Below are 229415 nucleotides of genomic sequence, written 5' to 3' on the forward strand. Positions count from 1 at the left end.
GACATGGCCGTGTGCCGGATGGTGCTGGTGGCGATCCTGGACGTGCGAGCCGGCGCCGCAGTCCACGAAGTCTCGGTGTAACCGCCCGCCTGCCCGGCCGACTCCGGTAGCCCAGCGGCCGACCCGAACACCTCACGGCACGCGCGTGGCACGAGGGTGCTCACCCAGCACCGCGATTCCCGTGCGCCTGGACCACCCACCGCTGGGACATTCGGCCAGCACACCGCCGGTGACGCCACCTATCTGCGTGACCCTTCGGCCTGTCTCGGCGCGGTCGCCTTGCGCGCGGTAGCCGATGGCTATGGTCTGCAGGGTATGACTGACAAGGATGATGCATCGGCGGTTTCCCGGCTGACCATCGAGCATCGGATGGCCGGTGAGGTCGCGGTCGTGGTGGTGAGCGGAGACGTCGACCACGCGACCTCCACCCAGTTGATGGAGGCGGTGCGCACGGGCTTGGATCGCACCCGCGGCGGGTTCTGCGTCCTGGATCTGACCGATGTGCGATTCCTGGACGGTCACGGCCTCAGCGCTTTACTCAAAGTCACCCGGGCTGCCGAAAACCGCCGACAACCACTCCGTATCGCCGTAGACAGCAACCGGCCGGTGATTCGTCCGATAGAGATTACCGGGCTGGAGGAGTTCCTTGCGCTCTACCACAGCGTCGAGGAGGCGTTACACGCCTGAACCACAGCATCTCCGGCCATCGGCCGGGTCACGGAAGGGGACCGAGGCGCCGACGAAGACGGGTCGTTAAGGGTGTCGTTTTGGGTTCTTAAAGTCCATCCTGACATTTGTGTGCGAGAAAGGATTCGGTGATGCGAGTCGGTTATATCCGGGTCGGTACGGTCGATCAGAACGCCGTCCGCCAGCTCGACGGCATCGAGGTCGAACGCACCTTCACCGACAAGGCCTCCGGCAAGGACACCGCCCGGCCGCAGCTCGATGAGCTGATCGCCTACGTGCGTGACGGCGATACCGTGCTCGTGCACTCGATGGACCGGCTCGCCCGCAACCTCGATGACCTGCGCCGGCTGGTGCGGATCCTGACCGGCAAGGGGGTGCGGGTGGAGTTCGTCAAGGAGAACCTGACCTTCACCGGGGAGGACTCGCCGATGGCGACGCTGCTGCTATCGGTGATGGGCGCCTTCGCCGAGTTCGAACGCGCCCTGATCCTCGAGCGTCAGCGCGAAGGTATCGCCGCCGCCAAGACCCGCGGTGTCTACACCGGCCGCAAACCCGCACTCACCGACGAGCAGGCCGGTCGGCTGCGCGAGCGCGCCGCGGCGGGTGAGCGGAAGTCGGTGCTGGCCAAGGAGTTCGGTATCAGCCGGGAAACCGTCTACAGCTACCTGCGAGCCGAGACCGCCACAGGCTGAGCCGGGCTCGGGGTGTAACCAAGCTGGACAACAGCCCGGCGGCGCCTTTGCCGCCGGGGCTGTCGCACGTCCGGACGTTACTCGCCTACGGCCAGGCCGTTCACCAAATGTCACGAATAGGTCACGGCGCGTCGTCGATGCGAATGTTCTGTTCTCTCGTACGCTCCGGGACTGGCTTGCGTTGCTCTATCTGCATCCCGGCAACGAGATGTTCGAGGTCATGTGGAGCGACATGCGCGGCCAGGGTGCGGGCAGCGGCGTTCAGGCGGATGCGGGCATCCGCATCGGCAACCACGCCGTCCGGTCCGATACTGCTCTGGAGCACGGTGATGCGGCCGCAGGCCGCCTCGACCAGCCTGGCACCGGCGTAGCCGAGCACGGTACGCAGTGTGGCCACGGCGGCCTCACCGCGGCCCTCGTAGGCTACGTTCACGTAGGCGACCGGCTTGTCGCTGAGATCGGCATTGCCGATCGTCCATTCGAGCAGGTTCTTCAGGCTGCCGGGGATCATGCCCGCGTATTCAGGGGTGCAGAACAGCACCGCGTCGACCTCGGCGAGCTGCCGGTGCAGGGCCTCGACTACGGGCGGCTCGGGCTCGTCACCGGGCATGAAAGCGGGTAGGTCGAGCAGGCCCTGGTACCGGACGGCCTCGAAGTCGGACCCGGCGTCGGCGGCGATCGAGCGCAGCGCGGCGGTGTTCGTCGAGCCCTCGCGAGTGCTGCCCGAAATCAACAGGATGCGGGGAATAGTCACAGCTGCGCCAACAGGGCTGAGCCCGGGAGTATTTCGAAGGCACTCCCGCAGACGCACCAACTCGTCCGCGAACACCTGCGCCGCGCCGACCAACCTCATCGGCAGCCAAGCCAGGCACCCACCGCACCGGCTCGGAGCCTGAACCGATCACGACGCCCTCACTGCTGGTCCAGCCACATATGTTGCTTTTCGCGCGATTACCTGGACCCCGTTAGCGCCAGTTTTCCCGGCCCGTGGAAGAAGGGAGCGAAAGTCCAAGGCGCAGCGCGAGTCCAAGGCGCAGCGCGCCGCCCAGCAACCCGGCCTCGAGCTGCACAGTCTGCCGGCGGGAGCCCTCCTGCCCGCCGGGCGCCGGCCTGACCTGTCCGCCCCGGGCCCGGCGCCCGCATCGGACGGGATGGCTCGCGGGTCAGGCCGCGGGGACGGCCTGCAGCCGGTAGGCGTCCCCGTGGGCGACGACCCGGCCGGCGGTGGGCGGGGCGAAGTGGGTGCCCAGCAGGAGGGTGTCCGTGCCGGCGAGGGAGGCGAGCAGCGCGCGGCGGGTGGCCTCGAACAACGTCGTCGGCTGCCGTGGTCATTACTCACGGATTTCCGGGAGTTCCAGCATGGCGGTGAGCAGCGGATCCCAGGTGCTCCCCGGAAGTTCGTGGCCGATGCCGTGCAGCGGGAGCAAGGTGGCGCCGGGGACCTCCCGTACCAAGGCCTCTCCGTTGGCGTACGGAAAGAACGGATCATCGGTTCCGTGAGCCACGAGGGTCGGTGCGGTGAGCTCGCGCAGCCGCTCCCGCCAGCGGTCGCCCGCATCGGCATACCCGAGGTTGAGGATGCTGGATGCCATGTCGGTCGTGCGGTCGACCGTCCGAGTCGCCCGCCGCCTTGCCTCCTGTTCATCGAATCCGTTTGTACCCGAAAGCATTCGGGCCTGTTCGATTCCGTAGTCGATCACCGCAGCTCGGTCGGACCAGTCCGGGCGGGGTACTGTGCGGATGAAATTCGTGACCCGGTCCGAGTGTTCGGGCAGATCCGGGTCCGGCGGGCCGGGAGGCGTGGGGCGGGTGTTGATCAGGGTCAGGGCCGATACCCGGTCGCGGTGGTCGAGGGCGGCGAGTTGGCAGATCCATCCGGCTACCGAGAAACCCACCAGGTGGGCTCGTGGAAGTTCGAAGGCATCGAGCAGTCCGATGAGGTCCGAAACCAGGTCGCGCAGGTTGTAACCGGGGGAGCCGGTCGGGTAGGTCGTCGATCGGCCGGTGTCGCGGATGTCGTAGCGCAGGACGAACCGGCCCGCGCCGGCGAGCCGGTCGCAGAACTCGTCCTCCCAGAACAGTCTCGACGTGCTCGGCAGCACCATCGGCGGTTGCTGCCGATCACCGAAGGTGGTTACGCACAGCTCGACCTCACCTACGGTGACCATGTGCTCGGGTGAACGTTCGACATCAAGCGGCATGGGGACTCCTTTGCGGTTGCCTCTCTCGAGGAGACTCCCTCCGCCGCCGAAACTCATCGGTGGGTGTCGCCGCCGCGGTGTTAAGCGATCGGCAATGCGACGACAAGACGCGGCACCAACATTGGGGATATGGACAGGATCGTCGGCGGCCCCGCCGGGCCTCCCGCGCCGAGCGGCTCGTCGGATTCACTCTCCGCCTGGATCGCCGAAGGCCGGCCCACCGACGCGACCCCGTACGGCTTCGCGACCAGCTAGTATTCCCGCGCTGCACGTGCGGAGGAGGGGGCCGACGTCACCCGGCGTCGGCCCGCGCCGGATCTACTTGGGCAGGATGTGCTCCAGGATGGAGCTCCCGGCATTCGCCAGATCGAGTACTCCAACGGCCGCCTTGAAGCCGAGTTCGATACAGGCAGTGACGAGTTCGATGATGCTGGTGGCAATTCCCATGACTTACTCCAGTTTTCGTGATGACTGATCCACGCCGGCGACCCGGTGCGGTCGAGCGATTCTCACGGTAGGAACGCGGCGCCCCGCCCGGCCATGGGCTCTCGCGGTAGGTACCGCAAACACCCCTGCTCACAGCACAATTCCTGTTTTCCTGACCTGCGCGGCGAGCGGACCGGCGGCCGACCGAATACCCAGGCCACAGGGACGAGATTTCCGGACCGGAAAAGTGCGGCGGCGCTGCGATCGGCGGTTTCGCGGCCGGGTGCGGGCCGCCGGTAGTGCTGGATGGGTGTCTGCGCCTACCGTCCACGAGGCGGTCATGAGGTACCCAGCGGAGGAATCGGTATGGACAAGCCCGTGTCGAAGTCGGGACTGGTTCGAGCGTCGAAGCTGACGGCGCTCGGCGGGGGTTATGTCGTTCGCAGGCAGCGCACGAAGCTATCGATGCTCGGCCGATCCGAGCAGGTCCGGGAACGCCTCGCCGACGAGTCCGTCTGGCAGCTGGCCGAGCAGATGGTTCAGGTGCTGGGCGAGATGAAGGGCCTGGCAATGAAATTGGGCCAGCTGCTGTCGCTGTTCGACCTGGATCTGGTTCCGCCGCGCCATCGCGAGACGTTTCAGCGTCGGCTCGCGGTGCTGTTCGACAGCGCTCCCCCGGTGCCGTTCGATGGGATGCGTCAGGTGATCGAGGAAGATTTCGGAGCGTCGCTGGAGACGCTTTTCGCCGAGTTCGACCCGCAGCCGATCGCCGCCGCCTCGATCGGCCAGGTGTACCGGGCTAGGCTCGAGGACGGCGTCGAGGTCGCGGTGAAGGTGCAGTATCCGGGGATCGACGCGTCGGTACGCGCGGATCTGCGGAACCTGGCGCCACTGCGACCGCTGCTGCGGCCGTTGTTGCCGGCCTTCACGGTTTCGGTGTTCGACGAAATGCGCGACAACTTCGAAAACGAAATCGACTATACGATCGAGGCCCGCAGCCAGCAGCGCGTGGCCAGCAGATATGCGGGTCATCCCTTTATCGCTGTGCCCCAGGTATTTCCGGAACACAGCAGCCGCCGTGTCCTGGTCAGCGAGTACATGCCGGGAATCGGATTCGACGCCATGCGGGCCCTGCCGGCCGCCGAACGCAACCGGATCGGCGAGATCATCTACCGGTTCTATGTGGGCACGCAGTTCGAATTCAACGAGTTCTGCGGCGACCCGCATCCCGGTAATGTGCTGCTGGGCCCGGACGGCCGGGTGGTGTTCGTCGATTTCGGGCTCTACAAGCACATGAGCGCCGAGCACGTCGCGCTGGAGGCCGCGTGTCTGCGCGCCATTGCCGAGGATCGGCCAGAGGACCTGTATCGGCTCATGGTGGAACGCGGTGTCATCGGCGACCGATCCGGCGTGACCGTCTCCGAATGTTTCGATTTCGCCTTGGCCGCCACGGAATGGAGCATGGTCGACGGGGACGTGCCGATCACACCGGACCTGGCCTGCGGCGGCTTCCTCACCGTGGTCGACCCGCGGCGGAATCAATTCTCGGGGATGCGGCACCAGAGTCTTCCGCCGGAGCACCTGATCTCCCGCCGCGCCGACTTCTGGACCTGCGCCACACTCGGACACCTGCGGGCGACGGCGAACTGGTACCGGATCGCGTGTGAATGGCTGTACGGCGACCCACCGGTCACCGAACTCGGCCTGCGGCACCGGGATTGGAAGGCGCAGCTGAATGGTTAGGCCGCGCGGGCGTCACCGGCGGCTGGTCGGCGCCGGTAGATCTCGCCAGACGCGGCGCTTGCGCCACCGGATCTGTATCTCACGAATGAGGCGCAGCCCATCGAGGTAGGAGATGATGGCGTCGTGCGGATTGCTCGCCTCCTCCCAGGTATTCGTGATCCGCTCGAGCAATTCCGCGCGCCGGGGATGCTTGTCGATCTCACGGAATATCGCCAATCCCCGTTGAGCCCAATTCGCCATCTCGGAGTAGTTTCCGGTCTGGTATTGCAGCAGGCCCAGTCCGATGAAGGCATACGCCTCGCCGACGCGGTCGCCGACCTCGTGGAACATCGCCGGCGCCCGTTCCACCATGGCGACCGCGCCGGAATGGTCACCGTCGGCGTACCGCAGCAGGCCCAGTCCGACGAATGTGTAAGCGTGACAGACGCGATCGCCGATGGCATCGAAGATGCCCAATGCCCTTTCCGCCGGATCGATCGCTCCGGATGAATTCCCCTGCGCATAGTGCAGCAGGGCGACGCCGCCCAGGGCGAAGGCCTGCCCGAATCGATCGCCGATGTCCCGGTAGATCCGCTCGGCCCGCAGCAGCAGTTCGATCGCTCCGTTGCCGTCGCCGATGGCAAAGCGCAGCCTCCCCTGACTGATCAGGACGTACGCCTGGCCCACCTTGTCATCGATATCGCCGAATAGCGTCGATGCCTGCGCCAGCAGGTCGGCCGCGCCCGAATCTTCTCCTGTCGCAATGCGCAACCGGCCGAGGCCGACCAGAACATACGCCAGGCCGACCTTGTCGCCGATTTGCTCGAACAGCGCGCGGGCCTCGAGCATCGGGTCCTTGGCGGCGGTGTAGTCGCCGTTCGCATACGCCACCAGGCCCAGCCCGATGAGCGTATACGCCTGGCCGACGCGGTCGCCGATATCACGGAATATCAGCATCGCGGCTTCCATGCGTTCGACCGTTCCCGAATAATCGCCGCTGATGTATTGGGACAGGCTGAGATCGTTCACGGCGTAGGCCTCGCCCACCCGGTCGCCGATGTCCCGGAATATCGCCAGCGCACGGTTCATATCGTCGCCCGCGGACTGCCATTCCGCGGTGGTGAAGTGCAGCCTGGCGAGACTGTCCAGCGCGTACGCCTCGCCCACCCGGTCGCCGACCGTCCGAAATATCTGCAGCGCCTCCCACGCGTGATCGGCGGCGACCGCGTATTCGGCGGTCGCGAACCGCACCGATGCCAGCGCGTTCAGCGCGTGCGCCTCGGCGAATCGGTCGCCGGCGGCTCGGTAGATCGCGAGTGCCTGCTCGACCGAGGCCGCCGACAGCGAATAGTCGCCGGTCGCATACTGAATCACCCCGAGCCGGTCGAGCGCGGCCGCCTCTCCGACGCTGTCGCCGATGTCCCTGAATGTTTGCAGAGCGCGGCTGACCCATTGTGCCGCAACGGGATAGTCGCCGGTAGCGTATCCGGCCATGCCCTGCCCGATGAGGGCATAGGCCCCGGCCGAGCCGTCGCCGTCTCTCTCGTAGATCGCGGCCGCCCGCTGCATCAGCTCCGCCGTGCGAGGGTAGTCGCCCGTGGCGTATGCGAGGGTGCCGAGCATGCCGAGGGCCCGCGCGTGGTCTGCCGGGTGGCCGATCTCCTGATAGATCGCCGACGCCTCCAGCATCGGACCGACAGCGCCCGGATAATCGCCTGTGGCATACCGCATTACGCTCAGGTTGTACTGGGCGTCCGCCTCGCCTCGCCGGTCTCCGTCGAAGTTGGCGAGGGCGGCCGCGCGGCGATGCAGCTCGATGGCCACCGGCCAGGGACCGTCGAGGCGCAGCAGACCGGCCACGACGCCGGTCAGGCCGATCGTCTCCCACCGTCGTTCTCGATCGGCGGCGGCATATTCGAGCGAGTCCAGCAGGTTGTCGCGCTCGGCCCGCAGCCAGGCCAGCGCCTGCGCCCGGCTCGCCGGACGCGGTGTGGCGGGGAACGCACCGTTGATCGGCGGCCGCCGCGAACGAGTTTCGACCGCCAGACATCGATCGGCGATTTCGCCGGCGTGCCAGTAGTAGGTCAGGACACGATCCACGGCGGCCCGCCGATCGAACGCCGGGTCGTGTTCGGCCAGCTCGCTCGCGTAGACGCGCAGCAGATCGTGCATCCGATAGCGGCCCTCGAGCTGTTCCCGGAGAAGATGATCGGTGAACAGCGCCTCCAGCTCGCGACGGGCGTCGGCCACCTCGATGCCGTCCAGCGCTGCGGCGGCGAACTTGTCGACGGTGCGTCCCGGGTGAATGCCGAGGCGCCGGAACAGATGCTGCCGATCGGGCGGCATCACGTCGTAGGACATCGTGAACGCGGCGCGTACGGCTCGCTCATCGGCCTCGAATTCGCCGAGGCGATCCTGAGCGGTGGCCAGGTCGCGGGCGACGGTGGTGACGGTCCATGCCGAGTGATAGCGCATGCGGCCCGCGATGAGCACGATCGCCAGGGGCAGGCATCCGCACAGCCGGACGATCTCGGCCACCGCCGGATGCTCGCGGTCGGCCCGATCGAGACGCGCTCGGGTGCAGAACAATTCGGCCGCCAGGTCCGGCTGCAGAGCATCGAGGACCAGCGGCTCGTGATCGTCGAGCGCGACGAGCTGTCGCCGGCTGGTGATCAGGGTCAGGCAGTCCGGTCCGGTCGGCAGCAGCGGTTCGACCTGTGCCCGGTCCCCGGCGTCGTCGAGCACCAGCAGGATGCGCCGCCCCGCCACTCGATCCCGCCACCGGCTGCGACGGCTCTCGAGGGTGTCGGGAATCTCGCGCGAATCCATCCCCAGATCGGTGAGCAGCCCGGCCAGCACATCGGCAGGCGACGCCGCGGTGCGGCCGGGCGCATGGGCCTGCAGGTCCACGAACAATCGACCGTCGGGAAACCGGTCCTCGAGCCGGTGCGCCACACTGGTGACGAACGCGGTCTTGCCCACGCCCGGCATGCCGCTGATCGACAGCACCCCACCGCGTTCGGCGATGCTCACGATCCGCTCCAGCTCCTCGCCCCGGCCGATCAGTGGGATGTCGCGCGGCAGGGTGTCGGTGACCGGACGCGACACCGACGCGGTCACGGCGGGCTTGTCGCGGGCCTCCTGCCACAGCTTCTGCCATGCGCCCATCGTCAGCGCCGCGACCGGTTCGGCCGACTTCCGTTGCCGCGCCAGATATCTCAGCGTCACCAGAATCGGCTCGAGCGATGCGAACTTCGCGGGAACGTGCTTTCCCGCGCGCCACGACTGGACCCGCTGGATGGTCGGGACCTTCCAGGTCGGCCCTAGCCGCTCCCGCGTCTGCCGGGTGACCCGTTCCAGGGTTGGGTCCCCCGCGGCCCGGAACAGTTCTGATAGGCGCACTGCGAAAAGCTCATTCGACTGAACGGCGTTGTCGTCGGTGTCACCATCGTCTACTGAGGTCACCTACCCAGGGTAGTCTTCCCGGCTGGTCACATTGGGGCTTCACATGATCCGGGACGTCAAATGCCTTGTCGGCGTGCCTGGTTCGCCGTCTGCGGCTGGAATCGTTCCGTCCGGGCTCACCGTCGGGCGGGGCTGTCCGGTGCACCGTGGTCGAGGTCATCGCAGGCGGACGATGTCGATGGCGCCGTTCAGCCGGGTCAGTGCCAGTAGTCGGCTGTCGATGGAGAATGCCATGTCTCCCTCGTATGCGCAGAGGCCCGCGCACTGGGGGTTCTTGGCAGCGATGAACTGGCGGGAGCCCAATTCCCACAGCAGTGCGATGCCGTCGAAGGTAACGCCGGCGATGACGCGGCCGTCCGGGCTTATTGCCGCCGTGTACACGGCGGAGAACGGCAGCGTCGGTGGCCCGGTCAGTTTGGTGGCCGGATGGTGTCCGACGGTGTCCGCGAGCATGATGCTGTTGTCGTCGACGGCGACAGCGAGCGTGCGGTCATCGAGGCCGAAGGCGGCCGCGTGGACGTCGTCGACCGGGTAGTCGAGGGTCGCCTCCAGTTTTCCGTTCGGCACCTGCCAGATCTCCACGACCGGTTGCCGATCCTTCTTGTAGGCGATTGCCAGGCGCCGCCCGTCGTGACTGAGGTCGAAGGCATCGACGCTGAAGTCGAAGGTCGTCTGGGTGACCACGCTTCCGGTCCGAACGTCCCACGTGGCGAAGGCATCCTGTGCTCCGTTCGGGGCGGATACGGCTCCGATTCCCGTCAGCTGCTGAGAGTCGAGGTTGAAATGGAGACTACGCGGATCCATCGTCGCAGCCAGGCCGTTCGGGAGGCCGGTGGGGAAGGAGTTGACCAGCTTTCGTGTTCGGTAGTCCCAGATGTCCACGGAATTATCAGAATCGGACCAGCGGCCGCTGACCGCGAGAGTGCGGCCGTCCGGGCTGAACGCCGCCCGCTGGTAGCCGAGGTCGTCCCTGCATTCGCCAGCGTACTCGTGGCAGTCGTGCCGCCCGTCGGGACAACTGTTCTTGCCGCTCGGGCAGGCGTCGAGGGTGGCGATCAGTTCGTGGTTGCGCAGATCCCACAGTTCGACGGTGTCGGCCACCAGCAGGACCAGGGTGTGACCGTCCGGGCCGAACAGGATGTGGGAAATGTGACCGTGGGCGTCCTGAAACATCCAGTCGAGGTGCCCGGTCCGCACGCTCCACAGTTCCACGGTTCTGGCGGTGACGGGCGCCGGTGTCGGGCCGGCCGGGAGGGCGTCGGTGGCGGTGACCAGGGCGACCAGGGATCGACCGTCGGGGCTGAAAGCCACGTCGGAGACGCTGGTGTTCGGGTCGGCGCTCACCGGCTTCAGTTGAACCACACTCTGTTTCGGTGCGAGGTGCACGTCCGCCGTGAGCGCCGTCAGCGCCAGGACGATCACGGCGACAGTCAGTGCCGCCTGCGCGGAGCGGATCATCGCGGCGGGTTCCCGAGGAAGGCTTGGCGGAGCCCCTGTACCGAGTCCGGGTTCATCACCCCGACGCCGGAGTAGGCCGCCCGGTAATCGGGTGAGAGGGCGGTCAGTCGAAATGGTTGTGTGCCATCGCGAATCGTCATATCGGTGCTCTTGCCGTTCTGCACGACACGCAGTACGAATTCCCATTCATAGGAGCCGAGGGCCTGTGGCGGTGTCGGATTCTGCTGACTCACCATGGCGTTCACGTCGATCACGGCCTGCTCGCCGCGGTTGAGCGTCAGATTGTGTACCGCGAAATAGGGTTTCGCTCCCGGCAAGCATCCCGACGCGGTGGGATCCGGCGTTAGGAAGGTGGGTGCGAGATCGGCCAGGTACACGCAGCCGTTCGTGTTTGTGTTCTCGCTGCCCGATGTCGAGATGAGCATCCCGGCAATGGGTTTCGACCGGGAAAGCACGCGCGCTCGGAGGTCGGTGATCAGGGCGGGCTGGCTGCGCCGGCCCTGGAGGATCAGCTTCACGGTGAATCGACCGACCGCCACCGCCTCCGGATGCTGCGCGGCGAGATCCTGCTGGGGGATCGCATTTCCCGCCAGCGTTCCCGGGAGCGCGAAATAGCCCGCTGTCGTCAGCGGTTTGTCGTATTGCACGACCACATCGAGCGGAGGGCCCGAGCTGATCGTGTCGGTGATGGTGGGGCCGTATGCGTTGATCAACAACGTGATCAGACCGCCGATCACGCCGGTGGCTACCAGGCCTACGAGAGCCTTACCTGGTTTGGTCAGCGACGCGAACGGGTGTTTCCAGCCGGTTGGAGGGTCCGAAGGGCTCGCCGAGGACGTGGCTTCCACCGGAGCTCCGGGGGTTGCCAGTGGCGTGCCTTCCGCTGGTGAAGCTGCCGCCGACGGACTTTGCGGCGGCGGGAGATTCGGCGCAGTGGAGCTGGGCGGAGTTGGGCCCACCGATGGTTGAGGCGTTGTAGGGCCTGCTGGAGTAGCGGCCTCCGAGAGTGGTGGAGTAGCTGGTGATGAGCCGGCCGGTGAAGGCGGACTTGCCTGGGGCTTGCGTACGCGGCCGGCTACTTGGACTACGCGCCGCCTGGGCTCGCGGCTTCGGGCCACCGAAACACCACCCCCTGAACAGGTTTCGGGCTGAGAATATCAACTTGTAGGATCAACGGGTCGGGAATCGGGGGCGATGATCAAGAAGTCGGGGCCGGCATGATCAACCATCACTCAAAACGAGCTACACCCAAACGGGACTGCCCCGAGAAGGTCGGTCAGCGTAGCAGCGGTAGTGAGCCGACGAGCTTGTTGATCTGTTTGCGCGGGCCGTACAGGCCGACGCCGACACTGGCCAGGTCTGCGGTCGGGGTGGACGCCATCTTGTCGATGTATTCCTCGTAGGTTTTGCAGGCCTGGGCCAGGGAACTGAAACCGACGAAGAATAGTTCGTCCCGAGCGGCCGCGGTCTGCACGATGGTACCGACCTGGTGGTGCGGTGCCACCAGGATCGGCAGCGGGGTGTAGATGACGCCGGGATGGATTACACCGTCAGCGTCTTTCACATCTGCGCCGACGATTCCCTCGATGCGGTGGCCCATCGTCAGTGCGAGCACGCTGGCGGCGTTGACCGCGAGTCCCGTGGGCAGCTCGTCGCTGACCACGATCGCGCACTTGAACTCTGGCCGGCTTGTCATACGTGGTCCTTTTCCGTGTTCGATATGTCTGCGTATTGGTGGTCGTTTCGCTGGTACAGGCCGGCCGCCACGCCGGCGATGACGATCGCGCCGCCGATGATCTGTTGCGCGCCAACCGATTCCCCGGTCAGCAACGCCGCCCATACCAGGCCTGCCACTGGGACGATGTTGAGTAGGTTGACCGCTACGCTGGACGGCAGCCGGCGTAATCCGTAGTTGTAGAGCCCGAACGCGGCCACCGAGCAGGGTCCGGCGAGGAAGAGCACACGGCCGAGGTCGGTCGGCGACGGCCACGCCCAGCGGTCCGTCTCGAACAGCGACATCGCCAGGAATCCGAGTGCCCCGGCCAGAGTCTGGTAGTACGTCACCACCATCGGCGAGGCGCCCGAGGTGTCGCGCTGTGCCACCAGGTTGTATCCGGTCCAGATGAGCCCACCCAGAATCAGCAGCGCATCGCCCCACAACCGGTTCCCGAGGTCGCGGTCTGCCCCGCCGCGCACGACCAGCCAGACCCCCGCGACGGCAATCAACATGCCCGTCAGCCGGATCAACGACAACGTGGCCCGCCGCAGGATCACCTCCAGGGCCAGGGTGATGATCGGGTAGGAGGCGACGATCAGCGTCGCATCCGAGGCCGTCGCCAGGTCGACGCCGAGGTTTTCCGCCGCGAAGTATGCCGCGATGCCCAGTAGCCCGGCCGCGCCGATGACCAACCGCTGCCGCACTGTCGGCGGCCGTCGGTCGCGCCTGGCATGGACCACCACGGCGAGGATGAGGGCGGCGGCGCAGAACCGGAGTGCACCGATCGTCAGCGGCGGGATCTGCGTCAACGTCACTTTGGTGACCGCGTACGACGTGCTCCAAATCAGCGCCGCCACCACCACGGCCACGACCGCCGAGGTGCGCCCGCGCGCGGGTCTCATGGGGCCGATTGCGACGAGCTCGTCGTTACAAAGGGTCATCGCGCCAAATTAACAGCGGTCACGAATGTTTCCGACAATAGCCGTGATAAATTCGGATCTCTATCGAATATCGCGAACTATGCACGGAGAAGGGGCGCTGACGTTAGTGCTGGACGAACTTGACACGGCATTGCTGGCACTCCTGCAGGAGGACTCCCGGCTGACGAACAAGGACCTGGCCGCCCGCCTGCACGTGGCACAGTCCACCTGCCTGGAACGCATCCGCAGGTTGACCAAGCGCGGCATCCTGCGCGGCCAGCACGCCGATGTGGACCTGCGGAAGATCGGCCGCGGCACCCAGGCGATCGTGGCGGTGCAGCTGCGCCCGCCCGACCGCACGGTGATCGAGTCGTTCCGGGCGTTCGTGGCGAACCTGCCCGAAGTGCTGGCCTACTTCGTCATGTCCGGCGGCGACGACTTCCTGCTACACGTCGCGGTAGCCGACAACGATCAGCTCAGCGCCTTCATTCTGGACCGCCTCACCCAACGGAGGGAGATCGTGCACGTGCGAACCTCGGTGATCTTCAGCCATGTCCGCAGATCCGTGGTCCTGCCCCTATCAGGAAGTGACACCTAGTCGGCCCGAGTAAGCTCTTCTGCCGCCGCGCGGGCGATCCGGGCGGGTCCGTGGCGCGCTGTCAATCGACACCCGGGATATAGACCCGAGTTCTCGAGTGTCGCGTCTTTCCGGCGGCTAGACGGTTCCAAGCCCTGTACTGCTGGCCGGCTGCCTTGTCAGAGCACCGATTTCACTTCAGTCAGGCTGTGATCCCCACAGAAGAGCCGGAGCCGAGATTTGTGGCCCTAGCCGCCAGGGAGCGCACCGGTAGCCGCTATCGCCCCGCTCGACAAGCCGGGATACGCGACGCTGTCCCTAGGCGTAACGTCGAGTCTGTGAGCAGTGGCGCCGTGCCGGCGGCAGGCGTGAAGGGCTCGGACCTGTGGGCCCGGGCTTTCGCGGCGCTTTATGACCCGCTGCTGTGGATGGGCGAGAAGGCGGGTATGGGCGCTCGTCGGCGAAATTTGCTCAGCCGTGCGAGGGGGCGGACTGTCGAGCTCGGCAGCGGTACCGGCCTCAACCTGGGGTACTACCCGGATGGCCTCGACGAGCTGATCTTGACCGAACCGGAGGCCGCGATGAGGACACGGTTGACGCGGAGGATGCGTCGCAGTCGACATCGCGCACGCGTGCTTGACGCATCGGCGGAACAATTGCCGTTCGCGGATGAAACCGTGAATACGGTCGTCTCAACGCTCGTGTTGTGCACTGTCGATGACCCTGATCCGGTGTTGCGGGAGATCGGGCGCGTGTTGCGCCCTGGTGGCCAGCTGCTGTTTCTCGAGCACGTACGTTCCGAGTCGCCGCGACTTTCCCTTTGGCAAGACCGCCTCGCCGGCCCGTGGCGCCGGTTCGCGGAGGGCTGCCATTGCAACCGCGCCACCCTCGAACGTATCCGGGCGTCGGGGCTGAAGCTCGACGACGTGCAAGAAATGTCCTGGCGGGGAATGCCCCCGATTGTTCGACCGCTGATCACGGGTGTGGCCACCAAGCCATCTCCGACTTCCACATAGCACGCACCCTCGCCGGTGATTCGGGCGTCGGATGCGTCATAACCCAGGTAGCGGGCGCGTTCGACGTGTGGCCGCCCTCAGGGGCTCATTTGCCACATCCCGCGCTGACCGAGCCGACAGCGCGGGGCATCGGACGATCAACTGGCCGTGCCGATCCGAGGCCGGCGGACCGTCCACTACTGCCGAAGAGCGAGTGTTCCAACGTGGCTGCCGCTCCAGCGAGAACGGAGTCTGCGCTGATATCGGCTGGGGTAGGTGTCAGAGGTGCAGGCCGTCGAGGGTGAGGGCTATGCCGCGGCGGAAACGGTCGTCCATGTTGGGGGCGGTGAGGTGCGCGGCGACCAGGCGGAGGGCGGGGAAGTCTGCTTCGGGTAGCTCCTCGAGTCTGGTGCGGGCCTGGTCGAGGACTTGGGCGGCGGTCGAGCCCGTTGCTTCGGCGGCGTTCATCGGGCGCAGTTCCTGAAGGACGAAGCCGGTGACGTAGCTGTTGAGCAGGAAGGCGGTTTCCGCTGCCGCGGGCGGGGTGAGGCCGGCGGTCAGGAGGGCGGCGACCAGGGTTTCCAAGGCGCGCAGGGTGTTCGGGCCCTGGACCCAGCGGCCGGCCATGATGGTGGCGGCGTCGCGGTGGGTGAGCAGCAGGTCACGGTAGGACGTCAGGGCCTGTTCGACGCGGTGCCGCCACGGCAGGGCGGGGTCCGGCCAGACTGCGTCGGCGAGCAGGTCGTCGGCGAGCAGGTCGATGAGTTCGTCCTTGTTGCCGACATGCCAGTACAGGGAGGACACGTCCACACCGAGGCGCGAGGCGACTCGGCGCATGCTCAGGCGGTCGACGCCCTCCTCGCGGACGATCTCGCGGGCCGCAGTCACCACGGCGGGGCGGGTCAGTCCCGAGCCGGTCCGGGGGCGCCCGCGTCGAGCACTGGTCACAACGCCTCCTCTGGGGTTACTCTTCGAGAGTACTAAACCAACACTGTTGGATTATGGAGTGATCATGTTCGATACCCGATTCGGTTTGCTCATCCCGCAACGCGGTGCGGAGTTCGGCGTCGGCACGCTGGGCGAACTGCTGGAGCTGGGACCGCTCGCCGAGCAGAGTCCCCTGCTGAGTTCGGTGTGGGTGGGGGACAGCCTCACCGCGCAGCCCAGGGCCGATTCGCTGACTCTGCTGGGTGCATTGAGCGCTCTGACCAGCCGCGTGCGGCTCGGGACGGCCTGTATGGCCAGCTTCCCGGTGCGAGATCCCGCGGTGCTCGCGTATCAGTGGGCAAGCCTGGACCGGGTGTCCGGCGGCCGGATGGTGCTCGGAGCCTGTACCGGGCTGGTGGGTGACGGGGTCAGCGCGGCGGAGGGCGAACACTGGGGTGTGCCCGATCGGGAACGGGGGCCGAGGCTGGCCGAGAACATCCGGTTGTGCCGGGAACTGTGGAGTGGCAAGGAGATCGACTTCGAGGGTCGATTCCGCAGTTATCGCGGGCTGGCCGTGCATCCGGTTCCGATACAGGATCCGTGCCCGGTGTTCATTGCCGCGAACCCCTGGAATCCGGCGTTCGCCGAGCGGGCCTTGCGGCGGGTGGCGACGCTGGCCGACGGGTGGATGACCGCTGCCAGTTGGCCCGGGTTGTTCGAAACCCTGTGGGCCGGCTTGTCCGCGCAACTCGCCGAGGTCGGTCGTGATCCCGCGCAGTTCCCGGTCACCGTGCTCTACAACATCAATGTCGGTGCCGGACGTAAGGAGTCGCTGGCGGAGACCGCACGCTTCATCCGGGCCCACGAGAACGGGGAAGACGTGCCCGCGCCGATGGTCGAGGCGTGGACGGCCGCCGGTCCACCCGCGGCCTGTGCGGCCGCGCTGCGCACCCTGATCGAGCAGGGCGCGACCCATGTGATCCTTCGCATTACGGCCTGGGATCAGCGCGCACAGCTGGATCGGGTGGTCAACGAGGTGCTCCCGCTCGTCTGAGGGGGTGCGGGGCTCATAGTGGCGATGCTGTACCGCTGTGATCGAATGAATGCTCGAGAGGGATCGCGAAAGTCGAGATTCAGGGGTGGCGGGTGCGGAGGTATTCGTCGTGTTCGGCGTCTTCGCGGAAGTATTGGGCTGTGATTTTGGTCAGTCGGTTTACTTCTGCGGCAAGGGCTTTGGGGTCTATGGGTTTGGCGATGATGGGGTTGGTGGTCTTGACGTAGTAGCGGCCGTCTTCGTAGTCCATCCACCAGAAGGAGCGGCCTGGGGAGCGGCGGGCGTCCAGGGCCGGGCCGGGGAAGATCATGATTTCGCCGTAGGCCAGGCGGGGGCGGGCGAAGACCTCGTCCAATTGGGCGGTGAGGGAGGGGGAGTGGCGGATGGGGTTGCGGCGGTCGGCTTCCAGGGCGTCGCGACGGATTTCCAGGGGGGCGCGCCTGCCCGGTTTGCGCTTCGGGAGGGATTCCACCGTGTAGTCACCCAATTGGGCTGCGCTGCAATATTTTATGACTACCTCGCCGCCGCAGTCGGGAGCGGGGCCGGGCAGCTGGACCATGACGGCGGCGGCGTTGCCCAGCACCGCGCCGTGGAAGCGATAGACCTGGGACATGCCGGGGCCGCCGAAGCCCTTGGCCTCGACGCGGACCTCGGGGTTCACCAGGATGTGCAGGGCGCGTTCGAGTTCCGGCTCGTATTTCTGGAGTACCGAGTCGACGGCGGCCTCGCGGGCGCGCTTGAGGGTGTCGAAATCCTCGATGTCGGTGCGGTATTGCAGGGGATACGGGAGCCGGTCGCGATCGTATGCGGCCCAGAGGATTTCGAATTCCAGGCCGGTGAATCTAATACTTGGGGGCATCGTAGTCTCCGCCGATCACCGGGGGCACCATCTTGGGCTGATCGCCCAGGCCGGTGAGCTCGTCGCCGTGCTCCTTGGTGACCAGATAGTCGGGGGTGCCGGACTTTTCGGCGTCCTCGCCCTTCCCCTTGGCCGCGCCCGGGTTCATACCCGTCATGCCGGTGGTGCCCGCGCGGGCCGCGGCCGTTGTGGCGGTGGTGGATGCGGCGGCGGGCTGGACGGTGCCGGTGGTGCCGGGCACGCTGCGGCCCGGGGCGTTGGTGGTCGGGGCACCCTGGGTGCCGGAGTTGGTCGAGCCGCCGAGGTTCGAGCCCGGTGTGTAGCCCGAGAAGTTCGGGTTGGAGGTCGTTCCCGGGCCGGTCGGGATGGAGACACTGGTGGCCGTGGAGGGGGTCGCCGATTGTGTTGTCGGACTGTAGCTTTGCGACTTCACGCCCGCGGTCGAGGTGGAATCGGCGGGATTCGAGGAGGTCGCCGACGGACCGGTGGCGGACTCGCCGGGGCCGGTCGCGCCCGGACTCTTGCTCGAGTCGGGGCCCGTCGCGCCGCTGCCGGCGGGGCCGGTCGCGCCGCCGGCGCTCGGGCCGGACGCGCCGGTGTTGGTCGGGCCGGTGCCGCCTGCGGGCGTGACGGGCTTGGAGTTCGGGCCCGAGGGGCCGACCGGGCCGTTCGGGCCCGAGATGATCTGCGGGGCCGTCGGCAGGTAGGGGACGCCGGTATCGGTCTGGCTGGCCACCGGGCCGTAGACGGTGGTGAGGATGCGGCGGGCTTCCTGGGTGGCTTCCTGCTTGTTGTGGTCGTCGACCTTCATGACGCCGTCGGTGGGCAGGGTCTTGCTGGACGGGGTGGGGGTCGTGACGCCGGGCATCAGGGACTGGGTTTCCTCGAGGCCGGTCTTCATCTCCGAAAGCTTCAGGGAGACAACGGTTGCCGCGTGGGCGAGGTGGGAGGATTTGTCGGTGTAGTTGTTCACCGCTTGGACCGCGGCGGTGGCGGCTTGGCCGCGCCAGCCGGAGTGGCCGTTGTCGCCGTTGATTGTCTTGGCGAACTGCTGCTGGAATTGGGAGAAGGTGCCGGTGAGGGATGCGCCGATGTTCGCCCAGGCCGTGACCGCTTGGTCAACCTGCTTCGGATTCATCGCATTGACGGACTGCTGCATGGTCGCGAGGTCCATGTGGTCGTAGCTGTCCGGGGTAGTGATCGCCGGAATTTGGACATCGCCGGAGAACTCGGTGCCGTAATTACCTTGGCCCTCGGTCTTGTAGATCCAATCTCGGTCTTTGTTCCACTGCTCTTGGGCAGCAATGACTTTGCGCTTGTAGTCGTCGTAGCTCATTGCGGGGTCACCGCCTCGATCTGGCGGCGCTGCTCCTCGTCGAGAGCGACATAATTCGCAATTGCCTTCGCTACGACCTGCTTGGCGGTATTGACGCTGTCGATATGCTGCTTGATCACGGTGTTCAACGAGCGATCGTCCCCGTTTGCGATTGCGGAGAACTTCTTCTCGAGGGTCTTGCCTGAGTTGAAATTCCCGAAACCTGTTATACGATCAAGGAACAACGATGACGTGAGGACTTTGTTCAACTCATCGATGTGATCATCACACACCTTGTCCAGGCCCTTGCCTGTTTCCGGATCGAGGTACAGTTCGCCTGAATTAGCCTTGTCCAGCAGGGTCTTCCACTGGCTGGGATCGACGCCGTCCATAATCCCCTCCCTACGTCCCCGGGAGATACTGGGCCAGACCATCCGCAAGGCGGTGAACTGTGGCGCAAGGCTCTCCAAGGCCCGGCTTTCCGTATTGGTTGACCACTTCGAAGTCGACAGTGCCGCCTGTCACTTGCAGGCTGATTGAGCAATCAATATCAGCCTGACCCACGGCGTGATACTGAAGACCTTGGTGGCTTCCGACGGTTATCGGGGTAAATCCTTCGTAGTCCGTTCGCTGCTTGTATTCGCTCAATGTGTGACTAGAGGTGAACATCTCGAAGGTGTAGGTCTTGTCGTTGGCCTGCCATCCACAGGTTTTCCAACCATCGAACGTCGTTCCGGCGATCTGGTCGGTCTTTGAGGTCGTATTAAGACCCAGACCGGAAGCAGCCGAATCTGGAATAGTGCAGGGGTCCCATTGCTTCACTGCGGAATCAGACGCGGTGGTTGTAGCCGCAGCTGCGCTGCTGCTTGCCGTCGTGGTCTGCGCGGCCGATGTCGGCGATCCAGTGTTGGTTTTTCCACATCCAGCCAGCGTCAGCCCTGCGGCGGCGGTCAGCGCGACCACGCTGAGTGTCTTCGACCTCTGGGTCATCCGTCGCCCTCCACTGTCACCCGATGTGGGGGCTGGTTGGCGTCCCCCCGCTTCCCGGAACCCTACCGGGCACTCGGGCGGGGGTTCAACTGATCGGTTATCGCGGGCCGCATCTTCAACGAGGTCACGGGGCATAAACGGCGTGAGGACCGGACGCAATGTGTCCGGTCCTCACGCACGTTCGATCAAGCGTGATCGAGTCCGCCGTCCCGCACGTCAGCGGTGAAGGCATCCCACTCCGCAGGCGTGAAGACCAGTGCCGGACCGGTCGGATTCTTCGAGTCGCGGACGCCGACGTGATCTTCGTTCAGGAAGGCAACCTCCACGCAAGCCGAGGTCTCCCTGCTTTTGCTGGACTTGAACCATTGAGCGCCGATGAGGTTGATGCTCATTGGGCACACTCCCTTGCTATTTCCAGGATCAGCTCTCTGGATTGGATTGGGTTCAACGCTACACGCCGGATCTGTTCTCCCGCTTGCCGATACTGCTCTACCTCGGACTCTCGCTCGAGGTAGAGGCTGCCCGCGAAGCCCTCGACGTAGACGACCGATGGTTCCTGCAGCTTGGTCGCAGGCAGAGGTGGGAAATCCAGCAACACGAACTTGCCGACGAGGGACCCTAAATGGTTGGACGCCTTGTACGGCACGACTTGGATCGTGATGTTCGGATACTCGCTGAGCGCAGCGAGTCTCAGCAACTGCTCCTCCATGACCGCGACGCTGCCTACCTGGCAGCGCAACGCCGCTTCGAAGATCAGGACAACGATGGTGACCCGGGGGTCCCGCAGTCGACGCTGTCGCCTCGAGGCCAACTGCACAAGTCGCTCGACCTCATCGTGTGTCTTTGTCGGATGCTCGGTCCACGCCAGCGCCCGCCGGTAGTCGGAGGTCTGGAACAGTCCCGGTATCAGGAGTGTCGACCAGAAAGTGATATTGCTGGCCGAATCCTCAAGCGAGATATAGTGATTGAAGTCCATCGGAATCTCGTCGGCGTAGGCTCGCCACCATCTTCCTCCGGACTTGTGTGCCTCCCGCACCTCAGCGCCCAACGCCAGCAACACCTTTCGCTCGGCATCGCTTACCCGATACGCATCGCACAGCGCGTTGATATGCAAACTCGACGTCCGCGTCGCCTGCCCGTCCTCCAACCTCCCGATGGACTGCGGGGACAGCTCAACCGCTCTCCCCGCCGCTGATTGGCTCATCTCCGCGGCTTCCCTCAGCTGGCGCAACCGCCGGCCGAGTGACCGCCGCGCGAGCGTAGATCCTGCCATTCCCTTTGCCTCCCTAACGAATCTGCACGCCGTACTGGAACGGCCCGCGCCGGTAGGCCCCATACCGGATGGTGCTGATCGGGGGAGCGGTATGCCGGAAGGCGTTGCGGCGGAGCGGGCTCTGCCGGATAACGCGATCTCGGAAATAGCGCATGACCGATATACCCCTGCCGGAAAGGAATCTACGGGCGAGAGCCCCGGTGGTGATCGAGCGATTACAACCGACATCGTAGGTCGATGTGTGCCGATTCGCCATCGCCTGGCGTAGAAAAGATTTCGTTCATCGACCAGCCAATCGGAAAGGGGGCCACCATGTACGGCCTGCAGCCCGCGGATCACAACGTTGTGACCGTTATGACGATCCCCGTAGCGCATCGAATCATGCAAGAACATATCGATTGTCCAATTACCGTGTGCGCGCTGAAAAGACAGGCCAAGCGCGCCTTGATCGGGGCCGGGATGCTACGGCCGGCCACCGCGGCGCATGCCGGATCCTGAAGGAGAGGGACACTCCTTGCGGTGGAACCCCGTCTACCACGACATCCCAGGAAACCCGCTATCACCTGCGCAGATGCATAGAGAGCTGAACCGTGAGCGGCACGCGGACTGCACGCTGAGCGACTGCGACATGATCCGCTTCTGCTGGATGATGCTCATCGAACTGGGGCATCCGAATCCGTCGGCCCCTCCGGAGCAATGCCCCCTCTGCGCGTCCGCCTGAGGCCTTCGCGCGGGGGGAAGTTCACTGCGGAGACATTCCAATTCGGCATTCGCACCCATAAATCTCGACATCCGCACCCAGTAATTTCGACATGCTCTCGGCCGGAATTCGCCGGACCGATGTCTGCGGACCGGTAAAAGCGCGCCGGAGGGCTCGAGATTCGGAATGTCGGACGGTACAAGACATTCCGGCCGAGATATTCAGCCTCGGAATATTCCACACCGAATCGATGCCGCGCGAAATCCGCTCCGCGCCCGATCCATCCACCCCGAATCCACCCACGACACGAGAACCCATGGCACCCAGATGTCCCACCTCGAAGATCGCCCCACCATGCTAGGCGAACCCCTGCCCACCAAATCCGAACTGCTGCATGCCTGCCGCGGCCTCGACTACGATCGGCATCCGATCCTGCGCGCGGCGCACGCTCTCACCGAGCTCCACGAAAGACGCCTGGGCTCAACCTGTCCTGAGACGGCCGAGCTGGATATCGAACGCGCCGAACACATCGCCGACATCGACCGCTGCGTCACCTCGTCCCTCCCGCCGGCGCACGGCTCGGCCCACGTGCACACCGAAACCCTGGGTGCCGTCGTCGACCGCGTCGCGCGGTTCACCGCCACCGCCTACGCCGCTCTGGCCAGCCCGGTCGACTGGCGCCTCGGCGACGCCTGGGAGCGCCTGGCCGAGCTGGCCATCGGCTACGAGGACCTCATCGCCGAGCTCCACATCGGCCGCCGCCGCCTGCCGGGCGGGCCGTAACCCGTGCTGAGCGAGCCGCCGTTTCGCCCCGCACCCTGCTGAAACGGGTGCGAGCATCTGCCAGGAGTGAATATGAGCGTGACCACGATCGATCTGGACGACGAGCTGCACGGCCGGGCGACGTTGCGGGAGTGCGACTTCCAGGAGGCCGAAGGCTGGGACTACGAGACGTGGCAGCGGCTGCGGGCGGAGGAGAAGGGGACTCCAGCGAGGCGATCCGGTACCTGGTCGATTCGTCCGCGTTGTGGCTGCGCGATCCCGGCGCCGCGCGAGGCTAGGTGCCGCCGACCAATCAGGCGATGGATCGGACTCGATCGGCCGCGACGGTCTCCTTCGGCAGACCGAGGACATCCGGGTCGAGAACGTTCAGAAGTTGCTGGTCGGACCGGGAATTGATCCAGCTCGTGGTGATGTCGTAACCGGTGTCGAACTGTTCTTCGGATGTCCGTGTGGGCGCCTTGAGCGCGGCGCCGTAGGGCTCGTGGGCGAAAATGGTTGACTCGCACAGGGTCTCGTCGCGGAATGGACGCGGGCGGTGGGCGATTGCGGGCAGTGATGGATGCAGCAGTGGGAAGATCAATCCGCCTCGGCTGTCGTACGGTTGCGGCCCGTACAGGTCCAGGATCAGGGCGGGGTGTGGGGCGAAGATGTCGTGCGGCACTCGGTATTGGCAACCGCCGTCGAAGATGTCCTCGAGTCCCGGGGCCGCGGGCAGGGCTCCGGGTATCCGGGTGGCGGCGACCAGAGCATCGGCGACGGGCAGGTCGGACAGGCCGAGCTTCGGGAGGTCGCGGGGCAGCAGCAGGGTGCCGTGTTCGGCCGAGTAAACGGGGATGAGCAATGATGACGCGGCTCGGTGTGGCTGCTGTTCGGAGGATTCTGGATCGAGGGCGAAGTCTGCGAAGGTGCGGTCACCGACGACAGCGTGGGCAAGTTCTCGAATCCGTGGCTGCGGGTACAGTGCGTGTCGGGTCAGCATGGCGCGAAAGCTCCTCGCGCCCAGGACATCCTGTTCGGGATATGCGACCGCGATCTGCCGGGCCTTGTCCCGGGGCATTCCCAGCGCGATCGCCGCGGCCGCGATCGCGCCACCGCTGACACCCACGGCGACCGGTTGCACCGCGGGCGCAGATTGCGGACTGTTCTGGTCTCGCCGGGCTGTGATCGCGTCCACCGCGCCGCTCGCCATCCCGACCATCAGCGTGAGGCTGCGGCCCGCCACTCCGGCGAGAATCCGAACCACGGGCCGCTCTGTCGTCAAGGGCTGTCCTTTCAACTGGTGTCCCTCAGCGCCGTCCGGCGATCGAGGCGATCCACCGCCGAATCCACCGGCGCACACCGTGATCGGCTCGGCGCTTCGGTGATTCGGCCGCGGCCAGGGCGGTGCGAAGCCCGCGTCGTGCGCCGATGGCCGGGGCGGTCGCCGCCCGGAGGGATCGATCGGCCGAGGTGGGCGAGACGCCGGAGAACTTGCGTTCCGAGCGGGTTTCGGCGGCGTCGTCGGAGGTGCGGCGCAGCAATCGATCCGGCAGCGCGAGTTTCCACGCGGTGCGGTGCGCCAGCCAGAACTGCGTGAGCAGCGGGCCGGTCGTGTACGGCAGGTCGTATTTGTCGCACAGGGCGCGCACGCGCTCGGAGATCTCGGGGTAGCGGTTGCTGGGCAGGTCGGGGAACAGGTGGTGTTCGATCTGATAGCAGAGGTTGCCGGTCATGAACGCCAGCGTCGGGCCGGCGGTGAAGTTCGCGGAGCCCAGCAGTTGCCGCAGATACCACTCCCCGCGGGTCTCCTCGTCCAGTTGCTCGACGGTGAATTTTTCCGCGCCGTCGGGGAAGTGCCCGCACATGATCACCAGGTAGGACCACAGGTTCCGCAGCAACAGCGCGGTGGCGTTCGCCGCGAGCGTGTGCCGGAACCCGCGCCGCCCGCTCAGCACCGGGAACAGCACGAAGTCCTTGCCGACCTGGCGGGCCATCTTTCGCGCGAACTCGATATTCGGTTTCGACCCCACCCGGCCGCGGGGAATGCCCAGGTGCCGTCGCTCGAGCCCCACGTCGTGGACGGCGATGGCCAGCTCGAACGACGCGGCGATGAGCAGATTCGTGATCGGCTGTAGCAGGTGGACCGGACGCCACGGCTCGTCGCGGGTCATCCGCAGGACGGCGAAGCCCAGGTCCTCGTCCATCTCGTAGACGTTGGTGTAGGTGTGGTGAACATGGTTGTGTGCGCGCTTCCAATGCGCGGACGGGCCAAGGAAATCCCATTCCCAACTGGTGGAATGGATTTCGGGATCGTTCATCCAATCCCATTGGCCGTGACTGATGTTGTGGCCCAGCTCCATCATCTCGATGATCTTCGCGACCGCCAGCAGCACGGTCCCGGCCCTGCGCGGCGCCCGATATCGGCTGGCGCACAACAGTCCACGCGCGGTCACCTCGAGACCACGGTGAACTCTGATCACGCGCCGGATATAGTCCGCGTCCGACTGTCCGAGCGATTGCTCTATGTCCGTGCGGATCTGGTCCAGTTCGCGGCCGAGCTCATCGATGTCGGCCTCGGTGAGATGGGCGTATGCCTGGATATCGGTGATGGCCACCTACATTCCTGCCCAACCCGCGGGTTCACCTGCGAGACACCACATTGCGGTTGCCGTGCTCACCGAATTTCTCTCCTGTTGGCCGTCACCCACGAACCGTCGTGGTTCAGCACGGGTGCGAACGAATGAACCGCACGAACGTAGCCTCATATGCACGATTCGCCACCAGAGAGAAGGCATCGACGCGCGATCGCGGGGTGCCCTCCTGTGCCTCGACCGCGCTCAGCTGCGGCGCGGCTATGGGGTTGGCTTTTCGACTCGAATTCGGCTATCGCGCCGAGGATTTGGAGAACATGCGGCACACGGCGGTGGAGGTGTCAATGCCCTTCCGCCAGTGAGTCGGCCGAGTACTGCGTGGCTGTCCAAGGCGGTGTGCCGGGTGTGGGGGTGAGTGTCACCGTGATTTCGGTTTTGCCAGCGGTCTGCGAGCCGGGCAGTGGGTAGGAGTCCTCCAGCCACCGGTGGACATTGTTGCTGCGGGCCTGCATCCAGGTGCCGATGGGTTTGCCGTCGACGGATACTTGGGCGGACTGGTTGCCGGCGATTTGGTCGGAGATGCGGCGCATCAGCACGCCATTGTTGTCGGGCGATATATGCAGCCGGAACGTGATCCGGCCGCCTCCCACTTCGACCGTGCCGGGTACCGCGACCGCGTCCTCGGTTCCCTCGTATTGGCTGACCAGGTGGTATCGGCTGCCGTCCGGGTTGGCGTAGGCGTGTTGGTTACGACTGGCCGGGTCGGCGAGATCCAGGCTGTCGCTATGGGTCATCGCGGTATCGGGCTGGGCGTACATCAAAGTGGTAGAGCTGTAGTCGGCATCGATGAGGTCCCGTTTGCCGTGTTCCATCCCGAATCGTATTCCTGATCGGTAATCCATGGCGTCGGCCAGCATCACCCTGTAGGTGGATAGACAGTAGTCCGGACAGCCGGGGCCTGGCCCGCGGTGGTTTGGCATACCGGTGAACGGTGCGCTGTAGTTCGTCCCGCCGATCGGGAAATGATCGGGTTCGGCTTTGATGTCGGGTGACCACTCGATATGCGCCAGGAAGTACCAGCCGCCTTCATAGAAGTCCTCGGTTCCGGTGCCGTACAGCTGCGGCGAGCGCAGGCCGTCCACGTAGACGCGGTCGGCACCCTCGAGGAAGGTCGGGGCCGCGGGCGAGAACGATGTCGGGGTGCGGTGGCCGCGCATGGTCTCGTTGACACCGACGATCTTGCCCTGTCCCGGCTGGTCGGCGAATGACCAATCCTTGCCGGATGTGGTCGGTGCGCCGTCGGAAACGGCAGTGAAATACCCGGCGCTGTGGTTGTCGAGTGCCTTGGCCCATTGCGGATCCGACGCCGAGGAGACGTCGGTCTGGATTCGCGCGATCGGATTGGCAGTGGTGTTGAGCACGCTGATGTGTACATCGTGCCCGTAGGGCATGGGCCACCAGCTCGACATCCAGCTGTTCGGCTCGGCCGTGAACAGCAACGACTGCACAGGCGCCGCGCCCAGCCCCGAGCCGAAGAATTCACCAACCGGGGTGTCGACGGTTTGGTGCCCATCGAAGGATATCCGCAGCCGTAGCCCGGATCTGATTTCGTCGCTGTCGGTTGGAAGGCGCAATCGCAGCGCCGCAATACTGCCGGAGCCGGTCGCCGACGCGATCGGAACGCTCGCACCGGGTGGGATGTCGACAGTATGCGTCTCGGTATGGACTCCAGGCAGGACCGGTTTAGGGTCGCGGGTTCCGGCCGTCTTCAGGGTGGCCACGACGTCGTCGGCGTGGTCGGACGGGTCGAAGGCCCGAATTCCGTCTGCGCTCGGGAAATGTCGGTAGTAGACGTGGTAGTACTTCAGCTTTGCTTGGACGCTGACCCGGATCGAGTCGCGGTAGGGCATAGGGACTTTGATGTACACCCCGCCTCCTGCCTGCTGGGCGTTCGCGACGAGCGGGAACACATAGGGTGCGCCGAGGCTGCCGTTCACGACCGACTGCAGGGGAGCGTCCAGTACGGTTCGCCCGTCAAGTTCGATCCGGATGTTCCCCATGGCTGACACGTCACCACGGACACCATTCACATCGTTGGTGAACCAGATCGAGGATATTTCGCCCGCTCCCGCGTCCTGGGCGATCACGCACCCCGCTCCGCCGGTGCTCAGGCACCCCCCGCTGCCGTTGTTGTTTCCGGTGTATGCCTCGTAGGTGCCGCCCGTGCGATCGAAACTCGAGAACTCGAGTGTCCGGGATCCGCGCTGTAGGTATGGCAGTCGGTCCAGCCGGCGGTAGGTGTCCCAACCTGTCAGCGGCGTATCGATTTCCGCACGGTTCGGCGCTTTCCGCGCTGGTGTACCCGGTCCGCTACTGCATCCGGCCAACAGCACGACTGCGCCCGCAGCGGCAAACGCGGGCAGCAAACGCCATCGCCGGCTCCGCCTCGACATCACTGCCATGTACTTCCGCCTTCCCCTGATCGCACGAACGTGATCGAAATCTTCCAGCTCGACCTTGGGAACCGCCCCTGGCGATACGGCCATTGCTGGGAACCCGCACGCGGTCGACAACACCACTGGATTGAATTGCCGCAGATAGGAATACGACGTATCCAGGGCGGTCAGGTGGCCGTGATCGCGGGGCAGCCGCGGCTTGGCCTGCGCTATCGCCGCGCGGAACCGCTCCCATCGGATTTTCTCGCCGCGGATCATCTCCTCGTCGGGGGCGCGAATATTTGCTGTGTCGGTAGCGATAGCGTCGAGCGGGGGTTAGCGCACTGTATTTGCATCGGAAATTTCACTGCGGCATGGTGTTTTCGGTGTGCCTGTGTGCGAGATTGTTGCGCGGAAGGGTGTTGCGGCCCGCCCGGGCTTTTCAGGGGAAGTGACGGCGTCGTATTCCAGAAGCATTGGCGCAGGTGGGCGTTGGTGACGACGCTCCCGGGGCTGTTCGAGTTGCCGCAGCTGGAAGGTTTGCTCGGTATGCTCAGAAATGCGAGCTGGTCAGTTTACCGCTGAATTCCATGCTCGAAAACTTGTTGTCTCGCAAGGTAGGCGAGAATATTAGAGTATCGGTCGGTAGAGGTAACGGAGAGGAAACGGGTGGTCGGCCAGGCGCGAAGGAAAGCGGGCGGAGGGCCGTTCGGGCCCGTCCGACCGGAGCACGCGTCCGAGGGGTGGGAGGTCGCCGGTGACCCGGCCGAATGGTGGTTGACCAAAACGTTCGGCACCTTCCATGCTCGCATCACCGGCACCACCGGCACCACCTGCGCCTGGCTCATCTCCCGGCCCGACGGCGGGATGCTTCGCGAGGTATCCGCTCGCGGAGTCGAGGCCGCGAAGCTGGCGGCCGACGCCTGGGCCAGGGAACACCTTCCGCCCGGGTAGCCGCGTCCCCGGCCGGGAGATTCGTTCGGTCGGACGGGGACTCACGCCGCCTGCGGGTCGCGCAGCACGTGCTCCCAGTGCTGGGTGTTGGCGTACTCGCGGGCGGTCGTGATCAGGCCGTCCTGTACGTGGAAGATCGCGATGTTCTTGTTGTGATAGGCGTTGCCGTTGCGGACCGTGGCCATCGAATCCCATTCCACCGTGACGTAGGGCTCGGCCGCGATGATGTTCGTGACCTCGATCGTGGTCTCCTTGTCGGGGTCCAGCAGGCCGAAGGCGGCGCCGAGGAAGCCCTCGACGATGGCCTCGCGCCCGCGCCAGGTGCCCGACATCGGCAGGTCGCCGGGGTACCAGAAGGTCGCGTCCTCGGCGTAGTACGCGGCGACGTCGCCACCGGTGGCCAGGGCGTCGAAGTACTCGCGGACGGTCTGCTCGGCGTTGCGGTTCATGGTGTGCCTCCTGGTCGGGAGCCGTTGCGGGCCCTGATCTTTCGTTGAGACCAGTTCACCGCGAATCGTGGCGTCGACCAAGGGGCAGTCCGGAACTGCAGCGATAAGTGATCGTTATCGTCAGTCTGCCGATCCCGTGGCCGTCGTGGTGGAAGTGAGGCCGCGGAGCTGGGAAAGATGGTGGGAGACCGTGGATTCCGCCAATTCGACGGCAGCGGCAAGGTCGCCGCCGTTCTCCTCGCCGAGGGGACTCCGAGGTTCGCCAGCCACGGTGATGGGACCATCTTGTTGCCAGTCGTGGGGTGCATCGCCTCTTCCCCACCCCGCTCGACTTATGTTGTTGCGCTTCGGCTTTGTGCTAACGTGTGGAGCGCGGTTTCGCTGGTACGCTGCGGCGGCCGAGTCCTGGGCCAGCCCGGATCGCGGTTGCCGAATTCTGACCTACCTCCCGGAGTCACACCTTTGACATCGCCGCAGTTCTCGCCGCTCACGGCCGCTCGCCCGCTCGTACAGAGCTTGCCGACCGGCCCGGACGGGCCGCGTGTTCCGTTGTACTCACCCGAATTCGCCGCCGATCCACACCGTGTGTACCGCTCGATGCGCGAGCGTTTCGGCTCGTTGGCTCCGGTGGAACTGGCGCCGGGTGTGCCCGCCACCCTGGTGATCGGCTACCGCGCCGCAGTGCAGATCCTCCATGACTCCGACCACTTTCCATCCGACTCGCGAATCTGGGAGAAGACCGTTCCGGCCGACAGTCCGGTGCTGCCTGTGATGCAATGGCGACCCGCGGCCCTGCAGAGCATCGGCGCCGAACACGCCCGGTACCGGCAGGCCATCCTCGCAGGCACCGAGAACGCCGACCTGCATGCCGTGCGCCACACGGTGGAACAGGTCGCGACGTCGTTGATCGACGCGTTCTGTCAGGCGGGGTCGGCGGAGCTGATCAGCCAGTACGCCTTCCCCCTGACCTTTGCGGTCGTCAATGCCATCCTCGGCTGCCCACCAGAGACCGGACAGCACATCGCCGCCGGCTTCGCCGCCATGCTCGACGGCACCCAAGCCGAAACCGGCAACGCGATGATCATCCGAGCCCTGTCCGACCTGGTGACGCTGAAGCGGGCCGAACCCGGTGACGACATCACTACGCGGATGCTGCGGCATCCGGTCGCGCTCGAGGACGTCGAGGCCGTCGAGCAACTGGTGCTGATGTACGGCGCCGGTATCGAACCCATGCAGAACCTGATCGGCAACACGCTGGTACTGATACTGACCGACGAACGGTTCGCCGGAAGCGTCCTCGGCGGCAGCATGCTCACCCGTGACGCACTCGATGAAGTGTTGTTCACCAATCCGCCGTTGGCGAATCTGTGCACTCGATACCCCCGCCAGCCGATCCTGATCGACAATGTCTGGCTGCCGGCGCACCAACCTGTCGTCATCAGCATGGCCGCCTGCAACGACGACCCCTCCATCACCGACCGCAACGGCTACGCGGGCAACCGCTCGCATCTGGCCTGGGGTGCCGGCCTGCACGCTTGCCCCGGCCGATCGATCGCGTACCTGGTCGCCCAGGAGGCCATCGACCAGCTCCTCGACGTGCTCCCCGAAATCCGGCTCGCGACCGCGGTCGAGAACCTCACATGGCGGCCAGGCCCGTTCCACCGGTCCCTGTCGGCTCTGCCCGTAGTCTTCCCACCGTCACCCGTGCTCAACGGCGGGAGTTGAGGTCGGGCCCGGAACTCAGGCCGAACGGGGGAGATCCCAGCGGCCTGTCGCTGCGAAGTGTGCAAGTGCCGCCGCTGGTTCGGTCAGGTCCCAGCCCTTGGCGTCGATCCAACCGTCGTCGTAATACGTGTCGGCGTAGGGGCGGCCCGAATCTCCCTGCACGACAACGACAGTCCCGGTTCGTCCCTGCTCGCGCATCCGGGCGATCAGGTGCAGGGCGCCCACAAGGCAAGCGCCGGTGGACGGACCGGCGGACCTGCCGGTGATATCGCTGAGATGACGCATGGCCGCGACGCTGGTGGCGTAATCGGGGCAGTCACTGGCCCAGCCCGGGAAGTACGCCGAGTTCTGCGGATCCACCACGGCCAGTCGCGTGGTGTGCCCGTGTGTGCGCAGATGGCGGCCGATGGCGCGGGAGGTGGCTCCGGTGCCGACACCTGTCACGATCCAGGTGGGGGCGGCGCGTTCGATCCGTCCGCGCCGCAGCGCATCCGCGAGCAGACTGCGCGCGAGACCGTATTTCAGGCTTCCCGTCGGCCGTCGCGACTCGTCCTTGACGAACAGCTCGACCGTCGAATCCCCGGGGAGCGGAAAGCTCCACAGGGGTGTGGGCTCGTCTGCCGAGCGAATTGCGGACAGCACCCTCAGCGCCGATCGTGCCCACTCGCCCGGATCAGGTGTGATGGGTGAGCTCGGTCCAGGTGAGGGCGATCAACTCCAGCGCCCGAGGAGTCGGTTCGTCTCGGCGGTGAGTGCCGCCTGCAGGAACGGGCCGAAACTGACTCGGGCGACGCCCAGTTCGGCGAAGTACGCGCGATCGCCCTTGTCGGGCATGCCAATTGCATTCACCGGCAGCGGAAGTTCGGAGGTCAGGCGGCGCAGGGTTTCCGGGTCGTGGCCGCCGACGGGGTACAGGACGTCGGCGCCGGCCTCGGCCGCGAGGCGCAGGCGGGCGATCGCGCGCTCGACGCGGGTCTCGGCATCGCCGTCCTGGCGCAGGAACAGATCGGTGCGGGCGTTGACGACCACGTGCACGCCCGCGGCGTCGGCGGCCTGGCGCAGGCCCGCGACGAAATCGGCGTGCTCCTGCGGTTCGCGCAGCCTGCCGCCCTCGCTGTGCACGGTGTCCTCGATGTTCAGCCCGACCACGCCGGTCTCGAGCAGGCCCTCGATGAGCTGTTCGGGCTTCAGGCCGTAGCCGGACTCGATGTCCAGCGAGACGGGAATGTCCACGGCGGCGGTGATTTCGCGGACGCGGGCCAGCGCCTCGGGGAAGGTCATCCCCTCCTTGTCGGCTTTGCCGAGCGAATCGGCGAGCGGGTGGCTGCCCACGGTGAGTGCCGCAAATCCGGCCTGCTGCACCAGATTCGCCGACCAGGCGTCCCAGACGGTCGGCAGGATCGCCGGATCACCGGGGCGGTGCAGGGACAGGAATGTGGTGGCCTTCTCGCTGAGTGCGTTCACGCGTCCCAGCGTAATCGGCTGTGCGTCCTCGGTGGTGGTCCACTCGGGCGCGAGTTCGGGCGGGCCACTTGCGCATCTGCGCCATGCGCGGGCCGAACGGCCGGGAAGTCTTGACGACGAGGCTTGGTGCGGCCGAAGCGACGTGGCGGTGGCTGCGGAGTATCGCCGGAGTACGGGGTGGAATCGCGGCGGTGACGGGGGCGACCCGTCAGCGGTCGCCGTCGGTGGGGACCTGCGGCTCGGCGGACGGTGCGCTGCTGAACAAAGGCCGTTGCACCTTGTCGTGGGACGCGGTGCTGTCGGTCTCGATGGGTGCTGTGGTGTGACTGAACAATCCGGGCGTTGGCCCGCTCTCCTGGCTCATGCCCCGAAGTTTGCTCGCCGCGGGCCCCAAAAGCGAATCAGGACGCGGGATGTTCCGCATCGGATGTGTCACACCAGGGGTCTTGACACCGGAGTGGGGGCGTGCCCGCCGAAACATGATGAGGGGCATACATTTCGACGGGCGCGCCCAGAGCCCGGTGGTCTTACGAACCTCGACGGCGGATCGAGGGTTCCGGAGTGCAGTCCGGTGCTCGCTCGAGGGTTGAGCGCCGAGGAAGTCCGTACGGGCCGTCTTCAGCGTGCCCAGCCGGGGCGCCCGAAGCCACCGTGATTTCAATGAAGGATCTATTTCATTGATGGAAATCGGCGCGAAATAGGCCGTGATGTCCGGAGATTCAATGAAGGAAACACCAACTGGGTTTCTTTGTGATTTGAGCTACCGTTCGGCACGGTGCGCATTGTATTCGGCGGTTTACGACTTCTGTGAAGCGACCTTCCGGCGCACCGGACGAATGCTCCGACTTCGTCTCGGGGCATTGCCTGATGATTGGTAGTGAGGACTGATGAGGGATATCAAGAAAGCCGGTTCGGCCTGGGTTCTCCGGGCCACCGGTATCGCCGCGGCGTGCACCGCCGCGATCGGGCTCTTCTCGACGGGTGCCGCCAACGCGGACACTTTCGTGCCGTTGCCGGACGGCCACGTCGTGAACCCCGGGGTCACCATCGACAGTGTCGGCAACAGCGTCAACATCTCGCCGTCGCTGGCGGCGAACGGGGCCGGGCGCGTCGCCTGGCTCTCGACGCACATCACCGCGAACGTGACCACGCCGCCCGGCACGGTGGGCCCGAACAACGGCCCGATCAACAACCCGGGCACGAACAACTCCTCGACGCACGGCGCCTCGACCATGTCGGTCGGGTATGTCGTCGGCTGCCAGGTGGCGCTGGGCGCCCTGACCGCGGGCGTCTCCGGCGAGATCAGCACGACCCCGACCCTGTCGGGCTCGCTGTCGCTGCCGCTGGCTCCGGGCCAGGTCAAGTGGGTGAACTACGACCAGAAGGATATGACCACCAGCGGTGTCTATCACTTCGATATGCAGGACCAGGAGGTCACCGTGCAGGGCTGTGCGGGCTACGCGCAGGCCCGGCAGGTGGTGACGGTCGAGATCGTCGGCCCCGACTACACCAAGACCACCCTCTACGGCATGCCGTTCAGCCTCGGCTGAGTTCACCCACCACTTTCTCGAGGACACTTGCAATGAAAACAATTCGTATGGGTGCATTCGCCCGTCTGGCAGGCATCGGGGCCACCGCCGTCGCGGCCGTGGGACTCCTCTCGACCGGCGCGGCCAACGCGGACACCTTCGTGCCGCTACCCGACAGCCACATCACCCAGACCATGGGCGACGGCACCGTCGTGCACGTCGACATCACCGGTGAATCGGCGAACATCAACCCGTCCATGGTCGCGACCCCGCTCAGCCGCAATGCTTGGACCAGCGGACATGCCCAGGTCAACCTGACCGGCGGCGCGGCCGGCGACCCGAAGACTTCCACCCACCTCATCGTCGGCTACATCGTCGGCTGTCAGGTCGACCTGTCCGGCGGCATGACCAACGGCGTGGGCGCCAGCGCCACCGCGGACCCGAGCAGCAACTCGGTATCCGCCACCGGCACCGGCTCCACGACGCTCACCCTCGCGGCCGGTCAGGCCAAGGAACTGGACCTGCTCGACATCGAGCAGCCGGACGACTTCGGCGTGGACAGCCACTACTCGTGGCAGTCCGTTCCGGGCCCGCACCAGAGCCTGACCTGGCACGACGAGCAGTGGGCGGTGGACGGCTGCGGCGGCTACGCGCAGGCGCGGTCGTTCGCGCAGGCGAAGGTGTACACGAAATCGTCGATCGGATACGTGACCGTCTACGGGAAGCCGTTCAGTATCGGATAATTCGGGCACCGGGAAACCCCTGTGATCGCGCACATAAATGTGTCATCACAGGGGTTTCCTTGTATGTAATTCCCACTCTCCGGGATTTCATTGTTTGCAAGTCTAAAGGATTCACAGACAACTCTAAGCGGTGGGCCAGGGGGCAGACAGCGCGATCCGAAAAAGTCGGAACCGGTAGCGCTCGCAGCGTTGCGGGCGCGTAGTCGGGTGTCCCGGATAAACCGGAGGTAAGTCGTTCTATGGCCAGATATTCCAATGGGGAGTCGGTATTCTCGCGCTTGTCGCGCCTGCTCGAGGCGTTCGAGGACGATAATCCGGTCATCACTGTCTCCGAACTGTCGAAGCGGACCGGGCTTTCGTTACCGACCGTGTCGCGGATGGTGTCCGAGCTCGTGGACCGGGGCTGGCTGCAGCGCGACGCCGACCGGCGGGTGTGGATCGGACTGCGGATGTGGGAACTGGTCTCGCGCGCGGCCCCGACCCGGGATCTGGTCCGGGTGGCGACGCCCTACATGACCGAGCTCAGCGCGCGGATCGGGCAGAACGTGCACCTGAGCGTGCGGCAGGGGTTCGAGGTGATGTTCATCGAGCTGCTCTCCGCGCCCCATGCCGTGCCGACCGTGCTCAATGGGCCCGGATCGCGGCTGCCGCTGCACGCCTCGGCGCCGGGGCTGGTGCTGCTGGCCTGTTCGGCGTCGGGGCTGCAGGAGGCCGTGCTGTCCGGGCCGCTGCCGCCGTTGTCGCCACGGACCGTCACCGATCCCCAGGCGCTGCGCGCGCTGCTCTCGGAGATCCGCCGGACGGGTGCGGCCTACTGTCCCGGATTGATCGATCCGGCCAATACCGCGATCGCCGTGCCGGTGCGCTCGACCGGGCGTGAGGTGGTGGCGGCGCTGTCGGCGATCGTGCCCAATACCGAGGCGGCCCGGGCGGTTGTGCCGATGATCCGCACCACGGGGGCGCAGATCAGTCGGGCGCTGGCGGATCGGAACACGCCGAAGTGGCAGCCGGATTCGGGGGATTCTGAGGGAGCCGAGGAGTTACAACATAACCCGGGACCACCAGGGCGGGAGTTACGGTACGGGCCCGCTGCGGTTGGTAGCGCGAGCATTGCAGCAAATTTGTAGCTATGCATCATTTGGGAATCAGTTGCGGCACTGGCTGATCGCCGCTGTGAATCGCGGATCCTTTGATGGAAAGACGTGTGGGCGCCCCGGATTCGCGTGGTTAGGGTATTGATCAGTGCCCGCCGGACCGGAACCTCGGAAATTTTTGTCCGGCGGGCACGGTCATGTTATTCGCCGTTCTATTACGCCGAACGACGGTTCCGTTCATAGTGACTTCTCGGCATCTACGGAGGGTGCCGGATGGCCGGCCTTTATCTCGCGCAGCGCTCGCCGACGGGGCGGGGTGTCGGGTGTAACCCGGCTCACAGAAGTTGCACTTTCTGAAATTTTGCAGTTTGTGCTAGTTTCTGGGCATGTCCCTGTTCGAACACGAGGCGCCCGTCGGGCTGCGTGAGCAGAAGAAGTATCAGACCCGGCTCGACCTGTGCCGGGCCGCGCGGCGGCTGGTGCTCGAGCGGGGGATGGACGCGACGACGGTGGAGGACGTCGCCAAGGCGGTCGGGGTGTCGCCGCGCACGTTCTTCAATTACTATGAGACCAAGCTGGACGCCGTCGTTGGGCCCGTCGGCGAGATCGGAACACCGCAGACGCGTGCGCAATTCGTCGCGGGCGGGCCGACCGGGGAGCTGCTCGAGGATCTGATTCAGCTCTACATGGCCGGATTCGATGAGGACGTGCTCGCGGATATCGAGCAGGTCAGCGAGATCATCCGGGACGAGCCGCGGGTGCTGGCCGGATTCGTCGCCTCAGGCGCCAAGCACGAGACCGCCGTCGTAGAGCTGCTGTCCGCCCGGATGGGCGATGATCTCTCACCCGAATTCGGCGCGTTCACAGCGGCTTTGATGTCCATGCTGACGATGCGCGCGGCCATGGCTCTCGGGCAGAACCCGGAGCGGTCGCTGAGCGAGGCCGTGCACGACTACCGCGCGATGGCCGCCCGGCTGTTCGCGTCCGAGACCACCGGCAAGACCACCGACCACGGGAGACGGGGATGACCACCACGGATGCAGCACCACCGCCGATTGTCCTGACGCAGAAGAGAATCTGGCTGATCTTCTCCGCGCTGATCGCGGGCATGTTCCTGGCCGGGCTGGACCAGACGATCGTGGGCACGGCGATGCCGACCATCGTCGGCCATCTCGGCGGGGTCAAGTACATGGCCTGGACCGCAACGTCGTATCTGCTCGCCACCACCATCGTGATGCCGATCTACGGCAAGTTCGGCGACATGTTCGGGAGGCGTTGGCTGTTCCTGTTCGCGATCGCGGTCTTCACCGCGGCCTCGATCGGCGCGGCAATGTCCACGGGCTTCTGGGAATTCGTGGTGTTCCGCGGGCTGCAGGGCGTGGGCGGCGGCGGTCTGATGATCCTGGCGCAGGCCATCATCGCCGATGTGGTGCCCGCGAAGGATCGCGGCAAGTACATGGCCCCGATGGGCGCGATCTTCGGCATCACCTCGGTGGCCGGGCCGCTGCTGGGCGGCCTGTTCGCCGATCATCTCGGCTGGCAGTGGTGCTTCTGGCTGAACGTGCCGATCGGGCTGGTGGCGCTGGTGATCGCCGCGCGGTACCTGTCGATTCCGACCCATCGTCCCAAGGCCCGGCCTGATTACCTTGGCGCCGTGCTGATGTCGTCCGCGACGGCGCTGCTGATCCTGATCACCGATTGGGGCGGTAAGCAATACGCGTGGGGCTCGGCGACGATCCTGGGGATGGTCGCGGCGCTGGTGATCGTGGTCGGGGTGTTCGTGGCCGTGGAGGCGCGGGCCGAGGAGCCGATGCTGCCGCTGTGGCTGTTCCGCAACCGGACCTTCGTGCTGACCTCGGCGATCGGGCTGATCGTCGGCCTGACGATGTTCGCGGCGCTGGCGTTCATTCCCACGTATCTGCAGATGGCGACCGGGGTTTCGGCCTCGATCTCGGGGCTGCTGCTGATCCCGATGATGGTCGGCATGATGATCACGCTGATCTCCTCGATGAGCGTGATCACCAAAACCGGTCGCTACCGGGTCTTTCCGCCGATCGGCGGGCTGCTGATGATCGTGGGCATGCTCTGGCTGACCCAGCTGACCGCGCACACCGCGATGTGGGTGGTGGGTGCGCAGCTGGCCGTCATCGGCGCGGGCCTGGGCCTGATCATGCAGATCATCGTGCTGGTGGTGCAGAATGCCGTGGAGCCCGGCCAGATCGGCACCGCGACCAGCGCCAACAACTACTTCCGGGAGATGGGTGGCGCGATCGGCGTCGCGATCTTCGGCTCGATCTTCACCAGCCGGCTGACTTCGGGGCTGACCGATGCGTTCACCTCGCACATGCCGGAAGTGGTCAGCTCGCACCTGAATCCGAGCAATCTGGTGCCGGCGGTGGTCAAGCATCTGCCCGCCGATCTGCACGACGCGATCGTCGGGGCGTATGTGCACGCGCTGGTTCCGGGCTTCTGGTACATCATTCCGGGCGCGGTGCTGGCGTTCGTGCTGGCGCTGTTCATTCCGCACGTGGAACTGTCCGACGAGGCCGGGATGGTGGCGCGCGGCGAGGCGGTGCTGGAGGAGAATGCCACTGCCGCAGGCGATTCCGAGCAGGACCCAAATTCGGAGCTCGTCGCCGAGCGCTGACGATCGGGACGAAGGGCGCTGTCATCCAAGGCATTCGGATGACAGCGCCTTTACTCGTTGCCGAAGTAGTGCACGAATTCGTCGTCGGCGCAGGTCGTCCAGTCGTCGGCGGCCCAGAACGTCCAGCCATCGTCCGGGCCGGAACCCATGCGGATCGAGGTCTCGACCGGCACGCCCCGCCAGCACACCTCGACGCGGTGCAGCCCCTCGTCGTTGGACCGGATGTAATCGGTGATCGATTCCGGCACACCGAGGTTCGGCCAGTAGAAGGTGAGCCAGTCGTCGCTCAACAGCCAGTTCGTGGCCGCGCGCGTCGTCGAGGTCGTCGTCGGCACTCCGGGATCGACATACAGTGACAAGCCGGTGCGGCAGTTGTCGGCGAACCTGCGACGCGGGCCGTCGACCGAGCGCCAGCCGAGGGGGGACACCGACCACCCCGGGGGCGCGGTCGAGGCGGCCAGTGCCTCGATTGCCGGGGTCAGCCGGATCTCGTCGAACCGGTAGGGGCACTTGCCCGCGCCGCTGGTGTCGAAAGTGCGGTACTCGAGAAGGTCGACGTCATCGGTCCAGCGCACCCAGACCGAACGCAGCTGGTCGCCGAACCGGTCCTGCAGCTCCTTCGCGGCCCAGCCGGCGCCCCATTTCGCGCCGAACTGCACGTCGATCGTGTTGCCGGTGGTGCTCTCCCACAGTGGCACGTTGTAGGTGGAACCGTGATTGCGCCGCAGGAGGACCTCGTAGAGATCGGCGGGAGAAAGATCTTCCGCGCGGTCCGGCCATTGCTCGGCGCGAACGAATACGGTCGAGATGTTGGCCATCGATTCGCGAGGTGGACTACTCCGAGGCGGCGGTCAGCGCGTCGACCTCTGCCGTGGTCAGGTCCAGGTCCGCGGACTTCAGCAGGGCATCGAGCTGGGAGGGGACGCGGGCGCTGGCGATGGGGGCGACGATCGCGGGGCGGGCGCGGAGCCACGCCAGGGCGACCGATGCGACCGGGACGGCGTGGGCGGCGGCGATCTCGTCGAGGGCGGCCAGGATCGCGATGCCGCGCTCGTTCAGGTAGCCGCGAGCGCCGGCGGCGCGGGGGCTGTTTCCGGCGAATTGGTCGCCGGGGCGGTACTTTCCGGTCAGGAAGCCCATGGCCAGGCCGTAGTACGGGAGCACGCCGAGTTCTTCGCGCACGCACAGGTCGGCCAGGTCGCCCTCGTAGTGCTCGCGCTCGACGAGGTTGTAGTGGGGCTGTACCACCTGGTAGCGGGCCAGGCCCTCGCGCTCGGAGATCTCCAGCGCCTCGGCCAGCCGCGGCGCGGTGTACTGGGAGGCGCCCAGATGGCGCACCTTGCCCGCGCGGACCAGCTCGTCGAAGGCGGCCAGGGTTTCCTCGAGCGGCACCTCGGTGTCGTCGTGGTGCGCGTAGTACAGGTCGATGTGATCGGTCTGCAGGCGGCGCAGCGAATCCTCCGCGGCCGCACGGATATTGCTCGCGCTCAGGCCGGGGCGCTGCGGAAGCTTGGCCACCTTGGTCGCGATGAACACCCGGTCGCGGTTGGCGCGCGAGGCCATCCACTCGCCGAGAATGGTCTCCGACTCGCCGCCGGAATGTCCCGGCACCCAGGCGGAGTAGGCGTCGGCGGTGTCGATCAGATTGCCGCCCGCGGCCGTGAAGGCGTCCAGGACCAGGAACGATTCGTTGCGATTCGAGGTCCAGCCGAAGACGTTGCCGCCAAGGCAGAGCGGGTAGATGTCGAGGTCGGTGGTTCCGAGTTGCGCCATTCGTCCAACATAGTGCGGCCCGACTGGTCGATGCCGGGACGTGTCCGATGAATGCTCCCGGGTGCGGTTACGGCGGCGTCGGGACGGACGGTGCCAATGCGATGATCGGAGATACTCGTCGAGAATCGGAGGGCATATGACGATCGGGATCGCCGGGGTGCGGGTGGGGCACTGGTCGGATCCGGCGGCGGAGACCGGGTGCACGGTGCTGACGCTGCCGGAGGGGACCGTCGCCTCCTGTGAGGTGCGCGGCGGTGCGCCGGCCAGCCGGGAGCTGGATCTGCTCGCGCCGGACAAGACGGTGAATTCCGTCGACGCGATTCTGCTGACCGGGGGCTCGGCCTTCGGGCTCGCGGCGGCCGACGGGGTGATGCGTTATCTCGAGGAGCAGGGGCGTGGCGTCGTCACGCCCGGCGGGCGGGTGCCGATCGTGCCGACGATGGCGCTGTTCGATCTGGCCGCGGGCGATCCGGCCGTGCGGCCCACCGCGGAGCACGGATATGCCGCGGCCGCGGCGGCCTCGGGGGAGCAGATTCTGCGCGGGCGGGTGGGCGCGGGCACCGGCGCGTACACCTCGCAGTGGCGGGGGCCGGAGCGGCGGCCCGGCGGGATCGTTTGTGCGGAAAAGACTCTGGGCGAGCTGGTGGTCGTCGCGGTGTGCGCGGTCAACGCCTTCGGCGACATCGACGACGGCCGCGCCGGGATATCCCTGGACTCGGCCGCGATCTTCGAGGCGCTGCGGGAGGCGGCCGCGCCGCGCACCCACACCACCATCGGTGCTGTGATCACCAACGCCCGCCTGGACAAGGTCGGCTGCCATATCGTCGCCCAGGGCGCGCACGACGGGCTCGCCCGCGCGCTCACGCCCCCGCACACCCGGTTCGACGGCGACGGCATCATTGCCGCGGCCACCGGTTCGGTCGACGCCGCGGTCGATACGGTCCGGCTGCTGGCGCTCGCCGCCGTTGCCGAGGCAATCCGCTCGGTGGGTTGAGCCATTCCCAGCGCATTGCCCGGGTTCGGAATAATTCGGGCGGATCCCGCGGAAAAATACAGAATGGCGGGCCGGTTTCGATATTTCGTTCACGCCCACGGACCGCTGGGGGAACCTACGCTCTCAGCGAACCCGTTGGTACCAGCGGACACCAGTGCTCCGGACCCGGCTAGAGTAGGCTCGGCAGGTCGGAGTGCAGTGACAGAAAGAGAGCAGCACGTGGGTATGTACGAGAACAGGCAGGCAGCGGCCGAGCCCGTCGTTGGGTCCGGCTTCTCCGCTACGCCCGTCAACCGGGCCGCGTCGGGCGGGCTTTCTTGGGGTGATTCTCTGTACGATCGCCTACTCGCCCAGCGAATTATCGTCCTGGGTCAGGAAGTGGACGACGAGATTGCCAATAAACTGTGCGCTCAGATGCTTCTGCTGGCCGCGGAGGATCCGGACGCCGATATCTCGATGTATATCAACTCTCCCGGCGGTTCCATTACTGCCGGAATGGCCATCTTCGACACGATGAACCTGATTTCCTGCGACGTCGCCACCTACGCGATGGGCATGGCCGCGTCGATGGGTCAGTTCCTGCTGACGGCGGGCGCGCGCGGCAAGCGTCACGCGCTGCCGAACGCCGATATCCTGATGCACCAGCCGTCGTCCGGGATCGGTGGTAGCGAGTCGGACATCAAGATCCAGGCCGACCGGCTGCGCCGCATGAAGCTGCGCATGGCCACCCTTATTGCCGAGCTGAGCGGGCAGACCCCCGAGCAGATCACCGAGGATTCGGAGCGCGACCGCTGGTTCTCCGCCGAGGAGGCCCGCGATTACGGTCTGGTCGACGAGGTGATCAGCCGCACGCCGGTCGCCGCGAAGTAGTTCTCGACGCTGCGCCGTCCAGGGCCGCGGTTCCGCACGGAACCGCGGCCCTTCGCATGTGCGGGGTGCGATGCGCGGAATTCATTGGCGCTGTAGCCATTCGGACAGCAGGGCGCGTTCGGCCGTGGTGAGCCCGGGCAGGGCGGCCGGATCGAGCGCGACGGGCTCGGGGGGTGCGGGGGCATCGGTGAGGATCGCGCGAGTCACCGCGTCGTACATCGCGTCGGCGAGGCCGGGGTCGCGGTCCCGCGGGGCCGTGGCCAGCAGCGTCAGCAGGACGCCGGTGCCGGCGGAGTGAATGAGCTCGACGGCTCGCCGCTCGCCGACCCGGAGCCTGCCCGCCGTGGCGACGCGGCGCACTCGGGTGCGCAGCACCTCGACCCCGGCGGCCGCCGCGGGTGAGTGCCCGCTGCGGTGCGGATCGGTGAGCAGGCCGAAAACGGCCGGGTTGGCCAGGGCGAAGTCGATGTGCATGTCCCATCCGGCGCGCAGGTCCGCGACCGGATCGCTGTCCGGCGCGACGGCTTTCGCCTCGACGTAGGTGGCGAAGACATGTTCGGCGACGGCGTCGAGCAGCGCGTCCTTGTCCTCGAAGAAGCGGTAGATGGTCGGGGGCTGCAGGCCGGCCGCCTGCGCGACCGCGCGGATGGTGACCGCCTGCGGGCCCTGCTCACGCAGGAGTTGCGCGGCGACCTCCACGATGGTTGCCCGCGTCTGGTGCCTGGTCCCGGACTTCGTCTCTGCCATGTGGCCATCATAATCATCGTTGCTATCGTCGTTATTAACACTGATATTATCAGTGTTAATACCACGAGAGGATGCATCATGATCATCGTTACCGGCGCAAACGGCCAGCTCGGCTCCCGGATCGTCGGCAGGCTGCTCGAGCGGCTGCCCGCCGAGCGGGTGGGTGTCAGCGTGCGCGACACCGGCACGGCCCGCACGCTAGCCGTGCGCGGAGTGCGCGTGCGGCGGGGCGAGTACGGCGATCCTGGGTCGCTGGCCGACGCGTTCGAGGGCGCGTCGCAGGTGCTCGTCGTCTCGGCGGGCTCGACGGGCCACGCGGCGGTCGCGCAGCATGTCGCGGCGATCGATGCCGCGCGTGAGGCGGGCGCGAAACGCATCCTGTACACCAGTCATCAAGGCGCGGCGGCGGATTCGCGCTTCGCGCCGATGCCCGACCATGCCGCCACCGAGCGCTACCTCGCGACGACCGGCACACCGTTCACCGCCCTGCGTAACGGCTTCTACGCCGGCACCATCGCGCGCCTGCTCGGCGGCGCGCTCGAGACCGGCGAACTCGTCGCACCGGCCGACGGCCCCGTTTCCTGGACCACGCACGCCGACCTCGCCGAGGCGGCCGCGACCCTGCTCACCGACGAGGGCCGCCTCGACGGCCCCACCCCGCCCCTGACCGCGCCCACCGCCCACGACCTGGCCGACATCGCCGCCATGCTCAGCGAACTCACCGGCCGCCCGATCCGTCGCGTCGTCGCCGACGACGCCGAATGGACCGCCACGATGATCGCCCACGGCGTCCCCGCCGCCCAGGCGGACCTGCTGCTCGGCATGTTCCACGCCTCGCGCCGCGGGGAGTTCGCCGCCACCGACCCCGAGCTCGAGACGCTGATCGGGCGTCCGGCCACGCCTGTCTTGTCTGTCCTGCAGGAAATCGTGGGCCGGTCCTGAGTGTGCCGCACCCACGGCGCCCGGTCCGATGCGGCTGTGTGAGATCGGTTGGCCGCCAATGGTGCTGAGCTCGGGACCGAGCAGGTATTCGGCTACCTGGATGTTGTCGGTGCTGCGGGATCGCGGGTCGATCGTGAGTGGACCGCAACGTCGGCGTTCGGCTCGATGCGACCTGTGAGATCAGTTGGCCGCCAATGGCACTCGGCTCGAGGCGTCATCTGGAACCGAGATCCAGCAGGCGCAATCGGCCGCGGGTAAGGACTACGGCCCGCCGAAGGGAAGGCGCTCAGGAGCGGAAACGCCGCGCGGTAGCCCCAGTCCAGCATGTGTTCGGCGACGGCGCCGTCGTCGGGGGAGCTGTGCAGGACCACGCCGATCAGCGGCCGACCCGCGCGGACGGCCTCGAAGAGCAGGCAGGTGCCCGCGGCGTCGGTGCTGCCGGTCTCGATGCCGCTGGGATCGCTGAAATGCGTTCCCGCCATGCCGAATTGGCGCGCTGTGGCGTTCATCTTCGCGCGGCCCTGCCGCATTCTCAGCTCGCCGCGTTCGCCAGGGCGGCGTCGAGGTTGCGCTCCACCCAGGCGCGCAGGTTGTTCAGCGGCACCGCCGCGCTCTCACCCAGCTCGGTGAGGGCGTATTCGACGTGCAGCGGAACGGCCGGATAGACCGTCCGGTCGACCAGGCCGAAATCCTCCATGCGGCGCAGTGTTTGGGTCAGGACCTTGGGGCTGATGCCCTGCAGCCGGCGCTGGAGCTCGCCGAACCGTTGTGGGCCGTCCTCGAGCATGCCGATCGCCAGCGCGGACCACTTGTTCGCGAGCAGATCCAACATCGGCCGGCACGGGCACTGTGTGGAGTAGACGTCGTGGTGCGCGTGCCGTCCGGTCGGGCAGCTTGTCGGCATTGCTGATCTCCTCACCAGGCAGCTTTCCTCGAGGAAAGTTGCAGCTCTTGATGGTAAGTACCCCCTCGGGGATACCTTCACCTCCGTCAACAGGGAGACCGCCCGAGGTCTTCCACGAATCGAGAGGTGACGCGATGTCCGCGGACACGATGCGTGCGGTGGTACTGGAGAGTTTCGGCGATTCGAGCGCGCTTCGGGTGCGGGAGGTGCCCCGCCCCGAGCCGCTGCCGACCGAGGTGCTGGTGCGGGTGCACGCGGCGGGGGTCAACCCGGTGGATTGGAAGACCCGCAGCGGCGGCGGGATGGCGGGGGTGCTCGGCGAGCCGCCGCTCGTGCTCGGCTGGGACGTTTCCGGAGTGGTGGAGGCGGTCGGCTTCGGCGTGACCGCGCTGCGGCCCGGCGACGAGGTCTACGGCATGCCACGGTTTCCGCACACGGCCGGCGGCTATGCCGAGTATGTGACCGCCCCGTCGCGGCAATTCGCCCGCAAGCCGGTCACCGCGAATCACGAGCAGGCCGCGGCCGTGCCGCTGGCGGCCCTGACCGCCTGGCAGGCCCTGGTGGACGCCGCCGACGTGCGGGCGGGACAGCGCGTGCTCGTGCATGCCGCCGCGGGCGGGGTGGGGCATTTCGCGGTCCAGTTCGCGAAACACCTTGGCGCCCAAGTGATTGCCACGGCGAGCAGCAGGAACCACGATTGGCTGCGGCAGCTCGGCGCGGACGAGGTCGTCGACTACACCACGGTCCGGTTCGAGGATGCCGTGGGCGATGTCGATGTCGTCATCGATCTGGTCGGCGACGAGCATGACAAGACCTCGTCGCGCTCGCTGCGGGTGCTGCGACAGGGCGGCGTGATCGTTGCCGTCCCCAGCGGGGTTTCCCCCGAATTGGCCGACGCGGCAGCGGAACTCGGCGTGCGGTCGACGCCCTTCCTCGTGGAGCCGGACGGTCCGGCCCTGGCCCGGATCGCGGATCTCATCGACGACGGGCAGGTGCGGGTGGAGGTTGCGGAGGTCTTTCCGCTGGAACAGGCCGCCGCCGCGCACGACCGGGGTGAGAACGGCCGCACGCGCGGCAAGCTCGTGCTGCGGGTTGCCTAGACCGCCTAGGCCACAGCGAGTTTCGCCCCCGCGGGTCGAGTGCTAGCCGCGGGGGCCGGACTACCGTGCGCCGAACGGCAGCACGCTCAGCAGCGGCAGTGCGCTGACCGTCGGGCCGAAGCCCCAGTCCAGCATGTGTTCGGCGTCGGACGCGGCGACGGCGCCGTCGTCGGGGGAGCTGTGCAGGACCACGCCGATCAGAGGGTGGCCTGCGCGGACGGCCTCGAAGAGCAGGCAGGTGCCCGCGGCGTCGGTGCTGCCGGTCTTGATGCCGGTGGCGCCCGGGTAGTCCCTCAGCAGGCGGTTGGTGGTCTGCCAGACGTGGTCGCGGTGGCCGGGGGCGGCGGGCAGGTGATAGCTCCGCAGCCGGACGACGTCGCGGAAGGCCGGGAGGTTCATCGCGCGCATGCCGAGCCTCACCAGGTCGGCGGGGGTGGACTGGGTGGCGCGGTCGGTCGGGTTGGGAAGCCCGCTGGGATCGCTGAAATGCGTTCCCGCCATGCCGAATTGGCGTGCGGCGGCGTTCATCTTCGCGATGAACGCGTCCTGGCCGGGGCCGAACGACTCGGCCAGGGCGTAGGCGGCGTCGCAGCCCGAGGGCAGCAGCATCGCGTAGAGCAGCTCCCGCGCGGTGAGCACCTCGCCGGGCACCAGGCCCCCGGTGCTGCCGTCGTACTTGGCGTCGTAGGCGATGATGCCCGGCGGCACGGTGATATTCCGGTCGAGGTCGCCGGAGTTGAGCACGACCAGCGCCGTCATCACCTTGACGAGGCTGCCGATTGGGGCCGGGGTGTTGGCCTGCCGCGACCACAGTGGAAGGCCGGTGGTCGCGTCGGCGAGCTGCGCCTCCTGCGCATGGATTCCCATGGGCTCGGCCACGGGCTGGGGGAACAGTTGAGTGTGGGACGCGGTGGGCGTGGCGGCGGCGGATCCGCCGACCACGGTCAGTGCGCCGGCGAGGGCGGCAAGCATCATTCTGGCAAATGACTGCATGGGGCACATTGTGCCGTGAGGTTCGATCGAAACGCGGGATTTGCCCGCCGAACACGCGTTGCCAGTGGGGGCGGATCACGTCCGGTCGTGCCCTGGAGCGTCTCCCGCAACAGGCGCGGGTGGCCGGCGGGCACGGTTGGGTGCCGACCAGGATGCGGGGCGAAGCGTGCTTCGGTGAGACAAGACCTCGACTGGCAATGGGTGGTGAATTCGGTCGGGACATGCGTCTGGGGCGGGGATCCGCCGGATCCCCGCCCCGAAGTGCGCGGTTACTGGAAGATTTCGGTCCAGGTGACCGGAAGATCGTGTACCCCATAGATGTTCATGTCGGTGCGCAGCTTCACCTCTTCCGCCGGAATGGCCAGGGCGAGAGTCGGGAAGCGGCGCAGCAGGCCCTGGAATCCGGCTCGCATCTCGATGCGGGCGAGCTGCTGGCCGAGGCACTGGTGGACGCCGTGGCCGAAGGACAGGTGGCCGCGGGCGGTGCGGCGGATGTCCAGGGCGTCGGGGTTCTCGAAGCGCGCGGGGTCGTGGTTGGCCGCGAGCAGCGAGATGACGACGGTCGACCCCTTGGCGATCGTCTCGCCGCCGAGCTCGAGATCCTCCGCGGCGTAGCGGTAGAGAACATCGACCACGGACAGGTAGCGCATCAGCTCCTCGACGGCGCCTGGCATCAGATCGGGTTCGGCGCGCAGCTCGGCGGCCTGCTTGGGATGCTCCAGGAGCGCAAATGTGCCCAGGCCCAACATGTTTGCGGTGGTCTCGTGCCCGGCGAGCAGCAGCAGGAACGCGATGCCGGTCAGCTCCTCGATGGACAGATCGTCCTGGCGGGCCAGATCGGACAGCAGGTCGTCGCCGGGCTCGGCGCGCTTGTTCATGACCAGCTCGGCCAGGTACGTCGTCAGCGCGCCGTAGGCGGCCATCTTCTCCTCGATCTCCTGGTCACGGACCAGGAATTTGGCCGAGTTGGACTGGAAGGTGACCCGATCCGCGTAGGGGACGCCGAGCAGCTCGCAGATCACCAGCGAGGGCACCGGCAGCGCGAACTCCGCGACCAGGTCGACCGGCGGGGTCAGGCTCGCCAGGTGGTCCAGCTGCCGCTCGACGACCTCGACGATGTGGTCTTCCAGCTGTTTCATGCGCCGGACGGTGAAGGCGCCGGTGAGCTTGCGGCGCAACCGGGTGTGGTCCGGCGGGTCCATGGCGATGAACACACCGGGGATCTGCGGTGACGGTTCGCGGTCGGCCGGCAGGTCGGGCAGGTCCTCGAGCGTGTGGAGCACCCCGAGGTCCTGGCGGGAGCTGCAGCGGGTGTCGGCCAGGAGTTCGCGCAGCGCCCAGTAGCCGGTGACGATCCAGCCCTGGTGTCCGTCCGGGAAGACGATCGGGCTGACCGGGCGGGTCTCGCGCAGCTCGGCGACCGCGCTGGGCGGGTTGAACGGGCCCGCGTCGCGAGCGGTGGGTAGGCCGTGCGGGATCGGATCTGCTGTGGTCATCGGGGATTTCCTCACGTGGCGATTCAGTTGACGATGGTGAGCGCGCCGGACGGGCACAGCCGTGCGGCCTCGCGGATGCCCTCGGGGTCGGCCGCCGTGTCCAGCAGCAGCACGCGGCCGTCCGCGTCGTCCTGGTCGAAGGCCGTGGGAGCGGTCAGTGCGCACATTCCGGCGCCGATGCAGCGCTCCCGGTCCACCCGGAGTTCCATGGGCTGCCTCTACTTCTCGGCGACCGGGCCGCGGGGCGTGGGGAAGATGGTGAGCGCGCCGTTGCGCATCGCCGCGTCGTTGCGGATCATCTTGTGCCCGTTCGCCTTCCGTGCCCTTGGTGTCGCGGTTGCGGAACTGGTCATGGGAATACCTTCGCCCGATCGGCTGACATCGACCTGATACGGGCCTGACACGTTGGATTCGCCCTGGTGGTAGCTGCTTTCCCGGGGCCCGGGTACGAGATGTTGTCGCGTACCCGGGCTCGGCGGAGTGGATCGGCCCTGCCGTCCCGGCACTAGGCGGCCACCGCGTGGCGGACGACGATGTTGCCCATCGAGGTGCGGGCGTAGACGTCGACGTTGTCGCCGTTGCCGTCCGCGACCGGTCCCAGCTGGTTTTGCACCGCGCCCTGCATCGTGTTGGAGTGCACGGTCACCGCGCTGCCGGGACGGATGCCGACCTCGAGGTCGCCCATGGAGGTCTCGAGGCGGATGTCGCCGCGGGTGGCGGCGCCGATCCGGATGTTGCCCTTGGCGGTCTTGGCGGTAACCGAGCCGAGAGGGCGGTCCAGGACGATGTCGCCCATCGAGGTCTCGACGCGGATCTCGCCGAGTTCGCCGTTGGCGTAGAGGTTTCCGCAGCCGGAGGTGCCGCTGAGCCGGGAGCCGGCGGGGACCTCGATGGTGACGTCGATGGTGGGGTTGCCGCCGAAGGCGGTGTAGGTGCGCCAGTCCTTCGGGGTCTTCACCGTCAGCACGCCGCCGGCGAAGTCGACCTGGGTCTGGGCCGCGGCCCGCACGTCGCCCTTCTTGGCGGGGTCGGCGGGCTGGACCTGCACGACGGTGTCGGTGCGGTCCGAGGCGATCACGTTCACGGTCGCGGACAGGACCTCGACGGTGACGGCGATCGGGGCGGGGGTCTGGAAGGTGGTCATTGTTTTCTCCTTGTGTGGGTGGCGAATTCGGCCGGTCGGCCGGTTCGCTGTGCTTCGTTGATGTGAATACTTTCGCCGGGGGCGCTGACAGCGGGCTGATACCGCTCTGACATGGGCGCTGACAGTGCGTTTTCGCTGGTAGATGGGCATTTTCTGGACTGGTCGAGCATCGGCTGACAGCACGTGTGGGCCGGAATGCGACGCGAGGCCGTGGTCACCGACCACTCGAGGATCGGTGAGCGAGGCGGCCGCATGCCGCCCGGCGCCGCCGGATGGCGTCCGATGCCGCCGGATGGTCCGCCGGAGCCCGGTTCCGCACGGCAGAATGGGCCGGGTGAAGATCGCGTTGCTTGGACCGCTCGATATCCGGGCAGATGACGGTGGGGTGCTCGAGGTGCCGGGCGCCCGATTGCGGGCGCTGCTTATTGCTCTCGCGCTGGAGCCCGGCCGGGCGGTTGCGAAAACGACGCTGGTCGACTGGATCTGGGGTGAGCAGCCGCCTGCTGATGCGGCGAATGCCCTGCAGGCGTTGGTTTCCCGGCTGCGCCGGGTGCTGCCGGACGGGTCGCTCGAGGTGCAGGCGGGGGGATACCGGCTGGCGGTCGAACCCCGGAACGTCGATGCCGTTCGCTTCGAACAGCTGCTGGATCAGGCGCGCGGCGGTGGTGATGCGCAGCGGGCCGAATTGCTGCGCGAGGCCGTCGAATTGTGGCGCGGCGCGCTGATGCAGGACGTCGGGATCCAAGACAGTGAGGCCGCCGAGGCGGTGATCACCCGGCTCGAGGGGTTGCGCCTCGCGGCCACCGAGGATCTGTACGAGGCGGAGATCGCGCTCGGCCGCGGGCCGGGGCTGGTTGCCGAGCTTGCCGAGCTGGTTGCCCGAAACCCATTGCGGGAGAGGCTGGTTGCCGCGCTGATGCGGACGCTGGGCGAGGCGGGGCGCGCGGCGGAGGCGCTGACCGTGTATCAGAATGCGCGCGAGGCGCTGGCCGACGAGCTGGGCGTGGATCCCTCGCCGGAGCTGTCCGCGTTGCACGTCGCGCTGCTGCGCGGCGAGGTGGGGGCGCGGGAGGAGCGCCGGACGAATCTGCGGGCCGAGCTGACCGCGTTCATCGGCACCTACGCCGATGTGGCGGTCGTGCGCGAGCTCATCGCGAACCATCGGCTCACCACGCTGACCGGGCCCGGCGGCTCGGGCAAGACCCGGCTGGCGGTGGAGACCGCGCACAGCATGCTCGAGGACCTGCCCGATGGCGCCTGGCTGGTGGAGCTGGCCTCGGTCGGCGCGACCGGTGACGTGGCGCAATCGGCCCTGGCGGCGCTGGGACTGCGGGACGCGCTGCTCGCCGCGCAGCAGGCCGAGCCGATGGAACGGCTCGTCGCGGCGCTGCGCGAGCGCGAAACGCTGCTGATCCTCGACAACTGCGAGCACGTGATCGATGCCGCCGCGGCGTTCGCGCACCGGCTGCTGGGGGAGTGCACGCGCGTGCGGATCCTCGCCACGAGCCGGGAACCGCTCGGCATCACCGGCGAGGCGCTGTGGCAGGTCGAGCCGCTGGCGCTGCCCGCCGAGGGCGCGAGCCCGGACGAGATCGAATCCGCGCCGGCCGTTCAGCTGCTGCGCGACCGCGCGGGAACCGTGCGCAAGGAGCTGCCCTCGGATGCCGCCACCCTGGCGACCATGGCGCGCGTCTGCCGCGCCCTGGACGGGATCCCGCTCGCGATCGAACTGGCCGCGGCCCGGCTGCGCACCATGTCCCTCGACCAGCTGGCCACCCGCCTCGACGACCGCTTCCGCCTGCTGACCGGCGGCAGCCGCACGGCGATACCGCAGCATCGGACGCTGCGCGCCGTGGTCGACTGGAGCTGGGAGCTGCTCACCGACGCCGAGCGGATGGTGCTGCGCAGGATTGCCGTGTTCTCCGGTGGAGTGAGTTTGGAAGCGGCGGAACAGGTTTGCGTACACGTCGGAAGCGGGCGTGCGCCGGGCGGTCCGGAGGCGCTCGAGGGCGGGCGAGTCTTGGGGCGCGAGTTCGAAGCGGTTGGGGGCGGCGCACATACGGCGATCGAGCAGTGGGAGGTGCTCGAGTTGCTCACCACGCTGACCGAGAAGTCGTTGCTGCTCATCGCGGACGACGGCGGGCCGCGCTATCGGATGCTCGACACGATTCGGCAGTACGCGCGGGAGCGACTGGACGAGGCGGGGGAGGCGGAGTCGGCGCGGCGGGCGCATCTGGAGTACTTCACCGGGCTCGCGGCTACCGCGGAACCGCACCTGCGCCGCGGGGAGCAGGTGGAGTGGCTCGCGAAGCTCGCGGCCGAACACGACAACATCCTCGTCGCGATGCGGGGCGCGCTCGCGGCCGGCGAGGCGGCCGGGGCGATGCGCCTGGCCGCCGGCGCCGGCTGGTACTGGTGGTTGAGCGGGCACAAGACGGTCGGGATGGAGCTGATCGCCGCGGCCGCCGACCTTCCGGGCGAGGTGGACGACGACGCCCGGACCATCGTCTACGGGCTGATCGTGCATTTCGTGTCCACCGGGCGCAACGACGAATACCAGGTGCAGGACTGGATCCACCGGGCGTACGAGATCGGCAGGGACAGCCGGGTGCCGCACCCCATCGTGCCGTTCGTCGCCGCGCTGGAACGCCTGCTGCAGGGGCCCGACGCGCTGCTGACCGCGTTCGAGCCGCTGCTCACCGACGACGAGCCGTGGGTCCGGGCACTGGCCCGGCTGCAGCTCGGCAAGATGCGGACCGTGGTCGGCGGCCCGCTCGGGCGCGAGGCGGACGAATATTTCGAGGCGGCGTTGGAGGAGTTCCGGGCCGTGGGCGAGCGCTGGGGGATCGCGTTCGCGCTGAGCGAGCTGGCCGACCGGCTCGCCATGCGCGGCGAATTCACATCCGCGTGTGAGCTTTTCGACCATGCGGTGGCTGCGGTGTCCGCGGTCGGCGCTATCGAGGATGTGGTCCGGTTCCGGGCTCGGCAGGCCCAGTTGTACTGGCTGCTGGGCGATTCGGAGGCCAGCGTGGCCGCCGCCGCGGAGGCGCAGCGCGCCGCGGAACGGACCGCCTGGCCCAGCGCGCTGGCCGAGGTGGCGCTGGCCAAGGCCGAGCTGGCCCGGTGGAGCGGTGAGCCGACGTTGGCGCACCGTGAGATCGACATCGCGACAACCGCATTGGGGGCCGACGCGGAGCAGGGGCAGAACAAGGCAGCGGTGCAGGATCTGCTCGGCTACCTCGCCGGCGATGTCGCCGAGGCCCGCACGCATCACACCGCGGCCTTCGAGGCGATTTCCGAGGTCGGGTACGCACCGAGCGTCGCGCGGGTGCTCGTCGGAATCGCGGACCTGGCACTGCGATCCGAGCAGCACGAGCAGGCCGCGCGGCTGCTCGCGGCGAGTACCGCGGTGCGCGGCCTGCCCGATCTGTCCCTGCCCGACGTGGCCCGCATCGAGCAGGAAGCACGAGGTCGCCTCGGTGAAGTAGTCTTCACCGAGGCGACGAGGGCGGGTGGCGAGGCGGCCTGGCACGAGCTGGCCGCAACTACACTCGCTTGTTGAAAGTGGCCCGCGACCACAGGTATCCGACGATCGCGAACCCGGCACACCAGGCCAGCGCGGCCGCGGTGTCTCCGCCGGAGGGATGTCCGGTGAGAAATCCGCGCAGGGACTCGATGATCGGCGTGAAGGGCTGATACTGCGCGAACTGCCGGATGCCCTGCCCCATCTTGCCGGCGGGCACGATCGCGCTGCTCAGGAACGGCAGCATGATCAGCGGCACCACGCTCATGCCCGCGGACTCGGGCGTCTTGGCCGCCATGCCCAACGCGACCGTCAGCCAGGACGCGGCGAACGAGGTCGCCGCCATCACGCCGATCGCGCCGAGCCACTCCAGTGGCGTTGCAGGCGAACGGAATCCGAGCGCGAACGCCACGGCGATGATGGCCGCGATCGCCACCACGTTGGTCATGATGGTGGCCACGACGTGACCGGTCAGCACGGCACCGCGCGAGACGTCCATCACCTTGAGGCGGTTGATGATGCCCTTGGCCATATCCGAACTCACCGACACCGCGGTGCCCGAGAGCCCATAGCTGATGGCCAGCAGGATCATTCCCGGCACCGCGTAATTGATGTAGTGCTCGCCGACATTGAACGCGTCGCCGAAGACGTACACGAAGATCAGCATCATCACGACCGGCATCAGGGCCGCGTTGAAGATCGTTACGGGGGTCCGGGTGATGTGTTTGATGTTGCGGCGCACCATGATCGACGAATCCGTCAGGGGTGCGGTCAGGGTGCTCATGCTGCTGCCTCCGTGGTTGCGTGGCCGGTCAGGGAGAGGAAAACGTCGTCGAGGTCGGGAGTGTGGACGGAGACCTCTTCGGCCTCCAGGTGGGCTTCGTCGAGCCGATCCAGCAGCAGCCGAAGGGATTTCGTGCCGCCGCTACCGGGGACCCGCAGGGTCAGGGCCTCCTCGTCGGGGGTGGAGCCGGGCAGCACTCGCGCCGCCGCGGCCACCTCGCCGGCCGTGGTGAATCGCAGTTGAATGTGGCTGCCGGGCACCTGGCGCTTGAGCTCCTCGGGGGTGCCCTGGGCGACGATGCGGCCCTGGTCGAGCACCGCGATCCGGTCGGCCAGCTGATCGGCCTCCTCGAGGTACTGGGTGGTGAGGAAGATCGTGACGCCGTCGGAGGTCAACTCCCGCACGATCTCCCACATGGTGCGGCGGCTGCGCGGGTCCAGCCCGGTGGTCGGCTCGTCCAGGAAGACGATCTGCGGCCGGGTGACCAGCGTCATCGCCAGATCCAGCTTCCGGCGCATGCCGCCGGAGTAGGTCGAGGACCGCTTCGCGGCCGCCTCGGCCAGGCCGAATCGTTCGAGGAGCTCGTCGACCACGCGCTTGCGCTCGCCGCCCCGCAGACGGTGCAGGTCCGCCATCATCTCCAGGTTCTCCCGGCCCGTCAGCAGCTCGTCGACCGCCGCGAACTGCCCGGTGACGCCGATCGCCGCGCGCACCGCCGCGGGGTCGGTGGCGATGTCGTGCCCGGCGACGTGGGCCGTGCCGCCGTCCGCCTTCAGCAGCGTGGTCAGCACGTTCACCGTCGTCGTCTTGCCCGCACCGTTGGGTCCGAGCAACGAAAAGATCGTTCCGGCACCGATATTCAGGTCGATGCCGTCGAGTACGGCCTTGTCGCCGTACGCCTTGCGCAGCCCGGAGGCCGCGATTGCCGTGTTCTTCATGGGACGTACTGTCGCCAGGCGGGCTGACACGGACCTGATGTGGAGCTGATACGCCGCTCTGGGCGGTGTTGTTGCAGGTAGAACGCGTATTCGGGGTTCGTGACGGCGGCTCGGCCCGGGCTCGGAGTTCGGATTCGGTGCGCGCTTCGAGTTCGGATGCGCGCTTCGAGATGTCGGTACCCGGCCCGCTATCTCGTGGTTGTCACGGACCGTGCACTGTCGCGGGCCGATTTACCAGGCGAGGTAGCGAGGGCGGCAACGGCCTTCGGTGCGGCCAGCCATTCGCGAATGCTGTTGCGAACCAATGTCGTTCGCTTGCAATCGCAATAGGCGTCGACACCGTCGGCATCGATGCCCGCCCCGCGGCACAGGGCGATCGCCCGTGCGGCGTGCCGGGGCTGGGTGACGATGATCGCGCGGTCGATGCCGAACAGGTCGCGCGCTCGTTCGCAGGTCGCCCGGGTGGACAGGCCCAGGCTGTCCTCTCGTATCAGGGCGGGACCGACGCCGCGATCCAGCAGATACGTTCGCATGCAGGCTATTTCGTCGCCGGAGGTGCCCGCCGCATCGCCGGAGATCAGGATCTCGCTGACCTTTCCGGCCGCCAGCAGTTCGATCGCGGCATCGAGCCGTCCGCGCAGGTACGCCATGGGCTGCCCCGCCGGGCCGACCTTGGCGCCCGGCACGATCGCGACCGGGGCGTGAGGTGCGGTCGCAACCGCGAAACGGTGCCCAGACGACAGCATCCGGAGCCGGACATTCGCCCCGGCCACAACCAGAGCCGGCGCCGAGATCGCGTAGAGCACGTAAGCCCACCCGCGATTCGTCTCGAGCCTCCGCCGTCGTTCCGCCACCGTCGACACTCTGCCAGACGCTGGGGCGCGGCGGATTCCGGCCTGTCACATCGCATCGCCGTCGGCCGAGTCCTGCCGGGATGCGTCGGGGTTGTTCGCGGATGGTGTTGCCGGAGTGCTCGCGGACTGTGGCCATGATCGGAATCGTCTGCCCGGCAACGACACTCGATCCGCGGGCCGCGACCCTCGCGACACGCCCATGCGGCGTGTTTGGATAGCAGCATGACCGATGACACCCAGATTCCGCGCGTCGTGAGTGTGACTCGCGTGATCGCCGCCGATGCGGCGAGCGTTTTCGAGTTGATCGCCGATCCCGCGCAGCAGCCGCGCTGGGACGGCAACGACAACCTTTCGCAGGCCGCCGAGGCGCAGCGCCCCCGGCGCGTCGGGGATGTCTTCACCATGACTCTCACCAACGGCATGGTCCGCGAGAATCACGTGGTGGAGTTCGAGGAGGGGCGGCGCATCGCCTGGCGGCCCGCCGAGGTGGGCAAGGAACCGCCGGGGCACCTGTGGCGCTGGGAAATCGAATCCGTTGACGGCGAACACATCCGGGTCACGCACACCTACGACTGGTCCACGCTCGAGGACGAGAAGCGCCAGGTCCGTGCCCGGGCCACCGGACCGGACCAGCTGCGCGCCTCCCTGGACAACCTGGCCGAGCTCGTCGAGGGCTGAAACCGGTCGTCGAGCAGCCCGCCCCGGTCTTGTTGTTACGGAATCGCTGCCGGTCGGGCATCGTCTCGACCCCGAACAGAAAGGTGGGCACCGACCCTCGGGTCGGTGCCCACGCCTAACGCTGAGGACTAGCCTTCGTTGCGCTCAAATCTTCTTGCCCACAGCGCCGTAGAGCGAGACCTGCTTGTCGTGGCTGCGCGGATGTCGGATGCCCTCGTGGCGCCAGCGGTGGATCACCTCGACACCCGGCTCGACCAGTTCCAGCCCGTCGAAGAACCGCCCGACCTCGGCGCGGGTGCGTGGTTGCACGGGAATTCCGTGGTCGATGCAGACCCGCAACAGCCGTGCCATGCCCTCGGGATCGTCGGCGCCCTCGTCGAGATCCGTGGTCACATGCGAGATCGCGAGGTAGGAACCCGGCGCCATGGGTTTCATCAACGTGTTCACCACCTCGTACACATCGCCGGGCACGAAGTGCAGCAGAGCCATCAGAGACACCGCGACGGGCTCCGAAAGGTCAAGTGTGTCAAGCAGTTCCGGTGAGGTGAGGATGCTCTCGGGATCCGCGGCGTCGGCCTGGACGTAGGCGATGCGGCCCTCGCGCGTGCTGATCAGCCGCGCCCTGGCGTGGGTGAGCACGATCGGATCGTTGTCGGCGTACACCACCCGGGACTCCGGGGCCACCTCCTGGGCGACCTGATGCAGGTTCGGCTCGGTCGGGATGCCCGTGCCGATATCGAGGAACTGGCGAACGCCCTCCCCGGCGAGGTAACGCGTGACGTGGCACATGAATTCGCGATTGGTGCGCGCTGTCACCCGAACCGCGGGAAACTGCTGCAGCGCCTGCTCCGCGACCGCGCGATCGGCCGCGTAGTTGTCCTTGCCGCCGAGAAAATAGTCGTACATCCGGGCCGAGTGCGGCACGTCGGTGCGCAGGTCGACAGGACCGTCGGACACGGCAAGTCTCCTATTGTGTGCTGAGATTCGAGATCCGGACCACCGATGTATACCCCATCCGTGGTAGTCGGCGGTACAAATCCGGTCGGGCTCCGTGATCAATACCCAATCGTGAAGCGGCGCTGCACGAAACGTGGGAGCTCGACCTCGTCGAGGACGGCGACGGCCGCGTCCTCGGCGGATATCCGGCTGCGGCCCTCGGCGTCCATGACGGGTTGGTCGCCGCCGATTCGGAAACGGCCGGTGCGTTCGCCGGGGGCGATCTCCACGGCCGGGCTGAGGTAGGTCCAGAGTCGGTTGGAGGCGCGAAACAGTTTCAGCGCCTCGCCGTGGCCGCGCATTACCGCGGCGTACTCCCTGGGCAGGCCGAAGCCATCGATCGCGGCATTGAGCAGCTCATCCGAGTCCTCGAACACGACTCCCGGTTCGACCTCGAGACTTGCGGCACCGCCGACGACGATGAGCCGGATCCGCGAATGCCTGTCCAGCGCGGTCAGCAGCGCGGTGGCGGCGCGGGCATAGATGCCGGGGTCGGCGATGGCCCGGGCGACGGCATCGACGGGATCGGCGGCGTTGCCCGGTCCGAATCCGCTGATCAGGACGTCGAGGCCGGGCACGGCCGCGGCGATACTGCCGGCATCGGTGACATCGATGCTCTGCCAACGGATGTTCTCGCGATTGTCGTGAATGTCGGTGATGTCGCGGCTGAATGCCGTGACCTGGTGCCCGCGGTCGAGGGCTTCGGTGACGATGCGGCTGCCGATGGCGCCGGTCGCGCCGATGACTCCGATGTGCATGATTGTCTTCTTCCCGAGATGGACCCCGCAGCGGTCTGCTGCGAGATGGAACAGCCGGACGCGGTCCGATGGTGAATTCTCTTGGTAGAGCGCGAAACGCCGCCACCGAGGCGAGTTCGGTCAGCGTGGTGGGGCGTTTGCTCCGGTCATTGCGACCACCTCCTACCAATAGAGAGGCGATCGCGGAGCGAAAGTCATCGGACACGGCCTTCGATAGGGCCGGAATACCCATACTTCCCGGCGGTTCGAGGTCGAGATCGACTGCGGAAACGTTCTCGATCTGGAAGCATGATCCCCGGCGGTTTCGCTCATCGGATCGCCGTTTTCGATCACTGCCGCCGGCCAGCGATCGGCCTGAGTGCGCTGGTGCGCGGCCTCACCGCTCAGGAAGGACGCACGATGCCAACTCGCGACAGCGCCTGGCCACAGGGCACGCCATGTTGGATTGACTGTCAGGTCGATGACACGGGCAAGGCCCGCGAGTTCTACGCCAACCTTTTCGGTTGGGACATTATGGAGAGCCCACCCGAGGCGGGCGGGTATCTCATGGCGATGGTCGACGGCAAGCCCGCGGCGGGCATCGGCCCGAAGCCGCAGGGGATGCCGATGCCCTCGGCCTGGACCACCTACTTCGCCGCCGACAGCGCGGACGATATCGCGGCCAAGGTCGCCGCCGCGGGCGGTCAGGTCTTCATGCCCCCGTTCGATGTCATGGATGTCGGCCGGATGTTCGTCGCCGCCGATCCCGGCGGCGGCGTTTTCGGCGTCTGGGAAGCCAAGGCGCACAAGGGTGCCGGTGTGTTCAACGAACACGGCGCCTACACCTGGAACGAACTGCACACCCAGGGCTACAAGCCCGCGCAGGACTTCTACAGCCAGGTCTTCGGCTGGACCTTCACCGAGATCGGCGACGGCCAGAACATGATCTACTCGACCTTTGCGACCCCAGGCAGCGCGGACGGGGTCGGCGGCATGATGGATTCGGCGAAGGTTCCGGGCCAGGATCAGACCTACTGGCTCACCTGGTTCCAGTTCGACGACGTGGATTCCGGACTAAACCGCGCCGCTGAACTCGGCGCCACAGTCCTGATGGGCCCGGACGACAGTCCCTTCGGCCGCATGGGCGTGATCCAGGCGCCGCAGGGCGAATACCTCGGGCTCATCGATACCAAGGTCACGGCGGACGGATCGTAATACGCTGCGGTGCAGTAGATTACGCCTGCATAACGCAATCCGCGGTGGCGATCGCCGTTTCTCCCGGCCGAGTTCGGGTGGCCGGTGCGGTCCGCTGAACCGAGGATGAGGTGGCAGACCGGATGCAGCCGCGCGCGGCGCGGCTGCATGCCGGGCGGTGTCAGGGGATCGTCGAGCCGCTGATCTGTTGCGGCGCTGGAGTTTTCCTGGTTGTCGCGGTTCGGTGTGCGGCGACGGCGACCGTTGCGGCCAGGAAGACCAGCTGCATGAGGGTGCGGGGTAGCAGCTGGTCTTCCGGCGCGGACGACTGGTGCGCCAGTGCCGCATGCACATTGGCCGGGAACATGGCGACAAGTTGGACGGTGAGGCCGATCGCCGTCCATCTCGCCGTGCGCGGGATCAGTAGCCCGAAGACCGCCGCCAACTCCAGCACGCCGGTGAGCGTCACCAGAAATCCCGGTGCGGGCAGCCCCGATGGCACCATTCGGATCAATTCCGCACGCATGCCGATGAAGTGAGCCAGCCCGGTAGCGGTGAACATCGCGGCGAGCCCGATGCGCAGGGGCACCGCGGGCCCGGGAAGCATCGTGATGCCGAGACGTCGAGCGAGCAGTGCCACGAGCGTGACGACGACGAGGATGACGAGTGGGGCCATGGGTTCCTCCTAGCCCAGTGTGAACTTTCCAATGGAAAGATCCCACGGCGAACCCGATATTGTCAATGGAAAGATTGCGCTAGGGTCGAGGGATGCCCACTCAGCGCCAATACCACCACGGCGACCTGCGCCGCGCCCTGCTGGATGCGGCGGTGACCGCCATCGACGAGCGAGGCCCCGGAGCGGTGAGCCTGCGCGAGCTGGCCCGCGCGGTCGGGGTGTCGCACGCCGCGCCCGTCCACCATTTCGGTGACAAGGCGGGCCTGCTCACGGCCGTCGCCGCCGAGGGCTTCCAACTGCTCGGCGACGATCTCGCGGCGGTCCGGGCGCGCGGCGGCGACATCGTCGAGATGGGGGTGGCCTACGTCCGGTTCGCCATCGGCCACCGGGCGCACTTCGAGGTGATGTTCAGCGCCGACCTGCACCGCGCGGGCGATCCGATCCTGGACCGCGCGGGCGAGCGCGCCTTCGCACAACTGACAGAAGGGGTCGCCGGCAGCGACCCCGTATCGCCCCCGGACAACTCGGCCGTCGTGGCGGCCTGGTCGCTGGTCCACGGCTTCGCCACCCTCTGGAACATGGGCGCGCTGCCGTCGGAACTTGCGGAGGATCCCGAGGCCATGGCCCGCAGCATTGCGCAGCGTTTGGATACGAAATCGGGGTAGTCGTAGATGCCCCGGCCCGACGTCGTCGGTCGAGATGGCCTTCGGACCCTGGGTTATGCGGTCACGTCACCGTCGGTCACGGTGCGGTCCAACTGCCAGCGGGCCAGCGCTCGCCGCACCGAACGGTCGGTGGTGTAACCGAGTGAATCGGCCAGCGCGGTGTGTGAGGTTCGGGGTCCGCGGCGAAGTCGGTCGGCTCGGCTGCGGCGTGCAATGTCCAGTTCGTCGCGCCAGGTCGTATCCGCCTCGGCAAGCCGACGTTGCAATGTCCGCGGGCTGATCGCGAGCCGGGGCGCGATCTCGCGCAGGGAGGTCGGGCGCTCGAGCAGTTCGGCCGCGAGCACTCTGCGGAAGTGCTCCAACCAGGGCGAGTCTGGTTGTGGTCGCAGGGTGGCGGCGACGTGGCGGGCGTACTCGCGCAGGATTGCCGCGAGCGCCGGATCTCGCGGCGGTAGCCGCTCGATGTCCGAGGTGAGAAACGTGATCGTATTGAGCGGAGTATCGAAGTCCAGACGGCTGGTACCGAATGCCTCGGCGAGCCGCTGCTGCCGCCGGGGCGCGGTGTGGGCGAATCCGATGTGTACCGGCACGATCGGACTGCCGACTGCTTCCCGTGACCGGCGTAGCAGCAGCGCGAGCAGGAATTCGTGAATCGATGGCGCGGCGTCGGTCCATTGGGCCTCAGAGCTGAACGTGAGGGTGACCTGACCTCCGTTGTCCCGCACCTCCATGCGGGCCGATGGATCGACCACGAGACGCAGATAATCGGCGGCGTCCTGGGCTCCGCTGACGAATGTCGACCCGCTGGTGAACAGATAGTCCCAGACGTGCAGAGCGCCGAGCGGGGCGTGGTCGGCGGTGAACCGGCCGGCCTCGTCGCTACGAGCATCGATCATTTCCCACAGCCGGATCACGGACAAGGTGGATGGTCGGCTGAATTCGTCGGCGAGCGCAATGGGCTGCAGAGCAGGCAGCCTCGCCAGTTCGGAGTCGACGATGCCGTAGTACCGGGCGGTGCCGAGGACCAGCCGGCTCAGCTGCGGAGAGATCGTGCCCTGGATTTGTGACGCTGCCGGGTCCGCGACGGCACTGCGCGGAGACGTCTGCGCGCTGTTGAGCTGGCGCGTTCTGTCCGGTTGTTGACGCATATATGCATCTTGCAGGCCCGCCCGCCCAATTAGTTTCGATCTTGTCGCTGGCTGAGCGTTGCGGACATGAGTGTGAATCAGCTGGAAGCTCCATCTGTCCGGGCCTGGCCTGGAGTCGCTGTCGGCCGACGGCATTTTCGATGAACGAGAGAAATGAACGATGACGACGGAAAACCACGAGGAAGCTCGTATCGGTGATATCCGGATCCACTGGGTCGACGCGGGCGCGGGCGACGCCGTGGTATTGCTGCATGGCTGGCCGCAGACCAGCTACGAATGGCGGCACCTCATTCCCATACTGGCGCAGCACTATCGGGTGATCGCGCCTGATCTGCGCGGGTGGGGTCGCACTGAACGGCCGCAGGCCGGTTTCGAAGTCGCCACCGCGGCTGTTGATATCGCCGGTCTGCTAGAGATGCTCGGTATCGAGAGCGCCCATGTGGTCGGGCACGATTGGGGCACTCCGATCGGTTACTACCTGGCGGCCACCCGGCGCGAGTTGGTCCGCTCGTTCGTCGCCGTCGAGGCCAGCATCCCAGGTGCCGGTGGGGAGCATCTGCTGGATTTCTCGGCGGGCTGGAATCCGCTGTGGTTCTTCCCGTTTCTTGCCACACCCGAACTGCCACAGCGATTACTCGAGAACCGGACGGGCATGTTCTTCGAATGGGTGTTGCGGCAGATGGCTCGCTCGACACCTGAAGCCTTGAGCCCGGCGGACATCGCGACGTATGTGGCCGCTTACGGTGACGCCGATGCCGTCCGCGCCACTTGCCTCTACTACGCAAACACTTGGATCAGCGCCGAGCACGTGCGCGTTGCCTCCGAACAACCACTGACAATTCCGGTGCTGGCGGTCGCGGGTGAGCGCTCACTTGGGCAGCGCATGATCGACTATGTGCGGCGGCTGGCGCCCGGCGCGGAGGGTGTGATCCTGCCGGGATGCGGACATCTCGTGCCCGAGGAGCGTCCCGCGGAACTTGCCCAGTTGGTACTGGACCATCTCGAGCAGAGCGTCTGGTGACGCCCGAGCAGGCGGTCGTAGAACTGCTCGACCGCGAAGACGGGAAGCGCGCCGGCCCACCGTTGACGGCCACCTGGCCGGACCTGGACGTGGCCACCGCCTACGAAATCCAGAAACTGTCGCTGGACCGGCGCCTGCGTGCCGGGCAGCGCATCACAGGGATCAAACTCGGCCTCACCTCCGAGGCCAAGCAGCGGTCGATGGGGGTCGACACCCCGTTGACGGGGTGGTTGACCGATACCATGCTGCTCTCCGCCGGCGCGCCGCTGCCGCTGGACCGGTTCATCCACCCGCGGGCAGAGCCGGAGATCGTCCTGATCATGGGCAGCCGATTGGCGGGCCCGGGGGTGACCGCGAAGTCGGCGCTCGCCGCAGTCGCCGAGGTGCGTGCAGGTATCGAGATCATCGATAGCCGCTATACCGACTTCCGGTTCACCCTCGCTGATGTCATCGCCGACAATGCCTCGTCCGCTGGCTACTACCTCGGTGCGACCGCGGTCGCACCGGCCGAGATCGACATCGTCGTCGAGACTGGTCGGCTGGATATCGATAACCGGACAGTCGGAACAGCCTCGGGTGCGGCGATTCTCGGGAATCCCGCCGAGGCCCTCGCGCTGGCCGCCAATGCGCTGGCAGAACACGGCTCGAGCATCGAGGCGGGCTGGGCAGTCCTGACCGGAGGTCTGGTCGATGCTGCCCAGCTCGATGCAGGAATGCGGTTGATCGCCGCGTTTACTCGGCTCGGCGTCATCGATGTCACCGTGGGGAGCTGACATGCCGCTGATCGAAGTGTCTCTGATCGAGGGGCGCTCACCGCAGACCCTGCGCACGCTCATCCACGAATTGCACCGAGTGGCTGTACAAGTGCTCGGCGACGAACCCTCGGCCGTTCGCGTCATCCTGCGCGAAGTGCCGGAAACCCACTGGTCCGCAGGCGATGTCACCATCGCCGAACGACGCGGCCGGAAATAGAAAGGAAGACAGGACATGGCAGTACTCGGTGTGCTCGACATGGAGGGCATCACCACCGACCAGTACGACTCGGTCGTGGAGCGGATGGGCGTGGAAGGCCGCGCGCTGGGCAGCATCTACCTGCACATCGCGGCAACGACTGCGGAGGGGATTCGGGTCGTCGAGATCTGGGACGACCCTCAGGAACTCGAACAGTTCCTGGCAAATACGCTGTTCCCCACCATGCGCGAACTCGGTATCGAGCAACAGCACAGTCTCATCATGACCCCCATCCACAACGTATTCGTACCACGCTTGCAGGAGCTGCCAATGCTCAGCAGGTTCGCGGAACAATCCTGACCAGCAGGACCATGTTGTAGATGCGTTCCATGCCATGGGGATGATCACTCAGCCCGACCACACGGGCCTGGGCTGGGATTTCTCCGGCACCGTGCACGCGGTCGGCGCCGGAGTGGACCTGGCCGTCGGCACGCGGGTCGCCGGGGTGGTCATCGGGTTCGACCGTGACTTCGGCACCTACGCCGAACGGCTGATCGTGCCGGCCACCGAGATTGCCGTGGTGCCCGATGGGCTCGATCTGGTCGCCGCGTCGACGGTGCCGCTCAACGGGCTTTCCGCGGCGCAGATCGTGGACCTGCTCGGCGACGCGCCCGAGGAGGGCAATCGGCTGCTGGTGACCGGTGCGGCCGGTGCGATCGGGGCGAATGTGGTGGCGCTCGCGCCCGAACGTGGTTGGCAGGTAACAGGTTTGGCGCGAGCGGCGGATGAGGGGTTTGTGCGCGGCTTGGGCGCCGCCTTCCTCACCCACGCCGAGCGGGGCTGGGATGCGGTTGTAGACACCACGTCGCAGCAGGGATGGGGCCTGGCCGTGGTGCGTGACGGCGGAGCCTTCGTCGGAGTCCGGCCCAACATGGCGCCCGAGGCCGAGCGTGGGATCACCGTGCAGGTGCTGATGGTGCACTCCGACGGACCGCGACTGCGGGAACTGCTGGCCCGCGCCGAGTCCGGGCTGCTGCCGACGCGGGTGCATGCGGTCCTGCCGCTGGCCGAGGCAGCCGACGCCCACCGAGCCGTCGCGAAGGGTGGCACGCGCGGTCGCTACGTGCTGGAGCCCTGATTACGCCGCGGGGTGTTCCAGGCGGGAATTGGATCTGTGGCCTGCTCTTTAGATGGCGTTCCGATTTTCTATGGTGCCTGACCGGGTGCCAGGTTGCTCGCTCTGTCCTGGAGGTAGCGCTGTTCGGGGAGGCTTGTGGTGCAGCGGGCCGCCCGTTCGTAGTTGGCGCGGGCGGCGGCGAAGTCACCGGCCAGCTCTTGGAGGTGGGCGCGGACGGCGTGGACGCGGTGGTGGTGGGCCATCCTGGGATCGTGGTCGAGTCCCTCGAGCAGGTCGAGTCCGGCCTGCGGGCCGTTGGTCATCGCGACCGCGACGGCATGGTTGAGTGTGACCATGGGGTTCGGTGCGATCCGGCCGAGGATTCCGTAAAGGATGCGGATCTGTTCCCAGTCGGTGTCCTCTGCTCGCGGTGCCTGGACGTGCAGTGCGGCGGTGGCGGCTTGGAGCTGGTACGGACCCAGGGGCGACGCGGACATGGCGTTGGTGACCAGCGTGCTGCCTTCTTCGATCATGGTGGAGTCCCACCGGTTCCGGTCCTGCTCGGCCATCGGTATGAGCGCGCCGTCCGCGCTGATGCGAGCTGATCGACGTGCTTCGGTCAGCAGCATGAGTGCTAGCAGCCCGGCCACTTCACCGTCCTCGGGTAAGGATCGGTGCAGCATGCGGGTGAGCCGGATCGCCTCTGTCGTGAGCTCCCCGCGGTGCAGGTCGGGTCCGGAGCTCGCGGTGTAGCCCTCGTTGAAGATCAGGTAGAGCACCTGTAGGACCGTGTCCAGTCGTTTGGTCCACTCCTGGGGGCTCGGCATCGCGAATGCTGCTCCGGCGGACCGTATTCTCTGCTTGGCCCGGCTGATTCTCGGGGCCATGGTGGCCTCCGGCACGAGGAATGCCCGCGCCACCTCCGCGGTGGTGAGCCCGCCCACCGCACGGAGCGTGAGCGCGACCTGGGCGGCGGGCGTCAGTTCCGGGTGACAGCAAAGAAATAGCAGCGCGAGAGTGTCGTCCTGGCCGCCGGGACCTTCGTCGTCGGCCGGCCGCGCGAACTCAGCATCCGAGGTTTCGAGCCTTGCCGCGCCGACTTCTCGGCGGCGGCGCGCCTGCTCACTGCGGATCTGATCGACCAGGCGGCGGGCGGAGACTGTGACCAGCCACGACCGCGGTTTTTCCGGGATACCGTCGGCGGGCCATTGCACCGCCGCGGCGAGCAATGCCTCCTGGACCGCGTCCTCGCACTCCTCGAACCCGCCGTAGCGATGCAGGAGCGCGCCGAGGACCTGCGGCGCCAGTTCACGCAGCAGGTCCTCGAGCCCTTTGGGTGTACTCACATCTCCATCCCGGCCCAGTCCATCAACGGTCGCACCTCCACGTCGCCGTTCGCGCCGCGCCGCAGCAGGGCAGCCAATTCCACAGCGCGCTCGCGGCTTTCGCAGTCGACCACGAACTGGCCCGCGACGTGGTCTGCGGCCGGAAGATACGGCCCCTCGATCACCGTCACCACGTCGTCTCGAACCCGAACCACGGCGCTGATCGATGGATCGGCGAACAGGTGACCGCTGATGAGTTCCCCCGCCTGCCCGGTGACAGCCAGAAACTTCTGGTGGGCGAACACTTCTCCCGGTGGGTCCGCGGCGCTCACGTAGATGTTCAGTAGGAACTTCACCGCGGTGCTCAGCTGTCGGCCGTGCCCGCGAAGACCACCGGCCGCACCTCGATGCCGAGGCCCACGACGCCCGCGTCCGGGATGAGCGCCGCCAGTTCCACGGCGCGTTCCCGGCTTTCGCACTCCACCAGGTAGTAGCCACCGAGGTACTCTTTGGCCTCGAGATAGGGGCCGTCCGTGACGGCGGGGACACCGCCCCGGACCCTGACCACCGCGCTCTGCGACGGGTCGGCTAATGCGGTGGTGCTGATCATCTCCCCCGACTTCGTGATGGTCTCCATGAACGCACCGTGTCCGCTCATCACCGCTGTGCGTTCCTCTTCGGTCAGCGCCTCCCAGATCTGCGGGTTGCTGTGCATGATCAATAGAAATTTCACGTCGTCTCCTTCGACTGGCCGAGCAGCGCCCCTCTGGCACCGCACACCATCAAGTCGGAACCAGTGGCGAATTCTTGCGGGACGAGACCGCAAGAATCTGTCACCCGCTCCGACTACTCCTGCGAAGAGCGCCCCACCTGGACGTTCCGAACCCCAACGGCGATCACCGGAGTGTATGAATGAATCTGCCTCGCATAGGCGTCAGCCTCCCCTATATCGACCCCTACGCCGGCCCGGACGCGGTAGTCACCATTGCCCGGGCCGCCGAACGGCTCGGCTTTCACGCCGTGTCTGCCAGCGACCGGCTCCTGATCCCGGTCGGACCGCACTGGGACAACGACGCCGGTCTGCCCGAATCTCACGCCTGGGACTCGCTGGAGATGTTGACCTGGGCGGCCGCGCATACCCAACGGATTCGGGTGACCACGGATATCGTGAACTCGATTTTCCACCCGCCCATCCTCCTGGCCCGCAGACTGGCCACCCTCGACCGGCTATCCGGAGGGCGGTTGGATGTCGGCGTCGGCCAAGGCGGCGGAACGAGGAAGCCGCCGTTCTACATTCCCGAGGAGTTCGTCGCGGCGGGTGTCCCGGCGAGCCGCCGAGGTATGGGATTCATCGAGCACATCGCCGCGCTGCGGGCCTGCTGGACACCCGACCCCGTCGAGTTCTGCGGTAAGCACTACCGAATCCCACCATCCCTGGTCGGTCCGAAACCCTCCCGAGGCACAATTCCCTTGTTTGTCGGTGCGATAAACCAGCACACCATCGAACGTGCGGCCGACATCGGCGACGGCTTCGTCACCACCGCGATCGAGTGGGAGGTCACGCGTGTGCAGGTCGGGTGGTACCGAGCGGCCGGTGGCACCGGCACCGTGATGGTGAACGTGATCCCCGCCCGCCATGAACTGACTCCCCACGCCTTCACCGACACGGTGCTGAGGGATCTCGATCGCGCCGTCTCCGTCGGCGCCGACGAGGTGCACATCGCGCTCCACCTCCTGCCCTCCGCACCTGAGCAGCAGGTCGAGCTGTTGGAAGCGCTTGCGGCCGAGCTCGGTCCGCTGCAATGAGCTGTCAAAGAGTTTGCTGTCTGTTCGGCTGCTGGTGACCGGTGCGGCCGGTGCGATCGGGGCGAATGTGGTGGCGCTCGCGCCCGAACGTGGTTGGCAGGTAACAGGTTTGGCGCGAGCGGCGGATGAGGGGTTTGTGCGCGGCCTGGGCGCCGAATTCCTCACCCACGCCGAGCGGGGCTGGGATGCGGTTGTAGACACCACGTCGCAGCAGGGATGGGGCCTGGCCGTGGTGCGTGACGGCGGAGCCTTCGTCGGAGTCCGGCCCAACCTGGCGCCCGAGGCCGAGCGTGGGATCACCGTGCACGTGCTGATGGTGCACTCCAACGGTCCCCAACTGCGGGAACTGCTGGCCCGCGCAGAGTCCGGGCTGCTGCCGACGCGGGTGCATGCGATCCTGCCGCTGGCCGAGGCCCCCGACGCCCACCGAGCCGTCGCGAAGGGCGGCACGCGCGGTCGCTACGTGCTTCAGCCCAGCTTCTAGGTGCCCGATTCGCCAGCATCGCTTCCTTGGGCGCGCTGGACGTCGTGACAGGTCCGCCGTTATGGTCGGTGCATGAGCGGTAGCGGGGGACCGTCAGGGCCCGGCCAGAATGTAATCGGTCGTTCCGGATGATGTGCAGGCGATTGGGCAGTACGTCTACAACATCGCCGACACCATGAAGCAGGCATTGGATTCGGCTGCACGTGAAGTGGACAGCCTGCTGGCGAGTGGCTGGATCGGCGACGCGGCCGACGAGTTCTCCGCCGGGTGGGGTGAAACCCGCGATGGCGGAACCAAACTTATGCAATCCCTGACCAGCTTGGCCGAGAAGCTGGGCGTAACCGCGGCTAACTACCGGAACACCGATGCGGCCAGCGCGTCGAACATCTCCAGTCTGGATCTGCCGTGAGTTCCGAGTTCACCGTCGACCTCGAGCAGTTGGATCGGATCGTTTCCCGGCTCACCGGCCTATCCGGATTCCTGCGTGAGCACCTGGACGAGCTGGACCGCAAGGTGAAGACCCTGTCCAACGGCAGTTGGGAGTCGGCCGCAGCCAGCGCCTACACCGAGGCACAGGCTCAGTGGTCGGCCGAGGCTCGCGAGTTCACGGATGGAATCGCCGAGGCCGGTGATGCGGCGAAGAAGATGCATGAGCGCTATACCGGTGCACGAGACAACAATCGGCGCATGCTGAATTCTGGTCGATGATGCGGGTCGACTGGCAAACCTATTACGACGCCGCTAAAGCCTGTCAAAACCTCGCCGACGAGCTGCGCAAGGCCGATAGGCCGGTTCATGATGCAGTCAGGAGCGATTGCGTCGGCATGGCTGGCGACGCCCCGGGCTGCGCCGAATGGGGTAAGGCGTACGACACGGCCGCGCAGCAGACGCTGCAGGCCTCCGCCAGCCTGGCGAACGCGCTCACCAACTACGGTGCTGTGTTGTATGCGATGGGCTACAACTATGGCGGAGCCAACAAGAGTAATCCGGCCCCGTCTAGGCCGAACGTGGACCAGGTCGGCGAATACAAGGTCAGCTACCCGTCGTCGGTTGGCGGCAATGGGATCGGGTTCGACGACCACGGTGGAGTGAAGGCATTCTTCGACCAGTTGGTCGCAAAGGTGCTCTCCGCATTCGGGAAGCTGCCGAACGGAGACAAGGACAAGCTGGACAAAGCGCAGTCGGCCTGGAGTACGTTCGCTGGACATGCCACTCTCACCGGAGCGGCGAGCCAGATCGCGCAGATCTCGGCCAAGTTTGATGGAATGGACGATGCCACCAATCTGCAACTCATTCAGGGTCACTTCGCGACGCTGAAGACCGGTGCCGATACCGTGACAACCGCCGCGCAGAAGATGGCCGCGCCGGTGAAGGATTACCACGACGCCACCGTCGCTCTCGGCAATCAGACCACCAGCTCAATCAATGCGCTCGAGCTCTCCATCGGCGTCGCTGCGGTTATCGGTGGAGCGCTGGCTTTGTTCAGTCTGGGCGGGTCCGCAGCCGTTGCGGAGGTTGCGGTCGACGCCGAGGTGCTCGAAACTGCCAACACGCTCCAGACCGCCTTTCAGGCCAGTCAGATGCCGAGGATCATCGGCATCGCGGCTATGGCTGCCGGCGCGGTCGGTGTCGTCGATGCCTTCCATGCCCTACCTGACATCGACCTCGATCGGGCTATCACCAACCTCGGCATGATCATCGCTATGCAGGTGATAATCGGTGCAGATGGCGCAATGATCAGCCCGGCGTCAACAAAACCACCAGCGAATGCGTATGACCCTTCCGGTGCGAAGGCTCCTGGTAGGCCTGGTGAAGCGGAGGGATTCAATCCGCCAAAGGGCGGTGATCGTTGGGTGCCCGCATCAAATGGGCGCGGAATGGGATGGGAAGACGCGGATGGCAACGTCTGGGTTCCCACCGGCCCAGGAGCCTTGGCGCACGGCGGTCCCCACTGGGATGTGCAGCAGAAATCTGGTGGTTACACGAATGTTTACCCGGGAGGAGCGACACGATGAACCCAGTCGGCGGGACGACGCTGGAAGCTCGCGAGGTTCTCTACTACTCATACAACGATGAAGCCGCATTTTTCGGGTGGTTGGACAAGATCCCCTGCGTCAAATCCTATGTCGGGCGTGGTAATACGCTTTACATCGAGGTAGACCCTGCGGCAGTCGACGACGAAAATTTTGCCGACCTGTTTGCGCTCTTCAGGCGATACGGGGTTGATCGTGAGCAGCTGCGCCCTCTGGATACCGGAAATTTTTCGTCTTGGTTCGCTGGTAGCTGACCGACTGTAGTGACGTGCGACCCAAGCGGGTATCGGACCTGTGCCCTGGCCTTTAGCGCAATGGATGCAACCTCTAGGTGTACCAGGCGGGGCACTATAAGGATGGGACCTGCACTGACCAGCGATTTTGTTGGGGAACGCTGACGATTGATGCGAGATACGACTATCAAAAGCCGGACTAAGTGTGACCTAAAAACTGCTATTGACCTGGCCTTCCTGCGAGGTCTCCTTGACCTGAAAACCGGCAGTCATCGCGTTCGTATTCGGCGCGGCACATTGTCCCCGATGTTGGGCGCTCGTCGCTCCTATTCTCGACTTCGAGACACCGCCACCGGATCGACCTCTACATGGGCCATTCAGGCCTCCACTGTCACGTCGGCTCGGCCCGACGAGCGTTCGAGATCACCCGTATTGCGGGCCGCACGCACCATGGCCATCGCGAGCGCCAGGGACGCCGCGGTGAGCGCGACCCCGAACCACAGCGTGCTGCGCACGCCGAGGTTGTCGGCGAACAGGCCGCCGACGAGGGCGCCCAGAGCGATGGACAGGTTGTAGCCGAGGGTGTTGATCGACATGGCGGCCTCGAAGGTGTCGGGGGCGGCCGCGAGCGTCAGGTTGATCTGGCACAGGTTCGCCGCACCGAACGAGACGCCCCACAGCGCCATGGCCACCAGGGCTCCGGCGTGCGAATGACCGATGGTGAGTAGCAGCAGCAGCGAGAACACCAGTCCACCGCAGGCGACCTTGAAGCTGGCTCTCGGGTTCTTGTTCACGGTGTGCCCGGCGATGAAGTTGCCTGCCGCGCCGCCGATTCCGTAGACGACCAGCAATACGGTGATGAAGGCGGTTGATGCCGAATCGGTCTTTTCCAGGAAGGGGCGGATGAAGGTGAATGCACCGAAATGCCCGAGTACGTAGAGAACAACCGTGAGCATCACAATGCGCAGCGCGGGGTTCTGGACGGGGAGCGCGAAGACCTCCCGGGCCGAGACCGCGTTCTCCGACGGCAGTGACGGAATCGTCGCGAGAACCAGGACCAGGATGACGGCGGCCAATGCGCTCCAGATCAGGAATGTGGTGCGCCAGCTGGTCAAGCCGCCGATGAAGGTACCCAACGGAATCCCGACCACCGTGCCGATGGAGATGCCCGACAACGCGACAGCGGCAGCTCGGTTCGCGTACTGTCCCGGCACGAGCCGCATGGCCATGCTCACGGCGATGGCCCAGAACATGCCGTGCGCGAAACCCATGATCAGTCGGGTGATCAGGACCAGCGCGAAGCTCGGTGCGACGGCGATGACGAGGTTGCCGATCGCCAGCACGGCCAGCAGGATCGGTAGCAGCGCACGGCGATTCACACGCCGGGTCCATGCGACGAGGAACGGCACGCCCAGGCCGGCGGAGATGCCGAATAGTGTGACAATGAGCCCGGCCGTACCCGTGGCCACGTGCAGGCTGGAGCTCAGCGGGGTGAGCAGCCCGACGGGCATCAGCTCGGTGGTGACGAAGGTGAACAGGCTGGCGGTGATGACGGCGACGCCCAGCCAGGAACGGAACGGCGAGAGCGGATGCTGCTCGTATGCGGACATAGCTTTCCCTGCTTACTTTCTGGGGTTGACTGGTCAGGCTGCGTCGAATTGCGGGTCCCGATCGCGGGCCCGCTTCAGTTCGAAGAAGCCATCGGTGGATGCCATGGCGAAGACGCCGTCCCACAACCGACCGGCCGCCGCGCCGCGCGGCGCGGGAGAGATGACCGGGCCGAAGAAGGCAATCGGTGCGCCCTCGGCGGTCGGGACGTGGATGACGGGTGTGCCGACGGCATCGCCGACCGGATTCATGCCGGTGTAGTGGCTGGCGCGCAAGGCTTCGTCGTAGCCGGTGCTGTCCGCGGCGTCGGCGAGTTCGGCCGGCAGATCACATTCGGCGAGGGCGGCGAGGACCATGTCGCGGCCCAGGCCCGCCGCCTCGTGGTGAATCCGAGTGCCCATGGCCAGGTAGAGCGGGCGCAGCACCTCTGGGCCGTGTTGTTGTTCGGCCGCGATACAGACGCGGACGCAACCCCAGCCGTCGATCTGGCCCTGCCGATACTTCTCCGGCAGTTCGCGACCCTCGTTGAGGACCGAGAGGCTCATCACGTGGAAGCGCGTCTCGACGGGCCGTACCTGTTCGACCTCGAGCAGCCACTGGGTAGCGATCCAGGCCCACGGGCATCGCGGGTCGAACCAGAGGTCGATGGGGGTGGTGGACTGAATCTGCGAAGTCTCGTGCACTGAGGAGATCCTTTGGTCTGGTGAACCGGTGACCATTGAAGTCTCAGCCCGTGCGATCCATGAGTCCAACACATGTTTGTCAACCCATCAATCGTGATTCACGATTGATCCATGGAGTTGCAGCAGATGCGCTACGTGATCGCGGTCGCCGAGACCAACAGCTTCACCCGTGCGGCCGAGCGCTGCCTGGTCGTCCAATCCGCACTCAGCCACCAGATCGCCCGCCTGGAAAAGGAATTGGGTGCCAAGCTTTTTGAGCGCACCAGCCGCCGTGTGCGTGTGACGCCCGCGGGCGCGGCCTTCCTTCCCGCGGCACGTCAATGCCTCGATGCTGCCGATCGTGCCGCCGCGGAGGTCGCGGCCGCCGTCGGTCAGATCCGCGGACGCCTGGCAGTAGGCCTCATCCCCACCGTCGCCGCAGTGGATGTGCCGACGGTCCTGTCCGAATTCCGCTCACGCTACCCACACGTACGCATCAGCCTGTCCGCCGGTGCGAGCGAGGACCTCATCGACAAGGTCAAGAGCGGTGTCCTCGATATGGCCTTTCTGGGGCTACCGACCACCACACAGCCCCAGGGGGTCGGGACCCGTGTCCTCGCGCATGACCGTCTGGTCGCCGTGGTCGCCCCCGACCACCCGCTCGCGACGGAATCAGCCGTCGACCTGTCCCGACTGTCCTCCGAAGTTTTCGTAGACCTGCCCGAGGGCACAGCCGGCCGTGCCCAGTCCGATCAGGCCTTCGCCGCAGCGGGCCTCACACGCGATGTCGCCTTCGAAGTCACCACCGCCTATCTCATCAACCGACTGGTCGAACAACGCCTCGCCATCGCCATGCTCGCCTCGGCGTACGTGCCGCAACTGGCCGGCCTGACCACCGTCGACGTAACCGACGCACCCACCCGCGTCGAATACATCGTCTGGAGCCGCGAAGGCCGCACCCCTGCTGCAACGGCCTTCCTCGAAATCCTCGGCATCCGAGCATCATCCGAAAGTCACTGAGCCTGACCAATCTTCGGTACCCAACGGAATCCCGATGCATTGAACGTGCCCTGGGTCAGCCGACCGATCCCTATGTTCACAGTGCCCCCGCGGGGGCACTGTGAACATAGAAACGGGTCTGGCCTGTGGTTTTCGAGTGGCCGGTTGGTGATCGAAGCCGAACTATCACTTTCACACGGCGTCATCACGGGTGAGGAGAAGGAATCCAGATGTTACCGCTCGTGCGATTCTTCGAGAACGGTCCGTCCGAGCAAGGCGTAGCGGGCCGGGTCACGCTTCTTCAGGTACAGCGCGTAACCAATGCCGGCCCCGGCGACCAGGGCCACCAGCCACGGGGTGGCGCGCAGCACCAGCGAGCCGGATTCGGTCCCGGCGGCGGTGCCCATGTTCATCACCAGCAGCACGACTACGCCCAGCATTGCCAGACCACCCAGCAGCGGCGCGACCAGTGTTTTGAACCAGTGCCGGGTCTCCGGGTGGTTGGTGCGGAAGTAGGCCAGCACTGCGAACGAGCACAGTGCCTGCACAATGAGGATGGCCATGGTGCCCAGGATGGCCAGCAGGGTGTAGGTGCCCGAGTAGGGGTCCTTACCAGCCAGGCCGAAGGCCAACACCACTAGCGCGGCGACGATGGTCTGGACCAGGCCGGCGATATGCGGCGAGCCGTGCTTGGGGTGGGTGCGGCCGATGGTGCGCTGCAGGGCGGGCAGCACGCCTTCGCGGCCCAGGGCGTAGAGGTAGCGGGCGGCGCAGTTGTGGAAGGCCATACCGCAGGCCAGCGAACCGGTCATCATCAGCCACTGCATCGCGGTGACCGCCCAGTGGCCGACGTACGTGGTGGTCGGGTGGAAGAACACATTCATCGGGTTGTCCGAGCCGGCCAGGGCGACCGATTCGTCGAGTCCGTTGCCGGACATGGCCATCCAGGACACCAGCACATAGAACACGCCGACGCCGAGCACGGCGATCATGGTCGCTTTGGGGATGATCTTCTTGGGGTTCTTGGACTCTTCTCCGTACATGGCGGTCGACTCGAACCCGACCCAGGACCAGAACGCGAAGAACAGGCCCAGCCCCGCCGACGGCCCGGTGAACGCTGCGACCGGATTCAGCGGCGACAACGAGAAGCCGTGCGGGCCACCGCCATGGGCGGCGACTGCAGTTGCCATCACCGCCAGCACCGTGATCTCGGTGAACAGCAGTAGCACCAGCAGCTTCTCCGCCACCGCGACACCGAACCAGGTTCCGATCGCGTTGATCGCCAGCATCGCGATCGCGAACGCCCACCACGGCACGTGCGTATTGAACTGAGCCAGTACGGTATTGGTCCCGAAGCTGGCGAAGATGCCGACCAGCGACGGCTCGAACACCATGTATGCGAAGGTCGCCAGCAGGCCCGACGCCAGGCCGACAGTTCGGCCTAGACCGTGGGAAATGAAGCCGTAGAAGGCGCCGGTGGCAGTGATGTGCTTGCCCATGGTGGTGAAGCCCACCGAGAACACCGCCAACACCGCCATGGCGATCAGGAACGCTGCGGGCGTGCCCTTGCCGGTGCCGGCGGAAATCATGAACGGCACGTTGCCGGTCATGGCGGTGATCGGCGCGGCGGTGGCGATCGCCATGAACACCACCCCGAGTAGTCCGATAGCGTTGGGTTTGAGCCGGTGCACGCCATCGGATTCCGGCCCGGGCGACGGCGCGGCGGCCTCGCGGGTGATTTGCTGGGTCATCGAATTGCTCTCTCTGCTAGCTGTTTTCCGGTGTGTGAGTGATGCTGAGTGACTGACCTGGCGGCAGGGTCGGCGCGGCCCGAGCCTTGATCGAGACGCCGGAGCGGCCGGTCCGGATCATCTGGTCGACCAAATCGCGGGCGATGACGGCGCCACTGGCGTAGCCGAGGCCATCGGGCGGATGGATGTTGGAGATGCAGTTGCGCTCCGAGTCGACCCGACCGGGACGCGGCTGGTAGGTGAGGTAGATGCCGAGACTGTCGGCGACCGACAGCCCAGGCCGCTCCCCGATCACCACCAGCACCACCCGCACACCGAGCGCCTGGCCGATGTGGTCACCCAGCGCGACCCGGGCCTGGGTGGCGAGCACCGGCGGCGCGAAGCTGTAATCCGGCATGAACTCCCGGATGAGCGCGGCACACAACCCAGCGGCGTGATCGTGGACCGCGGTGGCCGAGAGCCCGTCGCACACGACCAGCGCGAGGTCGGCGCCGGCGGGGGCCAGCTGCGTGAGATCGGCCGGTGTTCGGCCCAGATCGGGCCGGCGCAGGTACCGGTTGCGGTCCCCGGCGGCGCTGCGCACGTGCACCGGGCTGCTCAGGCCGAGCCCGGCCAGCGTCGCGCGCAGTGCGTCGGTGTCCAGTGCGGTACGCACCGCATCGCGAGCCAGCGCATGCGATGCGCGCAGCGCCAGCACTTCCGTAGTCGCCAGAGTGTCACCGGCACGACGCAGCCCTATCCGGGCCCGGGTGTGGGCCCGCAGCGGCCGCCAAAGATCATCGGCCGCCGCACCCGAGATAGGCGGAACCTCGCTGGTACTGCCGAGGCCGGCAGAAGTTCCGGTGGGCGGGACGGTGCTGGTGCCAGCGGGCTCGGCGAGCGGTGCAGCACGGGTATCGGGCGTGAACGCGGTGCTCATCGGATACCTGCCAGCGCACGTAGCGGCGATACGGCCGGACCTTTCGGAAGGACACGCCCCAATTCGTCGGCCATCCCGAGTTGGTGCAGCCATGCCTCGAATTCCGGCGCTGGTCGCAACCCGCAGGTCCGGCGCAGGTACAGCGCGTCATGGAAGGACAGGCTCTGGTAGCCGAGCATGGTGTCGTCGGACCCTGGCACGGTGATGACGAAGGCCGTCCCGGCCACCGCCAGCGCGGTCGCCAGCATGTCCGCGTCATCGGCGTCGGCCTCGGCGTGATTGGTATAGCAGACATCCACACCCATGGGCAGGCCGAGCAGCTTGCCGCAGAAGTTGTCCTCCAGTCCCGCCCTGGTGATCTGCTTGCCGTCGTAGAGATATTCCGGGCCGATGAAGCCGACGACGGTGTTGACCAGCAACGGGTCGAAGGCGCGCGCGACACCGTAAGCGCGCGCCTCCAGGGTCTGCTGGTCGATCGGCCGGCCACCGGTGCCGCGGTGGGCGTCGGCCGACAGCGCGGCCCCCTGCCCGGTCTCGAAGTACATGACGTTGCGGCCGACGGTGCCGCGGTTGCACTGCTGCGCCGCCTCGTTGGCCTCTCGCAGCAGTTCGAGGGTGACACCGAACCCGCTATTGGCAGCCTCGGTACCCGCGATGGACTGGAACACCAGATCCACCGGTACGCCACGCTCGATCAGATCGAGGGTGGTCGTCACGTGAGTCAGCACACAGGACTGCATCGGGATGTCGTACCGCAGCCTGATGTCGTCGAGCAGGTACAACAGCTGCGCGATGGTGCCGGGGGCGTCGGTGGCCGGATTGATACCGATCACCGCGTCACCGCAGCCCAGCAGCAGTCCGTCGAGGATACCGGCGGCGATACCATGTGGGTCGTCGGTGGGATGGTTGGGCTGCAGTCGAGTCGCGAGCCTGCCCGGCATGCCGATAGTTGTGCGGAATGCCGCCTGCGGGGCGAACGACCCGGCGACGGTGATGAGATCCTGGTTCCGCATCAGCTTCGACACCGCTGCGGCCATCTCCGGGGTGATCCCGGGCGCGATCGCCGGAATTGTGAATTCCGCTGTGCCCGCAGTGACTTCAGTGAGCAACCAGTCGCGGAACGCCCCGACGGTCAGCCCGCTCACCGGCGCGAAGGCGGCAAGGTCGTGGGTGTCGACGATGAGCCGGGTCACCTCGTCGCTCTCGTACGGCACCACCGGCTCGTTCAGGAAATCGACCAGCGGTACCTCGGCGAGCCGCCATTGTGCAGCGACTCGTTCGGCATCCGATTCAGCTGCGCACCCGGCCAATTCGTCCCCGGAACGCCCCGGAGTGGCCTTTGCCAGCAACTGGGCGAGGCCGTCGAAACTGTATGTCCGTCCACCGATTACTTGCCGAAAGCTCACCGTGAACCCTTTCCCTCTCGCACCCGTGACGGCACCGAGATGTGCGGTCCGTCGTGAATTCCGCTGGGCCGAAACGCTAATGAGGTGCTGTTACGGCAATGTGGGCTCCGCGATGACCGGCGCCGAGAATTATCGAACGAATATTTCTCACCCCCGGAAAGACTCCGGTAACCGTGAGTAACGAAAACGAAACAGGGGGCCAGCACACTAAGACTCTTTCGCGGGCGAATGGCCCACGGTGAAAACAGAACGGCTGTCCCCGTTGAACGTACCCACATCGACACCACCACTGGTGGTCGACCGATCATCGATCAGCGGGCTGCGCCGCCGCACCCTGACCTTCGTGCCGGTGTTCGCGCAGTCGGTGGCCGCCATCGCACCGTCCGGGACCGCCGCGGTCACCCCGCCGTTCGTCATCGCCACCATCGGGGGCGGCGCGAGCGTGTTCGCCTTCCTCGCGGCCGCGGTGCTGACCTGGTGCATCGCCCTGGTCATTCGCCCGATGGCACAACGGCTCGCCGTCACCGGCGGGCTGTACACCTATGTGGCCAAGGGCCTGGGCCCGGTCGCAGCGATCCCGGTCGGCTGGTCGGCGATCGTCGGCTACGCCAGCGTCAGCGTGGCAGGACTGCTCGCTGTGGCCAGCTACCTCGGCAACGTCGAATCGATCACCAGCGCCGCGACCGGTGCCACCACCGCCACGTTGACGGTCATCGCCGCCCTTGCCGCGGCCGTCGCACTGGTGCTGATGGTGCGCGGCATCCGACTGTCCGCGGTTGTCACCCTGCTCGTGGAATGCGTGTCGGCGGTGGCGATCCTGGCGCTGCTGGTTTACCTGCTCACCAACGCACGACACAGCGTCGATATGCGTCAGGCTGTCGCCTGGCGGGGCGGTATCGGCGATTACGCGGACGGCGCCGTGGTAGCGATCAGCGCGTTCGTCGGCTTCGAGAGTGCGACAACGCTGTCGGCGGAGTCGTTCCGCCCGTTCCGCTCGGTTCCCAGGACACTGCTGTGGACACCGCTGGCAGCGGGCGTGATCTATCTGATCGCGGTCGGCGCCGAGGCCATCGCGCTGGTCATCGACCCCGCGACCGCCAGCGCCACACCGCTGTCGGATCTGCTGCTTCGCGACGATTCACCAATCCTGGCCACCATTCTCGACCTCGGCGTCGCCGCATCATTTTTCGCCTGCACCGTGGCGTCGCTCAACGCCCTGGTCAGGATCCTGTTCACGATGGGCCGCGAGGGAATCGCGCCGCGCGCGACAGGTCGCACGCATCCCCGGTTCCACACCCCGGTTCCCGCCATCCTGGGGACGACAGCCGTGGTCGCCGGATGCGCGATCGCGCTGCTGTGGTCGGCGGTGTCGCCGCAGGACGGCATCCGGCTGTTCCTGACCCTCAGCTCGTTCGGCTACCTGGGCTCCTATCTGGCCGCTTGCCTGGCCGGCCCGATGCTGCTGCGACGCATCGATGAACCGAGCAGACCATTGCTGGTGCTCGGGGTATCCGGCGCGGCAATGATGGTGCTGGTGGTCGTTGCCGCCGCATTCTCGCGCCAACCGGGCAACCAGGTGGTCGTCGCAACATATCTCACCATCATGCTGGCGGCGATCGTCTTCACCGCCGGCCTGCACCGATTCGCGCCGGACCGGCTGCGCCGCGTCGGCATCTTCGACGAGCCACAATGCGAACAGCTGCTCCAGACGGCCATGTTCCGGTAGCCATCGTGAAGGATGCCCGGCGCAGCAACTCCGTTACCAACACGATCGCCATTCTGGAGATCGTGGCCGAATACGGCGTCGGGATCACCGCGAAGGAGATCGCGCAGCGCCTGGACATGGCGCCCGCCACTGTTTATCGGCTGCTCAATTCCCTGGTTGCCGAGGAATTCCTGATCCGCACCGCCGACCTGCGCGGATTCGGTTTGGGCATGCGGTTGCGCGGACTCGCCGAAGCCTTGAACACCCCCACCGTACCGACCGCCGCCCGCCGCTGTCTCGCCGAATTCCGCGACTCGACCCGATTCGCCGTAACCCTAATGCATTTCGGTCACAGCACCGTCCGGGTGATCGACCAGGACCCCGATCATCCGGTAACGGTCGAACGTCAACTCTCCAAACACCTGCACGCCTCCGCCGCCGGAAAACTCCTGCTGTCTTCACGGACCCAATGGCGGCTGCTGATACCCGCTCCGGCCCGTCTCACCACACGCACGCTTGTCGACCACGGCAGCCTCTCGGCAGACATCGAAACCATCCGCGGCAGCGGGTACGCCCGCGCTGCCGACGAACTGGTACCGGGGTTGACATGCTTGGCGTATCCAGTCCACAACGAATCCGGATCCATCACCGGCGCACTGTGCCTCACCGGCCCCAGCAACCGGCTCGACACCCTCGAATCCCACAGCAAGCCCGCCCGCAATTACGCAGCCTTGATCGGGCCCCTGCTCTACTGACCGACAACGATCGGACAGCTGGGAGCTCGATCCGGTGTAGTGGGGCCTATCCTCACCAGTGATGTAAATTCGTTCGGCTGGTAGCTATTACGTCCGGCGGACACGCGGCCGTCGAAGGTCATGTCGAATGCGTTCAGCGCCCTGATCCAGCGGCCACCCCCACCATCCCGTGGCCTGCGGCACCAACTGTCGGATCGACCGCGCCGGATCGGTCGGCAGTGGCCTTCAGTCGGCGGCGGTGTCGTACCGGACCCGCGACTCGGCCACGTAATCGCGATGCTGCTCCGACCATTCGATGAGCGTCCGAACCCGGTCGGAGAGGGTGGCTCCGACCGAGGTCAAGGCATAGTCGACGCGCGGCGGTGAGGTCGGCGTGACGGTGCGGCGTACCAGTCCGTCGCGTTCGAGGCTGCGCAGGGTGAGGGTCAGCATGCGCTGGGAGATGCCGTCGATGGCGCGCTGCAGTTCGGAGTAGCGCTTCGGGCCGCCGGCGAGCAGGTCCAGCACCAGCATGCTCCACTTGTCGCCCACCCGGTCCAACACCTCACGCAGTTGACACCGGTGATCGATCGGCGTAATCGGTTCGCGCACAGCGGTGTTCGTTGCGATATTCGAAGTGCCTTCTTGTGCCATCTCGCCATTCTGAAACATGCTTGTGCTACGCACAATATGTGCGCAACATACGGAAAGTGTTGTGTGTGAGATGACTATCGATACAGTTACACTGCCCCGGCGGGCCGGCGCCCGCCCGACCACGACTGGTCGCGAGATTCCGCACGATCAGCTGGACCAGTTCTCCCCGCCGGAGATTCGCGCCGCGCTGGTCGCGGCCGCCGATGCGCTGCCCGGCGTGTTCACCGGACCGAGCCAGGTTTCCGAGCCGTCGTCGCTGGCGCTGCGGATGCAGCATCCGACAGGCCCCTGGGAGGCGTTCCTGTTTCCCAGCCGGGATGAATTCGGGCACATTCACCGGGCCGGATTCATGCATCTGACGGTGCCGCGGGCTCTGGTCGCGCCATTGATCGAGGCCGGCTGGGCCGAGCCGCATCCGATCACCCGTCGCCCCGAATGGCCGGACTCCATCGTGATGCTCTACGCCCCGCGCGATGCGGACGAGCTTGCGGTCGCGATCGCGGTACTGCGGGCCTCCTACGAGCAGGCCGCCACCATTATCGAGGAGCAGTGACAATGATGCAGACCATCGCTTTCGAGAAGTTCGGCGCCGCTCCAGAACTCACCGAGCTGCCGATTCCCGAGCTGGGGCCGGGCGAGGTGCTGGTGCGGGTGCGCGCCGCATCGGTCAACGGCTTCGACCTGGGTGTGCTCGGTGGCGCGCTGCAGGGGGTTTACGAGTACGAGTTCCCCGTGCTGCTCGGCAAGGACTACGCCGGTGAGGTAGTTTCGGGACGCCTGCGGGTCCCGCTCGGCCGGACCTACAAGTTGGCCGAGGTCCCGGCAGCGCTGACCGACTTCAGCATGGGCACCATCGGCAAGCTCAGCGTCGCCATCTGACAGATCACGCAATCCGACTGCTGTAGAGGAACGTCGACCTCAGGCCCGGCGGATACGTCACTTGTGCTCTGGGTCGGCGGGCCGCTACGGCCGACCGAATACGATCGTGGCCTCAGCGGTGTAGGACAGAACCGTGGCCAAGGTCGCTCACACCACCAGGCCGGCTTCTCCTCAGTGGCAGTCGATCCCGCCTCGCACACCGTCTACGGCACCATCATCGTCATCCCACCAGGATCGTGACGCCAGCCGATCCGTTCGCCGCCCGACGAGCCGCGTTCGCAGGCGGCAATCCGAACCGTCACCGGGGCCTGGCCCGCCCGGTTTCGGCGCGCTGGCGGGGCGCCTGGTGTTGGTGCGGAGGTTCCGAAACCCTCGCCGCACTAGTGCGGGCGTAACCCGCTGTGGGGCAGCGGGTTTCTCCCATGGCTGGCGGACTTCCGCCAGCCCGAGCGTGCGTGAGCAGATCGACGGCAGCCCGACATCCCTCAGGCTCCGCCGGTCTCGGCCGCGAAGGAGCCCAAAACCCGGACCGACTCCATGTCCCGGTCGATGGTAGGGCGCGGCTCGCGACGGGGCTGCAAGTCGGTTCCAAGTGCCCTCCAAAACCCTGGGCGCAAAGTCGTACTCGTCGAACAGAACAACCACGAAAGGCTGCAACAGATGAGGATCGATGTACACGCGCACTACTGGACCGACGACTACCTCGACCTGCTGGTCGAGTTCGGTAGAACCGACACCGACGCGCAACGGGGCCAAGGCGCCGGCGGCGGCAGTGAGATGGACGCCCGGCTGCGACTGATGGACCGTGCGGGAGTGGACATGCAGATCCTGTCGGCCGCTCCGTTGCTGCCGCACTTCACTGAACGCGACAAGGCCGTATCGACCGCGCGATTCGTCAACGATCAATACGCCGCGATGGTGGCCGACCACCCGGATCGCTTTCGCGCCCTCGCTGCCCTCCCGATGCCCCACATCGAGGAGTCGATCACCGAAATGGGCCGAGCGCTCGATGAATTGGGCATGATCGGCGTCGTTCTCAACACCACCATCCTCAACCGCGCCCTCGTGGAGGAGCAGTTCGCGCCGATCTTCGACGAACTCGACCGCCGCGGCACCGTGTTGTATCTGCACCCTGCGGGCAACAGTGCCTGCACACCGCTGATCGCAGACCACCACATGACCTGGATGGTCGGCGCCCCGGTCGAGGACACGATCTCGGTGATCCAACTGATCACCAATGGCATCCCGACCCGCTACCCGAACATCAAGATCATCAACTCTCACCTGGGCGGCGCGCTGCCGATGCTGCTGCAACGAATCGACAACCAATATCGATGGGAAGCGCCACAAACCCCCGAGCTGCCCAGTGTCACCGCTCGCCGCATGTGGTACGACACTGTCGGACACGGTCACGTCCCCGCCCTGCGCGCCGCTATCGAATCGCTGGGCGCTGATCGCCTCCTGTTAGGTACCGACTTCCCCTACGAAGCTGGCGACATTTTCCTGCGCGCGATCGACTACATCAACGACCCATCCATCGATCCTGCCGCCACCAAACTAATCCTCGACGGCAACGCACCGACACTGCTCGGCATCGACAACCGAGGTGCGACGGGTCGAAGCGGGGCGCAATGAGTAAGCCCGAGGTCAGGCATCCCAGCGGTACCGCGACGCACGGAACCCGATGGCGGCAGCGCTAGCCGCCATCATTGCAACGAGAGAACGCGTCAATCCTGGAACGGCGACACCTGTTGCGCCCCGAGGGCCAGGCAAACCCGTCCGTCAGTGGCCACCGCAGACTCCCCGCGTACGGCCAGTGGCGGCTCCCTGCAGGCGGCCAACTACCGCGACGTCGAGGCCGTGCGCCTTCCCGGCGATGGCGCATTCTGGCTGCTCGAGGACAGTGAACGCACCGGCGGCCTGTTCGGCGCCAACCGGCTGCTCCTCCCGGCCGGGGCCGACGGCACGCGCCCGCATCACCACACCCTGTCCACCGAGTTCTTCTACATCCTCGCGCACACCACCGGGTGTCCACTCAGGCCGAAGCGCCCGCAGAAATCGCAACCGACCACGACGAACCGAGAATCGTTGCAGAAGTCAACATCCGCCATTGCCACGGGCGTTCGCGGCACCGCACGGTATTGCCCGTGAGCACGCCCAGATCCGCGTCCGCCCCATCCGATGAGTCAGCCAACTGTGAGTCGCCCGAGTCACCGCTACGCCGTAGGGGATATCGATCGGCTCGTACCGAACCGGAATGCCGAGCGTCTCTCCGACTTTGGTGGCAATCTCGTTGTCACCATACAGCGGGGCCAGTCGGACGCGATCTCGTCTTGTACCGGGGCGAACATCGACAGGACTATGCTGGTCGACATCCGCGCCACTGCAGTCAGGGCCTAGATCCATGACGAATTCCCCCGTTGATTACCCCGGCCAGACCCCACTGATCACCGGAGCCAGCTCGGGTATCGGTGCCGAATTTGCACGCCAGCTCGCAGAACGTGGATCTGACCTGATTCTCGTTGCGCGGCGCCTCGATCGGCTCGAGTCGTTGGCGGAGAAGTTATCTGAGCGCAGATCATGGCGCTTGGCGGCCGCTTCGTGAGCCGACGGCTACTGGTTGGCGTGCTCGGCAGAATGACCGGTCGAGCGCAGCAGCCCGAACCGCGATAGGCAGAGCCATACCCGCGACGGATTCACCTCCGCGCCCGGCCTACTGGAATAACCGAGGAGAAGCCGATGCCGACGCCAGCTGAGAACGAGCCGCCTCGGGTTCTGGTGACGGGCGCAAGCGGCAACATAGGCGGTGCCGTGGCCACGGCGCTCGATGGCACTCACGGTGAAGTTATCGCGGTCCGGGCCTCCCGTAATCGCAAGACAGTCGAGAAGTGGGAACAGCAAGGTATGCGCGCCGTCTTCCTCGATCTGGACGACCCGGAGACGTTCCCTGCCGCCCTCGAGGGCATCGACCGAGTGTTTCTCTCGGCGGGTTACACATCAGCGATGAACGAGCAGAGCAAAACGCTGGTCGACGCTGCCGAAGACGCTGGGGTCAACTTCATCGTCCACCTGGGTGTGTTCGGCAACGGCCGCTCCACCGACCCGCACTTCGCCTGGCACGAGCTGGTTGAGCGCTACATCAGCGGCAGTTCCCTCGCCTGGGCCAATGTGCACCCGCACGTGTTCATGGAGAACCTGCTGACTGTCAATCGGTTGCAGAACGGCGCCTTCGTGTGGGGAGCCGGTGACAAACCGGTCGGCTGGGTCGCCGCCGACGACATCGCCGCGGTCGCCGCCAAGGTCCTCGCCGAAGGCCCCAAGGTCCACGCCGGCCGCAACTACTTCCTGTCCACGGACCTCCTCAACGCCGTCGAAGTCGCGGCAATCCTGTCCTCCGCACTGGATCGGGAGATACCGGCTGTGGTCCTCACCCCCCAGGAGCTCCGCAATCTCGTCGGCGCCGGGCATGTCGCTGTCCCCTCCCAATATGACGCCGCCTACGCAGCCAGCGCGCTGAACTGGCTGCAGCAAACCTACGACGGCCGCATGGACTACTCCGCCGTCGTCACCAGCACCGTGACCGACCTGCTCGGCCGCCAACCGATCCACTTCGCGCAGTGGGCGCAGTCGCACCGATCCGAGCTGCTCGACCAACTCGCTTAGCTAAGAATCGGCCTGCCTGATTCGTACAGGCGAAACCCATTCCGCAATAGGTCGTTGTATTAGATTCGGCAGCTCGTACCTGACGACTCGCGACATTGTCGACGGTGCCTGTCCGAACGGCCGACCGCAGCGCGGACACCTCGCATCGGTCAGGGCATTCAGGCTAGATCTGCACAGTGGTCGCTGAGCGCATGGCGCGCGTCGTCGAACGCCCGTTCGTCCGAAACCGTGAAAGTCGAGTTACCCATGTACTCGCGAAATCGGTTGTTGCGGTGGCGCGGGGAGTCCGGACGGACTGAGCTCCGACTGTCCTGAGATAGGTGGCGGCACGCCGGCACCTCGAGCACGTGCTGTCCCACCGCCGTGACTCCCCGCCGGACGGTTGCCACCACTTCGAGTCGCAGCTCTTCGGGGCGCAGCAGCCGACAGCGTACGGATCGCCCGGACTCGACAGAACCCCCTCACCGTCCACCCCGGTGGCGCCACGATGGACGTAGTCCGTGGTCAACTCCACAGCGTCACATGCACTTTCGGGCGGAACCGGGCGACGCCCACGCCGGACCCGCGGATCATCGCCTGGATGCATCGTGGGGTAATGATGAAACGCAGCAGTTCCGACACCGCGGGCGGGCGGGTGTCTGGCGGTAGGGTCGTTGCGCACCACTCATCGGATACCTGAAGGCCGGGTCCCTTGATGTGGCTCAGCCGATGTGTCGCGAGGTCGGACGAGACGGCGAAGCCGATCGTCAGGGTGATGCCCCCGACACGGCGGACCTCTTCGAGGGCGGCCGCATCGCTCTGGAAGATCCGTTGGTGCGACTCGGGAATGGCCAACTCGCGCAGCATCGTCGCGATGTGCCCGTCGACACTGCCGGCACTGGGGCCCAGCATCCACTGCTGTTCCCGCAGCAGCGCGGGATGCGGTGCGATGTCGGCCAGCGGGCTGTCGGGGCGCGCGACCGAAATGATCTGATACTTCAGGAACGGCCGTGCGGTGATGGTCGTGTCGGCGCCGTCCTGCCCGGGCCCCAACGCGATATCCACCGCCCGGGTCTCGATCAGGCTCCGGAACTGACTGGTGGGATGCACACTCAGCTCCACCGACAGATCCTTCGCCCGCGCCGCGAACAGGTCGATGAGGCCGGGCGCGGCATGTTCGGCGAACGCGCTCGATGCCGCGATGCGCAGTAGCCGCCGACCGTGCGCCGCCTCGCTCACCTCGATGGCGGTCTGGCGCTGCAGTCCAAGAATCTCGATCGCCCGGCTGGCCAAGCGCAGCCCGCCGGGCGTGAAGGCCAGACCCGATGCCGCGCGGCTGAACAGTGGGTCGTCGAGTTCCCTGCGCAACTGGGCGATGTGCATCGAGACACCGGCGTCGGACATCCCCAGCTCGCTGGCCGCCGCGTGGACGGAGCCGAGCCGAACCACGGTCGAGTAGGCCCGAAGCTGGGCGGGCGTCACAATTCGAGTCTAGTTTGGAGGTGGACGCAGTGCCTACAGCCGCATCGCGCCCGGAGGACGCACCATGCAGGACGTGCTCACGGATCTGATGACAACCTGGAACGCCGGGGGCACGGCTGGGGTCGCGACGGTCGTGTGGACCTTCCGTTCGGCGCCGCGACCGCCCGGCGCGGCCATGGTCGTCGCCTCGGACGGGACGGTTGGCGGTTCGGTCTCCGGTGGCTGCGTCGAAGGCGCGGTCTACGAACTCGCCACCGACGTCATCCGGACCGGTCGTCCGGTGCTGGAGCGGTTCGGCATCTCCGACGACGATGCATTCGCCGTCGGTCTCACCTGCGGCGGCATCATCGACATCTTCGTCGAGGCGATCTCGCGGGAAACGTTTCCGGAACTCGGCGAGGTCGCCGCAGAGATCGCTGCTGACCGGCCGGTCGCGATCGCGACCGTCATCGAGCACCCCGACGCCGCTCGGATAGGGCGCCGGCTGCTGATCCGGCCGGGCACCGCGCACGGCACCCTCGGGTCGGAGCGGGCCGACGATGCGGTGATCGATGACGCACGCGGGCTGCTCGCGGCAGGCCGTAGCGAGGTGCTGTCCTACGGGCCGGACGGGCAGCGCCGCGGTGAGGGCATGGCGGTTTTCGTCGCCAGCTATGCCCGGCAGCCGCGGATGCTGGTGTTCGGGGCGATCGATTTCGCAGCCGCCCTCGCACAGCAGGGCTCGTTCCTCGGGTACCGGGTGACGGTGTGCGATGCGCGGCCGGTCTTCGCCACCTCCGCCCGGTTTCCGACCGCCGACGAGGTCGTCGTCGACTGGCCGCACCGCTACCTGGCCGCGCAGATCGCGGCCGGCGCGATCGATTCGCAGACCGTCGTCTGCGTGCTGACCCACGATCCCAAGTTCGACGTTCCACTGCTCGAGGTGGCCCTGCGCGCGCCGGAGATCGGCTATGTCGGCGCCATGGGGTCGCGCCGCACGCACGACGAGCGGCTGACCCGTCTGCGACAGGCGGGTCTCACCGACGAGCAACTCGCCCGGCTCGCCAGCCCGATCGGGCTGGATCTGGGCGGCCGGACACCGGAAGAGACGGCGGTGTCCATCGCGGCCGAGATCATCGCACGACGCTGGGGCGGACACGGCCGCTCACTGGCCCAAACCGGCGGCCGGATTCACCACACAACGGGCGCGAACAGCGAATTAAGTGATTCCTTAAATCGGTCTTGACGGTCGCATCGGGCAGGAAGAGGCTGGGCCTATTCCCGCTGATGTGAGGTCGATCACATGCAAGTTCCTGGGCCATTCGAATACGAGCGCGCAACGGGCGTGGATCACGCCATCGGACTACTCGACCGACTCGGGGAGGAGGCGAGCATCGTCGCGGGCGGCCACAGCCTGCTGCCGATGATGAAGCTGCGTCTGGCCAATCCGGAATATCTCATCGACATCAACGACCTGGCGGCTGAACTGGGTTACATCGTCACCGATCCGACGCTGGTGCGAATCGGTGCGATGGTCCGGCATCGGCACGTACTCGAGTCCGACGATCTCGCCGCGGTGTGCCCGATCTTCCGTGACGCCGAGCGGGTGATCGCCGACCCGGTCGTGCGCAACCGCGGCACGATCGGCGGCTCGCTGTGCCAGGCCGATCCCGCCGAAGATCTCACCACGGTCTGCACCGTCCTGGGCGCCACCTGCCTGGTGCGTGGACCGTCCGGCGACCGGGGGATCGCGATGGACGACTTCCTGGTCGGTCCGTACGAAACCGCCATGTCGCACAACGAACTCCTGATCGAGATCCGGATTCCCCTGCGGCATCGGACCTCGAGCGCGTACGCGAAGGTGGAGCGCCGGGTCGGCGACTGGGCGATCACGGCGGCCGGCGCAACGGTGACCCTGCGCGGCGACACGATCGCGGCCGCGCGGATCGGTCTGACGGCGGTCAACCCCGATCCGGCGGCGCTCGCCTCCGCGGTGGAGGTACTTCTCGGTGAGCCGCCTACGGAGGAGGTCTTCTCCGAGGTGGGCCGCCGCGCGAGCGCAGCATGCTCACCTGTCTCCGATGCGCGCGGCAGCGCGGACTACAAGCGCCATCTCGCGTCCGAGCTGACGATTCGCGTGCTGCGCACGGCAGTCGAGCGCGTACTGAATGAATCTGCGCTGGAAGGGAATTAGCCATGCAGGTGAATATGACCGTCAACGGCGAGCCGGTGACCGCGGAGGTCGAGCCCCGCACTCTGCTCGTGCATTTCCTGCGAGATCAGTTGCGGCTCACCGGAACCCACTGGGGGTGTGACACCAGCAACTGTGGCACCTGCGTGGTGGAGGTCGACGGCGAACCGGTGAAGTCGTGCACGATGCTGGCCGTCATGGCCGGCGGCCACGCGGTGCGCACTGTCGAGGGGCTCGAGGTGGACGGCCGGCTCGATCCCGTGCAGGAGGGGTTCATGCAGTGTCACGGATTGCAGTGCGGCTTCTGCACGCCCGGAATGATGATCACCGCCCGCGCCCTGCTCGACCGCAATCCGAATCCCGACGAGCAGACCATTCGGGAGGCGATCTCGGGCCAGATCTGCCGCTGCACCGGATACACGACCATCGTGCGGTCGATCCAGTGGGCCGCGGCGAAGCAACGAGGCGAAGCGATGGAGCCCGAGCCCGCGGCCACGCCGACGCCGGTAGGGAGCACGTCATGACCGCCGTCGAGCCCCGGCCCGAAGACCGAGTCGACAACGACCGCAAGCCGTGCGGTCACGGCAGGATGCTCCGCAAAGAGGATCCGCGGTTCATTCGCGGGCGCGGCAACTACGTCGACGACGTGCAGCTGCCCGGCATGCTGCATATGGCGATACTGCGTTCCCCGTTCGCGCACGCGCGGATCGTGAGCGTCGATGTCTCTGCGGCACAGGCACATCCGAAGGTCAAGGCAGTCGTCACCGGTGCGGACCTCGCGGCGAAGGGACTGGCCTGGATGCCGACGCTGTCCAACGATGTGCAGGCGGTGCTGGCGACGGACAAGGTCCGATTCCAGGGCCAGGAGGTGGCCTTCGTCGTCGCCGAGGATCGTTACTCCGCGCGTGATGCGTTGGAGCTCATCAATGTCGAGTACGAGATGCTCGATCCGGTGATCGACGCCCGGACCGCACTGGCGCCCGATACACCGGTGATCCGCGACGATCTCGACGGCAAGCGGGACAACCACTGCTTCGACTGGGAGACCGGCGATGCCGCCGCGACCGAGGCGGTGTTCGCGCGCGCCGATGTCGTCGTCGAGCAGGAGATCGTCTATCCGCGAGTGCATCCCGCCCCGATGGAAACCTGCGGTGCCGTGGCCGATCTCGATCCCGTGACGGGCAAGCTCACGCTGTGGTCGACGAGTCAGGCGCCGCATGTCCACCGCACGCTCTACGCGTTGGTGGCCGGGCTGCCCGAGCACAAGATCCGGGTGATCTCTCCCGATATCGGCGGCGGCTTCGGCAACAAGGTGCCCATCTATCCGGGATACGTCTGTGCCATCGTCGGGTCGCTGTTGCTGGGCAAGCCGGTGAAGTGGATGGAGGACCGCAGCGAGAACCTCACCAGCACCGGGTTCGCCCGCGACTACATCATGGTCGGCGAGATCGCCGCCACTGCCGACGGCAAGATCCTGGCCATCCGGTCGACTGTGCTCGCCGATCACGGCGCCTTCAACGGCACGGCCGCGCCGTTGAAGTATCCGGCCGGCTTCTTCGGCGTCTTCACCGGTAGCTACGACATCGAGGCCGCCTACTGCAAGATGACCGCGGTCTATACGAACAAGGCCCCCGGCGGCGTCGCCTACGCGTGCTCGTTCCGGATCACCGAGGCCGTCTACTTCGTCGAGCGGTTGGTGGATTGCCTCGCCTACGAACTGAAGATGGATCCGGCCGAGCTGCGGCTGCGGAATCTCCTTCGCGCCGAACAGTTCCCGTACACCAGCAAGACCGGCTGGGTCTACGACTCCGGCGATTACGAGAAGACCATGCGTCTGGCGATGGACATGATCGGCTACGACGCCTTGCGCAAAGAACAGCGGGACAGGCGCGCCCGCGGCGAGTTGATGGGCATCGGGATGTCCTTCTTCACCGAGGCGGTCGGCGCGGGCCCGCGCAAGGATATGGATATCCTCGGACTCGGGATGGCCGACGGGTGCGAGCTGCGCGTCCATCCGACCGGCAAAGCCGTTGTGCGCATAGCGGTTCAGACTCAGGGGCAGGGGCACGAGACGACGTTCGCCCAGATCGTCGCCGAAGAACTCGGCATTCCGCCGGACGACATCGACGTGGTGCACGGCGATACCGATCAGACTCCGTTCGGCCTGGGCACCTACGGCAGCCGGTCGACACCGGTCTCGGGCGCCGCTGCCGCACTGGTGGCGCGGAAGGTGCGCGATAAGGCGCGAATCATCGCGTCGGGCATGCTCGAGGTATCCGTCGCCGACCTCGAGTGGGAGAAGGGCTCGTTCCACGTCAAGGGCGATCCGTCCGCGGCGGTGACGATCCAGCAGATCGCGATGCGAGCACACGGCGCCGGTGATCTGCCCGAGGGGATCGAGGGCGGACTCGACGCGCAGATCTGTTACAACCCGGAGAATCTCACCTTCCCCTACGGTGCGTACTTCTGCGTCGTCGACATCGACCCGGGGACGGCCGTGGTGAAGGTGCGGCGCTTCCTCGCCGTCGACGACTGCGGCACCCGGATCAATCCGATGATCATCGAGGGGCAGGTGCACGGCGGTATCACCGACGGTATCGGCATGGCGCTGATGGAGATCATGGCCTTCGACGAGGACGGCAACTGCCTCGGCGGATCCCTGATGGACTACCTCATCCCGACGGCGCTCGAGGTTCCGCATTTCGAGACCGGGTACACGGTCACGCCGTCGCCGCATCATCCGATCGGCGCGAAGGGCATCGGCGAATCGGCCACGGTCGGATCGCCTGCGGCGGTGGTCAACGCGGTGGTGGATGCGCTGGCGCCGTTCGGGGTTCGGCACGCCGACATGCCGTTGACGCCGTCGCGGGTGTGGGACGCGATGCAGGGCCGGGCCACACCGCCCATCTGAGTGGGGTCCGAGCGATGGGGTCACCGATGAAGATAAACGAGCGTGCAGAGGAGCTGGTCCGCACCCGGACCCCGTTCGTGCACGCGACCGTCGTGCGCGCCCAGCAGCCGACCTCGGCCCACGCCGGGGACGAGGCGATCCTGTTGCAGGACGGGACGATCGAAGGATTCGTCGGCGGCCAGTGCGCCCAGAACTCGGTCCGCAAGGCGGCGCTGGGTGCCCTGCAGTCGCACGAGAGTGTCCTGCTGCGCGTACTGCCCGACGGCGATCTGCATTTTCCCGAGGCGCCCGGCGCGGCGGTGGTGGTGAATCCCTGTCTGTCCGGCGGCGCGCTGGAGATCTTCCTGGAGCCGCAGATTCCGGCGCCGCTGGTGCGCATCTGCGGCGCGACACCCATCGCGGATGCCTTGGCCGACATGTGCGAACTGGTGGGTTTCGGGGTGCGGCGCAGTGTGGCCGAAGCCGGCTCGCTGGATTCGCTGGCCGATACGACGGTGGTGGTGATCGCCAGCCACGGTGGCCCGGAGGCCGAGATGATCCGTGTCGCGCTCGACGCGGGTGTGGGGTACATCGGGTTGGTGGCCAGCACGATTCGGGGCGCGTCGATCCTCGACGAACTCGAATTGACCGACGCCGAGCGGGCTCGTGTCCGCACCCCGGTGGGTTTGCCGATCGGCGCCAGGACGTCCGCGGAGATAGCGGTCTCGATTGTCGCGGAAGTGATCCAGGCGATCCGTAAAGGTGGCTTGGCCGTCACGCCCCGCACGGCGAATGTCGCGATCGAGGTGCTCGATCCGGTGTGCGGCATGACCGTGGCCGTCGGGCCGGACACACCGCATCTCGCGGTCGACGGTGTCGACCACTGGTTCTGCAGCTCCGGCTGCCGCACCTCCTTTGCAGCGACGAGGACAGGCTCATGACGAACGGGGTCGTCACCGGAGTGGTGCTCGCGGCGGGAACCTCACAGCGTCTCGGCACGGCGAAACAGCTACTGCCGTACCGGAATACGACGGTTCTCGGCGCCACCCTCGACATGGTGCGGTCCTGCGCGTTCGATCAGATCATCGTCACGCTCGGCGGCGCGGCGGCGGCGGTGGCCCAGCAGGTCGATCTCACGGGGGTGGAGGTCGTCCTGGCCGAAGACTTCGGTTCGGGCTGTTCGTCGTCGTTGCGTTCAGCCCTGAACCTGGTGCATCCTCGGGCCGCCGGAATCGTGCTGATGCTCGGTGATCAACCGGGTCTGCCGGCGGCGACCGTCGAGCGGCTGATCGCCGAGGGAACGTCCGCCGCGATCACGGTCTGCCGGTACCACGACGGTATCGGGCATCCATTTTGGCTCAGGCGCAGCATATTCGGCGAGTTGGCGCGATTGCACGGCGACAAGGCCGTGTGGAAGATCATCGAGTCGGGCCGCGTCCCGGTGTCGCAACTCGACGTCGACGCACCGGTGCCCTTGGACGTCGACACCTGGGACGACTACCAGCGCCTGCGCGCCGCGACGTCGCCATGATGTCGCCGTTCGACGATATCGAGGACGTGGTGCGGCGATTCGACGCCGACGACTACCTGCTCGATACCGGAACCGCCGCCGCCTTCTACCTGGCCACCACGTTGGGCCGGCCACTGCTGCTGGAAGGTGAACCGGGAGTGGGCAAGACGACGGCGGCGAAGACCCTGGCCACCGTGCTGGGTGCACCGCTGATCCGCCTGCAGTGCTACGAGGGCCTCACCGTGAGTGAAGCGCTGTACGACTGGAACTACCAGCGTCAGCTGCTCAGCATCCGGCTCGCCGAGGCGCGCGGCGCCGACCTCACCGAAGCCGACCTGTTCACCGAGGCATATCTGGTCGACCGCCCGATCCTGCGCTGTGTGCGATATCGCGGCCCGACGCCCCCGGTGCTGCTGATCGACGAAATCGACCGTGCCGAGGACGAATTCGAAGCGCTGCTGCTCGAATTCCTCGGTGAGGCCACGGTGACCGTTCCCGAACTCGGGACCTTTGTCACCGAACACCCGCCGCTCGCGGTGCTGACCTCGAACCGCAGTCGCGACCTGCACGACGCGCTGCGGCGGCGCTGCCTCTACCACTGGATCGACTACCCGGAACCGGCTCGCGCGGTGGCGATCGTGCGACGCACCGTGCCCGGGGCCACCGACGCGCTGATCGAGCACGCCACCCAATTCGTGGGCCGCGCTCGCGATCTCGATCTCGACAAGCCGCCCGGCGTCGCCGAGACCATCGACTGGATCGCCGCGCTGGTGACGCTCGACGTCGCCGATCTCACCGCGCCGGAGGCGGTCGCCGCGTTCAGCGCACTGGCGAAGACCCCCGACGACCGCGCCACCGTCCACGAGGCATTCGTCGAATACACCCGAAGCCTGGCTACCGGATGAGAGGAATACTCCGATGAAGATCGCCAACGAGTTCACCGTCAACGCACCCGTTGAGCAGGCATGGGAGGTGCTGACCGACCTCGAACAGGTGGTCCCACTCATGCCCGGCGCACAAATGGTCGGCTGGGAGGGAGACGACTTCCTCGGCAAACTGAGGGTCAAAGTCGGCCCGGTGACCAGCGAATTCACCGGGAAGGCACATTTCGTCGAGCGCGACGAACACGACCATCGCGCCGTCATCAACGGCAGCGGCCGGGATTCACGCGGATCCGGAAACGCAGCGGCGACCATCACCACGCAACTGCGCGAAGACGGCGACAAGACCCGCGTCACCGTGGAGACCGACCTCAAGATCGTCGGTAAGCTCGCCCAGTTCGGCAGCGGGATGCTGCAGCAGGTGTCCGAGAAACTGATCGGACAATTCGTCGCCTCCTTGGAATCCAAACTCGCAGTGGGCGATTCGGGCGCTACGGAGCCGGTGGCCGGGCCGGATAGCGGAGCGGCACGGCCGCAAACGGTTGCACAACCCGCGGCGGCACCGCTCGACCTCGTCGATCTCGTCGGGCCCGCGATGATCAAGAGGTATGCGCCCGCGATCGCGGTCGGGCTGGCGACCGTGCTCGCGATTGTCCTGGTACGCAGGCGGATACGCGGGAAGCGATGACACGAGCGGTGCTGCTGCGCGGTGTCGATCTGGCCGCATTCGCTGTTGCGATGGTCGCGCGGCTGCGGCGTGGCGGCGTTGCGGTGGCGCCGAGCGGGCCCGCGTTGTTCGTGCAGGCCTTGCGTTGCATGGTGCCGCGGTCGCGCACCGAACTCTACTGGGCTGCGCGACTCACGCTCGTCGATCGCATGCAGGATCTCGCCGCCTTCGACGCGGTCTTCGCGACGGTGTTCGCCGACGCGGTGCTGGGTGTGGACCCGCCGAGCCGAACGCACGGACTGCCGCCCGAACGCGCGTCGGCGCCGGGCACGGGCGGTCGGGGGCAGTCCCGGCAAGGCGGTGAAGTCCCGTGGGCGACACTGCAATCAGCGACTGGTGCCGACCGATCGACCGACCGGGGCATGGCGCTGCCGGACCTGCTGCCGAGCCGGTTCGCTGCACGGGAAGCCGAGCCGTTCGCCCGCTTCGATCCGGACGACCTGCGGACGGTCGGCGGCTGGCTGGAACAGGCATCGGCGCTGTGGCCGCAGCGCCGCAGCAGGCGCTACGCGAACCATCCGCACGGCAAGCGGATCGACTTCCGGGCGACGATGAACAACTCCCGTCGCACCGGCTGGGAGTCGGCGGTGCTGGTCCGCACTCGTCCCCGGCGCCGCCCGCGCCGAATCGTCATGATCTGCGACGTCAGCCGATCGATGCAGCCGTATTCGACGATCTACCTGCACCTGATGCGGGCCGCGACGGCGCGCCGTTCGCCCGATCGACCCGAGGTGTTCGTCTTCTCCACCTCGCTGACCAGGCTGACCTCGGTGCTGGCGCACCGTTTCCCGGATGTCGCGGTGGCCCGGGCCAACGACAAGGTGGTCGACCGCTACGGCGGCACGCATATCGGCCGGTGCCTCGGCACGCTGCTCGCAACTCCGTCCGGCAACGCGGTGCGCGGCGCCGTCGTTGTCATCGCATCGGACGGCTGGGACAGCGACGCCCCCGATGTCCTCGCCCGCGCGATGGCCCGGATCCGACGCCGGGCTTGGCGCGTCATCTGGCTCAATCCCCGTGCGGGCGACTCCCGATTCCAGCCGGCCACCGGTGCGATGGCGGCAGCCCTGCCATACTGCGACATCATGATGCCCGCGCATACGCTGGCTGGCATACACGCTCTCATGCAGGCTCTGGCATCGGCGAGTGTCACCTGATGGCTAGCCTCCTGCAAACCGGCCGCCGATAGATGTCGTACACGGTTTTCGCGGGCGGGAAATCGTGCGGCAACTGCACCCAGGCGATCCCACCGCGCACCAGGTAGAACACAGCATGAGAATCAGCCGGCGTGGCCACTTCTCCGGCCGGCCGCCGCGACCAGCGATGTTGCCTGGTAGCGGCAGCAGCGGCTCCAGCAGCGCCCACTCGGCGTCGTCCCAGCGACTTTGCCTCGCTGGCCAGGACCAGCCGCCGCTGCCGCTCGTTTGGCTACAGGCCGGTCGGTTTTCCTCCCAAGGTTGGGAATACGCCGTAATTACCGTGGCCTGGTGAACGTTAGGTTCTGGGAGAGTCGGGGTCCAATCTCGGACAAATCGGGAGAATTCGTGTCATATACCAGGCTCTTCATCAGCCTTCTCGCCTCTCTTGCGCTAGCGGGCACCGTGCTGGCCGGACCCACCTTGACGAGCACCCCGGCATCCGCCAATGCGCTCACCGCCCCGGGCCCTGCGGTTCCTGCGGTCGCCGACCTTAACGGCGACGGCATCCCGGACGTCGTATTCAGCGACTTCGTTCTCGGGCTCGGCGTGTCGGTTTTCCTGGGTAAGCCCGGCGGGGGCTTCCAGCCCGCCGTCCGCTACGCCACCGGTGGTCAAGCGGATTACGTCGCAATCGCGGATTTCAACCACGACGGCAAGCTTGACCTGGCCGTGACCAATTTCACCTCGAACGACGTCTCCATTCTGATGGGCAACGGTGACGGTACCTTCGCCAAGGCCGTCAACTACCCGACCGACCTCGCCCCCGGGGCGGTGGTCGTCGGCGACTTCAACCACGATGGCATCCCCGATCTCGCCACCTCCAATCAGGCCCCGTCGATGTCGGTACTCCTGGGCAAGGGTGACGGCACCTTCGCCAAGGCGGTCAACTACCCCAGCAACCTTGGCGTCGGCTCCGGGTCCGCCGACGCCGCGGACTTCGATCGGGACGGCAACCTCGACCTGCTCCGCGGCAACTACGCCAACAGCACCATTCAGATCTACCGCGGCCGCGGTGACGGCACCTTCGCCGCGCCGACGACGTTCAGCGAGGGCGCCCTGACCGCCTGGTACGGCAAGGCGCACGATATCAACGGCGACGGCAAGCCCGACATCCTCTTTTCCAACCTCGCCGCCGGCACCGTGTCCACACTCATCAATAAGGGGGACGGCACCTTCGGACCGGCCACGGCATACTCGACGGGCGGCCTGCTCCCGCAGTGCTTCGATCTGGGCGACCTCAACGGCGACGGCAAGCTCGACATGGTGGTCGCCAATGGCGGCAGCTCCAGTATCAGCGTCCTGCTGGGGACCGGGAACGGCACCTTCGGCCCGCCCCACACCTACCCCTCCGGCGGGCTCGTCCCCCTGTCCACCCCGATTCTCGCCGACTTCAACGGCGACGGAAAGTTGGATCTCGTCATCGGCAATACCGGCTCGGGGAACATCACCCTGCGCTACGGCAACGGTGACGGCACGTTCGGTCCCCCCACCAACTACGCGGCCTGACCGACCTCGGCAGGCTCCCGGTCTGCGCGGGTTCACGCGATCGCTGCAACACTCCCGATGTGGGAGGTTGCGGCGATCGTGTCGTTTCCGGAGGACAGTCGAATTCGATGAGGCCGAGCGGGTGTTGGTTGCCGCGGTGCGGGTCCGGCGGCGTGGCCGCGATCGGTGCGGGGTGTGTTCGCGGCGGTGCCCGCGATACGACCCCGGGCGGGGCGGCGTCGATGGCGTGCCTTGGATCTGGGAGCTGTGCGGGCGTTCGTCGAGTCGGATGCACCCAGGGTCAGATGCGGTGAGCATGGGGTCGTGGTGGCCGCGGTGCCCTGGGCTCGGCATGGGACTGGGCATACCCGCGCCTTCGACGACACCGTGGCATGGTTGGCGACTTGGGCGTGTGGCTACCCGGAGAGTTGCACGTCGGCCAGCCCACTGCGGGACGCGCGCCGGTAACTGCCAGGCGCGACACCGTATTCGCGTTTGAATGCCTTCGCGAAGGCGAATTCCGAGCTGTATCCGGCGCGTTCGGCCACCGTAGCCAACGGGGCATCGGTTTCGCGCAGCAGCCTGCCCGCCGCGGTCATCCGCCAACTGGTGAGATAGCCGAGCGGCGGCTCCCCGAGCACAGCGGTGAACCGCTTGGCGAACGCGGCGCGCGACAGACCGGACGCACGGCTGAGTTCCTCGACGGTCCACGGATGGCCAGGGTCGGCGTGGATGGCGCGCAGCGCGGGCGCGATAACAGGGTCGGTGACCGCGGCAGCCCAGCCTTTCGCGCGATCCGCTGTCATGCCCTGATACCAGGCTCGCATGATCAGCAGCAGGAGCAAGTCGATCAGGGCCGCGACGATGCTGTCACTGCCGGGGCCCGGATCGTCCATCTCGCTGGTCAGCTGGCCGACGGCGATACGGAGTGCGGACTGCTGGGCCGCGGCAGGCAGATGGATCACCTCGGGCATCCCCGCTAGCAGCGGGTGCTGCCGGGTTATGTCGAGTTTGTAAGCCCCGCATGCAAGGACAGTCCGTTCACCCGGCCCGTCTCTGTACAGACCGCAACCCACGACGGGCTGGTCCCCTTGCGCTTCGACGGCCACTCGCCGGTCTACCGTCTTGCCGTCGATCAGCAACTGACGGATGTAGGAGCTGTGATCGATCCGATCCTGGGCGAACACAGCCGGCGTGAGGACATGATCGCTGCAGAGCGTGTGCCCGCTGCCCTGTCGCAAGAACACGATGTCGCCGGTATCGAGCCGGACCGAAGCGCCGCCTTCGGGCGGGACGAGCAAGCAACTGCCGTGCAGGACCACGTGGAAACTGGCGCCGGAGACCGCGGGGAATCGCATGCTCCACGGTGCGCGAGCGTCGGTGCGGGTGAACACCGGCGTACCGGTTCGCAGCGCGGTGAGGGCGTCGCTGAATACATCCATCGCTACCTCACCGCATACCAAAGACGTTGGGACAGAAATGCGAGCGTATCAGCTATTCAATCGCGGTCCCGGCGAACCTAACGTTGCTCGCGTTCCACTCGGGCACGGGAAGGTGCGGGATCGATGAGCACAATCACCACAGCTCGAGGCATGCAGCAAGGTCGAGGGACGCTGACTCCGGACGGGGGTCTTTCCCGCGGAATCGTGCTGCTGTTCGCGGCGGCCGCGGGCTTTGCTGACCACCATCGCCTCGGTATTCCACGTCGGCAGCGGCACCGCCTCGGTGATCGTCACGGTCGGACAGCTCGGCTACACAGCCGGGATCGCGCTACTTGTCCCGCTGGGCGACATTGCCAACCGTCGCAGGTTGGCCGATCCGCAGGCCGTCTACGACGACTTCTCCGGCCGAATCCCCGCCGCACGCATCGCCGATCCCGACGAAATCGCCTCCGCCTATGCGTATCTCATCGATAGCCACTTCACCACGGGCACCGTCCTCACCGCCGACGGCGGCACCCTCCTCGTGTGATCGCTCGACCGCACGCCCCATAAGCCGCACTCGGACGCACCCGGCTCGAGACGCTGTCGTAGCCCTGGCAGGAAGGCATGCGTAAGCCGTCTCCGGCCAGGAACACAGATTTGCCAATCAAAGGAGATACCGTGGATCACCAGGCAACGCCGCCCCCGAAGATGTGGCGGTGAACCATGGCGGATGAGCCGATCGCGCCTGCGTTGATGAACGCCTTGGTAACCGAGCATTTCGTGCTGCAATCCGCCGCCAGCACAACCGTCAGCGAGGCTTCGGGGCGCGCAACACTGTATCTATCGTCGCTGTCGAGTTCGCTGGTGGCCATGGGATTTGCTGCCCAGTCACCTCACATCTTTCCCGCGTTTGCGGCCGCCGTGATTCCGGCGCTCCTGCTGCTCGGCGTACTCACCGTCGTTCGGCTGGTCGACACCGGAATTCAGAACGTCGTCTATTTGGCGGGCATAGCTCGGATCAGGGCTCGCTACCGAACCCTTTCGCGGGAGGCAGCCCAGTTCTTCCAGTCCTGGGGCGATGCGGAGGACGAAACCGGACAAGCCTTGGCGTCATTGGCGGTGGCAAGAAGCCCGTTGGTCGGTCTATTCACCACCGCCAGCATGGTCGCCGCGATCAACAGCATCGTGGCGGGAGCCGGAATTGTCCTGCTGCTGGTGAGACTGTTCGGTATTGATCTCGCAGTCGCTGTTCCCGCGGGAGTTGTGCTGTCCGCAGTGCTCATGGGCGTCTTCTACCGGTATCAGGACCGCCGCTACAGGGCCGCAGACAGGTTGCGAGGCTCCGATCGCGCACCGGTTGCTCGGGATGGCGGGTAGCGCCCGGCGTCCGCAGCGGTGAGTCGGTTTACGCGACAATCGGCGAAAACTTGGTCATGTACAGGTAGAAGCAGCCGTGCCGGTCGCGATTCGTAGCAATGATGCGAAGGGAATATCCAGATGACAAGAATGCGCGCCGTAGTGGTCGAACGGTTCGGGCCGCCCGGGGTACTTCGGGCGGCAGAGGTGGCCGTGCCGGAGCCATCCGCGGGGCAGGTCCTGGTGCGGGTTCGAGCCGCAGGCGTCAACGCCATTGATTGGCTGACTCGCGCCGGTCTAGGAGTGCGGGTGTCTGGCTTCCCTGCGATCCTCGGCTGGGATATGTCTGGCACGGTAGTGGCCCGCGGGTCAGGTGTGACGGGCGTACGGGAAGGAGACGACGTGTTTGGGATGCTGAGCTTCCCCGCGCTGGCGAGCTGTTATGCCGAGTATGTCGCCGCGCCGGTCACAGATGTGGCACTCAAGCCGAGTGTCATTGACCATCGTCACGCCGCAGGTGCACCGATGCCTGCGATCACTGCCTGGCAGGCATTGTTCCGCCACGCCGATCTGCGGGCGGGACAGCGAGTGCTGATCCACGGAGCCGCGGGCGGTGTCGGACACATCGCTACCCAATTGGCGCATTCGACTGGTGCAGAAGTGATCGCCACCGCCTCGGCACGCAACCGTGACTTTCTTATCGACCTCGGTGCGGACCAGGTGGTCGACTATAGCTTGGGACCAATCAGCGAGCTGGTGTCGAAGGTGGATGTCGTAGTCGATTCCCGCGGCGGCGCCGACTTCCTCGATCTGGTGAACGCGGTCCGCCCTGGGGGAATTGTTGTCACCCTGAAGGGAGAGCAACCCGAGCACCGTGCTCAGCTCGAGGCACAACAGGTCCGCGCCGGGTATGTCTACGTCGGCCCCGACCCGCAGGCGTTGAATGCGGTCGCGCAACATTTGGCCCACGCGGACGCCAAAGCTGTGGGAAGCCGGATCGTCAGTTCGTGTTCAGCTTTGGGGGAGGCCGGCGGTCGGCACCAGCCGAAGAAGACCGTCGTCGCCGCAGTGCCAACCCCACAGTGCGAGTGCACCGAATGCGACCAGCTCCGTGGCGAATGCGACCGTCAGGTTGGCCCACTTCCAGATTTCAGAGACGTACGTGGCCGCTCAGGAACTCGGTGATCAGTTCGGCGACCCGCTCGGCGGAGTCGGCCTGTGGGTAGTGCCCAGAGCCTTCCACCAGGCCGATGTGGCCCAGCCCGGGCCGTAGCTCCGCGACAATGGCCTCGGCCTCGGCTTTCGGGTCGGCGAAGTCGGGTTCGGCGGTGCCCATGATGATCAGGGCTGGGCACTCGACGTCGGCCAGCTTCGGGGCGGATTCGGCGGGGACGGCCTTGCCGGTCTTCATGAATTCGGCAAAGCGGCCGGGTTCGCTCAGCTTGGCCTTCAGGCCGGCCATGGCCTCGGCGTAGTCGGCGGGCTTGATCGGCGCGGCGATGTTCTGGTAGCTCATCCAGATGGGCAGGCTCTTCAGGAGCGCGGTGCCGGCCAGCCGCACCAGGCCCTTGCGGTAGCGCGCGGTGGTGAAGAACGCCCCGGTCGCGAAGCTCTGGATGCGGGTGAACGGGCCGATCTCGACGATGGCGGTGACCAGTTCGGGTGCGGTGGCGGCGGCGATGGTGGCCGACCCGCCGGACAGCGAGTTGCCCACGATGACCGCGGGCCCGCCCAGGTGGCGGATCAGGTCGAGGATGTCGCCCGCGACGTCGGTCTGCGTGATGCCGGTGCTGCCGTCGTGTGAGGTCCAGTTCATGCTCGATTCGCCGTGTCCGCGCATGTCGAGGTTGGCGACGCGGTATCCGGCGGAGACGAGCAGGGGGACCAGGTGCCGGTAGGTCCGGCGGTGGGTGCCCATGCCGTGTGACAGCACGATCAGCGGCCCGGTGCCGGTGACGTCGTAGGCGAGGGTGCCGCCGGTGATGTTCAGGAATTCGGTCATTTGTGTATGTCCTAAAGAGGTCAGGCGTCGACGCCCGCAGGCGCGAGCTGCAGTTCGACGTCGAGATTGCCCCGCGTCGCGCGGGAGTACGGGCAGACCTGATGGGCGGCCTCGACCAATTCGGTTGCCTGCGAAGGCTCGACGCCGGGCAGGTGGATGCGCAGCGTCACGGCCAGGCCGTATCCGGTGTCCTCCGGGCCGATGCCTACCCGTGCGGTCACCGCGGAACCACTGACGTCGGCCTTGGCGCGGCGGGCGACTACTCGCAGCGAATTGTGGAAGCACGCAGCGTATCCCGCCGCGAAGAGCTGCTCGGGGTTGGTGCGGCCACCGGTGCCGCCGAGTTCGCGCTGAATCGCAAGATCCAGGTCGAGCAGGCCGTCGTCGGTGGTCACGTGGCCGTTGCGACCGTCGCCGGTGGCGTCGGCGACAGCGGTGTACAGAATCTTGTCGGGCATCGAGAGCTCCTGGATCAGTTCGCAATCGCGGTGAGGGCGGCCTTGTTGGCGCGCACCCAGCTCGTGTAGTCACCGGGCGTGCGGCCGGTGAGGTCGGAAACGGTCGACAGCACTGCGGATTCGTCGAGTGAGCCGTGTGCGTAGAAGTCCATGAACGCGTCGGCGTAGGCGGCAGGCATCTGGGTCAGCATCTCCGCGTAGCTCTCGTCGTCGCTGAGCGCGATGACGCGCAGCGGCCGTGTGAGCTCGGCGGCGAGGATCTCGACCTGTTCGATCGCGTTCAACGGCTGTGGCCCGGTCAATGTGTAGATCCGGCCGACGTGCGCATCGCTGACCAGTGCGACCGCCGCGACCGCGCCGATATCCGCCGGATCGATGACCGCCGTGCGGACGCCGGCGAACTGCAATCGCAGTTCGTCGCCCGCCCGCAACTGTGGCAGCCACCGGAAGGTGTTGGACATGAATGATGCCGGCCGCAGCACGGTCGCCGGCAATCCGGATTCCGTCACCAGATCCTCGGCGGCTGCCATCATCGCCGTCACCGCATTACTTCTGTCCCACGACCCCGCCGACCCGCCCGAAAGCTGCACCACCCGCGCGACTCCCGCGCGCGCCGCCGCGGCCAGCAAGCCCGCCGCGCCCTTGTAGCCCGGCAGTAGGAATATGCCGTCCACCCCGTCCAGTAGCGGCAGCAGCGTCTCGGCTACATCGAGATCAGCGGTAACGATCTCGGTTCCGGCCGGCAGATTCGCCGCGCCGGGATCGCGCACCACGGCGCGAACCGGGTGGTCACCGGCGCGTAGCGCACGCACGACCTCGGCCCCGACATTGCCGGCGGCGCCGGTCACCAAGTACATCGCCATCTCCTCGTCTGTCGTAGAGCCCTGTCGCTCATCAGCTTCCGGCCTCGCGCTCGGCGGTTCAAGCGTCGATCGAGCTCGCATCGTGCAGCCACACCGCACGATCGCCGCCTGCCGCGCCAAAGCGGCGGATCATGCAGTGGCGCCGAATGATCCGGCCGCGATTGCTGCTTGTTCCGGGTCGCCGGCGAGCGCCACGATTTCGACCATGAACCTTGTAGACAAACGCGTCCTCGTCATCGGCGGCACGTCGGGAATCGGCCTGGCGGTGGCTGCGGGCGCTGCCGAACGCGGTGCCCGGGTCACCGTCGCCTCCAGCAGTCCCGGCAAGGTGACAGCGGCGCGAAAACTGCTGCCCGACAGCGTCGATGCCCGCGAACTCGACGTAACCGACGAGGCCGCGGTAGTCGCGTTCGCTGCGGCGATCGGCACGCTCGACCATCTCGTTTACACCGCCGGCGACGGATTGCTGGTCAAGTGGGTCGCGGACGCGACGGTCGGCGAGGCGCGCGAATTCTTCGACATCCGATTCTGGGGCGCGTACACGGTGGTGAAACACCTTGCGCCGCAGCTGTCCGCCTGCGGATCCATCGTCCTGACCTCGGGCGGCGTCGCGCAACGCCCGGCCCCAGGGCTGGCCGTCGCGGCGAGTGCCACCAGCGCGGTGGAGGGGCTCACCCGCGCTCTCGCGGTCGAACTCGCGCCGGTGCGAGTGAACGCGGTGCGCCCGGGCGTGCTGCGGACCCCGCTGTGGACCCACAGCGGCCTCACTTCCAGCGACGACGACGAGTTCTTCGAGCGGGCGGGGGAGGGCCTGCCGGTCGGGCGCATCGGTACCGCGGAGGAGGCCGCCGCCGCCTACCTGTTTCTGTTGGAGAACGGGTTCGCCACCGGGACCACGGTATCGGTCGACGGCGGTCAGCTGCTGGTCTGAACCCGGACCGGGATCATCGCGGCCGGGGCGACAGTCGGTTCAGCGCCCCTCAATCGCGTCCCCACCGAACCTGCCGCAACTCGATATCTCGGCCGCCGAACCGCATCCGTGCGCCGGCCCGCCCGCTACCGGCTGTCGTCGTTGAGATCACGTCCGGCCGATGCCAGCTGCTGCGCGAACTTCGTTGTTGCGCCGTCGGTTTCGATTCCCGGCCATACCGTGCGTAGCGTGAACGGCTGCAGCCCGGTCACCGGAACCAGGGTGGCTCGACCCCGGATCGACTCCCACGCGGGGGACTTCGACAGCATCCGGAACGTCAGGTGGGCGGCGGATCGCTCGAGCGTGGTCTCGTAGAGCCGATCCAGATGGCGGGTGGTCACGGTGGTACGGGTGATCGGTCGGCCCGCCGGGGTGCGTTCGGGCACCCACTCGGTTCGGATCGCGGTCGCCACTTCCGGATTCACCAGGCAGTGATCGGCGAGCTCTTCGACGTCCACACTGACGCGACCGGCAAGCGGGTGCCCGAGCGACACCAGCAGCGCGGCTTCGGACCGGCAGATCTGCGGTCCGGTCCGCAGATAGGTGTTGCCGATCGCGCTGTGCTGCGGTGGCAGCCACAGTGTGGCGACATCCAGGTCGTGTTCGGACTGCGCGTTCCACAGGTACACGCCGTTCAGTCCTTCACGCAGCCACACCACCGGCCGTCCGGACCCCATCTGCGGGCAGCGCTGCGACAGTGTGATCCGGATGTTCTCCGGGAGGCTGGCCGGATAGCCGATTCGCAACGGCCGGTTAGCGGTACCGATGGACCGCCGCGCCTCCAGCAGCCCGGTCGAGAGGCTGCGCAGCGCCGGCCGCCACTCGGCCAGCAGTTGTTCACCGACGCTCGTCAGCCGCACGGTCCGGCTGGTGCGCTGGAACAGCACACCGCCCACGCGCTGCTCCAGCGCCCGGACCGCCTGACTGATATTGGATGGCGACCGATGCAGCCGCTCGGCCGCTCGGCCGAAATGAAGCTCCTCGGCAACAGCCACGAACGCTTCGATCTCACGCATCTCCAGCACAGCTTCGAATCTCCCTGTCGTCGCGCCGAACTAACCGCGCGTCACGCCCGCGAGCACGGCACGACCGAACAACTCGACCAGCTGATCGGCGTACTGCCCGAGCTCACTCTCCAGTCCGGTGGCGTACCGGACGCCCGCCGCGTCGATCGCGGCCCGAATCGTCACCGCCATGACGTGCGTGTCGAACGATGTGAACTCCCCCGCCTCCTGTCCCGCGTGCAACAGCGCGTGCATCCCCGCCACCGCGTTCGCTGAGGACACCGCATCGACCAAGGGCACGCCTTCCGGGGTCCGCGCGAAGTTCCTGATCTCCACCAGTGCACGCAACTGATCCGGATGCGCATGCAGAAATTCCAGATTGGATGTGATGTAGGCGGCGACCCGCGCCCAGTGCCCGCCCTCCGCCGCGATCCGCGGCGTCATGAATTCCGCTGCGGCGTCGACGATCTGGTTCACTACCGCCGCCATGAGATCGTCCTTACCGCCGAAATGGTAGGAGATCAGCCGCGTGCTACTGAGCTGCGCCGCACCCGCGATCTTCGTGAGCGACGTTCCGGTATAGCCGAATTCGGCCAGCGTCGCGATCGATGCACTCACGATCTTCGCCCGCCGAGCCGCCGCCGTAGGACTGATCGGCTCGCTTCTTATTCGCACAGGTAACAAGTTACCCAACTAGATAACGAGCGGCAAGGTGTTCGCCCCCCACGAATGTCGTCTCGATTGGAATCGGTCCGCCACACAGTTGATCTCCCAGCCCCCGACACCTCTGACGGTTCGCGGGCGACCTACCCGGTGTGCTTCATGCGAGCCGCACCGCGCGAGCCCGCCGCTCGACCCCTCTCAGCGCCTGTCGATACACGCAGACAGCGGCGACGGCAGACCGCCGGCGCGAGCGGCAGAACCGGGCAACTCGCCGACCTGCGGTGTCAGCTGTCGCAACCCCCATGGGTGCGAATCTGCGGCACGTGGCCTGCGGTCTTCCGCTGCGACTGTTCGGTGTTGCTGTGATGGAACGCCTTTGACTTGCGAAAATGCGGCGCATGTCGAGCGCCCCCGGCAGGAATCGAACCTGCGACCTGCGCTTTAGGGCATGGGCGGAGCCTTTAGGTGCCCCAGGCAGGAATCGAACCTGCGACCTGCGCTTTAGGGCATGGGCGGAGCCTTTAGGTGCCCCAGGCAGGAATCGAACCTGCGACCTACCCTTTAGGAGAGGGTTGCTCTATCCCCTGAGCTACTGAGGCCGGCCGATGCCGGGTGGCAACGGGCTCGGGCGGAGTCTACCTGGTGTGGGTGGGATCTGTGGCATCTCTCCGGTGCGGGGCCCGGTTACCGGGTGGGGGCTATCGATTCGTCGTAGTCGGTGGGGGTGAACTTCCGTGTTTTCCAGCGGAACAGGGCCGTGGCGCCGGGCCAGTTGTTGGTGATGCGGCCCGAGGCGTTGCGGTACCAGCTCGAGCAGAAGTTCCAGGGGGTGTCCTTCAGGCGGCGCTGCAGCCAGTCGTCCCAGGAGTGCTCGGCGGTGGGGCGGGCCGACAGGGCGTGGCCGGGGCGGCCGGTAAGGTACTGCACGATCTGGCGGATGTAGCGGGCCTGGGATTCGAGCATGTAGATGATCGAGCCGGAGCCGACGTTGGTGTTCGGGCCGTACATCAGGAACAGGTTCGGGAACTCGGGCACCGACATCCCCAGGTAGGCGCGGGCGCCCTCGGGCGACCAGACATCGGCGAGTTTGCGGCCGCCGCGGCCGTAGATGTTCATCGGCGCAAGGAATTCGGTGCCCTTGAATCCGGTGCCGTAGATGATGACGTCGACCTCGTGGTCGACGCCGTCGGCCGTGCGAATGCCCGCCGGGGTGACGGCCTCGATGGCGGCGGTCTCCACCGCGACGTTGGTCCGGGTCAGCGCGGGAAAGTATTCGTTGGAGAACAGCCCGCGCTTGCAGCCCGCCGCGTAGTCCGGCGTGAGCTTGCGGCGCAGTTCGGGATCGGGAACCTGTTGCGCGCGATGACGATCCGCGATGGCGACCACCGGCGCCTTGATCGCCGGTAAGTCGGTCAGCGCCAGCGCCATCACCTCGAAGAACGTCCAGATCGCGAATCGTTCGGCCCAGCGGCTCGGCGGGAAGTACTCGAACAGTGCGTGATGCGCCGCGGTGTACTGCGTGTCGAACTTCGGCAGCACCCACGCAGCCGAGCGCTGGAACAGCGTCAGGTGCGCGACCTTCGGAGCGATGGCCGGAATGTATTGGATGGCACTGGCTCCCGTGCCGATGCACGCCACCCGCTTGCCCGCGAGATCGACGCCGTGATCCCACTCGGCGGAGTGGAAAGCGGCCCCGGCGAAGGTGTCGATGCCGGGTATCGCGGGCATCGCCGGACGGGACAGCTGGCCCACCGCGGGGATGAGGACATCCGCGGTCAGGGTTTCGCCGTCCGCGGTGCGAACCTGCCAAATGCCTTGCCGCTCATCGAATTCCGCGTCGGTGACCTCGGTGCCGAAGCGGATGCTGGTCGCCAGATCGTGCTTGTTCGCCACGGCGCGCATGTACTCGTGGATGTCGGCCTGTTGCGAAAAGCGCCGCGGCCAATCGGATTTCGGCTCGAAGGACCACGAGTACAGCGGCGAGGGCACGTCGCAGGCGGCGCCGGGGTAGGTGTTCTCGCGCCAGACGCCACCCAGGTCCGCGGCCTTCTCCAGGATCGTGAAGTTGCCCAGCCCGGCGCGCCGCAGCTCGAGCGCCATGCCGAGCCCGGCGAATCCGGCTCCGATGATGATGATGGACGGCGTGCGAGTCATGTCCTCAGGTTAGGCGCGTGGACCTGCGTTTCTAGGAGAACGCCGGACATTGAATCGGTATTTTCGGCCAGATCCGCCGGACGCTTCCGACGGTTGCGGCCGGTTCGGCGCAGGTCGGCCGATGTGTATGTTTGCGCAGTTCCCGCGGTGCGCGGCGAAGATTGCTAACTATAGTTCGCTCAATTACGACGCCGTCCGCCGTGGGCTATTCTCACGGCAGGTGTGACTTCGTTCACGGGTTGTTAAGGAGTGGCGGTCGGATGTTGAGCACGATGCAGGACGAGCAGCTATCACTGGCGACATTGCTGCGGTATGCCGCCAGTTTCCACGGTGATGCCACGATCTCGACGTGGACCGGGGACGGCGTGCGCACCTCGACCTACCGTGAGATGGGCGCCGACGCGGCGCGCCTGGCCAATGCGCTGAGCTCGCTGGGGATCGGCGTGGGCGACCGGGTGGCCACGTTCATGTGGAACAACACCGAGCACATGGTCGCCTATGCGGGCGTGCCGGCGATGGGCGCGGTGCTGCACGCGCTCAATATCCGGCTGTTCCCCGAGCAGTTGGTGTTCGTGGCCAATCACGCCGAGGACCAGGTGGTGATCGTCGACGGCTCGCTGGTGCCGATGTTCGCCCAGTACCTGCCGAATCTGAAGACCGTGCGCCACGTCATCGTCGCCAACGGCGACCCCGCCTCCCTGTCCGCCCCCGCCGGCGTGCAGGTGCATTCCTATACCGAACTCCTTGCCGCACAACCGGATACCTACGACTACCCGATTCTGGACGAGCGCTCCCCGGCGGGCATGTGCTACACGTCCGGCACCACCGGCGACCCCAAGGGCGTCGTCTACTCGCACCGCTCCAACTGGCTGCACGCCATGCAGGTGATCGCGCCGATGAGCATGGGCTTCAACGACCAGGACCTGGTGCTGGCGATCGTGCCGCTGTTCCACGCCAACGCGTGGGGCATCCCCTATGCGGCCATGATGTCGGGCGCGAGCGTGCTGATGCCCGATCGCTTCCTGCAGCCCGGCCCGTTGCTCGAGATGATGGCCGCGGTGCGCCCCACCTTCGCCGCCGCGGTGCCGACCATCTGGGGCGGTGTGCTGGCCGGGCTCGATGCGCATCCGCAGGACATCTCGCATCTGCGCACGTGCGTGGTCGGCGGTTCCGCGCTCCCGCCCTCGATGATGCGCGCCTTCCAGGACAAGTACGGCGTCAAGCTCCTGCACGCCTGGGGCATGACCGAGACCTCACCGCTCGGCAGCATTGCGCATCCGCCGAAAGGCGTTACGGGCGAAGAGGCCTGGGAATACCGTTGCACTCAGGGCCGATTCCCGGCCGGCGTGCAGGCGCGGATCGTCGCCGACGACGGCACGGTGCTGCCCAACGACGGAAAGGCGCTGGGCGAGCTGGAGGTTCGCGGCGCCTGGATTACCGGCTCGTACTATTCGCCCGAGGGCACTGCGATCGATGCTGACAAGTTCGACCAGGGCTGGCTGCGCACCGGCGACGTCGGCCACATCAGCGCCAACGGCTATCTGACCCTCGTCGACCGCTCCAAGGACGTGATCAAGTCCGGCGGCGAATGGATCTCCTCGGTCGACCTGGAGAATGCGATGGTCGGTCACCCGGCCGTCGCGGAGGCCTCGGTGATCGGCGTGCCCGACGAAAAGTGGGACGAGCGCCCGATGGTGGCGATCGTGCTCAAGGACGGCGCCAGCGTCGAGCCCGCCGAGCTGCGGGACTTCCTCGCCGACAAGTTCGCCAAATGGCAGCTACCCGAACGCTGGACGTTCGTCGAGGAGATCCCCAAGACGAGCGTGGGCAAGTTCGACAAGAAGCGTTTGCGGGCGCAGTACGCCGAAGGTGCCCTGAAGGTCGTCACCCTGTAGAGGTGTACCCATGACGGTGGGACTGCTGCGCGCACTCGGGGCGCGAGCCTGGGCCGAGCTGGAATGTCTGTGGCTGTGCGCCGTCAGTGGGGTGGTGGGCATCGACTCGCCGGCGACGCTGCTGTCGGCGGGCAATGCCCTGCTGCGCTACGGGGCGATGCCCGCGGCGCTCCGGCTCTCGGCGGCGCGGCACGGCGATCGGGCCGCGCTGATCGATGAGCTGGGCACGCTGAGCTACACCGAACTCGACGATCGCTCCAACCGGCTGGCGAATCAGTGGCGCCGGCGGGGCCTGCGTGCGGGCGAGGGCGTGGCGATCCTGGCGCGCAATCATCGCGGGCTGCTGGACGCGGTCTTCGCCGCCGCCAAGTGCGGTGCGCGAATCATCATGCTGAACACCGATTTCGGTGGTCCGCAGCTGAGTGACGTGGCCGCGCGCGAGCGGGTGGATCTGCTGGTGTACGACGAGGAGTACGAGTCGATACTCGGCGATCTGAGCCCGCGCCGCGGCGCCTACCGGGCCTGGACCGACACCCGGGACACCGGCACCCTCGAATCGCTGATCGCCGCGGGATCGCCCGCGGCGCCGCCGATTCCGGGCATCGGTGCGAGGGTGGTGCTGCTGACCAGCGGTACGACCGGAACCCCGAAGGGTGCCCAGCACCCGGAGCCGCGGTCGCTGGAGCCGCTCGGCGCGATCCTGAGCAAGGTGCCCTTCCGTACGCGCGAGGTCACCGAATGCCCTGCGCCGCTGTTTCATACGCTCGGCTTCGGGATGGCGATGCTGGCCGTCGGATTCGGATCGACGCTGGTGATCCGGCGCCGGTTCGACCCGATGCGGGTGCTGGACAGCATGTCCCGGCACCGCGCGACGGCGTTGATCGCGGTGCCCGTGATGCTCGCGCGCCTAGCCGAACTCGACCCGTCCGAGTTCGCCGCGCGCGACCTGTCGGCGCTGCGCATTATCTTCGTCGCGGGGTCCCAGCTGGGCGCGGATCTGTGCCGCCGCGTGACGGCGCTGTTCGGCCCGGTGGTCTACAACCTGTACGGGTCCACCGAGGTCGCCTATGCAACCGTCGCGACCCCAACGGATCTGGCGGCCGAGCCGGGCTGCGTCGGCGCGCCCATGCTGGGCGCGGTGGTGAAGATACTCGACGCGGCGGGCAACGAGCTGCCCGCGGGCCGCACCGGACGCATCTTCGTGGGCAACGCGATTCAGTTCGAGGGCTACACCGGTGGCGGCGGCAAGGAACGCATCGGCAAGCTGATGTCCTCGGGCGATCTGGGCCATTTCGACCTGGCGGGAAGGCTTTTCATCGACGGCCGCGACGACGACATGATCGTCTCCGGCGGGGAGAACGTCTTCCCCGCCGAGGTGGAGGAGCTGCTCAACGCGCATAGCGGTATTCGCGAAGCGGCCGTCATCGGTGTGCCCGACGACGACTTCGGCATGCGATTGCGGGCCTTCGTCGTACTCGACGACGGCGCACACCTCACCGAAGACGAGGTGAAATCCGTTGTGCGAGCAGGCCTGGCCCGCTACAAGGTGCCCCGCGAAGTGGTCTTCCTCGAGGAGCTGCCGCGCAACCCCACCGGCAAGATCCTCAAGCGAGTCCTGCAGGAGCTCTAGATTTTCCGATCGGCCGGGATTCGGTGCGGGCGGAAGGGAAACGCCCGCACCAGATCTCGTTCCGGCATCAGCAGTTACGCAGCTCCGGGCTCTGGTTCAGCAGTTGGGCGCGGGTGGAGATGAACCTGGTGTAGGTCTCGCCGCCGACCGACGCGATCGGGAAGGCCGCTACCCGGTGGCAGTTCTGGAACGCCAGCTTGATACCGAAGTGCCGCTCCAGGCCGCCGCGGATGGAATCGGAGGCCATGGCGCGCAGCAGTTGGCCGCGGGCCGTCTCGTCCGGCGGGGGGACCTGGTTGTCGGCGAATTCGGCTGTGCCGGACCGCAGATCGGCGGCAACGCGGCTGACTACCTCGTAGGCGTAGGGCAGCGAGTTGCGGACACATTCGACGAATTCTTCGTCGCTGACTTCACCGGCTTCGGCGCGTTCGAGCAGTGCGGCTGGGACGTCGAGTGACATAACGCTCTCCTCGTGGGATGGCGGATGGACCAGCCAAGTCTAAACGACAAACGTTGTCAATAACCCCTAATTCGGTACGAAAGTGCTTTTTTCAGAGTGGCTTTCGCCGCCGGGGGGTCCAGATCGGCTGCGAGCGTTATCGACTGCTCCGGCGTGGGTCACCCCGAGGCATTGTCGTGCGGCCGGGCTGCATCGTCGGGATGGTGATCGTGACCGCGCCGGCGGACGTGCCGTGGGGCGTTCGGCCTCGGCGGCCGGGGGGTCGTGGCCTCTCGCTGAATTACGAGGATATGATTCCGGTAATTGTGCTCTCACCTGCGCTTATCGAACAAGAGGTTGCGAATTGATCACGGCAGAGTACAGTTTCCGTCACAACGATATTGAATCGTTACCCAATTGAAGGTTTGTCTTCATGGGTGCCGGTCGGTATCGGCACATGTTGATCGACGCTAGGACGAACCATGCCGCAGCACCGAGAGACCTCGAGTTCTATTTCGGTCAGGGACCTGCTCGGGGACGGTATCGCCGGTCGGTCGACCAGGCATCGAGCCGAGCCTCGCGCCGGAGACCGCATGCGGCTGGCGGCCACCGCGGCCGTCGCGACCGGCGCCCTGGTCGGCACCGCCGCTCAGCTCGCCCACGCCGCTCCGCTGCTGCCCGCCTCCGGCGGCTCGAACAACGCCGACACCATCGCCCTGAAGACCGCGTCCGGTCCGGCGGAGACGGCCGCGCAGGCCGCTCCGGCCCGCGTGCCGCTCGAAAAGTCCACTGCCGCACCCGCGGCGGCGCCGGTCGACGCGCTCGCCGACCCGGCCCCGTTCGGCCTGCGGAATCTGCCGCCGGACGTGGCGGGCCCGCTGTCGCACGCGGAGCAGGTGATCAAGGGCCTGCAGCAGCAGGCCGCACCCGCCGCCCCCATGCGGCAGGCGGTGCGCCCCGTCGCCGGCCAGCTGACCTCCGGCTTCGGCCCGCGCTGGGGAGTGTTCCACTACGGCGTCGATTTCGCCGACCCGATCGGCACCCCGATCGAATCCGTCGAGAACGGCACGGTGATTCAGGCCGGCCCCGCGCAGGGCTTCGGGCTGTGGGTGCGGGTCCGGCAGGACGACGGGACGACCGCGGTCTACGGGCACGTCAACCAGATCCTCGTGCACGAGGGCCAGCGGGTGCGGACCGGCGACGAGATCGCCACCGTCGGCAACCGCGGCGATTCCACCGGGCCGCATCTGCACCTCGAGATCTGGGACGCGGCCGGCCACAAGGTCGACCCCGAACCCTATTTGGCGAGTAAGGGTGTCGTATTACAAGCGCAGTCGTGGGGAGCGGGGCAGTAGTCGTGGGTGCCGTACGTGCGCGGGCACGCCTCGCGGTTGTCGGGGGCGGTGCCGGAGGGAATGGCCGGGTGGCCGATGTCCACGAATTGTTCGATGCGGGATCGCTTTTCGGGCGCACGTATGCCGCCCTGGTGCAGCATCCCCGAGCCACGCTGGCCGAGCTGGCGGTGGAGCTGGAATGCCCGCCGGAGCTGATCCAGGCCGCCCTGGAGCGGCTGTGTGAGATGCAGGCCGCGGTCCGCCTCGACGGCGGCACGGGCGCCGTCTGGGACGCCCATGCGCCGGAGGCGTTGTCGGAGGCCGAGGCTCGCCGCCGCCAGCACGATACCGCGAGCATGCACGCGGCCGCGGCACGACTGGGCGAGACGTTCCGCTCGGTGCGCCGGTCCGGGCGCGGCGAGGGCGTCATCGTGCCGATGTACGAAACCCGCGAGCTCATAGCCGAATTCGAGGATCTGCAGGCCGGCGCCACCAAGAATGTGCGGATGGTCGAGCGGGGGCCGTACGTCTGCGATTCGGAGCGGGGCGAGCGGCTGTTCGAGCTCAAGTCCGCGCGCATCGCGGCCGGCGTGCGTTATCAGGTGCTGTATCAGGACACCATCTATCAGGATCCGGACCGGCTGCGGCACGCGCTGTCGATCACGGCGAACGGCGCGCAGGCTCGCACGCTGCCCGATCCGCCGCTGAAGGTGATCATCGCCGACGGTGAGCGCGCCGCGATCATGCTGCACAACGACGAGCGGCGCGGAGATCCGATGGGCCTGCGGATCGAGGCGTCGCCGACGCTGGATCTGATGCTGCGCACCTTCGACGTGCTGTGGTCGATGTCCGCGCCGATCTCGGTGAACCCGAGCGAACCGCTCGACGAGCGCGACCGCGCGATCCTGACCCTGATGGGCCTGGGCGCCACCGACGACACCATCGCGAGACGTCTGGGCATGTCCCGGCGCACCGTCGTGCGGCGCACCGCAAGTCTGCTCGAACGGCTCGGCGCGAGCACGCGATTCCAGGCCGGGGTGCAGGCCATTCGCCGCGGCTGGCTGTAGGCGAGGGGATGTGCGGGCGCGGGCGGCCGTGGGGATGCGGTCGGCCGCCCGGGTATGTGGACGCGTGGCGTGACGATGCCTCGCATGCGGATGGCGGCGAGGTGGTCGACCGTCCGGTAGGTGAACGTGCGGGCGATGATGCATCGGGTGCGCGACGGTCCGAGGAAGGACATTCAATGTGCATTCGCTATCGAAGAAATGCGTATTCGCTATCGAGAATTTGACGCAGGGCGTCTGTGCCCGAAATGCCCCGGTCCACCTGTGAAATCGCTGAGAATTCCCCGTTCCGACCTGCTCTTATAGCCGAATCGACATGTTATTCGGCGTAACCGGTTCGCCTTTGCATGAAACATAGGGGCACTCTCGTACCGATGACATGAGGGTGCTCATGCGGCCGAACCGGCTCGTGACCCGCCCGATTACGATTGCCCGGACCGCGTTGCAGGGTGTGCCGACCGTGTGCGGCCGCGCGGCCCTTGCCGAACTCGAGAGGTTAGAGCACTCGAATGGATACTGTCCGTCGTCCCGTGCGTGGAAGTCGTCGCCGGCGCTCCGGTAACCCACTATTCGGCCAGATACTCACGGCCGCCGTGGAATCGGCCGCCGAGACGGTGGCCATCCGGTCGAATCCGACCGGAGATTCCGCGCACGCCCGCGAGCTGACCTATCGCGAATTCGACGAGGCGTCCTCCCGGCTGGCCCGCGAGCTGATCGAGCGCGGCATCGGCCCCGGCGACATCGTGGCGATCGGCATCGGGCGGTCGATCGAGTCGGTGCTGGCGGTCTGGGCGATCGCCAAGACCGGTGCGGCCTACGTCCCCGTCGATCCGGCCTATCCGGCCGACCGGATCGCGCACATGATCGCCGATTCGGGCGCGGTGCTGGGCCTGACCACCGTCGCCGATCGCGGGGCGCTGGGCGACGGTGTGCCGTGGCTCGAGCTCGACGAACCGGAGGTCGCCGAGGGCATCGCGGTGCGCGCCTCGCACCCGATCTCGTACACCGACCGGGTGCGCCTGCTCACCGAGCAGCACCCCGCCTACGTCATCTACACCTCCGGCTCCACCGGGCGGCCCAAGGGCGTCGTCGTCACCCACACCGGCCTGGCCACGGTGGTCAACGCGATGCGCGAACACTTCGGCGTGGGCGGCGATTCGCGCGTCATGCACATCTGCTCGCCGAACTTCGACGTGTCGGTGCTCGAGCTGATGCTGGCGTTCTCCTCGGGTGCGACGCTGGTGGTGTCGCCGCCGAAGGTGTTCGGCGGGTTCGAGCTGGCGGATCTGATTGCGCGCGAGCGGGTTACGCACATGCTGATCACCCCCGGCGCGCTGGAATCGGTGGATCCCGCGGGCCTGGACACCCTCGCGGTGGTGGCGGTCATCGGCGATCGTTTCGGTCCGGAGCTGGTCGGCCGGTGGGCGCGCGACGGGCGGGCGTTCTACAACACCTACGGGCCCACCGAGGCCACCATCCTGGATACCGCCAGTGGCGCACTGCAGCCCGGCGAGCCGATCACCATCGGCGCTCCCATCACGGGTATCGGGGCGTTCGTGCTGGACTCGCGGCTGCGGCCGGTGCCGGCCGGTGTGGTCGGCGAGCTGTATCTGTCCGGGCAGGTGCTGGCGCAGGGGTACCTCGGGCGTCCCGGCCTGACGGCCGGCCGTTTCGTGGCCAGCCCGTTCGGCGCCGACGCCGGACAGCCCGGCACCCGTCTGTACCGGACGGGTGATCTGGTGCGCCGCAACGAATCCGACGGTTCCATCGAATTCCTGGGCCGCTCGGACTTCCAGGTGAAGGTGCGCGGATTCCGGATCGAGCTGGGCGAGATCGACAACGCGCTCACCGCCCACCCCGATCTCGACTACGCGGTCACCCTCGGCAAGGTGCTGCCCTCGGGCGTGACCACGCTGGTGTCGTACGTGCTGCCCCGGCCCGCATCCACGGTGGACACCGGCGAACTCGTCGAGTTCATCTCGAAGTCGTTGCCCGCATACATGATTCCGACGACGATCATCGTGCTGGACGAGATTCCGCTCTCGCCCATCGGCAAGCTCGACCGAGCCCGGCTGCCCGAGCCCGAGTTCGCCACCCGCGAGTTCCGGGCGCCGTCCACACCCGCGGAGGAGGTCGTCGCGGAGGTGTTCGCCGCGTTGCTGATTCCGGCGGGCGCAGAGGGACACGGGCGCGTGGGCGCCGACGACGACTTCTTCGAACTGGGCGGCAACTCGCTGCTGGCGGCGCAGGCCGCGGCGCGGATCGGGTCGGCGCTGGATGTGCGCGTGCCGGTACAGCTGCTCTTCGAGGCGGCGACGGTGTCCGCCCTCGCCGAGCGGGTCGAGCGCTACGCGGATTCGGCCGCGGGGCAGCAGTTGCGGGCGATGGAGCGGCCGGATCGGGTGCCGTTGTCGTATGCGCAGCAGCGGATGTGGTTCCTGAACAGGTTCGATCCCGGTAGCGCGGTGAACAACATTCCTGTCGCCGTCCGGTTGTCGGGCCGATTGGATGTCGATGCGTTGCGTGCGGCGGTACGGGATGTGGTGACGCGGCACGAGGTGTTGCGCACGGTGTATCCGGAGGTGGATGGCGAGGGCCGGCAGGTGGTGCTGCCGATGTCGGATGTGCGTGCGGTGCCGGAGCTTTCGGTGGTGGAGTCCGATGAGGCCGGTGTGCTCGAGTTGGTGGCGCGGGTGGTTACGGAGGGGTTCGATGTGACCGCCGAACCACCCGTCCGGCTGCGACTGATTCGGGTCGGGGCCGCCGCTGCCGCGCCGGAACGGTCTGCGGGGATCGGCGGTTCGTCCGGCCGGACAGGTCTGGGCGAGGCGAAGGCCCGGGACGGTTACGGGGGCGGGCTGTCGCTGGTGTGGTCCTCCGGTGCGAACGACGAGCCCGAAACGACGGACGTGGAGGTCGCGACCGGAGAGTTCGTGCTGGTGTGCGTCGTGCATCATATTGCGGGGGACGGCTTTTCGATGGGCCCGCTCACCCGGGACCTGATGACCGCCTATGTGGAGCGCGCGCGGGGCAGCGAGCCGGGATGGGCGCCGCTGGATGTGCAGTATGCGGACTACGCGCTGTGGCAGCGGGAGGTGCTGGGGGCCGAAGAGGATCCGGAGTCGCTGCTCGCGCGGCAGATCGCGTTCTGGCGTAGCGAGTTGGCGGGGCTGCCCGAGCAGCTGGAGCTGCCGATGGATTCTCCGCGCCCGGTCGTCTCGTCCAACGAGGGCGCCGCCTTCGCATTCGGGATTTCCGCCGAGGTGCACGCCGGGCTGAACCGGGTTGCGCAGGAACACAATGCGACGTTGTTCATGGTCGTGCACGCCGCCCTGGCGGTATTGCTGGCGCGGTTGTCCGGTTCGCGGGACATCGCGGTGGGCACCCCGATCGCGGGGCGTGGCGAGGCGGATCTCGACGAGCTGATCGGGATGTTCGTGAACACGCTGGTGTTGCGGTCCCCGGTGGATCCCGGCGTGCCGTTCGGGGAGCTGCTCACCGCGGTGCGGGCCTCCGATATCGCGGCGTTCGGGCATGCCGACGTGCCGTTCGAGCGGCTGGTGGAACTGCTCGAGCCGGTGCGCTCGACGGCACGGCATCCGCTCTTCCAGGTGATGCTGAGCTTCCAGAATTTGGCGCAGCCGCGGTTCGAGCTGCCGGATCTGTCCGTGTCCGTGCCGGAATTCGATACCGCCCTGTCGAAATTCGATCTGCAGCTGACGCTGGGCGAACAGCTCGACGATCAGGGCGAGGCGCAGGGCATGGCGGCGTCGTTCACCTATGCGACCGATCTGTTCGACGAGGCCACGGTGCGGGACTTCGCCGCCCGGTTCGGGCGGGTGCTGGCGGCGGTCGCGGCCGATGCGGCCGTCGTCGTCGGTGATATCGACGTGCTCGCCCCGGGCGAGCAGGAACTGGTTCTGCACGAATGGAATTCGCCCGGAGTGCTGGTGCCGCCGCTGACGGTGCCGGAGCTGATCGCCGAGCAGTGGCGGCGCCACCCCGACGCGGCGGCGATCCGATACTCCGATCTGGTGCTGAGCTTCGATGAGCTGCAGCGCGGGGCGAATCGGGTGGCCCGGGCGCTGATCGAACGGGGAGTGGGGCCGGAAACGCTGGTGGCGGTGGCGATGCCGCGCACCGAGGAGCTGGCGGTTGCCCTGCTCGGTGTGCTGGTCGCCGGCGCGGGATATCTGCCGATCGATACCACCCTCCCGGCGCAGCGGCTCGAGTTCATGCTCACCGATGCGAACCCCGCATGCGTGCTGACGACCTCGCAGGCACGGGAGGCGCTGCCGGACACGGATGTTCCGGTCCTGCTGCTCGAGGATTGCGAGAGCTTCGACGACGCGGCGGTCGAGGACGCCGATCGCGTCTCCCCGCTGCGCCCGCAGAACCTGGCGTATGTGATCTACACGTCCGGGTCCACGGGCGTGCCCAAGGCGGTCGCGGTGCCGCACGCCACCGTGCTCGAGCTGTTCGCGAACACGCAGTCTCTGTTCGATTTCCGTGACACCGACGTGTGGACGCAGTTCCATTCGTACGCGTTCGACTTCTCGGTGTGGGAGTTGTGGTGCGCGCTGGCCAATGGCGGCACCGTGGTGATGGTCGACTACCTGACGTCGCGGTCGCCGGAGTTGTTCCGGGAACTGCTGATTCGCGAGCGGGTGACCGTGCTGAGCCAGACGCCCTCGGCGTTCTATCAGCTCGCCGAGGCCGACCGGACCGCGCAGTCCGCGACCGAGGGCGAAAGCGGTAACGGTGTGGGCGATCTCGCGCTGCGCTATGCCGTGCTCGGTGGCGAGTCGTTGGATCTGCAGCAGCTGCAGCGCTGGTACGACCGGCACGCGCCCGACGCCCCGCAGGTGATGAACGGGTACGGTCCCACCGAAACCACCGTGTTCGCCACGTTCTTCGCGGTCGACGAGCGCTCGGCCGATATTCCGGCCAGTGTGATCGGCCGGGCGCTGCCCGGCCTCGAGGGATATGTGCTGGACGACCGGCTGCACGCCGCACCGGTGGGTGTGGCCGGTGAGATCTACATCGCGGGCAAGCAGCTGACACGGGGCTACCTGGGCCGGCCCGGCCTGGCCGCTACGCGGTTCGTGGCGAATCCGTTCGGGGAGCCCGGTTCTCGGATGTACCGCACCGGTGATCTCGGCCGCTGGGCGGGATTCGAGGGCGAGGCGGCGCTCGAGTACGCCGGGCGTGGCGATCAGCAGGTACAGCTGCGTGGATTCCGGATCGAGCTCGGTGAGATCGAGAGTGCGTTGGGCCGCTGCGAGGGCGTGAGCCAGTCGGTGGTCGTAGTCCATTCGGATGAGCACGCCGGCGATCGGCTCGTGGGTTATGTTGTGCCCGAGGCCGGTTCGGAGCTCGATTCGGCGGAGTTGCGGCGCCGGGTCGCGGATTTCCTTACCGCATACATGGTGCCGGACGTCGTCATGGTGCTCGAGGCGTTGCCGTTGACACCGAACGGCAAGCTGGATCGCCGGGCGCTCCCCGCGCCGGAGTTCGCGGGCTCGGCGGTGGCGTTCCGCGCGCCGGGCACGCCGATCGAGCAGGCGGTCGCCGATGTGTTCGCAGGGTTGCTGGGTGCCGAGCGGGTGGGTCTGGACGACGATTTCTTTGCCCTGGGCGGTAATTCGCTGCTTGCCACGCGGGCGGTGGCCCGGGTCAACGAGGCCCTGGACGCCAACACCGCCGTGCGGGAATTGTTCGAGGCCTCGACCGTAGCGGGGTTGGCGGCGCGGATCGTGCCAGGTGCCGCGGCGGGGACGGCCCGGCCGCGTCTGACGCCGGCGCCGCGGACCGGACTGCTGCCGTTGTCGTTGGCGCAGCAGCGGATGTGGGTGATCAATCAGCTGGATCCGGAGTCGCCGTCGTACAACATTCCGTTGGCGATTCGGTTGACCGGTGAGCTGGATGTGGAGGCGTTGCGGGCGGCGGTGGGCGATGTGTTGGAGCGGCACGAGTCGTTGCGGACGCGGTATCCCGCGGATGGTCTGGGCGGGTTGCCCTATCAGCAGATTCTCTCGGCCGCCGAGGCCCTGCCCGCGGGGCTGACGGTCGAATCCGGCGGCGATCCGATCGCGCGGATCGGTGCGCTGATGTCGACCGGATTCGATGTCAGCCAGGAGGTTCCGGTGCGGGCCCTGCTGCTGGAACAGGACCGCGACTACCTGCTGGCGATGGTGGTGCACCACATCAGCGCCGACGGTGCCTCGCTCGCGCCGCTCGCGCGGGACCTGGTGACCGCCTACGTCGCGCGCACGCAGGGCGGCCAACCAGGGTGGGCGCCACTGGAAATCCAGTACGCGGACTACGCGGTGTGGCAGCGCGAGGTGATCGGCGACGACGGCGACGAGAATTCCGTCGCGGCACGGCAATTGGACTACTGGCGGGATCGGCTCGCGGTATCACCGGCCCGGCTCGCAACCGACCGGCCCCGCCCGGTCGTGCCCTCGCTGCGCGGTGCGTACATCGGGTTCACCGTGGATGCATCGGTCCACGAGCGTCTGACCCGTATTGCGGGCGAACACAATTCGTCGCTGTTCATGGTCGTGCACGCGGCGCTGGCCGCCGTGCTCACCGGGCAGGCGGAGTCCTCCGACATCGTCATCGGGACGCCGATCGCGGGGCGTGGGGAACGCGCCCTCGACGACCTGGTGGGCATGTTCGTCAATACGCTCGCGCTGCGGACCACGGTCGAGGCGTCGGACACTTTCGCAGCGCTGGTCGACAAGGCCCGCGAGAGCGACCTTTCCGCCTTCGCGAACTCCGATATTCCGTTCGAGCGGGTTGCGGAGGCGGTGGCGACGGGGGCGGACCCCTTCGCCGCCCAGCGCCTGCTGCAGGTCGTGCTGTCGTTCCAGAACAACGAGCGGCCCACCCTCGAGCTGCCCGGCCTGACCATCGCCGCGGTGGACACCGACGCCGTCGCGGCGAAGTTCGATCTGCAGGTGAACGTCGAGCCGCACTACGACGCCGACGGTGCACCCGCCGACCTGGTCGCGGTATTCACCTATGCCACGGATCTTTTCGACGAGTCGACGGTCCGGCGGTTGGGTGAACGATTCGAGCGGATACTGACGGCGGTTGCTGTCGATCCCGAGCTGGTTGTCGGGGCGATCGAGCTGCCGACATCCAATGGTGAGGTTGGCGCTGCACTCGACGGCGCTGCGCATGACATTGTCGCGCGGGACGATGTTGCGCTGGATGGTGGCGCACAGGGCGTTGCTGCGCTCGATGGCGCTGAGCAGGGCGTTGCCGCGTGTGTCGCTGGAGCACAGGGTGCTGCGGCAGCCGACGGCACTGAGCAGGGTGTCGCTGCACACGACGGCACTGAGCAAGGTGCCGGCGCACACGACGGCATTGCGCAGGGTCCTGACGCGAACGATCGCGCTCCGCAGGGAGCTGGCCCGGACGCTGACGTAGTGCCGGGTGCTGGCGGCGATGACGGTGCCGCGCACGATGCCGCTGCATCGGGCGCTTCGGCCCACGGCGCACTCACTCATGAGCGAGTCGCCGAAAGCGCCCCCGCCGCAACCGAATCGGCGGCGGCAACTGTCTCCGCGACCAAGTCCACCGGTACCGCACTGGCGCAAGTCCTCGCGGGGATCGTGGAGGAGGATCCCGACAGTCCCGCACTGGTGTCCGGCGGCGACGAGGTGTCGTATCGCGAGCTGGATGCCCGGTCCTCGCGGCTGGCGCGGGTACTGATCGGGCGGGGCTGCGGGCCCGGCGTGGGTGTGGCGGTGCGGCTGGACCGCGGGATCGATGCCACCGTCGCCGCCTGGGCGGTGCTCAAGGCAGGTGCCGCGGTGATCCCGGTGGGAGCGGATATGGTGCTGCCCACCGCATCCGGGGCGGACACCGTGCCCGGGATCGAGGTCGGGCTCGCGGCGCTCGCGCCGGTGCCGGCGGAACACCTGGACGGCATCGACTGGGTGGTGCTCAGCGATCCGGCCGTCATGTCCGAGATCGCCGCCGAGTCGGCCCGGCCGGTGACCTACGCCAATCGGATCGGCGCCCTGCGCGGCACGGATCCGGCCTTCGTCGCCGAGCACCGGGTCCTCGGATATGACGAGCTGGCCGCGGCCGTGGACGGATTGCGGTCGGGTACGGAGCTGACCTTCGAATCGCGGACGTTCCATCAGGGTCCGCCCGGAGCGCTCGCGGCGCTGCTGGAGATCCTGGCGGCCGGTGCGGCGGGCGCCTCGATGGTGCTGCCCGCCGAGGGCACCGCGGCGGCGCTGGCCGAGGAATGGGTGACCCACCTGTTCACCGATCACGACGGGCTGGCGCGGCTGGATCCGGAACCGCTGGAGGATCTGCAGGCACTGGTTCTGGATAGGGGCCCGGAACCGGTCTCTGGTTTTGGTGCGGCCGAAACGTTTATGGTGCTGGACGAGTTGGTGGGCTGAAATCAGGCCCACCGGGTGACCATCCGGTCTTTGTACCGGACAATGGTCTGATTCCGCGGGCGGTTACCCTCCGGCCGCGGGATCTCCGCACGGCGGTGGCATCCGCGACCGCCGTGCTCGATTGATCGTGGGTGGCGCTCTAACCGGCGCATGAGCAACAAACAGGCAGGGTGAGCAACGTGCTTCGGGTGGTTGGACGGCGCAACGTGACTCGGCGAGTGATTATCCGATGACGCGTTCGTCCCGCACTCGCCCGTCGCGCGGTCGCCGGGCGCGCGTCACCACCCTGCCGCAGCTGCTGTCCACTGCGGTCGAGGCCGATCCCGACGCGATCGCCGTCGTCCTCGCCGACGCCGAGACCACGCTCGCCGAGCTGACCTACGCCGAGCTCGACGAGCGGTCGACCCGGGTGGCACGCCTGCTGATCGGGCGCGGCATCGGGCCGGAGGATCTGGTGGCGGTGGTCGTGCCGCGGTCGCTGGAGGCCGTGATCGCGGTCTGGGCGGTGGCCAAGTGCGGCGCGGGATTCGTCCCCGTGGACCCGGACGCCCCGGCGCAGCGCATCGCGCGGATCGTCGTCGACTCGGGTGCGGTGCTGGGCCTGACCGTCGCGGCCGCCCGCCCCGGGTTGCCCGCGGCGGCGAACTGGCTGGCCATCGATACCGCTGAATTCGCGATGGAGCTGGAGGAATTCGCCGCCGACCCGGTCACCTACGCCGACCGGCTGCGCCCCTTGCGGGCCGAACATCCCGCCTACGCCGTCTACACCGCCGAGGATGCCGTGCCCGGCATTGTGGTCACGCAGGCCGGGCTGTCGGGACTGTGCGACGAGCAGCGGATCCGCTATCACGTCGACGGGGATGCCCGGACGCTGGCGTTCGCGGCGCCCGCGGATCACGCATTCGTGCTGGAGCTGCTACTGGCCATCGGGGGAACGGCCGCGATGGTGGTGGCCGCGCCGACGGTGCACGAGGGTGCCGAGCTGGCCGCGCTGCTGCTGCGCGAGGACGTGACGCACGCGTACCTGGCGCATGGTGTGCTCGAATCGGTGGATCCGGCGGGACTGGACGAGCTGCGGGTGGTGATCTGCGGCGGACTGTCGGCGCCGGAGCTGGCGCGGCGCTGGGTCGGACCGGTCAGCCCGGGGCCGTTCGGCGCGGCCGACCGGCAGGTTCTGCACGGATATGGTGCGGCCGAGACCACCGTCATGACCCATGTCGGCCCGCTCGGCGAGCCGACGGTCGGCACCCCGGTGCGCGGCGTCGCCGAATATGTTCTGGACGAGCGGCTTTCGCCCGTGGCAGAGGGCGATGTGGGCGAGTTGTACATCGCCGGTGCACAACTGGCCCGCGGCTACCGGCGACGTCCGGTGCGCACGGCGCTGCGTTTCGTGGCGAATCCCTTCGCGGCGCCCGGGGGACTGCCCGGGGAGAACGATATGCGGCTGTTCCGAACCGGCGATCTGGTCCGGCGAACGGCCGAGGGGACGCTTGAATACGTAGGTCCCGCAGGTGTCGTCGATGAGGCGCGCGACGCCACCGCAAAGGCAGAGGCCCCGGACGACGGCCCGAGTTGGCTGTTCGGAAGGCACGATACGGTCGATGAGATCGGCGTGCGTGCGGTGGATGCGGGCAAGGCCGAGTTGGGGGACACCGCGGGGGTAGCGGTCGCCGCTATGAGCGAGGCGCCGCGTGCAGACGAGGCGGGCGCGCATACCGATGCAGGTGGCCGTTCGGTGGCATCCGAGCGTGCGGGGGCCGGGGCGGCGCCGGACGTACGCGAGGTGAGTGCCGAGGGCGGCGCTGGGCTGGACGCGCTCGAGGGCGCTGACGCTGCGCACCGAATCCCGTTGGGACCTATGACGCGTCCGTCTACAACTGTGGAGTTCGAGGACACAGTCCTTCCCTCGGTGCCGCTATCGCTTGCGCAGCAGTCGATGTGGGAGATCAACCGGGGCGATCCGGAGTCGCTGGCCCACAATGTGTGCTTTGCCGTGCGGATCGGCGGGCACGTGCGGGTGGAGGCGTTGCAGGTCGCGGTCGTCGACGTCATCGAGCGGCACCAGATGCTGCGGACGGTGTATCCGGCGGTGGGCGACACCGGATCTCAGGCCGTGCTGCCGCTGGATCACGTGCTGGCGGATCTGACGCCCGCGGAGCTCACCGAGTCCGAGATCGAGGGCTGGCTGGCCGACTATGCGCGGATCGCCTTCGATGTGACGGTCGAGGTTCCGGTGCAGATCGGGATCGCGGCGGTTGCGCCCGACGACCATGTGGTAGCGGTCGTGGCCCATCGCATCGCCGCCGACGAGGCCAGCATCACGCCGTTCCTGCGCGATCTGGCCGTCGCGCTGCTCGCCCGGCGCAACCGGGCCACGCCACGCTGGGCGCCGCTGCCCCTGCACTACGCGGACTTCGCGCTCTGGCAGCGCACGGTCCTCGGAGACGAAACGGATCCCGAGTCGGCCGCCGCGCGCGAGATCGAATACTGGCGAACGACTATGGCGGGAGTCGCGGAGCTGCGGCTGCCGGTCGACCGGCAGCGGCCGCAGATACCGCGGTCCGGGCGGGGTGCGGAGTATTCGTTCACCGTGGCGGCCGGGGTCCATGCCGGGCTCGAGGAACTCGTTACTGGCACGGGCGCAACGCTTTTCAACGCTGTCCATGCGGGATTCGCGGCATTGCTGGCGCGGCTGTCCGGGAATGGCGACATCGTCGTCGGGTCGAGGGTTGCGGGCCGGGGCGTTCGCGAACTCGACGGGACCATAGGACTTTTCGAGAACACGGTGGCGCTGCGCACCCGGGTCGATGCGGCCGCCTCGTTCGCCGATCTACTCGCCGAGGTGCGGCGCGGCGATCTCGAGGCGTTCGCGCATGCGGAATTGCCCTTCGCGCGGGTGGCGCGGGCGCTGCCGGTGGGCGAGGTCGCGCCGTGGCCGCGCGCGGCGCTGGTCGTGCGCGCGGCGGATCAGCCGCAGCTGGCGCTGCCGGGCCTGTCCGCGACGGGCGTGGAAGTCGCGGGCACGGACAGGCCGTGCGAGCTGCGGCTGGCCGTGGCCCCCCGCCGCGACGGCGATGCGCCGGGCGGGCTGTCGGCGACGTTCACCTACGACACCGAGCTGTTCGACGAGATCACCATGGCCGGATTCGCCGAGCGCCTGGTGCACCTGCTGACGGCCGGCGTCGCCGATCCGCGACGGCCGATCGGCGACATCGATCTGCTGCAGCCCGACGAGCGGGCTCGAATCCTCACCGCCTGGAACAACACTCGGTATTCGGTCGAGCCGGGACTGCTGCTCGATGGTTATCGGCAGGCGGTGCAGGAGGTTCCGGATGCGGTCGCGGTCTCCTGCGGCGATGCGAAGCTGACTTACGCGCAGTTCGATAGTCGGGTCAATCAGCTGGCGCGCCTGCTCATCTCGCGCGGAGTCGGTCCGGAAACCGCGGTGGCACTGGCGATCCGCCCGTCCACGGAGCTGCTGGTCGGGATGTACGCGATCCTGACCGCCGGCGGTGCGTTCGTGCCGGTGGATCCGGACGATCCGATCGAGCGAATCGCGCACATCCTGGACGCGGCGCGGCCGGTGTGCGTGGTCACCACCGTCGCGGATACTGTTCCCGCGTCGGTCGATACGCAGGTCCTGCGGCTGGACACGATGGATCTGGGCAGATTCGATCCGAGTCCGGTGCGACCCGACGAGCTGACCGGCTCGCTGTTGCCCGGCCATCCGGCCTACGTCATGTTCGCCGAGGACGGCCGCGGCGCGGTGGTCTCGCATGCTGCGATCGATCACCAGCTCGAATGGATGCTGGCGGCCTATCCGCTGGACAGCACGGACGTATACCTGCACCGGTCCGCCGCGACCCGCGCCCGCTCGCCGTGGGGATACTTCCTGCCGCTGCGGGTGGGCGCAACGCTGCGCCTGGCCCCGCCGGAGGGGCGCCTCGATCCGCTGTACCTTGCGGAAACGATTGCCGCGCAGGGAGTTACGGTAACCGATTTCGCTCCCTCGGAACTGGCACTGTTCGCCGGGCGCACCGCGCCGGGTATCTGCCCGACGCTACGGGAGATATTCGTGATCGGCGAGGCGCTGACCGGACAGACCGTTGCTGCGCTGCAGCGGATCTGCGATGCGCGGGTGCATCACCTGTACGGGCCCGCGGGGGTCGCGGTGTCGGTGATGTACTGGCCCGCCGATGGTGCGGATCGCTCGAATGTGCCGATCGGCCTGCCGCAGTGGAACACCCAGGTCTACGTGCTGGACGACCGGTTGCGCCCGGTTCCCGTCGGCGTGCCCGGCGAGCTGTATCTCGGCGGCGCGCAACTGGCCCGCGGATTTGCCGGACGGCCCCCCGCGACCGCGGATCGCTTCGTGGCCAACCCCTTTGCGGACGGCGATGCCGCGGGCTCCCGCCTGTATCGCACCGGTGATCTCGTGGTGTGGCGGGAGGGCGCCGGTGAGCTGCCCGCGCGCCTGGAATACCTGGGCCGCACCGATCCCACCGCCGAGGACGAATCCGCGCCTGAGCCGGTTGAGGAGTCGCCAACGGCCGAGTTCACGATGGAGTCCCAGGCGCGTGCGGCGGGCATGGAGTCGGCGGAACGGGCACTCGATTCCGCTGCGGGATCCGAGGCGCAGGCGGATGCCGCGTCGCCGGGCGAGTCGCGATCGCGTGAGTCCTTCGAGAAGTCGCAGGCGCCCACGGAGGCTGCGCTGGAGCGGACACCGGATTGGATCGCGGATTCCCGCATCGAGGCGGATGCGATGCCTTCCCAGGATTTGCTCGAGTCGTTCGAGGAGTCGCAAGCCAACGAGGACGGAACGCCGTCCTGGGCGAAGCGGCCGGACGAGTCCGTAGCGGAGTTCGGTGCTGAGGCTGCGCCGTCGTGGGCACTTCGGTCGCGTGAGTTCACGGAGGAATCGGACTCTCGGGTCGGTGTTGTGCCGTCGTGGGAGTCGGGTTCGGAGTCCGTTGCGGAACCGGAGTCTCCGTCCCAGGCCGTGCCGCCGTGGGCGATGCGGTCCGACGAGGAGTCGCAGTCGGGGGCGGTGCCGTCGTGGGCACTTCGGCCGGGTGAGCCGGAGTCTCGGACGACAGCAGTGCCGTCGTGGGACAGGTCGTCGTACGGGCCCCTGGAGGATCTGGACTCGCCGGCGGAAGCTGCGCCGCAGCAGGAGTCGGCGTCGTCCGGGCCCACTGAGGAACCGTCGATGCCATCGCGGCGGGAGTCGGTGACGTCGTCCGAGCCTCTTGCGGAGCCGCAGGCGCGGTCGGAGGCCGGTTTGTCGTGGCGGGCGCGGACGCTCGGGTCCGGCGCGAAGTCCGAGGCGTCGTGGGCGAAGACCGCGTGGCGGGCGGATCCGGCACGGGAGTCGAACGTCCGGGGGCGCGAGCTGCTCTCGCCGGCGCAGGAACGGATGTGGACGCTCAATCGGGCTGATCAGGTTGTCGGAACGCGTGTTCCAGCCGCTTTCCATCTGCCGTTCGTGCTGCGGCTGACCGGCAGCCTGGACGTCGAGTCGCTGAGTGCGGCCCTGGACGATGTGATCAACCGGCACGATGTGCTGCGCACCGTGTACCCGGCCGTCTGGGAGGGCGGGGCGGGCGTCTCGCGTCCGGGGCGCACGGTGATGTCCGCTCAAGCGCGGCCCGAGAACCCGGCGGCACAACGGATTACGGCGAACGAGGTGTTGGCCGCGGTCTGGGAGCTGGCCGCCGCGCCGTTCGATGTGACCACCGAGGCACCGCTGCGGGTCCGGTTGTTCGAGATATCCGATCTGGCGCCGGGCTCCCGCCGCGAATACGTGCTGGCCGTGGTGGTCCACCACATTGCGGCCGACACCACGTCGCTGGAGCCGCTGATCTCCGACCTGATGGCCGCGTATGCTGCGCGAACCGCCGGTCATGCACCGCGGTGGGAGCCGCTGCCCGCGCAGTATGCGGATTACCTCCTGCGGCACGAGGAGTTGCTCGGTGCGGAGTGGGATCACGAATCCGTTGCCGCCCAGCAGATCTCCTACTGGCGTCGGCAGCTCTCCGGCTTGCCCGCGGAACTTCCGCTGCCCGTGGACCGCATGCGTCCGGACGTGGCCACGCTGGCCGGCGCGCGGACCGGTCTGTACATCGAGGCCGCCGTCCACGCCGCCCTGCTGACCCTCGCGGACCGTTCCGGCGCAACGTTGTTCACCGTCGTCCATGCCGCCCTGGCGACCCTGCTGGGGCGCCTGACCGGGAGTGACGACATTCCGCTCGGTACCCCGGTCTCCGGCCGCGGCGAGGGCGAATTCGACGACCTGATAGGGACGTTCGTCAATACGGTCGTGCTGCGGGCGCGCCTGAACGCGGCGGAACCGTTCACCGACCTGCTGATCCGTCAGCGGGAGACGGAGGCGGAGGCCCTCGCGCACTCCGACATTCCCTTCGCCAGGCTGGTGCGGGTGCTCGACGCCGAGAGATCCACCGCGCACCACCCGCTGTTCCAGGTCGGCGTGTCGGTGCGCAGCCGCCCCCGCCTAGCGGTGGAGCTGCCCGGGCTGACCGTCGATGACGTCGACACCGACCTCGAGGTCTCCCACTTCGACCTGAACCTGGCCCTGACCGAGACGCACGACCCCGACGGCATTCCGACCGGCATCGACGGCGAACTCACCTACGCCACCGATCTTTTCGCCGGCAGCACCGCCGAGGCCATCGCCATCGATCTGGTCGAGCTGCTGACCGCGATCGCCGATAACCCGGCGATCTCGGTCGGCGGCAACGATGTGGGCGGCAACGATATCGACGCCCAGTACGAGGAAGCGCAGTACACCGAACACGATTCGAACTCCGATGCCCCATGGTGGTCGGTGGAGTCGGGGCAGGAGTCCCGCGAGTGGAGCGATGCGCCGGTGGACTCGACCGCCGGCGTGGATGAATACGCTGGTGGACAGGCGTATTCGGCCGACCCTCAACTCGATGCGGCGCCGTCGTCCGGGTCGTGGGAGGACGGCCACGCGTCCGGTGAATCGGCGGCGGCGGCATTCGAGGCCGGACACTCGGATCGCGCCGAGTACGAGGTGGATTCGGGCGAGTCCTCCGAACCCTCTGAGCCCGAAACGGCGTGGCGCTCTGCCGACGCGAGCCCGGACGGTCCCACGCTCGCCTCGCTCCTGGACCATGTCGCCTCGGCCGAACCCGATGCGGTCGCGATCGTCGCCGAGCTGCCGCAGGACGAGGGCGGCACGGCGGAATTCACGCTCGGTGACCTCGACGCGCGGGCCAATCGCCTGGCGCGGTACCTGATTTCGCTCGGTGTCGGGCCCGACTCGCTGGTTGTGCTGGCCCTGCCCCGGTCCGTGGATCTGGGTGTGGCCGTGTACGCGGTGGCGAAGGCCGGTGGCGCGGCCGTGCCGATCGATCCGGACGGGTCCGTGGAACGCGGCCACGAAATTCTTGCCGCCGCCGAACCGGTCTGCGTGCTGACCGACTCGGATCACCCCTTCGCGGAGCTGGATCGCGCCGGGTCGGGCGCCGATGCGCCGACCCGGCTGCTGGTCCCCATCGGCCGCCGGCCCGTGCACACGTCGCAGGGACAGCCGACTGTTATCCGGGTCGACGAGCTGAATCTCGAGGGTGTGCCGACCCATCGGCTCACCGACGACGACCGGATCGCTCCGTTGCACGCGCAGCATCCGGCCTGGTTGGTCTTCCCGTCGGGTACCGAGCGGGTCGTCGTCTCGCATGCGGGGGCCCTGGGCCAATTGCATGGCGATACTGCCGAATTCGGGCTCGACGGCGCGCAGGCGGCGTTGCTGCGGTCCGCCTCGGCCTTCGATGTCTCGGTGTGGGACTTCTGGACCGCGGTGGCGGGCGAGCAGATGGAGCTCGCCGCGGAGGCCGCCCGGCCCCGGACCCTGCCCGACCTCATGGCCGCCGCGGTGGCGGCCAATGCGAACAGTCCGGCCGTGGTGGCCCGGGGGCGCAGCTTCAGCTACGCCCAGCTCGATGTCGCGTCCTCGAAGCTCGCGCGGCGGTTGATCGAGCTCGGCGCCGGTCCGCAAGTGCCGGTGGCCGTGGCGATTCCGCGCTCGCTCGAGGCATTGGTAACGGTGTGGTCGGTCGCCAAAACCGGCGCGGCGGTCGTGCCCGTCGAACCGTTCCTGCCGCACGAGCGCATCGCCGATCTGGTCGCCGATTCCGGTGCGGCCCTCGGTGTCACGGTGCGCGGAGTATCCGCCGGACTGCCGCGGATCGGGCACGAATGGGTCGTGCTCGACGACCCGAATTTCGCGGCGCAGGTCGATTCGCGCTCCGGCGCGCCGATTACCGACGCCGAACGCGTCACCGCCCTGCATCCGGACGACGGTGCCTACGTGCTCTACGGTGCCGGCGATGCCGACCACCAGCAGGGCGCGGTCGTTGCGCACGGCGACCTGGCCCGGCTGTCCGGGCAGGCCGAACACTATCGGCTGCACCATGATTCGCGGATCCTGGCACTGGCCGCGCCGTCCTCGGACGAGGCGGTGCTGGAGCTGCTGCTGGCACTCGGCGCGGCCGCCGCGCTGGTCGTCGTGCCCGCGGCCGTCGACGGCGGCCCGGAGTTGGCGCGCCTGATCGGCGCCGAGCGGGTGACCCACGCGTTCCTGCCCGGTTCGGTCATGCGCTCGATGGACCCGTCGGCCCTTGCCGGCCTCGAGGTCATCGTCACCGACACGACCGAGACCGACGACTCCCACGATGCCGAGGAGCCCGCGGAATCCGCCGCGCCGGTCGAGCCTTCGTACCCCGTCGAGGCCGCCGCCGCTGTGGTGCCCGAACCGGTGCCGGCCCGCGCGCAGACCCCGGCCGAGCGCATCATCGCCGAGGCCCGGGAGCAGGCGAGCGCCGCCGGATTGGATATCGCCGCCGCCCCCTCGGCCGTCTGGCAGCTCACCCAATCCGAGGACCTCCGCGACCACGTCTCCCTCCCGGTTACAGGCGATCGTGAGGCGTACGAGTCCAAGTCCGCCGACCGCGTATCAGCCCCGCCGGAATCCGACGGCAATGCTTCCTCCTCCGCCGGGCTCGACGGCGGTGCGTCGCGGACAGATCCGGCCGAGTTCGCGGATTCACCGACCCGCGAATCAATCCGGACGAATTCGGTCGATGTCCTGTCGTCCGGGGTGCGCGATCGTGGTGTACCCCAGGTAGATCCGGCTGAGCCGGCGCAATCGCACTCCGGCACCGGTGGCGAGATCTCATCGCCGGCAGATCCCATCGAGGCCGCCGAGCTCGTCAGCGGCACGGGGGATTCCGACGACGCCACGGTCCGTCCGACCCCGCCCCGGGCAGGCGAGGAACCGGATAACGCCGGGCGACTTCCGCGCTACGGCAGCGAGCACTCGGATCGCGCCGATGCACGACCCGCGGGCGTACTTCCGTTGTCGCCGCGCGCGATTCGAGTACTGGACATAGACCCGTCCGGCCGCGAGATCCGCGCCCTTTCCCTGGACGTCCCCGAGGACTGCCCCGCCGAGGGCGTCCTGACGGCGGCGCAGGGCCTGCTGGATCGGCATCCGCTGCTGTCCGCGCGCCTCGCGGTCGCCACCGGGTCCGGCCCGAATGCGTTGCGCACCTGGGCGCCCGCCTTCGCGCGGGGTACCCGGGACGCGCGCCTGGTGCTGGACGATGCCGCGCCGCGGGCATCGGTGCGGCAGTTCGTCCGTGCGGAGGGCGTCGCGGGTGTGGCCCTGCGCGCGCTGACGGCGGAGCTGGATCCCGCGCACGGTCGCAACATTCGCTTCGGGCTCATCGCCGATCCGGAAACCGATGTGGCGCAGGGGAGCGTGGCGACGGTGGTGATCGTCGCCAACGGCCTGGTGGTGGACGACTCCTCGTGGCGGATCATCATCGACGAGCTGTGTGCCGCCTGGTCCGGCCGCGGCGCGCCCTTCGGTACCCCGAGCACACCCGACGGTGTCGCCCGCGGGCTGGCCGAGCGCGCGACCGACGCGTCGGCAACGGGTGAGATGTTCTGGTGGCGGCGCACGCTCGCCGGGCTGCCCGCCGAGACACCGCTGGACGGGGCGGATCTGATCACCCGCGGCCGGGTCTCGCTGACCCTGACCACAGAGGGCGCCGCCGCGGTGGACGCGGTCGCCGCGGCCTATCACGCGGAGGTCCAGGACGTGCTGCTGGCGGCGCTGGCGCTGGTGCCGCGCTCCCGCGGCACCGATGCCCTCGGCGCGGTGGTGCAGCTGCCCGCCGACGGGCGATCGATAGGTGGACCCGAATCCGTCAGGGTCGTCGGCGGATTCACCGCCGCGTACCCGCTGCCGCTGAACGTGGACGACATCGATATCGATGACGCCCTGGCCGGTGGCCCCGCTGCGGGCACGATCATCTCGCGGGTGAAGGAGCAGCGCCGCGCGGTGCCCGCGGGCGGCATCGGATACGGACCGCTGCGCTATCTCAATCCGGCCACCGCCGACGAGCTCGCCGCACTGCCGCACGGCCGCACGGCATTCCGGTATCGCGATCTACGGCCGGCCCGTGCCTACCCCGATACGCCGCCGGCCGATCTGTTCCTCGACATCACCGTCGACGCCACCGAGGACGGGCTGCGGGCCCGCTTCGACTACGCCTCGACGGTTTTGGAGGCCGATGAGGTGAAGGAGCTGGCCGGGCACTGGGTCCGGGCACTCGGCGGCCTCGCCGAGCACGGGACCCGCCCGGACGCGGGCGGTTTCACGCCGTCGGACTTCCCGCTCGTGCCGCTGGCCCAGTCCGATATCGATCGACTGCTGCTGGCCCAGCCCGAGCTCGCGGATGTCTGGCCGATCACCCCGCCGCAGACCGATCTGATCGCACCACCGTCGGATTCGCCCACCCCGCAGGATGATTCGTCATCGGACGGTAATTCCGCGGCGGTCCTGCAGCTGCCGCAGCGGCGCGCGGGTCAGCGTGAATCCGACTCGGTGACGCCCCTCCCGCAGCTGCCGCAGCGCCGGGGAGGCAATCGAACCCCGCCGTCGGATTCGGTGAAGCCCCGTGCCGAGCTGCCCAGGCGGCGGCCGGAGTCGTTAGTGGCACAGGAGGATTCGGCCGGCGATCTCCGCATGCGGATCGGCGAATCGTCCGCCACCCAGTTTGCGGTCGACCTGAACGGTCCGCTCGACGACCGCCGGATGCGATTGGCGGCCCAGGCCGTGCTGGACCGGCACGACGGCCTGCGTGTGGTGTTCGCCACGGCCGAGGGCGATCCGGTTCAGCTGGTGCTGGAATCGGTCGACGTAGCCTGGCGCACGCTCGATTTCACCGACATGGGCGAGGCCGGCGCCCGGACCGAGGTGGTCCGGTACGAGGCCGCGGATCGGCTGGCGCCCTTCGATCCCGAGCGCGCGCCACTGCTGCGCTTCGCCCTGCTCCGGTCGGCGCGCGAGGTCCATCGGATGCTCGTTACCGCTCACCCGCTCCTGCTCGACGACCGGTCCCTGCGCCTGGTCATGCGGGATCTGCTGACGGCCTATGCGCGCGGTCCACGCTCGCGCCAGCTCCCGGCGGTGTATCCGTACCGCGCGTATCCGGCCTGGCTGGCGGTGCGCGACCTGCATGCCGCGCGCACGGCCTGGTACGCGGCGCTGTCCGGCTACGACGAGCCGGTGATGCTCGCGCGCTCGGCTCCGGAGCGCGAGATCTCCTCGGCGACCGCGCGTGTCGATCTCGATCTGGGTGCCGGCGATATCGCCCGACTGTCCGAATTGGCCGCGCGCCCGGGCATCTCGGTGCGCACGGTGGTGCAGGCGGCGTGGGGCCTGCTGATCGGCCGCACCGCCGACCGCGACGACGTGGTGTTCGGCCTGGCCGTGCCCGGACGGCCCGCGGCGGTCCCGGATTCGGACGCCATGGTGGGCCGCTTCGGCGGTGTCGTCCCGGCGCGGGTGCGCCCGGAGGCCGGTGAGACTGTCACGGAGTTGCTGCGGCGGTTGGGATCCGAGCAGGACCAGCTGCTCGGGCAGCGCTGCCCGGCGCTGCGCGAGATTCGCGAATCACTGGGCATGGAACAGTTTTTCGATTCCGTGGTGGTATTCGAGGACGCGGCCGATCGGGTGGAGCTGACCGGGATACTCGACGGCATCGCCGTCGCGGAGGTGGACGGCGAGGCGGATGCGATATCCGCGTTCGGCTATCCGATCACCGTCGCCGTGGCGTTGAACGGAGCGGTGCACATCTCGCTGCGGTACCGGTGCGGCGCGATCAGTGAGCCGGTGGCGAATTATCTGGCATACGGACTTTCGGCACTGATCCGGCAGATCGCCGAGGCGCCGCAGGCCCGCGTGGCGGACCTCGATACGCGGATAGATGCCACGCCCGCCGATGTCCCCGCGGCCCGGTGAGCCGGATCCGCACCCCCTCTACATGGGCATTCCGGGGTGAAACTGATTCGGACGCCGGGGATCCGGCATGATGAGGCGCCAAGAGGACAAGTGATTGCCCTTGGTGCGCCGGGCGCAAAGCCCGTATGGTCGCAGGCGAACACTCGACCGGCCCGCGGGGGCGCCGGGGTGTCCGGCCCTGCCCCGGACTGCTGAACCGATACAAACCGATAGTGAAGGTGTGAATTGTGATTCGTCGACACTTCCGGCGCGGTGTCAGAACCGCTGCCGTCCTAGCGGCCGCCACGGGGCTCCTCGCAGGTGTCGTGGCGGGAGTCGGCGCGACGACGGCCGCGGCGGCCGATCCGATCATCACGGGCAAGGCCCTGCTGGCGGATCCGACCGCGCCCGACGGTTCGAAAATAACCAAGGCCACCTACACCGACAACCGCAACATCCGCCTCTACGTGCACTCCGCCGCGATGGACGAGACCTATCCGGTGGATGTGCAGCGCCCGGCCGACGCCTCGGTCCCGCGCCCGACGCTGTACCTGCTCAACGGCGCCGGCGGCGGTGAGGACGACGCGAGTTGGGTCAAGAAGACCGACATCGTCGACGGCTTCCTGGCGCCCAAGAACGTCAACGTGGTCCAGCCCATCGGCGGCAAGTGGAGTTACTACACCGACTGGATCAAGGACGATCCGAACCTGGGCCGCAACAAGTGGAAGACCTTCTTCACCGAGGAACTGCCCCCGCTGATCAACGCCGCGCTGGGCACCAACGGTGTCAACGCGATCGCGGGTCTGTCCACCTCCGGCACCAGTGTGCTGAACCTGGCGATCGCCAAGCCGGGCCTGTACAAGTCCGTGGCCGCATACTCCGGCTGCGCGCAGACCGCCGACCCGGTCGGCCGTGAGTTCGTGAAGCTCACCGTCAACACCTGGGGCGGCGGCAATGTCGTGAACATGTACGGTCCGGACGGCGCCCCGGCGTGGGCCGCGAACGACCCGTATGTGCACGCCGACAAGCTGCGCGGCATGAACCTGTACATCTCCTCCGGCAACGGGCTGCCCGGCCAGTACGACACCATGAACAACAAGTACGCGCTGCCCGGCGCCTACGGCCTGGCCAATCAGCTGCTGATCGGTGGCGTCATCGAGGCCGGGGTCAACTACTGCACCCACAACATGCAGCAGAAGCTGGCGTCGCTGGGGATCCCGGCGACCTTCAACTTCCGTAACTCGGGCACCCACTCGTGGGGCTACTGGAACGACGACTTCCTGAGTTCGTGGCCCGTGCTGTCCCGGGGGCTGGGCATCAAGTAGGTTCCGCCCACCCATCTCCACCACCCCGGCCGCGTGACGCAGTCGGGGTGGTCACTTTTTTAGGCAGCTCTACCGAAAAAGTTCGGTTGCCCGTAAAATCTTGTCATGGGTACCGCGCTCGCCTCTCCGTCCGATGTATTCAACCGGGCGAAGTCGGCGTCGCTGCTGCTCGGCCCGGCCTTCGTGGCGTCGATCGCCTACGTCGACCCCGGCAACATCGCCTCCAATGTCAGCGCGGGCGCGCAGTACGGCTACCTGCTGGTGTGGGTGGTGGTGCTCGCCAACGCGATGGCCGCGCTGGTGCAGTACCTCTCGGCGAAGGCGGGCCTGGTCACCGGCCGCTCGCTGCCGGAGCTGGTGCGCGATACGTCCAGGCGCCGGATGCGGCTGGCCTATTGGGCGCAGGCCGAATTGGCCGCGATGGCCACCGATCTGGCCGAGGTGATAGGCGGCGCGATCGCCCTGCAGCTGCTGTTCCACCTGCCGCTGGTGCTGGGCGGGGTCATCACCGGTGCGGTATCGATCGTGCTGCTGGGCGTGCAGAACCGGCGGGGGCAGCGGACCTTCGAGCGGGTGATCATCGGCCTGCTGGCGATCATCTCGATCGGATTCGTGGCCAGCCTGGTGATCTCGCCGCCGCCGCTGGGCGCCACCGCGGGCGGGCTGCTGCCGCGCTTCGAGGGCACCCAGAGCGTGCTGCTGGCCGCCGCTATCGTCGGCGCGACCGTGATGCCGCACGTGATCTACCTGCACTCGGGAATGTCCCTGGAGCGGCACGGCCACCCCGAGCCCGGGCCGGTGCGCGCGCGGCTGCTGCGGGTGAACCGCTGGGACGTCGGCATCGCGATGGTGATCGCCGGCGCGGTGAACCTGGCGATGCTGCTGATGGCCGCGCACACCTTCGGCGGTCGCACCGACATCAACACGATTCAGGACGCGTACCGCGCGGTGCACAGCTCGCTCGGGGTCACCGCCGCGCTGCTGCTGGCGATCGCCCTGCTGGCCTCGGGCCTGGCCTCGACCTCGGTCGGTGCCTACGCGGGCGCGATGATCATGGAGGGGCTGCTGCGCCGGCGGATTCCGCTGTTGCTGCGCCGCGTCGTCACGCTGATCCCCGCGCTGGCGATCCTGGCCGTCGGTGTCGATCCGACCCGGGCGCTGATCGTCTCGCAGGTGGTGCTGTCGTTCGGCATTCCGTTCGCGCTGATCCCGCTGGTGCGCTTCACCGGCGACCGCGCGCTGATGGGGGCCGACGTCAACCGCCGCGCCACGACCGCGATCGCGTGGGCGATCGCCGCCGTCATCACCGCCCTGAACCTGCTGCTCATCTACCTGACGCTGACCGGCCGGAGCTGAATTGGTGGCGCGGCCCGGGACGCTTGGCGGTCGCCGCGTGCGCACTGCCAGACAAGGGACCCTCCGACGAGCGCTACGAGTACCCGGTAGCAGCCGAGATGTCCGGCGGGGCTGAGCGTCCATCGCCGGATCCCGCGCCGGTGTGCCCGCCGTCAGGCTGCGGGCACACCGGCGTTCGGGTTTCTATCCGCTGCTCTCCGCAGCACGCCGGTACCCACGAATCGCCGGGACGGCGAAGATCACGATCGCCCCGAAGGTCCACGCGAGGGTCTTCAGCAGCGGCGCGGTGATCGGCCCGTCCCAGCACAGCCCGCGCATGGCGTCGATCGCGGTGCTCATCGGCTGATTCGCCACGGTCGACTGAAGCCACGTCGGATACGCCATGACGGGCACGAATCCGGAGTTGAAGAACATCAGCAGGGTGCTGAAGATGCCGACGGTGTTCACCAGCAGCACCCCCTCGGAGATGGTGGCCAGCGCGGTCACCAGCACCGCGAAGGCGACGCCGAACAGGACCGGCAGCGCGATCATTCCCAGCGCGGCGAGCGGTCCGTTCCAGAACCGGAATCCGATGCAGATGCCGACCACGATCACGAAGAGCGTGGTGATCAGCACCCGGATCGCCTCGGCCAGCAGCCGTCCCGTGAGTCCGGCCGCGCGGTGGATCGGCATCGTCCAGAACCGGCCCAGCAGCCCGGTGAACTGCTCCTTCTTGAAGCCCAGCCCGCTGACCACCGCCCCCGACATCGCCGCCACCACCGTGATCATCGGAACCGTGCCGTACACGCTGGGCATGCCCGTCGCGTTGCTGATCGAATCGCCCAGCACGACGCGCAGCATCAGCAGCGTCAGCGCCGGATAGATCAGGGTCTGAATGGTGGTCGCCGGGTCGCGAGCCCACACCTGGAGCAGCCGCTTGCACTGAATCAGGCTGTGCCGCACCAGCGTCGAGGCGGCCCGCTCGGACCGCGGCTCGACGATCGGCAACGGCGCCGATCCCAGCGTCGCCTCGGTCTCCATCACCGTACTCATTCGCGCCTCACACTCGCCCAGACCGCCAGCGGCACGAAGCAGACCGCGAGCGCGGCCAGCCACACCAGCGGCACCCACAGCACATGCCAGCTCACCCCGCCCGCCGCCATATCGCGCATCGCGAAGGAGAACTGCGAGATCGGCTGGTTGCGCACGAACGGCCGGATCCAGTGCGGGAAGCCCGTTTCCGGGACGAATCCGCACGACAGCATCCCGAAGATCAGCGTCGGCAGCGTCAGCGCCTGGCTCAGCGATTCCGGGCTCTTGGTCAGGCAGCCCAGCGCGTCGGCGCCGATCGCCAGCACCGTACCCACCGCCAGCGAAGACAGGCAGAACAGCACCGACTGCCCGAGGCTCGCGTGCAACCGGAATCCGATGATGAATCCGAAGATCAGCGCGGCGATCAGCGAGGTCACCGAGCGCACCAGGCCCGCGGACAGCCGCGCGGCCAGCGGCACCAGCCGCCCGACCGGCATGGTCTGCAGCCGGGTGTTCAGCCCGCTCGCGGTCTCGAACGCGGCGATCTGCGCATTGGACATCATCGTGAACGACATGGTCTGCAGCACGATGATCGGCATGACGAACTGCCCGTAGTCGATGCCCTGGATCTTCATCACCCACCGCAGCGGCAGGTAGAACCCCAGTGTGAACACCAGCGGTGCGACCACCGCGACGACCAGCTCCCCCTTGGTGGCCATGGTCCGGATGATCCGGCCGGTCAGCGCGCGCCACTGCGCGAGGGCGGACAGGTGCGCGCCGGGCAGATCGGCGAACAGTCGCACCGCGGGTGCGGTGAGTAGATCGGTCACGGCCGCGCCTCGCTGGCGCTCGGCTCCGCCGTGCCCGAGACGGGCTGTGTCATGGTTCCCTCGCTGCGCTCGGTCACGGCCGCGCCTCGCTGGCGCTCGGCAACGCCGTGCCCGAGACGGGCTGTGTCAGGGTTCCCTCGCCGCGTTCGGATGAAGCGTTCACTCGTGCCCGCCCGAATGTCCGGTGATGGACAGGAAGACGTCGTCGAGCGAGGGCCGTCGCAGCCCGATGTCGATGAGCTCGACCTTGGCGCCGTCGAGTCGGCGCAGCGCCTCCGACAGGGTCGCGGCGCCGTCCGGGGCCGGGATCGAGATGCGCTCGGGCGCCTCGGACAGCTCCCCGCGCAACGCCTCGGGCACCAACTCGCCCAGCGCCGTCACCGCGGCAGGCACCTTGGCCGGATCCAGCGGCACGATCTCGCAGTAGCTGCCGCCGGTCTTCTCCTTGAGCTCGTCGGCGGTGCCCTCGGCGATGACCGTGCCCCGGTCGATGACGATGATGTTGTCGCTGAGCACGTCGGCCTCTTCGAGGTACTGCGTGGTCAACAGGACCGTGATGCCCTGGAGCTTGAGCGCGTTCACCAGATCCCAGACGCCCTGGCGGCTGCGCGGATCCAGTCCGGTGGTGGGCTCGTCGAGGAAGACCACCTCCGGCCGCACCACCAGTCCGCAGGCGATGTCGACGCGGCGCCGCATGCCGCCGGAGTAGCCGCGCACCGCGCGCTTGCCCGCGCCGACGAGGTCGAACTCCTCGAGCAGGGTGTCCGCACGCCGGCGGGCGGCCTTCTTGCCCAGGCCCATGAGCCGGCCGAACAGTTCCAGGTTCTCGCGGCCGGACAGGTTCTCGTCCAGGGCCGCGTACTGCCCGGTCATCATGATCGAGCGGCGCACGCCCGCCGGGTCGGCGATGACGTCATGCCCGGCCACCGTGGCGCTGCCGGAGTCCGGGCGCAACAGGGTGGACAGGATCTTGACCATGGTGGTCTTGCCTGCGCCGTTCGGGCCGAGAATGCCCAGCACCGATCCGCGCGCGGCGGCGAAACTGATGCCCCGCAGCGCGTGGACCTCGCCGAAGGATTTGCGGACATCGGTCACAATGACCGCGGTTTCTGGCGGTGACTCTGCTTCGTCCAAGCTCGGCATCAACTCTCCACTAGGGCCGGGGCGGCGGGCTCGCCGATGGGTGCGTCCCGGTTGGTGATCCCTTCCACCGGGGGCGATGTTACTGGTTGGGGTGCGGGTGGGTGCATGGCCGCGCGGGAGCGCCCGGGTGTGAAACAGGTTGAAGTCGTATCGCCCCGGGTGGACGCGGCGGGCGGCATTCGGCCGAGGATCGAAAGAGTGTGGTGTTACTCACATTTTGAGAAACTGGTCGGTCCGGGGTGGGATCGGCGCAGGCTATACACAGACCGCACGGTTTGTGAGGTGTTATCGGTTCTTGTCCGACGGGCCGGGACGCCCCTAACCTGGCGATAGGGGGCGCGAGAGTCCGCACGGATCTGCGGCTCCCTCGTCCGGCCCCTTGATGGGCGAGCGGGAGGGGCTCGCTGCCGAAGGTACAGGCGAGCGAGAGGGTGAGGGCGATGGCAGACTCGACCCGCAGAGTGAACGACGAGCGCGCGCCGGCGCGCCCCTCCAGGGTGCTCACCTCCTACGATCCGCGCACCGGGGAATTCGTCGGCGACTACGCCATGATGGGCCCGGTCGAGCTGGCGCGCACCGTGCGATCCGCGCGTTCGGCCGAGAAGTGGTGGGGATCAATCGGATTCGCCGGCCGCAGGCGCTGGCTGCTGGACTGGAAGCGCGCCATCTCCCGCCGCGCGAGCGAGCTGGTCGACCTGGTGTGCACCGAGACGGGCAAGCCGGAGATCGACGCGGCCATCGAGGTCATGCTCGCGGTGGAGAATCTCGACTGGGCCGCCCGCAACGCCGAACAGGCCCTGGGGCGCCGGCGCCTGGGTGCCACCTGGCTCACCCGCAGCCAGCGTGCCTCGGTCGGCTACCTGCCGCTCGGGGTGGTCGGTGTGCTCGGGCCGTGGAGCAATCCGGTCTTCACCCCGATGGGCTCGATCGCCTACGCGATGGCGGCGGGAAATGCCGTGGTGTTCAAGCCCAGCGAGCTCACTCCCGGTGTCGGGGTGTGGCTGGCCGAGAGCTGGGCCCGGCTCGCGCCGAATCAACCTGTGCTGCAGGTGGTTACCGGTGACACCGCGACCGGCTCCGCGCTGTGCCGCTCCCGGGTCGACAAGATCGCCTTCGCCGGCTCGGAAGCCGGTGCGCGCGAGGTGATCTCGCTGTGCGCACGGAACATGACCCCGGTTGTCGTCGAACGCGACGGCAAGGGCGCGATGGTGGTGCAGGTCGACGCGAAACTGGACGACGCCGCCGACGCGGCGGTGTTCGGCGCGATGTCCAATGCCGGGCAGAGTCCCGCGGGCATCCAGCGCGTCTACGTGGCGGAATCGGTCTACGAGCCGTTCCTGAACAAGGTCGCCGCCCGGGCCGCCAAGCTGCGTCCCGGCGGGGATCGCCGTGCCTCCTACGGGCCGATGATCTCCGAATCGCAGATCGAGGTGGTGCGGCGGCAGGTCAAGGACGCGATCGCGCGCGGCGGCCGCGCGGTGGTCGGCGGCCTGGAATCCATCCGCGAGCCCTATGTCGAGCCCATCGTGCTGGCCGGGGTCCCCGAGGACAGCACGGCGATCACCGGCGAGGCGGCCGGGCCCGTGCTCATCGTGAATTCGGTGGCCACCATGGACGAGGCCACCGAGCGCATCAACGCCGCCGAGCACGGCCTGGCGGTAGCGGTGTTCACCCGCGACGTCCGCATGGTCCCCGAATTCGCCGAGCGCATCAGAACCGGTGTGGTGACGGTCAATTCGTCGATGGCCTATGCGGGGATCCCGGCGATGCCATTCGGCGGCGTCGGCGAATACGGGCAGGGCCACACCCACGGCGAGGCGGGCCTGCGCGAGTTCAGCCGGACGCTGGCCATCGCTCAGAAGCGTTACAGCGCACTGGTGGATCTGTCCACCTTCGACCGGCATCCGCGGCACCTGCGGCTCGCGCGGGCGTTGTTCCGCCTCCGTCACGGACGCGGGTAGTAACGCGTCGTCTCGGCCGCGTCTCCGGTCGTCCCGTCGCGCGGTGGGCCCGAACAGCGGTGATCCGCTGTGTCCTGGCACATTCCGGTGCGATGTGCGCCGCGGGGACGGCAGGGCGTCGAGCCCACCGCGAGTCCTATTCGGCGGCGGGTGATTCCGTGCCCAGCAGGACCGCGCGCATCAAAGCGCGTACGCGGGCAAGGGATTCCGGACGGCGGTCGAAGCGCATCCCGCGACCGACGTCGACCACCTGCGCGATGGCGGCGTGCACGCGGAAGCGGGTCTCGGCCTGGTCGCCGTCGAGCAGATTCGCCCACTCGAGCACGTTCTGGCGCTGCACCGCGCGCAGCTTGTGCTGTTCGGCCGCGGGCAGATTCGAGAATTCGGCGAAGTAGACCGGCAGGATCTCCGGCGTGGCGAAGGTGAGCCGGGCGAAGCGGTCCGCGATGCGCAGCGCCGCGTCGGCGCGGCTGGTGGCCTCGGCCAGCGCCTCGGAGTTGGCGATCGCGACCCGCTCGCCGGTGCGGTGGAAGGCCGCGGCCAGCAGATCGGACTTGCTGGGGAAGTAGCGGTACACGCTCGAGGCGTTGATGCCCACGGCCGCACCGATCTCCTCGATACTGGCCTCGTGGTATCCCTGCCGGCCGAAGATCCGGATCGCCTCGAGGAGCAGCTGTTCGCGCTTGGAGCTCAGCGGCAGTCCGCGCATCCCGGCCTCGGGCGCGGGCTCGACGGGCGCGGGCGGCAGGTCCACGCGCAGGATCGACCAGCAGATGTCCTGCAGCAGATCGATCAGCCGGGCGTAGGCCAGCGGGGTGCGGTGCAGGGTGATGCTGCCGATCGCACCGAGCATGCCGGTGCCCAGCACCGCGACGTCGGCCGCGTCGGCCTCGGGGCGCAGCGCGGCGATCGCCGACTCCACGGTCTCGTGCAGGGCGGCGTAGACGACCCGGATGCGGCGGCGGTCCTCGGGCTCGAGATAGCGCCGCTCCCACCGGTACAGCCCGCCCTCGCGGCGCACCTCGATGGTGTGCTCGGACAGCGCGCGGATCAGCGAGGTGAGTCTGGATTCCGGGTCCGCCCCCGGATCCTCGGCAGAGCGGGCGGCATCGAGCAGCAGCTGTGCGCCGCCCTCGGCGGCCGCGACAAGCAGCGCGTATTTGTTCCTGAAGTGCCGGTAGAGGGCGGGCCCGGAGATGCCGACCTCGGCGGCGATCTCGTCGACGCCGACGGGGTGGTAGCCGCGCTCGCTGAACGCCCGCGCCGCGACCCGCACAATTTGTGCCTTGCGGTTCTTCGGCCGCCGACGCACGCCACTGTCGGCCCGGCCGTTCGTTCCCGCACCGTCCGGTCGCGCGGAAGCGAGTCCGGACTCGCTGCGATCCGCGACCATGCACTCTCTCCTTCGCCCGCGCCGCCGCCTGTTGACAGCGCCGCACAAGTCAACATAAGTTAACCACAATTCGCAAAGTTAACCATCATTCCGCCGCCGGCGGCAGCGACGGGCGAGCTTGGGAGTAGTTATGAGCAACATCGAACAGTCGACCGCTCCGACAACCCTGCAGGTCGTTCACGACGACCGCGTCCTGCGGATCACCATTGCCAATCCCAAGCGCAAGAACGCCATCAACTACGACACGATGGTCGCGCTCGGCGACGCGTTCGAGGCCGCGGGACAGGATCGTACGGTTCGCGCGATCGTGCTCACCGGCGAGGGCGGGGACTTCTGCACCGGCGCGGATCTGTCCGGCGCGGTGGCGGAGGCGCAGCGGGGCATCACCCCCGAGATGACGATGGACGCCGCGAACCGCCTGGTGCGGGCGATCGTCGACGCACCCGTTCCGGTGATCGCGCGCATCCGCGGCGCGGCGGCCGGGGTCGGTGTGGCCCTCGCGCTGGCCGCGGACCTGACCTACGCCAGCGAGGAGGCGTATCTCCTGCTGGCCTTCGTCAACATCGGACTGATGCCCGACGGCGGCGCCGCGGCCATGGTCGCCGCCGCGGCCGGACGCCCCCTGGCCGCGGAGATGGCGCTGCTGGGCGAGCGGCTGCCGATCACCGAGGCGGCCCGGCACAAGCTGGTCACCGCCGTGCTGCCCGAGGCCGAACTCGACGCGCGGGTCGAGGCCGTCGCGGCCAAGCTGGCCCACGGGCCCCGCCGCGCCCTCGAACTCACCAAGCGCGCCCTCAACGCGGCCGCGCTGACCTCCCTGGACGACGCGCTCGCCGCGGAGAAGACGGGCCAGAGCGAGCTGCTGCAGTCCCCGGACTTCCTGGAGGGCGCCTCCGCCATGCTGACCAAGCGCAACGCGGTATTCGCGGACTGAATGCTGCAGCGCGCGCGTTTCGGTTACCGCGATACTTCGCGCGATAGTGTGGGCGCATGGCTTACCTGGTGACTGGCGCGACCGGGTGCATCGGTCGGTATCTCGTCTCGGAGTTGCTGAAGCGTAGCGATGAAATCCACGTGCTGGTCCGACCCGGCGCGGACTGCGCCTACCGGTTCGACCGGTGCGCGCGGGAGTGGGGCGGCGGAGACCGGGTCCGGCCGGTGCGCGGGGACCTGGGTGCGCCAGGGTTGGGTATCGAATCGGAATGGATTGCGGCGCATCGTGGTTCGATCGACCACGTGATACACCTGGCGGCCGGGTACGATGCGGCGGAAGCGGCGCGCGGCCCTGGGGGCGAGGGCGTGATCGGTCCGACATCGGGCCGAGCGGTCGGCGGTGGCATCGGAGCCGGCCGCAGTGGTGCGGGCTGCGTCGCGGCATCGGACCGCACGGCGTCCGCGGCGGGCACCGCGCGCGTCGTCGAGTTGGCCGAGCAGCTGGAAGCCGGTGCGCTGCACCATATGTCGAGCATCGTGGTCGCGGGGTCGGCGGCCGGACTGTTCGGTGAGAACATGTTCGACGCGGGGCAGACGCTGAGCACAGCCGAGCAGCGCGCCGCGTTCGAGGCCGAGCGGATTGTCCGCGAGCGCTGCGCAGTGCCCTGGCGAATCTACCGGCCCTCGATTGTGATCGGCCATTCCCGCACCGGCGAGATCGATCGGATCGCGGGGCCGTACTACTTCTTCCGGCTGCTGCGGATGGCGGCCCAGCTGCCCCGGATCCTGCCGCTGCTGGTGCCCAAGCTGGGCGAAACCAACATGGTCCCGGTGGATTTCGTGGTGCGGGCGCTGGGTCACCTCGTGCACCTGCCCGGCGCGTCCGGGACCACCTACCACCTGGTCGATCCGCGCCGGCAGAGCGCCGCGGAGGTGCTAAACCTCTTCGCCGACGAGGCGGGCGCCCCGCACCTGGTCGAGGTCATGCCGCGGCAGACGCTGGACATGCTGCGCCGGGTACCGGGTGTCGGCTGGGCGCTGCCGTACCTCGGCGTGCCGCGTGAGGTGCTGGAGCAGAACGAATTCGGCTGCTGGTTCGACCGCCGCAACACCACCGCGGCGTTGGCGGGCACGGATATTCGGGTACCGCCCCTTGCCGGGTACGCCCCGATCATCTGGAAGTACTGGGCGGAGAATTGGGTGTGAACGATTGCGCCGAGCCGACGCGTCGGGTGCGCGCTGAAACTCGTGTCGCAGGTCGGCGGTGATCGCTCGCAGGACTGGAGCGGCGGATGCGGTGTCGAAAGCCTACTTCTCACACCTCATCGAGTATCGCCGGCTCGGGGTCGTATTCGTAACCCACCCAGCGGTTCCGGTTGGTCCAGCCGACCAGGTCGTAGCGCCAGTGGAACGGCCAGGTGCGGGCCACGGTCATGAACAGCACGGTGGCGAGCGGGGCGTAGTCGTCGTGCGCGGAGAGCAGGGCGCGCTGCTGGCGGGGCGAGGCGGTGAAGAACGCCTCGAACATCGAGATCGACTGGGCGGTGGTCAATCGGCCCAGGCCGTACAGGCCCCGCTTGCGCATCCAGTACACCAGCCGGGCCTGCCGCGGCCACAGCGCCCGGACGGGATTCCGGCCCGTGCGCAGCGCGTCGATTGCGGTGTCCACCAGGGCAAGTGAGTCCGCCACGCTGTATCCGGAGCACGGGTGCATCATGCCGCCGCGGGAGCCGAACGGCACCGCCCCGCCCGAGCGGGCGGGCGGCGGGGGCTGATCCAGTGGATAGTGCGCGGCCTCGGTCGGCTCATCACCGCGCAGCCGGATGCCGTGCGCGGCCAGGCGATTCAGCGCGCGGCGACGCAGCTCCCGCTGCGGCATGCCGCCCCGCAGTCCCAGGCTGGTCTCCTCGAAGATCACCGTGCCGTCGCCCAGTGGCACCGCATACAGGAACGACGGCGGCTCGTCCGGGCCCGCGCCGTTCTCCGGGCGCCAATCCAGCAGCAGCCCTTCACCGTCCGCGACCATCGGTGTGGCGGTCTCGGCGTCGACGAAGATGCCGTGCGCGCTGGCCGTGCGGCGCGCGCCGGGCGAGGGCAGTCCGCGGGTGTCGAAAACCGCTGCGGCTATGATGGTCGTGCCGTCGTTGAGCTCGACGCGGTGTGCCCCGACGGCGGTGGCCCGCCCGGTCAGCACGGTCGCGTCGTCCAGTGGAAGCGCCTCGCGCAGACCCGGTTTCGACAGCACGCAGTACGGCCGCTCGATCCGGTGCGCGGATTTCGTCCACACCGTCGGCGCCTCGATGCGCTGCGCGATCGCCTCCCGCGGCAGCCACTCCGGCAACTCGTCCACCCAGCACGAAAAGGTCGGCGGCCACAACCGCTCCGGCCGCGGATCCACCGCCACGACCCGCATCCCCGCCCGCATCGCCCGGTGCGCCAGCGCCCGCCCCGTGGGCCCGAGCCCTACCACACAGAGATCGGCTTCCGCGACACGCTGACCACTCATACGCTTTATTCAATCAGGCGGACGAGGAGTCGCCGCACCAACGCCGCGACCGGTGGGAATCGCGGCCCGTCCGTTCGGCGGCCGGATTGGGCGGCACGTCGCACGCAGTTCGAGGCGACGGGGTTGTCCGGGTGTCGTCGCCGTTCCGGACACCGCGTTTCAAGGCCTCGCGATGGAAGATAGACGCACTCGGAAAACTGGCATTACCGATCTGGAATATCCAGTGCGGCAACGGTTTTGGCCTGTCGGTGGGTCCGTGTACGGTGCGTGGCATGGCCCCCGATCCGTCCTGCTCACACGATGCGCTGTTCCGTAAAGTGCTGGCCAGCACCGCCGACGCGGCCTCGGAATTGAAGATCGCATTGCCATCGGAGATCGTGGCCGCATGCGCTGCTAGAGCATCAGAGCCGCCCCGACCGGTTGATGGCGTTCCGGATGCTCGACTACTTCGTCGGATTCGTCAACAACTATCAGTAGTCCCGACCTGCTCGCCACCCTCGCGCCGGTCATGTCGGCGTTCCAGATAGTTGCCCGGGGCGCCGGCGGTCTGGAACGCCTTCGAACATTTGCCATCTACCTGCGGGACGTCGGTAAAATGTCCCCAGCCGAGCTGGATCGGTTCGCTGACCAATTCCCGCCCGCCGCCAAGGAGGTCATCATGACAACCGCCGAAATGCTGCGCGCCGAAGGACGCATCGAGGGACGTGCGGCGACGCTACTCAAGCAGTTCGCGCTGAAGTTCGGCCCGGTTTCCGAGGCGGTCGAGCGGACAGTACGGGCTGCCGGGGGCGATCAGCTCGACGTATGGACCGAGCGGATACTTACCGCTGCAACTGTCGACGAGGTACTCGCCTGACGCGGGTTATTTCGGCGTCACCCAGGTAGTTATGTCGGCGTGGACGACCTCGACGCCCGACTTGTCGTAGATCGACACCGGAACGATCAGGTCGCGGCCCTCGGTGATCTCGGAGAAGTCCGGGATTTCGGGGAGTTCGGCCACGGCCCGCAGGCCGGAGTCGGCCTTGGCCAGGTATTGGACGTTCATGGCCTTGGGGATCCAGCGGTGGGTGGTGGGGACAGTCGCCTCGCTGAGCATGCCCATCGCCACCTCGGCCAGGTTGCAGGCGGCGATGGCGTGGAAGGTGCCGAGGTGGTTGTGGATGCCGAACCACTTCGGGGCGGTCACTTCGCACAGGCCCGGTTGGAGCCGGTTCACGTTCGGGACGACCGTGCCGAAGTACGGCACCCGGACGACCATGCCGAGCGAGAACAGCGCGTGCCCGATGCGGTTGTCGGGCAGCTTCTTCCAGCCGCGGTAGGTGGCGGTCTCTTTCGTCATGCCGACATCTTACTTCAGAGTAAGTTACTTGGCGTGCGCTCCCGGCCCGCGGCGCGCTCGGTGGTGGCGATGGTCGCGCGCAGCATGTGCCTGGCCCGCGTCAGCTCGTCCGCGCGCTGGTCGAGGTCGTCGAGACGGGCGCGAAGCGTGTCCAGCACGCCCGGGCACGGCCGCAGCGAACTGTCGTCCCGGATGCAGGGCAGCACCTGCCGGATCACGGCGGTGGGCAGCCCGGCCGCCAGCAGTACGAACCCCGCCCGGTCCCGTGCGGGCCCGCGTCCTCGGCGAGACCCTCGCCGAACTACTCGGCCTGTAACTGCTGGCTGGCATACTCGGGCCTCACATCGCGTGGGGAGGGCGAAGGATGCGTGGGTACGACAAGCGATCGACGAGGCCCAGGGCGGTCACCGGCTCGGTCGATCGCGATGCGGGATCAGCGGGCATGAGCTGTCTGCGAGCGGCGAGTTCCGGGCGCCGACTGTGGTGCCGCCGCCCGGCTCGACTCTGATCGTGCACGCCACCGCCGATGCTGCCGTGACGGACAGCCCGGGGTGGGTCATCGGGTTCGCGATCGGCGTGCTGTCGGCACTTGTGGTGGTGGGGCTCGGCACCGCCCGGTTCGGTGACGCTGGACTCGGGGTCGGTCGGGGCTGTACCCGGAGATATTCGGGGCGCGCATCACTCGTGTGGGGGAGGCAGGATCACCTTCTGTGGTGATGAATTCGTTCGCGCGGGGTTCATACGATGGGGCGGTGAGGGGAACCAGCAGTGCGTTGCCGTCGGTCGCGATCGCGCGAACCGTCGTGGCGGTGTCGAGCGCGGACGAGGTGGAGCCATGACCGGCGGGCGGTGGTCCGGGTGGGTCCGGGTTCCGTTGCTGCTGTGGGGGTTCGGGCTGCTCATGCTGGTTGGCGTTGCGCCCGCGGTTGCGGATGCGCCGTCGACGGGTGGGGATGTTTCGGTGGCGCAGACGCTGGGGGATCGGGAGTTGACCGTCGTGCTGCGGCGGGTTACCTCGGTGCCGGGGCCGTTGCAGGTCGAGGTGGTTACCCATGCGGGTACGGCGGGTGGGCAGCTGACGCTGGATGCCACGCCGACCGGGGCCTCGTCGGCGACGTCGACGTTGCCGGCGCCCGGTGCGCCGACCAGCCGGGGGACGGTCGACCTCGGTGCTGCGCCGGGGATGTATTCCGCGACGTTGCGGGTGGATCGGCCGGGGCCCTGGGAGCTGGCGGTCGGCGACGGAACTCGCGTGGCACGCATCCCCTTCATCGTGCCCAAACAGGTGACCACGCCACCGGAACGCCTGGTGTACGGCGGATTTCTGGCCGCGGGCGTGCTGCTGCCGGTGTCGATCGTGGTCGCGGTGCGGGCGCGGCGCACGGCCTGGGCGCTGCTTCCGGCCGGGGGGATGGTCGCGGGGATCGCGGTGGCGGTGACGGCCGGTCTGCTGTCCTCCTCGTTGCCCCTGCCGCCGCAGCCCGGTGTGCAACTGGATCCGAGCGCGGACAATGTCGGCAACCCGTACGCCCTCGGACAGCCGCTGATCTCGGACTTCTCCCGGCCGCCGGTAATGCTGGCCCTCGGCGGCGCGCCCCTGAGTGCCGGGCGCGCAGGCGATCTCGACCTCTACCTGACCGACGCCGCCACCGGCGCACCCGTCGACGACCTGATCATCGAGGACAGCGCCCTCATCCACCTGCTGATCGTCGGCTCGACCGGCGAGCTGGCTCACCTGCATCCGATCCGGATAGCGCCGGGCCACTACCAGATTCACCTCACTCCGCCCGAGGCCGGACACTACGCCCTGTCGGCCGAGCTGGCGCGCCGCGGTGGCGGCGTGCAGATGGTCCGCGCCGCAACCGGTTTCGACATCCAACAGGGGAATTCCCCTGCACCGCTGCCGAACACCGCCGCGGCGGTCCACCTCGGCGGCACGACTGGCACCGCAACGACCGCCGTCGGCCCCACCCCCATCACCGTCGTGACCACCGACGCCGTCGCAGGCGCACCGATCACGCTGACCGCCACCGTCGGCAGCGCGGGTGACCTACAGCCCTGGCTCGGCATGGTCGGCCACATGATCATGGCGGGCCCGCTTCCCCCCTCGGACGCCGACATCGGCACCGCCGTCCAGAACGCCCAGGTGTGGGGCCACGCCCACTCCATGGGTGGCATGTCGATGGCGGAAATGAATGGCCCGGGCACCATGCCGGACATGCCGGACATGCCGGGAATGACGAACGCTCCGAGCTCGAGCGCGACCCCTGGCACGAATGGTGGTGCGATGCTGATGCTTCCGGTGAACGGCGACAGCGCACCCGATGAAACGGTGGCCGCCTACGGCCCGGGAGTTCCCTTCACCTATACCTTTACGACTCCCGGCGAATACCGGGTGTGGATCCAGGTCGAGCGCAACTACACCGTGCTGACCATCCCGGTCGTGCTGGACGTCGCCGCATCGGGGGCGTCGCGATGAACTGGCAGAAGGCAGCGAAGTCGCACGCCCGGCCAGCGGATACCGCACTGCCACAATCCGAACCCGGCGGCGGCCGTCGTCTCGAGGTCGCGGGGATCGTCGTTGTCGCCGCCGCCCTGCTGGCCCTCGTCGGGTGGCTGGTGTGGCCGAGTCCGCCCGGCGCGCTCGTGCTGCACAGCGGCACAACCGATCACATCGTCACCGTCACCGTTGCGAGTCATCGGATGGGGGAGACGAGCATCGATCTGGTGGTCACCGATCGGGCCGGAAAGCCGGTGCCGCGGGCGGTGATCCGGGTACAGGCGATCGAACCGCGGATGGGGTACTCCGATCCGCCGATCACCTTCACCGAGCTGGGGGCCGGTCGTTATCGCGCGGCGGATGTGTCGTTCATGATGACGGGCCCGTGGAATCTGCAGGTATCCATCGCCGCCGGCGGAGGGACCGATCAACTATCGCTACCGCTGTGGATCGGTGGCTGAAGTGAAGGAAAGGAGCGCCACCGATGAGTGAGCGCAGACCGGAGCCCGGTCGCCGGGAGGTGCGGGCATGAGTACAGCCATACCGTTCGACGCGGCCGGACAGTCCGAAAACGTTGGGGGACGGGAGAAACCGGCGGCCCGCCCGATCGTGGTCGCCGCCGGCACCGGCACCGCCGCCCGCGCCGGAGCCTGGGTGGTGTTGCTGGGCATTATCACCACGACCGTCGGCACCAGCTGGGATATCCAGTGGCACAACGACGTCGGCCCCGACACCTTCTTCACCCTGCCGCACCTGTTCCTCTACTCGGGCAGCGCGATCTCCGGATTCGCCGCCCTGGCAATGGTCGTCCTGGCGACCTCGGCCCAGCGCGCAGGCCGGGAGGTGCCGCACGCGGGCGGCACGCCCATCCGCGTCTTCGGCGGCACCCTCACCGCGCCGATCGGTTACATGGTCGCCGGCGCGGGCGCGGCGCTGTTCCTGCTGTACGGCCTGTTCGATCTGGAATGGCATGCGATCTACGGATTCGACGCGGTGCTGAACACGCCCTCGCACGTGGCGCTGTTCCTATCGATCACCACCACCATGGTCGGCAGCATCATCGTCTGCTCCGCGCACCGCGACGAGCTGTGGGGCCGCGCCGGACTGGTCCTGGCGATCGTGCTGCTGATCTCGTACGCGCCCATCCCGGCCGACGCGCTGAACAACCTGCCGATGCCGGTCGATCCGATCATCGCCGCCACCGTGTTGTTCGCACCGATGCTGCTGATCATGGGTGCGGTGGTGATCGGCCGTGCGGGCGCCGCGCTGGCCATCGGGCTCGCGATGAGCGCCTCGCAGGGCCTGCTGTGGTGGTTCTCCCCGTGGGCCGCGCACGTCTACGCCGCGGCCGTCGGGCTGCCGTTGCGCGACGGGCTGCTGCCGTTCCCGCCCTCGTTCCCCAGCATCATGCCGATGTTCCTGATCGTGGCCGCGGTGGCCGTGGAGGCCCTGTTCTGGGTCGCCCGCACGCGGGCATCGAAGCCGATGCGGACGCTGCTGGTGACCGGCCTGGTCTCCGGGGTGATTCTCGGAGCGGGCCTGCCGCTGCAGATGATCCTCACCGACCCCGTGTCGCACCTGCCCGCGTCGTCGTTCCTGACGATCGTGGTCCTGGGCATCCCGTTCGGCCTGCTGGCGGGGTTCCTCGGCGGCCGCTTCGCCGCCATGCTGCGCACCCTCGCGCCGCAGGATCAGGCCCGCACCCCGCGGGAGGCGCGATGACCGGGTGGTGGCGCCGGTTGGGCGTCGTGCTGCTGACGGTCACCGGGCTGGGGCTGGTCGCGGTCGGTCCCGCCGCCGCATATCAGCCGGTGAACATCGTGCACACCGAACACGTGCAGGTCGGGCCGTACGACGTCACCGTCGGCTTCACGACCTGGCCGATCCGGGCGATGCAGTCGCTGGACTTCACGTTCCTGCCCGCCGACGGCATCGCGGGCAAGTCCGGGACGCTGAAGATCGACGGCCCCGACCGCCGCGCCACCCGCCGGACGATGCCGCTGGTCCGGCACCCCCGCAAGCGCGACTCCTGGGGCCTGGACGTCAAATCCCTGAACGAGCCGGGCACCTACAGCTTCACCTTCACCATCGACGGCCCGCAGGGCCACGGCGAGGGCACGCTCGGCAACATCCCGGTGCTCTCCCAGCCCGGCCCGCCGCTCCCGCTGAGCTGGACATTGGGCCTGCTTCCGCTGGCCGGGCTGCTGATCTTCCTCGTGGTGGTGTGGCGCAGATTGCGGCCGGGCCGGCTGCCGCTGACCCTCTGAATTCCGTCGTCCGGCATGCTGGTGGCCGGGATCCACGCCGACCGAGCCGGTCGCGATGGGTCCCGGCCACCGTCGTCCGTATCACAGGGACCCCGATTTGAAGTCGGTATGGGCCCTCGTGCATACTTGTCGGGTTGCCTTCACCGGGTGGCGTCTGTCTGTCGGCCAAAACCGGCGGATGCCAGGGCCTATCGGTGGCAGGCGAGCAGTACCCACTCAGTATCGGTGTCGAGTCCGGCGCGGATACGTTCGGGACGCGTTCTACGGCAAGTGGAAAATCCTTCCGGCGCCGAAGAATGAGCGGATGGGCGACACGCCCGACCGCGTGGACCGGATGAACCATGACAGATGAACAGCGGCGATGGATCGGTCGGTACCGGTCGTAGTAGTGAGATGCGTCTGCTGTCTTCGTAGGTTCGGGCATGCAAATGAGGGTGTTCCGGGAGGCGACTTCCGGGACACGACGAAAGCGGAGAAAAGGACACTCAGCGTGGCGGGACAAAAGATCCGCATCAGGCTCAAGGCCTACGACCATGAGGCGATCGACGCGTCGGCGCGCAAGATCGTCGAGACGGTGACCCGCACCGGTGCCCGCGTCGTCGGGCCCGTGCCGTTGCCGACCGAGAAGAACGTGTACTGCGTCATCCGTTCGCCGCACAAGTACAAGGACTCGCGCGAGCACTTCGAGATGCGTACGCACAAGCGGCTGATCGACATCCTCGACCCGACGCCGAAGACGGTGGACGCGCTCATGCGCATCGACCTCCCGGCCAGCGTCGACGTCAACATTCAGTGACGGGGACTTCGAATATGACTGACAACAAGAGCCGTCCGGCCGCGGGCATCCTGGGCACCAAGCTCGGCATGACCCAGGTCTTCGACGAGAAGAACCGCGTCGTTCCCGTGACCGTCATCAAGGCGGGACCGAACGTCGTGACCCAGATCCGCACCGAAGAGCGCGACGGCTACTCCGCCGTGCAGCTCGCCTTCGGCGCCATCGACCCCCGCAAGGTGATCAAGCCGGTCTCCGGCCAGTTCGCCAAGGCCGGTGTCACCCCCCGCCGCCACGTCGTGGAGATCCGCGTCGCCGACGCCGCCTCCTTCGAGGTCGGCCAGGAGCTGTCCGCCGACGTGTTCGAAGAGGGCACCTACGTCGATGTGACCGGCACCAGCAAGGGCAAGGGCTTCGCCGGCACCATGAAGCGTCACGGCTTCAAGGGCCAGGGCGCCTCCCACGGTGCGCAGGCCGTGCACCGCCGCCCGGGTTCGATCGGCGGTTGCTCCACCCCCGGCCGCGTGTTCAAGGGCATGCGGATGTCGGGCCGGATGGGTAACGACCGCGTGACCACGCAGAACCTCTCGGTCCACAAGGTGGACACCGAGAACGGCCTGCTGCTGATCAAGGGCGCGATCCCGGGCCGCAAGGGCGGCATCGTGATCGTCAAGAGTGCAGTGAAGGGTGGTGCCCGGGCATGAGCACCGAGACCAAGACCAACCTGACGCTTCCGGTCAAAGAGCCGGGCGGCAAGACCAACGGCACCGTCGAGCTCCCCGCGGAGATCTTCGACGCGACCGCCAACATCGCGCTGATGCACCAGGTCGTCGTGGCCCAGGAGGCCGCGGCTCGCCAGGGCACGCACGCCACCAAGACCCGCGGCGAGGTCCGCGGCGGTGGCAAGAAGCCGTACCGGCAGAAGGGCACCGGCCGCGCCCGTCAGGGCTCCACCCGCGCGCCGCAGTTCGCCGGCGGTGGCACCGTGCACGGCCCGCAGCCGCGCGACTACTCGCAGCGCCTGCCCAAGAAGATGAAGGCCGCCGCCCTGCGTGGCGCCCTGTCGGACCGGGCGCGTAACGAGCGCATCCACGTGATCACCGAACTGGTTGCGGGACAGGCTCCCTCGACCAAGTCCGCCAAGTCCTTCCTCGCCGAGCTGTCGGAGCGGAAGAACATCCTGGTGGTCGTCGGCCGCGAGGATGTCACCGCGTGGAAGAGCGTGGCGAACCTGCAGGGCGTGCACCCGATCGCCCCCGACCAGCTGAACACCCGCGACGTCCTCAAGAGCGACGACGTGATCTTCTCGGTCGAGGCGCTCAACGCCTTCGTGCACGGCCCCGCCGAAGCTGCACAGGAGGAGAGCAAGTGACCACCATCGCCGACCCCCGCGACATCCTGCTCGCGCCGGTGATCTCCGAGAAGTCCTACGGACTGATCGAGGAAGGCACCTACACCTTCCTGGTGCACCCGGACTCGAACAAGACGCAGATCAAGATCGCCGTCGAGAAGGTTTTCGGCGTGACGGTGACCAGCGTCAACACCGCCAACCGTCAGGGCAAGCGCAAGCGGACCCGCTTCGGTTACGGCCAGCGCAAGAGCACCAAGCGCGCGCTCGTGACCATCTCGGCCGACAGCAAGCCCATCGAGATCTTCGGAGGCTCTGTCGCGTAAGCGGCGGAGAATCCAGAAAGCAGAGAAGAACTCATGGCAATCCGTAAGTACAAGCCGACTACGCCGGGCCGTCGTGGCGCCAGCGTCTCGGACTTCGCCGAGATCACCCGGTCGACGCCCGAGAAGTCGCTGCTGCGCCCGCTGACCAAGTCCGGCGGTCGTAACGCGCACGGCCGCATCACGACTCGTCATCGCGGTGGCGGTCACAAGCGTGCCTACCGTCTGATCGACTTCCGTCGCCTGGACAAGGACGGCATCCCGGCCAAGGTCGCGCACATCGAGTACGACCCGAACCGCACCGCCAACATCGCGCTGCTGCACTACGTGGACGGGGAGAAGCGCTACATCATCGCGCCCAAGGGTGTCACCCAGGGCACGAAGATCGAGTCCGGTGCGGGCGCGGACATCAAGCCCGGCAACAACCTGCCGCTGCGCTCGATCCCGACCGGTACCACCATCCACGCGGTGGAGCTGCGTCCCGGCGGCGGTGCCAAGCTGGCCCGCTCGGCCGGTATGAGCATCCAGCTGCTGGGTAAGGAAGGCGCCTACGCCGTCCTGCGTATGCCCTCGGGTGAGATCCGCCGCGTCGACGTGCGCTGCCGCGCCACCGTCGGCGAGGTCGGCAACGCCGAGCAGTCGAACATCAACTGGGGCAAGGCCGGCCGCATGCGGTGGAAGGGGCGTCGCCCCACGGTCCGTGGTGTCGTCATGAACCCGGTCGACCACCCGCATGGTGGTGGTGAGGGCAAGACCTCCGGTGGTCGCCACCCGGTCTCGCCCTGGGGACAGCCGGAAGGCCGTACCCGCAAGCCGAACCGTCCGAGCGACAAGCTCATCGTCCGCCGCCGCGGCAAGAAGCGTTAAGGAGGAGGTTAAGACATGCCACGCAGCCTCAAGAAGGGCCCGTTCGTCGACGAACACCTCCTCAAGAAGGTGGATGTCCAGAACGAGAAGAACACCAAGCAGGTCATCAAGACCTGGTCGCGTCGTTCGACCATCATCCCCGATTTCATCGGGCACACCTTCGCGGTGCACGACGGTCGTAAGCACGTGCCGGTGTTCGTGTCGGAGAACATGGTCGGGCACAAGCTCGGCGAGTTCGCGCCGACCCGCACGTTCCGTAGCCACGTCAAGGAAGATCGGAAGAGCAAGCGGCGATGAGCACTGAAACTCAGAACCCCACCGCGCGCGCGACCGCCAAGCACGTCCGCGTGACGCCGATGAAGGCGCGCCGCGTCGTGGACATGGTCCGCGGCAAGCGGGTCGAGGATGCGCTGAACATCCTGAAGTTCGCTCCGCAGTCCGCGAGCGAGCCGGTCGCCAAGGTCGTGGCCTCCGCCGCGGCGAACGCCGAGAACAACCTGGGCCTGAACCCGGCGACGCTGGTCATCTCGACCGCGTACGTCGACGAGGGCGCCACCATGAAGCGCTTCCAGCCGCGGGCCCAGGGCCGTGCGTTCCGGATTCGCAAGCGCACCAGCCACATCACCATCGAGGTCGAGAGCGTCGCCAGCGCCGCCCCGGCTCGTGCCCGCCGGAAGGGAGGGGCGAAGTAAATGGGACAGAAAATCAACCCCCACGGCTTCCGCCTCGGCATCACCACCGACTGGAAGTCGCGCTGGTACGCCGATAAGCAGTACGCGGACTACGTGAAGGAAGACGTCGCGATCCGCAAGCTCCTGGGCACAGGCATGGAGCGGGCCGGCATCTCGAAGGTCGAGATCGAGCGCACCCGGGACCGCGTGCGGGTGGACATCCACACCGCGCGTCCGGGCATCGTGATCGGCCGTCGTGGCGCCGAGGCCGACCGCATCCGCGCCGAGCTGGAGAAGCTCACCGGCAAGCAGGTGCAGCTGAACATCCTCGAGGTCAAGAACCCCGAGTCCGATGCGCAGCTCGTCGCCCAGGGTGTCGCGGAGCAGCTGTCCAACCGTGTGGCGTTCCGTCGCGCGATGCGTAAGGCCATCCAGTCGGCCATGCGTTCGCCGAACGTCAAGGGCATCCGTGTGCAGTGCTCGGGCCGCCTCGGTGGCGCCGAAATGTCGCGCTCGGAGTTCTACCGTGAGGGTCGGGTCCCGCTGCACACGCTGCGCGCGGACATCGACTACGGCCTGTACGAGGCTCGGACCACCTTCGGCCGCATCGGCGTGAAGGTCTGGATCTACAAGGGCGACATCGTCGGCGGCAAGCGCGAGGTCACTGCGGCCGCGGCTCCGTCCGGTGATCGTCGTGAGCGTCGTGAGCGGCCCAACCGCCCGCGTCGGTCCGGTTCGTCCGGTACCACCGCGACCAGCACTGAGGCCGGGCGCGCCGCCACCGCTGTGGCGGATGCACCGGCTGAGACACCCCAGGAGGGCTGACCCATGCTGATGCCTCGCAAGGTCAAGCACCGCAAGCAGCACCACCCGGGCCGCTCCGGCATGGCCAAGGGCGGCACCGCGGTGTCGTTCGGCGAGTACGGTATTCAGGCTCTCGAGCCTGCGTACGTCACCAACCGGCAGATCGAGTCGGCGCGTATCGCGATGACCCGCCACATCAAGCGTGGCGGCAAGATCTGGATCAACATCTACCCGGATCGTCCGCTGACCAAGAAGCCCGCCGAGACCCGCATGGGTTCCGGCAAGGGTTCGCCCGAGTGGTGGATCGCGAACGTCAAGCCCGGCCGGGTGATGTTCGAGATGAGTTACCCCAATGAGGAGACCGCTCGCGAGGCCCTGCGCCGCGCGATGCACAAGCTCCCCATGAAGTGCAGGATCGTGACCAGGGAGGAGCAGTTCTGATGGCTACCGGAACACCAGCCGCAGATCTGCGGGATCTGGACCAGGAAGCTCTCGTGGCCAAGCTGCGTGAGTCGAAGGAAGAGCTGTTCAACCTGCGCTTCCAGATGGCGACGGGTCAGATGACCAACAACCGTCGGCTGCGCGTGGTTCGTCACGAGATCGCGCGCATCTACACGGTCATGCGTGAGCGCGAGCTCGGTCTGACCACCGGTCCCAAGACTGAGGGAGACGCCGCATGAGCGACACCAAGGGCCCGGCCAAGACGCCGGCCAAGGAGACGGAGCGTGGCAGCCGCAAGGTTCGCGTCGGCTACGTCGTCTCGGACAAGATGAACAAGACGATCGTCGTCGAGCTGGAGGACCGTAACCGGCATCCGCTCTACGGCAAGATCATCCGCACCACCTCGAAGGTGAAGGCGCACGACGAGAACGAGATCGCCGGTGTCGGTGACCGCGTTCAGCTGATGGAGACCCGTCCGCTGTCGGCCACCAAGCGCTGGCGGCTGGTCGAGGTCCTGGAGCGGGCCAAGTAAGGTCCTCTCCCGGCCGAGAGTCGTAATACGAAGGCCCGCTTCCCGATTGGGAAGCGGGCCTTCGTCGTATCTGTGAGCTATTACCGCCGGCTCTCAGCGGGCGCTGTCGAGGCCAGAAGGGTGTTGATGATGTTCGACAGCATCGGAAGGGATTGATCCTGGCTGGGTGCGGTGATCCAATATGCGCCCTCACGGGGTGTAGCGTTCGAAGCTCGTCGGAAGCATCAGGGCGCTGCCGGTGACCGGCAGGCAGATATTGTTGTGGGATAACAGGTCTAGGATCTGGGAATCTGGGGAGTAATCCACGGATGTCAGCATTGTCCAGCGAATGTGCCTGGCCAGCAACGGAACTGACGTTCCTTGCGTGCGTAGTCTGCCGAGCGCTCGCTTGGCGAGTTGCATCGGCATGTGCACGATGCCCAGATGGCTTGTGACAGGCAGCATGACGTATCCGCCTCGTTCCTCAACCGGCAGATGGAGAGGGGAGCGCCTGTATGCCGTTGACAGTACTACCCAACGATCTTCGTGCGGATGTCGAGGTCTTGTGGGACTACAACCAGATGCACCATGAGGTCCGGCCTGTCGATGTCGGGATCGGACTCGGAAGTCACGATCTGGGGGTCGCGACCTACGCCGCGAATCTCTATGGGCAGTCGATGTTTCCGCTGATCGTCTTCACCGGGGCGAACGCGCCGACCACTGTTGAGCGGTTCCCACGTGGCGAAGCCGTGCACTATCGCGAGCATGCCATCGAACTCGGCGTGCCCGACACCTCGATCCTGGTCGAACCGTGGGCCACGAACACCGGGGACAACATCGACTTCACTCGTGCTCTGCTCGACGAGCAAGGGATACTGGGCTCGATACGGTCAGTGATGCTGATTTGCCGCCCCTATCAGGGGCGTCGCAGTTACGCGATCTGTCGGAAGAGATGGCCCGAAGTTGATGTCGTGTGCGCATCCCTCCCCCTGCCGCTGGATGTATACATCGACAGAATCGGCGATGTCCACCGAGTGATCACTATGCTCGTCGGCGACACTCAACGACTCTGGGTCTATCCGGCCAAGGGGTGGGCTATCGCGATGGAAGTGCCCGAGTCGGTGCGAAAGGCGTACATCCGACTTGTGGACGCAGGTTTCACGAGCCGCTTACTGCCCGAATGATTGCCGGTGATTTCTCCGGAGGTGGTGCGTAGATCGCATGATAGCTTGATCTTATGAGTAGTAGCGGGGGTAATCCGGATCTGTCTGTCGTGCCGGATGATGTTGCGGCGCTTGGCAAATACGCACATGATCTCGCCGACACTCTCCGGTCGGCGTTGGCGGACGCGGACCGTCAGGTGCGGGCGGTGGGCGAACAGAGCTGGATCGGAACGGCATCGACGAGCTTTGTCAACGGTTGGGGCGAGTGCCAGGACGGCGGACGGAAAATCATCGACGCACTGTCCACGATGGCTTCCTCGCTCGGGGTGACCGCACAGACCTACGCTAGCCAGGACAATCAGTTCGCCGCCGAGGTGTCAAGCTTGGATCTGCCGTGACCGTGCCATTCGACGTCGACCTCGATGAACTCGACGATCTGGTTGCGTGCCTGAAAAATCTGGCGGTGTTTATCACTGAGCACCTGGATGTCCTCGATCAGAAGACCGCAGCCGTACACACGGGTTCATGGTCCGGCGCGGCAGCAGACACGCATCGGCAGGCTCATCGCGAATGGTCCGCTGCAGCAAGAGAATTCAGAGACGGCATCGCAGCCATGAGCACAGCGGCGCGCGAGGCGCATGATCATTACAGCAGCGCCAAGAACACCAACAATTCAATGCTGCGCGGAGATTGAGGCCGATGTCGATCGATCCGCAGAAGTACTACGACGCGGCCATCGCCTGCCACCAGCTGGCGACTGACCTGGAGAAGCCGTACAACACACTGAAGGGCAGTCTCATCCGCCAGTGCGGAGGGATGGCCGGACATTACGATTCCGTGCAGGTGTGGGCGACCACGTACGACCAACACGCCCGCGATATTGTCAATTACACGGGACAGTACATGAGGGCCCTGCACAGCTTCGGCGACGTCCTGAATGCTGCCGGCTATAACTGGGCCACCGCGGACTGGAATGCGGATAAGAATCCGAACAAGGGCCCGGCCCCCACACCGAAGTCGGTCTATCAGCCGCAGATCACCGTTGAACAGACCACCCCGGCGTCGGCAAGTAACGGCACCGGGCTCGATACGAATATTCCTGGCCTGCTCGTTCAGATCGGGGTCCAGATCCCCGACGGCGACAGCGGGAAGCTGCAGACGGCATCGGGTGCGTGGACGACATTCGCGGGCGACGGCGCCGTCACCGGGGCAGCGGCTCGGCTCAGTAGCGCGTCCCAGCTGTTCGATGATATTCATACCGAGGACGCCGGTGTTATTCAGGAGCATCTCAATACCCTTCGCCAGGGCGCACAGATACTGCCCGACACCGCGGGTGAGATCGCCGCACCGGTCGGCGACCACGCCGCGGCGCTGTCCACACTGCGAGGCGGAGTCGACAACGCGCTGTCTGATGTCAAGACCGACCTGCTGATCGCGGTTGGATTCACCGCGATCGCCATGACGGTCGAACTGGTGGCCTCGGCCGGCCTGGCAGCACTCGGTCCCGACGAGGCAACCGCCGCGGTCGGCACCGCGTCCGGCGCGGCCGCGGTCACCCGGACCGCCAAGATCCTGCACGATCTCGTCGAGGCCAGTCGCCTGATGGTCGTGCTCGGCGCCGCGGGTAGCGCGTGTGTTGCGTTCCAGGCCGTCCCGGATCTCAGCAGCATCAAGCTGAAGATCGCCGCGGTCGCAGCGCTGACGATTCAGCTGATCGAAGATACCTCGCAGACCAGCGCAACAGCATACGACGATCTTCCCGCTGCTCCGGGTGTGCCGCTGGGTGGGTTGACTGACGAGTCGGAGACATACATCAGAGGCAAGCACGTTGAAGGTGGAAGCGAGGTTACCCCGGCAAAAAGCACATTTCTGCCGGGCGAAGACCTTGATGAGCTTGCCGAGGTGGCTGAGGGTGTCACAGCGCGCGGGCCTAATCAATATGGTAACTATGAGCGTGTGGTGAACTCCGACCGGGTGGTTGGTAACCAATCCGAGATGAATGGCGGAAAGCCGACCTCTCGGTATAAGGTAATTACGGATAAATGGGGTACTGTCGTGAATATGTTCCCGGACTAGGAGTAGTCTATGGCAATCGATATCATCATTCAAAATCAGGTTCACGGGAAGGTAGAGGTTATCTCAGGAGCTCCCGCTGTAACGTTGTCGGATATTGTTTTGCAGGCTCCTGTTGGGTCGATGTTGCGTGGCATTCACCAGTATGCAGATTCGATGTTCAACTCGTATCAGCTGCAGTTCTTTCTCGAGGAGTTGGCGGGCCTGCAGCCGAAGGACAGCAGAGAAGAAGAGTTGTTCTCCGTATTGCGGAGAGCTGCTGATGTTGCCATTCGAAACCATGGTTACCTCTGGTTTAGTGGGGACTAACCGCTCATGCAAGGAAGACGATCGTCGTCGAGCTGGAGGACCGTAACCGGCATCCGCTCTACGGCAAGATCATCCGCACCACCTCGAAGGTGAAGGCGCACGACGAGAACGAGATCGCCGGTGTCGGTGACCGCGTTCAGCTGATGGAGACCCGTCCGCTGTCGGCCACCAAGCGCTGGCGGCTGGTCGAGGTCCTGGAGCGGGCCAAGTAAGGTCCTCTCCCGGCCGAGAGTCGTAATACGAAGGCCCGCTTCCCGATTGGGAAGCGGGCCTTCGTCGTCAGCGCCGGCGACGTAACGCGCCGTTCGGCAGTCCGAGAGTCTATTCCTCCTCGGATGGCAATCCTTGACTCGCAAGTACTTGACGTACTTGACGTACGTAATCTTGTCGCTCAGTATTGATGTAGCGAATGGAGGTTGCTGATGTCCCCCCTGCACTACGACAGCTACACCGAGGCCCGCGCGCATTTCAAGGATCTGCTGGATGCCGCGGAGCAGGGGCGGGTGGCAACAGTTCGCCGCGACGGCGAGTATGCCGCCGTCGTAGATGCCGAACGCCTGCGGTACGCGCTTTCCAGGCTGTGCGCGTCGAGCGCCGAAGTGGTGAGCGAGGGTGGGGGGTGGTCCGTATTTCTGCGCGGACTCCCGATTGCTGCCGACGGTGCGACCTTCGACGAGGCGATCGACGAAATGATTGTGGCCTTGCGCGAGTATGCCGACGACTGGCAGGAGCGACTCCGCACGGCGCCGAATCATCGCGAGAATTGGGGGCTCGTGCAACTGATCTCTTTGAGTGATGATGGCCAGCTCCGCGACTGGTTGCTGGGGGAGGATCGGTGACTTGGCCGGAACCGACTCGCGAACGGCACGAACAGTTTTGCAAGGATGAAGGGTGGGCCCGAGTGCGAGATGCGCGAGGGCGCACTGGAACTCACCATGTGACATACGAATTCGGCCTCGCCGACGGACGAATCCTCCGTACCCGTATCTCTCATCCGGTCGACCGCACAGGCTACGGCGCCACCATCTGGGCGCATATCCTCCGCGATCAGCTCGAGGTGAGCGAGGAGGCCTTCTGGCGCTGCGTTCTCGAGGGAGTGTTGCCGCGTCGCGGGGTCGTCGAGCCGCCTCGTGAGTCGCTTCCGGCCGATCTGGTCCACCTGCTGATCCATCGAGTGGGCTTGGCAGACGAGGACGTCGGTCGTCTGACCAAGGAACAGGCCATTGCCCGTCTCCGGCAGTTCTGGACCGAGGGTACGTAGTTGCTGTCCGTTCCGCGCCTTCGCCGACATCTCGGGGGGCGTTCGCCTCGGCCATCCCATCGCATTCGGCTGCTGGGGAACTTGGACGTGAGCGTAGACGAAGGTGGCCAGGGCGCCCAGGAGCATGAGGGGGAAACCTACTGCGTACCAGTGCAATCGGATTGGCCGGGACCGATTGGCCGCCTGCGGAATGCCGACTGTCACTATGCCCCAGAGGAATACGCCGATCCAGGTGATGCAGAGCTGGGAGTAGGCAGTCTTGCCGCCGGTGGGGTACGCGGTCAGGTCGTCCATCTGCGCGCACATCGTGCATGCCCGATGGCACGCAACATGGTGCCACGATCTCTTCGACCCGGTCTCCTCGTTATTGCCGGGGTACCCTGCACCCGAAACGAGAGATGAGGTCGGTATGGCTGTGCCCGGATTTCCACCGAACACCCTCGACGAGGAGGGGTTGCCGCTGTGGATCAGCGGGCTGGTGGACGAGGATCCGAACTACAGCGTGCACGTTGTCCGCGGGCTCGACCCCGCGGATGCGCTGGAGGCGCTGGGGGCCAAGCCGCGGCTGTATCGGCCGTGGCAGCTGCCGGACACGCTGGACGATTGGACCTGGTTGTCTGCCGCGCCGCACGGCATCGACCTCGACGAATACTCGACGCTGCTGCTGGCCGGGCGCGTCGGTGAGTGGACGTTCGTCTACGACGACTTCATGGCGACGATGGACGACCAGACCCCAGTGCTGGCCGCCGCCGGCCGGGTCGCGGCGACCAGCACGATGTCCATCAATACCGACGCGAGCCTGACGTACTGCGTCGACGGGGAAAATCTCGCCTGGATCAACGTCGATGACCTCGAACTCGACCGGGGTCTGCCCGCCATGCCGGATGAATTGCGCGCAGCGTTCGAGGCGGCGGGCACCTTCGACCTCGATTATCTCGAGCCCGGGGAGGCCGATTACTCCATCGGCATGCGCGCGGTGAGCGCACTCGCCAACCTGCGCTGCACGCTCGCGGACCTCCGCGGAATCCCGCTGGTGATCACGCCTTTCGGCTGAGCCCGGCCCCGAGGCGCTACTCGAGTGTGACGCTGCTGATTCCGGCCGGCGGGGTGCGGCGCCGGTCAGCGGGTCTCGCCAATCGGCGGGCCAGATCGAGAGCAGCACGACGACGGCCATGACGAAATGGATTGGGGCGGAGATGCTGTCGGTGAGCTTGTCGTGGTTGATCTGATGGGTGACCGTGGCGCCGATCAGCGTCACCGCCACGATCAGCGCGCCCAGGAATCGTCCACTCGGGATCAGCAGCAGAATCCCCGCCGCGAGTTCGCCGGCGCCCACGACAATGGAGAACCAGGGCGGAAAGCCCCACTCGCGGAACCTCTCCGGGTACGACGGCCACCGGCCGACGTTGCGGGGATAGAACTTCAGCGGTGCCAAGATCGTGAATTCCAGACCCAGGATCCAGCACAGGGTCGTGAGCAGCCAGCGGGGTAGCAAGGTGTGCCATATTCGGTTGACAGTTTCGGGGCGTCGAATGTGACGGATCGCCTGGGGGAACCGAAAGTCCCAGCTCGCCGTAGTGGAATCCGGCGAGACTCTTGTTGGAGAGGGATGTTTCACATCCCGTTTTCCGAACCAAGTGTGTCCAGTAGTAGAAACTCTCGGTCCAGTCGAATACGCTTCGCGCGGAGAACCCGCCCATGGAGGGAAGAATTGAACACCCCGAGCATGCTCCAGCGAGGCAACGGGGGAACCGGAGACCGGCGAACGGTGCCCCTGACGCAGCTGATTCATCTGATGGCCGAGTATCAGAAACTGGGCGAACACCGCCAGACGTTTCTGACCGCATCTATGAGGGGCGATACGTTCGTGCGCGCCTGCGGGATGATCGCGGGCGGCTTGGCGATCGTGGCAGGTATCTGCGCTACGGCCGGCTGGTGGGGTGGCAGCGCGACGGTCGCCGCGTTCGCGGTGATTACCCTGCTGGCCGCGGGATTGCGGGGGAGGCTCACCGGCCACAGCCGCGGCGCGCGGCTCGACCTGTTCGACTACGGTCTCACGGTATTTCGCTCCGGCCAGGAAATCCGCGCCTTCCGCTGGGAAACCCTCGAGGTGCGCCAGGAGGTCGTCCCCTTCCACACCAGCGCGGCCCCGGTCACCGAATACTCGTTCGTGCTGACCGGCCCCGGCGGGATGCGCGAGGCCTTCGACGAGCACCAATTCGCCTCCGCCGGCGAATGGGGTCCGCTGATCCAATCCGCGGTCACCGCAACGCAACTGCCGGGTGCGGTCGCCGCGATCGACGCCGAGCTGACCGTGCACTTCGGTGAGGTCGCGGTCGATCTGCGCGAACTGGCCTTCGCGGGATCCAGTTATCCGTGGGAGCAGGTGCAGAAGATCGATTCCCAGGGCGGACTTGTCCGAATCAAATTCGACGGCCGCTGGATCTCGCTGACCCCGGTCGAATCCATCCCGAATTTCTACATTTTCAACGAGGTTATCGAGCGACTGCGTATTGCCGCCGCCGAAGAACTCGCCGGAGATGTTGCGTCGCAGTCCGTTCGGGACGAGTCCGGAACGGCGGTGAGCGCGGAATCGGAATCCGCTGCGTCGGCAGACGTGAAATTGCCGGAGTCCGAATCGAAGTCGGCCGCGGCGGAATCGGTTGCGGTCAGTGCGAAGTCGGCGCGGTCAGCCGCCGAGCCGGTGGAGCTCTCAGCGGCGGAGTCGTCCGGCACGGAGTCTGTGGCGGCCGAGTCGGCCGAGCCATCGGATACGGAATCGGTTGGGCTCGAATCGAAGTCGACCGTGTCTGAGGCGGTCGACCCGGAGCCGAAGCCGGACGCCGCCGAGTCGATCGAGCAGTCCTCCGGCAGCGACGCCCGCAGGGCGGCATCGGTCCGTCCGCAGACGATTGTCGCGGAGCCCGGCGAGCCGGTGCAGGCCGCGGCACACGATGACACTCCGGTACGTAAATCCAAGTCCGCCCGGCGGACACTCGCGGGCCGGCGCCGGTAGCGGCGGGCGGGCGGGAACCTCCGTGGTGGCGCGGGCGCGGCCCGCTGGGCTACGCTGAGCGACGATGACTACCGGGACGGCTTCATGCCACACACGGATCGGTGACCCGGTGCTCCGCTGAGCGCCATTCGGGCCGACACCGGCCCGTACCCGATTCACACCGAACCCAGCGCCCCCGCGCGCGCCCCACCTCCGTCGTGATGATCACTCGTTCGAAAGATCAACCACGACAGGAGAATTCATGTCCGCACGTTTCAATCACACCATCATCGCGTCGAAGGATCGCACCGAATCCGCGGCCTTCTACCGCGACATCTTCGAGTTCGCCGAGGCACCCTCGTGGGGAGTTTTCACCAACCTGCTCTGCGAGGACGGGGTCCTGCTGCAGTTCGCCGAACCACCGGTCGAGATCCAGATGCAGCACTACGCCTTCCTCGTCGACGACGAGCTGTTCGACCGCGCCTACGCCCGGCTGTGTGACCAGGGCATCGAGCACGCGGCCGACCCGTTCTTCAAGCGGCCGGGCACCACGAACACCGAGCACGGCGGGCGCGGGGTCTACTTCTTCGACCCCGCCGGGCACGGGATCGAGATGCTCACCAGGCCGTATCTCTGAGGCTCAGTACATCATCCGCGGGTCGAGGTAGTGCTTGAACTCGAGCAGATTGTTCGACGGGTCCCGGAGGACCATCGTGAGGTGCTCCTCCGCGCTGCCCCCGAACCGGGTCGAGACCTCGGCGAAGAACGGAAGCTTGCGCAGCTGCGCGAGGCGCAGCAGCCGGTCGAAGTCGCCTCGCTCGCGGAAGGTGACGCCGAAGTGACGCGGATACAGCTGCGGGTCCGCGTCGATCTTGTCCGACAGATGGCACACCACCTGATCGCCGAAGAAATCCAGCGTGATCCGATCGTCGTAGCGGCGGGCCAGTTTCACGCCGAGGCCGCTGACGTAGAACTCCTGCGCCTCGTCGAGATTCCGGACCGGGATGGCGAGATGGAAGGCGTCGCGCTGGTCACGCATGGGTGGGCAGCTCCTGGTCGACGGCGGGGAGGTCGGTACCGGTGAAATCGGTGAGGGTGTCCGCGCGCAGGCCCAGCCGCAGCGTCTCGAGCCCGATCACCTCATTCGAGTGGACATTGCCGAGGTTGGCGTGCGGTCCGATGCGCTGCAGCAGGTGCACCTGCAGTTCCTTGGTGGGCGCCTCGAACATGACCCGGGTCATGTCGATTCCGGAATCGGCGATCTCCTCGATCAGGCCGTACCGCAATTCGCCGTTGGGCCTGCAGATTCCGCTGCGGCCGCTCTCGCGCGCCTCGGCGATGACGAGCTGGGCGCCCGCCTCCAGATCCTGCTGGATGAATTCGATCCACCGATTCGGCGGCAGCCGCTCCGAGCGCGCCGGATCCTTGAATCCGACCTCGGAGATCACCGTGAACTCGCCGGCGAACCGGCGGATGTAGTGGGCCTTATCGTCGTTCGACAACGCGATGGCGCCGTTGGAGATCTCCACGGTCTGCGCCCCGGCCTCGTGACAGAACCGGCTCCACTCCTCGATCCGGTCGTTGAACAGGAACTTCTCGAAAAGTGTTCCGCCGAAGTAGAAGTCGATTCCGTTGCGGCGCAGCGCCGCGATCTTCTCGGGCAGTTTCGGGGTGGCCAGGCAGGTGCCCCAGCCGAATTTGACGACATCGATCAGATCGCCGTAGCTGTCGACGATGTCGGTGAAGTACGCGTTGGGTAGCCCGGGATCGATCACCATGGTCATGCCACGCCGACGCGGTTTCGCATCACGATCGGGCAGTCTCAACGCGGTGGTGTACATGGCATCTCCTCCACGGCCGTCTATCTGTTTATGACTGGGGTGCGCGCTCCCGTCGGAACCTCCGGACGAGGACGAACGGATCGGTGTGCAGCATGGGCCGCCCGGTCAGCCAGAGGCTGCCCGGGATGCGCCGCAGCACCTCGGTGGCCGCGATGGCCATCGTCAGCACGCAGATGTACAGCACGACCGTGCCCCACAGCAGGCCGAAGGCGCTCTGCAGGTCGGGAATCACCGGTGCGAGTATCTGCAGGGCGAGCGGGTGCACCAGGAACACACCGAACGAGCGGTCCGAACCCCACTTCACGATGCGCGCGGTGGCGTGGTCTTCGCGCCGATGAGCGGCCCACCAGCTACTGAGCGTGTACTGGGCGGCGATGATCAGCGTGTAGCAGACCAGCAGGTGCAGCATGAAGACGTTGCTGGCCTGCCAGGGCGCGAGCTCACGGAGCTGCCGGAAATAGATCAGCTCGGACACCACCGTCGCGAGCAGCCCGCCGCCGAGCAGCAGCGGCCCGAACCGGCGGATCGCCGCCGTCACCGACTCAATGTGCCACGCGGCCGCCGCGCCGAGCACGACGTAGAACTGGTACGGGAGCACCGTGGCGAACAGGTGATTCCAGATCCCCGCGGGCCGCCCGGTCTCCACCGGCGGATGGACCATCAGATACAGGGCGCCCACCTGCAGGGTCGCGCTCACCGCCAGCACCCAGCGATGATGCCCCCGCGTGGCCCGCAGCAGTTTCAGAATCAGCGGGAACAGCAGATACACCTGCATCGTCACCAGCAGGAAGTACAGCTGATACCAGGCGCCGCCGGTGGCGGTCTCGAACACCAGCCGCCACAGGGCCGATTTCATGCTCTCGCCCGGATGCAGCCCGGCGACGATCGAATACACCCAATAGAGCACCGACCAGGCCAGATACGGAATGCCCACGAGGGGGAAGCGTTTGCGCCAGAAGGCGCGCGTGTCCAGCGGCCGCTGCCCGTACTGATAGATCAGCACGAATCCGGTGAGCGCGAAGAACGCCTGCCGCGTGAAGTGCAGGATCACCGCCACGCCGTTGGCCGGGACGTTCCCCGGATCGAGCGAGTTGCCGACCACGTGGGCGCCGATGACGCAGGCGAAGGTGAGGATCCGGAACAGATCGATCTGGTGCAGATGTGCCCGCTTGGGCCGGGCGGCGGTACCGGTGCGAGTGGTGCGGGTGCCTTCGTCCGTGACTCTGGTGGGGCTTTCGACGGTGACGCTCATCAGACGACCGCAACTTGCAGACGGCTGCGCATGCGGTGCCGCTGCACCTTTCCGGTCGGCGCGCGCGGGAAGTCCTCGACGAGCACGATCTCGGCGGGCTGCTTGATTCGGGACAGCTCCATTTCACATCGCGTGCGCAGCTGGTCCAGCAGCTCGGTGTGGTCGTCCCAGCGGGCCGGGATGACGTGGGCGACCGGAACGCTGCCGAGAATCGGATCCACCCGGCCGACGACGACCACGTCCCGCACGCCGGGCTCGGCCTGCAGCACCTCCTCGATCTCCCGCGGATACAGCAGCTCGCCGCCGCGGTTGATCACGTCGTCACTGCGGCCGGCCAGGTAGACGAAACCCGCCTCGTCGATCCGGCCCATATCGCCGGTATCGAGCCAGCCCTGCACGTCGAAGCGCTCGGCGGCGCGGCCGCCCATGTACCCCGTGATGACCCCCGCGCCTCGAATATGCACCCTGCCCACGGTATCGCTTCTCACTACGCGGTTCTGGGCATCCCGGACTTGTAGTTCGATTCCGACCGGGCGACCGCACGAACCCGCAGGTGCGGGCTCCGCTAGGCCGGTGGCGGTGATCTGGCTGGCCGCCTCGGTCATGCCGTAGCTCTCCACGATCGGCACTCCGGTCGCGGCGGAGATGCGCTCGCGCACCGGGACGGGCAGCGGCGCGGAGGCCGAGCGGATGAAGCGCAGTTCCGGTGGCACGGTGGGTGCGGCCGCGCCGCCGGCGGTCAGCACGCCCAGGATGGCGGGCACGGCATTGAGCCAGGTGATTCGCTTCGCGGTGAGCAGCGGCCAGAATCCGGTCGCGTGGAATCGCTGGTCGAGGACCAGGCAGGCGCCCGCGCGCAGGGTGGCCAGCAGTGCGACGACCTCGGCGTTGATGTGGAACAGCGGCAGGCAGTTGTAGCCGCGGTCCTGGACGCCGAGCTTGTTGTGGTCGGCGATGGCCGTCGCGACGTGCAGCAGCTGGTCTTCGGTCAGCCGCATCGCCTTGGGCGCTCCGGTGGAACCCGAGGTCGCCAGCAGTACCGAGCCGCCTGGAGCGCGGTGTGCCGCATGAGGCGTGCCGGGCGTGGTGTGCGGCTCGGGGCTCGTCGGCAGCGCGAGGATGCCCAGGGCGCGGGCGAGGTCCGGACGGTCGCCGATGACGGCGGACGGGGAGATCGGCTCGAGCGTGCGGCGGCGTTCGGCCATCGGGGCGTGCGGGTCCACCGGGACCGCGCAGCGGCCGGCGGCGATGACCGAGAGATAGATGATCGCGAAGGTGAGCGGATCGGCGATGTCCAGCACGACGGCCGCGTCGGGCGGCGTCCGGGCGTCCAGGTAGGCGGTCCAGCGCGCGGACAGCATCGCCAGTGCTCCGTAGCTGACCCCGCGGTCACTGCGGGCATCCTCGAGGAACGTGCTCGTGGAACGTTGATCCGCATGGTCGGCGATCAGCGCGGCCACGGACGTCTCGGTTACCCGATCCTTGCTCTGCGTCATCTGCTTCCCTCGGTCAGCTGTCATCGAGCCATCGTTCCCACCGAGCCTGTGAGCCATATGTGAGCCATATGATCGGTTCCTCCGAATCGACTGTGCCGCTTGACAGCAACCCATCAACGGGCGTCGACGCCGGATCTTAGTGCGTCAACCCGCGGGTTAGGCCGTCATGACGGAAATCATCGGCCAGCTTGTCCGCGATCCAGCGGTGCCCCGCCGATGTGGGGTGCAGACGGTCCGACACTGTGGGGAATACCCAATGTGAGGTCAGGGGATCGAAGACATACACGTGGGGATCGGTGGCACGGGCCGCCGCGACGATCGTTTCGTCGGTGGCCCACGCCGCCGAGGAGGGCTGGCCCTTCGGGAAGACCGTCATCACGCCGAGCGCCGCGTCCGGGGCCTGGGTCTGGATCTCGCCGATGACCTTGTGCACGCTCGCGGCCAATTCGGCGGGGGGCATGCCGATGTCGTTGTAGCCGGACTGCACGATCACCATCGTCGGGTGGTGCTCGTGGAGCTGCAGCTTGGCCAGCAGCTTCAGCATCGGGCCCAGCCGGTGCTTGCCGAGGGCGATGTAGCCGGCGCCGGGATCCGCGCTGACCACCGATTGCCAGCCGAGCTGCTGAGCCAGCACCTGCGGCCAGGCGTCGTCGGGCTTGCTCGCGCCGACTCCGTCGCTGATCGATGCGCCGACGACCGCCAGGATCGGACGCTCGGCCGTCACCGTGTTGGGTGCACTCGTGGGGCCGGCGGCCGACGCGGCGTCCGGTCCGGTGGCACTCGCATGCTCGTGCTGGGCAACCAGGCCGACCAGCGACGCGCACGAGACTACTGCGGCGCAGACGCCGATCCTCCAGGCATGCTTCACGACGTCAGTGTTATCAGGACGACGGACTCGGTCAAGCAGGCGGGCCGGGTGAGCTGGGCCACGGCGGTTTTCGGGATCACCCGGTGATTTTCTCATCGGATGCGTGCTGTCGCATACCCCGTCACCTAATGGGCGCCGTCGGCGAAGCCGTCCGAAACCGCGCATGGCCGGAGCGAATGCGGAGGTACGCCAGTGAGCGCTGTCGGCGAAGCCGTCCTCAGCCCGCGCATGGCCGGAGCGAATGCGGAGGTACGCCTACCCGCTGATGGCGTAGGGGCCGCGGAGGCGGCGGGCGGCCTCGAGGATGCCGAGGATCCGGGAGCCGGGCAGGCCGATGGAGGCGCCGATCGCGGCGGGGGTCCAGGATTCCTCGGCGAGAGTCAGGACCTCGGCGAGCTGTTCGACGGGGAGTTTGGAGAGGCGGCGTTCGGAGAGTTCGCGGGCCACCGTCCAGACTTCGGCGCTGTCGTCGAATTCGGCGGGCGCCTCGTCGGTGTCGTCCCAGGGTTCGGGGGTGTCGTGGTCGTCCCGGGGGGCGGTGAAGTCGTGGGAGATCGGGTGGGGGACAACGGGGTTCGGAGTCGGCACGATGTGCGGACGGCGGGCGGCAGCGGGTTCGGGGGTTGGCTGCTCGTCGAGGGAGAGTTGGGTGCCGCGCTCGGCGGGGCGGGCGGGGGCGGGCTCGACCGCGCGGGCCGGGGTGGGCTCCGCGGGGCGGGGCGAGGTGGTGGGCTCGACCGTTGTGATCGGGCGGCGCTCGTACGGGTGCTGTGCCGCGGTGTGGTTCGACCACTGAATGTCGTCGGTGTGAATGCCGTTGGCGCTGTCCGGGGATTCGATGTGGGGTGGCTCGTCGACGGCTGCGCCCGCGGCCCGGGGTGCGGGTTCGTTCAGTGTCGTGGGAGCGGGCTCATGATGTACGGAGGCGGCGTTGTTGTCGGTGGTGGCGGGATTCGCTGCGGCAGCTGGGCGCCGGAGCTCCTGCGGTTGCCCGATGCTCGCCGCATGCTCGATCGACATGTCCGTCGCGCCGGATTGCGCACCGGCGGTGACGGAATCGCCGACGGCCGCAGCGGCCTGCGGGGCAGGTGCGGCGGGGGGAACGAACTGCCCGACGGTCATTCCGAATTGTCCGGAGTCGGGGCGAAACGTATGGCCTATCGGCAGGGCGGCGGATTCGGCGGTGTCGGGAGCGAATTCGGCGAACGTCGGGCACGGCTCGCCGAATTCGACCGTGGTGGCCCGGTATTGGCGGGACGGGTCGTCGGGGGTGGTCTCCGCCTCGGCGGGGATGGCCTCGATGAGCTGGGCGTAGCGCGCGGAGACCCAGGCGTGCAGCCAGATCACCACGCCGACCATGACCGGGGCCACGGCGGCCTCGGCGGCGCGGGCCAGGGCCCCGGCGGCCAGGTGCGGGCCCGCGTTGAGGGCGATGGTGACGCCCAGCAGCGCGACCTCGAGGAAAACCACCTTGCCGCGGGCGATTTCGCGGCCCCAGCGGGCGGCGGTGGTGGCGACGACCATGATGGTGATGATCGGGATCGAGATCATCGCCTCGAAACCGTAGCTGAGCCAGTACAGCGGATCGGCCATATCGCCGCTGGGCACCAGGTTGTGCTGCACGTTCACGCCGGCCCACAGCATGCCCAGCACGACGACGCCGATCAACGCGCGCGAGGACCATTCCGCGCGCCGGTACAGCTGGGCAAGGCGCGCATCGGGATTGGCGACCCGCCGCCGCGATGCCAGCGCGCGGCGATGCCAGCGCGCATCGTCCTCGTCGTCGCGGCGCAGGGCCAGCGCGACGCGGCGGTCCCGCTTCTCGGCGGCCAGCTCGGCGGTGACCGAGCGCCGCCGCTGCTTGCGACGCTGGGTCCGCATCCACTCCGCGAGCTTGCGTTCGGCCGCGATCTCCGCCTCGGACAGCTCCGCGAACAGCGCCGGATCCGACTGCAGCGGTAGCTTGCCGCGCGCGGCGGCGACTCGATCCGCCAGGGCGGCGACCTCGGATTCGGAATTGCCGGTCGACCGACTGTCGAGCATGGCGCGCCTTCCCGGGAGCGGATGCGGCCCGGGCTCATGCCGGGCCGGATTACTCGAACGTATGTGTGATGCGCTGAGTGAGAATAATCCGCGACCTATCCCAGGTCAATGATTTGTCCGAACATCAGTTCGGAAATAGTTCGAAAATGCCCGTCCACCGGCAACTTTCGAGAAATCAGTGGAGTGCGGTGTGCCACACCAGCGCGGCGGCCAGGGCCCCGGCGCCGTTGAGCGACCAGTGCAGCGCGATCGGCGCCAGCAGGCTGCCGCTGCGCCGCCGCAGCCAGGTGAATACCGCACCCGCCGCGGCCGTCGCGAGCACCGCCAGCGCGATACCGGCGATCTGCGCGGCCGGACCGCTACCCAGGATTCCGCTCAGCCCGCGATTGCCGCTGGTGAGGCCGAGCGACGACGCGATATGCCAGAGCCCGAAAAGCAGTGAGCCCGCCGCGAATACGCCGCGCACGCCGTAGGCGCGATCGAGGGTGCCGTGCAGCACGCCGCGGAACACCAATTCCTCGGGGATGACGGTCTGCAGCGGAATGACGATCATCGAGGCGATCATCGCGCCGGACATGGTCGCGTAGCGATCGGCCAGGAAGAACGGACGCGTGAGCGGGAGCAGGGCGCCGATCGTCACCACGCCGAGCACGATGCCCACGGCGCCGACCGCGTAGAGGGTGCCGCGCCGCCAGTGCCGCGGCGAGAGGCCGAGTTCGGAGCAGCCCAGCCCGCGCCGGCGCATCAGCAGCACCAGCACGATCGCCGCCGCGGGCACCGTCAGGATGTTCGCCCACGCCGAGGTGAAGTGGGCGATCAGGTTGGTGCACGCCAGCGTCAGGACCACGACGGCCACGTCGATATACGCGTGCATCCGCCGGGCCGGGCCGGTAGGGGATGCGGGGAGGGCGGGTCCGCCCTCGGCGGACACGCCGTCGTTACCGTTTCGAGACATCGCAGCCAGTCTACGTACATTTGCTGAGAGTGCGCCATGATTCTGGGTCTCGGTTCGAGACGACTCCCGCGTTGTGTGTATATGTCTACGTATGCGGCGTTATCCGAGCGTCGATGCGGCGAGCACCGGGCGCAGGGCTTCGAGGAGTCGCTGCCTACGTCGCCCATCCCTGCGGATCGGTCCACGCCTGCAGTGTGCGGGTGGTCTCGAACCGGCGCGGCTCGCCGGAAATGGGATCGGTGAATTCCAGTGTGGCGGCGAGTAATTGCAGCGGCCGGGTGAAATCGCCGACCGGCTTGTCGGTGAGTTCGGGAAAGAAGTCGTCGCCGAGAATCGGGATGCCGAGGCCGTTCATGTGGATGCGCAGCTGATGAGTACGGCCGGTGTGTGGCGAGAGCCGGTAGCGGCCCAGGCCGTCGCGGTGCTCGAGCAGCTCCACGAGGGTCTCGGCGTTCGGCTCGCCCTCCTCCTCGAAGGCCCGGATAATGGTGCGCTTCTTGATGATTCGGCTGTGCACGGTCCGTGGCAGCGCGAGATCCGGGTCGTATCGGGCGATCGCCTCGTACTCCTTGCGAACACGCCGGTCCCCGAACAGTTTCTGATACGCGCCGCGGCGGGCGGGGGTGATCACGAACAGCACCAGGCCCGCGGTGGCACGATCCAGGCGATGGGCCGGAATCAGATCCGGCAGATCCAGTTCGCGCCGCAGTCGCACCAGTGCCGTCTGCAGAATGTGCTGCCCGCGCGGGATCGTGGAGAGGAAATGCGGTTTGTCGACGACCAGCAGATCCTCGTCGCGGTGCACGATCGAGATCTCGAACGGCACCTCGGTCTCGTCCGGCAGGTCGCGGTGAAACCACACCGCCCCGCCCGGGTTGTACGGCGCATCGGGTGCGATCGGACCCTCCAGGTCGACGATCGCGCCCGCGGCGAGCAGCTCATCGATGCGGCTCGGGGCGACCCGGGGTAGCCGCTCCACGAGGTGATCGCGGATGGTCGCCCACGAGTCGTCGTCCGGCAGCCGCAGCCGTGCCGGATCGAGTCCGTGCCGCTTGGGGAGCGGTGGGTTCTGCCTGCGTCTCATCAATAACGAGACTAATTCACCCTTCTCGAGCGGATGTGATCCTGCCCCGGATCGAACTGGGCCGGGCGGATGCGCAACGCGCTGTGCGTGGACGATTGGCCCCGGCGGCCGCACAGGAGCGGCTACGCTTCTGTTCCTGGGCAGGTTCACCGAGCTCCGAACCCGCCGAGAGGCGATGCCAGGAGGAAGCTGTTGTCCCAGGCACAATGTCCGCTGTTCCCGGTGCGGTGGGAGGAGCTGTTCGTCGATGGTGATGATCGAGGCGATGGTGTGCGGCACGCCCGCGATGGCGTTGCGCCATGACGCGGTGCCGGAGGTGATCGTATGAATCTCAGCCCGCTGAATGCCGGCGAACCCGCCACCCTGGGCGGTGCCGGGGGCGCTATCACGCTGGTCGAGGGCAGTACGTTCTGCCTGTCGGACCGCGTCGGCGATATCGAGCCGGGTACCTCGCACGGACTGTTCTATCGCGACGCGCGCGTGGTGTCGCGATGGGAGCTGCGAGTGGACGGGCACCGGCCCGATTCGCTGTCGGTGCTGAGCCCGGAGGCCTTCACCGCGCGATTCATCCTGCGGCGACCGCCGCGGGCGGGCGTGGCCGACAGCACCCTGTTGGTGGTGCGCGAGCGCCTCGTCGCGGAGGGCCTGCGCGAGACGGTCACGCTCGAGAATCTCGGCCACGAACCCACCGCGGTCGTCCTCGAGCTGCATGCCGACGGGGACTTCGTGGATCTGTTCGCGGTCAAGGAGGGGCGCGGCGGGCACGGGCGGGCCGAGGTGCTGGTCACCGATAACGAGCTGCTGTTCACCGACCGGTCCGACCGGGCTCGCGGACTGGCGATCACGTCCTCGGAGCCGCCGCAGGTCCTGCCGGGCTCGCTGGCGTGGCGGATCGTGGTGCCGCCCGGCGGCCGCTGGCAGACCGAGATCCAGGCGCAGCCGACGATGGCCAATCAGCGGGTGCGGCTGCCGTTGCGACCGGGCGAACACTACGAGGCCAGCGAACCCGGCCGCAAGATCGAGGCGTGGCGCGACACCGCAACGAAACTCACCGCCGGCGATCCGCTGCTCACCGCCGTATTGCAGCGCACCGAAAGCGATCTGGGCGCGCTGCGGATCCACGACGAGATGCGCGAGGGCCGCACCTTCGTCGCGGCGGGTGCGCCCTGGTTCATGACGCTGTTCGGCCGTGACAGCCTGCTCACCGCGTGGATGGCGCTGCCCCTGGATGTCGGCCTGGCGCTGGGCACCATGCAGCAGCTGGCCGAGATGCAGGGCCAGCGGGTGGATCCGCTCACCGAGGAGGAGCCGGGCCGGATCATGCACGAGATCCGGCGCGGCCCCTCGGGCGGTCTGGCGCTGGGCGGGGAGATCTACTACGGAACCGTCGATGCCACACCGCTTTTCGTGATGTTGCTGGCGCAGGTGCGGCGCTGGGGCGCGAATCCCGAGGCGGTGCAGACGCTGCTGCCCGCGGCCGACGCGGCCCTGGATTGGATCCGACGCTTCGGCGATCGCGACGGTGACGGCTTCGTCGAATACCAGCGCGCGACCGACCGTGGCCTGATCAACCAGGGCTGGAAGGACAGTTTCGACGGAATCAACGATATCGCAGGGCATCTGGCGGAGGCGCCGATCGCGCTGTGCGAGGTTCAGGGGTACGTGTACGCGGCGCTGATGGCCCGGGCCGAATTGGCCGACGAGTTCGGCGACTCGGAAGATGGCGAGGCTCTGCGCGATCAGGCTGCCGCGTTGCGTGCCAAGTTCGCCGAGGCGTACTGGATTCCCGAGAAGGGTTGGTACGCAGTCGCTTTGGATCGTCACAAGCGACGCGTCGATGCGCTCACCAGCAATGTGGGGCACTGCCTGTGGTCGGGCATCGCCACCGACGAACACGCCGAGCAGATCGTGAAGCATCTGTCCTCGCCGCGGATGGACTGCGGATTCGGCGTGCGCACACTGGCTTCCGACATGGGCGCGTTCAATCCGATGAGCTACCACAACGGTTCGGTGTGGCCGCACGACACCGCGGTCACCGTCGCCGGGCTGATGCGCTACCGGCACATACCCGGCGCGGTCGAACTGGCCACCCGTCTGTCCGACGGCTTACTGGACGCGGCGTCGGCATTCGGCGGCCGCCTGCCCGAATTGTTCTGTGGTTTCCCGCGTTCCAGATTCCCGGCGCCGGTGCCATATCCGACCTCCTGCTCCCCGCAGGCCTGGGCGAGCGCGGCCCCGCTACTGCTGGTTCGCTCGTTCCTCGGACTGGAACCGGACGCACCCCGGCGGACCCTCACCTTGCTGCCGCATCTGCCCGACCGCTGGGGTCGGGTGGAGCTGACCGATCTGCGGCTGGGCGGAACCGTGCTGGATCTGGCTGTCGACGGCGGGCAGGTGAGTTCGTCGAATCTGCCAGACGATTGGACATTGATCACCCACTGAGGGCTCGAACCATTTTCCGGGCGAAGCGTCCTGATTATCGGGAGGCGATCCAGTCGGCGATATCGGCGACCAACTCCGGATCCACATGTTGTGCCGGTTCGTATTCCGCGGGAGTCGACGGGCCCGACCCGGGGAAGAACAGGTGGTTGTCCGGTTCGTAGACGCGGATGGTGACATCGTCTCGATCGGACAGCGCCGCGCGCCAGGCGGGCAGGTCGTCGGCGACGGTGACCTGGTAGTCGCGGCCGCCCTGGGCGATGAACATGGGGATGGTCAACGCCGCCGCGGTGGCCGCCGGGTCGTAGGCGAGCAGATCGATCCAGTAGGAGGCGGGGACGCCGAAGGGGAGGTCGTCGGCGGGGGTGGCGGCGGAGAAGTCGGGGCCGTCGATGACCGCGGCCTGGCGGGTGATCTCCCGGACGCTCGGGTCGGCGTCGGCGTCCGCGTCGGGGCGCAGCGAGGCCAGATAGCGGATCTGCCGAATCATGGTGTGGTGCAACGGTTGTGTCGAACCGGCGAGAATGACGAGTCCGGCGACGGAAGGGTCGGCGGCGGCGATCCGCGGTGCGACCATGCCGCCCTCGCTGTGGCCGAGCACCAGGATGCGGCCGGAGTCGATCGACGGGTGCGCGCGGAGCAGGGCCACCGCGGCGACGGCGTCGTTGACGTATTCGTAGGCCAGGGTCGGGTCGTCGGGGTGCGCATCGCGGTGGGTGTAGGTGACCTTGTCGAAGCGCAGGGTGGCGATGCCACGGCTGGCCAGGCCCCAGGCCAGGTCCTTGAGTACCTTGTTGCGCCCGATCGTGCCGTCGCGGTCCGCGGGGCCGGATCCGGCCAGCAGCACCACCGCGGGCAGCGGGCCGGGGCTCGTGGGTAGCGCGAGGGTGCCGGGCACGGCGAGCGGGCCGTCGCCGACGGTCACCTCGCTCTCGGTGAAGCCCTCGGTGTGCACGTAATCCGGTGTGGCCCAGGGCTCGAGCGGCGCCGCCGCCTCGATCGGCCCCAGCCGCAGGCTCAGCAGCCTGCCCCGGCCGTCGACCGCGACGATCACCGCGAATCCGCCGCGCTTGCACCGGACGGGCAGCCGTACCGTGGTCGCCGCGTCGGCGGGATCCGCAACGGGGGCACCGACTTCGGCGATCGGGCCCTGGGACTGGAGCATCGCCTTCCACGGCGGCCCCAGCACCGCCGTGGAGACATGGGCGGCCAACTCGGGTGCGAACAGCTCGCACACCTCCTCGAACCGTTCCTGCTGAAGCAACTCCACCACCGCAAGGCCGCGCGCCACGGGATCCATGCCCATGGGCAGCCACACTACGCCTGACCGTCCCCTGTGGGTTGGCTGGGAAAATCATGTGAGTTCGCGGGGTGCCCGCCCACGTGACGGAGCGGTCGGGCGGCGGAATCCGGGCAATTTTCGGCGTTTGCGAATGATCTCTCAGAATGACCCATTAGAAACAGGACAACATGAAGTGACGGCAACCGGCGTGGTTGCCCGGTGATGGGAGCGGGTTGACAACCTCGAGGGACTGGGGACACGAGTTACAGGCTTCGGCCGTTTGGCTCCTCATAGCGTTTTCCATCACCGTGGTGGTGTTCGCCGTCATCGGCGTGCTGGTGCGACTGCTGACCGCCTGGGGGCGTCAGTTCTGGCGCCTGAACCGGGACTACTTCGCCGGACCTGGAGCCTGGCGGTCGCTGGCATACGTCGCGGTGCTGCTGTTCCTCACCATCTGGGGGGTGCGGATGACGGTGCTGTTCAGCTATCAATCCAACGACATGTACACCGCGCTGCAGTACGCGGCGGAGGGGCTGGGCTCCGGGAAGTCCGCGGAACTGCATGGCGCGGAACATATCTTCTGGTATTCGGTGGCGGTCTTCGCGGTCCTGGCCACGATCCACGTCATCCGCACGATGATCGAGTATTACCTGGGCCAGGCATTCGAGATCCAATGGCGGGTGTGGCTGACCCAGCGGGTGACCTCCGACTGGCTCGAGGGCCGATCGCACTACCGCAGCCGGTTCATCGACGACACGATCGACAACCCGGATCAGCGTGTGGAGGAGGACATCACGACCGTCGTCCAGCAGGCCCACTCGCTGATCATCGGCGCGGTCAACGCGGTCGTGTCGGTGGTCGTCTTCACCGGAATCCTGTGGGACCTCTCCGGGCCGATGGCGATCCTGGGCACCAACATTCCGCGCGCGATGGTCTTCATCGTGATCGTCTTCGTGCTGCTGGCCTCGATCGTGTCGTTCCGGATCGGCCGCCCGCTGATCCGCTCCTACTTCCGCTATCAGGCCGCGACGGCGACCTTCCGTTACGCGCTGGTGCGTGTGCGCGACAGCGCCGAGAGCATCGCCTTCTATCGCGGCGAGAACGTCGAGCACCGCGGCCTGGTGAAGCGTTTCGCCGACGTGATCGCCTCGTTCTGGCCGGTTGTCTACCGGGAGACCGGATTTCAGGGCTGGAACCTGGTGATCTCGCAGATCTCGGTGGTCTTCCCGCTGCTGCTGCAGGCGCCGCGCTTCTTCGTCGGCACCATCACCCTCGGCGGTATTCAGCAGTCCGCCGCGGCCTTCGGGAACGTGCACGATTCGCTGTCGTTCTTCCGCAACAACTACGACACCTTCACCCAGTATCGCGCGGCCCTCATCCGTCTGGACGGCATGCAGCAGGCCGACATTCAGTCCCGCGAGCTGCCCAAGGTGCAGGAGGCCGACCTCGAGGGCGCGCTCGAACTGGAGGGGATCGCGGTGCGCCGGCCCGACGGCGAATCGCTGATCGACGGGCTGAACCTGCGCCTGGTTCCCGGTGACGCGCTGGTGATCAAGGGCGCTTCCGGCAGCGGCAAGACCACGCTGCTGCGCACGCTCGCCGAGATGTGGCCGTACGGTTCCGGGACGATTCGGCGCCCGGGCGACAACAAAACCCTGTTCCTGTCGCAGATTCCGTATCTGCCGCTCGGCGACCTGCGAGCCGCGGTCAGCTATCCCGCTGCGCCGGGTGAGATTCCGGACGACACCCTGCGCACCGTGCTGGAGCAGGTGCACCTGGGCCACCTGACCGGTCGCCTGGACGAGGAGGCCGACTGGGCCAAGATCCTGTCCCCGGGCGAGCAGCAGCGGCTGGCGTTCGCGCGCATCCTGCTGGTCCGCCCGGAGCTGGTGTTCCTGGACGAGGCGACCTCGGCGGTGGACGAGGGGCTGGAGCATTCCCTGTACACGCTGATCCGCCGCGAGGTGCCCGAGACCATGCTGGTCAGCGTCGCCCACCGCAGCACGGTCGACCAATTCCACACGCAGCGACTGGAACTCGGCGGCGAGAACGGTGCGTGGGTTCTGGAGGCGATGCCCGTGCGGGCGTGAGGGTCCTTCAGAGGGCGACGCGCTGATCCGGTGCCAGGAACAGCTTGTCGCCCTCCTTCACCCCGAATGTCGCGTAGTACTCCGGCAGGTTCCGCACCACCTGATTGCAGCGGAACTCGGCGGGGGAGTGCACATCCGTGGCGATCTGCTGCTCGGTGGCCTGAATGGTCTGCTTCTCGCGCCAGTTGCGGGCCCAGGCCCAGAACATGTCGGTGTACGCGGGATTGTCGGACTTCTGCTGAATCCGGAAGGCGGACAGGGAGATCATCAGCCCGCGCAGGTCGGCGAGGTTCTCACCGACCGTGAGATCACCGTTGACGTGGTCGGTCGGCGGCAGGCCGGTGGGCACGAGCGCGTTGTACTGCGCGATGAGCTGCTCGGTCTTGGCATCGAAGGCCGCGCGGTCCCGCGGGGTCCACCAGTCGCGGCGATCGCCGTCGCCGTCGTATTTCGACCCCTGATCGTCGAAGCCGTGCCCGATCTCATGGCCGATGATGGCGCCGATCGCGCCGTAGTTGACCGCGGCCGCGGCGTCCTTGTCGAAGAACGGCGGCTGCAGGATCGCGGCCGGGAAGTTGATCGAGTTGGCGGTCACCTCGTAGTAGGCGTTCACGGTCTGCGGGCTCATGTCCCATTCGGTCTTGTCGACCGGGGTGCCGAGCTTGTTCATCGAGCGCCGGGATTCGAAAGCCGCGATGGCGAGCAAGGATTCGACGAGCTTGCCGCGGGTGACCTTCAGGGTCGAATAATCGATCCACTTGTCCGGGTAGCCGATCTTGACCGTGATCTTGCCCAGCTTGACGATCGCGGCATCCCGCGTGGGCGGCGACATCCAGCTGGAGTTCTGGAAGTTCTGCCTGTAGGCCGCGAGCAGGTTGTCCACCAGCTGCTTCGCCAGGTCCTTGGCCTCGGGCGGAAAGTGCTTGGCCACGTAGAGCTTTCCGAGCTGCATGCCGAGATGGAGGTTGACCACCCCGACCGCGGACTTCCACAGCTCCGGCCGCTGCTGCACGCCGGTCGTCGCCTTCTGATAGTCGAAGTTCGCGTCGGACAGTGCGTCGGTCATGTACTTGGCGTATTCGCGCAGCAGCGCCAGCTTCAAATAGTCACGCCACGTGGCGATGTCGGTGTCCGCCCAGATCTGCCCGGCCGCGGTGAGGTACGACGGCTCGGCGACGACGACGGTGTCGAACAGGCTCCTCGGACGGTCCGTGTTGCCCGCGAGCCAAGGGTCCCAATCGAATCCGGGTGCCAGCGCCTTCACCTCGTCCCAGGACTTCAGGTTGTAGGTGGCGTCGGAGTCGCGGGTCTTCACGTTGTCCCAGAAGGCCGCGGCGATCCGGGTCTCGAGGGCCAGCACCCGCTGGGCCGAGCCGTTCGGGTCGGGGAATCCGGCGCCGGCGGCCAGCTTCTGCAGCAGCGTGGTGTATGCCGAAAGGTATTGCGCGAACTCGGGTTTGCTGTAGTACTTCTCGTTCATGCCCAGGCCGGACTGGCTGACCGAGGGCAGGTGGGCGTCGGACTTCTCGCGGTCGATCGTGACGCCGAGGCCGATCACCCCGCCCACCGACAGCCCGCCCATCACCTTGGCGATATCGGGTTTGGCTGCCGCGCCGTCGATCTCGCCGAACAGCCCGGACAGCGGGGTCGTGCCCAGCTTGTTCAGGGTCGCGACATCCATGCGCGCGTCGTATAGATCGCGGATCTGCTGGGCCTCGGTGCCGTCCTGCGGGGCCTTGATCTCGTCGATGACGTCCTTCAGCTGCCCCTGGATCCGGTCCGACACCTCGGCGAAGGTGCCGAAGCTGTTCTTGTCCGGCGGCAGCTGAAACTCCCGCAGCCACTTCCCGTTGACGTGCCGGAACAGATCGTCCTGCGGCCGGACCCCCGGATCGACCCCGGACAGGTCGGGCCCGGTGGGCGGCGTGGGGTTGCTGCCGTTGCAGGCCGACAGGGTGGCGGCGACAGGCGCGGCGGCCAGGGTGAACAGGAACGAGCGACGGTCCAGGCGGACCGGACGGATCGAGCGGCGCGACGAACTCACGAAATTCCTCTCCCCGAATGCAGTGCATGAGTCTGGCGAACATGATCGGCGCTGTGCTCGAGTGAACGCTACTGGATTTGGGCCCCGCGAAGCCGCGGCCAGGCTGCGCGCCGGTACCCCGATTTGGGTGCGACCTGGGCCTTGGCTACACTTGACCGGTTGCTTGCGGGACACCTGTGCCCGCACCTCGGCCGCGAACCCACAGTGGTTGATCCTCACCGATCGGCATTTCCGCTGGCAGGCGCGCGTTTGAAGGGCAACTGACCATGCCCGTCGGGTCGGCAATCCGGCGTGCATTTCGTCCAGGTCTAGGAGGAGCTGAAGTGATTCAGCAGGAGTCGCGACTGCGCGTCGCCGACAACACGGGTGCGAAGGAAATCCTCTGCATCCGCGTGCTCGGTGGCTCGTCGCGTCGCTATGCCGGTATCGGCGACATCATCGTCGCCACCGTGAAGGACGCCATCCCCGGCGGCAACGTCAAAAAGGGTGAGGTCGTCAAGGCTGTCATCGTGCGCACTGTCAAGGAGCGCCGTCGTCCGGATGGTTCGTACATCCGCTTCGACGAGAACGCCGCGGTGCTGATCAAGGCGGACAACGATCCGCGTGGCACCCGCATCTTCGGCCCCGTCGGCCGTGAGCTGCGTGAGAAGAAGTTCATGAAGATCGTCTCGCTGGCCCCGGAGGTGCTCTGACATGAAGGTGCACAAGGGCGATACCGTGATCGTCGTCTCGGGTAAGGACAAGGGCGCCAAGGGTAAGGTCATCCAGGCCTACCCGGCGACCGAGAAGGTCCTGGTCGAGGGCGTGAACCGGATCAAGAAGCACGTCGCGAACTCCGCGAACCAGCGTGGCGCCAGCTCCGGCGGCATCGTTACCCAGGAAGCGCCCATCCACGTGTCGAACGTGATGGTTGTCGACTCCGACGGCAAGCCGACCCGCGTGGGCTACCGCACCGACGAGAACGGCAAGCGGGTGCGTATCTCCCGTCGCAACGGGAAGGACATCTGAGATGACTTCGACCGATAACAAGGTGCAGCCGCGCCTCAAGCAGCGCTACCGCGAGGAAATCAAGCCGGCGCTGAACAACGAGTTCGACTACGCCAACGTGATGCAGATCCCGGGCGTGGTGAAGGTCGTGGTGAACATGGGTGTCGGTGACGCCGCCCGTGATGCCAAGCTGATCAACGGCGCGGTCGCCGACCTGACCCTGATCACCGGCCAGAAGCCGGAGATCCGCAAGGCCACCAAGTCGATCGCGCAGTTCAAGCTGCGTGAGGGTATGCCGATCGGTGCGAAGGTCACCCTGCGTGGCGATCGCATGTGGGAGTTCCTGGACCGGCTGGTGTCCATCGCGTTGCCGCGTATCCGGGACTTCCGGGGTCTGTCGCCGAAGCAGTTCGACGGCCATGGCAACTACACGTTCGGCCTGAGCGAGCAGTCGATGTTCCACGAGATCGATGTGGACAAGATCGACCGCCCGCGTGGTATGGACATCACCGTGGTGACCACCGCGACCAACAACGAAGAGGGTCGCGCACTGCTCAAGCACCTCGGCTTCCCGTTCAAGGAGAACTGAGCATATGGCTAAGAAAGCTCTGAAGATCAAGGCCGCCGCCAAGCCGAAGTTCGCGGTGCGCGGCTACACCCGCTGCCAGCGGTGCGGTCGCCCGCACGCGGTGTACCGCAAGTTCGGCCTGTGCCGCGTGTGCCTGCGTGAGATGGCGCACCGCGGCGAGCTGCCGGGCGTGCACAAGTCCAGCTGGTAAGCAGCATCCGATCGGCGTAGCCCGGCACGGTGAAAAGTACCGTGCCGGGCTTTGCTGTACCCGCAAGAGCGGCCCATTCCTACGCCTGCTGGGGCGCTCCCAGCGCAATTCGATCCGGCGGTGCCTCTCGCGGTCGGTGGCGAGTGTGAGGTTGTCGCCGTCGAGGCGTGCCCAGCGCACCTGGTCCTCGGTGAAGGGTGGGAGCCCATATCGCCTCCGGGTCCGTAGCGCAGCCGCCCGGTAGGCCGCGGCCCGTAGGGTTCGCCCAGCAAGACCCCGTCCGCGTCCAGTTCGCGGACGCTGTGCAGGGACCAAGCCCCGACCAGGCCCGCGGGCCATGCTTCCGGGGATGTCGACGGTTTCTGCTGGGTGGTCATCTCGTTCCTTCGCATCTGAATGCGGACTTGCCTGGTCATCGGCGGCCTGCGCGGATCTCGCTGCGTTAGCAGTATTGCTTCAGGACGTGCAGCAGGCTGAGGAGGCTGTCGAGTTGGTGTCACACTTCCGGTTCGGTGTTCGTCTTACGGGTGTAGTCCGTTCGCATCGAACACGGGAGGAGCCGGACATGTCCGAGGCTCAGGAGACGCAGGCACTCAATCGGGCGGCGTTCGAGCGCCTGCACGACGTCGTCAATGCCGGTGAGCTGGAGCTTATTTCGAAGGCGATCGCCGAGATCGTGCTGCCCGACGCGGTGCTGCACACCTCGCTGCCCCTGGACGTGACGGGCGCGGCGGCCTTCCTGCGGGTGTGGGAGATCCTGCTGCGCGCCTATCCCGATATTCACGTGGCGGCGGAGGATGTCATCCTGGCGGACGACAAGCTGATCGCCCGGCAGGTGGTCACGGGAACGAATCTGGGCGAGTACATGGGGCACGAGCCCACCGGGCGGTCCGTCACCTACAACGAGATCTTCATCTTCCGCTTCGTCGAGGGCCGGATCGCCGAGGTGTGGGGCATCGCTGACGTTTTCGCCCAGGTGCGGCAGTTGGGGCTGGTCACGCTGTAGCCGAGCCCGTGGCGGGAGCCCCCCGTCACCGTTCAGGCTGCGGGCAGCGCCGGGTGCGCCTCCGGCACCGGAAGCGCGGACTCCTTGCCGGTGATCGGCGGCCTCCTGAGCTCTCTGGGCCTGTGACCACCGGAATGCTCCGGTAGCCGTGGCGCCTCGACTGGGCTTGCGGCCCAGTCGATTACGCGATGCGGAAGCGGTTGCGGTATTCCGCCGGGGTGGTGTCCAGCTGCCGGCGGAAGGCGCGGTTCAGGGTGTCGGTGGTGTTGAAGCCGCAAGCTGTGGCGATGCGGCCGAGGGTGTCGTCGGTGGTCTCCAGGCGGTGGCGGGCCACCTCGACGCGGGCCGACTCGAGATAGGCCGCCGGCGTCATTCCCAGTTCCTGCTTGATGATTCGGGTCAGCTGGCGTTCGCTCACGCAGGCCTGCGCGGCGAGGTCGGCGACGGTGAGGGGCTCGGCCAGGCGGCGGGTGATGTAGTGGCGGATCTCCTCGACGCGGCGGGTCTGAGAGACGGTGTCGAGACGGACGCTGAATTGGCTTTGGCCGCTGGGCCTTTTGAGGTACACCACCAGCTGCCGGGCCACGCGCAGTGCGAGAGCCTCGCCGAAATCGTCCGCGAGCAGGGCCAGGGACAGGTCGATGCAGGCACTCAAACCCGCACCGGTCCAGACATTTCCGTCGCGGATGAAGATCGGGTCGGCGTCCACGGTGATCGCGGGATACTCGGCGGCCAGCTGTGCGGCGGTGGACCAGTGCGTGGTGGCGTGCTTGCCGTCCAGAAGTCCCGCGGCGGCGAGGGTATGGGCGCCAACGCAGACGGAGGCCACCCGCCTGGTGCCCTGGGCGAGCGTGCGAACCCAGTGCACCACGTCATCCTCGCCGGTTTCATGACTCACATGTGCGTCACCTTCACCGCCGAGGGCGCCTTCCTACGCGGCAACACCCCCACCGTCATCGCGAACGCCTGCGCAACCAGGCCGTTGGGCTCTGCGGTCGCGGACGTCACCGCCGAACAACTCCACCACGCCGCCCTGGCCCAAATCGGCGACATCTACGGCGTTGTCGTCCCGTCGGTGGCGGAATTGCGGTAACTCGCCGCCCGTCGTGTTACGGGTCAGAGATTGCGCCGGCCATCGCCGAAGCCGCGAGCAAGGATGTGATCGACCCGCTCGGCGAGCATGGGATCGCCGCTGTCGAAACGGCGCAGCCGCAATGGCTTCGATCTACGCCGCATCCGTCGTTCGACGGTCGCGCGGGCGAGCGTGGCGACTATGCTGGCCAGAGGTATTCCTGTCGATATGCCGTGATCACAGAGGCGAGGAGGAGTCGTGAGCGTCGCGTTCGATGTCGGCTCGTCCTTCGGCCGGGGGCCGTATACAGCACACGATCTGCACAACAGTCCCGAGGAGGGGAAGGGCTTCGAACTGTGGAACGGATGGCTGATCGAGAAGATGTCGCCGTCGCTGCGTCATAACCGGATGGGGCGGGGCCTGCGCAGCTTGCTCATCGATGCGGCCCGGCGTGCGGGCGCTGACGTGCTGATCGACGGCGGCGAATACGAGTTCACGTTTCCTAGTGGCGTTCGCAAGCCGGATGTCTTCGTCCTTGACGCCAAGGCCGAGGAAGCCGGTTTCGCCGAGGGCGAGACCTACCTCGACCCCGCCGATCTCCTGCTCGTGGTCGAGGTCGTCTCGCCGCGCAGCGGGAGCGAGGCGCACGATCGCAGGATCAAGCGCGACGAGTACGCACGGGCGGGCATTCCTCATTACTGGATCGTCGACTTCGCTCCGATTGCGCGCATCGAGGCACTTGACCTGGATCGCGGCCGCTACGTCACCAACACGGTGGTCACCGGTGACGAGGTGCTGGTGGTCGAGCGTCCGTTCGAGATCAGTGTCGCTCCGAACGCTCTGTACGATCTCGGTCGCCGCGACTTCGCATGAGCCTGGGGCACCTCGGGTGAGGGGCCGGTCACACGGGGTATCCCCGATTTTGTCCTGGTGAGGGGCTTGTCTACACTGGGGCAGTTGCCGGGGCACCTCTGTGTCTGCACCTCGTGCGCTCAGATCCCGGCGATGTGCACTCATCCGGGTGGCAGAAAGCCGCTCGGACCAGCCGAATTGCTATAGGCCCACTACTCGCGTGTGCGGGTGCTGTATGGGAACCGTAGCGAGAAAGGTTAGCGGTCAACTTATGACCATGACAGATCCGATCGCAGACTTCCTGACCCGTCTGCGCAACGCCAACTCGGCGTACCACGACCAGGTGAAGGCGCCGCACTCGAAGCTCAAGGCGAACATCGCCGAGATCCTCAAGCGCGAGGGCTACATCGCCGACTACCGGACCGAGGAAGCGCCGGTGGGTCAGACCCTCGTCGTCGACCTCAAGTACGGCCCCAGCCGTGAGCGCAGCCTGCAGGGCGTGCGCCGCGTGTCCAAGCCGGGCCTGCGTGTGTACGCGAAGTCCACCAACCTGCCCAAGGTCCTGGGCGGCCTCGGCGTGGCGATCATCTCCACGTCGACCGGCCTGCTCACCGATCGTCAGGCCAAGCAGCAAGGCGTGGGCGGAGAAGTCCTCGCCTACGTCTGGTAAGGGAGGTCAGGACTAATGTCGCGTATTGGTAAGAAGCCCATCGCCATTCCGTCCGGCGTCGATGTCACCATCGACGGCCAGGCCGTCGCGGTCAAGGGCCCCAAGGGCACGCTGAGCCACGTCGTCGCGGAGCCGATCACCATCAGCAAGGGTGAGACCGGCGAGCTCGAGGTCGTTCGCCCGAACGACGACCGCCAGAATCGCTCGCTGCACGGCCTGACCCGCACCCTGGTCGCCAACATGATCGAGGGCGTCACCAAGGGCTACGAGAAGAAGATGGAAATCTTCGGCGTCGGTTACCGCGTGCAGGCCAAGGGCTCGAACCTGGAGTTCGCCCTGGGCTACAGCCACCCGGTGCCGATCGAGGCGCCCGAGGGCATCACCTTCGCGGTGGAATCGCCCACCAAGTTCTCGATCTCGGGTATCGACAAGCAGAAGGTCGGCCAGATCGCCGCGGTGATCCACGGCCTGCGCAAGCCCGATCCCTACAAGGGCAAGGGCATCCGCTATGCCGGCGAGGTCGTTCGCCGCAAGGTCGGAAAGACGGGTAAGTAAGCCATGGCCAACACAACACAAACCGAGGCTCAGAAGGCCGTGCGTAAGCCGCTGGGCAAGGACGCGTCGACTCGTCGCCGCGCCGCCAAGACCCGTCGGCACTTCCGTCTGCGCAAGAAGGTCGTCGGCACCACCGAGCGTCCCCGCTTGGTCGTGAACCGCTCCTCGCGGCACCTGCACGCCCAGCTGATCGACGATTCGCTCGGCAAGACCATCGCCGCCGCGTCCTCCATCGAGGCCGATGTGCGCGCGGTCGAGGGTGACAAGACCGCCAAGGGCAAGAAGGTCGGCGAGCTGCTCGCCGCCCGCGCCAAGGCCGCCGGCGTGGAGGCCGCGGTGTTCGACCGCGGTGGCCACGACTACCACGGCCGCATCGCCGCCCTGGCCGATGCCGCTCGCGAAGGTGGGTTGAAGTTCTGATGACGAACCAGACCCAGGACCGAATGACCATGAACGGAAGGAACGTCTGATGCCGGGACGTCAGCGGCGTGACGGCGGCAACGGACCCGCCGGACAGAACAGCGGCCCCGATGGTGGCCGTCAGGAACGTGGCGGCGGTCGTGACCGTCGCGGCGATCGCGGTGGCCGCGACAATGCCGCCGAGAAGAACCAGCTCGAGCGGGTTGTCGCGATCAACCGCGTCTCCAAGGTCGTGAAGGGTGGTCGTCGCTTCAGCTTCACCGCCCTGGTGATCGTGGGCGACGGCAACGGACTGGTCGGCGTCGGCTACGGCAAGGCCAAGGAAGTTCCCGCGGCCATCCAGAAGGGCGTCGAGGAGGCTCGCAAGAACTTCTTCCGCGTCCCGATGATCGGCTCCACCGTCACCCACCCGGTGCAGGGTGAGGCGGCGGCCGGTGTGGTCATGCTGCGTCCGGCCTCGCCCGGTACCGGTGTGATCGCCGGTGGTGCCTGCCGCGCCGTGCTGGAGTGCGCCGGCATCCATGATGTTCTGGCCAAGTCGCTCGGTAGCGACAACGCCATCAACGTCGTGCACGCCACCGTGGCTGCCCTGAAGATGCTGCAGCGCCCCGAGGAGGTGGCCGCGCGTCGCGGTCTGCCGATCGAGGACGTGGCTCCGGCGGGCATGCTCCGTGCGCGCGCGGGACAGGGAGTCTAGACATGCCACAGCTGAAGATCACCCAGATCAAGAGCACAATCGGCGCGAAGGCGAACCAGCGTGATTCGCTGCGCACCCTCGGCCTGCGCAAGATCCGGCAGAGCGTCGTCCGCGAGGACACCGCGCAGAACCGTGGTCTGGTCAACGTCGTGCGCCACCTCGTTACCGTTGAGGAGGTAAACGCATGACCCCGATCAAGCTTCACCACCTGCGCCCCGCCGCGGGTTCGAAGAAGGACAAGATCCGCGTCGGTCGCGGTGAGGGTTCCAAGGGCAAGACCGCGGGCCGCGGTACCAAGGGTACGAAGGCTCGCAAGAATGTCCCCGCCCGCTTCGAGGGTGGCCAGATGCCGCTGCACATGCGGCTGCCGAAGCTCAAGGGCTTCACCAACCCGTTCCGCACCGAGTACCAGGTCGTGAATGTCGGCGATATCGCCCGGCTGTTCCCGCAGGGTGGCGAGATCGGCAAGGCCGAGCTCGTCGCCGCCGGTGCGGTGCGCAAGAACGAGCTGGTGAAGGTGCTCGGCGAGGGCGAGATCGGCGTGGCCGTGCAGGTCAGCGCCGACAAGTTCTCCGGCTCCGCCAAGGAGAAGATCGCCGCTGCCGGTGGCACCGCCACCGAGCTGGGCTGACAGTAACTGTCTATACAGTGGTCGCCGGACGGGTCGTTCGCCCGTCCGGCGTCGCTGTTAGAGTTCAAGTGTTGCCTGCCAAGACTTGTCGAAACCCGGGCATGACCCAAACATGTCGTTAGCCAGGAGGATCTGTGCTTTCCGCCTTCGTGTCGGCTTTCCGGACCCCGGACTTACGGCGGAAGATTCTCTTCACGCTGGGCCTGATCGCGCTGTACCGCATCGGCGCGTCCCTGCCGTCGCCGGGTGTCAACTACAAGGTCGTCAAGAAGTGTGTCGACATCGTTTCCGGTGGTGATTCGGCCGGTATCTACCAGCTGATCAACATGTTCTCCGGCGGTGCGCTGCTGCAGCTCTCGGTGTTCGCGATCGGGATCATGCCGTACATCACCGCGAGCATCATCATTCAGCTGCTCACGGTCGTCATTCCGCGCTTCGAGGAACTGCGTAAGGAAGGACAATCCGGCCAGAACAAGATGACGCAGTACACCCGTTACCTCGCGGTGGCGCTGGCGGTGCTGCAGGCGACGGGCCTGGTGGCCCTGTCCGCGCGCGGGCAGCTGCTGCGCGGGTGCCCCGAGGGCGATCAGATCCTTTCCGACAAGGGCATATTCGGCATGATCATCATCGTGCTGGTGATGACCGCCGGTGCGGCGTTGGTGATGTGGTTCGGTGAGCAGATCACCGAGCGCGGCGTCGGAAACGGTATGTCGCTGTTGATCTTCGCCGGTATTGCCGCGCGCCTGCCCAGTCAGGGCAAGTCGATTCTCGACAGCCGCGGCGGGCTGATCTTCGGGCTGGTCATCGCCGCGGCGCTGGTCGTGATCGTCGGCGTGATCTTCGTCGAGCAGGGGCAGCGCCGGATTCCGGTGCAATATGCCAAGCGCGTCGTCGGGCGCAAGATGTACGGCGGTTCCTCGACTTATCTGCCGTTGAAGGTGAATCAGGCGGGCGTCATCCCCGTTATCTTCGCCTCCTCGTTGCTGTATCTTCCGAACCTGATCGCCCAGCTGACCCAGAACACCTCGGGCGGCAAGGGCAGCTGGTGGCAGAAGATCATTCAGGAATACCTGGTGAACCCGGGTAATCCGGTGTATGTCGCGATCTACTTCGCGTTGATCGTGTTCTTCACATACTTCTACGTCGCGATCACCTTCAACCCGGAGGAACGCGCGGACGAGATGAAGAAGTTCGGCGGCTTCATTCCCGGTTACCGTCCGGGCAAGCCGACCGCGGACTATCTGAATCGTGTATTGGGCCGAATCACCCTCCCTGGGTCCATCTACCTCGGTGCTGTGGCTGTCTTGCCGAATCTGTTCCTGCATATCGGCGGTAACGGTGGTGCGGCGAGTCAGCTGCCGTTCGGCGGCACTTCGATATTGATCGTCGTGAGTGTCGGCCTCGACACGGTCAAACAGATCGAGAGCCAACTGATGAACAGAAATTACGAAGGGTTCCTCAAGTGAGACTCGTACTGCTCGGTCCGCCCGGTGCCGGTAAGGGCACGCAAGCCGAACTGCTGTCGGACAAGCTGGGTGTACCCCACATCTCCACGGGGAATCTGTTCCGCGCGAACATCTCGCAGCAGACCCCTCTGGGCCGCGAGGCGCAGAAGTATCTCGACGCCGGCAACCTGGTGCCCAGCGACGTGACCAATCGCATGGTGGAGTCGCGCATCGCCGAGCCGGACGCGGTGAACGGTTTCGTGCTGGACGGCTACCCCCGCACGGTCGATCAGGCCGAGGCCCTGGAGCGGATGCTCAAGGAGTCCGATCACGCGCTGGACGCGGTGATCAGCATCGAGGTCGCCGAGGACGTCGTGGTGGAGCGCATGCTCGGCCGCGGCCGTGCCGACGACACCGAGGAAGTCATCCGCAATCGCATGCACGTGTACCAGTCCGAGACCGCGCCGCTGCTCGAGCACTACGACGGCCTGGTCGTCTCGGTCGATGGCGTCGGCACGGTGGACGAGGTCAACGGCCGCATGCTGCAGGCGCTGGGTCGCTGACGCGAATGGTCTTCGGCCGCAAGAACAAGAAGGTGGTGCCCTTCCGCACCTCCGGTGAGCTCGACGCGATGGCGGCGGCCGGGGCGATCGTGGGCCGCGCGCTGGTCGCCGTGCGCGCGGCCGCCAAGCCGGGAGTCTCCACCCTGGAGCTGGACGAGGTCGCCGAGCAGGTGATCCGGGAGGCCGGGGCGGTGCCCTCCTTCAAGGGCTACCACGGTTTCCCGGGCTCGATCTGCTCCTCGGTGAACGACCGTGTGGTGCACGGGATTCCGGGGGCCGACGAGGTTCTTGCCCAGGGCGATCTGGTGTCGATCGACTGCGGCGCCATCCTGGACGGCTGGCACGGCGATTCGGCGTGGACGTTCGGCGTCGGAGAGCTGATCGTGGCCGACCAGCTGCTGAGCGAGGCAACCCGGGTGTCCATGGATGCCGGTATCGAGGCCATGGTGCCCGGTAACCGGCTCACCGACATCTCGCACGCCATCGAGCTCGGCACCCGCGCGATCGAGCGCGAGCACGGCCGCGCCTACGGCATCGTCGACGGCTACGGCGGGCACGCTATCGGCCGCGAGATGCACATGGATCCGTTCCTGGCCAACGAGGGCGAGCCCGGCCGCGGGCCGAGGCTCGTCGTCGGATCGGTGCTGGCGATCGAGCCGATGCTGACGCTGGGCACCACGCAGACGAAGGTGCTCGGCGACGATTGGACCGTCGTCACGGCGGACGGCAGCCGGGCGGCTCACTGGGAGCACACCGTGGCGGTGACCGAGGACGGTCCGCGGATTCTGACCGTTCGTCCGGAGTAGCGCGCAGTTCTTATACGCGCCCGTTCCAGCACGCTGGGGCGGGTGCGTTTGCGTGTGGGGGCATGCGAGCGATCGTGGCGCGTCCCCCGGGCTGTTGGGCCGCCCGGGGGGAGTTCCGCGGTTGGTTCTGGCGCTGGGGTGGGTGCGTTTCGGGTGTGGTGGGTGCGTGCGAGCGATCGTGGCGCGTCCCCCGGGAGCTTCGCAGTCGTGCTGATGCTGAGGTGGGTTCGGCTGTGTATGGGGTGCACGGATGCTGGGTGGCGTTGTGCAGCGGAGTTGTCCGCGGGCGAGGTCGCGTGGGTGGGTGCCCGGTGTGTGGTTTGCGTAAACAAGGGGGTTCGGAGGGGGCGCGGGTGGGCATGATTCGGGTATGAGTTCCGCCGGACAGGACGATCAGGGGGCGCTGGAGGCTGCGGGGGCGGCGGCCGAGCGGGAGGGGTTGGGGCGGTACTGCGGCACCTATCGGGCGGCGGGCGTCGATGCGCGGAGGCCGATTGTTGAGGGTGCGGTTACGGGGGTGGGGGTGGTGGCCGCGGTGCCGGGGTTCGTATTCGGCGCGGCGGAGGTGGGGATCATCGGAACAACGGTGGCCGTCGTGTGCGGGGCGCGCTGCCTGGCGGATCTGGGGTGGCTGGGGTTCGTGGGGGCGCGGAATCGGGGCACCCGGCTCGATCTGTACGAGCGGGGCTTCGTCGCCGGCTACCGGGGGCAGCTCCGGGCGGTGCGGTACGACTCGACCACACTCCGACGCAAGGTCGTGCACGCGGTGAAGAACCCCGCGGCACACCAGATTTCGTATCAATACACGATCTCGGACATCGACGATGTCCCGATTGTGCTGCGACAGGGGATCGAACGTCCGCAGGAATGGACGCTGGCGATCGAGCAGGGCATCCTCGACGCCCAGCTGCCCCGTGCGGAGGCCGCGCTGGCGGCGGGAGAGCGGGTGGAGTTCGACTCGCTCTGGTTGTCCGCCACCGAAATCGGCAGCGGATCGGAATCGGTGCCGTGGGCCCGGGTGAGTGAGCTGTCGGTGGTCGGCGGGTGGTTGAGCGTGAAGGTGCGGGATTGTTCGCAGCCGCTGGAATCGCTGCCCATCAGCCTCGTGCCGAACTATGTCGTGTTCCGGACGCTCGCCGAACGGCTGCAGGCCGCGGCGGCGCGCTGAGCGGGGAGATTGCCTCGGCACATGGTGGCCGAGGGGCGCGGGCCAGAATCCGTCGGTGCAGCGCTTGATCTCGCTCGCAGGCTGCTGCGGCGCGAAAAGCCGCGTCAGCTGGAGTGGCCCGCGCCGCCGCGGGGGCCCTCGCGCCGCATCCGGGCGATGGGCCTGAGCGCGATCGATGCGGCCATGCCTGTAGCGGGTTCGGGGTGGGCGTCAGCAAGTCGTCAATGATCCTGGCGCGCTGGCGATCCCGCCCTGTGCCCGGGCGGGCCCCGGACCGGCTCGGATGCGGTCGAACAGTGAGATCCGGTGCGGCCCAGGCGATATCAGGGCGGCGTTAATTCGGGGTCGGGGGTCTTCTGCGGGCGGTCCGCGCGTGTGATCGTCGGATGCATTCAGGTGGAAGGGGTGTGCCATGGTCCAGGTCGGTGTGACACCGAATCAGTTACGTCGGGCGGCGGCCGATATGGGGGATCTGTCGACACAGGTGAGCGGCATCCTGCGGCGGCTCGAGTCCGGGCTGTCCGGATTCGGCGCGGCATGGGGAAATGACAGCTACGGCAACAGCTTCGCCGCCGGAGCGCAGGGGTACAACTCGGCGAATTCGAATCTTCAGGACGGCCTCGGCAAGCTGTCCCAGACACTGGAGTCGTATTCCAGCGGGCAGTACCGGGCCGCCGACGAGTTGCAGCAACAGGACCACTTCTGACGGCCGCGGCGCCGGGGTAGCGGGGCTCGATCGTGTCGCTGGAACTCCCGTCGTATCTGCAGTGGCTCGGGTGGGTTGCAGGCTCGGCCTGGCCCGAGGGCGACGAGGACCGCATGTGGGGAATCGCCGATACCTGGAATACGGCGGCCCAGGAACTGCGGGACATGCTGCCCGAGGTGTCCAATGCCAAGGCCCAGACGATCGCCGCCTATCCGTGGGGCAACGGCTCCGAGGTGATGACGGCCGCGCTGAACAAGCTCGACGACGGTAACGACGACTCGATTCAGCACCTGGCCGACATCTTCGGCGAGGTCGGCGAATCGGCCTTCGATCTGGGCACGGAGATCCAATACACCAAGATCATGATCATCAGCTCCCTAGGGCTGCTTGCGGTCGAGATCGCGGTGGCCTGGGGGTTCCCGCCGACCGCCGCCATCACCGAGGCGATCGAGACGGCCGTCACCAGGACCGCGATCCGGATCCTGGGCAAGGAGGCGGTGGAGCGGATCGGGGAGTTCGTCGAGAAGCGGCTGCTGGGCGCGATGATGAAGTTCCTCGCCGAACACGTGCTTTTCAGCACGGTGATCGGCACCGCGCAGGATTTCGGCATTCAGTGGGGGCAGGACATCGCCGGGACCCGGCACGGCATCGACTGGAAGCAGGTCGGCGTCACCGCGTTGGAGTCCGCGGTGGCCGGTGCGGTCGGTGGGCCGGCCGGAGAGGTCTTCGACAAGGGCCTGAGCAAGATCGCGCTGCCGGAGGGGGTAATCGCCAATGCCCTCGGGCGAACCCTGAAGGGCGCCGTGGTCGGCACCGGGGCGGGGATCGCCGGCGGGCTCGCCGCCTGGGGGACCGGCGGATTCTTCTACGGATGGCAGTGGGACAACCACTTGCTCACCAGCACAGCGTCATTCGGCACCCTGGTCGGCGGCAGCAAGGGATTTCGCGGGCAGGACGCCGGGACCTCGCCGTTCGGCAAAGCCGAGGTGCCGGATGCCGCGGGCATCGGCGGCGACGGGAGTGTGCCCGGCGCTGTCTCGGGAAATGGTGGACCGCACGGGTATTTACGGTCTCCGGATACCGGTGCGGGGCTGGCGTCGGGTTCGGATCCCAATGGTTCGTCGCACGGGGCGGTATCGGCTGGGCTGAAGACCGAGGCGGCTCCGCAGACCCATCCGGCGGAAGAGGGCGGTCAGGCGCGGTCGTCAGGTGGTGACAGCCAGGGGCATTCGACCGGCGGTGGGGCGCAAGCGCATTCGAGCGCCGGACCGGAACACGGGATGCGGCCGGCGATCGGTCCTTCCGAACCGGTGACGTTGCCGAAAGCTGGGGCGCAGGTCGCGGACCTGGCCCAGCAGCGCGCGGCGCTGACCGAGAAGCTGCCCGAAATGCGTGCCGCGATCAAGGCATCGGCGATTCGCGAGGGTGTGCCCGCGGACGCGGAGCGCCTGACGAATGGGACTCGTGCGGAGCAGCGGGAGCATCTGGACTGGTTGCGTGGCCGGACGATGCAGGTGAATCGGACGCCGGAGGAAATCGAAGCGGGGAGGCCCTCGGAGATGACGCGCAAACAGGGCGCGATCGACGATCTGGAAAAGGCCGTCGGTGACTACAACGCCCAGCGGGACAAGATCTTCGGCCTTACCGACCGGATCACCCAAGTGTCCGGGGAGGACTATCTCGGCGCTCGTGGTGCGCGGATTGCCGGCGACCGGGTTGGTGTAGTCGACGGCGAGCACCCGATCGTAATCGTGATGGGCCTGCGCGGCGGATCTTCCGGGATGCCCACGCACGATGAGTTGCTCGCCGGTGCGGCCGCCCATGATCCGGCGCTGGCCGACGCGCTGGGGCAGCCGGGCACCCGCGTCGAATACACCCGGATCACGACCGACTCCGAGGGCAATACCCATGTGCAGCCGTTGAAGTCGCCGACTCCCGCGCAGATTGCGGTCGCCCGCGCGAATGCACCGAAACAGGAACAAAGCGGCGGGCAGCAGCGCGGCGCAGCGTCCGGTGGGAGTGGTGTGGCGGTCGGTTCGGACGGACGCGGCGGCGAAACATCGGGCGATCCGGGCAAACCCAGCGGAGCGCTCCGCGAAGAGGAGGTGAGCCACGAACCGAACGACCCGGCCACCGCCGATACCCCCTACACCACAAGGGGTAACCCCGAAACCGTCATCCCGCCATACACGGCCCCCAGCCCACCGCCGAACACCGTGTGGGACAACCCGAACCCGCCACACCCACGCCCACACCCCGGACCCCACCCGAAGCCGGAACCGCGGCCCGGGCCGCCCGAACACCACCCGCAGCCACGGCCACATCCAGAACCGGAGCCGCCCGAGCATCACAGGCACCGGCCCGAGCCGCCCGGGCATCAGAAGCATCGGCCTGCGCCGCCGGAGGATCACAGGCACCGACTTGAACCGCCGGAGCGCCATGGGCACAACCCTGAGCACCGCGGGCACCACCACGGCCGAGAGCCCGAGCCGCCGAGACATCATGATCGTGAGCTCGAGCCGCGGAGGCGCGTCGGTGAGCCAGAGCCGCCCGGGCATCAGAAGCCTCGTACCCGCCATTGGCGTGATCCCGAGCCACCGAGGCATCACGGACGCGGGGCTGAGCTGCGCATGCCTCGTGTGGGTGGGTCTGAGCCGCGTGGGCATCAGGGGCTCGAGTCTCTGATGCCTGGCCGCCACGGGGATGAGCCCGAGTCATCTGCGCACCATCGGCGGTCGAATCTCAGTGTGGGGCAGGACGGTTCGTTGCCGCTCGGTGCCGAGGACCGGGCGTCACGGACGTGGCGTGGTGAGGATGGACTGTTCGGCCGCTGAGCGCGGGCAGCTCGTTACTCGGGATCGGTGTCGTCGACCGGCAGTTCTCGTGCGGCGCCGGGGCGGAGGCTGAGGCGGGGCGGTTGAATCCCAAAAGCGGTACAGCGGCCACTGGACGGTGTGGCCCGCCCGGGCGCCGGCGGTAACTCACCCCTCGAGCAGCAGGGTCACCGGTCCGTCGTTCACCAGCGCGATATGCATGTGGGCGCCGAAACGGCCTGTCGCCACGGTGGCGCCGAGGTTCCGCAAGGTGGCCGCGAACAGGTCGACCAGCGGTTCGGCGATCGGGCCCGGCGCGGCGGCCGACCAGGAGGGGCGGCGTCCCTTGGCTGTGTCGGCGTAGAGGGTGAACTGGCTGACCACCAGAATCGGGGCCCCGAGGTCGGCGGCCGAGCGCTCGCCGTCCAGGATCCGCAGCCGGAACAGCTTGTCTGCCAGCGCCTTCACGGTCGCCTCGGTGTCGGAATGGGTGACGCCGACCAGGGCGGCCAGGCCGTGCGGGACGCCCGCCGCGCCGGGGTCGATGCGTCCGACCACCTCGTCGCCGACGGTGACCTGGGCGGAGCTCACTCGTTGCACCAGTACTCGCACGGTGGACCATCCTCGCAGGCAGGAGGTTTCGTGCTGGATGCGGCTCGGCTTTCGCATCCCGGCCACTGATCGTTCACGCGAGCGCTACGGCGGATTTCCTGGGAGCTGTCATGGTCGAAACGCGTCACCATGGCAAGGGTCACCAGAAGGGGCAGCGATGACAACTGTGCAGGTCAGTCCGGAAAAACTGCGTAGCGCGTCGATCAAGACCGCGGACGTGGCAGACCGGCTCAACGAGGTTATCAACACCCTGAGCGCGGCGCTCGACTCTCGTGGCAACTGCTGGGGAAACGATTCGATCGGTAACCAATTCGCCAACGGCACGAACGGCTACCTCGAGACGAAGAACAACATGATCACCGGCACCGGGCAGTTCAAGGACACCTTCAACAGCTATGCCAGGGGGCAGTCGGACAGCGCCAACACCCTCGAGGGCAACGATCACTTCAATGCCGACGTGTACATCGCCTGCACCGGATAGCGCAGGGGCAGCAATAGCGATGGAGTATGAATTCGACAAGGCAGAATTGGAGGGCATGCTCGCCGATGCCCAGCAGCAGCTGCGAGACATCGCCTCGATTCAGCAGCGGCGCGCCCAATTAGTAGGCACCGCAACGGCTTCCAATCGGCGCGTGACGGTCAGCGTGAACGCCAACGGAGTAGTGATCGAGACCAAATTCGGTCCCGGGATCGAGAATCTCGGCTTCTCCGCGATCGCCAGGGCGGTCACCGAGGCGGCGCAGCGCGCGTCGGAGGATCTGGCCGCGAAGAATCGCGAGCTGGTCGCTCCCCTCGAGGGCCGGCGCGCGCGAATGCCCAGGATCAACGATCTGGTCGCGGGCATGCCCGATCTGCTGGGCCAGATGCCCAAGCCGCCGGAACCCTCACTGGCGCCACCGAATTCGGATGACGGTGAGCCCACGCCCGGCGAGAACACTCTGCATTTCACCAATGTGGAGTCCTACGACCACGACCGCGGCCCGCAGCGCCGGACCACCGAGGCCGGCTGGTGATCGCGGGGTAGTACCGCATGATTGAATTCCCGTCCTGGCTGGACTGGCTCGGCGCCGCCGTCGGCATGGAGTGGCCCGAGGGCAACGAGGACGAAATGTGGGGGATGGCGGGCGATTGGCGCACCGCCGCCTCGAGTTTGCGCGATATCGTCAGCGATGTCGAGGCCGCCAAGTCGGCCACCGTCGATGCCTATCAGGACGGCAAGGGCAGCGAGTCGATGTCCGACGCCTTCAACGCGATCATCAACAAGAACGCGCAGAAGAATTCGCTGCCCGACCTGGCGGACTTCTTCGACTCGGTGGGCGATTCGGTCGACGGCACCGGAACTCAGATTCAGTACACGAAGCTGATGTTCTACACCACGCTGACGATGACCGCGGCGGAGATCGCGTCAGTGTGGATCTTCCCGCCGACCGCGCCCGCGGAGGAGGCGGGGATCATCGTCACGACCCGCGTCGGCGTCCGCATGATGATGCGGCGGGTCATGACGGCGATCGAGGAGCGCCTGGCCAAACTCGTCGGCGCGCGCCTGGCGAAATTCCTGCTGCGCCACGTGATTATCGGCGGCCTGATGGGCCTGCTGCCGGACCTCGGGATTCAGGCCTTCCAGAATTTCGAGGGGCATCGCCACGGCATCAACTGGGGCGAGGCCATTGTCGCGGGCGTCGGGGGGATGGTCGGCAGCGCGGCGGGCGGTCCCGCGACCGAGGCGCTCGAGAAGCGTCTGGAGGGCGCGTTCGGCGCGAAGGTCGCGAAGGTCCTGGCGGGCATGGGTGGCGGCCTGGTGAACTCGGGGGCGGCATTCGCCGCCTCGGTGCCCACGCAGTTTCTCGTCGACGGGTTCAGCAAGGGCTGGGGCACGGCGGTCACCGATCTCGAGAACACTCAGGTCGACTGGCGCATGTTCACCGCGGGTGCCGCGGGCGGATTCGTGTCCGGGGTCAATCATTCCTTCGCGGACAGGTACTACAGTGGGCCCAAGTGGGACAGCGGGGCCGCGAAGTTGCAGATCGGCGGGATGCCGACCGAGCCCGTGCGTGACGGTAGTTCGCTTGTGCCGCTCCATGATCCGACTACGTCGGGCGACCCGGCACTGTCGGTGAGCAGCGCGTCACCCGAGGGTGAGGGCTCGAACGGGAACTTCGCCGGCGCTGCGCCGTCGAACGACCATGCCTTGCTGACTGATTCGCCGGGCGGCAGCGATCAGGTGCAGGCCGGGCCCACCACGACGGCGTCGGCGAGTTCGGATGCCGGGAATGGTGCTCTCGCTCAGGATCATCCGACTTCAGCGGACTCGTCCGGGGCAGGTGGGTCGAACTCCGCGAACGGCGTTGGCTCGGTATCTGCCGGTGGCGGTGAGCATTCCGGGCTCACCGGCGCAGATCACTCGAATACTGTGGACAGCAGCGGTATTCGCTTGAGCGAGGGTGCGGGAACGCAGCCCGCGGGCGCGGGTGGGGACACTGCGGCGCACGGAAGTCCGTCCGAGGTAGGCTCCCAGCCAGGTGGAGAGACGAATTCACCTGCTGCACAGAATGGTTCGCATGGACCGGCGACCGAGCAGGATGCGACGAGCGGCACCGAAACCGTGCAGCCGACGACGAGCGGCTTCGGCAACGGAACGACCACCGCTGTAACGCCTTCCGCTCGCACCGATGCAACCGCGCCCCCGGAGGGGGCGCAGGCTTCCTCGGTGCCCATCGGGGACGCTCGCACCGGCGGATCTGCTCCGGCGCAATCCTCCCCTGTGGGAGAGGCCAGGTCGGAGGCGGTATCGCCAGCCCGATCCGGAACCTCACCCGAGGGCACCGAATCCCGGACCAGCGCAACGGGAGATCGCAGCGCACCGGGTACCCGATCCTCGAGCAGAACCGACGCTACGGCTGCCCGAACTCAGTCCAGTGCGGCCCCGCGCGCAGGGGCGAATGCGAGCCGCGCGACGCCCGATTCGCAGGTGCGGGGAGCCAAGGCGGCCGAGGCCGCCCCGACGGCCCGGACGGCGGAAGCGCGAGCCGGGGAACCGGTGCGGGCCGCCCAGGCCCGTGACGTCGGCCAGACTCGGGCCGCCGGGACGACTGACCGCACCGAACGGCGCGAGGGTATCGGGGGGCCGGGCGTCGAAGGACGCGACGGGAAAGCCGGTGCGGAGCAGGGGAACCCGGGCGGCGCGGGAACCGGCGAGAACCGGGCCGGTGTTGCCGGAGAGAACGGTGCGCACGAGGCTTCGGCGCGAGGCGGCGAACCGCGTTCGACCGAGGGCACGGGCGAAGGCGACGAGCTCAACGGTCGCGAGCAGGAGTCGGTGCCCAGCGCGCAGCAGACGAGCGATCGTACGGGGCCCGAGGCGGAGACGCCCCCGACCGGTGGCGGCGAGCCCGATATCGGTCGTGTCGGCCCAGAATCGACGGAACATCGTGCAGGGGGCAATGATTCGGCCACAGGTCGTGACGGAGCGGCCGAGCGGGAGTCGAATCGGCCGACAGGTTCCGGTGCTGAGCAGGAGTCCGGGCGGCCGGAAGGGGAACAACGACGGTCCGAGTCGGATGAGGCGGAGGACGGTGGTCGGCGCGCGGACGAGCAGGAATCGCCCGAGGCTCAGCGCAGGCAGCGGGCCCATGGGGAGTCCGATCCCGAGAATCGCTTGGGGGACGAGGCGGATCGGCCCGGGCAGGAGCAGGATCGCCCGGAGCAGGAGCGACGTCGGCCTGAGCTGGATGAGGCCGACCAGGGCGGTCGCCCAGCGGGTGACGAGGAGTCCCCCGACGCGCAGAGCCGCCGCCGCGCGGATGAGGAGTCCGATCGCGGGAATCGTTCTGGGGATGAAGCGGATCGGCCGGGGCAGGAGCGGGATCGCCCGGCAGCGGAACAGCGGCAGCCCGAGTCGGATGAGACTGCGCGCCGCGAGCCTGTTGGTGAGGGCGAACAGGAGCCCGAGCGTCCGGGGACGCAGGAGGGCTACGAGGCCGGAAGGTCGCCGCAGCAGGAGGATTCGCAGCAGCGGCATTCGGACGACGAGCAATCCGCGCGCGATGGGCAATCCGATGCGCGCGAGCGATCCGGCGACAAGTCCGATCAGCAGGGGGATCGGCCGGGTGCGGGCAAGCGTCGCAGTGAGGCGCCGGGGCCCGAGGGGGACGGTTCGAAGCTGTCGCCGTACGACGCCGGGCGGGAGCCGCCGGTGCGTGAGGCAGGCGAGAGTGAGCATGCTGGGGCGCACGAGGATTCGACCGATGGGAAGAAGCGCGAGGCTCCCGAGGAAGGCACGGTCGCGGCGGTCATCGGGGAGGACGGACCCGGATCGCAGACGGAGCGGGAGCATTCCGAATCGGCGACACCCGACGCGGAACACGGTGGCGCGGAGCGGAAACCGAACCGTGGGCGCTGCGCGGAACTGGTGCTGAAGCTGGCGCGCAAGCTGACCGGCAATCCGAACATCCTCGATATCGGGCGCGAAATCGGGGTGACCGGCGTGACCGGCGAGGAGGTGCAGCTCGCGACCGGTGGCCGGATGATCAAGTTCAAGAGCCTGGACTCCATTCCGGATCGCCTGCGCAACATGCGCGACGGCGCCAGCGTGCTGGTGGTCTACGAGTTCGGTCACACCGACGAGCACGGCGTCGGTGCGCACGCGGTGCTGTACGTCAAGGAGGGCGACCGGATCGTCATCCACGATCCGAGCGAGAACACGGTCCGCGACTTTCCGCCGGAGCACATCGCGGATCTGAAGGATGTCCACGGAATCGTTCTGGACCACAAGGGCAAACCGGTCCACGATCTCGGGCTCACCGCGGGCCAACGCCGCGCGCTGCTGGGCCAGGCCGCGATCAACCACCAGTTCCACCAGATTACCTCGCAGCTCCAGGCGGGGGACGAGAACGAGCACGTCGCGGTAGACCTGCGAAACCCATTGGGCAGGGTGGGCATCGGGCAATCGGGAGAGGAAGGCAACCAAGAGCACCAGCCCGCATGGAGTGCGCGCGGTCCGGCGACGGAGCACACGCTGTCCGATGCCGGACGCGAGGCCATCGAGCCGCATCTCCGGCGGCTCAGGTTGGCGCAGGCCGAGCATGACCGCCTCGATCGTTCCTTGCGCTCCACGGCGGAACGGCTGGGACTCGACCCGGGCAATCTCGATACGTACGAGGTGCAGCAGCAGATCGCGCAGGAGCTGGAGAACCGCCGGGAGGCCGCACAGGCGGTGATGACCAAGGAGGGCGTGGGGCAGGGCGAGGCACTGGTCCGGCACATGCTCGAGGAGGTGCCCGCCGCGCAGCACGCCCTCGACGAGGCCAACGCCGAAATCAAGGAGGCGAACCGCATCGGGGAGGAGCTGAGCAAGCCGGACGGGGTCATCGCTGTGCTCCGGGCAGCCCGCCGGGACGCCGCCGCCGTGGCCGCGCGAGATCTCATCGAATCGCAAGGCGGCCAGATCATCTCGCAGGGCACGTCCGGCGGCGAGGTGACCGGCCGCTTCGTCGACGAGAATCCGGTCCGAGTGATCATCGCGGGCGATCGACCCCAACAGGTCCTGCCGCAGGACCAGCACGAGCAGTTGCGCAACAGCGGCATCGAGATCGAATACAAGATGATCGAGGTCGAGCCCAGCGGCAAGATCCTGATCACCGACCTGGAACGCACCCCGGAACCGGCAGCGGAACAAGAACCCAAATCCGCAGCCGCACACCAGCAGCCGACCACCGACCCGGCGAGCAACGCGGGACAATCTCCCAAGGCGACCGATCCGACGAAATCTCGCACGGCCCAGACCAAGTCGACTACCGAGCCGCCGAAGCAGACTGCGGAGCCGCTGAAGGGCGAGCCGCCCAGGCAGACTGCGGAGCCGCTCGAGAACGAGCCGCCCAAGAACGAGGCGCCCGCGGAGACGACCAAACCTCCGACGAACGAGCCGCCGAAGGTGCCCGATCATCCCGCGGCACCGACCGGTGCGGGCCGGTGGGTCGAGGGACCGAGGCGTGTCTACCGTCCATCCGACGACAGTGTGGCCGCCGAGTTGCGGCGGCTTCGCTGGGAAGTCGGTATGGGTTCGCAGCGGGAGTTCGGCCGGATCGAGCATGAGATCTTCGGCCTGGCGCGGCAGGTGGAGGTCTCTCCGTGGCTCGGCAAGCTCGAGGACGTGGGGCGCGCGGTGGGTGCGGCAGCGGACCGCCGGACCGCCGAGGCCGAGGCGCAACTGCGGCGCCCGGATCTTCCCGAGGTGGAAAGGGCGCGCGCGCAGCAGGAGCGCGATGCCGCCAAGGCGGTGAAGCAGCAGGTCACGCAGGCCCTGGACAACCTGAGGGCGACCAAGCAGCGCGGCATCGACTCGCGTACGCAGGCGTACAAATTGGCAATCGAGGACTATCTCGGTTCGCTGGGCGATGACGTCCACATCGAGGCACCCAGCATTGCCCGGGTGGGCGATAAGTACGTCGTCGCCGCGCTGCAGCCCGAGAAGCTGGTCGAGCAGGTGCGGGCGTTGAACGCCGACGGCCTGCCCGTCGAGTACAAGAAGCTCATGCTCGGCCGTCGGGGCGAGGTCTACGTCTCCGATCTGGAACATGGTGCGCCGCACACCGACTCGCCGAAGACGGAATCCGAAGCGCCGAAGCACGAACCTCCGAAGGAGAGCACCGAGCCGCCCGAGACCGAGCCGCCGAAGAGCGAGCCCCCGAAGGATCCCGGCGGTCCTCCCCAGGAGCCCCCGCAACCTCCCGCGAAATGGACTTCCTCGCAGGGCGACCCGCCGCCGAGGCCCGCGGATCCGTGGACGAAGGAGCCCGGAGACACCCTTCACGAGCCCACCTCACGTGGACTGAAAAAGGCACTGCGCCAGCTGGCTCGGGCAGTGGCCAAACGCACGGAGACGCGGATCGCCGCGACCGACGCCGCGCGCGGCCTGGGTATCGATCCCGAGCAGATCCGCGTGGATGCCCTGCGCACCCGGGTCGCCGAGGCATCGGGCGACGCCGCTCAGCAGGCGGAGCAGAACCACGAGAACCTGCGCCGGCTGGCGAGCGGGCAGTGGCGCCTGTCCGAGGACACGCTGCGCGAGCGTGCCGGTCGGCTCGGTATCGACCACGTGGGACTCACGGATGGCGAACTGCGCCGGCACATCCGGCAGCTGACGGTCGAGGGAGGCCGCACCGCGGCGGATGCCCGGGCTCGGCACGACGCGGTCGACTCGCTCGGGCCGGACGAATTGCATAGCAGCGCGGAACAACTCGGCGTCCAGGAGCCGTCGCGCCACACGGTCGACGAGGTGATCCGGGACCGCGCCGAGGCGAACATCCGCGACGCGTACGCGAACTACCGCAAGCTGGAGAACGAACTGGACTCCGGCACAACGGATCCAGCCCGGCTACTCGAACTGGCCGAACAGAACTCCGTCCCGGTGCACCCGGAGGACACCCCCGGCAGCCTGCTGGCCAGGATCAAGGAAGCGGGGCTGGCCCAGCGGGACAAAGCCATCGAGGCCAACCGCGCCCTGCTGAAGCAGCTCGGCGACGCCGCGGTCGCGCACGCGAACGCCTCGCTCCGCCACAGCGAGGCCCAGGCCCTGGCCGAACGAGAGGTGATGGGCGCGAAGGCTGGTCCGCCACCCAAGGGCCCGCGGATCTACATGGACGGCTATCTGGTCAAGCACCGCCTGGACCTCGGCCAGCCCGCGGTGCGCGAGACGGAGGACGGCAAGTCCCTGGTCGGCGTGGGCGAGGGCGACGACCCGGCCCTGCGGATCGACCCGGCGCGCCGGAAGGCCCTGGCCGAGGAGGGCATCGACGCCAAGTACTTCCGGGTCGCCGTGAGCGACGACGGAAAGGTGCACGTCGAGGAGTGGACCCCGGACGACGTGCCCCCCGAGCGTCCGCAGACGGAACAGGCTCGCCGCCTGGGCGATTGGACGCCGGGCGCCGAGCATCAGCACGAGACCCAACGGTGGATGGACCGGAAGTTCAACCGGAAGATCCGCGGCATGGCCCGCAAGGTCGCCGATTTCAACAAGGAGCTGGGCAAGAACTACACCAAGACCCTGGATGCGGTGAAGTGGATGGGCATCGATCCCACCGGCATGACCCGCCAGCAGGTCGCGCAGTCGGTACGGGAGCTGATCCAGGAGTACCACGCGCAGGCCGAGGAGTTCTTCGACCGCACCGAGATTCCGCCGGACCAGATGGCGGACTTCTTCAACCAGCGCCGCGAGATCGAGGCCCGCGCCTCGATGATGGAGTCCCAGGGCAACAAGATCCTCAAGCGCCTGGGAGTTCACGAACTGGCCGTGACCATGCGCGATCATCTGGAGGCGCAGCTTGCGGCGGCAGCGGCCCGCCGGGTGCTGAACGATATGGGCGGCACGCTGATCGGGCGCGACGGGGAGACGGTCGAGAACCCCGACGATGCGGTCGCCCACCTGATTCCCGGCGTCGACGGCGCGCCCGCGCGGCTGGAAATCGTCTCGCCCACAGCGAATCCGGATCACATTCTGTCCCCCGAGGCGCGCGAGCAGGTGCTCGGCACGGACGGTCAACTGCGTGTGCGGCAGGTGCGGGTCGACGGGAGCGGCAGGATCCACCTCTCGGATCTGAGCAAGCCGGCCGAGGGCGAGCACACCGCACCCGAGACCGAGAAGGCCGGTCGCGGACTGTACGACCCGGTCTCCGGGCCGAAGGAGCCGGATCCGGAAGAGGTCAAGGGCCCGCAGGCCGAGCTCGACGCACTGCTGCGCCGTCGCGCGGGCGCCGTTGCGGCACAGGAGTTCTGGCGAAACACCCTGGAGCACAGCCTCGGTCGCGTCGGCGGCTCCCGCGCGGAGATGACCCGCGACGGCATGGCGACCCTCATTCAGCGGCTGACGCAGGGGCGGGTCGGATACACCGAGACGACCAGCGGCCTGGACAACCCGTCGACCTCGACGCGCGAAGATCTCAGCGAGAACGAGCTTTCCAGCCGCCAGGAGCCGATCGACAAGCTGGCCGAGGCCGCCGAACGCTTCTTCGCCTATCAGGACCGCCTCGGGGAGATCGATCAACGCGTCCACGAGCTCGAGCAGCTCGGCGCGAAACACGATGCCTCCGAGACCGACGATCAACAGGGCAAGTTCGGGAAGCTGGCCAAGGATCTGAAGGCGGCGATCAACCGGGCCAAGCCGCTGCGACACGCGCTTGATCTGTTGGAGGCGCACCGGGAGAACCAGCACGGCCCGCTCACGGGGGCCGATCAGAGGGCGTTGGATTCGGCCCGCGCGGCGGTTGCCAAGGCGGACAACGAGATCGACCGGCTCAACGACGAACGCCTCGGCACCGCGGGCGCGTGGCGCAAGGCCGCGGAGACGATCGCCGACCCGGCGCGCCTGCGCCAGATCACCGACAATGTCTTCGTCGAGGACGGCGTGGACGGGGCCGACCCCCGGATCATCGTGGTCGCCGGGCGGCCGAAACTTGTGTCGGCCCCGGACGGTACGGCGCCGACCGAGCAGACCGTACTCGAGAAGTCTGGCACCGAACAGGACCGCGCCTTCGCCGAGGCGCTGGCCCATCACCACGGCCTGGTCGGGCTGCTGGAGCGGCCGAATACGACGGTGCACTACCTGGAGGTCGCGGGCAAGGAGGGGCGCGAGGCCGGCGTCGACCCCACCGACCCCGCCGAACACGCCGCGGCCGAGGGCACCGCGGGCTTCGACGTGAAACCCCTCGGGTCGCCACGGATCCTGCGCGACGAGCACAAGCTCGGCCTGGACGAGAACGACCCGAACCGCACCAAGCCGTTCCAACGGCGGGGCGGGCGTCCGAAGACGCTCGCCGGTCCGGTTCGCTGGAAGGAAATGCTGTCCGAGGCAACCGGAATCAAGATCGGCGCCAAGGAGATTCGTGTGCCGGACCACGAATCGCCCGGGGGCGAGCCGCGCAAGGTCAAGGTCGTCAACGACACTCGGCGTGCCCTGCCCGCCGAGGATCCCCGCGCCGCCGAGGTGGACCTGCTGTATCGCGGCCCGCTCGCGGGATTCAGCATCGTGCGCTGGGAGGGCGCCGACGGCGTCTGGCACAACGTGCGCGAGAACGAGGCGTACGGCTATGAGGCGCGGCAGCCCCAACTGCCGATGGTTGTCAAGCGTCCCAAGTTCTGGCAGCCGGAGATCGACGGATACCGGCTGCCGCCCAAGGGCTTGGCGCCCTATGGTGGCGATGACAACTCGTCGCGCCCCGCCCGCTCGTACGACGAGAAGATGCCCGACGGATTCAGCGGCAAGATGGCGGCCGAGCCATACCAGAACATGGTGGAGCCGGGGCTGCTGCGGCTCATCAACGGCCATTGGCCGGAGATGAGTTATGAAGAGATACAGAGTCTTTCGCCGGACGGGAGGGCTGAGCAATGGGGTGAGCAAGGACTGGTCACCCACGATCCCCCCGGGTGGGACGAGCACGACCATCACAAGTTGCCCTACGACGACGCCTTGTACACCGTAGGTAAGCGCTGGGTTCAGATCTACAACGAGGTGCGCAAACACCCTTGGTTGCTGGACCGCTTCTACAATCACCCGGCGGTCGGCCGCTGGGTGCTGGACCACACGCGGTGGCTGCCGAAGGGACCGTTCGACGAGAGTCATCCCGTGGGACGCTGGATACCGATCTGGCGAAGCATCCGGACCTTCAAGGGATTCCATCAGCCAATCGATCTCGAGGTGCAGCCACCGCATCCGGGATGGAACCACGCGGACCATTCGGCGCCGTGGGAACGGGAAAATATCGACCCGCCGGGCTGGGCGCGCAAGGTCTTGCGCTGGTCCAAGGTGCAGGACTGGGCCGACAAGGTCATCGGCGGGTATGCCGGCGAGAAGCACAACAACGCCACCGGAACTACCGACAAGGACGTCGAGGAGATTGTCAATCAGTTGCGGCGCAAGGGAAATCCGCTGCTGCGGCCCGAGGCCGGCGGGATCTCCCTGGCCGACGGGCTGCGCCTGACGCACGACGAGGACGGCAACCCGCTGTCGGAACAGGAATTGACCGACCGTATTTCGCGCATCAAGGACCATGTGATGCGGGAGCACATGCCCGTCATCGACTCCGCCAGCCCCGAGGGGCGGATGTACTCCGACGGCGAGACGCCGGGCCGCAAGATGGATCCGGTGGCGCATATCGCCGACGCGTGGAACCGATTGACCGGACGCGGCGACGGCCAGGGCAAGACGCTGCCCACCCGCGCGGATCTGGTCATGCTGGAACACTTCTGGGCCGAGGCGCACTATCTCGACACCCACGAGGGGGCCACCTGGCACGAGGCCGAGGCGTACGCCAACCGGCGGGCCAACTGGGATGAGGGCGGGCGCACGCCGCTGAGTGAGCATTTCGTGGTGCGCGACGGAGAGCTGATCCACCCGACCGAGCTGCCGGACGATGCGCCGGAGCGGACCGGTATCGAGATCCCCGGTGGGAAGGGGGTGCCGTTCGTCGATACGCATCTGCCGGTGATCGCGAAGGACAAGGTGCTGCCATTCGAGCGGATCCCCTATGCGGTGGACAACGCGCCCATCGACACCGGCTGGATGCCGCCGTGGGAGCGCCGGGCGGCCGATCTCGTCGGCATTACCGACCTGCGCGACCAGTACCCCGGCCTGCCCAAGGATCCGGTCGGCACGCTGCGGGAGTTCGCGCGCCGCGAGTGGGCGTTGCTGACCCAGGACGCGGTGGGCCCCGGCACCGAGGGGTCGGATGCACTGCGGGCAGCCATGATTCGTGCCGGAACGGTCGAGCTGCTGGCCGGCGCCGAGACGGATACCGAACGGCTGCTGTGGGCCCGCCGGCTCGGCGAGACCTCGGACCTCACCGATCCAGCGACCCTGCGCCGCGCGGTGACCCGCCTGCGCTCCGACGCGTACAACACCGCGGAAGGCGTTGCGGTGATGCAGGGTTCGCACGGGAACGACGGTGACGAACTACTGCCGCCGGACCCCGCCACACCCCGCCCGGAGCCCGAGCCCTGGCCGTACTACGGTCCACTCACCCCCCACCTGCCGCACGAATTCTTCCTACAGTGGCAGCAATTCCCCGGCGCCGCACAGCTTCCCCCGTTCGCCCTGAAGCCCGTACCCCACGCCCCGCCGACCCCGACCCCACCACCCCATCCCCACCCGAACCCCCCTCCGGGGCCGAAGCCCACCCCGGGCCCCAAGCCGACCCCCGGCCCCAAGCCAACCCCGGGTCCCGGACCAAAGCCCCACCCGGAACCCAAACCTCACCCCGAGCCGCACCCACCGAAGCATCACAAGCCCAAGCACCCCAAGCACAAGCACGAGCCTGGGCAGCACGAGCCCGGCCACCATGGGCACGGCCATGAGCCCGGTGATCACGGGCGTCAGCACGAGCCCAGGCCCAGACATCAGACGCACGAGCATGCGCCGGGCCACCACGAGCAGAACCCGGGGCACGATAGGCGCGCGCCCGAGCCGCCGACCCATCATCGGCATGCCCCGGAACCTCCTGGGGCTCACGGGCATCAACCGGCGCTTCCGGGCGATCATGGGCACCAGCCGGTACCCCCGGGCGACCATTCGCATCAACCGGTTCCGCCCGGCGATCACGGTCGTCGGCCGGTTCCGCCTGGTGGCAACGGGCATCAGCCGGTGCCCCCGGTCGATCACGGGCATCGACCGGTTCCGCCTGGTGGCAACGGGCATCAACCGGTGCCGCCCAATGACAACGGGCAACGGCCCGCCCCGATCGGAAGTCCCCGGCGCGCGCCCGAGCCTGCAACCCATCACGAGCACGAGCCGATCCCTCCTCGCGATCGCGGCCACGAGCCCGGGCAGCACGACCACGACCCGGGTCGTCCGGGCGACGGTCAGGATGCCACGCATCCGCGCGCAGGTCGCCCTTCGATCCCGGAACCGCCTGCACCGCAGCCTGTTACGGGAGCCAATGCACCGCACCCCCCGAACCCCGCCTCGGGCCACCACCCGCCCGTGCCTCCGAAATCGCCCACCGGATCGCTGCCGCAGGGCACGAGTCTGTCGACGCCTGCCCCGACATCACAGCAGGACACCCAGGCGCCATCCGGATTGCCGAATATCCCCGGCATCCCGTCGATTCCGAACATGCCGCAGCTACCGGGCTTCGGATCGAACGGTGCGCCCCAACGTTCGCCCCATGGAACCACTGGCTACGGTTACCGATCCCCGGACGCCCCGGGACTCGGTGATCACGGTGCCTACGGCGCCCCCGCCGCCCCCTGGAACCCCGCCCCCTACCCGAGCCCGAACGGTCCCGACGCCCCGGCCCCGTCGAACCCGTACGCGGCCCCCGGCGGCTGGAGCGGCTCGAATTACCCTTCCGCACAGGGTGATCCGACGACCACCCAGCCCATGATGCCGGGCGCGGCAATGCCGAGTATGCCCGCCCCGTCGAACGCCGGCGGCGCACGTCGCAAGAGCTACATCCCTCGGGTCGGCGCGGGAAACAACGGCAGCACAGAGATTTACGTCCAGCCCCACGCCGGCTGGGGTGAGGCCGCCGTCTTCGACCCGCAGACCGGCACCCTGCGCCCGGCAACCCTGGCGATGGGCGGAGTCGGCGGCCTCTACGGCGATCTCGGCGGGGCCCGGGTGGTGTTCTACCGCAACGGATCCGGCCTGGCCCTCCGTGTCGGCCCCCGGGAGGTGGACCTGAGCAACCCCGACGCCAACGCCTACTGGCAACGTGTAGACAGCCGAGTAACCCGCTTCGCCGTAGCCCTCGGCCGCACCGTGATCGTGGACCTCACCTACCCCACCACCCCCGACGACAGCGACCTGGGCCTGTTCATTCGCGACGTCCTGTCCAACTCCGTCCGCCGCGCCGAAATCTTCGCCCGCTGAACCTCTTTCGCCGTGCTAGCGGACTCGATCGGGTGTCGCGGGCGGTGATGGTGCGAAGTCTTCATCGGGGACCGCGAACAGCCGGATGGCCATCGGGCGGGCGTTGGGGGGCGCCTCGGCGCGCATGAGATGGCCGTGCTTTCGCAGCAGTTCCATGTAGTCGTCCATGAAAGCCTGCAGTTCGTCGTGGGTCATGAACGTCGCGTGCCGCTGCACCTGCGCCCACCCGTCGGGTCCGGTCCATTCCTTGTTGGCTCGCACATACCGGTCGATGTCCGCGCTGATCTTCAGTTTCGCGAGTTGTTCGGCGGCGGCCTGCTCCTGTGGCTCCATGGTGGCCGGATCCGGCATGGTGTGGCTGAAGGGTAATGTCCGCCACCATCTTTCGCGTCCCCGCGACTTCTCCGGAATCTCCTCGATGAGCTTCGATTCCGCAAGTTTGCGCAGGTGATAGCTGGTCGTGCCGGTGCTCTCGCCGAGCACCCCGGCCAGCGTCGTCGAGTTGGCCTCGGTGTGGGCGCTCAGGTATTGCAGGATCTGTCCGCGCAGCGGATGCGCCAGCGTCCGGTAGAGCGTCGTGCGTTCGGCGCTGGTCTGGGGTTCCACGGTGCGCTTCCGCATCCACACAAGGTAGCAGAGATGACTCTGCAAAGAGATATTTGCAGAAATTTCTTTGCAATCGTACGGTTTGTGTCATGCGTACGAAATGGACGGTCACCCAGTGGTTTTCGGGGGCCCTCGGCGCGGTAGCGGTCGGGCTCATCCCGTGGACTGTGCTGCTCAGCCGGACCCTGCCCGACGAGACCAGGGTGCGGAACTGGGCGACGGCCTGGATCGGACTGGACATCCTGCTGACCGCCGGCTGCACCGTCACCGCGGTGCTGGCTCGCCGCCGTGCCGAGCGCGTGCGGGTGGCCGCGGCGGCGACCGGCTCGGTTGCGCTGCTCGACGGCTGGTTCGACGTGACCACCGCGGCCACGGGCCCGGAATTCCTCGCGGCCGCCTGCTGCGGTGTCGGGGAACTGCTACTTGCCGCCGTCTGCGGCTTTCTGGCACTGCGGCACAACGATTGATCGAAGGAGCATCGATATGCGAACGAAGACAACCCTGCTGGCCCTCGCCGGCACCGGCGCGGTGGCCGGGGCGGCGTACCTGTGGTTCGGCGACCGCGCGCCCTACCCGTATTCGCAGCGCTGGATGCTGGATCTGCCGCTCCCGGGCCTGACCACCGCGCGGCTGGCACGGGTCCTGGATCCACGCCCGGGCGAGCGCATGCTCGAGATCGGTCCCGGGACCGGCTTGCATACGATGGCGATGGCCGACCGGCTGGGGCCCGCGGGCCGCTTGGACGTGCTGGACATCCAGCAGGAGATGCTCGACCATGTGGACCGCCGCGCCCGGCATCTGGGCACCATCGTCCCGAATCTTGGGGATGCCCGCGAACTACCCTTCGATTCGGGCACTTTCGACGCGATCTACATGGTGACCGTGCTGGGCGAGATCGGTGATACCACCACGGTGCTGCGCGAGGCGGCGCGAGCGCTCAAACCCGGGGGACGACTGGTGATCGGCGAATTCTTCGATCCGCACTGGATTCCCCTCGGCCGTCTCCGCGACCACGCCGCGGCCGCCCATCTGCACATCGACGACCGGATCGGCCCGACCACGGCCTATTTGGCCAGGTTGCGACCGTGCTCGCACGGAACGTGCGCCATCGAGCCCTACCACCACGACCGCGGCCGCAGGTGATTCGCCAGATCCACCAGCGCATACCGCTGCAACCGCCGAGGCGCGTTGCGCGCGATGTGCCGCAGCACGATCTCGATCCCCGCCCGCAACTCCTGGTCCGTGTAGTGCATCCCCAGGATCGTCGCGTCCGGAGTCCGCGGCCGCTCCCCACTCCGTAGCCACGACAGCGCCGCGCCCAGCACCAGCGCCTGCAGCTGGAGCAGGCGGGGCTCGTCGGGGAGTTCGCGGAGGTGGTGGGCGGCCTCCTCGAGGTCCTCCTGGGTGAGTGCGGCCGACGGGCGGGAGACCAGCAGGAGGCTGGCGGTCATGCGGGCGACGTCGTGGTGGCGGGAGGTCTCGGGGACCTGCTGGAGCGTTTCGACGGCGGCGGCGTTGTCGCCGGCGGCGGCCAGCAGTCGGGCCAGGCCGAAGGCCGCGCTGGCGGTGCCGCGGTTGGTGCGCCAGACGGTGCGGTAGAAGCCGGTGGCCGCGCGCGCCCAGCCGTCCGGGCGGTCGGGGCTGGCCTCGAACAGCAGTTCCGCGGTGGCGGCCAGGGCCAGCACGGGTGCGAGCTCGCCGGGGACCATCGAGGCGACGAGGTCGAAGTGCTCGTAGGCCTGGTCGTAGTCGCCGGTGGCGAGCTCGGCGATGCCGGCGTACCACTCGATGCGCCAGTCGGTGCGATAGCCCGCGCGCAGCCCCTCGAGCTTGATCAGGGCGTAGTCCACCTCGCCCAGGTCGAGGTAGGCGCGGATCTCGGTCAGCGTGCCTTCCAGCTCGAAGGTGTCGGGGGTGGGGATCTTCGCGTTGCGCATGTTCTCGCGGGTCTGCCGCAGCGCGTCCAGTGCGCGGTGTGGATCGCCGTGCAGCAGCGGGGACAGCAGCTCCGCGGAGGGATCCTCGCTGTCGATCAAGGGCACCGGCAGTGCGGACACCACCGAGGCGGGATCCAGGCTCGCGGTGCGGCGCGCGCCGTCGACGAGGCCGTCGGTCTGCCGGATCAGGGTGTCGATGCCGAACGCCCCGCGTGCGGCCCCGAACACGGCCGACACCTGTGGATACTCCAGCCCGGTGTCCTCGGCCAGCACCGCGCGCAGCACGCCGTGCAGCTGCCGGTACATCGCATAGGACGACGGAAACCGTTGTGCCGGATCGGGATCGGTGGCCCGCCGCAGCAGCCGGGAGAACGCCGGATAGCGGCGCAGCAGCGGTTCCTCGCCGGGGGAGGGGATGCCGGGCAGCTTGTGGCCGTGCTCGTCGGTGGGCATCCGCATGGTCAGCGCGGCCAGGGTGCGCCCGACGGTATAGATGTCCGACGCGACGGTCGGCCCGGTCCGGGTGAATTCGGGCGCCTGATAGCCGGGCGTGCCGTAGAGACTGCCGCCGGACTGCCGCGCGGCCACCGCGCCCAGGTCGATCAGCTTGACCTCGTCCTCGCTGACCATGATGTTGTCGGGCTTGAGGTCGTTGTACGCCAGCCCGAAGGAATGCAGATAGTCAAGTGCCGGAAGGATTTCCAGCATGTAGGCGATGGCCTCGGCGACGGGCAGGCAATCGGGGGAGCGCTCGTCGAGCTCGGTCTTGAGCGAGCGGCCGCCGACATATTCCATGACGATGTACCCGCACGGAATGCCGTCCGCGGCACGATGTTTGACGAAGTTGTAGATCTTCACGATCGCCGGATGCGCCATCTCCGACAGGAACTGGCGCTCGGCCAGGGCCACGACGTGTGCCTCGATGTCGAGCGGATTCTGCAGGCCCTTCAGCACCACCCAGCGCCCACTGACGTTGCGGTCGCGGGCCAGGAAGATCCAGCCCATCCCGCCGTAGGCCAGGCATCCGCGCACCTCGTACTGGTCCGCGACGAGGTCCCCGGGCTCGAGCATCGGCCGGAAGTTGAAGGGTGAACCGCAGTGCGCGCAGGACCCTGCGATGTGCCCGGCGCCGTCCCGCTCGGTCCGCCCGACGGCATGCTGGCATTTCCAGCAGAATCGCTTGTCCTCGGGCACCTCGGGGTTTGGCAGCACCGCGGCGGTCGGATCGACCGGATTCACCCGTGGCAGCGTGACCAGCCCGGCGCCCAGGCGCCGCACGCTGGGGCGGGAGCGCGCCTCCGGCTCGGGCGTGGCCAGGCCTTTCCCTTCGACCAGGGTGGGCTGGGTGGCGACGGCTCGGCGCGTGGCCCACCGATAGGGCGCGTCGCCGCCATCGCGTAGTTGTCGCGTCGCCCAGGGCGGCGGACCCACGTGGCCGGACGGGGTGGAATTCTCGGCCATTCGCCTTCTTCGAACCTCGAACATCGCACTGACCCGGAAACCCGACCGCTCCGCAGCCGGACCGGGGTCCGGACTGCGGAGCGGCGATTGGCCGGTCCCGGCGGGTGTCACGGTTGGTTACCGGGACCGACGGGCATTAATGCGATTGTGCCTCATCGTGCGGATTCGCGCCGGAACTCTCCCGATGCTCGAGCGGACGCTCGGCCAGGACCGGGTATGCCCCGGTGTAGCCGATGCGGGCCTCAGCCAGCTCCATGACCCGGCGACGGGTCAGGAACCAGCCGCCGACCATGAGCGGAAGCACGATCACGCACATCGCCAGGACCGCACCCCACTGGGTGACGTCGCGGCTGAAGACCATGATCAGCACGATCCCGGCGAGGAACACCAGCGTCGCGACGCTCGTGTACGGAGCACCGATCAGCCGGAACGATGGACGCGCCGCCTTGCCCTGCTTCGACCACCGCCACAGCTGCAGCTGGCACAGGAGGATCGCGGTCCATGCGAACATGGTGCCCAGCGCCGACACGTTCATCACGATGGTGAACGCCTTGTCCGGCACGACGGCGTTGAGCCCGACACCGATCAGCGCGATGCAGCCGGTGGCCAGGATGCCCACGTAGGGTACGCCGCGGGAGGACATCAGCGAACCGATCTTCGGTGCGCTGCCATTCATGGACATCGACCGGATGATGCGTCCGGTCGAGTACAGGCCGGCGTTCAGGCTCGAGAACGCGGCGGTGAGCACCACCAGGTTCATGATCGTGCCGGCGCCGTGGATACCGAGCTTGGAGAAGAACGTCACGAACGGGCTGGTGCCGGACTTGAACGCCGTGTACGGCAGCAGCAGGGACAGCAGGACCAGCGAGCCGACGTAGAACAGCGCGATGCGGGCGATGACCGAGTTGATCGCGCGGGGCATGATCTTCTCGGGGTTCTCCGCCTCACCGGCCGCCGTGCCGACCAATTCGACTGCGGCGTAGGAGAATACGACGCCCGTGACCGACAGTGCCAGTGGCCATGTGCCCTTCGGGAACAGGCCGCCGTGCTGGCTGACGACGGACCAGCCGGTGGTCGCACCGTCCAGCTTGAACCGCCCGACCAGGAAGATCGTGCCCAGGATCAGGAATCCGACGAGCGCGACGACCTTGATGATCGCGGCCCAGAACTCCATTTCGCCGAACCACTTCACCGAGATCATGTTGATCGTCAGCACGATGGCCAGTGCGATCAGCGCGATCAGCCACTGCGGGATGACCTTGGTGGCTCCCCAGAAGTGGACATAGGTCGCGATCGCCGTAATGTCGGCGATTCCGGTCATACACCAGTGGAAGAAGTACATCCAGCCCACGCCGAAGGCCAGCTTCTCGCCGTAGAACTCGCGGGCGTACGAGACGAACGAGCCGGAGGACGGCCGGTGCAGGACCAGCTCGCCGAGGGCGCGAAGTATGAAGAAGACGAAGATGCCGCAGACGGCATACGCGATGAACAGGCCCGCGCCCGCCGAGTGCAGACGAGCGCCTGCTCCCAGGAACAGTCCCGTACCGATGGCGCCGCCGATCGCGATCATCTGCAGCTGGCGCGGCTTGAGCGCCTTGTGGTAACCCTCGTCCTCGGAATGCAGCGAGTGCGCCTGCGTTTCCGGAGGAGGTTGAACGGTGGTCATTGTGCGGGGACCTTTCGTGTGATGCCGATCATACCGCTGTGTGGTGTAACATACCGTCGAAAGATGGCACATGCAAGAGGCGGGCTGACTTGTAACGCCACGGAAACCCAAGGCCCTCATCAAGACCCGGGGTCGGGGGGCCTGTGGCCACGGGTTTCGATGTGGTTTCCTGGAGGTATGGCAGTGGATTCGGAGTTCACGATCGATGAGCTGGCGCGTGAGTCCGGGATGACGGTACGCACGCTGCGTGTGTACAACGAGCGCGGGCTGCTCCCGCCGCCGCAACTCAAGGGCCGCACCGGCTTCTACAGCGAGGAGCACCTGAACCGGGTGCGCATCATCAGCCGGCTGCTCGATCGTGGCATCAAACTCAACGGTGTGCGCGATCTGCTCGAGGCCTGGGATCGCGGCGACGATCTGGCGGCCGTGCTCGGGGTCAGCGCCTCCGCGTCGGCCTCGGTCGCGCCCGCACCGTCCAGGCCCGCCGCCGCGGCGGTCGAAACCACTGTTGCCGCAACCGAACTCGCCGAGCGCTTCGCCGAGATCCCGAACGGCCTGGCCCGCGTGGTGTCGGCCGGGCTGTACGAGCCGGTGGACGCGACCACCTACCGGGTGAAGGATCAGCAACTGGTCGCCATCGCCGCGCAGCTACAGGACGCGGGCGTGCCGCAGACCCGGGTGCTGGACGAGCTGGAGCGGTTGCGCGACGATTGCGACCACATCGCCCGCCAGTTCGTGGACATGTTCGAGCGCACCGCGGTACGGGACTTCCGGCGCTCGGAGCGTGGCTCGCAGGACGTGGCGGATCTGGTCGCGCACCTGTCGATGACAAGGTCGATGCCCGGCCGGGTGGCCGCGGATCTCATCGGGCAGTACGTCGCCCGCTATCTGGAGCACGTCACCCGCGAGCTGGGTGACGCGCTGCCCGGCAACGTTTGAGCTGGTTCAGTCCTCGTCGTCGGTGAGGGAGCGGCGCCGGTGCCCGGGCTCGGCCTGCTCGCGCGCGGCCGGGGGATCGAACGAGGCTCGTTGCGGCTCCGGCACTTTCGCGCGCAGCTCGGGCAGTCCCTCGACCATGGCCGACAGGCTCGGCAGGCGCGAGCGGGTCTTCTGGATGGGCGCGATCAGCTCCTGCGCCTGGCGCGCCACGTCCGCCGCGGCCGCCTGCGCGGCCTCGGTCACCGCCGCGGCGATGTCGTCGTAGTCCAGCTCGTCGATATCCTCGGAGAATTCCGTGTCGATGGGCACGCCGTCGGCATTGCAGGTGACCGTGACTCGCCCGTCGCGGACACTGGCCGTGGCCATGAGCTCGACGCGCTTGCGCTGTGCGTCGGCGATGGCGCGGATCTGGCCGTTGACGGTGTCCATCAGATCGGCGAAATCGGCTGCCATCCTTTCGTTTTCCATGGCTTCGGAACCTCCTGATCAGGTGATGTTGAATTCGTAGGTGGCGTAGCGGTGCTTGTCGGTGCCCGCCTCTTCCCAGTAGTAGCTGTGCCGGCCGATGTGGCCCAGGCGTATCCGGGTATCGGCCATGACCTTGAAACCGCTACGCCGGGCGCGCTCGCAGAACGAATATTCGGCATTCATGTACCAGTGGTCGTCCGGGCCGTCGGGCTGCAGCAGCGGCAGGAAATACGGCACCGTAATGCGATCGAATTGCTTATTGCAGATCGGTAGCTGCTCGTGGACGATCATCGTGTCGTACACCTTGCGCTGGGTATAGCAGAAACCCATTGCCGCATAACGGATCTCCATCAATCCGCCACCCTCGCCGAATATCACCTTCGGGGTGCCGGGCAGCAGATTGCAGGCCAGCTCGCGCCTGCCCTTGCGCGGATAAATTCCACAGACCACCGGCTCGTCGTGTTCGCGCAGCATATCCACCGCATCCGCGTCGAAGCCGACATCGGAATCGATCCACATCAGCGCGTCGTAGCCGTCCAGCAGCGCGTCCGTCGCCATCTGGCTGCGCCCCTGATCGATCGCCGCGTAGCGGGGCACCGCGCGCACGTGGTAGCCCCGGGCCTCGAGTTGTCCCAGGCCGCGGGCGCATTCGGGCTCGAGGTATCCGCCGATCGGAACGAGAACGATGCAACGGGACGGATCCATCGTGTGTACTCCCCAAAGCTCCGGTGATCAGAAATTGAATGTGAAGGAGGCGTATCGCTCCCGGGAACTGCCCGCGTCCTCCCACTGGTACGTCTGGCGGCCGATATGCCCCAACCGTATACGAGTGTCGGCCATGACCTTGTAACCACAACGAATCGCGCGCTCGCAGAATGCGAAGTCCTCGCCCAAATACCAGAAGTCGTCGCCCGCCGGCACCGCCATCGGCAGAAAGTACGGGACCACCGGACGGCCGAAGTGCTTGTTGCAGGTCGGCAGCCCCTCGTGTTCCTGGATCCGGTCGTAGATATAGCGCCGGGTGTGCAGGAATCCGGTGGCGCCGTATTTGATCTCGGCCAGGCCGCCACCCTCGCCGAAGGTGAGCTTCTGGGTGCCCGGCTTCAGGTGCACCACCAGCTCGCGCTCGCCCTTCTTGGTGTAGATGCCGCAGGAGATGGGCAGATCCAGGGTCCGCAGCTGCAGCACCGCCTCCACCGGGAAGGACATGTCGGCGTCGATCCACATCAGCTCGTCGAACCCGGCGGCCAGCGCGTCGGTGGCCATCTGGCTGCGCACCTGATCGATGCCCGACGCGCCGTAGACGCGCCAGACCGGATAGCCCTGGTTCTCCAGCTCGAAAAGCGCACGCGCGCAATCGGGTTCGATGCTGTCCGCGACCGGGACCAGAATGACGCAGCGGGCCGGGTCGAGCCTGCGCCTGGTATCGGGCGCCACCCAGTAGGTTTCCAGGCTCGACGGGCGGGCCGGCGATTCCGATCCGGCCGCAACCGCGTGGATCACGCGGGGTGACACCGGCTCGAGCTTCCGCTGCGCGAGGAAGGCCCTCAGCTCGGTGACCCGATAGTCCTCACCGTCGTCGGAATCCCATGCGGGATCGCGGGTGTCGGTCGCGTTCAGAGCCGGGAGCCGCCGGACGTTGCGTACCGTGACGGCATCGATGACGGCGATCGCCTCGGACGCGGAATCCGGGTCGAGCATGCTGGACCACAGCGAGTCCAGGCCCAGGCCGGTCGTCGTCACGCCGAGGTCGGATGCGCAGCGGCGCAGGAACTCCCGGCTGAAGCAGGGTGCCATCGGCTCCACATAGTTGGTGTAGCGCAAGACATTTCCGGGAACGACCCGGGTGATCTCAGCGTTGACGAAGCTGTCGTCGGTCAGCGCGGGCTGGGCCAGCGCGAGCCCGTATTCGGCGCAGAGGTCGAACAGCGCGTTGATCGAGGCGGTATCGGTCATGAGCTCGCAGTCCGGGCACCAGACGTAGTCGTACTGCTCGACGGTCTCGGCCATGGACTGGATCAGCTGCCGCAGCGCGGGCCATTTCGGTCCGCTCACATCGACGCGCTCGACCTGCGGGCTGCGGAAGCGTTCGGGATCCTGGCCGGCGTAGCCGACGATGAGATCCCAATTTCTTTCGCCCGGACCGGACATCCACGCCTCGTGCTGGGAGATGTCGTCGGCCCAGATGATCACAAGATTGCGTCGCACGCGGTCAGTATCGCTCATGACTCGGCCTCGGCGGGCTCGCTCTCCTGCGCCGCGGGCTCCGGATCGTCCGTCTTGGCGCTGTGCAGGTGATAGGTATATGTCTGGTACCGCTGCACGTCCGATCCGGCCTCCTCCCAGCTGTACGCCTCGCGCCCGATGTGCCCCAGCCGGATCCGGGTGTCGGCGATGATCGGGAATCCGCTGCGGCGGCAGCGCTCGGAGAAGGCGAAGTCCTCGCCCAGGTACCAGTGATTCTCGCCGTCCTCGACGATCATCGGCAGGAAGTAGGGCACGGTCGGATTGCCGAACTGGCGGTTGCAGACGGGCAGCTGCTCCTGCGCCTGGACCTTCTCGTAGACGCTGCGCTTGGTCAGCAGGAATCCGGTTGCGGCGTATTTGATTTCGAGCAGTCCGCCGTCCTTACCGAAGACCAGTTGCTCGGTGCCGGGCTCGAAGTGCACCACCAGCTCGCGGCGGCCCTTCTTGGCGTAGACCCCGCACACCACGGGAAGATCAAGGGCGCGGAGCCGATTCACCGCATCGAAGGGGAAGTCGATATCGGCGTCGATCCACATCAGCTCCTCGAAACCGGCATTGAGCGCGTCGCTGGCCATCTGGCTGCGCGCCTGATCGATCGCCGAGGCGCCGTACAGCCGCCACACCGCGTAGCCCTGCCGCTCGAGCTCGAACAGCCCACGGGCACACGCCGGTTCGATCTTGTCCGCCACCGGGACCAGCACGACGCATTTGGCCGGATCCAGCACGCTGCGGGCGGGGGCCTGCCAGGCCAGGCGCCGCCGCACCAGGCTCGCCGGTTCGGGGAATCCGGCGGGCAGGCCGCGGTGCACGAGGTAGGGCTGGCGCGTGACGCCCTTGCGCTCCATGTAGGCCTGGTATTCCGCCTCCGGATCATCCACCCCCGCCTCGCGGACCGCGTGGTAGAGATCGCCGCCGCCCTGCGGGCGGGAGTGCCGCACCGGGACCGCGTCGAGAATGGCGGTCTGGCCGGGCTGCAGCATGCTGGTCCACACGTAGTCCATGCCCCAGCCGGTCTGGGTCTCGGAGAAGTCCGGCAGCGCGCGACGCAGGAAGGCTCGGCTCAGAACCGGGGCCATGACCTCGACGAAGTTGGTGTAGCGCAGTGTCCATCGGGCATCGATGCGAGTGATCGGATGCACGACATGGCTGTCCGCGCTCAGCGCCGGCTGGGCCAGCGAGAGCTGGTATTCGGCGCAGTAGTCGAACATGAGATTGACCGTCGCGGTGTTCGCATCGATGTCGTCGTCCGGCAGCCAGATGTAGTCGTAATGGTCGAGCTCGTCACCGAGCTCGTTGATGACCTGCTGCAGGGGAGGCCATTTCGGCCCCTTGAGATCGATCCGCCGCACGTCCGGGGCACGGAAGCGGTCGGGATCGTCACCGTAGTAGCTGACGATCAGATCCCAGTTCCGGTCCACGGGACCGGCCAACCAGTTCTCGTGCAGCGACGTGTCGCCGGCTCGGACAATGACTAGATTGCGTCGCACGTTGGCCAGTATTGCATCGTCCGGCATACCGGAGCATGTGGAGGCGCAGGCCCGGCAACCGCTCCGGCGCCGCGCGGCGCGCCGGTGAATGGGCCGGAAACGTTACGATTGCGCACCGCTATGCGATTAAATAGATGCAGGCTACCCGCGCCGCACGCGTTGCCGGGCGTGCGCCAGAACATCTTTGGCGCCCTGCGGTCCGGTCGGTTCGGGTTTAGCATTGGGTGTGGAGGTTGCCGATGAGCAATGAGCGTTTGATGGCCGATGCCGCGATGATGATGGAGGCATTAACTAAGCAAATGTCTGGCATCGCCGCGGTGCAGCGCGACCGCGCCCTGCTGACCGCGACGGTCACCGCGTGCGACAAGCGCATCTCCGTCACCGTGAATGCTGATGGCATCCTGATAGCAACCAAATTTGCTGAGGACATCGGTGATCTGTCCTACGAGGAAATCGCCGCGGCGATGACCGAGGCCGTGCAGGCCGCCGCGCGGAAGGCGCAGAAGCAGACCCAGGAGCTCATGGAGCCGCTGCGCCAGGAGAAGGCGCGGCTGCCCAAGCTGTCCGAATTGCTGGAGGGTGCACCGGATCTCGGCGAGATGATGCCCACCGCGCCCCCCGCCTCGCTCGCCCCGCCGGACTCGCCCGAGCGGCAGCGCGAGGAGGCTCCGGACATGGTCTACGGAGACGTGGAGGACATCCGGCAGCGCTCCTTCATCAATGATCCCGACCGGTAGGTGCGGGTTGTACCGATATGGGCCTCTATCTACCACCTGAGCTTCGCTGGCTGGGCTATGTCGCGGGAGGCGAGTGGCCCGACGGCGACGAGGACGCGATCTGGGATGTCTCGAGCTACTGGAAGGACGCCGCGAAGGCGCTGCGCGAGATAGATTCCGACATCCAGACGGCCAAGAGCCAGGCCGTGTCCGCCTATCCCGAGGGCAGCGGCTCCGACGGCGTGTCGAAGATGTTCGACCAGTTGCTGTCCGGGGATCAGTCGCTCGATCAGCTTGCCGACTATATGGATTCGCTCGGCGACGCGGCCTTCAACATGGGTACGCAGGTGCAGGCCGCGAAGCTCATGGTCATCATCTCGCTGATCGCCCTGGCCATCGAGATCGCCTGGGCGTGGCTGTTCCCGCCGACCGCGCCCGCGCAGGAGGCCGCCTCGATCGGCATCACGCAGGTGGTCGTGCGGTTCCTGGCCAGAATGATCGGCGAGCGTATCCTGTCGCAGGTCGCGAAGTTCCTCGGCGAGAAGTTCATTAGCCTGGCCAGCAAGTTCGTCCTCGAGATCCTGAAGTCGGCCCTGATCTCCGGTGGCGTCGACGCTGCGGTGCAGCTGGGCCAGATGGCGGACGGCAAGCGAAAGAACTTCGACGTCAAGGAGTTCGGCACCGCGCTGGCCGGCGGCGCGCTCGGCGGCGCCGGCGGCAAGATGTTCGGCGACTGGTTCGGTAAGCAGGCCGGCAAGATCTTCCAGGACATGTCCAACCCGTGGATCCGCACCGGCAAGGGCATTCTGGTCGGCGCGGCCGGTGGCGAATTCGGCAACGTCGCAACGAATGTCGCGGGCGGGCTGATTACCGGCGACTGGAGCGGTTTCAGCAACGGCGCGGGCTGGGCCGGTGGCGCCATCCACGGCGGCCTCGGCGGCGGCGTCCGGTCCTACAAGGACGGGCCCCAGTTCGGCGGGGTCAAGAACTTCGAAGTGCCGAACTTCACCCCGGAGGGCGGATCCTGGGGTTCGAACAAGTCCCACGGGTTCGGCGAGGACATTCCCAACACCACTCCGGCCGGATATCACGGCGGCAGTGAGGATTTCGGCAACAACTCGCCGGGCGCCTTCAAGACACCGCCCGTCTCGAACGAACAGCACACGCCCAATCAGGAACCGGTTGCGGTTCCGGGCGACAACAACGGCGCGCCGAAGTCTACGAATAATCCTGGTGAACAGGGGAATTCGAATAGCAAGAGCACTACTCCGGCCGGCGGAGAGTCACCCCCCGCGCCGAAGACCACCTCGACGTCGACGCCCACCGGCAACAGCGACAAGTCCACGCCCATAGGCACTTCCGAGGACGGCAACAACTCGCAGAAGGCCCCGGAGAATTCCGGCGTGAACAACGAGAAGTCCACGCCCACAGGCAATTCCGGTGGCAACGAGCAAAATTACTCGTCCTACGACAATTCCGGCGGCTCGAAGGGCGGACTGTCGGACGGCTCGGGCAACCAGCACGCGGGCCTGAGCTCGGACGGCAACAACCAGCCCACGACCGGAATCACCTCGGGCAGTGGCCGTTCGAGCTCGGACTCCGGCTTCTCCGCGAGCGGCAACGGCGACGGCACCGTCCAGCGCCCGCAGCTGAGCATCAACACCGACGTCCCCCCGGTGCGCGACGAGCCGGTGAGCCCACTGGGCCCCGGCGAGGACGGCCCGCTCACCGGCAACGAATCCCCGGTCAGCCCGATCGACCAGGCCAACCCGTGGAACAAGCAGAGCAGCCCCCTGCCGGGCGGGTCGCCGGACTCCTCGCCGCTTTCGGATCCCTCGACGAACCGGCCGGTGACGCCGTCCTCGTCGAGTCCGCTCGAATCGAATTCGTCCACACCGGTCGGGAATTCGCCCACCCGGGCCTCGGCCTCCTCGACGGGTGCGGGCGGCAACAACGAGCAGAGCAGCCCGATGCCGGCCTCCTCCAAGGGCACTCCGAGTACCCCGAGCGGTCCGGCCGCGGGCTCGAGCAGCTCCGTGCGCTCCGTACCCTCGGGCCCGCCCCCCAGCAACCGCGCCTCGGTCAGCGGCCTGGGCGACGGGTCCTCGACCCCGTCCAGCAGCAGGCCGGGCGCGCTGGACAACAACCAGGGCGGCACGGTCAAGCCGTCGACCACCCCCGGCGATGGCTCCGGCACATCTCAGAGCACCCCGCAGACCACGGGCGGCGGCCGGTCCGGATCGGGCGCCTCGAACGATAACCCGTTGCCCCCCTACGGTTCCCGACCGCACGACGACGCGACCCCCCATGCGGGCCTGGACACCGGCGGCCTCGGTGGGCACCATGACGGCCCGGGCGGCATCTCCCACGACGGCACGCCCGGCGAGCCGTCCTGGGAGCGAAACCCGGACGGCAGCATCACCGTTCATCTGCCCGACGGCACCGAGGTGCACGTCCAGGACGGTTTCGTCTTCGTCGGCTCGCACGCGGGGGTCGACGGCGGCGGCCCCGCCGCGCCGCACAGCTACGGCCGCGACGGGTCGGTGAAATTCCCGCGGCCGGACGGGAGCATCACCGTCAAACCGGACGGCGAGACCGTCGTCTCGAAGTCCGGCGCCCCGACGACGAAGTACCTGCCCGACGGCACCAAGGTCGAATTCGCGCCCGGCGCACCGACGAAGGTCACCACGCCGGACGGCACGGAACACACGGTGCCCACGGACCAGCAGGACTGGCAGAAGCACGACGAGTTCGGCTTCACGGTCACCTCGCACGACGGCACCGAGCACACCGTCGATTCCGAGGGCAACATCGTGATCCACCGCCCCGGCGACGACCACGCGATCAAGGTGTCCCCCGACGGCTCGGTGAAATTCACCGATCCCCACGGCGACGAGCTCGGCACTCCGGCGGGCAAGGCCGGCAAGGGCGCGGGC

208 protein-coding genes, 2 tRNA genes and 5 pseudogenes (1 of these 215 running past the window's edge) are annotated in these 229415 nt (G+C 67.4%); 126 read left to right on the forward strand and 89 right to left on the reverse strand.

Features of this window, described 5'->3' with window-relative positions:
• Window positions 1-315 precede the first annotated feature (315 nt).
• Both ABH933_RS32390 and ABH933_RS32395 read left to right on the forward strand, forming a co-directional pair.
• Window positions 316-687, forward strand: coding sequence for an anti-sigma factor antagonist (locus ABH933_RS32390; RefSeq protein WP_429421408.1), 372 nt, complete (start codon window positions 316-318; stop codon window positions 685-687).
• Window positions 688-818: 131 nt separating this feature from the next.
• Window positions 819-1379 (forward strand): recombinase family protein, encoded by a 561-nt coding sequence (locus ABH933_RS32395; protein WP_429421410.1) that lies wholly within the window; start codon window positions 819-821, stop codon window positions 1377-1379.
• Window positions 1380-1500: 121 nt separating this feature from the next.
• On the opposite strand, the gene ABH933_RS32400 is transcribed toward ABH933_RS32395, so the two are convergent.
• The 3 genes from ABH933_RS32400 to ABH933_RS32410 all read right to left on the reverse strand — a co-directional run bounded on the left by ABH933_RS32400 (window position 1501) and on the right by ABH933_RS32410 (window position 3580).
• Window positions 1501-2133 (reverse strand): NADPH-dependent FMN reductase, encoded by a 633-nt coding sequence (locus ABH933_RS32400; protein WP_429421412.1) that lies wholly within the window; start codon window positions 2131-2133, stop codon window positions 1501-1503.
• Between the two features lie 409 nt (window positions 2134-2542).
• On the reverse strand, window positions 2543-2689 hold the full coding sequence (locus tag ABH933_RS32405) for a hypothetical protein (RefSeq protein ID WP_429421414.1): 147 nt from the start codon (window positions 2687-2689) through the stop codon (window positions 2543-2545).
• A gap of 21 nt (window positions 2690-2710) precedes the next feature.
• Window positions 2711-3580: an alpha/beta fold hydrolase gene (locus tag ABH933_RS32410; protein ID WP_429421416.1), complete on the reverse strand. Its 870-nt coding sequence runs from the start codon at window positions 3578-3580 to the stop codon at window positions 2711-2713.
• Window positions 3581-3709: 129 nt separating this feature from the next.
• On the opposite strand from ABH933_RS32410, the gene ABH933_RS32415 reads away from it, so the two are divergent.
• Window positions 3710-3835, forward strand: coding sequence for a hypothetical protein (locus ABH933_RS32415; RefSeq protein WP_429421418.1), 126 nt, complete (start codon window positions 3710-3712; stop codon window positions 3833-3835).
• Window positions 3836-3898: 63 nt separating this feature from the next.
• Here the strand turns inward: ABH933_RS32415 and ABH933_RS32420 are convergent, their stop codons facing one another.
• Complete coding sequence (locus ABH933_RS32420; RefSeq protein WP_281066002.1) at window positions 3899-4027, reverse strand: hypothetical protein; 129 nt, start codon at window positions 4025-4027, stop codon at window positions 3899-3901.
• A 345-nt stretch (window positions 4028-4372) separates the two neighbouring features.
• Between ABH933_RS32420 and ABH933_RS32425 the strand changes: the two genes are divergently transcribed.
• Complete coding sequence (locus tag ABH933_RS32425; protein WP_429421420.1) at window positions 4373-5749, forward strand: ABC1 kinase family protein; 1377 nt, start codon at window positions 4373-4375, stop codon at window positions 5747-5749.
• Between the two features lie 12 nt (window positions 5750-5761).
• Here the strand turns inward: ABH933_RS32425 and ABH933_RS32430 are convergent, their stop codons facing one another.
• The 5 genes from ABH933_RS32430 to ABH933_RS32450 form a co-directional block, all read right to left on the reverse strand.
• Window positions 5762-9193, reverse strand: coding sequence for a tetratricopeptide repeat protein (locus ABH933_RS32430; RefSeq protein WP_429421422.1), 3432 nt, complete (start codon window positions 9191-9193; stop codon window positions 5762-5764).
• Between the two features lie 156 nt (window positions 9194-9349).
• Window positions 9350-10651: a WD40 repeat domain-containing protein gene (locus tag ABH933_RS32435; RefSeq protein ID WP_429421424.1), complete on the reverse strand. Its 1302-nt coding sequence runs from the start codon at window positions 10649-10651 to the stop codon at window positions 9350-9352.
• Window positions 10648-11499: a hypothetical protein gene (locus ABH933_RS32440; protein WP_429421425.1), complete on the reverse strand. Its 852-nt coding sequence runs from the start codon at window positions 11497-11499 to the stop codon at window positions 10648-10650. Before ABH933_RS32440 ends, ABH933_RS32435 begins: the two co-directional genes overlap by 4 nt.
• A 428-nt stretch (window positions 11500-11927) precedes the next feature.
• Window positions 11928-12347, reverse strand: coding sequence for a DUF2000 domain-containing protein (locus ABH933_RS32445; protein WP_429421427.1), 420 nt, complete (start codon window positions 12345-12347; stop codon window positions 11928-11930).
• A complete protein-coding gene (locus ABH933_RS32450) occupies window positions 12344-13309 on the reverse strand; it encodes a DMT family transporter (RefSeq protein ID WP_429455193.1) in 966 nt (321 codons plus the stop codon). The genes ABH933_RS32445 and ABH933_RS32450 overlap by 4 nt, the downstream gene beginning before the upstream one ends.
• A gap of 106 nt (window positions 13310-13415) precedes the next feature.
• Here ABH933_RS32450 and ABH933_RS32455 point away from each other — a divergent pair, with 106 nt between their 5' ends.
• Window positions 13416-13886: an Lrp/AsnC family transcriptional regulator gene (locus tag ABH933_RS32455; protein WP_429421431.1), complete on the forward strand. Its 471-nt coding sequence runs from the start codon at window positions 13416-13418 to the stop codon at window positions 13884-13886.
• 317 nt (window positions 13887-14203) lie between these two features.
• Window positions 14204-14881 carry a class I SAM-dependent methyltransferase gene (locus ABH933_RS32460; protein ID WP_429421433.1) on the forward strand — a complete coding sequence of 226 codons (678 nt, stop codon included), beginning with the start codon at window positions 14204-14206 and terminating at the stop codon, window positions 14879-14881.
• Window positions 14882-15139: 258 nt separating this feature from the next.
• Here ABH933_RS32460 and ABH933_RS32465 read toward each other — a convergent pair whose 3' ends face one another.
• Window positions 15140-15808, reverse strand: coding sequence for a TetR/AcrR family transcriptional regulator C-terminal domain-containing protein (locus tag ABH933_RS32465; protein WP_429421435.1), 669 nt, complete (start codon window positions 15806-15808; stop codon window positions 15140-15142).
• 64 nt (window positions 15809-15872) lie between these two features.
• Here ABH933_RS32465 and ABH933_RS32470 point away from each other — a divergent pair, with 64 nt between their 5' ends.
• Window positions 15873-16841, forward strand: a complete 969-nt coding sequence (locus ABH933_RS32470) for an LLM class flavin-dependent oxidoreductase (RefSeq protein ID WP_429421436.1) — start codon at window positions 15873-15875, stop codon at window positions 16839-16841.
• Between the two features lie 79 nt (window positions 16842-16920).
• Here the strand turns inward: ABH933_RS32470 and ABH933_RS32475 are convergent, their stop codons facing one another.
• From ABH933_RS32475 to ABH933_RS32500, 6 genes are all read right to left on the reverse strand, one after another.
• Window positions 16921-17700, reverse strand: a complete 780-nt coding sequence (locus tag ABH933_RS32475; protein ID WP_429421438.1) for an ESX secretion-associated protein EspG — start codon at window positions 17698-17700, stop codon at window positions 16921-16923.
• A complete protein-coding gene (locus ABH933_RS32480; protein ID WP_429421440.1) occupies window positions 17684-19036 on the reverse strand; it encodes a hypothetical protein in 1353 nt (450 codons plus the stop codon). The genes ABH933_RS32475 and ABH933_RS32480 overlap by 17 nt, the downstream gene beginning before the upstream one ends.
• A complete protein-coding gene (locus tag ABH933_RS32485; protein ID WP_429421441.1) occupies window positions 19033-19407 on the reverse strand; it encodes a hypothetical protein in 375 nt (124 codons plus the stop codon). The genes ABH933_RS32480 and ABH933_RS32485 overlap by 4 nt, the downstream gene beginning before the upstream one ends.
• A 10-nt stretch (window positions 19408-19417) precedes the next feature.
• Window positions 19418-19978: a DUF3558 domain-containing protein gene (locus ABH933_RS32490; RefSeq protein WP_429421443.1), complete on the reverse strand. Its 561-nt coding sequence runs from the start codon at window positions 19976-19978 to the stop codon at window positions 19418-19420.
• Window positions 19979-20190: 212 nt separating this feature from the next.
• Window positions 20191-20397: a DUF397 domain-containing protein gene (locus ABH933_RS32495; protein WP_429421445.1), complete on the reverse strand. Its 207-nt coding sequence runs from the start codon at window positions 20395-20397 to the stop codon at window positions 20191-20193.
• Window positions 20394-21278, reverse strand: coding sequence for a helix-turn-helix domain-containing protein (locus ABH933_RS32500; RefSeq protein ID WP_429421447.1), 885 nt, complete (start codon window positions 21276-21278; stop codon window positions 20394-20396). The genes ABH933_RS32495 and ABH933_RS32500 overlap by 4 nt, the downstream gene beginning before the upstream one ends.
• Before the next feature lie 1054 nt (window positions 21279-22332).
• On the opposite strand from ABH933_RS32500, the gene ABH933_RS32505 reads away from it, so the two are divergent.
• Entirely contained in the window at window positions 22333-22761 is a 429-nt protein-coding gene (locus tag ABH933_RS32505) for a DUF4254 domain-containing protein (protein WP_429421451.1), read from the forward strand.
• 292 nt (window positions 22762-23053) lie between these two features.
• Here ABH933_RS32505 and ABH933_RS32510 read toward each other — a convergent pair whose 3' ends face one another.
• From ABH933_RS32510 to ABH933_RS32520, 3 genes are all read right to left on the reverse strand, one after another.
• Entirely contained in the window at window positions 23054-24022 is a 969-nt protein-coding gene (locus ABH933_RS32510; protein ID WP_429421453.1) for a patatin-like phospholipase family protein, read from the reverse strand.
• A 25-nt stretch (window positions 24023-24047) separates the two neighbouring features.
• On the reverse strand, window positions 24048-25355 hold the full coding sequence (locus tag ABH933_RS32515) for a fatty acid desaturase family protein (RefSeq protein WP_429421455.1): 1308 nt from the start codon (window positions 25353-25355) through the stop codon (window positions 24048-24050).
• A gap of 317 nt (window positions 25356-25672) precedes the next feature.
• The gene (locus ABH933_RS32520; RefSeq protein ID WP_429421949.1) at window positions 25673-27784 is read right to left on the reverse strand and encodes a glycoside hydrolase family 172 protein; all 2112 of its coding nucleotides are present in this window, start codon (window positions 27782-27784) and stop codon (window positions 25673-25675) included.
• Window positions 27785-28543: 759 nt separating this feature from the next.
• Between ABH933_RS32520 and ABH933_RS32525 the strand changes: the two genes are divergently transcribed.
• Entirely contained in the window at window positions 28544-28720 is a 177-nt protein-coding gene (locus tag ABH933_RS32525) for a hypothetical protein (protein WP_429421457.1), read from the forward strand.
• Window positions 28721-28761: 41 nt separating this feature from the next.
• Here the strand turns inward: ABH933_RS32525 and ABH933_RS32530 are convergent, their stop codons facing one another.
• Both ABH933_RS32530 and ABH933_RS32535 read right to left on the reverse strand, forming a co-directional pair.
• Complete coding sequence (locus ABH933_RS32530; RefSeq protein ID WP_215915728.1) at window positions 28762-29169, reverse strand: nuclear transport factor 2 family protein; 408 nt, start codon at window positions 29167-29169, stop codon at window positions 28762-28764.
• 120 nt (window positions 29170-29289) lie between these two features.
• The gene (locus ABH933_RS32535) at window positions 29290-29439 is read right to left on the reverse strand and encodes an ArsR family transcriptional regulator (protein WP_429421459.1); all 150 of its coding nucleotides are present in this window, start codon (window positions 29437-29439) and stop codon (window positions 29290-29292) included.
• 192 nt (window positions 29440-29631) lie between these two features.
• Here ABH933_RS32535 and ABH933_RS32540 point away from each other — a divergent pair, with 192 nt between their 5' ends.
• On the forward strand, window positions 29632-30894 hold the full coding sequence (locus ABH933_RS32540; RefSeq protein WP_429421461.1) for a cytochrome P450: 1263 nt from the start codon (window positions 29632-29634) through the stop codon (window positions 30892-30894).
• Between the two features lie 15 nt (window positions 30895-30909).
• Here the strand turns inward: ABH933_RS32540 and ABH933_RS32545 are convergent, their stop codons facing one another.
• From ABH933_RS32545 to ABH933_RS32555, 3 genes are all read right to left on the reverse strand, one after another.
• Window positions 30910-31536, reverse strand: a complete 627-nt coding sequence (locus tag ABH933_RS32545; RefSeq protein ID WP_429421463.1) for a hypothetical protein — start codon at window positions 31534-31536, stop codon at window positions 30910-30912.
• A gap of 69 nt (window positions 31537-31605) precedes the next feature.
• Window positions 31606-32358: an isocitrate lyase/PEP mutase family protein gene (locus ABH933_RS32550; protein WP_215915731.1), complete on the reverse strand. Its 753-nt coding sequence runs from the start codon at window positions 32356-32358 to the stop codon at window positions 31606-31608.
• Between the two features lie 208 nt (window positions 32359-32566).
• Window positions 32567-32722 carry a hypothetical protein gene (locus ABH933_RS32555; protein ID WP_429421465.1) on the reverse strand — a complete coding sequence of 52 codons (156 nt, stop codon included), beginning with the start codon at window positions 32720-32722 and terminating at the stop codon, window positions 32567-32569.
• 523 nt (window positions 32723-33245) lie between these two features.
• Here ABH933_RS32555 and ABH933_RS32560 point away from each other — a divergent pair.
• From ABH933_RS32560 to ABH933_RS32580, 5 genes are all read left to right on the forward strand, one after another.
• Window positions 33246-33908 carry an MspA family porin gene (locus ABH933_RS32560; RefSeq protein ID WP_429421467.1) on the forward strand — a complete coding sequence of 221 codons (663 nt, stop codon included), beginning with the start codon at window positions 33246-33248 and terminating at the stop codon, window positions 33906-33908.
• A gap of 32 nt (window positions 33909-33940) precedes the next feature.
• On the forward strand, window positions 33941-34630 hold the full coding sequence (locus ABH933_RS32565) for an MspA family porin (protein ID WP_429421469.1): 690 nt from the start codon (window positions 33941-33943) through the stop codon (window positions 34628-34630).
• Between the two features lie 239 nt (window positions 34631-34869).
• Window positions 34870-35757 carry an IclR family transcriptional regulator gene (locus ABH933_RS32570; protein WP_429421471.1) on the forward strand — a complete coding sequence of 296 codons (888 nt, stop codon included), beginning with the start codon at window positions 34870-34872 and terminating at the stop codon, window positions 35755-35757.
• A 353-nt stretch (window positions 35758-36110) separates the two neighbouring features.
• Window positions 36111-36752: a TetR/AcrR family transcriptional regulator gene (locus ABH933_RS32575; RefSeq protein WP_429421473.1), complete on the forward strand. Its 642-nt coding sequence runs from the start codon at window positions 36111-36113 to the stop codon at window positions 36750-36752.
• Window positions 36749-38371, forward strand: coding sequence for an MDR family MFS transporter (locus tag ABH933_RS32580; RefSeq protein WP_429421474.1), 1623 nt, complete (start codon window positions 36749-36751; stop codon window positions 38369-38371). Before ABH933_RS32575 ends, ABH933_RS32580 begins: the two co-directional genes overlap by 4 nt.
• Before the next feature lie 50 nt (window positions 38372-38421).
• Here ABH933_RS32580 and ABH933_RS32585 read toward each other — a convergent pair whose 3' ends face one another.
• Both ABH933_RS32585 and ABH933_RS32590 read right to left on the reverse strand, forming a co-directional pair.
• Complete coding sequence (locus ABH933_RS32585) at window positions 38422-39189, reverse strand: hypothetical protein (RefSeq protein ID WP_429421476.1); 768 nt, start codon at window positions 39187-39189, stop codon at window positions 38422-38424.
• 16 nt (window positions 39190-39205) lie between these two features.
• Window positions 39206-40144: an aldo/keto reductase gene (locus ABH933_RS32590; RefSeq protein ID WP_429421477.1), complete on the reverse strand. Its 939-nt coding sequence runs from the start codon at window positions 40142-40144 to the stop codon at window positions 39206-39208.
• Between the two features lie 136 nt (window positions 40145-40280).
• Here ABH933_RS32590 and ABH933_RS32595 point away from each other — a divergent pair, with 136 nt between their 5' ends.
• A complete protein-coding gene (locus ABH933_RS32595) occupies window positions 40281-41138 on the forward strand; it encodes a P1 family peptidase (protein ID WP_429421479.1) in 858 nt (285 codons plus the stop codon).
• 225 nt (window positions 41139-41363) lie between these two features.
• Window positions 41364-42008: an ATP-dependent Clp protease proteolytic subunit gene (locus tag ABH933_RS32600; RefSeq protein ID WP_429421481.1), complete on the forward strand. Its 645-nt coding sequence runs from the start codon at window positions 41364-41366 to the stop codon at window positions 42006-42008.
• An 81-nt stretch (window positions 42009-42089) separates the two neighbouring features.
• Here ABH933_RS32600 and ABH933_RS32605 read toward each other — a convergent pair whose 3' ends face one another.
• Window positions 42090-42755 carry a TetR/AcrR family transcriptional regulator gene (locus ABH933_RS32605; protein WP_429421483.1) on the reverse strand — a complete coding sequence of 222 codons (666 nt, stop codon included), beginning with the start codon at window positions 42753-42755 and terminating at the stop codon, window positions 42090-42092.
• A 78-nt stretch (window positions 42756-42833) separates the two neighbouring features.
• Here ABH933_RS32605 and ABH933_RS32610 point away from each other — a divergent pair, with 78 nt between their 5' ends.
• Window positions 42834-43697 (forward strand): SDR family oxidoreductase, encoded by an 864-nt coding sequence (locus ABH933_RS32610; RefSeq protein WP_429421484.1) that lies wholly within the window; start codon window positions 42834-42836, stop codon window positions 43695-43697.
• 92 nt (window positions 43698-43789) lie between these two features.
• On the opposite strand, the gene ABH933_RS32615 is transcribed toward ABH933_RS32610, so the two are convergent.
• Both ABH933_RS32615 and ABH933_RS32620 read right to left on the reverse strand, forming a co-directional pair.
• A complete protein-coding gene (locus ABH933_RS32615; protein ID WP_429421486.1) occupies window positions 43790-44206 on the reverse strand; it encodes a hypothetical protein in 417 nt (138 codons plus the stop codon).
• 23 nt (window positions 44207-44229) lie between these two features.
• Window positions 44230-44601 carry a winged helix-turn-helix transcriptional regulator gene (locus ABH933_RS32620; RefSeq protein ID WP_429421488.1) on the reverse strand — a complete coding sequence of 124 codons (372 nt, stop codon included), beginning with the start codon at window positions 44599-44601 and terminating at the stop codon, window positions 44230-44232.
• 134 nt (window positions 44602-44735) lie between these two features.
• Between ABH933_RS32620 and ABH933_RS32625 the strand changes: the two genes are divergently transcribed.
• The gene (locus ABH933_RS32625) at window positions 44736-45701 is read left to right on the forward strand and encodes an NADP-dependent oxidoreductase (RefSeq protein ID WP_429421490.1); all 966 of its coding nucleotides are present in this window, start codon (window positions 44736-44738) and stop codon (window positions 45699-45701) included.
• A gap of 60 nt (window positions 45702-45761) precedes the next feature.
• On the opposite strand, the gene ABH933_RS32630 is transcribed toward ABH933_RS32625, so the two are convergent.
• The 5 genes from ABH933_RS32630 to ABH933_RS32650 all read right to left on the reverse strand — a co-directional run bounded on the left by ABH933_RS32630 (window position 45762) and on the right by ABH933_RS32650 (window position 49334).
• Window positions 45762-46694 carry a D-alanyl-D-alanine carboxypeptidase family protein gene (locus ABH933_RS32630; protein ID WP_429421492.1) on the reverse strand — a complete coding sequence of 311 codons (933 nt, stop codon included), beginning with the start codon at window positions 46692-46694 and terminating at the stop codon, window positions 45762-45764.
• Window positions 46695-46963: 269 nt separating this feature from the next.
• A complete protein-coding gene (locus ABH933_RS32635) occupies window positions 46964-48190 on the reverse strand; it encodes a cytochrome P450 (protein ID WP_429421494.1) in 1227 nt (408 codons plus the stop codon).
• 23 nt (window positions 48191-48213) lie between these two features.
• The gene (locus tag ABH933_RS32640; protein WP_215915746.1) at window positions 48214-48399 is read right to left on the reverse strand and encodes a ferredoxin; all 186 of its coding nucleotides are present in this window, start codon (window positions 48397-48399) and stop codon (window positions 48214-48216) included.
• 9 nt (window positions 48400-48408) lie between these two features.
• Window positions 48409-48543 (reverse strand): hypothetical protein, encoded by a 135-nt coding sequence (locus ABH933_RS32645; RefSeq protein WP_429421497.1) that lies wholly within the window; start codon window positions 48541-48543, stop codon window positions 48409-48411.
• Window positions 48544-48695: 152 nt separating this feature from the next.
• Window positions 48696-49334 (reverse strand): DUF4097 family beta strand repeat-containing protein, encoded by a 639-nt coding sequence (locus ABH933_RS32650; RefSeq protein WP_215915747.1) that lies wholly within the window; start codon window positions 49332-49334, stop codon window positions 48696-48698.
• A 325-nt stretch (window positions 49335-49659) separates the two neighbouring features.
• On the opposite strand from ABH933_RS32650, the gene ABH933_RS32655 reads away from it, so the two are divergent.
• Window positions 49660-52896, forward strand: a complete 3237-nt coding sequence (locus ABH933_RS32655) for a BTAD domain-containing putative transcriptional regulator (RefSeq protein ID WP_429421951.1) — start codon at window positions 49660-49662, stop codon at window positions 52894-52896.
• Here the strand turns inward: ABH933_RS32655 and ABH933_RS32660 are convergent.
• From ABH933_RS32660 to ABH933_RS32670, 3 genes are all read right to left on the reverse strand, one after another.
• Window positions 52880-53641: an ABC transporter permease gene (locus tag ABH933_RS32660; RefSeq protein ID WP_215915749.1), complete on the reverse strand. Its 762-nt coding sequence runs from the start codon at window positions 53639-53641 to the stop codon at window positions 52880-52882. The two genes, ABH933_RS32655 and ABH933_RS32660, sit on opposite strands and share 17 nt — an antisense overlap.
• The gene (locus tag ABH933_RS32665; protein ID WP_429421500.1) at window positions 53638-54579 is read right to left on the reverse strand and encodes an ATP-binding cassette domain-containing protein; all 942 of its coding nucleotides are present in this window, start codon (window positions 54577-54579) and stop codon (window positions 53638-53640) included. Before ABH933_RS32665 ends, ABH933_RS32660 begins: the two co-directional genes overlap by 4 nt.
• A gap of 188 nt (window positions 54580-54767) precedes the next feature.
• Window positions 54768-55433, reverse strand: coding sequence for a SanA/YdcF family protein (locus ABH933_RS32670; protein ID WP_429421502.1), 666 nt, complete (start codon window positions 55431-55433; stop codon window positions 54768-54770).
• Between the two features lie 222 nt (window positions 55434-55655).
• Here ABH933_RS32670 and ABH933_RS32675 point away from each other — a divergent pair, with 222 nt between their 5' ends.
• Window positions 55656-56111: an SRPBCC family protein gene (locus ABH933_RS32675; protein ID WP_215915760.1), complete on the forward strand. Its 456-nt coding sequence runs from the start codon at window positions 55656-55658 to the stop codon at window positions 56109-56111.
• Window positions 56112-56255: 144 nt separating this feature from the next.
• On the opposite strand, the gene ABH933_RS32680 is transcribed toward ABH933_RS32675, so the two are convergent.
• A complete protein-coding gene (locus ABH933_RS32680) occupies window positions 56256-57068 on the reverse strand; it encodes an SAM-dependent methyltransferase (protein ID WP_429421504.1) in 813 nt (270 codons plus the stop codon).
• A 98-nt stretch (window positions 57069-57166) separates the two neighbouring features.
• On the reverse strand, window positions 57167-57865 hold the full coding sequence (locus tag ABH933_RS32685; protein WP_429421506.1) for an NAD(P)-dependent oxidoreductase: 699 nt from the start codon (window positions 57863-57865) through the stop codon (window positions 57167-57169).
• A 399-nt stretch (window positions 57866-58264) separates the two neighbouring features.
• Here ABH933_RS32685 and ABH933_RS32690 point away from each other — a divergent pair, with 399 nt between their 5' ends.
• On the forward strand, window positions 58265-59059 hold the full coding sequence (locus ABH933_RS32690) for a VOC family protein (RefSeq protein WP_429421508.1): 795 nt from the start codon (window positions 58265-58267) through the stop codon (window positions 59057-59059).
• A 160-nt stretch (window positions 59060-59219) separates the two neighbouring features.
• Here ABH933_RS32690 and ABH933_RS32695 read toward each other — a convergent pair whose 3' ends face one another.
• Window positions 59220-59714 (reverse strand): DoxX family protein, encoded by a 495-nt coding sequence (locus ABH933_RS32695; protein WP_429421510.1) that lies wholly within the window; start codon window positions 59712-59714, stop codon window positions 59220-59222.
• A 92-nt stretch (window positions 59715-59806) separates the two neighbouring features.
• Between ABH933_RS32695 and ABH933_RS32700 the strand changes: the two genes are divergently transcribed.
• Window positions 59807-60379, forward strand: coding sequence for a TetR/AcrR family transcriptional regulator (locus ABH933_RS32700; RefSeq protein ID WP_429421512.1), 573 nt, complete (start codon window positions 59807-59809; stop codon window positions 60377-60379).
• 53 nt (window positions 60380-60432) lie between these two features.
• Here ABH933_RS32700 and ABH933_RS32705 read toward each other — a convergent pair whose 3' ends face one another.
• Window positions 60433-61527: an AraC family transcriptional regulator ligand-binding domain-containing protein gene (locus tag ABH933_RS32705; RefSeq protein WP_429421514.1), complete on the reverse strand. Its 1095-nt coding sequence runs from the start codon at window positions 61525-61527 to the stop codon at window positions 60433-60435.
• A 160-nt stretch (window positions 61528-61687) separates the two neighbouring features.
• On the opposite strand from ABH933_RS32705, the gene ABH933_RS32710 reads away from it, so the two are divergent.
• Genes ABH933_RS32710 through ABH933_RS32730 form a run of 5 tightly spaced genes read left to right on the forward strand, consistent with a single transcriptional unit; the run spans window position 61688 to window position 64637 of the window.
• Window positions 61688-62548, forward strand: a complete 861-nt coding sequence (locus ABH933_RS32710) for an alpha/beta fold hydrolase (RefSeq protein WP_429421516.1) — start codon at window positions 61688-61690, stop codon at window positions 62546-62548.
• Window positions 62545-63321 carry a 2-keto-4-pentenoate hydratase gene (locus tag ABH933_RS32715; RefSeq protein ID WP_429421518.1) on the forward strand — a complete coding sequence of 259 codons (777 nt, stop codon included), beginning with the start codon at window positions 62545-62547 and terminating at the stop codon, window positions 63319-63321. Before ABH933_RS32710 ends, ABH933_RS32715 begins: the two co-directional genes overlap by 4 nt.
• A 1-nt stretch (window position 63322) precedes the next feature.
• Window positions 63323-63520 (forward strand): tautomerase family protein, encoded by a 198-nt coding sequence (locus ABH933_RS32720; RefSeq protein WP_429421520.1) that lies wholly within the window; start codon window positions 63323-63325, stop codon window positions 63518-63520.
• Window positions 63521-63535: 15 nt separating this feature from the next.
• Entirely contained in the window at window positions 63536-63859 is a 324-nt protein-coding gene (locus ABH933_RS32725) for a hypothetical protein (protein WP_429421521.1), read from the forward strand.
• 40 nt (window positions 63860-63899) lie between these two features.
• On the forward strand, window positions 63900-64637 hold the full coding sequence (locus ABH933_RS32730) for a zinc-binding dehydrogenase (protein ID WP_429421522.1): 738 nt from the start codon (window positions 63900-63902) through the stop codon (window positions 64635-64637).
• Window positions 64638-64705: 68 nt separating this feature from the next.
• Here ABH933_RS32730 and ABH933_RS32735 read toward each other — a convergent pair whose 3' ends face one another.
• From ABH933_RS32735 to ABH933_RS32745, 3 genes are read right to left on the reverse strand one after another with little or no spacing between them, the layout of a single operon-like run.
• Window positions 64706-65962: an RNA polymerase sigma factor gene (locus ABH933_RS32735; protein WP_429421524.1), complete on the reverse strand. Its 1257-nt coding sequence runs from the start codon at window positions 65960-65962 to the stop codon at window positions 64706-64708.
• Window positions 65959-66297, reverse strand: a complete 339-nt coding sequence (locus tag ABH933_RS32740) for a YciI family protein (RefSeq protein WP_429421526.1) — start codon at window positions 66295-66297, stop codon at window positions 65959-65961. The genes ABH933_RS32735 and ABH933_RS32740 overlap by 4 nt, the downstream gene beginning before the upstream one ends.
• A gap of 8 nt (window positions 66298-66305) precedes the next feature.
• Entirely contained in the window at window positions 66306-66674 is a 369-nt protein-coding gene (locus tag ABH933_RS32745) for a YciI family protein (RefSeq protein ID WP_429421528.1), read from the reverse strand.
• A gap of 179 nt (window positions 66675-66853) precedes the next feature.
• Between ABH933_RS32745 and ABH933_RS32750 the strand changes: the two genes are divergently transcribed.
• From ABH933_RS32750 to ABH933_RS32775, 6 genes are all read left to right on the forward strand, one after another.
• Entirely contained in the window at window positions 66854-67747 is an 894-nt protein-coding gene (locus ABH933_RS32750; protein WP_429421530.1) for a TIGR03619 family F420-dependent LLM class oxidoreductase, read from the forward strand.
• Window positions 67748-67760: 13 nt separating this feature from the next.
• On the forward strand, window positions 67761-68231 hold the full coding sequence (locus ABH933_RS32755) for a zinc-binding dehydrogenase (RefSeq protein WP_429421532.1): 471 nt from the start codon (window positions 67761-67763) through the stop codon (window positions 68229-68231).
• Between the two features lie 175 nt (window positions 68232-68406).
• Window positions 68407-68640, forward strand: a complete 234-nt coding sequence (locus ABH933_RS32760; RefSeq protein WP_429421534.1) for a WXG100 family type VII secretion target — start codon at window positions 68407-68409, stop codon at window positions 68638-68640.
• Entirely contained in the window at window positions 68637-68939 is a 303-nt protein-coding gene (locus tag ABH933_RS32765; RefSeq protein WP_429421536.1) for a WXG100 family type VII secretion target, read from the forward strand. The genes ABH933_RS32760 and ABH933_RS32765 overlap by 4 nt, the downstream gene beginning before the upstream one ends.
• A complete protein-coding gene (locus ABH933_RS32770; protein ID WP_429421538.1) occupies window positions 68936-70246 on the forward strand; it encodes a polymorphic toxin type 37 domain-containing protein in 1311 nt (436 codons plus the stop codon). Before ABH933_RS32765 ends, ABH933_RS32770 begins: the two co-directional genes overlap by 4 nt.
• Window positions 70243-70518, forward strand: coding sequence for a hypothetical protein (locus ABH933_RS32775; RefSeq protein ID WP_429421540.1), 276 nt, complete (start codon window positions 70243-70245; stop codon window positions 70516-70518). The genes ABH933_RS32770 and ABH933_RS32775 overlap by 4 nt, the downstream gene beginning before the upstream one ends.
• Before the next feature lie 356 nt (window positions 70519-70874).
• On the opposite strand, the gene ABH933_RS32780 is transcribed toward ABH933_RS32775, so the two are convergent.
• A complete protein-coding gene (locus ABH933_RS32780) occupies window positions 70875-72107 on the reverse strand; it encodes an MFS transporter (protein WP_429421542.1) in 1233 nt (410 codons plus the stop codon).
• Window positions 72108-72140: 33 nt separating this feature from the next.
• A complete protein-coding gene (locus ABH933_RS32785; protein ID WP_429421544.1) occupies window positions 72141-72788 on the reverse strand; it encodes a disulfide bond formation protein DsbA in 648 nt (215 codons plus the stop codon).
• 111 nt (window positions 72789-72899) lie between these two features.
• Between ABH933_RS32785 and ABH933_RS32790 the strand changes: the two genes are divergently transcribed.
• Window positions 72900-73787 (forward strand): LysR family transcriptional regulator, encoded by an 888-nt coding sequence (locus ABH933_RS32790; RefSeq protein ID WP_429421545.1) that lies wholly within the window; start codon window positions 72900-72902, stop codon window positions 73785-73787.
• A 212-nt stretch (window positions 73788-73999) separates the two neighbouring features.
• On the opposite strand, the gene ABH933_RS32795 is transcribed toward ABH933_RS32790, so the two are convergent.
• From ABH933_RS32795 to ABH933_RS32805, 3 genes are read right to left on the reverse strand one after another with little or no spacing between them, the layout of a single operon-like run.
• Window positions 74000-75517: an APC family permease gene (locus ABH933_RS32795; RefSeq protein WP_429421547.1), complete on the reverse strand. Its 1518-nt coding sequence runs from the start codon at window positions 75515-75517 to the stop codon at window positions 74000-74002.
• Window positions 75518-75533: 16 nt separating this feature from the next.
• Window positions 75534-76436: an ethanolamine ammonia-lyase subunit EutC gene (gene eutC, locus ABH933_RS32800; protein ID WP_429421549.1), complete on the reverse strand. Its 903-nt coding sequence runs from the start codon at window positions 76434-76436 to the stop codon at window positions 75534-75536.
• Window positions 76433-77842 carry an ethanolamine ammonia-lyase subunit EutB gene (locus ABH933_RS32805; RefSeq protein ID WP_429421551.1) on the reverse strand — a complete coding sequence of 470 codons (1410 nt, stop codon included), beginning with the start codon at window positions 77840-77842 and terminating at the stop codon, window positions 76433-76435. The genes eutC and ABH933_RS32805 overlap by 4 nt, the downstream gene beginning before the upstream one ends.
• Before the next feature lie 262 nt (window positions 77843-78104).
• On the opposite strand from ABH933_RS32805, the gene ABH933_RS32810 reads away from it, so the two are divergent.
• Window positions 78105-79568 (forward strand): APC family permease, encoded by a 1464-nt coding sequence (locus ABH933_RS32810; RefSeq protein ID WP_429421553.1) that lies wholly within the window; start codon window positions 78105-78107, stop codon window positions 79566-79568.
• Between the two features lie 5 nt (window positions 79569-79573).
• On the forward strand, window positions 79574-80302 hold the full coding sequence (locus ABH933_RS32815) for an IclR family transcriptional regulator (protein WP_429421554.1): 729 nt from the start codon (window positions 79574-79576) through the stop codon (window positions 80300-80302).
• A gap of 225 nt (window positions 80303-80527) precedes the next feature.
• On the opposite strand, the gene ABH933_RS32820 is transcribed toward ABH933_RS32815, so the two are convergent.
• A complete protein-coding gene (locus ABH933_RS32820) occupies window positions 80528-80935 on the reverse strand; it encodes a winged helix-turn-helix transcriptional regulator (protein ID WP_429421556.1) in 408 nt (135 codons plus the stop codon).
• Between the two features lie 70 nt (window positions 80936-81005).
• On the opposite strand from ABH933_RS32820, the gene ABH933_RS32825 reads away from it, so the two are divergent.
• The 6 genes and pseudogenes from ABH933_RS32825 to ABH933_RS32850 all read left to right on the forward strand — a co-directional run bounded on the left by ABH933_RS32825 (window position 81006) and on the right by ABH933_RS32850 (window position 85477).
• Window positions 81006-81488 carry a luciferase family protein gene (locus ABH933_RS32825; protein WP_429421557.1) on the forward strand — a complete coding sequence of 161 codons (483 nt, stop codon included), beginning with the start codon at window positions 81006-81008 and terminating at the stop codon, window positions 81486-81488.
• Window positions 81489-81490: 2 nt separating this feature from the next.
• On the forward strand, window positions 81491-81814 hold the full coding sequence (locus ABH933_RS32830) for an alcohol dehydrogenase catalytic domain-containing protein (RefSeq protein WP_429421558.1): 324 nt from the start codon (window positions 81491-81493) through the stop codon (window positions 81812-81814).
• Window positions 81815-82474: 660 nt separating this feature from the next.
• A complete protein-coding gene (locus tag ABH933_RS32835; RefSeq protein WP_429421560.1) occupies window positions 82475-83449 on the forward strand; it encodes an amidohydrolase family protein in 975 nt (324 codons plus the stop codon).
• Window positions 83450-83599: 150 nt separating this feature from the next.
• Window positions 83600-83965, forward strand: coding sequence for a hypothetical protein (locus ABH933_RS32840; RefSeq protein ID WP_429421562.1), 366 nt, complete (start codon window positions 83600-83602; stop codon window positions 83963-83965).
• A gap of 253 nt (window positions 83966-84218) precedes the next feature.
• A pseudogene (locus ABH933_RS32845) lies at window positions 84219-84380 on the forward strand (SDR family NAD(P)-dependent oxidoreductase); the annotation flags it as partial.
• Between the two features lie 173 nt (window positions 84381-84553).
• On the forward strand, window positions 84554-85477 hold the full coding sequence (locus tag ABH933_RS32850) for an NmrA family NAD(P)-binding protein (protein WP_429421564.1): 924 nt from the start codon (window positions 84554-84556) through the stop codon (window positions 85475-85477).
• Window positions 85478-85981: 504 nt separating this feature from the next.
• Here the strand turns inward: ABH933_RS32850 and ABH933_RS32855 are convergent.
• On the reverse strand, window positions 85982-86938 hold the full coding sequence (locus tag ABH933_RS32855; protein WP_429421565.1) for a LysR family transcriptional regulator: 957 nt from the start codon (window positions 86936-86938) through the stop codon (window positions 85982-85984).
• Window positions 86939-87002: 64 nt separating this feature from the next.
• On the opposite strand from ABH933_RS32855, the gene ABH933_RS32860 reads away from it, so the two are divergent.
• The 11 genes and pseudogenes from ABH933_RS32860 to ABH933_RS32910 form a co-directional block, all read left to right on the forward strand.
• The gene (locus ABH933_RS32860) at window positions 87003-88163 is read left to right on the forward strand and encodes an XdhC family protein (protein ID WP_429421567.1); all 1161 of its coding nucleotides are present in this window, start codon (window positions 87003-87005) and stop codon (window positions 88161-88163) included.
• Between the two features lie 57 nt (window positions 88164-88220).
• Complete coding sequence (locus ABH933_RS32865; RefSeq protein ID WP_429421569.1) at window positions 88221-89111, forward strand: FAD binding domain-containing protein; 891 nt, start codon at window positions 88221-88223, stop codon at window positions 89109-89111.
• Window positions 89112-89113: 2 nt separating this feature from the next.
• Window positions 89114-89632 (forward strand): (2Fe-2S)-binding protein, encoded by a 519-nt coding sequence (locus ABH933_RS32870; protein ID WP_429421570.1) that lies wholly within the window; start codon window positions 89114-89116, stop codon window positions 89630-89632.
• Window positions 89629-92019: an aerobic carbon-monoxide dehydrogenase large subunit gene (locus ABH933_RS32875; protein WP_429421572.1), complete on the forward strand. Its 2391-nt coding sequence runs from the start codon at window positions 89629-89631 to the stop codon at window positions 92017-92019. Before ABH933_RS32870 ends, ABH933_RS32875 begins: the two co-directional genes overlap by 4 nt.
• Before the next feature lie 26 nt (window positions 92020-92045).
• Entirely contained in the window at window positions 92046-92939 is an 894-nt protein-coding gene (locus ABH933_RS32880) for an XdhC family protein (RefSeq protein ID WP_429421574.1), read from the forward strand.
• Window positions 92936-93529: a nucleotidyltransferase family protein gene (locus ABH933_RS32885; RefSeq protein WP_429421576.1), complete on the forward strand. Its 594-nt coding sequence runs from the start codon at window positions 92936-92938 to the stop codon at window positions 93527-93529. The genes ABH933_RS32880 and ABH933_RS32885 overlap by 4 nt, the downstream gene beginning before the upstream one ends.
• On the forward strand, window positions 93526-94413 hold the full coding sequence (locus ABH933_RS32890) for an AAA family ATPase (RefSeq protein WP_429421578.1): 888 nt from the start codon (window positions 93526-93528) through the stop codon (window positions 94411-94413). Before ABH933_RS32885 ends, ABH933_RS32890 begins: the two co-directional genes overlap by 4 nt.
• 13 nt (window positions 94414-94426) lie before the next feature.
• Window positions 94427-95077: an SRPBCC family protein gene (locus ABH933_RS32895; protein WP_429421580.1), complete on the forward strand. Its 651-nt coding sequence runs from the start codon at window positions 94427-94429 to the stop codon at window positions 95075-95077.
• Window positions 95074-96273: a vWA domain-containing protein gene (locus tag ABH933_RS32900; protein ID WP_429421582.1), complete on the forward strand. Its 1200-nt coding sequence runs from the start codon at window positions 95074-95076 to the stop codon at window positions 96271-96273. Before ABH933_RS32895 ends, ABH933_RS32900 begins: the two co-directional genes overlap by 4 nt.
• Before the next feature lie 387 nt (window positions 96274-96660).
• Window positions 96661-97821 carry an FG-GAP repeat domain-containing protein gene (locus ABH933_RS32905; protein WP_429421584.1) on the forward strand — a complete coding sequence of 387 codons (1161 nt, stop codon included), beginning with the start codon at window positions 96661-96663 and terminating at the stop codon, window positions 97819-97821.
• Between the two features lie 67 nt (window positions 97822-97888).
• A pseudogene (locus ABH933_RS32910) lies at window positions 97889-98205 on the forward strand (transposase family protein); the annotation flags it as partial.
• 11 nt (window positions 98206-98216) lie between these two features.
• Here the strand turns inward: ABH933_RS32910 and ABH933_RS32915 are convergent.
• Complete coding sequence (locus tag ABH933_RS32915; RefSeq protein ID WP_429421586.1) at window positions 98217-99242, reverse strand: AraC family transcriptional regulator; 1026 nt, start codon at window positions 99240-99242, stop codon at window positions 98217-98219.
• A 232-nt stretch (window positions 99243-99474) separates the two neighbouring features.
• On the opposite strand from ABH933_RS32915, the gene ABH933_RS32920 reads away from it, so the two are divergent.
• From ABH933_RS32920 to ABH933_RS32930, 3 genes are all read left to right on the forward strand, one after another.
• Complete coding sequence (locus tag ABH933_RS32920) at window positions 99475-99771, forward strand: SDR family oxidoreductase (RefSeq protein ID WP_429421588.1); 297 nt, start codon at window positions 99475-99477, stop codon at window positions 99769-99771.
• 176 nt (window positions 99772-99947) lie between these two features.
• Entirely contained in the window at window positions 99948-100601 is a 654-nt protein-coding gene (locus ABH933_RS32925) for a hypothetical protein (protein WP_429421590.1), read from the forward strand.
• Window positions 100602-100730: 129 nt separating this feature from the next.
• The gene (locus ABH933_RS32930; protein ID WP_429421953.1) at window positions 100731-101765 is read left to right on the forward strand and encodes an NADP-dependent oxidoreductase; all 1035 of its coding nucleotides are present in this window, start codon (window positions 100731-100733) and stop codon (window positions 101763-101765) included.
• On the opposite strand, the gene ABH933_RS32935 is transcribed toward ABH933_RS32930, so the two are convergent.
• The 3 genes from ABH933_RS32935 to ABH933_RS32945 are packed head-to-tail and all read right to left on the reverse strand — an operon-like array spanning window position 101731 to window position 103897.
• Window positions 101731-102582, reverse strand: a complete 852-nt coding sequence (locus ABH933_RS32935; protein ID WP_429421592.1) for an alpha/beta fold hydrolase — start codon at window positions 102580-102582, stop codon at window positions 101731-101733. The two genes, ABH933_RS32930 and ABH933_RS32935, sit on opposite strands and share 35 nt — an antisense overlap.
• A gap of 20 nt (window positions 102583-102602) precedes the next feature.
• The gene (locus ABH933_RS32940; protein WP_215915804.1) at window positions 102603-103040 is read right to left on the reverse strand and encodes an organic hydroperoxide resistance protein; all 438 of its coding nucleotides are present in this window, start codon (window positions 103038-103040) and stop codon (window positions 102603-102605) included.
• A gap of 14 nt (window positions 103041-103054) precedes the next feature.
• Window positions 103055-103897 (reverse strand): NAD(P)H-binding protein, encoded by an 843-nt coding sequence (locus ABH933_RS32945; RefSeq protein ID WP_429421594.1) that lies wholly within the window; start codon window positions 103895-103897, stop codon window positions 103055-103057.
• 211 nt (window positions 103898-104108) lie between these two features.
• Here ABH933_RS32945 and ABH933_RS32950 point away from each other — a divergent pair, with 211 nt between their 5' ends.
• Window positions 104109-104834 (forward strand): SDR family oxidoreductase, encoded by a 726-nt coding sequence (locus ABH933_RS32950; RefSeq protein WP_429421596.1) that lies wholly within the window; start codon window positions 104109-104111, stop codon window positions 104832-104834.
• 125 nt (window positions 104835-104959) lie between these two features.
• Here ABH933_RS32950 and ABH933_RS32955 read toward each other — a convergent pair whose 3' ends face one another.
• From ABH933_RS32955 to ABH933_RS32975, 5 genes are all read right to left on the reverse strand, one after another.
• Window positions 104960-105889, reverse strand: coding sequence for a LysR family transcriptional regulator (locus ABH933_RS32955; RefSeq protein ID WP_429421598.1), 930 nt, complete (start codon window positions 105887-105889; stop codon window positions 104960-104962).
• 39 nt (window positions 105890-105928) lie between these two features.
• Window positions 105929-106495 carry a TetR/AcrR family transcriptional regulator gene (locus ABH933_RS32960; protein ID WP_429421600.1) on the reverse strand — a complete coding sequence of 189 codons (567 nt, stop codon included), beginning with the start codon at window positions 106493-106495 and terminating at the stop codon, window positions 105929-105931.
• 451 nt (window positions 106496-106946) lie between these two features.
• A tRNA-Leu gene (locus tag ABH933_RS32965) sits at window positions 106947-107016 on the reverse strand.
• 50 nt (window positions 107017-107066) lie between these two features.
• Window positions 107067-107139 (reverse strand) — tRNA-Arg (locus tag ABH933_RS32970).
• An 85-nt stretch (window positions 107140-107224) separates the two neighbouring features.
• Window positions 107225-108694, reverse strand: coding sequence for a flavin-containing monooxygenase (locus ABH933_RS32975; RefSeq protein ID WP_429421602.1), 1470 nt, complete (start codon window positions 108692-108694; stop codon window positions 107225-107227).
• Window positions 108695-108954: 260 nt separating this feature from the next.
• Between ABH933_RS32975 and ABH933_RS32980 the strand changes: the two genes are divergently transcribed.
• Together ABH933_RS32980 and ABH933_RS32985 are read left to right on the forward strand one after the other, a co-directional pair.
• Window positions 108955-110589 carry a long-chain fatty acid--CoA ligase gene (locus ABH933_RS32980; RefSeq protein ID WP_429421604.1) on the forward strand — a complete coding sequence of 545 codons (1635 nt, stop codon included), beginning with the start codon at window positions 108955-108957 and terminating at the stop codon, window positions 110587-110589.
• Between the two features lie 10 nt (window positions 110590-110599).
• Complete coding sequence (locus ABH933_RS32985; protein ID WP_429421606.1) at window positions 110600-112219, forward strand: acyl-CoA synthetase; 1620 nt, start codon at window positions 110600-110602, stop codon at window positions 112217-112219.
• A gap of 67 nt (window positions 112220-112286) precedes the next feature.
• On the opposite strand, the gene ABH933_RS32990 is transcribed toward ABH933_RS32985, so the two are convergent.
• Window positions 112287-112679, reverse strand: a complete 393-nt coding sequence (locus ABH933_RS32990; RefSeq protein ID WP_215915819.1) for an SCO5389 family protein — start codon at window positions 112677-112679, stop codon at window positions 112287-112289.
• A 461-nt stretch (window positions 112680-113140) separates the two neighbouring features.
• On the opposite strand from ABH933_RS32990, the gene ABH933_RS32995 reads away from it, so the two are divergent.
• The 6 genes from ABH933_RS32995 to ABH933_RS33020 all read left to right on the forward strand — a co-directional run bounded on the left by ABH933_RS32995 (window position 113141) and on the right by ABH933_RS33020 (window position 138497).
• Entirely contained in the window at window positions 113141-114013 is an 873-nt protein-coding gene (locus ABH933_RS32995; protein ID WP_429421608.1) for a M23 family metallopeptidase, read from the forward strand.
• 68 nt (window positions 114014-114081) lie between these two features.
• Window positions 114082-115059, forward strand: coding sequence for a DNA-binding response regulator (locus ABH933_RS33000; protein WP_429421610.1), 978 nt, complete (start codon window positions 114082-114084; stop codon window positions 115057-115059).
• Window positions 115060-115565: 506 nt separating this feature from the next.
• Window positions 115566-123482, forward strand: coding sequence for an amino acid adenylation domain-containing protein (locus tag ABH933_RS33005; RefSeq protein ID WP_429421612.1), 7917 nt, complete (start codon window positions 115566-115568; stop codon window positions 123480-123482).
• A gap of 229 nt (window positions 123483-123711) precedes the next feature.
• On the forward strand, window positions 123712-135837 hold the full coding sequence (locus ABH933_RS33010) for a condensation domain-containing protein (protein WP_429421614.1): 12126 nt from the start codon (window positions 123712-123714) through the stop codon (window positions 135835-135837).
• Window positions 135838-136142: 305 nt separating this feature from the next.
• On the forward strand, window positions 136143-137141 hold the full coding sequence (locus tag ABH933_RS33015; RefSeq protein ID WP_215923441.1) for an alpha/beta hydrolase: 999 nt from the start codon (window positions 136143-136145) through the stop codon (window positions 137139-137141).
• Window positions 137142-137246: 105 nt separating this feature from the next.
• Entirely contained in the window at window positions 137247-138497 is a 1251-nt protein-coding gene (locus tag ABH933_RS33020) for an Nramp family divalent metal transporter (protein WP_429421615.1), read from the forward strand.
• A gap of 183 nt (window positions 138498-138680) precedes the next feature.
• On the opposite strand, the gene ABH933_RS33025 is transcribed toward ABH933_RS33020, so the two are convergent.
• The 3 genes from ABH933_RS33025 to ABH933_RS33035 form a co-directional block, all read right to left on the reverse strand.
• On the reverse strand, window positions 138681-139529 hold the full coding sequence (locus ABH933_RS33025) for an ABC transporter permease (RefSeq protein ID WP_215923443.1): 849 nt from the start codon (window positions 139527-139529) through the stop codon (window positions 138681-138683).
• The gene (locus ABH933_RS33030) at window positions 139526-140311 is read right to left on the reverse strand and encodes an ABC transporter permease (RefSeq protein ID WP_429421955.1); all 786 of its coding nucleotides are present in this window, start codon (window positions 140309-140311) and stop codon (window positions 139526-139528) included. The genes ABH933_RS33025 and ABH933_RS33030 overlap by 4 nt, the downstream gene beginning before the upstream one ends.
• 186 nt (window positions 140312-140497) lie before the next feature.
• Window positions 140498-141481, reverse strand: coding sequence for an ATP-binding cassette domain-containing protein (locus ABH933_RS33035; RefSeq protein ID WP_429421617.1), 984 nt, complete (start codon window positions 141479-141481; stop codon window positions 140498-140500).
• A 440-nt stretch (window positions 141482-141921) separates the two neighbouring features.
• Here ABH933_RS33035 and ABH933_RS33040 point away from each other — a divergent pair, with 440 nt between their 5' ends.
• Window positions 141922-143442: an aldehyde dehydrogenase family protein gene (locus ABH933_RS33040; protein WP_429421619.1), complete on the forward strand. Its 1521-nt coding sequence runs from the start codon at window positions 141922-141924 to the stop codon at window positions 143440-143442.
• Between the two features lie 136 nt (window positions 143443-143578).
• Here the strand turns inward: ABH933_RS33040 and ABH933_RS33045 are convergent, their stop codons facing one another.
• Entirely contained in the window at window positions 143579-144835 is a 1257-nt protein-coding gene (locus ABH933_RS33045) for a TetR/AcrR family transcriptional regulator (RefSeq protein WP_429421621.1), read from the reverse strand.
• A gap of 130 nt (window positions 144836-144965) precedes the next feature.
• On the opposite strand from ABH933_RS33045, the gene ABH933_RS33050 reads away from it, so the two are divergent.
• Both ABH933_RS33050 and ABH933_RS33055 read left to right on the forward strand, forming a co-directional pair.
• Entirely contained in the window at window positions 144966-145769 is an 804-nt protein-coding gene (locus ABH933_RS33050; protein ID WP_429421623.1) for an enoyl-CoA hydratase-related protein, read from the forward strand.
• A gap of 56 nt (window positions 145770-145825) precedes the next feature.
• Window positions 145826-146974 carry an SDR family oxidoreductase gene (locus ABH933_RS33055; RefSeq protein WP_245402130.1) on the forward strand — a complete coding sequence of 383 codons (1149 nt, stop codon included), beginning with the start codon at window positions 145826-145828 and terminating at the stop codon, window positions 146972-146974.
• Window positions 146975-147083: 109 nt separating this feature from the next.
• Here the strand turns inward: ABH933_RS33055 and ABH933_RS33060 are convergent, their stop codons facing one another.
• Window positions 147084-148274 carry a lycopene cyclase family protein gene (locus tag ABH933_RS33060; protein ID WP_429421625.1) on the reverse strand — a complete coding sequence of 397 codons (1191 nt, stop codon included), beginning with the start codon at window positions 148272-148274 and terminating at the stop codon, window positions 147084-147086.
• A 387-nt stretch (window positions 148275-148661) separates the two neighbouring features.
• Between ABH933_RS33060 and ABH933_RS33065 the strand changes: the two are divergent.
• Together ABH933_RS33065 and ABH933_RS33070 are read left to right on the forward strand one after the other, a co-directional pair.
• Window positions 148662-148751: pseudogene (locus tag ABH933_RS33065) on the forward strand (Rpn family recombination-promoting nuclease/putative transposase); the annotation flags it as partial.
• 181 nt (window positions 148752-148932) lie between these two features.
• Complete coding sequence (locus tag ABH933_RS33070; RefSeq protein ID WP_429421627.1) at window positions 148933-149130, forward strand: hypothetical protein; 198 nt, start codon at window positions 148933-148935, stop codon at window positions 149128-149130.
• Between the two features lie 6 nt (window positions 149131-149136).
• Here ABH933_RS33070 and ABH933_RS33075 read toward each other — a convergent pair whose 3' ends face one another.
• Together ABH933_RS33075 and ABH933_RS33080 are read right to left on the reverse strand one after the other, a co-directional pair.
• The gene (locus tag ABH933_RS33075; RefSeq protein WP_215923450.1) at window positions 149137-149613 is read right to left on the reverse strand and encodes a hotdog fold domain-containing protein; all 477 of its coding nucleotides are present in this window, start codon (window positions 149611-149613) and stop codon (window positions 149137-149139) included.
• A 14-nt stretch (window positions 149614-149627) separates the two neighbouring features.
• A complete protein-coding gene (locus ABH933_RS33080) occupies window positions 149628-149999 on the reverse strand; it encodes a MerR family DNA-binding protein (RefSeq protein WP_429421957.1) in 372 nt (123 codons plus the stop codon).
• A gap of 449 nt (window positions 150000-150448) precedes the next feature.
• Between ABH933_RS33080 and ABH933_RS33085 the strand changes: the two genes are divergently transcribed.
• The 15 genes from ABH933_RS33085 (at window position 150449) to rpsQ (ABH933_RS33155) (ending at window position 160138) form a co-directional block, all read left to right on the forward strand.
• Window positions 150449-152092 (forward strand): hypothetical protein, encoded by a 1644-nt coding sequence (locus tag ABH933_RS33085; RefSeq protein ID WP_429421629.1) that lies wholly within the window; start codon window positions 150449-150451, stop codon window positions 152090-152092.
• Window positions 152089-152574 (forward strand): FixH family protein, encoded by a 486-nt coding sequence (locus ABH933_RS33090; protein WP_429421631.1) that lies wholly within the window; start codon window positions 152089-152091, stop codon window positions 152572-152574. The genes ABH933_RS33085 and ABH933_RS33090 overlap by 4 nt, the downstream gene beginning before the upstream one ends.
• Window positions 152575-152641: 67 nt before the next feature.
• The gene (locus ABH933_RS33095) at window positions 152642-153835 is read left to right on the forward strand and encodes a hypothetical protein (protein WP_429421633.1); all 1194 of its coding nucleotides are present in this window, start codon (window positions 152642-152644) and stop codon (window positions 153833-153835) included.
• The gene (locus tag ABH933_RS33100; RefSeq protein WP_429421635.1) at window positions 153832-154380 is read left to right on the forward strand and encodes a hypothetical protein; all 549 of its coding nucleotides are present in this window, start codon (window positions 153832-153834) and stop codon (window positions 154378-154380) included. Before ABH933_RS33095 ends, ABH933_RS33100 begins: the two co-directional genes overlap by 4 nt.
• 490 nt (window positions 154381-154870) lie before the next feature.
• Window positions 154871-155176, forward strand: a complete 306-nt coding sequence (rpsJ, locus tag ABH933_RS33105) for a 30S ribosomal protein S10 (protein ID WP_003938093.1) — start codon at window positions 154871-154873, stop codon at window positions 155174-155176.
• Between the two features lie 14 nt (window positions 155177-155190).
• Complete coding sequence (gene rplC, locus ABH933_RS33110) at window positions 155191-155856, forward strand: 50S ribosomal protein L3 (RefSeq protein WP_215923455.1); 666 nt, start codon at window positions 155191-155193, stop codon at window positions 155854-155856.
• Entirely contained in the window at window positions 155853-156524 is a 672-nt protein-coding gene (gene rplD / locus ABH933_RS33115; protein ID WP_215923456.1) for a 50S ribosomal protein L4, read from the forward strand. The genes rplC and rplD overlap by 4 nt, the downstream gene beginning before the upstream one ends.
• Window positions 156521-156826, forward strand: a complete 306-nt coding sequence (gene rplW / locus ABH933_RS33120; RefSeq protein WP_040818433.1) for a 50S ribosomal protein L23 — start codon at window positions 156521-156523, stop codon at window positions 156824-156826. Before rplD ends, rplW begins: the two co-directional genes overlap by 4 nt.
• Before the next feature lie 33 nt (window positions 156827-156859).
• The gene (rplB, locus tag ABH933_RS33125) at window positions 156860-157690 is read left to right on the forward strand and encodes a 50S ribosomal protein L2 (RefSeq protein ID WP_429421638.1); all 831 of its coding nucleotides are present in this window, start codon (window positions 156860-156862) and stop codon (window positions 157688-157690) included.
• A gap of 15 nt (window positions 157691-157705) precedes the next feature.
• Window positions 157706-157987 carry a 30S ribosomal protein S19 gene (rpsS, locus tag ABH933_RS33130; protein WP_067581272.1) on the forward strand — a complete coding sequence of 94 codons (282 nt, stop codon included), beginning with the start codon at window positions 157706-157708 and terminating at the stop codon, window positions 157985-157987.
• Complete coding sequence (gene rplV, locus ABH933_RS33135; protein ID WP_215923458.1) at window positions 157984-158382, forward strand: 50S ribosomal protein L22; 399 nt, start codon at window positions 157984-157986, stop codon at window positions 158380-158382. Before rpsS ends, rplV begins: the two co-directional genes overlap by 4 nt.
• On the forward strand, window positions 158383-159186 hold the full coding sequence (gene rpsC, locus ABH933_RS33140; RefSeq protein WP_215923459.1) for a 30S ribosomal protein S3: 804 nt from the start codon (window positions 158383-158385) through the stop codon (window positions 159184-159186).
• A gap of 3 nt (window positions 159187-159189) precedes the next feature.
• Window positions 159190-159606, forward strand: a complete 417-nt coding sequence (gene rplP / locus ABH933_RS33145) for a 50S ribosomal protein L16 (RefSeq protein ID WP_067819402.1) — start codon at window positions 159190-159192, stop codon at window positions 159604-159606.
• Complete coding sequence (rpmC, locus tag ABH933_RS33150) at window positions 159606-159845, forward strand: 50S ribosomal protein L29 (protein ID WP_215923460.1); 240 nt, start codon at window positions 159606-159608, stop codon at window positions 159843-159845. The genes rplP and rpmC overlap by 1 nt, the downstream gene beginning before the upstream one ends.
• Window positions 159842-160138 (forward strand): 30S ribosomal protein S17, encoded by a 297-nt coding sequence (rpsQ, locus tag ABH933_RS33155; protein WP_215923461.1) that lies wholly within the window; start codon window positions 159842-159844, stop codon window positions 160136-160138. The genes rpmC and rpsQ (ABH933_RS33155) overlap by 4 nt, the downstream gene beginning before the upstream one ends.
• A 189-nt stretch (window positions 160139-160327) precedes the next feature.
• Here rpsQ (ABH933_RS33155) and ABH933_RS33160 read toward each other — a convergent pair whose 3' ends face one another.
• Window positions 160328-160582, reverse strand: coding sequence for a hypothetical protein (locus tag ABH933_RS33160; protein ID WP_429421642.1), 255 nt, complete (start codon window positions 160580-160582; stop codon window positions 160328-160330).
• A gap of 98 nt (window positions 160583-160680) precedes the next feature.
• On the opposite strand from ABH933_RS33160, the gene ABH933_RS33165 reads away from it, so the two are divergent.
• From ABH933_RS33165 to ABH933_RS33205, 9 genes and pseudogenes are all read left to right on the forward strand, one after another.
• Complete coding sequence (locus tag ABH933_RS33165; RefSeq protein WP_429455195.1) at window positions 160681-161301, forward strand: YdcF family protein; 621 nt, start codon at window positions 160681-160683, stop codon at window positions 161299-161301.
• A gap of 53 nt (window positions 161302-161354) precedes the next feature.
• Window positions 161355-161678, forward strand: coding sequence for a WXG100 family type VII secretion target (locus tag ABH933_RS33170; RefSeq protein ID WP_429421646.1), 324 nt, complete (start codon window positions 161355-161357; stop codon window positions 161676-161678).
• Window positions 161675-161974: a WXG100 family type VII secretion target gene (locus ABH933_RS33175; RefSeq protein WP_429421648.1), complete on the forward strand. Its 300-nt coding sequence runs from the start codon at window positions 161675-161677 to the stop codon at window positions 161972-161974. Before ABH933_RS33170 ends, ABH933_RS33175 begins: the two co-directional genes overlap by 4 nt.
• A 5-nt stretch (window positions 161975-161979) precedes the next feature.
• Complete coding sequence (locus tag ABH933_RS33180) at window positions 161980-163356, forward strand: hypothetical protein (protein ID WP_429421650.1); 1377 nt, start codon at window positions 161980-161982, stop codon at window positions 163354-163356.
• A gap of 9 nt (window positions 163357-163365) precedes the next feature.
• Window positions 163366-163662, forward strand: coding sequence for a hypothetical protein (locus tag ABH933_RS33185; RefSeq protein WP_429421651.1), 297 nt, complete (start codon window positions 163366-163368; stop codon window positions 163660-163662).
• A 14-nt stretch (window positions 163663-163676) separates the two neighbouring features.
• Window positions 163677-163874: pseudogene (gene rpsQ, locus ABH933_RS33190) on the forward strand (30S ribosomal protein S17); the annotation flags it as partial.
• 210 nt (window positions 163875-164084) lie between these two features.
• Complete coding sequence (locus tag ABH933_RS33195; RefSeq protein ID WP_429421652.1) at window positions 164085-164501, forward strand: prevent-host-death protein; 417 nt, start codon at window positions 164085-164087, stop codon at window positions 164499-164501.
• A 98-nt stretch (window positions 164502-164599) separates the two neighbouring features.
• Entirely contained in the window at window positions 164600-164923 is a 324-nt protein-coding gene (locus tag ABH933_RS33200) for a cytotoxic translational repressor of toxin-antitoxin stability system (RefSeq protein ID WP_429421654.1), read from the forward strand.
• A gap of 409 nt (window positions 164924-165332) precedes the next feature.
• Complete coding sequence (locus ABH933_RS33205; protein ID WP_429421656.1) at window positions 165333-165977, forward strand: DUF6461 domain-containing protein; 645 nt, start codon at window positions 165333-165335, stop codon at window positions 165975-165977.
• 120 nt (window positions 165978-166097) lie between these two features.
• Here the strand turns inward: ABH933_RS33205 and ABH933_RS33210 are convergent.
• Window positions 166098-166715: pseudogene (locus ABH933_RS33210) on the reverse strand (DoxX family protein); the annotation flags it as partial.
• On the opposite strand from ABH933_RS33210, the gene ABH933_RS33215 reads away from it, so the two are divergent.
• Window positions 166692-167939, forward strand: a complete 1248-nt coding sequence (locus ABH933_RS33215; protein WP_429421658.1) for a DUF6585 family protein — start codon at window positions 166692-166694, stop codon at window positions 167937-167939. The pseudogene ABH933_RS33210 and the gene ABH933_RS33215 overlap by 24 nt on opposite strands.
• 241 nt (window positions 167940-168180) lie before the next feature.
• Entirely contained in the window at window positions 168181-168555 is a 375-nt protein-coding gene (locus tag ABH933_RS33220; protein WP_215923464.1) for a VOC family protein, read from the forward strand.
• A 3-nt stretch (window positions 168556-168558) separates the two neighbouring features.
• On the opposite strand, the gene ABH933_RS33225 is transcribed toward ABH933_RS33220, so the two are convergent.
• From ABH933_RS33225 to ABH933_RS33260, 8 genes are all read right to left on the reverse strand, one after another.
• Window positions 168559-168957, reverse strand: coding sequence for a VOC family protein (locus ABH933_RS33225; RefSeq protein WP_429421661.1), 399 nt, complete (start codon window positions 168955-168957; stop codon window positions 168559-168561).
• Window positions 168950-169759, reverse strand: a complete 810-nt coding sequence (locus ABH933_RS33230; RefSeq protein WP_429421663.1) for a phosphosulfolactate synthase — start codon at window positions 169757-169759, stop codon at window positions 168950-168952. Before ABH933_RS33230 ends, ABH933_RS33225 begins: the two co-directional genes overlap by 8 nt.
• Window positions 169760-169787: 28 nt before the next feature.
• Complete coding sequence (locus ABH933_RS33235; RefSeq protein WP_429421665.1) at window positions 169788-171011, reverse strand: acyltransferase; 1224 nt, start codon at window positions 171009-171011, stop codon at window positions 169788-169790.
• Window positions 171011-172531 (reverse strand): class I adenylate-forming enzyme family protein, encoded by a 1521-nt coding sequence (locus ABH933_RS33240; protein WP_429421667.1) that lies wholly within the window; start codon window positions 172529-172531, stop codon window positions 171011-171013. Before ABH933_RS33240 ends, ABH933_RS33235 begins: the two co-directional genes overlap by 1 nt.
• Window positions 172532-172643: 112 nt before the next feature.
• Complete coding sequence (locus tag ABH933_RS33245) at window positions 172644-173375, reverse strand: SGNH/GDSL hydrolase family protein (RefSeq protein WP_429421669.1); 732 nt, start codon at window positions 173373-173375, stop codon at window positions 172644-172646.
• 255 nt (window positions 173376-173630) lie between these two features.
• Entirely contained in the window at window positions 173631-175418 is a 1788-nt protein-coding gene (locus tag ABH933_RS33250) for a hypothetical protein (protein ID WP_429421671.1), read from the reverse strand.
• Between the two features lie 175 nt (window positions 175419-175593).
• Window positions 175594-176292, reverse strand: coding sequence for a CPBP family intramembrane glutamic endopeptidase (locus ABH933_RS33255; RefSeq protein ID WP_429421959.1), 699 nt, complete (start codon window positions 176290-176292; stop codon window positions 175594-175596).
• Between the two features lie 235 nt (window positions 176293-176527).
• Window positions 176528-177457 (reverse strand): RluA family pseudouridine synthase, encoded by a 930-nt coding sequence (locus tag ABH933_RS33260; RefSeq protein ID WP_429421673.1) that lies wholly within the window; start codon window positions 177455-177457, stop codon window positions 176528-176530.
• Window positions 177458-177781: 324 nt separating this feature from the next.
• On the opposite strand from ABH933_RS33260, the gene ABH933_RS33265 reads away from it, so the two are divergent.
• Window positions 177782-179899: an amylo-alpha-1,6-glucosidase gene (locus ABH933_RS33265; protein ID WP_429421675.1), complete on the forward strand. Its 2118-nt coding sequence runs from the start codon at window positions 177782-177784 to the stop codon at window positions 179897-179899.
• A 34-nt stretch (window positions 179900-179933) separates the two neighbouring features.
• On the opposite strand, the gene ABH933_RS33270 is transcribed toward ABH933_RS33265, so the two are convergent.
• Window positions 179934-181202, reverse strand: a complete 1269-nt coding sequence (locus ABH933_RS33270) for an alpha/beta hydrolase family protein (RefSeq protein ID WP_429421677.1) — start codon at window positions 181200-181202, stop codon at window positions 179934-179936.
• A gap of 287 nt (window positions 181203-181489) precedes the next feature.
• Between ABH933_RS33270 and ABH933_RS33275 the strand changes: the two genes are divergently transcribed.
• A complete protein-coding gene (locus ABH933_RS33275) occupies window positions 181490-183268 on the forward strand; it encodes an ABC transporter ATP-binding protein/permease (RefSeq protein ID WP_429421678.1) in 1779 nt (592 codons plus the stop codon).
• A 7-nt stretch (window positions 183269-183275) separates the two neighbouring features.
• On the opposite strand, the gene ABH933_RS33280 is transcribed toward ABH933_RS33275, so the two are convergent.
• Window positions 183276-185312 (reverse strand): M13 family metallopeptidase, encoded by a 2037-nt coding sequence (locus tag ABH933_RS33280; RefSeq protein ID WP_429421680.1) that lies wholly within the window; start codon window positions 185310-185312, stop codon window positions 183276-183278.
• A gap of 323 nt (window positions 185313-185635) precedes the next feature.
• Here ABH933_RS33280 and rplN point away from each other — a divergent pair, with 323 nt between their 5' ends.
• The 5 genes from rplN (at window position 185636) to ABH933_RS33305 (ending at window position 188084) form a co-directional block, all read left to right on the forward strand.
• On the forward strand, window positions 185636-186004 hold the full coding sequence (gene rplN / locus ABH933_RS33285; protein WP_040818501.1) for a 50S ribosomal protein L14: 369 nt from the start codon (window positions 185636-185638) through the stop codon (window positions 186002-186004).
• Between the two features lies 1 nt (window position 186005).
• Entirely contained in the window at window positions 186006-186320 is a 315-nt protein-coding gene (gene rplX, locus ABH933_RS33290; RefSeq protein WP_040818503.1) for a 50S ribosomal protein L24, read from the forward strand.
• A gap of 1 nt (window position 186321) precedes the next feature.
• Window positions 186322-186888, forward strand: coding sequence for a 50S ribosomal protein L5 (rplE, locus tag ABH933_RS33295; RefSeq protein WP_215923478.1), 567 nt, complete (start codon window positions 186322-186324; stop codon window positions 186886-186888).
• 4 nt (window positions 186889-186892) lie between these two features.
• On the forward strand, window positions 186893-187078 hold the full coding sequence (locus tag ABH933_RS33300) for a type Z 30S ribosomal protein S14 (RefSeq protein WP_215923479.1): 186 nt from the start codon (window positions 186893-186895) through the stop codon (window positions 187076-187078).
• Window positions 187079-187643: 565 nt separating this feature from the next.
• Window positions 187644-188084 carry an ester cyclase gene (locus ABH933_RS33305; RefSeq protein ID WP_429421683.1) on the forward strand — a complete coding sequence of 147 codons (441 nt, stop codon included), beginning with the start codon at window positions 187644-187646 and terminating at the stop codon, window positions 188082-188084.
• Between the two features lie 181 nt (window positions 188085-188265).
• Here the strand turns inward: ABH933_RS33305 and ABH933_RS33310 are convergent, their stop codons facing one another.
• On the reverse strand, window positions 188266-188982 hold the full coding sequence (locus tag ABH933_RS33310) for a GlxA family transcriptional regulator (RefSeq protein ID WP_429421685.1): 717 nt from the start codon (window positions 188980-188982) through the stop codon (window positions 188266-188268).
• On the opposite strand from ABH933_RS33310, the gene ABH933_RS33315 reads away from it, so the two are divergent.
• The 14 genes from ABH933_RS33315 (at window position 188974) to ABH933_RS33380 (ending at window position 200503) form a co-directional block, all read left to right on the forward strand.
• Window positions 188974-189177: a hypothetical protein gene (locus tag ABH933_RS33315; protein WP_429421687.1), complete on the forward strand. Its 204-nt coding sequence runs from the start codon at window positions 188974-188976 to the stop codon at window positions 189175-189177. The genes ABH933_RS33310 and ABH933_RS33315 overlap by 9 nt on opposite strands.
• Before the next feature lie 237 nt (window positions 189178-189414).
• Window positions 189415-190029, forward strand: coding sequence for a Uma2 family endonuclease (locus ABH933_RS33320; protein WP_429421689.1), 615 nt, complete (start codon window positions 189415-189417; stop codon window positions 190027-190029).
• A 250-nt stretch (window positions 190030-190279) separates the two neighbouring features.
• Window positions 190280-190678, forward strand: coding sequence for a 30S ribosomal protein S8 (gene rpsH, locus ABH933_RS33325; RefSeq protein ID WP_215923490.1), 399 nt, complete (start codon window positions 190280-190282; stop codon window positions 190676-190678).
• A gap of 15 nt (window positions 190679-190693) precedes the next feature.
• Window positions 190694-191233, forward strand: a complete 540-nt coding sequence (gene rplF / locus ABH933_RS33330; protein ID WP_429421691.1) for a 50S ribosomal protein L6 — start codon at window positions 190694-190696, stop codon at window positions 191231-191233.
• 3 nt (window positions 191234-191236) lie between these two features.
• Window positions 191237-191653, forward strand: coding sequence for a 50S ribosomal protein L18 (gene rplR / locus ABH933_RS33335; RefSeq protein WP_429421692.1), 417 nt, complete (start codon window positions 191237-191239; stop codon window positions 191651-191653).
• Between the two features lie 49 nt (window positions 191654-191702).
• Window positions 191703-192350 carry a 30S ribosomal protein S5 gene (gene rpsE, locus ABH933_RS33340; RefSeq protein ID WP_429421694.1) on the forward strand — a complete coding sequence of 216 codons (648 nt, stop codon included), beginning with the start codon at window positions 191703-191705 and terminating at the stop codon, window positions 192348-192350.
• 2 nt (window positions 192351-192352) lie between these two features.
• Window positions 192353-192538 carry a 50S ribosomal protein L30 gene (gene rpmD / locus ABH933_RS33345; protein WP_429421696.1) on the forward strand — a complete coding sequence of 62 codons (186 nt, stop codon included), beginning with the start codon at window positions 192353-192355 and terminating at the stop codon, window positions 192536-192538.
• Window positions 192535-192981: a 50S ribosomal protein L15 gene (gene rplO / locus ABH933_RS33350; protein ID WP_215923495.1), complete on the forward strand. Its 447-nt coding sequence runs from the start codon at window positions 192535-192537 to the stop codon at window positions 192979-192981. Before rpmD ends, rplO begins: the two co-directional genes overlap by 4 nt.
• Before the next feature lie 134 nt (window positions 192982-193115).
• Window positions 193116-194447: a preprotein translocase subunit SecY gene (gene secY, locus ABH933_RS33355; RefSeq protein ID WP_429421698.1), complete on the forward strand. Its 1332-nt coding sequence runs from the start codon at window positions 193116-193118 to the stop codon at window positions 194445-194447.
• Window positions 194444-194989, forward strand: coding sequence for an adenylate kinase (locus ABH933_RS33360; RefSeq protein ID WP_215923497.1), 546 nt, complete (start codon window positions 194444-194446; stop codon window positions 194987-194989). The genes secY and ABH933_RS33360 overlap by 4 nt, the downstream gene beginning before the upstream one ends.
• A 5-nt stretch (window positions 194990-194994) precedes the next feature.
• On the forward strand, window positions 194995-195795 hold the full coding sequence (map, locus tag ABH933_RS33365) for a type I methionyl aminopeptidase (protein ID WP_429421701.1): 801 nt from the start codon (window positions 194995-194997) through the stop codon (window positions 195793-195795).
• A 370-nt stretch (window positions 195796-196165) separates the two neighbouring features.
• A complete protein-coding gene (locus ABH933_RS33370; RefSeq protein WP_429421703.1) occupies window positions 196166-196963 on the forward strand; it encodes a DUF6585 family protein in 798 nt (265 codons plus the stop codon).
• A gap of 412 nt (window positions 196964-197375) precedes the next feature.
• Entirely contained in the window at window positions 197376-197669 is a 294-nt protein-coding gene (locus ABH933_RS33375) for a WXG100 family type VII secretion target (RefSeq protein ID WP_429421705.1), read from the forward strand.
• A 32-nt stretch (window positions 197670-197701) separates the two neighbouring features.
• Window positions 197702-200503: a hypothetical protein gene (locus tag ABH933_RS33380; RefSeq protein WP_429421707.1), complete on the forward strand. Its 2802-nt coding sequence runs from the start codon at window positions 197702-197704 to the stop codon at window positions 200501-200503.
• A gap of 147 nt (window positions 200504-200650) precedes the next feature.
• Here ABH933_RS33380 and dtd read toward each other — a convergent pair whose 3' ends face one another.
• Window positions 200651-201094: a D-aminoacyl-tRNA deacylase gene (dtd, locus tag ABH933_RS33385; protein WP_429421709.1), complete on the reverse strand. Its 444-nt coding sequence runs from the start codon at window positions 201092-201094 to the stop codon at window positions 200651-200653.
• 157 nt (window positions 201095-201251) lie between these two features.
• Between dtd and ABH933_RS33390 the strand changes: the two genes are divergently transcribed.
• The 3 genes from ABH933_RS33390 to ABH933_RS33400 are packed head-to-tail and all read left to right on the forward strand — an operon-like array spanning window position 201252 to window position 214952.
• Window positions 201252-201575, forward strand: a complete 324-nt coding sequence (locus ABH933_RS33390) for a hypothetical protein (protein WP_429421711.1) — start codon at window positions 201252-201254, stop codon at window positions 201573-201575.
• Between the two features lie 19 nt (window positions 201576-201594).
• A complete protein-coding gene (locus ABH933_RS33395) occupies window positions 201595-202107 on the forward strand; it encodes a YbaB/EbfC family nucleoid-associated protein (RefSeq protein WP_429421713.1) in 513 nt (170 codons plus the stop codon).
• A gap of 17 nt (window positions 202108-202124) precedes the next feature.
• Complete coding sequence (locus tag ABH933_RS33400; RefSeq protein ID WP_429455197.1) at window positions 202125-214952, forward strand: hypothetical protein; 12828 nt, start codon at window positions 202125-202127, stop codon at window positions 214950-214952.
• A gap of 15 nt (window positions 214953-214967) precedes the next feature.
• On the opposite strand, the gene ABH933_RS33405 is transcribed toward ABH933_RS33400, so the two are convergent.
• Complete coding sequence (locus ABH933_RS33405; RefSeq protein ID WP_429421719.1) at window positions 214968-215573, reverse strand: ArsR/SmtB family transcription factor; 606 nt, start codon at window positions 215571-215573, stop codon at window positions 214968-214970.
• 74 nt (window positions 215574-215647) lie between these two features.
• Between ABH933_RS33405 and ABH933_RS33410 the strand changes: the two genes are divergently transcribed.
• Together ABH933_RS33410 and ABH933_RS33415 are read left to right on the forward strand one after the other, a co-directional pair.
• Window positions 215648-216025, forward strand: a complete 378-nt coding sequence (locus ABH933_RS33410) for a hypothetical protein (protein ID WP_429421721.1) — start codon at window positions 215648-215650, stop codon at window positions 216023-216025.
• 16 nt (window positions 216026-216041) lie between these two features.
• A complete protein-coding gene (locus ABH933_RS33415; protein WP_429421723.1) occupies window positions 216042-216701 on the forward strand; it encodes a class I SAM-dependent methyltransferase in 660 nt (219 codons plus the stop codon).
• Here the strand turns inward: ABH933_RS33415 and ABH933_RS33420 are convergent.
• Entirely contained in the window at window positions 216674-218956 is a 2283-nt protein-coding gene (locus ABH933_RS33420; RefSeq protein ID WP_429421725.1) for a tetratricopeptide repeat protein, read from the reverse strand. The two genes, ABH933_RS33415 and ABH933_RS33420, sit on opposite strands and share 28 nt — an antisense overlap.
• Window positions 218957-219092: 136 nt before the next feature.
• A complete protein-coding gene (locus ABH933_RS33425; protein WP_429421727.1) occupies window positions 219093-220622 on the reverse strand; it encodes an amino acid permease in 1530 nt (509 codons plus the stop codon).
• 177 nt (window positions 220623-220799) lie between these two features.
• Between ABH933_RS33425 and ABH933_RS33430 the strand changes: the two genes are divergently transcribed.
• Window positions 220800-221561: a MerR family transcriptional regulator gene (locus ABH933_RS33430; protein WP_429421729.1), complete on the forward strand. Its 762-nt coding sequence runs from the start codon at window positions 220800-220802 to the stop codon at window positions 221559-221561.
• Between the two features lie 6 nt (window positions 221562-221567).
• On the opposite strand, the gene ABH933_RS33435 is transcribed toward ABH933_RS33430, so the two are convergent.
• The 4 genes from ABH933_RS33435 to ABH933_RS33450 are packed head-to-tail and all read right to left on the reverse strand — an operon-like array spanning window position 221568 to window position 225763.
• Window positions 221568-222014, reverse strand: a complete 447-nt coding sequence (locus tag ABH933_RS33435) for a YbaB/EbfC family nucleoid-associated protein (RefSeq protein ID WP_429421731.1) — start codon at window positions 222012-222014, stop codon at window positions 221568-221570.
• Window positions 222015-222047: 33 nt separating this feature from the next.
• Window positions 222048-222734: a hypothetical protein gene (locus tag ABH933_RS33440; RefSeq protein WP_215923512.1), complete on the reverse strand. Its 687-nt coding sequence runs from the start codon at window positions 222732-222734 to the stop codon at window positions 222048-222050.
• Between the two features lie 27 nt (window positions 222735-222761).
• Window positions 222762-224237 carry a hypothetical protein gene (locus ABH933_RS33445; RefSeq protein ID WP_429421733.1) on the reverse strand — a complete coding sequence of 492 codons (1476 nt, stop codon included), beginning with the start codon at window positions 224235-224237 and terminating at the stop codon, window positions 222762-222764.
• A gap of 14 nt (window positions 224238-224251) precedes the next feature.
• On the reverse strand, window positions 224252-225763 hold the full coding sequence (locus ABH933_RS33450; RefSeq protein ID WP_429421735.1) for a hypothetical protein: 1512 nt from the start codon (window positions 225761-225763) through the stop codon (window positions 224252-224254).
• A 257-nt stretch (window positions 225764-226020) separates the two neighbouring features.
• Between ABH933_RS33450 and ABH933_RS33455 the strand changes: the two genes are divergently transcribed.
• A complete protein-coding gene (locus ABH933_RS33455) occupies window positions 226021-226500 on the forward strand; it encodes a YbaB/EbfC family nucleoid-associated protein (RefSeq protein WP_429421737.1) in 480 nt (159 codons plus the stop codon).
• A 17-nt stretch (window positions 226501-226517) separates the two neighbouring features.
• Window positions 226518-229415, forward strand: partial view of a hypothetical protein gene (locus tag ABH933_RS33460; RefSeq protein ID WP_429421739.1) — the 5' end (the start) only. Its footprint extends 3477 nt past the window's final position; 2898 of the gene's 6375 nt are visible here — the first part of the coding sequence; its start codon is at window positions 226518-226520; the stop codon falls past the right edge of the window.

The organism is Nocardia sp. GP40 (genome assembly GCF_050434125.1).
Lineage (GTDB): Bacteria > Actinomycetota > Actinomycetes > Mycobacteriales > Mycobacteriaceae > Nocardia > Nocardia albiluteola.

What these genes read in the sequence shown, in the direction of transcription:
- ABH933_RS33395 (WP_429421713.1), top strand. Translation starts at nt 201,595, where the DNA reads ATGGAGTATGAATTCGACAAGGCAGAATTGGAGGGCATGCTCGCCGAT.
- ABH933_RS32660 (WP_215915749.1), bottom strand. Translation starts at nt 53,641, where the DNA reads ATGAGCACCCTGACCGCACCCCTGACGGATTCGTCGATCATGGTGCGC.
- ABH933_RS32495 (WP_429421445.1), bottom strand. Translation starts at nt 20,397, where the DNA reads ATGAGCATCAACCTCATCGGCGCTCAATGGTTCAAGTCCAGCAAAAGC.
- ABH933_RS32820 (WP_429421556.1), bottom strand. Translation starts at nt 80,935, where the DNA reads ATGGCACAAGAAGGCACTTCGAATATCGCAACGAACACCGCTGTGCGC.
- ABH933_RS33225 (WP_429421661.1), bottom strand. Translation starts at nt 168,957, where the DNA reads ATGCGTGACCAGCGCGACGCCTTCCATCTCGCCATCCCGGTCCGGAAT.
- ABH933_RS32630 (WP_429421492.1), bottom strand. Translation starts at nt 46,694, where the DNA reads ATGCAGTCATTTGCCAGAATGATGCTTGCCGCCCTCGCCGGCGCACTG.
- ABH933_RS32450 (WP_429455193.1), bottom strand. Translation starts at nt 13,309, where the DNA reads ATGACCCTTTGTAACGACGAGCTCGTCGCAATCGGCCCCATGAGACCC.
- ABH933_RS32940 (WP_215915804.1), bottom strand. Translation starts at nt 103,040, where the DNA reads ATGCCCGACAAGATTCTGTACACCGCTGTCGCCGACGCCACCGGCGAC.
- ABH933_RS32640 (WP_215915746.1), bottom strand. Translation starts at nt 48,399, where the DNA reads ATGGAACTCCGGGTGGACCGGGAGCGCTGCATCGGCGCCGGAATGTGC.
- ABH933_RS32620 (WP_429421488.1), bottom strand. Translation starts at nt 44,601, where the DNA reads ATGCCGACAAGCTGCCCGACCGGACGGCACGCGCACCACGACGTCTAC.
- ABH933_RS32835 (WP_429421560.1), top strand. Translation starts at nt 82,475, where the DNA reads ATGAGGATCGATGTACACGCGCACTACTGGACCGACGACTACCTCGAC.
- rplV (WP_215923458.1), top strand. Translation starts at nt 157,984, where the DNA reads ATGAGCACTGAAACTCAGAACCCCACCGCGCGCGCGACCGCCAAGCAC.
- rplR (WP_429421692.1), top strand. Translation starts at nt 191,237, where the DNA reads ATGGCCAACACAACACAAACCGAGGCTCAGAAGGCCGTGCGTAAGCCG.
- ABH933_RS33050 (WP_429421623.1), top strand. Translation starts at nt 144,966, where the DNA reads ATGAGCAACATCGAACAGTCGACCGCTCCGACAACCCTGCAGGTCGTT.
- ABH933_RS33235 (WP_429421665.1), bottom strand. Translation starts at nt 171,011, where the DNA reads ATGAGCGTCACCGTCGAAAGCCCCACCAGAGTCACGGACGAAGGCACC.
- ABH933_RS32760 (WP_429421534.1), top strand. Translation starts at nt 68,407, where the DNA reads ATGAAGCAGGCATTGGATTCGGCTGCACGTGAAGTGGACAGCCTGCTG.
- ABH933_RS33055 (WP_245402130.1), top strand. Translation starts at nt 145,826, where the DNA reads ATGGCTTACCTGGTGACTGGCGCGACCGGGTGCATCGGTCGGTATCTC.
- ABH933_RS32420 (WP_281066002.1), bottom strand. Translation starts at nt 4,027, where the DNA reads ATGGGAATTGCCACCAGCATCATCGAACTCGTCACTGCCTGTATCGAA.
- rpsQ (WP_215923461.1), top strand. Translation starts at nt 159,842, where the DNA reads ATGAGCGACACCAAGGGCCCGGCCAAGACGCCGGCCAAGGAGACGGAG.
- ABH933_RS32645 (WP_429421497.1), bottom strand. Translation starts at nt 48,543, where the DNA reads ATGACCAGTTCCGCAACCGCGACACCAAGGGCACGGAAGGCGAACGGG.
- ABH933_RS32885 (WP_429421576.1), top strand. Translation starts at nt 92,936, where the DNA reads ATGACGAACGGGGTCGTCACCGGAGTGGTGCTCGCGGCGGGAACCTCA.
- ABH933_RS33420 (WP_429421725.1), bottom strand. Translation starts at nt 218,956, where the DNA reads ATGGCCGAGAATTCCACCCCGTCCGGCCACGTGGGTCCGCCGCCCTGG.
- ABH933_RS32590 (WP_429421477.1), bottom strand. Translation starts at nt 40,144, where the DNA reads ATGGCGCAACTCGGAACCACCGACCTCGACATCTACCCGCTCTGCCTT.
- ABH933_RS32705 (WP_429421514.1), bottom strand. Translation starts at nt 61,527, where the DNA reads ATGCGTCAACAACCGGACAGAACGCGCCAGCTCAACAGCGCGCAGACG.
- ABH933_RS32825 (WP_429421557.1), top strand. Translation starts at nt 81,006, where the DNA reads ATGACTATCGATACAGTTACACTGCCCCGGCGGGCCGGCGCCCGCCCG.
- ABH933_RS33415 (WP_429421723.1), top strand. Translation starts at nt 216,042, where the DNA reads ATGCGAACGAAGACAACCCTGCTGGCCCTCGCCGGCACCGGCGCGGTG.
- ABH933_RS32865 (WP_429421569.1), top strand. Translation starts at nt 88,221, where the DNA reads ATGCAAGTTCCTGGGCCATTCGAATACGAGCGCGCAACGGGCGTGGAT.
- ABH933_RS33220 (WP_215923464.1), top strand. Translation starts at nt 168,181, where the DNA reads ATGTCCGCACGTTTCAATCACACCATCATCGCGTCGAAGGATCGCACC.
- ABH933_RS32870 (WP_429421570.1), top strand. Translation starts at nt 89,114, where the DNA reads ATGCAGGTGAATATGACCGTCAACGGCGAGCCGGTGACCGCGGAGGTC.
- ABH933_RS32500 (WP_429421447.1), bottom strand. Translation starts at nt 21,278, where the DNA reads ATGGCAGGATCTACGCTCGCGCGGCGGTCACTCGGCCGGCGGTTGCGC.
- ABH933_RS33035 (WP_429421617.1), bottom strand. Translation starts at nt 141,481, where the DNA reads ATGCCGAGCTTGGACGAAGCAGAGTCACCGCCAGAAACCGCGGTCATT.
- ABH933_RS32570 (WP_429421471.1), top strand. Translation starts at nt 34,870, where the DNA reads ATGGCCAGATATTCCAATGGGGAGTCGGTATTCTCGCGCTTGTCGCGC.
- ABH933_RS33400 (WP_429455197.1), top strand. Translation starts at nt 202,125, where the DNA reads ATGATTGAATTCCCGTCCTGGCTGGACTGGCTCGGCGCCGCCGTCGGC.
- ABH933_RS32775 (WP_429421540.1), top strand. Translation starts at nt 70,243, where the DNA reads ATGAACCCAGTCGGCGGGACGACGCTGGAAGCTCGCGAGGTTCTCTAC.
- ABH933_RS32975 (WP_429421602.1), bottom strand. Translation starts at nt 108,694, where the DNA reads ATGACTCGCACGCCGTCCATCATCATCATCGGAGCCGGATTCGCCGGG.
- eutC (WP_429421549.1), bottom strand. Translation starts at nt 76,436, where the DNA reads ATGAGCACCGCGTTCACGCCCGATACCCGTGCTGCACCGCTCGCCGAG.
- ABH933_RS32980 (WP_429421604.1), top strand. Translation starts at nt 108,955, where the DNA reads ATGTTGAGCACGATGCAGGACGAGCAGCTATCACTGGCGACATTGCTG.
- ABH933_RS33260 (WP_429421673.1), bottom strand. Translation starts at nt 177,457, where the DNA reads ATGAGACGCAGGCAGAACCCACCGCTCCCCAAGCGGCACGGACTCGAT.
- ABH933_RS32555 (WP_429421465.1), bottom strand. Translation starts at nt 32,722, where the DNA reads ATGAGCCAGGAGAGCGGGCCAACGCCCGGATTGTTCAGTCACACCACA.
- ABH933_RS32675 (WP_215915760.1), top strand. Translation starts at nt 55,656, where the DNA reads ATGACCGATGACACCCAGATTCCGCGCGTCGTGAGTGTGACTCGCGTG.
- ABH933_RS33070 (WP_429421627.1), top strand. Translation starts at nt 148,933, where the DNA reads ATGACAACCGCCGAAATGCTGCGCGCCGAAGGACGCATCGAGGGACGT.
- ABH933_RS32830 (WP_429421558.1), top strand. Translation starts at nt 81,491, where the DNA reads ATGATGCAGACCATCGCTTTCGAGAAGTTCGGCGCCGCTCCAGAACTC.
- rpsS (WP_067581272.1), top strand. Translation starts at nt 157,706, where the DNA reads ATGCCACGCAGCCTCAAGAAGGGCCCGTTCGTCGACGAACACCTCCTC.
- ABH933_RS33370 (WP_429421703.1), top strand. Translation starts at nt 196,166, where the DNA reads ATGAGTTCCGCCGGACAGGACGATCAGGGGGCGCTGGAGGCTGCGGGG.
- rplB (WP_429421638.1), top strand. Translation starts at nt 156,860, where the DNA reads ATGGCAATCCGTAAGTACAAGCCGACTACGCCGGGCCGTCGTGGCGCC.
- ABH933_RS32895 (WP_429421580.1), top strand. Translation starts at nt 94,427, where the DNA reads ATGAAGATCGCCAACGAGTTCACCGTCAACGCACCCGTTGAGCAGGCA.
- rplC (WP_215923455.1), top strand. Translation starts at nt 155,191, where the DNA reads ATGACTGACAACAAGAGCCGTCCGGCCGCGGGCATCCTGGGCACCAAG.
- ABH933_RS32770 (WP_429421538.1), top strand. Translation starts at nt 68,936, where the DNA reads ATGATGCGGGTCGACTGGCAAACCTATTACGACGCCGCTAAAGCCTGT.
- ABH933_RS33085 (WP_429421629.1), top strand. Translation starts at nt 150,449, where the DNA reads ATGACCGGCGGGCGGTGGTCCGGGTGGGTCCGGGTTCCGTTGCTGCTG.
- ABH933_RS32945 (WP_429421594.1), bottom strand. Translation starts at nt 103,897, where the DNA reads ATGTACTTGGTGACCGGCGCCGCCGGCAATGTCGGGGCCGAGGTCGTG.
- ABH933_RS32685 (WP_429421506.1), bottom strand. Translation starts at nt 57,865, where the DNA reads ATGCACATCGGAGTCATCGGCGCGACCGGCGCCATCGGCAGCCGCATC.
- ABH933_RS32850 (WP_429421564.1), top strand. Translation starts at nt 84,554, where the DNA reads ATGCCGACGCCAGCTGAGAACGAGCCGCCTCGGGTTCTGGTGACGGGC.
- ABH933_RS33185 (WP_429421651.1), top strand. Translation starts at nt 163,366, where the DNA reads ATGGCAATCGATATCATCATTCAAAATCAGGTTCACGGGAAGGTAGAG.
- ABH933_RS33095 (WP_429421633.1), top strand. Translation starts at nt 152,642, where the DNA reads ATGAGTACAGCCATACCGTTCGACGCGGCCGGACAGTCCGAAAACGTT.
- ABH933_RS32710 (WP_429421516.1), top strand. Translation starts at nt 61,688, where the DNA reads ATGACGACGGAAAACCACGAGGAAGCTCGTATCGGTGATATCCGGATC.
- ABH933_RS33300 (WP_215923479.1), top strand. Translation starts at nt 186,893, where the DNA reads ATGGCTAAGAAAGCTCTGAAGATCAAGGCCGCCGCCAAGCCGAAGTTC.
- ABH933_RS33255 (WP_429421959.1), bottom strand. Translation starts at nt 176,292, where the DNA reads ATGCACGCGTATATCGACGTGGCCGTCGTGGTCCTGACGCTGGCGTGC.
- ABH933_RS33430 (WP_429421729.1), top strand. Translation starts at nt 220,800, where the DNA reads ATGGCAGTGGATTCGGAGTTCACGATCGATGAGCTGGCGCGTGAGTCC.
- ABH933_RS33315 (WP_429421687.1), top strand. Translation starts at nt 188,974, where the DNA reads ATGACTCACATGTGCGTCACCTTCACCGCCGAGGGCGCCTTCCTACGC.
- ABH933_RS33205 (WP_429421656.1), top strand. Translation starts at nt 165,333, where the DNA reads ATGGCTGTGCCCGGATTTCCACCGAACACCCTCGACGAGGAGGGGTTG.
- ABH933_RS32875 (WP_429421572.1), top strand. Translation starts at nt 89,629, where the DNA reads ATGACCGCCGTCGAGCCCCGGCCCGAAGACCGAGTCGACAACGACCGC.
- ABH933_RS33405 (WP_429421719.1), bottom strand. Translation starts at nt 215,573, where the DNA reads ATGCGGAAGCGCACCGTGGAACCCCAGACCAGCGCCGAACGCACGACG.
- ABH933_RS32485 (WP_429421441.1), bottom strand. Translation starts at nt 19,407, where the DNA reads ATGGACGGCGTCGATCCCAGCCAGTGGAAGACCCTGCTGGACAAGGCT.
- ABH933_RS32750 (WP_429421530.1), top strand. Translation starts at nt 66,854, where the DNA reads ATGAATCTGCCTCGCATAGGCGTCAGCCTCCCCTATATCGACCCCTAC.
- ABH933_RS33195 (WP_429421652.1), top strand. Translation starts at nt 164,085, where the DNA reads ATGTCCCCCCTGCACTACGACAGCTACACCGAGGCCCGCGCGCATTTC.
- ABH933_RS32985 (WP_429421606.1), top strand. Translation starts at nt 110,600, where the DNA reads ATGACGGTGGGACTGCTGCGCGCACTCGGGGCGCGAGCCTGGGCCGAG.
- ABH933_RS32950 (WP_429421596.1), top strand. Translation starts at nt 104,109, where the DNA reads ATGAACCTTGTAGACAAACGCGTCCTCGTCATCGGCGGCACGTCGGGA.
- ABH933_RS32605 (WP_429421483.1), bottom strand. Translation starts at nt 42,755, where the DNA reads ATGGCAGAGACGAAGTCCGGGACCAGGCACCAGACGCGGGCAACCATC.
- ABH933_RS33090 (WP_429421631.1), top strand. Translation starts at nt 152,089, where the DNA reads ATGAACTGGCAGAAGGCAGCGAAGTCGCACGCCCGGCCAGCGGATACC.
- ABH933_RS33005 (WP_429421612.1), top strand. Translation starts at nt 115,566, where the DNA reads ATGGATACTGTCCGTCGTCCCGTGCGTGGAAGTCGTCGCCGGCGCTCC.
- ABH933_RS32890 (WP_429421578.1), top strand. Translation starts at nt 93,526, where the DNA reads ATGATGTCGCCGTTCGACGATATCGAGGACGTGGTGCGGCGATTCGAC.
- ABH933_RS33075 (WP_215923450.1), bottom strand. Translation starts at nt 149,613, where the DNA reads ATGACGAAAGAGACCGCCACCTACCGCGGCTGGAAGAAGCTGCCCGAC.
- ABH933_RS33455 (WP_429421737.1), top strand. Translation starts at nt 226,021, where the DNA reads ATGGCCGATGCCGCGATGATGATGGAGGCATTAACTAAGCAAATGTCT.
- ABH933_RS33270 (WP_429421677.1), bottom strand. Translation starts at nt 181,202, where the DNA reads ATGGGCATGGATCCCGTGGCGCGCGGCCTTGCGGTGGTGGAGTTGCTT.
- ABH933_RS32445 (WP_429421427.1), bottom strand. Translation starts at nt 12,347, where the DNA reads ATGACAAGCCGGCCAGAGTTCAAGTGCGCGATCGTGGTCAGCGACGAG.
- ABH933_RS33180 (WP_429421650.1), top strand. Translation starts at nt 161,980, where the DNA reads ATGTCGATCGATCCGCAGAAGTACTACGACGCGGCCATCGCCTGCCAC.
- ABH933_RS32470 (WP_429421436.1), top strand. Translation starts at nt 15,873, where the DNA reads ATGTTCGATACCCGATTCGGTTTGCTCATCCCGCAACGCGGTGCGGAG.
- rplO (WP_215923495.1), top strand. Translation starts at nt 192,535, where the DNA reads ATGACCCCGATCAAGCTTCACCACCTGCGCCCCGCCGCGGGTTCGAAG.
- ABH933_RS33100 (WP_429421635.1), top strand. Translation starts at nt 153,832, where the DNA reads ATGACCGGGTGGTGGCGCCGGTTGGGCGTCGTGCTGCTGACGGTCACC.
- rplE (WP_215923478.1), top strand. Translation starts at nt 186,322, where the DNA reads ATGACTTCGACCGATAACAAGGTGCAGCCGCGCCTCAAGCAGCGCTAC.
- ABH933_RS33040 (WP_429421619.1), top strand. Translation starts at nt 141,922, where the DNA reads ATGGCAGACTCGACCCGCAGAGTGAACGACGAGCGCGCGCCGGCGCGC.
- ABH933_RS33045 (WP_429421621.1), bottom strand. Translation starts at nt 144,835, where the DNA reads ATGGTCGCGGATCGCAGCGAGTCCGGACTCGCTTCCGCGCGACCGGAC.
- ABH933_RS32915 (WP_429421586.1), bottom strand. Translation starts at nt 99,242, where the DNA reads ATGGATGTATTCAGCGACGCCCTCACCGCGCTGCGAACCGGTACGCCG.
- rplF (WP_429421691.1), top strand. Translation starts at nt 190,694, where the DNA reads ATGTCGCGTATTGGTAAGAAGCCCATCGCCATTCCGTCCGGCGTCGAT.
- ABH933_RS33435 (WP_429421731.1), bottom strand. Translation starts at nt 222,014, where the DNA reads ATGGCAGCCGATTTCGCCGATCTGATGGACACCGTCAACGGCCAGATC.
- rpsE (WP_429421694.1), top strand. Translation starts at nt 191,703, where the DNA reads ATGCCGGGACGTCAGCGGCGTGACGGCGGCAACGGACCCGCCGGACAG.
- map (WP_429421701.1), top strand. Translation starts at nt 194,995, where the DNA reads ATGGTCTTCGGCCGCAAGAACAAGAAGGTGGTGCCCTTCCGCACCTCC.
- ABH933_RS32635 (WP_429421494.1), bottom strand. Translation starts at nt 48,190, where the DNA reads ATGACCACAGCAGATCCGATCCCGCACGGCCTACCCACCGCTCGCGAC.
- ABH933_RS33440 (WP_215923512.1), bottom strand. Translation starts at nt 222,734, where the DNA reads ATGGATCCGTCCCGTTGCATCGTTCTCGTTCCGATCGGCGGATACCTC.
- rplD (WP_215923456.1), top strand. Translation starts at nt 155,853, where the DNA reads ATGAGCACCGAGACCAAGACCAACCTGACGCTTCCGGTCAAAGAGCCG.
- ABH933_RS33025 (WP_215923443.1), bottom strand. Translation starts at nt 139,529, where the DNA reads ATGAGTACGGTGATGGAGACCGAGGCGACGCTGGGATCGGCGCCGTTG.
- ABH933_RS32390 (WP_429421408.1), top strand. Translation starts at nt 316, where the DNA reads ATGACTGACAAGGATGATGCATCGGCGGTTTCCCGGCTGACCATCGAG.
- ABH933_RS33010 (WP_429421614.1), top strand. Translation starts at nt 123,712, where the DNA reads ATGACGCGTTCGTCCCGCACTCGCCCGTCGCGCGGTCGCCGGGCGCGC.
- ABH933_RS32930 (WP_429421953.1), top strand. Translation starts at nt 100,731, where the DNA reads ATGCGCGCCGTAGTGGTCGAACGGTTCGGGCCGCCCGGGGTACTTCGG.
- ABH933_RS32990 (WP_215915819.1), bottom strand. Translation starts at nt 112,679, where the DNA reads ATGTCACTCGACGTCCCAGCCGCACTGCTCGAACGCGCCGAAGCCGGT.
- ABH933_RS32615 (WP_429421486.1), bottom strand. Translation starts at nt 44,206, where the DNA reads ATGAACGCCACAGCGCGCCAATTCGGCATGGCGGGAACGCATTTCAGC.
- ABH933_RS32520 (WP_429421949.1), bottom strand. Translation starts at nt 27,784, where the DNA reads ATGTCGAGGCGGAGCCGGCGATGGCGTTTGCTGCCCGCGTTTGCCGCT.
- ABH933_RS32585 (WP_429421476.1), bottom strand. Translation starts at nt 39,189, where the DNA reads ATGGCCAACATCTCGACCGTATTCGTTCGCGCCGAGCAATGGCCGGAC.
- ABH933_RS32580 (WP_429421474.1), top strand. Translation starts at nt 36,749, where the DNA reads ATGACCACCACGGATGCAGCACCACCGCCGATTGTCCTGACGCAGAAG.
- rpmD (WP_429421696.1), top strand. Translation starts at nt 192,353, where the DNA reads ATGCCACAGCTGAAGATCACCCAGATCAAGAGCACAATCGGCGCGAAG.
- ABH933_RS32655 (WP_429421951.1), top strand. Translation starts at nt 49,660, where the DNA reads ATGGGCCGGGTGAAGATCGCGTTGCTTGGACCGCTCGATATCCGGGCA.
- ABH933_RS33425 (WP_429421727.1), bottom strand. Translation starts at nt 220,622, where the DNA reads ATGACCACCGTTCAACCTCCTCCGGAAACGCAGGCGCACTCGCTGCAT.
- ABH933_RS32925 (WP_429421590.1), top strand. Translation starts at nt 99,948, where the DNA reads ATGGCGGATGAGCCGATCGCGCCTGCGTTGATGAACGCCTTGGTAACC.
- ABH933_RS33020 (WP_429421615.1), top strand. Translation starts at nt 137,247, where the DNA reads ATGGGTACCGCGCTCGCCTCTCCGTCCGATGTATTCAACCGGGCGAAG.
- ABH933_RS32720 (WP_429421520.1), top strand. Translation starts at nt 63,323, where the DNA reads ATGCCGCTGATCGAAGTGTCTCTGATCGAGGGGCGCTCACCGCAGACC.
- ABH933_RS32600 (WP_429421481.1), top strand. Translation starts at nt 41,364, where the DNA reads ATGTACGAGAACAGGCAGGCAGCGGCCGAGCCCGTCGTTGGGTCCGGC.
- rplP (WP_067819402.1), top strand. Translation starts at nt 159,190, where the DNA reads ATGCTGATGCCTCGCAAGGTCAAGCACCGCAAGCAGCACCACCCGGGC.
- ABH933_RS32625 (WP_429421490.1), top strand. Translation starts at nt 44,736, where the DNA reads ATGTCCGCGGACACGATGCGTGCGGTGGTACTGGAGAGTTTCGGCGAT.
- ABH933_RS32955 (WP_429421598.1), bottom strand. Translation starts at nt 105,889, where the DNA reads ATGCGTGAGATCGAAGCGTTCGTGGCTGTTGCCGAGGAGCTTCATTTC.
- ABH933_RS33265 (WP_429421675.1), top strand. Translation starts at nt 177,782, where the DNA reads ATGAATCTCAGCCCGCTGAATGCCGGCGAACCCGCCACCCTGGGCGGT.
- rplX (WP_040818503.1), top strand. Translation starts at nt 186,006, where the DNA reads ATGAAGGTGCACAAGGGCGATACCGTGATCGTCGTCTCGGGTAAGGAC.
- ABH933_RS32480 (WP_429421440.1), bottom strand. Translation starts at nt 19,036, where the DNA reads ATGAGCTACGACGACTACAAGCGCAAAGTCATTGCTGCCCAAGAGCAG.
- ABH933_RS33250 (WP_429421671.1), bottom strand. Translation starts at nt 175,418, where the DNA reads ATGCTCGACAGTCGGTCGACCGGCAATTCCGAATCCGAGGTCGCCGCC.
- ABH933_RS32395 (WP_429421410.1), top strand. Translation starts at nt 819, where the DNA reads ATGCGAGTCGGTTATATCCGGGTCGGTACGGTCGATCAGAACGCCGTC.
- ABH933_RS32730 (WP_429421522.1), top strand. Translation starts at nt 63,900, where the DNA reads ATGATCACTCAGCCCGACCACACGGGCCTGGGCTGGGATTTCTCCGGC.
- ABH933_RS32565 (WP_429421469.1), top strand. Translation starts at nt 33,941, where the DNA reads ATGAAAACAATTCGTATGGGTGCATTCGCCCGTCTGGCAGGCATCGGG.
- ABH933_RS33305 (WP_429421683.1), top strand. Translation starts at nt 187,644, where the DNA reads ATGTCCGAGGCTCAGGAGACGCAGGCACTCAATCGGGCGGCGTTCGAG.
- ABH933_RS32795 (WP_429421547.1), bottom strand. Translation starts at nt 75,517, where the DNA reads ATGACCCAGCAAATCACCCGCGAGGCCGCCGCGCCGTCGCCCGGGCCG.
- ABH933_RS32435 (WP_429421424.1), bottom strand. Translation starts at nt 10,651, where the DNA reads ATGATCCGCTCCGCGCAGGCGGCACTGACTGTCGCCGTGATCGTCCTG.
- ABH933_RS32695 (WP_429421510.1), bottom strand. Translation starts at nt 59,714, where the DNA reads ATGGCCCCACTCGTCATCCTCGTCGTCGTCACGCTCGTGGCACTGCTC.
- ABH933_RS33390 (WP_429421711.1), top strand. Translation starts at nt 201,252, where the DNA reads ATGACAACTGTGCAGGTCAGTCCGGAAAAACTGCGTAGCGCGTCGATC.
- ABH933_RS33240 (WP_429421667.1), bottom strand. Translation starts at nt 172,531, where the DNA reads ATGACAGCTGACCGAGGGAAGCAGATGACGCAGAGCAAGGATCGGGTA.
- ABH933_RS33160 (WP_429421642.1), bottom strand. Translation starts at nt 160,582, where the DNA reads ATGCTGCCTGTCACAAGCCATCTGGGCATCGTGCACATGCCGATGCAA.
- ABH933_RS32425 (WP_429421420.1), top strand. Translation starts at nt 4,373, where the DNA reads ATGGACAAGCCCGTGTCGAAGTCGGGACTGGTTCGAGCGTCGAAGCTG.
- ABH933_RS32650 (WP_215915747.1), bottom strand. Translation starts at nt 49,334, where the DNA reads ATGACCACCTTCCAGACCCCCGCCCCGATCGCCGTCACCGTCGAGGTC.
- ABH933_RS32700 (WP_429421512.1), top strand. Translation starts at nt 59,807, where the DNA reads ATGCCCACTCAGCGCCAATACCACCACGGCGACCTGCGCCGCGCCCTG.
- ABH933_RS32475 (WP_429421438.1), bottom strand. Translation starts at nt 17,700, where the DNA reads ATGCCCCCAAGTATTAGATTCACCGGCCTGGAATTCGAAATCCTCTGG.
- ABH933_RS32610 (WP_429421484.1), top strand. Translation starts at nt 42,834, where the DNA reads ATGATCATCGTTACCGGCGCAAACGGCCAGCTCGGCTCCCGGATCGTC.
- ABH933_RS32530 (WP_215915728.1), bottom strand. Translation starts at nt 29,169, where the DNA reads ATGAACCGCAACGCCGAGCAGACCGTCCGCGAGTACTTCGACGCCCTG.
- ABH933_RS32410 (WP_429421416.1), bottom strand. Translation starts at nt 3,580, where the DNA reads ATGCCGCTTGATGTCGAACGTTCACCCGAGCACATGGTCACCGTAGGT.
- ABH933_RS32560 (WP_429421467.1), top strand. Translation starts at nt 33,246, where the DNA reads ATGAGGGATATCAAGAAAGCCGGTTCGGCCTGGGTTCTCCGGGCCACC.
- ABH933_RS32780 (WP_429421542.1), bottom strand. Translation starts at nt 72,107, where the DNA reads ATGTCCGCATACGAGCAGCATCCGCTCTCGCCGTTCCGTTCCTGGCTG.
- ABH933_RS32505 (WP_429421451.1), top strand. Translation starts at nt 22,333, where the DNA reads ATGCTAGGCGAACCCCTGCCCACCAAATCCGAACTGCTGCATGCCTGC.
- ABH933_RS33170 (WP_429421646.1), top strand. Translation starts at nt 161,355, where the DNA reads ATGAGTAGTAGCGGGGGTAATCCGGATCTGTCTGTCGTGCCGGATGAT.
- rpsH (WP_215923490.1), top strand. Translation starts at nt 190,280, where the DNA reads ATGACCATGACAGATCCGATCGCAGACTTCCTGACCCGTCTGCGCAAC.
- ABH933_RS32725 (WP_429421521.1), top strand. Translation starts at nt 63,536, where the DNA reads ATGGCAGTACTCGGTGTGCTCGACATGGAGGGCATCACCACCGACCAG.
- ABH933_RS33410 (WP_429421721.1), top strand. Translation starts at nt 215,648, where the DNA reads ATGCGTACGAAATGGACGGTCACCCAGTGGTTTTCGGGGGCCCTCGGC.
- ABH933_RS32790 (WP_429421545.1), top strand. Translation starts at nt 72,900, where the DNA reads ATGGAGTTGCAGCAGATGCGCTACGTGATCGCGGTCGCCGAGACCAAC.
- ABH933_RS32880 (WP_429421574.1), top strand. Translation starts at nt 92,046, where the DNA reads ATGAAGATAAACGAGCGTGCAGAGGAGCTGGTCCGCACCCGGACCCCG.
- ABH933_RS32995 (WP_429421608.1), top strand. Translation starts at nt 113,141, where the DNA reads ATGCCGCAGCACCGAGAGACCTCGAGTTCTATTTCGGTCAGGGACCTG.
- rpmC (WP_215923460.1), top strand. Translation starts at nt 159,606, where the DNA reads ATGGCTACCGGAACACCAGCCGCAGATCTGCGGGATCTGGACCAGGAA.
- ABH933_RS32665 (WP_429421500.1), bottom strand. Translation starts at nt 54,579, where the DNA reads ATGAAGAACACGGCAATCGCGGCCTCCGGGCTGCGCAAGGCGTACGGC.
- ABH933_RS32690 (WP_429421508.1), top strand. Translation starts at nt 58,265, where the DNA reads ATGCCAACTCGCGACAGCGCCTGGCCACAGGGCACGCCATGTTGGATT.
- ABH933_RS32900 (WP_429421582.1), top strand. Translation starts at nt 95,074, where the DNA reads ATGACACGAGCGGTGCTGCTGCGCGGTGTCGATCTGGCCGCATTCGCT.
- ABH933_RS33060 (WP_429421625.1), bottom strand. Translation starts at nt 148,274, where the DNA reads ATGAGTGGTCAGCGTGTCGCGGAAGCCGATCTCTGTGTGGTAGGGCTC.
- ABH933_RS32415 (WP_429421418.1), top strand. Translation starts at nt 3,710, where the DNA reads ATGGACAGGATCGTCGGCGGCCCCGCCGGGCCTCCCGCGCCGAGCGGC.
- ABH933_RS33230 (WP_429421663.1), bottom strand. Translation starts at nt 169,759, where the DNA reads ATGTACACCACCGCGTTGAGACTGCCCGATCGTGATGCGAAACCGCGT.
- ABH933_RS33375 (WP_429421705.1), top strand. Translation starts at nt 197,376, where the DNA reads ATGGTCCAGGTCGGTGTGACACCGAATCAGTTACGTCGGGCGGCGGCC.
- ABH933_RS32575 (WP_429421473.1), top strand. Translation starts at nt 36,111, where the DNA reads ATGTCCCTGTTCGAACACGAGGCGCCCGTCGGGCTGCGTGAGCAGAAG.
- rpsC (WP_215923459.1), top strand. Translation starts at nt 158,383, where the DNA reads ATGGGACAGAAAATCAACCCCCACGGCTTCCGCCTCGGCATCACCACC.
- ABH933_RS32860 (WP_429421567.1), top strand. Translation starts at nt 87,003, where the DNA reads ATGCAGGACGTGCTCACGGATCTGATGACAACCTGGAACGCCGGGGGC.
- ABH933_RS32595 (WP_429421479.1), top strand. Translation starts at nt 40,281, where the DNA reads ATGACGATCGGGATCGCCGGGGTGCGGGTGGGGCACTGGTCGGATCCG.
- ABH933_RS32935 (WP_429421592.1), bottom strand. Translation starts at nt 102,582, where the DNA reads ATGACCGAATTCCTGAACATCACCGGCGGCACCCTCGCCTACGACGTC.